195 protein-coding genes, 1 other RNA gene and 2 pseudogenes (1 of these 198 only partly in view) are annotated in these 224457 nt (G+C 66.5%); 99 read left to right on the forward strand and 99 right to left on the reverse strand.

Annotated elements, in window-relative coordinates:
- Positions 1 to 1149: 1149 nt before the first annotated feature.
- Entirely contained in the window at positions 1150 to 1707 is a 558-nt protein-coding gene (locus tag PSEK12I1_RS0100005) for a hypothetical protein (protein ID WP_027598208.1), read from the reverse strand.
- Between the two features lie 72 nt (positions 1708 to 1779).
- Here PSEK12I1_RS0100005 and PSEK12I1_RS0100010 point away from each other — a divergent pair, with 72 nt between their 5' ends.
- Together PSEK12I1_RS0100010 and PSEK12I1_RS0100015 are read left to right on the forward strand one after the other, a co-directional pair.
- Positions 1780 to 2247 (forward strand): tRNA (cytidine(34)-2'-O)-methyltransferase, encoded by a 468-nt coding sequence (locus tag PSEK12I1_RS0100010; protein WP_007161318.1) that lies wholly within the window; start codon positions 1780 to 1782, stop codon positions 2245 to 2247.
- Positions 2248 to 2323: 76 nt separating this feature from the next.
- Positions 2324 to 4672: an FdhF/YdeP family oxidoreductase gene (locus PSEK12I1_RS0100015; protein ID WP_222932059.1), complete on the forward strand. Its 2349-nt coding sequence runs from the start codon at positions 2324 to 2326 to the stop codon at positions 4670 to 4672.
- 264 nt (positions 4673 to 4936) lie between these two features.
- Here the strand turns inward: PSEK12I1_RS0100015 and putA are convergent, their stop codons facing one another.
- The gene (putA, locus tag PSEK12I1_RS0100020) at positions 4937 to 8905 is read right to left on the reverse strand and encodes a trifunctional transcriptional regulator/proline dehydrogenase/L-glutamate gamma-semialdehyde dehydrogenase (RefSeq protein WP_027600311.1); all 3969 of its coding nucleotides are present in this window, start codon (positions 8903 to 8905) and stop codon (positions 4937 to 4939) included.
- Positions 8906 to 9172: 267 nt separating this feature from the next.
- A complete protein-coding gene (locus PSEK12I1_RS0100025; RefSeq protein ID WP_027600312.1) occupies positions 9173 to 10165 on the reverse strand; it encodes an LLM class oxidoreductase in 993 nt (330 codons plus the stop codon).
- A 494-nt stretch (positions 10166 to 10659) separates the two neighbouring features.
- Between PSEK12I1_RS0100025 and PSEK12I1_RS25120 the strand changes: the two are divergent.
- A pseudogene (locus tag PSEK12I1_RS25120) lies at positions 10660 to 11664 on the forward strand (HAMP domain-containing protein); the annotation flags it as partial.
- A gap of 117 nt (positions 11665 to 11781) precedes the next feature.
- Positions 11782 to 12522 carry a methyl-accepting chemotaxis protein gene (locus PSEK12I1_RS25125; RefSeq protein WP_371099471.1) on the forward strand — a complete coding sequence of 247 codons (741 nt, stop codon included), beginning with the start codon at positions 11782 to 11784 and terminating at the stop codon, positions 12520 to 12522.
- 128 nt (positions 12523 to 12650) lie between these two features.
- On the opposite strand, the gene PSEK12I1_RS0100035 is transcribed toward PSEK12I1_RS25125, so the two are convergent.
- Positions 12651 to 13205: a nucleotidyltransferase family protein gene (locus tag PSEK12I1_RS0100035; protein ID WP_027600314.1), complete on the reverse strand. Its 555-nt coding sequence runs from the start codon at positions 13203 to 13205 to the stop codon at positions 12651 to 12653.
- A 259-nt stretch (positions 13206 to 13464) separates the two neighbouring features.
- Between PSEK12I1_RS0100035 and PSEK12I1_RS0100040 the strand changes: the two genes are divergently transcribed.
- The 3 genes from PSEK12I1_RS0100040 to PSEK12I1_RS0100050 are packed head-to-tail and all read left to right on the forward strand — an operon-like array spanning position 13465 to position 16673.
- The gene (locus PSEK12I1_RS0100040; RefSeq protein ID WP_027600315.1) at positions 13465 to 15087 is read left to right on the forward strand and encodes a methyl-accepting chemotaxis protein; all 1623 of its coding nucleotides are present in this window, start codon (positions 13465 to 13467) and stop codon (positions 15085 to 15087) included.
- 51 nt (positions 15088 to 15138) lie between these two features.
- Positions 15139 to 16260: a hypothetical protein gene (locus PSEK12I1_RS23400; RefSeq protein ID WP_051399180.1), complete on the forward strand. Its 1122-nt coding sequence runs from the start codon at positions 15139 to 15141 to the stop codon at positions 16258 to 16260.
- Positions 16261 to 16271: 11 nt separating this feature from the next.
- Positions 16272 to 16673, forward strand: a complete 402-nt coding sequence (locus PSEK12I1_RS0100050) for a hypothetical protein (RefSeq protein ID WP_027600316.1) — start codon at positions 16272 to 16274, stop codon at positions 16671 to 16673.
- A gap of 57 nt (positions 16674 to 16730) precedes the next feature.
- Here PSEK12I1_RS0100050 and PSEK12I1_RS0100055 read toward each other — a convergent pair whose 3' ends face one another.
- The 4 genes from PSEK12I1_RS0100055 to yrfG all read right to left on the reverse strand — a co-directional run bounded on the left by PSEK12I1_RS0100055 (position 16731) and on the right by yrfG (position 21612).
- Positions 16731 to 19055, reverse strand: coding sequence for an FdhF/YdeP family oxidoreductase (locus PSEK12I1_RS0100055; protein ID WP_037006527.1), 2325 nt, complete (start codon positions 19053 to 19055; stop codon positions 16731 to 16733).
- Positions 19056 to 19071: 16 nt separating this feature from the next.
- On the reverse strand, positions 19072 to 19887 hold the full coding sequence (fdhD, locus tag PSEK12I1_RS0100060; RefSeq protein ID WP_027600318.1) for a formate dehydrogenase accessory sulfurtransferase FdhD: 816 nt from the start codon (positions 19885 to 19887) through the stop codon (positions 19072 to 19074).
- 94 nt (positions 19888 to 19981) lie between these two features.
- Positions 19982 to 20875, reverse strand: a complete 894-nt coding sequence (locus tag PSEK12I1_RS0100065) for a LysR family transcriptional regulator (protein WP_007161326.1) — start codon at positions 20873 to 20875, stop codon at positions 19982 to 19984.
- 77 nt (positions 20876 to 20952) lie between these two features.
- Entirely contained in the window at positions 20953 to 21612 is a 660-nt protein-coding gene (gene yrfG, locus PSEK12I1_RS0100070; protein WP_027600319.1) for a GMP/IMP nucleotidase, read from the reverse strand.
- Between the two features lie 63 nt (positions 21613 to 21675).
- On the opposite strand from yrfG, the gene nudE reads away from it, so the two are divergent.
- Both nudE and cysQ read left to right on the forward strand, forming a co-directional pair.
- A complete protein-coding gene (gene nudE, locus PSEK12I1_RS0100075; RefSeq protein WP_027598200.1) occupies positions 21676 to 22242 on the forward strand; it encodes an ADP compounds hydrolase NudE in 567 nt (188 codons plus the stop codon).
- On the forward strand, positions 22239 to 23081 hold the full coding sequence (gene cysQ / locus PSEK12I1_RS0100080; RefSeq protein WP_037006529.1) for a 3'(2'),5'-bisphosphate nucleotidase CysQ: 843 nt from the start codon (positions 22239 to 22241) through the stop codon (positions 23079 to 23081). Before nudE ends, cysQ begins: the two co-directional genes overlap by 4 nt.
- Before the next feature lie 5 nt (positions 23082 to 23086).
- Here the strand turns inward: cysQ and PSEK12I1_RS0100085 are convergent, their stop codons facing one another.
- The 4 genes from PSEK12I1_RS0100085 to PSEK12I1_RS0100100 are packed head-to-tail and all read right to left on the reverse strand — an operon-like array spanning position 23087 to position 27414.
- Complete coding sequence (locus PSEK12I1_RS0100085; RefSeq protein WP_027600321.1) at positions 23087 to 24316, reverse strand: 2-octaprenyl-3-methyl-6-methoxy-1,4-benzoquinol hydroxylase; 1230 nt, start codon at positions 24314 to 24316, stop codon at positions 23087 to 23089.
- Positions 24317 to 24335: 19 nt separating this feature from the next.
- Positions 24336 to 25517, reverse strand: coding sequence for a 2-octaprenyl-6-methoxyphenyl hydroxylase (gene ubiH, locus PSEK12I1_RS0100090; protein WP_027600322.1), 1182 nt, complete (start codon positions 25515 to 25517; stop codon positions 24336 to 24338).
- Positions 25504 to 26853: a Xaa-Pro aminopeptidase gene (pepP, locus tag PSEK12I1_RS0100095; RefSeq protein ID WP_027600323.1), complete on the reverse strand. Its 1350-nt coding sequence runs from the start codon at positions 26851 to 26853 to the stop codon at positions 25504 to 25506. Before pepP ends, ubiH begins: the two co-directional genes overlap by 14 nt.
- Positions 26854 to 26859: 6 nt before the next feature.
- Positions 26860 to 27414, reverse strand: a complete 555-nt coding sequence (locus tag PSEK12I1_RS0100100; RefSeq protein WP_027598195.1) for a UPF0149 family protein — start codon at positions 27412 to 27414, stop codon at positions 26860 to 26862.
- A gap of 98 nt (positions 27415 to 27512) precedes the next feature.
- On the opposite strand from PSEK12I1_RS0100100, the gene PSEK12I1_RS0100105 reads away from it, so the two are divergent.
- The 4 genes from PSEK12I1_RS0100105 to PSEK12I1_RS0100115 all read left to right on the forward strand — a co-directional run bounded on the left by PSEK12I1_RS0100105 (position 27513) and on the right by PSEK12I1_RS0100115 (position 28929).
- The gene (locus PSEK12I1_RS0100105; RefSeq protein WP_007161334.1) at positions 27513 to 27743 is read left to right on the forward strand and encodes a TIGR02449 family protein; all 231 of its coding nucleotides are present in this window, start codon (positions 27513 to 27515) and stop codon (positions 27741 to 27743) included.
- Positions 27740 to 28048 carry a cell division protein ZapA gene (locus tag PSEK12I1_RS0100110; protein ID WP_007161335.1) on the forward strand — a complete coding sequence of 103 codons (309 nt, stop codon included), beginning with the start codon at positions 27740 to 27742 and terminating at the stop codon, positions 28046 to 28048. Before PSEK12I1_RS0100105 ends, PSEK12I1_RS0100110 begins: the two co-directional genes overlap by 4 nt.
- A 58-nt stretch (positions 28049 to 28106) precedes the next feature.
- Positions 28107 to 28284: non-coding RNA, 6S RNA (gene ssrS, locus PSEK12I1_RS24180), on the forward strand.
- A 9-nt stretch (positions 28285 to 28293) separates the two neighbouring features.
- Positions 28294 to 28929: a 5-formyltetrahydrofolate cyclo-ligase gene (locus PSEK12I1_RS0100115; protein ID WP_027598194.1), complete on the forward strand. Its 636-nt coding sequence runs from the start codon at positions 28294 to 28296 to the stop codon at positions 28927 to 28929.
- Here PSEK12I1_RS0100115 and PSEK12I1_RS24695 read toward each other — a convergent pair.
- The gene (locus PSEK12I1_RS24695) at positions 28896 to 29060 is read right to left on the reverse strand and encodes a hypothetical protein (RefSeq protein ID WP_169742417.1); all 165 of its coding nucleotides are present in this window, start codon (positions 29058 to 29060) and stop codon (positions 28896 to 28898) included. The genes PSEK12I1_RS0100115 and PSEK12I1_RS24695 overlap by 34 nt on opposite strands.
- A 182-nt stretch (positions 29061 to 29242) precedes the next feature.
- On the opposite strand from PSEK12I1_RS24695, the gene PSEK12I1_RS0100125 reads away from it, so the two are divergent.
- Positions 29243 to 29698 (forward strand): EVE domain-containing protein, encoded by a 456-nt coding sequence (locus tag PSEK12I1_RS0100125; RefSeq protein ID WP_027600324.1) that lies wholly within the window; start codon positions 29243 to 29245, stop codon positions 29696 to 29698.
- Positions 29699 to 29707: 9 nt separating this feature from the next.
- Here the strand turns inward: PSEK12I1_RS0100125 and PSEK12I1_RS0100130 are convergent, their stop codons facing one another.
- Both PSEK12I1_RS0100130 and PSEK12I1_RS0100135 read right to left on the reverse strand, forming a co-directional pair.
- Entirely contained in the window at positions 29708 to 30121 is a 414-nt protein-coding gene (locus PSEK12I1_RS0100130; protein WP_027600325.1) for a flagellar basal body-associated protein FliL, read from the reverse strand.
- Between the two features lie 44 nt (positions 30122 to 30165).
- A complete protein-coding gene (locus tag PSEK12I1_RS0100135; protein WP_027598191.1) occupies positions 30166 to 31191 on the reverse strand; it encodes a DUF5924 family protein in 1026 nt (341 codons plus the stop codon).
- Positions 31192 to 31381: 190 nt separating this feature from the next.
- On the opposite strand from PSEK12I1_RS0100135, the gene glpT reads away from it, so the two are divergent.
- Positions 31382 to 32722: a glycerol-3-phosphate transporter gene (glpT, locus tag PSEK12I1_RS0100140; RefSeq protein WP_027600326.1), complete on the forward strand. Its 1341-nt coding sequence runs from the start codon at positions 31382 to 31384 to the stop codon at positions 32720 to 32722.
- Between the two features lie 100 nt (positions 32723 to 32822).
- Here glpT and PSEK12I1_RS0100145 read toward each other — a convergent pair whose 3' ends face one another.
- The 5 genes from PSEK12I1_RS0100145 to PSEK12I1_RS0100165 form a co-directional block, all read right to left on the reverse strand.
- The gene (locus tag PSEK12I1_RS0100145) at positions 32823 to 33791 is read right to left on the reverse strand and encodes a CDP-6-deoxy-delta-3,4-glucoseen reductase (RefSeq protein ID WP_027600327.1); all 969 of its coding nucleotides are present in this window, start codon (positions 33789 to 33791) and stop codon (positions 32823 to 32825) included.
- Between the two features lie 11 nt (positions 33792 to 33802).
- Positions 33803 to 35269, reverse strand: coding sequence for a 4-hydroxy-3-polyprenylbenzoate decarboxylase (gene ubiD / locus PSEK12I1_RS0100150; protein ID WP_027600328.1), 1467 nt, complete (start codon positions 35267 to 35269; stop codon positions 33803 to 33805).
- A gap of 118 nt (positions 35270 to 35387) precedes the next feature.
- Entirely contained in the window at positions 35388 to 36650 is a 1263-nt protein-coding gene (gene rho / locus PSEK12I1_RS0100155) for a transcription termination factor Rho (protein ID WP_007161344.1), read from the reverse strand.
- Positions 36651 to 36877: 227 nt separating this feature from the next.
- A complete protein-coding gene (gene trxA, locus PSEK12I1_RS0100160; protein ID WP_017639417.1) occupies positions 36878 to 37204 on the reverse strand; it encodes a thioredoxin TrxA in 327 nt (108 codons plus the stop codon).
- A 107-nt stretch (positions 37205 to 37311) separates the two neighbouring features.
- On the reverse strand, positions 37312 to 38007 hold the full coding sequence (locus PSEK12I1_RS0100165; RefSeq protein WP_027600329.1) for a FadR/GntR family transcriptional regulator: 696 nt from the start codon (positions 38005 to 38007) through the stop codon (positions 37312 to 37314).
- A 267-nt stretch (positions 38008 to 38274) separates the two neighbouring features.
- On the opposite strand from PSEK12I1_RS0100165, the gene PSEK12I1_RS0100170 reads away from it, so the two are divergent.
- From PSEK12I1_RS0100170 to ppx, 5 genes are all read left to right on the forward strand, one after another.
- Complete coding sequence (locus PSEK12I1_RS0100170; RefSeq protein ID WP_027600330.1) at positions 38275 to 39057, forward strand: transporter substrate-binding domain-containing protein; 783 nt, start codon at positions 38275 to 38277, stop codon at positions 39055 to 39057.
- Between the two features lie 13 nt (positions 39058 to 39070).
- Positions 39071 to 39736, forward strand: coding sequence for an amino acid ABC transporter permease (locus PSEK12I1_RS0100175; protein ID WP_027598186.1), 666 nt, complete (start codon positions 39071 to 39073; stop codon positions 39734 to 39736).
- Entirely contained in the window at positions 39733 to 40383 is a 651-nt protein-coding gene (locus tag PSEK12I1_RS0100180) for an amino acid ABC transporter permease (protein ID WP_169854531.1), read from the forward strand. The genes PSEK12I1_RS0100175 and PSEK12I1_RS0100180 overlap by 4 nt, the downstream gene beginning before the upstream one ends.
- On the forward strand, positions 40370 to 41101 hold the full coding sequence (locus tag PSEK12I1_RS0100185) for an amino acid ABC transporter ATP-binding protein (protein WP_027598184.1): 732 nt from the start codon (positions 40370 to 40372) through the stop codon (positions 41099 to 41101). The genes PSEK12I1_RS0100180 and PSEK12I1_RS0100185 overlap by 14 nt, the downstream gene beginning before the upstream one ends.
- Positions 41102 to 41213: 112 nt before the next feature.
- A complete protein-coding gene (ppx, locus tag PSEK12I1_RS0100190) occupies positions 41214 to 42713 on the forward strand; it encodes an exopolyphosphatase (protein WP_027600331.1) in 1500 nt (499 codons plus the stop codon).
- A gap of 861 nt (positions 42714 to 43574) precedes the next feature.
- On the opposite strand, the gene ntrC is transcribed toward ppx, so the two are convergent.
- The 5 genes from ntrC to glnA form a co-directional block, all read right to left on the reverse strand.
- Complete coding sequence (gene ntrC / locus PSEK12I1_RS0100195; protein WP_007161316.1) at positions 43575 to 45005, reverse strand: nitrogen regulation protein NR(I); 1431 nt, start codon at positions 45003 to 45005, stop codon at positions 43575 to 43577.
- Between the two features lie 12 nt (positions 45006 to 45017).
- Complete coding sequence (gene glnL / locus PSEK12I1_RS0100200) at positions 45018 to 46082, reverse strand: nitrogen regulation protein NR(II) (protein WP_027600332.1); 1065 nt, start codon at positions 46080 to 46082, stop codon at positions 45018 to 45020.
- 171 nt (positions 46083 to 46253) lie between these two features.
- A complete protein-coding gene (locus PSEK12I1_RS0100205; RefSeq protein WP_027600333.1) occupies positions 46254 to 46892 on the reverse strand; it encodes a DUF4124 domain-containing protein in 639 nt (212 codons plus the stop codon).
- Positions 46892 to 47413, reverse strand: a complete 522-nt coding sequence (locus PSEK12I1_RS0100210; RefSeq protein WP_027600334.1) for a DUF4124 domain-containing protein — start codon at positions 47411 to 47413, stop codon at positions 46892 to 46894. The genes PSEK12I1_RS0100205 and PSEK12I1_RS0100210 overlap by 1 nt, the downstream gene beginning before the upstream one ends.
- Before the next feature lie 160 nt (positions 47414 to 47573).
- Positions 47574 to 48980 carry a glutamate--ammonia ligase gene (gene glnA, locus PSEK12I1_RS0100215; RefSeq protein WP_017639449.1) on the reverse strand — a complete coding sequence of 469 codons (1407 nt, stop codon included), beginning with the start codon at positions 48978 to 48980 and terminating at the stop codon, positions 47574 to 47576.
- 385 nt (positions 48981 to 49365) lie between these two features.
- On the opposite strand from glnA, the gene thiI reads away from it, so the two are divergent.
- The 3 genes from thiI (at position 49366) to PSEK12I1_RS0100230 (ending at position 53331) form a co-directional block, all read left to right on the forward strand.
- Positions 49366 to 50820: a tRNA uracil 4-sulfurtransferase ThiI gene (gene thiI / locus PSEK12I1_RS0100220; protein WP_027600335.1), complete on the forward strand. Its 1455-nt coding sequence runs from the start codon at positions 49366 to 49368 to the stop codon at positions 50818 to 50820.
- 157 nt (positions 50821 to 50977) lie between these two features.
- Entirely contained in the window at positions 50978 to 52795 is a 1818-nt protein-coding gene (typA, locus tag PSEK12I1_RS0100225) for a translational GTPase TypA (RefSeq protein WP_027598212.1), read from the forward strand.
- 146 nt (positions 52796 to 52941) lie between these two features.
- Positions 52942 to 53331 carry a lysozyme inhibitor LprI family protein gene (locus PSEK12I1_RS0100230; protein WP_027598213.1) on the forward strand — a complete coding sequence of 130 codons (390 nt, stop codon included), beginning with the start codon at positions 52942 to 52944 and terminating at the stop codon, positions 53329 to 53331.
- A 722-nt stretch (positions 53332 to 54053) separates the two neighbouring features.
- On the opposite strand, the gene ppk1 is transcribed toward PSEK12I1_RS0100230, so the two are convergent.
- Entirely contained in the window at positions 54054 to 56276 is a 2223-nt protein-coding gene (ppk1, locus tag PSEK12I1_RS0100235; RefSeq protein WP_027600336.1) for a polyphosphate kinase 1, read from the reverse strand.
- 9 nt (positions 56277 to 56285) lie between these two features.
- Entirely contained in the window at positions 56286 to 57308 is a 1023-nt protein-coding gene (gene hemB, locus PSEK12I1_RS0100240; RefSeq protein ID WP_007161353.1) for a porphobilinogen synthase, read from the reverse strand.
- Between the two features lie 263 nt (positions 57309 to 57571).
- Here hemB and PSEK12I1_RS0100245 point away from each other — a divergent pair, with 263 nt between their 5' ends.
- Together PSEK12I1_RS0100245 and PSEK12I1_RS0100250 are read left to right on the forward strand one after the other, a co-directional pair.
- On the forward strand, positions 57572 to 58126 hold the full coding sequence (locus PSEK12I1_RS0100245; protein ID WP_027598182.1) for a DedA family protein: 555 nt from the start codon (positions 57572 to 57574) through the stop codon (positions 58124 to 58126).
- A 118-nt stretch (positions 58127 to 58244) separates the two neighbouring features.
- Positions 58245 to 60365: a bifunctional diguanylate cyclase/phosphodiesterase gene (locus PSEK12I1_RS0100250; protein WP_081347913.1), complete on the forward strand. Its 2121-nt coding sequence runs from the start codon at positions 58245 to 58247 to the stop codon at positions 60363 to 60365.
- Between the two features lie 9 nt (positions 60366 to 60374).
- Here PSEK12I1_RS0100250 and PSEK12I1_RS0100255 read toward each other — a convergent pair whose 3' ends face one another.
- Positions 60375 to 60836 carry a YaiI/YqxD family protein gene (locus tag PSEK12I1_RS0100255; RefSeq protein WP_017639406.1) on the reverse strand — a complete coding sequence of 154 codons (462 nt, stop codon included), beginning with the start codon at positions 60834 to 60836 and terminating at the stop codon, positions 60375 to 60377.
- Positions 60837 to 60936: 100 nt separating this feature from the next.
- On the opposite strand from PSEK12I1_RS0100255, the gene PSEK12I1_RS0100260 reads away from it, so the two are divergent.
- Complete coding sequence (locus PSEK12I1_RS0100260) at positions 60937 to 61701, forward strand: SDR family NAD(P)-dependent oxidoreductase (protein ID WP_027600337.1); 765 nt, start codon at positions 60937 to 60939, stop codon at positions 61699 to 61701.
- Positions 61702 to 61710: 9 nt separating this feature from the next.
- Here the strand turns inward: PSEK12I1_RS0100260 and PSEK12I1_RS0100265 are convergent, their stop codons facing one another.
- From PSEK12I1_RS0100265 to PSEK12I1_RS0100275, 3 genes are read right to left on the reverse strand one after another with little or no spacing between them, the layout of a single operon-like run.
- Complete coding sequence (locus PSEK12I1_RS0100265) at positions 61711 to 62346, reverse strand: LysE family transporter (RefSeq protein ID WP_027600338.1); 636 nt, start codon at positions 62344 to 62346, stop codon at positions 61711 to 61713.
- A 4-nt stretch (positions 62347 to 62350) separates the two neighbouring features.
- A complete protein-coding gene (locus PSEK12I1_RS0100270; RefSeq protein WP_027598178.1) occupies positions 62351 to 62929 on the reverse strand; it encodes a mechanosensitive ion channel family protein in 579 nt (192 codons plus the stop codon).
- Complete coding sequence (locus PSEK12I1_RS0100275; RefSeq protein WP_027600339.1) at positions 62929 to 64842, reverse strand: ATP-binding cassette domain-containing protein; 1914 nt, start codon at positions 64840 to 64842, stop codon at positions 62929 to 62931. The genes PSEK12I1_RS0100270 and PSEK12I1_RS0100275 overlap by 1 nt, the downstream gene beginning before the upstream one ends.
- 47 nt (positions 64843 to 64889) lie before the next feature.
- On the opposite strand from PSEK12I1_RS0100275, the gene PSEK12I1_RS0100280 reads away from it, so the two are divergent.
- Entirely contained in the window at positions 64890 to 65354 is a 465-nt protein-coding gene (locus PSEK12I1_RS0100280; protein WP_027598176.1) for a TIGR02444 family protein, read from the forward strand.
- On the opposite strand, the gene PSEK12I1_RS0100285 is transcribed toward PSEK12I1_RS0100280, so the two are convergent.
- The 8 genes from PSEK12I1_RS0100285 to PSEK12I1_RS0100320 form a co-directional block, all read right to left on the reverse strand.
- Positions 65351 to 65827 (reverse strand): Rsd/AlgQ family anti-sigma factor, encoded by a 477-nt coding sequence (locus PSEK12I1_RS0100285; RefSeq protein WP_007161363.1) that lies wholly within the window; start codon positions 65825 to 65827, stop codon positions 65351 to 65353. The genes PSEK12I1_RS0100280 and PSEK12I1_RS0100285 overlap by 4 nt on opposite strands.
- Before the next feature lie 109 nt (positions 65828 to 65936).
- Positions 65937 to 66422: a disulfide bond formation protein B gene (locus PSEK12I1_RS0100290; protein ID WP_027598175.1), complete on the reverse strand. Its 486-nt coding sequence runs from the start codon at positions 66420 to 66422 to the stop codon at positions 65937 to 65939.
- Positions 66423 to 66510: 88 nt separating this feature from the next.
- Positions 66511 to 67719, reverse strand: coding sequence for a heme biosynthesis HemY N-terminal domain-containing protein (locus PSEK12I1_RS0100295; RefSeq protein WP_027600340.1), 1209 nt, complete (start codon positions 67717 to 67719; stop codon positions 66511 to 66513).
- The gene (locus tag PSEK12I1_RS0100300) at positions 67716 to 68882 is read right to left on the reverse strand and encodes a uroporphyrinogen-III C-methyltransferase (protein WP_042135286.1); all 1167 of its coding nucleotides are present in this window, start codon (positions 68880 to 68882) and stop codon (positions 67716 to 67718) included. Before PSEK12I1_RS0100300 ends, PSEK12I1_RS0100295 begins: the two co-directional genes overlap by 4 nt.
- A 17-nt stretch (positions 68883 to 68899) precedes the next feature.
- Positions 68900 to 69658: a uroporphyrinogen-III synthase gene (locus PSEK12I1_RS0100305; RefSeq protein WP_027600341.1), complete on the reverse strand. Its 759-nt coding sequence runs from the start codon at positions 69656 to 69658 to the stop codon at positions 68900 to 68902.
- Entirely contained in the window at positions 69655 to 70593 is a 939-nt protein-coding gene (gene hemC, locus PSEK12I1_RS0100310) for a hydroxymethylbilane synthase (protein ID WP_037006537.1), read from the reverse strand. Before hemC ends, PSEK12I1_RS0100305 begins: the two co-directional genes overlap by 4 nt.
- Positions 70594 to 70686: 93 nt before the next feature.
- Positions 70687 to 71433 (reverse strand): LytTR family DNA-binding domain-containing protein, encoded by a 747-nt coding sequence (locus tag PSEK12I1_RS0100315; protein WP_007161369.1) that lies wholly within the window; start codon positions 71431 to 71433, stop codon positions 70687 to 70689.
- A gap of 4 nt (positions 71434 to 71437) precedes the next feature.
- The gene (locus PSEK12I1_RS0100320; RefSeq protein ID WP_007161370.1) at positions 71438 to 72514 is read right to left on the reverse strand and encodes a sensor histidine kinase; all 1077 of its coding nucleotides are present in this window, start codon (positions 72512 to 72514) and stop codon (positions 71438 to 71440) included.
- A 128-nt stretch (positions 72515 to 72642) separates the two neighbouring features.
- On the opposite strand from PSEK12I1_RS0100320, the gene argH reads away from it, so the two are divergent.
- Both argH and PSEK12I1_RS0100330 read left to right on the forward strand, forming a co-directional pair.
- Positions 72643 to 74037, forward strand: a complete 1395-nt coding sequence (gene argH / locus PSEK12I1_RS0100325; protein ID WP_027598170.1) for an argininosuccinate lyase — start codon at positions 72643 to 72645, stop codon at positions 74035 to 74037.
- 330 nt (positions 74038 to 74367) lie between these two features.
- The gene (locus PSEK12I1_RS0100330; RefSeq protein ID WP_027598169.1) at positions 74368 to 75096 is read left to right on the forward strand and encodes an endo alpha-1,4 polygalactosaminidase; all 729 of its coding nucleotides are present in this window, start codon (positions 74368 to 74370) and stop codon (positions 75094 to 75096) included.
- 146 nt (positions 75097 to 75242) lie between these two features.
- On the opposite strand, the gene PSEK12I1_RS0100335 is transcribed toward PSEK12I1_RS0100330, so the two are convergent.
- Complete coding sequence (locus PSEK12I1_RS0100335; protein WP_027598168.1) at positions 75243 to 76118, reverse strand: NAD(P)-dependent oxidoreductase; 876 nt, start codon at positions 76116 to 76118, stop codon at positions 75243 to 75245.
- Positions 76119 to 76154: 36 nt separating this feature from the next.
- Positions 76155 to 77141 carry a magnesium transporter CorA family protein gene (locus PSEK12I1_RS0100340; RefSeq protein ID WP_007161374.1) on the reverse strand — a complete coding sequence of 329 codons (987 nt, stop codon included), beginning with the start codon at positions 77139 to 77141 and terminating at the stop codon, positions 76155 to 76157.
- A gap of 55 nt (positions 77142 to 77196) precedes the next feature.
- Between PSEK12I1_RS0100340 and PSEK12I1_RS0100345 the strand changes: the two genes are divergently transcribed.
- The gene (locus PSEK12I1_RS0100345; protein WP_027600343.1) at positions 77197 to 77475 is read left to right on the forward strand and encodes a hypothetical protein; all 279 of its coding nucleotides are present in this window, start codon (positions 77197 to 77199) and stop codon (positions 77473 to 77475) included.
- Here PSEK12I1_RS0100345 and rnk read toward each other — a convergent pair.
- Both rnk and cyaY read right to left on the reverse strand, forming a co-directional pair.
- The gene (gene rnk, locus PSEK12I1_RS0100350) at positions 77472 to 77855 is read right to left on the reverse strand and encodes a nucleoside diphosphate kinase regulator (protein ID WP_007161376.1); all 384 of its coding nucleotides are present in this window, start codon (positions 77853 to 77855) and stop codon (positions 77472 to 77474) included. The two genes, PSEK12I1_RS0100345 and rnk, sit on opposite strands and share 4 nt — an antisense overlap.
- A gap of 192 nt (positions 77856 to 78047) precedes the next feature.
- Positions 78048 to 78377 carry an iron donor protein CyaY gene (cyaY, locus tag PSEK12I1_RS0100355; RefSeq protein ID WP_027598165.1) on the reverse strand — a complete coding sequence of 110 codons (330 nt, stop codon included), beginning with the start codon at positions 78375 to 78377 and terminating at the stop codon, positions 78048 to 78050.
- Positions 78378 to 78546: 169 nt separating this feature from the next.
- Between cyaY and PSEK12I1_RS0100360 the strand changes: the two genes are divergently transcribed.
- From PSEK12I1_RS0100360 to PSEK12I1_RS0100440, 17 genes are all read left to right on the forward strand, one after another.
- Positions 78547 to 78672 carry a lipoprotein gene (locus tag PSEK12I1_RS0100360; RefSeq protein WP_007161378.1) on the forward strand — a complete coding sequence of 42 codons (126 nt, stop codon included), beginning with the start codon at positions 78547 to 78549 and terminating at the stop codon, positions 78670 to 78672.
- Positions 78673 to 78681: 9 nt separating this feature from the next.
- A complete protein-coding gene (lysA, locus tag PSEK12I1_RS0100365) occupies positions 78682 to 79929 on the forward strand; it encodes a diaminopimelate decarboxylase (protein WP_027600344.1) in 1248 nt (415 codons plus the stop codon).
- A gap of 10 nt (positions 79930 to 79939) precedes the next feature.
- Positions 79940 to 80770: a diaminopimelate epimerase gene (gene dapF, locus PSEK12I1_RS0100370; protein WP_027600345.1), complete on the forward strand. Its 831-nt coding sequence runs from the start codon at positions 79940 to 79942 to the stop codon at positions 80768 to 80770.
- A complete protein-coding gene (locus tag PSEK12I1_RS0100375) occupies positions 80767 to 81453 on the forward strand; it encodes a DUF484 family protein (RefSeq protein WP_007161381.1) in 687 nt (228 codons plus the stop codon). The genes dapF and PSEK12I1_RS0100375 overlap by 4 nt, the downstream gene beginning before the upstream one ends.
- 15 nt (positions 81454 to 81468) lie before the next feature.
- Positions 81469 to 82362, forward strand: coding sequence for a tyrosine recombinase XerC (gene xerC, locus PSEK12I1_RS0100380; protein ID WP_027600346.1), 894 nt, complete (start codon positions 81469 to 81471; stop codon positions 82360 to 82362).
- Positions 82359 to 83051, forward strand: coding sequence for an HAD family hydrolase (locus PSEK12I1_RS0100385; protein ID WP_007161383.1), 693 nt, complete (start codon positions 82359 to 82361; stop codon positions 83049 to 83051). The genes xerC and PSEK12I1_RS0100385 overlap by 4 nt, the downstream gene beginning before the upstream one ends.
- 989 nt (positions 83052 to 84040) lie before the next feature.
- A complete protein-coding gene (locus PSEK12I1_RS0100390; RefSeq protein ID WP_027598161.1) occupies positions 84041 to 85420 on the forward strand; it encodes a hypothetical protein in 1380 nt (459 codons plus the stop codon).
- Between the two features lie 44 nt (positions 85421 to 85464).
- The gene (locus PSEK12I1_RS0100395; protein ID WP_007161385.1) at positions 85465 to 86637 is read left to right on the forward strand and encodes a DegT/DnrJ/EryC1/StrS aminotransferase family protein; all 1173 of its coding nucleotides are present in this window, start codon (positions 85465 to 85467) and stop codon (positions 86635 to 86637) included.
- Positions 86638 to 86656: 19 nt separating this feature from the next.
- A complete protein-coding gene (locus PSEK12I1_RS0100400) occupies positions 86657 to 88192 on the forward strand; it encodes a lipopolysaccharide biosynthesis protein (protein ID WP_027600347.1) in 1536 nt (511 codons plus the stop codon).
- 1 nt (position 88193) lies between these two features.
- On the forward strand, positions 88194 to 89129 hold the full coding sequence (locus tag PSEK12I1_RS0100405; protein WP_007161387.1) for a glycosyltransferase: 936 nt from the start codon (positions 88194 to 88196) through the stop codon (positions 89127 to 89129).
- 57 nt (positions 89130 to 89186) lie between these two features.
- Positions 89187 to 91400 carry a polysaccharide biosynthesis tyrosine autokinase gene (locus PSEK12I1_RS0100410; RefSeq protein ID WP_027600348.1) on the forward strand — a complete coding sequence of 738 codons (2214 nt, stop codon included), beginning with the start codon at positions 89187 to 89189 and terminating at the stop codon, positions 91398 to 91400.
- Positions 91401 to 91447: 47 nt separating this feature from the next.
- Entirely contained in the window at positions 91448 to 91978 is a 531-nt protein-coding gene (gene rfaH, locus PSEK12I1_RS0100415) for a transcription/translation regulatory transformer protein RfaH (RefSeq protein ID WP_027600349.1), read from the forward strand.
- 33 nt (positions 91979 to 92011) lie between these two features.
- Positions 92012 to 93010, forward strand: a complete 999-nt coding sequence (locus PSEK12I1_RS0100420) for a glycosyltransferase (protein WP_027598158.1) — start codon at positions 92012 to 92014, stop codon at positions 93008 to 93010.
- On the forward strand, positions 93007 to 94254 hold the full coding sequence (locus tag PSEK12I1_RS0100425) for a glycosyltransferase family 4 protein (RefSeq protein WP_027600350.1): 1248 nt from the start codon (positions 93007 to 93009) through the stop codon (positions 94252 to 94254). The genes PSEK12I1_RS0100420 and PSEK12I1_RS0100425 overlap by 4 nt, the downstream gene beginning before the upstream one ends.
- A gap of 31 nt (positions 94255 to 94285) precedes the next feature.
- Complete coding sequence (locus tag PSEK12I1_RS0100430) at positions 94286 to 95374, forward strand: glycosyltransferase family 1 protein (protein WP_027598156.1); 1089 nt, start codon at positions 94286 to 94288, stop codon at positions 95372 to 95374.
- Between the two features lie 37 nt (positions 95375 to 95411).
- Positions 95412 to 95726 carry a hypothetical protein gene (locus tag PSEK12I1_RS0100435; protein ID WP_037006539.1) on the forward strand — a complete coding sequence of 105 codons (315 nt, stop codon included), beginning with the start codon at positions 95412 to 95414 and terminating at the stop codon, positions 95724 to 95726.
- A gap of 45 nt (positions 95727 to 95771) precedes the next feature.
- On the forward strand, positions 95772 to 96971 hold the full coding sequence (locus PSEK12I1_RS0100440; RefSeq protein ID WP_027598154.1) for a glycosyltransferase family 4 protein: 1200 nt from the start codon (positions 95772 to 95774) through the stop codon (positions 96969 to 96971).
- Between the two features lie 3 nt (positions 96972 to 96974).
- Here PSEK12I1_RS0100440 and PSEK12I1_RS0100445 read toward each other — a convergent pair whose 3' ends face one another.
- Positions 96975 to 97838: an oxaloacetate decarboxylase gene (locus PSEK12I1_RS0100445; RefSeq protein WP_027598153.1), complete on the reverse strand. Its 864-nt coding sequence runs from the start codon at positions 97836 to 97838 to the stop codon at positions 96975 to 96977.
- Positions 97839 to 98136: 298 nt separating this feature from the next.
- On the opposite strand from PSEK12I1_RS0100445, the gene PSEK12I1_RS0100450 reads away from it, so the two are divergent.
- The 20 genes from PSEK12I1_RS0100450 to PSEK12I1_RS0100545 all read left to right on the forward strand — a co-directional run bounded on the left by PSEK12I1_RS0100450 (position 98137) and on the right by PSEK12I1_RS0100545 (position 126114).
- A complete protein-coding gene (locus PSEK12I1_RS0100450) occupies positions 98137 to 99345 on the forward strand; it encodes a methyltransferase (RefSeq protein ID WP_037006541.1) in 1209 nt (402 codons plus the stop codon).
- Between the two features lie 138 nt (positions 99346 to 99483).
- A complete protein-coding gene (locus PSEK12I1_RS0100455) occupies positions 99484 to 99696 on the forward strand; it encodes a hypothetical protein (protein WP_027598151.1) in 213 nt (70 codons plus the stop codon).
- Positions 99697 to 100166: 470 nt separating this feature from the next.
- Positions 100167 to 101576 (forward strand): undecaprenyl-phosphate glucose phosphotransferase, encoded by a 1410-nt coding sequence (locus PSEK12I1_RS0100460; RefSeq protein WP_007161398.1) that lies wholly within the window; start codon positions 100167 to 100169, stop codon positions 101574 to 101576.
- A gap of 157 nt (positions 101577 to 101733) precedes the next feature.
- On the forward strand, positions 101734 to 102174 hold the full coding sequence (locus PSEK12I1_RS0100465; RefSeq protein WP_027598150.1) for a low molecular weight protein-tyrosine-phosphatase: 441 nt from the start codon (positions 101734 to 101736) through the stop codon (positions 102172 to 102174).
- Positions 102175 to 102189: 15 nt separating this feature from the next.
- Positions 102190 to 104406 carry a polysaccharide biosynthesis tyrosine autokinase gene (locus tag PSEK12I1_RS0100470; protein WP_027598149.1) on the forward strand — a complete coding sequence of 739 codons (2217 nt, stop codon included), beginning with the start codon at positions 102190 to 102192 and terminating at the stop codon, positions 104404 to 104406.
- Between the two features lie 201 nt (positions 104407 to 104607).
- On the forward strand, positions 104608 to 105483 hold the full coding sequence (locus PSEK12I1_RS0100475) for a glycosyltransferase family 2 protein (RefSeq protein WP_027598148.1): 876 nt from the start codon (positions 104608 to 104610) through the stop codon (positions 105481 to 105483).
- Positions 105476 to 106216: a WecB/TagA/CpsF family glycosyltransferase gene (locus tag PSEK12I1_RS0100480; RefSeq protein WP_027598147.1), complete on the forward strand. Its 741-nt coding sequence runs from the start codon at positions 105476 to 105478 to the stop codon at positions 106214 to 106216. The genes PSEK12I1_RS0100475 and PSEK12I1_RS0100480 overlap by 8 nt, the downstream gene beginning before the upstream one ends.
- A gap of 84 nt (positions 106217 to 106300) precedes the next feature.
- Positions 106301 to 107578, forward strand: a complete 1278-nt coding sequence (locus tag PSEK12I1_RS0100485) for a hypothetical protein (RefSeq protein ID WP_027598146.1) — start codon at positions 106301 to 106303, stop codon at positions 107576 to 107578.
- Between the two features lie 55 nt (positions 107579 to 107633).
- Positions 107634 to 108905: a flippase gene (locus tag PSEK12I1_RS23405; RefSeq protein ID WP_074583494.1), complete on the forward strand. Its 1272-nt coding sequence runs from the start codon at positions 107634 to 107636 to the stop codon at positions 108903 to 108905.
- Between the two features lie 57 nt (positions 108906 to 108962).
- Positions 108963 to 109997, forward strand: coding sequence for a glycoside hydrolase family 5 protein (locus PSEK12I1_RS0100495; RefSeq protein ID WP_027600354.1), 1035 nt, complete (start codon positions 108963 to 108965; stop codon positions 109995 to 109997).
- 283 nt (positions 109998 to 110280) lie between these two features.
- On the forward strand, positions 110281 to 111393 hold the full coding sequence (locus PSEK12I1_RS0100500; RefSeq protein ID WP_027598144.1) for a polysaccharide biosynthesis/export family protein: 1113 nt from the start codon (positions 110281 to 110283) through the stop codon (positions 111391 to 111393).
- 361 nt (positions 111394 to 111754) lie between these two features.
- The gene (locus PSEK12I1_RS0100505) at positions 111755 to 114478 is read left to right on the forward strand and encodes a bifunctional glycoside hydrolase 114/ polysaccharide deacetylase family protein (protein WP_187697312.1); all 2724 of its coding nucleotides are present in this window, start codon (positions 111755 to 111757) and stop codon (positions 114476 to 114478) included.
- Entirely contained in the window at positions 114459 to 118055 is a 3597-nt protein-coding gene (locus tag PSEK12I1_RS0100510) for a tetratricopeptide repeat protein (RefSeq protein WP_027600356.1), read from the forward strand. Before PSEK12I1_RS0100505 ends, PSEK12I1_RS0100510 begins: the two co-directional genes overlap by 20 nt.
- A 22-nt stretch (positions 118056 to 118077) precedes the next feature.
- A complete protein-coding gene (locus tag PSEK12I1_RS0100515) occupies positions 118078 to 118593 on the forward strand; it encodes a hypothetical protein (protein WP_017639355.1) in 516 nt (171 codons plus the stop codon).
- Entirely contained in the window at positions 118593 to 119966 is a 1374-nt protein-coding gene (locus PSEK12I1_RS0100520; RefSeq protein WP_037006547.1) for a PelD GGDEF domain-containing protein, read from the forward strand. The genes PSEK12I1_RS0100515 and PSEK12I1_RS0100520 overlap by 1 nt, the downstream gene beginning before the upstream one ends.
- Positions 119944 to 120933, forward strand: a complete 990-nt coding sequence (locus PSEK12I1_RS0100525; protein ID WP_027598139.1) for a hypothetical protein — start codon at positions 119944 to 119946, stop codon at positions 120931 to 120933. Before PSEK12I1_RS0100520 ends, PSEK12I1_RS0100525 begins: the two co-directional genes overlap by 23 nt.
- Positions 120930 to 122453: a GT4 family glycosyltransferase PelF gene (gene pelF, locus PSEK12I1_RS0100530; RefSeq protein ID WP_007161412.1), complete on the forward strand. Its 1524-nt coding sequence runs from the start codon at positions 120930 to 120932 to the stop codon at positions 122451 to 122453. The genes PSEK12I1_RS0100525 and pelF overlap by 4 nt, the downstream gene beginning before the upstream one ends.
- Before the next feature lies 1 nt (position 122454).
- The gene (pelG, locus tag PSEK12I1_RS0100535; protein ID WP_027598138.1) at positions 122455 to 123825 is read left to right on the forward strand and encodes an exopolysaccharide Pel transporter PelG; all 1371 of its coding nucleotides are present in this window, start codon (positions 122455 to 122457) and stop codon (positions 123823 to 123825) included.
- 80 nt (positions 123826 to 123905) lie between these two features.
- Positions 123906 to 124517, forward strand: coding sequence for a hypothetical protein (locus PSEK12I1_RS0100540; RefSeq protein ID WP_027600358.1), 612 nt, complete (start codon positions 123906 to 123908; stop codon positions 124515 to 124517).
- A gap of 103 nt (positions 124518 to 124620) precedes the next feature.
- Positions 124621 to 126114, forward strand: coding sequence for an aldehyde dehydrogenase (locus tag PSEK12I1_RS0100545; protein WP_027600359.1), 1494 nt, complete (start codon positions 124621 to 124623; stop codon positions 126112 to 126114).
- Between the two features lie 48 nt (positions 126115 to 126162).
- Here the strand turns inward: PSEK12I1_RS0100545 and PSEK12I1_RS23410 are convergent, their stop codons facing one another.
- From PSEK12I1_RS23410 to PSEK12I1_RS0100565, 4 genes are all read right to left on the reverse strand, one after another.
- On the reverse strand, positions 126163 to 126768 hold the full coding sequence (locus tag PSEK12I1_RS23410) for a hypothetical protein (RefSeq protein WP_042135254.1): 606 nt from the start codon (positions 126766 to 126768) through the stop codon (positions 126163 to 126165).
- A 12-nt stretch (positions 126769 to 126780) separates the two neighbouring features.
- Positions 126781 to 127275, reverse strand: a complete 495-nt coding sequence (locus PSEK12I1_RS0100555; protein WP_139346894.1) for a hypothetical protein — start codon at positions 127273 to 127275, stop codon at positions 126781 to 126783.
- Positions 127276 to 127864: 589 nt separating this feature from the next.
- Entirely contained in the window at positions 127865 to 128485 is a 621-nt protein-coding gene (gmk, locus tag PSEK12I1_RS0100560) for a guanylate kinase (RefSeq protein WP_007161416.1), read from the reverse strand.
- A gap of 10 nt (positions 128486 to 128495) precedes the next feature.
- Positions 128496 to 129356 carry a YicC/YloC family endoribonuclease gene (locus tag PSEK12I1_RS0100565; RefSeq protein WP_027600360.1) on the reverse strand — a complete coding sequence of 287 codons (861 nt, stop codon included), beginning with the start codon at positions 129354 to 129356 and terminating at the stop codon, positions 128496 to 128498.
- Between the two features lie 172 nt (positions 129357 to 129528).
- Here PSEK12I1_RS0100565 and rph point away from each other — a divergent pair, with 172 nt between their 5' ends.
- The 4 genes from rph to PSEK12I1_RS0100585 all read left to right on the forward strand — a co-directional run bounded on the left by rph (position 129529) and on the right by PSEK12I1_RS0100585 (position 134184).
- Entirely contained in the window at positions 129529 to 130251 is a 723-nt protein-coding gene (gene rph / locus PSEK12I1_RS0100570; RefSeq protein ID WP_017639344.1) for a ribonuclease PH, read from the forward strand.
- A gap of 12 nt (positions 130252 to 130263) precedes the next feature.
- The gene (locus tag PSEK12I1_RS0100575) at positions 130264 to 130626 is read left to right on the forward strand and encodes a DUF4870 domain-containing protein (protein WP_007161419.1); all 363 of its coding nucleotides are present in this window, start codon (positions 130264 to 130266) and stop codon (positions 130624 to 130626) included.
- 306 nt (positions 130627 to 130932) lie between these two features.
- Entirely contained in the window at positions 130933 to 132231 is a 1299-nt protein-coding gene (locus tag PSEK12I1_RS0100580; protein WP_042135246.1) for a membrane protein, read from the forward strand.
- A 48-nt stretch (positions 132232 to 132279) separates the two neighbouring features.
- Entirely contained in the window at positions 132280 to 134184 is a 1905-nt protein-coding gene (locus PSEK12I1_RS0100585) for an acyltransferase family protein (protein ID WP_027600361.1), read from the forward strand.
- Between the two features lie 84 nt (positions 134185 to 134268).
- On the opposite strand, the gene garD is transcribed toward PSEK12I1_RS0100585, so the two are convergent.
- From garD to PSEK12I1_RS0100635, 10 genes are all read right to left on the reverse strand, one after another.
- Positions 134269 to 135825, reverse strand: a complete 1557-nt coding sequence (garD, locus tag PSEK12I1_RS0100590) for a galactarate dehydratase (protein WP_027598130.1) — start codon at positions 135823 to 135825, stop codon at positions 134269 to 134271.
- A gap of 21 nt (positions 135826 to 135846) precedes the next feature.
- Complete coding sequence (locus tag PSEK12I1_RS0100595; RefSeq protein WP_027600362.1) at positions 135847 to 137205, reverse strand: MFS transporter; 1359 nt, start codon at positions 137203 to 137205, stop codon at positions 135847 to 135849.
- Between the two features lie 166 nt (positions 137206 to 137371).
- Complete coding sequence (locus tag PSEK12I1_RS0100600; RefSeq protein WP_027600363.1) at positions 137372 to 138409, reverse strand: LacI family DNA-binding transcriptional regulator; 1038 nt, start codon at positions 138407 to 138409, stop codon at positions 137372 to 137374.
- A 263-nt stretch (positions 138410 to 138672) separates the two neighbouring features.
- Positions 138673 to 139713 (reverse strand): low specificity L-threonine aldolase, encoded by a 1041-nt coding sequence (locus PSEK12I1_RS0100605; protein WP_007161425.1) that lies wholly within the window; start codon positions 139711 to 139713, stop codon positions 138673 to 138675.
- The gene (locus PSEK12I1_RS0100610; protein ID WP_027600364.1) at positions 139710 to 141521 is read right to left on the reverse strand and encodes an aminopeptidase P family protein; all 1812 of its coding nucleotides are present in this window, start codon (positions 141519 to 141521) and stop codon (positions 139710 to 139712) included. The genes PSEK12I1_RS0100605 and PSEK12I1_RS0100610 overlap by 4 nt, the downstream gene beginning before the upstream one ends.
- A 120-nt stretch (positions 141522 to 141641) precedes the next feature.
- Positions 141642 to 141812, reverse strand: coding sequence for a hypothetical protein (locus PSEK12I1_RS24700; RefSeq protein WP_007161427.1), 171 nt, complete (start codon positions 141810 to 141812; stop codon positions 141642 to 141644).
- A 118-nt stretch (positions 141813 to 141930) separates the two neighbouring features.
- Positions 141931 to 142872: a LysR family transcriptional regulator gene (locus PSEK12I1_RS0100620; protein WP_027598127.1), complete on the reverse strand. Its 942-nt coding sequence runs from the start codon at positions 142870 to 142872 to the stop codon at positions 141931 to 141933.
- A gap of 232 nt (positions 142873 to 143104) precedes the next feature.
- Positions 143105 to 146155: an efflux RND transporter permease subunit gene (locus tag PSEK12I1_RS0100625; RefSeq protein WP_027600365.1), complete on the reverse strand. Its 3051-nt coding sequence runs from the start codon at positions 146153 to 146155 to the stop codon at positions 143105 to 143107.
- Positions 146152 to 147222: an efflux RND transporter periplasmic adaptor subunit gene (locus tag PSEK12I1_RS0100630; protein ID WP_027600366.1), complete on the reverse strand. Its 1071-nt coding sequence runs from the start codon at positions 147220 to 147222 to the stop codon at positions 146152 to 146154. The genes PSEK12I1_RS0100625 and PSEK12I1_RS0100630 overlap by 4 nt, the downstream gene beginning before the upstream one ends.
- Positions 147219 to 148322 carry an efflux RND transporter periplasmic adaptor subunit gene (locus tag PSEK12I1_RS0100635; RefSeq protein WP_155951395.1) on the reverse strand — a complete coding sequence of 368 codons (1104 nt, stop codon included), beginning with the start codon at positions 148320 to 148322 and terminating at the stop codon, positions 147219 to 147221. Before PSEK12I1_RS0100635 ends, PSEK12I1_RS0100630 begins: the two co-directional genes overlap by 4 nt.
- 307 nt (positions 148323 to 148629) lie before the next feature.
- Here PSEK12I1_RS0100635 and PSEK12I1_RS0100640 point away from each other — a divergent pair, with 307 nt between their 5' ends.
- On the forward strand, positions 148630 to 148857 hold the full coding sequence (locus PSEK12I1_RS0100640; RefSeq protein WP_027598123.1) for a hypothetical protein: 228 nt from the start codon (positions 148630 to 148632) through the stop codon (positions 148855 to 148857).
- A 124-nt stretch (positions 148858 to 148981) separates the two neighbouring features.
- Here PSEK12I1_RS0100640 and PSEK12I1_RS0100645 read toward each other — a convergent pair whose 3' ends face one another.
- Positions 148982 to 149191, reverse strand: a complete 210-nt coding sequence (locus tag PSEK12I1_RS0100645; protein ID WP_007161433.1) for a DUF1127 domain-containing protein — start codon at positions 149189 to 149191, stop codon at positions 148982 to 148984.
- A gap of 354 nt (positions 149192 to 149545) precedes the next feature.
- Entirely contained in the window at positions 149546 to 150934 is a 1389-nt protein-coding gene (gabP, locus tag PSEK12I1_RS0100650) for a GABA permease (RefSeq protein ID WP_007161434.1), read from the reverse strand.
- A gap of 568 nt (positions 150935 to 151502) precedes the next feature.
- Between gabP and PSEK12I1_RS0100655 the strand changes: the two genes are divergently transcribed.
- From PSEK12I1_RS0100655 to gpmA, 5 genes are all read left to right on the forward strand, one after another.
- Positions 151503 to 152234 carry a gluconate 2-dehydrogenase subunit 3 family protein gene (locus PSEK12I1_RS0100655; protein WP_027600368.1) on the forward strand — a complete coding sequence of 244 codons (732 nt, stop codon included), beginning with the start codon at positions 151503 to 151505 and terminating at the stop codon, positions 152232 to 152234.
- Complete coding sequence (locus tag PSEK12I1_RS0100660) at positions 152234 to 154021, forward strand: GMC family oxidoreductase (RefSeq protein WP_027600369.1); 1788 nt, start codon at positions 152234 to 152236, stop codon at positions 154019 to 154021. Before PSEK12I1_RS0100655 ends, PSEK12I1_RS0100660 begins: the two co-directional genes overlap by 1 nt.
- Before the next feature lie 11 nt (positions 154022 to 154032).
- Complete coding sequence (locus PSEK12I1_RS23415; protein ID WP_028700298.1) at positions 154033 to 155397, forward strand: cytochrome c; 1365 nt, start codon at positions 154033 to 154035, stop codon at positions 155395 to 155397.
- 413 nt (positions 155398 to 155810) lie between these two features.
- Positions 155811 to 156038, forward strand: a complete 228-nt coding sequence (locus PSEK12I1_RS0100670; protein ID WP_027598119.1) for a hypothetical protein — start codon at positions 155811 to 155813, stop codon at positions 156036 to 156038.
- Between the two features lie 128 nt (positions 156039 to 156166).
- On the forward strand, positions 156167 to 156913 hold the full coding sequence (gpmA, locus tag PSEK12I1_RS0100675) for a 2,3-diphosphoglycerate-dependent phosphoglycerate mutase (RefSeq protein WP_027598118.1): 747 nt from the start codon (positions 156167 to 156169) through the stop codon (positions 156911 to 156913).
- Between the two features lie 212 nt (positions 156914 to 157125).
- Here gpmA and PSEK12I1_RS23420 read toward each other — a convergent pair whose 3' ends face one another.
- The 4 genes from PSEK12I1_RS23420 to PSEK12I1_RS0100695 all read right to left on the reverse strand — a co-directional run bounded on the left by PSEK12I1_RS23420 (position 157126) and on the right by PSEK12I1_RS0100695 (position 161208).
- Positions 157126 to 158106, reverse strand: a complete 981-nt coding sequence (locus tag PSEK12I1_RS23420) for a YihY/virulence factor BrkB family protein (protein WP_044341143.1) — start codon at positions 158104 to 158106, stop codon at positions 157126 to 157128.
- Between the two features lie 126 nt (positions 158107 to 158232).
- Complete coding sequence (locus PSEK12I1_RS0100685) at positions 158233 to 159075, reverse strand: glycosyltransferase family 2 protein (RefSeq protein ID WP_027600370.1); 843 nt, start codon at positions 159073 to 159075, stop codon at positions 158233 to 158235.
- A complete protein-coding gene (locus PSEK12I1_RS0100690) occupies positions 159072 to 160109 on the reverse strand; it encodes a hypothetical protein (RefSeq protein ID WP_037006639.1) in 1038 nt (345 codons plus the stop codon). Before PSEK12I1_RS0100690 ends, PSEK12I1_RS0100685 begins: the two co-directional genes overlap by 4 nt.
- Positions 160110 to 160131: 22 nt before the next feature.
- Entirely contained in the window at positions 160132 to 161208 is a 1077-nt protein-coding gene (locus tag PSEK12I1_RS0100695; protein WP_027600372.1) for a glycosyltransferase, read from the reverse strand.
- A 187-nt stretch (positions 161209 to 161395) separates the two neighbouring features.
- On the opposite strand from PSEK12I1_RS0100695, the gene PSEK12I1_RS0100700 reads away from it, so the two are divergent.
- Positions 161396 to 162127 (forward strand): glutathione S-transferase, encoded by a 732-nt coding sequence (locus tag PSEK12I1_RS0100700; RefSeq protein WP_027600373.1) that lies wholly within the window; start codon positions 161396 to 161398, stop codon positions 162125 to 162127.
- Positions 162128 to 162177: 50 nt separating this feature from the next.
- On the opposite strand, the gene PSEK12I1_RS0100705 is transcribed toward PSEK12I1_RS0100700, so the two are convergent.
- Positions 162178 to 162369: a CsbD family protein gene (locus PSEK12I1_RS0100705; RefSeq protein ID WP_027598113.1), complete on the reverse strand. Its 192-nt coding sequence runs from the start codon at positions 162367 to 162369 to the stop codon at positions 162178 to 162180.
- Between the two features lie 246 nt (positions 162370 to 162615).
- On the opposite strand from PSEK12I1_RS0100705, the gene gloA reads away from it, so the two are divergent.
- The 3 genes from gloA to PSEK12I1_RS24875 all read left to right on the forward strand — a co-directional run bounded on the left by gloA (position 162616) and on the right by PSEK12I1_RS24875 (position 165238).
- Complete coding sequence (gene gloA, locus PSEK12I1_RS0100710; protein WP_027598112.1) at positions 162616 to 163140, forward strand: lactoylglutathione lyase; 525 nt, start codon at positions 162616 to 162618, stop codon at positions 163138 to 163140.
- Positions 163141 to 163328: 188 nt separating this feature from the next.
- On the forward strand, positions 163329 to 164957 hold the full coding sequence (locus tag PSEK12I1_RS0100715; protein WP_027600374.1) for a methyl-accepting chemotaxis protein: 1629 nt from the start codon (positions 163329 to 163331) through the stop codon (positions 164955 to 164957).
- Positions 164958 to 165115: 158 nt separating this feature from the next.
- Positions 165116 to 165238, forward strand: coding sequence for a hypothetical protein (locus PSEK12I1_RS24875; protein WP_255211814.1), 123 nt, complete (start codon positions 165116 to 165118; stop codon positions 165236 to 165238).
- A 42-nt stretch (positions 165239 to 165280) separates the two neighbouring features.
- On the opposite strand, the gene PSEK12I1_RS25130 is transcribed toward PSEK12I1_RS24875, so the two are convergent.
- Entirely contained in the window at positions 165281 to 166153 is an 873-nt protein-coding gene (locus PSEK12I1_RS25130; protein WP_371099473.1) for a methyl-accepting chemotaxis protein, read from the reverse strand.
- Positions 166139 to 167035 (reverse strand): annotated as a pseudogene (locus PSEK12I1_RS25135) (MCP four helix bundle domain-containing protein); the annotation flags it as partial. The gene PSEK12I1_RS25130 and the pseudogene PSEK12I1_RS25135, both read right to left, overlap by 15 nt.
- Positions 167036 to 167566: 531 nt before the next feature.
- On the opposite strand from PSEK12I1_RS25135, the gene PSEK12I1_RS0100735 reads away from it, so the two are divergent.
- The 3 genes from PSEK12I1_RS0100735 (at position 167567) to PSEK12I1_RS0100745 (ending at position 170729) form a co-directional block, all read left to right on the forward strand.
- Positions 167567 to 168274, forward strand: coding sequence for a carbonic anhydrase (locus PSEK12I1_RS0100735; RefSeq protein ID WP_007161453.1), 708 nt, complete (start codon positions 167567 to 167569; stop codon positions 168272 to 168274).
- A 211-nt stretch (positions 168275 to 168485) separates the two neighbouring features.
- Positions 168486 to 170045, forward strand: coding sequence for a SulP family inorganic anion transporter (locus PSEK12I1_RS23425; protein ID WP_028700297.1), 1560 nt, complete (start codon positions 168486 to 168488; stop codon positions 170043 to 170045).
- Positions 170046 to 170453: 408 nt separating this feature from the next.
- The gene (locus PSEK12I1_RS0100745) at positions 170454 to 170729 is read left to right on the forward strand and encodes an HU family DNA-binding protein (protein WP_017639309.1); all 276 of its coding nucleotides are present in this window, start codon (positions 170454 to 170456) and stop codon (positions 170727 to 170729) included.
- 92 nt (positions 170730 to 170821) lie between these two features.
- Here PSEK12I1_RS0100745 and PSEK12I1_RS0100750 read toward each other — a convergent pair whose 3' ends face one another.
- On the reverse strand, positions 170822 to 170989 hold the full coding sequence (locus PSEK12I1_RS0100750; protein WP_007161456.1) for a rubredoxin: 168 nt from the start codon (positions 170987 to 170989) through the stop codon (positions 170822 to 170824).
- A gap of 175 nt (positions 170990 to 171164) precedes the next feature.
- Here PSEK12I1_RS0100750 and PSEK12I1_RS0100755 point away from each other — a divergent pair, with 175 nt between their 5' ends.
- From PSEK12I1_RS0100755 to PSEK12I1_RS0100765, 3 genes are all read left to right on the forward strand, one after another.
- Complete coding sequence (locus PSEK12I1_RS0100755; protein ID WP_027600377.1) at positions 171165 to 172310, forward strand: MFS transporter; 1146 nt, start codon at positions 171165 to 171167, stop codon at positions 172308 to 172310.
- Positions 172311 to 172409: 99 nt separating this feature from the next.
- Positions 172410 to 173735: a type II toxin-antitoxin system HipA family toxin gene (locus tag PSEK12I1_RS0100760; RefSeq protein WP_027600378.1), complete on the forward strand. Its 1326-nt coding sequence runs from the start codon at positions 172410 to 172412 to the stop codon at positions 173733 to 173735.
- The gene (locus PSEK12I1_RS0100765) at positions 173732 to 174007 is read left to right on the forward strand and encodes a helix-turn-helix domain-containing protein (protein ID WP_042135209.1); all 276 of its coding nucleotides are present in this window, start codon (positions 173732 to 173734) and stop codon (positions 174005 to 174007) included. The genes PSEK12I1_RS0100760 and PSEK12I1_RS0100765 overlap by 4 nt, the downstream gene beginning before the upstream one ends.
- Before the next feature lie 52 nt (positions 174008 to 174059).
- Here PSEK12I1_RS0100765 and PSEK12I1_RS0100770 read toward each other — a convergent pair whose 3' ends face one another.
- The 4 genes from PSEK12I1_RS0100770 to PSEK12I1_RS0100785 all read right to left on the reverse strand — a co-directional run bounded on the left by PSEK12I1_RS0100770 (position 174060) and on the right by PSEK12I1_RS0100785 (position 177410).
- Positions 174060 to 174836: a MetQ/NlpA family ABC transporter substrate-binding protein gene (locus PSEK12I1_RS0100770; protein ID WP_027598104.1), complete on the reverse strand. Its 777-nt coding sequence runs from the start codon at positions 174834 to 174836 to the stop codon at positions 174060 to 174062.
- Between the two features lie 68 nt (positions 174837 to 174904).
- The gene (locus PSEK12I1_RS0100775; protein ID WP_027598103.1) at positions 174905 to 175687 is read right to left on the reverse strand and encodes a MetQ/NlpA family ABC transporter substrate-binding protein; all 783 of its coding nucleotides are present in this window, start codon (positions 175685 to 175687) and stop codon (positions 174905 to 174907) included.
- A 50-nt stretch (positions 175688 to 175737) separates the two neighbouring features.
- The gene (locus PSEK12I1_RS0100780; RefSeq protein ID WP_007161460.1) at positions 175738 to 176403 is read right to left on the reverse strand and encodes a methionine ABC transporter permease; all 666 of its coding nucleotides are present in this window, start codon (positions 176401 to 176403) and stop codon (positions 175738 to 175740) included.
- Positions 176403 to 177410: a methionine ABC transporter ATP-binding protein gene (locus tag PSEK12I1_RS0100785; protein ID WP_027600379.1), complete on the reverse strand. Its 1008-nt coding sequence runs from the start codon at positions 177408 to 177410 to the stop codon at positions 176403 to 176405. The genes PSEK12I1_RS0100780 and PSEK12I1_RS0100785 overlap by 1 nt, the downstream gene beginning before the upstream one ends.
- Positions 177411 to 177696: 286 nt before the next feature.
- Between PSEK12I1_RS0100785 and katE the strand changes: the two genes are divergently transcribed.
- Positions 177697 to 179826 (forward strand): catalase HPII, encoded by a 2130-nt coding sequence (katE, locus tag PSEK12I1_RS0100790; protein WP_027600380.1) that lies wholly within the window; start codon positions 177697 to 177699, stop codon positions 179824 to 179826.
- A 130-nt stretch (positions 179827 to 179956) separates the two neighbouring features.
- Here the strand turns inward: katE and PSEK12I1_RS0100795 are convergent, their stop codons facing one another.
- From PSEK12I1_RS0100795 to glcD, 8 genes are all read right to left on the reverse strand, one after another.
- The gene (locus tag PSEK12I1_RS0100795) at positions 179957 to 180337 is read right to left on the reverse strand and encodes a RidA family protein (protein WP_027600381.1); all 381 of its coding nucleotides are present in this window, start codon (positions 180335 to 180337) and stop codon (positions 179957 to 179959) included.
- A gap of 59 nt (positions 180338 to 180396) precedes the next feature.
- Positions 180397 to 182556, reverse strand: coding sequence for a bifunctional GTP diphosphokinase/guanosine-3',5'-bis pyrophosphate 3'-pyrophosphohydrolase (gene spoT, locus PSEK12I1_RS0100800; RefSeq protein WP_007161464.1), 2160 nt, complete (start codon positions 182554 to 182556; stop codon positions 180397 to 180399).
- 3 nt (positions 182557 to 182559) lie between these two features.
- A complete protein-coding gene (gene rpoZ / locus PSEK12I1_RS0100805) occupies positions 182560 to 182832 on the reverse strand; it encodes a DNA-directed RNA polymerase subunit omega (RefSeq protein ID WP_007161465.1) in 273 nt (90 codons plus the stop codon).
- Positions 182833 to 182985: 153 nt separating this feature from the next.
- Positions 182986 to 185160 carry a malate synthase G gene (locus tag PSEK12I1_RS0100810; protein WP_027600383.1) on the reverse strand — a complete coding sequence of 725 codons (2175 nt, stop codon included), beginning with the start codon at positions 185158 to 185160 and terminating at the stop codon, positions 182986 to 182988.
- 30 nt (positions 185161 to 185190) lie between these two features.
- Positions 185191 to 185595 (reverse strand): heme-binding protein, encoded by a 405-nt coding sequence (locus PSEK12I1_RS0100815; RefSeq protein WP_027598097.1) that lies wholly within the window; start codon positions 185593 to 185595, stop codon positions 185191 to 185193.
- A gap of 14 nt (positions 185596 to 185609) precedes the next feature.
- Positions 185610 to 186842, reverse strand: a complete 1233-nt coding sequence (gene glcF / locus PSEK12I1_RS0100820; protein WP_027600384.1) for a glycolate oxidase subunit GlcF — start codon at positions 186840 to 186842, stop codon at positions 185610 to 185612.
- A 12-nt stretch (positions 186843 to 186854) separates the two neighbouring features.
- A complete protein-coding gene (glcE, locus tag PSEK12I1_RS0100825) occupies positions 186855 to 187901 on the reverse strand; it encodes a glycolate oxidase subunit GlcE (RefSeq protein WP_027600385.1) in 1047 nt (348 codons plus the stop codon).
- Positions 187901 to 189400, reverse strand: a complete 1500-nt coding sequence (glcD, locus tag PSEK12I1_RS0100830; protein ID WP_027600386.1) for a glycolate oxidase subunit GlcD — start codon at positions 189398 to 189400, stop codon at positions 187901 to 187903. The genes glcE and glcD overlap by 1 nt, the downstream gene beginning before the upstream one ends.
- 208 nt (positions 189401 to 189608) lie before the next feature.
- On the opposite strand from glcD, the gene glcC reads away from it, so the two are divergent.
- Complete coding sequence (gene glcC, locus PSEK12I1_RS0100835) at positions 189609 to 190376, forward strand: transcriptional regulator GlcC (protein WP_007161471.1); 768 nt, start codon at positions 189609 to 189611, stop codon at positions 190374 to 190376.
- 146 nt (positions 190377 to 190522) lie between these two features.
- Positions 190523 to 191887: a hemolysin family protein gene (locus PSEK12I1_RS23430; RefSeq protein WP_051399178.1), complete on the forward strand. Its 1365-nt coding sequence runs from the start codon at positions 190523 to 190525 to the stop codon at positions 191885 to 191887.
- Positions 191888 to 191899: 12 nt separating this feature from the next.
- Here the strand turns inward: PSEK12I1_RS23430 and PSEK12I1_RS0100845 are convergent, their stop codons facing one another.
- Both PSEK12I1_RS0100845 and PSEK12I1_RS0100850 read right to left on the reverse strand, forming a co-directional pair.
- Positions 191900 to 193801 carry a diguanylate cyclase gene (locus tag PSEK12I1_RS0100845; RefSeq protein WP_027600387.1) on the reverse strand — a complete coding sequence of 634 codons (1902 nt, stop codon included), beginning with the start codon at positions 193799 to 193801 and terminating at the stop codon, positions 191900 to 191902.
- A gap of 187 nt (positions 193802 to 193988) precedes the next feature.
- A complete protein-coding gene (locus PSEK12I1_RS0100850) occupies positions 193989 to 194876 on the reverse strand; it encodes a M23 family metallopeptidase (protein ID WP_037006555.1) in 888 nt (295 codons plus the stop codon).
- Between the two features lie 348 nt (positions 194877 to 195224).
- Here PSEK12I1_RS0100850 and PSEK12I1_RS0100855 point away from each other — a divergent pair, with 348 nt between their 5' ends.
- Positions 195225 to 196025, forward strand: a complete 801-nt coding sequence (locus tag PSEK12I1_RS0100855) for an AraC family transcriptional regulator (protein ID WP_027600389.1) — start codon at positions 195225 to 195227, stop codon at positions 196023 to 196025.
- A 10-nt stretch (positions 196026 to 196035) separates the two neighbouring features.
- Here the strand turns inward: PSEK12I1_RS0100855 and PSEK12I1_RS0100860 are convergent, their stop codons facing one another.
- From PSEK12I1_RS0100860 to PSEK12I1_RS0100890, 7 genes are all read right to left on the reverse strand, one after another.
- The gene (locus tag PSEK12I1_RS0100860) at positions 196036 to 196935 is read right to left on the reverse strand and encodes a M23 family metallopeptidase (protein WP_027598090.1); all 900 of its coding nucleotides are present in this window, start codon (positions 196933 to 196935) and stop codon (positions 196036 to 196038) included.
- A gap of 77 nt (positions 196936 to 197012) precedes the next feature.
- Positions 197013 to 197933, reverse strand: coding sequence for a response regulator (locus PSEK12I1_RS0100865; protein ID WP_007161477.1), 921 nt, complete (start codon positions 197931 to 197933; stop codon positions 197013 to 197015).
- A gap of 72 nt (positions 197934 to 198005) precedes the next feature.
- Positions 198006 to 198731 (reverse strand): phosphate signaling complex protein PhoU, encoded by a 726-nt coding sequence (gene phoU / locus PSEK12I1_RS0100870; protein WP_007161478.1) that lies wholly within the window; start codon positions 198729 to 198731, stop codon positions 198006 to 198008.
- Positions 198732 to 198789: 58 nt separating this feature from the next.
- The gene (gene pstB, locus PSEK12I1_RS0100875; RefSeq protein ID WP_027598089.1) at positions 198790 to 199617 is read right to left on the reverse strand and encodes a phosphate ABC transporter ATP-binding protein PstB; all 828 of its coding nucleotides are present in this window, start codon (positions 199615 to 199617) and stop codon (positions 198790 to 198792) included.
- 22 nt (positions 199618 to 199639) lie between these two features.
- On the reverse strand, positions 199640 to 201352 hold the full coding sequence (gene pstA, locus PSEK12I1_RS0100880) for a phosphate ABC transporter permease PstA (RefSeq protein ID WP_037006556.1): 1713 nt from the start codon (positions 201350 to 201352) through the stop codon (positions 199640 to 199642).
- Complete coding sequence (locus tag PSEK12I1_RS0100885; RefSeq protein ID WP_051399177.1) at positions 201339 to 203624, reverse strand: ABC transporter permease subunit; 2286 nt, start codon at positions 203622 to 203624, stop codon at positions 201339 to 201341. Before PSEK12I1_RS0100885 ends, pstA begins: the two co-directional genes overlap by 14 nt.
- A gap of 94 nt (positions 203625 to 203718) precedes the next feature.
- A complete protein-coding gene (locus PSEK12I1_RS0100890; protein ID WP_027598086.1) occupies positions 203719 to 204690 on the reverse strand; it encodes a PstS family phosphate ABC transporter substrate-binding protein in 972 nt (323 codons plus the stop codon).
- A gap of 425 nt (positions 204691 to 205115) precedes the next feature.
- On the opposite strand from PSEK12I1_RS0100890, the gene PSEK12I1_RS0100895 reads away from it, so the two are divergent.
- From PSEK12I1_RS0100895 to PSEK12I1_RS0100905, 3 genes are all read left to right on the forward strand, one after another.
- Positions 205116 to 206423: an MFS transporter gene (locus PSEK12I1_RS0100895; RefSeq protein ID WP_027600391.1), complete on the forward strand. Its 1308-nt coding sequence runs from the start codon at positions 205116 to 205118 to the stop codon at positions 206421 to 206423.
- An 11-nt stretch (positions 206424 to 206434) separates the two neighbouring features.
- A complete protein-coding gene (locus PSEK12I1_RS0100900; RefSeq protein WP_051399176.1) occupies positions 206435 to 207616 on the forward strand; it encodes a M20 aminoacylase family protein in 1182 nt (393 codons plus the stop codon).
- Positions 207617 to 207718: 102 nt separating this feature from the next.
- Positions 207719 to 208585: a hypothetical protein gene (locus PSEK12I1_RS0100905; protein WP_051399175.1), complete on the forward strand. Its 867-nt coding sequence runs from the start codon at positions 207719 to 207721 to the stop codon at positions 208583 to 208585.
- A gap of 21 nt (positions 208586 to 208606) precedes the next feature.
- Here the strand turns inward: PSEK12I1_RS0100905 and PSEK12I1_RS0100910 are convergent, their stop codons facing one another.
- From PSEK12I1_RS0100910 to arnB, 9 genes are read right to left on the reverse strand one after another with little or no spacing between them, the layout of a single operon-like run.
- Positions 208607 to 210289: a glycosyltransferase family 39 protein gene (locus PSEK12I1_RS0100910; protein WP_037006558.1), complete on the reverse strand. Its 1683-nt coding sequence runs from the start codon at positions 210287 to 210289 to the stop codon at positions 208607 to 208609.
- Positions 210289 to 211686 carry a UDP-glucose/GDP-mannose dehydrogenase family protein gene (locus tag PSEK12I1_RS0100915; protein WP_027598081.1) on the reverse strand — a complete coding sequence of 466 codons (1398 nt, stop codon included), beginning with the start codon at positions 211684 to 211686 and terminating at the stop codon, positions 210289 to 210291. The genes PSEK12I1_RS0100910 and PSEK12I1_RS0100915 overlap by 1 nt, the downstream gene beginning before the upstream one ends.
- Entirely contained in the window at positions 211683 to 212084 is a 402-nt protein-coding gene (locus tag PSEK12I1_RS0100920; RefSeq protein ID WP_027600395.1) for a hypothetical protein, read from the reverse strand. The genes PSEK12I1_RS0100915 and PSEK12I1_RS0100920 overlap by 4 nt, the downstream gene beginning before the upstream one ends.
- Complete coding sequence (locus PSEK12I1_RS0100925) at positions 212081 to 212422, reverse strand: EamA family transporter (protein WP_027600396.1); 342 nt, start codon at positions 212420 to 212422, stop codon at positions 212081 to 212083. Before PSEK12I1_RS0100925 ends, PSEK12I1_RS0100920 begins: the two co-directional genes overlap by 4 nt.
- Entirely contained in the window at positions 212419 to 214062 is a 1644-nt protein-coding gene (gene arnT, locus PSEK12I1_RS0100930) for a lipid IV(A) 4-amino-4-deoxy-L-arabinosyltransferase (protein ID WP_027600397.1), read from the reverse strand. The genes PSEK12I1_RS0100925 and arnT overlap by 4 nt, the downstream gene beginning before the upstream one ends.
- Positions 214059 to 214940 (reverse strand): 4-deoxy-4-formamido-L-arabinose-phosphoundecaprenol deformylase, encoded by an 882-nt coding sequence (gene arnD / locus PSEK12I1_RS0100935; protein WP_027600398.1) that lies wholly within the window; start codon positions 214938 to 214940, stop codon positions 214059 to 214061. Before arnD ends, arnT begins: the two co-directional genes overlap by 4 nt.
- An 11-nt stretch (positions 214941 to 214951) precedes the next feature.
- Positions 214952 to 216931, reverse strand: coding sequence for a bifunctional UDP-4-amino-4-deoxy-L-arabinose formyltransferase/UDP-glucuronic acid oxidase ArnA (gene arnA, locus PSEK12I1_RS0100940; RefSeq protein WP_027600399.1), 1980 nt, complete (start codon positions 216929 to 216931; stop codon positions 214952 to 214954).
- A gap of 14 nt (positions 216932 to 216945) precedes the next feature.
- Entirely contained in the window at positions 216946 to 217935 is a 990-nt protein-coding gene (gene arnC, locus PSEK12I1_RS0100945) for an undecaprenyl-phosphate 4-deoxy-4-formamido-L-arabinose transferase (protein WP_027600400.1), read from the reverse strand.
- Positions 217932 to 219080 (reverse strand): UDP-4-amino-4-deoxy-L-arabinose aminotransferase, encoded by a 1149-nt coding sequence (gene arnB, locus PSEK12I1_RS0100950; protein ID WP_027600401.1) that lies wholly within the window; start codon positions 219078 to 219080, stop codon positions 217932 to 217934. The genes arnC and arnB overlap by 4 nt, the downstream gene beginning before the upstream one ends.
- 300 nt (positions 219081 to 219380) lie before the next feature.
- Here arnB and PSEK12I1_RS0100955 point away from each other — a divergent pair, with 300 nt between their 5' ends.
- The 5 genes from PSEK12I1_RS0100955 (at position 219381) to PSEK12I1_RS0100975 (ending at position 223429) form a co-directional block, all read left to right on the forward strand.
- Positions 219381 to 219656: a hypothetical protein gene (locus PSEK12I1_RS0100955; RefSeq protein ID WP_007161495.1), complete on the forward strand. Its 276-nt coding sequence runs from the start codon at positions 219381 to 219383 to the stop codon at positions 219654 to 219656.
- Positions 219653 to 219943 (forward strand): cell division protein ZapA, encoded by a 291-nt coding sequence (gene zapA / locus PSEK12I1_RS0100960; RefSeq protein ID WP_027600402.1) that lies wholly within the window; start codon positions 219653 to 219655, stop codon positions 219941 to 219943. The genes PSEK12I1_RS0100955 and zapA overlap by 4 nt, the downstream gene beginning before the upstream one ends.
- Positions 219944 to 220747: 804 nt before the next feature.
- Positions 220748 to 221299 (forward strand): chorismate mutase, encoded by a 552-nt coding sequence (locus PSEK12I1_RS0100965; protein ID WP_027600403.1) that lies wholly within the window; start codon positions 220748 to 220750, stop codon positions 221297 to 221299.
- A 58-nt stretch (positions 221300 to 221357) separates the two neighbouring features.
- Complete coding sequence (locus tag PSEK12I1_RS0100970; RefSeq protein ID WP_007160283.1) at positions 221358 to 222035, forward strand: response regulator transcription factor; 678 nt, start codon at positions 221358 to 221360, stop codon at positions 222033 to 222035.
- A complete protein-coding gene (locus PSEK12I1_RS0100975) occupies positions 222032 to 223429 on the forward strand; it encodes a sensor histidine kinase (protein WP_027600404.1) in 1398 nt (465 codons plus the stop codon). Before PSEK12I1_RS0100970 ends, PSEK12I1_RS0100975 begins: the two co-directional genes overlap by 4 nt.
- A gap of 257 nt (positions 223430 to 223686) precedes the next feature.
- Here the strand turns inward: PSEK12I1_RS0100975 and PSEK12I1_RS0100980 are convergent, their stop codons facing one another.
- On the reverse strand, positions 223687 to 224457 hold the 3' portion of the coding sequence (locus PSEK12I1_RS0100980) for a thiolase family protein (RefSeq protein WP_027600405.1). Its footprint extends 462 nt past the window's final position; only the last 771 of its 1233 coding nucleotides appear in the window; the start codon falls outside the window, past its right edge; the stop codon is at positions 223687 to 223689.

Below are 224457 nucleotides of genomic sequence, written 5' to 3' on the forward strand. Positions count from 1 at the left end.
CGGGGCTTCAACTGTGCACGTTGTGCGTATGGGTGCCCTAGCTGATTATCGTGTTTTGCTGATGGCCCTTGTTTCGCCTGGCCGGCGACTCACTTTTCTTTGCTTGCGGATCGCCGCCCGGCGCAAAGAAAGTAAGCAAAAGAAAGCACACCCCACGTTTCGGCCCTCCGCTGCGCTCCGGGTGATTCGCTTCGCTCACCCTTCGGGCCAGCCTACGGCTGTTACTCCGCTTCGCTACGTTTCCCTCGCTCCGGCGCCGTGGCAGGGGCATGGCACGAAGGGGCTTCCTGCCCCTCGCGCCTTGCTCGGCGTCCTGCCTCGCAACCCCCGCCACGACACCGGAACGCGGCCTCACTGACGGGGACGGGGCGCTAGCCTGAGACTTCGGTGTTCATAGGATTTGTAGCGTGGAAAACCGCGCAGCGTTTTCCACTGGTGCGCGTTGCTAGCTTCGTGGACAAGGCTTCGCCGTTGTCCACGCTACGGGCTCTTCAACCAAAACTTTCAGGCTGGCGAATCGCCCCGTTCAGCAGGGCGAACGCCAGTGTCGTGGAGTGGGTCGAGCCGCATGGATGCGGCGAGAGGTCCAATGGGCCATCTGGACCGACCCCGGAACGGCGCTGGCGTGAGCGCACCCGCAGCGCAGCGGAAGGCCGGATGACCGGGGCAAGCGTTTTTGGTTACTTTTGTCCGGGGCGCGCAGCCGCGACTGGCAAAAGTGACTCGCCCGAGGGGGCGAAACAAGAAACATCAGCAGAATTCGATGAGCGACTATGGCACCAAGAAAGCCGAGCCTGCAGGACCGAAACGTTGGGCTTCGCTAGCGCTCAACCCAACCTACAAATCCCCCCAAATCACCCAACCCAAAAACTTGGCACACCTCCTGCAATATCCTAGGTAACTACCCTTTTGGGGACCTCGGTACAGGCAGGCTGGGGAATCCCCTCTTTTCTTCCCGAGGCCATCACCCAGTGTGATGGCCTCTTTTTTTCGTGTGCGAAAAGTGGAAAGCCGCAAGCTAGAGCGCTTTTCCTCCTCAGCAAGGACGCAGGGGTCGACAAAGGAGGACTAAGCTTCAAAACAATCCGGCTCCGCACCCCGTTCCGCTCTGGTGCAAAGCAGCGGCCTTTTGCCTGATAACGGGGCATTTCAGGGTGTCAGCGGGACCTCGACGTGGAGCACCCAATCCTCGCCGGCTTCGACGATGCGGTCGCTGGCCTGCAAGGCACCACCCACACCGACCAGCAGCACCTTCAGGTCCTGGCCATCCTGGCGCACGGTCCAGGAAAAGCTGCCGCCCGGCCGCGCCACCCGACCCTGGCGTTCGCCGCCGTCCCAGCGAGCGCGGGGCAGGCGCAGGCTGAGGGCGCCATCGGGGCGATAGCGTTCGTAGAACAGCGAGCGGTCGGCGGTGATCAGCAATTCGAAGCGCCCCGCCTCCTGATGAGCCTCCACCCCCAGGATGACCGGGCGGCGGGCCTCGGCCGACCAGGGATCGGGATGGGTGCGCTGGTACACCAGCTGGCCGAGGATCATGCCGAACAGCCCGGCGCCGAGGGCCGCCGAGGCCAGCCAGAGGATCAGGCGCTGGCGCTGGCCGCGCCATTCGGCCTTGAGCAGATCGGGATCTTCCACCCGCGCCAGTTCGTCCCGGCGGGCGCGCTGTTCGCGCAGCAGCCAGTCGACCAGCCGGCGCCAGAGGTTCATCGTCCTACCCCGCTCGCGACGGCGCGACGGCGGCGCAGTACCATAGGCGCTTTGCCAGGCGCCCTGCCCTTCATGTTCGACATCATCCTCTACCAACCGGAAATTCCGCCCAATACCGGCAACGTCATTCGCCTGTGCGCCATTACCGGCTGCCGCCTGCATCTGATCGAGCCGCTGGGCTTTGCGCTGGACGACAAGAAACTGCGTCGCGCCGGCTTGGACTACCACGAGTGGTCCAGCGTGCGGACCCATGCCAGCCTCGCGGCCTGTATAGCAGATTTGCAGCCGCCCCGACTGCTGGCCTTCACCACCAAGGCCAGCCATCCCTTCACCGAGATCGCCTATGCGCCGGGCGATGCCCTGCTGTTCGGTCCGGAAAGTCGCGGGCTGCCGGCCGAGGTGCTGGAGTCGCTGCCGCCCGAACAGCGGCTGCGCCTGCCGATGCTGCCCAATCGCCGCAGCCTCAATCTGTCCAATACCGTGGCCGTGGCGGTCTACGAAGGCTGGCGCCAACTGGGCTTCGCCGCACCGCCTGGCTGACCACCAGAACCTTCCCGCCAGACGCGTCGTCCCATGACCTACAGGCACATCGCCAGACAGTCACGTGAGGCGCACCATGAGCAAGATCGGCAAACCCAAGGTTGAACGCTATGACGCGCCCTCCGGTGGCTGGGGCTCGGCGCGCTCGGTGACCGAGATCGTCCTGCGTGAACGGGTGCCGCTCAAGTCCGGTGCGCTGCTGGCCCGGCAGAACAAGCACGGCGGCTTCGCCTGCGTGAGTTGTGCCTGGGCCAAGCCGGGCAAGCCCCATCCGCTGGAATTCTGCGAGAACGGCGCCAAGGCCACTGCCTGGGAGGTCACCAGCAAGAGATGCGGACCGGAATTCTTCGCCCAGCATTCGCTCAGCGAACTGCGTGGCTGGCGCGACTATGACCTGGAAGAGGTTGGCCGGCTGACCCATCCGCTGCGCTACGACGCCGCCACCGACCGCTATCGTCCGGTGAGCTGGGCCGAGGCCTTCGCCGACATCGGCGCCGAACTCAAGGCGCTGGCGCCGGACTCGGTAATCTTCTACGCCTCGGGTCGTGCGGCGCTGGAAACCTCCTACCTCTATCAGCTCTATGCCCGCCTGTACGGCACCAACAACCTGCCGGACAGTTCCAACATGTGCCACGAGAGCACCTCGGTCGCCCTGCCCAAGAGCATTGGCGTGACCGTGGGCACCGTGACCCTGAACGACTTCGATCAGGCCGACTGCCTGCTGTTCTTTGGCCAGAATCCGGGCAGCAACAGCCCACGGATGCTGCATGACCTGCAGGAGGCGCGCAAACGCGGCGCGCCCATCATCACCTTCAATCCCCTGCGCGAGCGCGGTCTGGAAACCTTCGTCAATCCGCAGTCGCCGGTGGAAATGCTGACCGACCAGCCCACCCAGATCAGCACCCAGTACCACCAGCTCAAGCCCGGTGGCGACACCGCGGCCCTCGCCGGCCTGTGCAAGGCCTTGCTGGCGGCCGATGATCTCGCGCGCGAACAGGGCCAACCGGCCGTGCTCGACCATGCCTTCATCGCCGAGCATTGCCACGGCTTCGCCGACTTCTGCGAGTGGTTGCAGCGCCAGGAATGGCCGCAGCTGGAGCGCCAGTCGGGGCTGACCCGCAGCGCTCTGGAAGCAGCCGCTGCCGTCTATGGTCGCTGTCAGAAGGTCATCGGCATCTATGGCATGGGGCTGACCCAGCATCGCCATGGCGTGGAAACCATCCAGATGCTGACCAACCTGCTGCTCATGCGCGGCAACATCGGCAAGCCCGGCGCCGGCATCTGCCCGGTGCGCGGGCATTCCAACGTCCAGGGCCAGCGCACCGTGGGCATCACCGAGAAGCCGGAGCTGGCGCCGCTCGAACAGCTGGGCGAGCGCTTCGGCTTCGCCCCGCCACAGGACAAGGGTCGCAATACCGTGGAAGCCTGCGAGGGCATCCTCGACGGCTCGGTGAAGGCCTTCATCAGCCTGGGCGGCAACTTCCTGCGCGCCATTCCCGAGACCAGCCTGATGGAGCCGGCCTGGCGCACCCTGCGCCTGTCGGTGCAGATCGCCACCAAGCTCAATCGCAATCATCTGGTGCCGGCGGACAAGACCTATCTGCTGCCCTGCCTGGGGCGTACCGAAATCGATCGCCAGAATGGGGTGGAACAGGCCCACAGCACCGAGGACAGTACCGGCTGCATCCACGGCTGGCGTGGCGTGGCCGAGCCGCCCGAAGGCGACCTGTTGTCCGAGCCGGCCATCGTCGCCGGCCTGGCCAAAGCCACCCTGCCCGACAACCCGCAAGTCACCTGGGACGCCTGGGTCGCCGACTATGCGCTGATCCGCGACGAGATCGCGCGCTCCTTCCCGGAGATCTTCCACGACTTCAATGCGCGGATGTGGGAGGTGGGCGGTTTCCATCGCCCGCTGCCGGCGGCCAAGCGTGAATGGAAGACCGACACCGGCAAGGCCAATCTCATCGTGCCGCGCAGCCTGGAAGAGGATCCGGACATGCCCGCCCGCGGGCGTGACGTCCTGACCCTGATGACGCTGCGCAGCAACGACCAGTTCAACACCACCATCTATGGCTATCACGATCGCTTTCGCGGCGTGAAAGGCACCCGTGCGGTGCTGCTGATGAATCGCAACGACATCGAACGCCTGGGCCTGGCCGAAGGCGACAAGGTGCAGGTGTCGACGGTGGCCGACGATGGCGTGCGCCGTGAGGTGGGTCCGCTGCGCGTCACGCCCTACAACATTCCGGAAGGGGCCTGTGGCGGCTACTACCCCGAATGCAACGCCCTGATCCCGCTCTGGCACCACGCCGAAGGCAGCAAGGTGCCAGCTGCCAAGGCCATCCCGGTACGCCTGAACAAACTGATCGCCGCCAACGATGGCAGCTTTCCGGTGGAACCGGAGGGGTATGGGGCGCTGTATTAGGTTCTGCTATCGGAGCCAGACAGCAAGTCTGCCTGCTGGGCTTCGCTGCGCTCAACCCAACCTACGGACGTGCATTCGTAGGTTGGGTCAAGACGGCTCCACCGTCGAAGCCCAACAGCCCTGGGCCTATCCCACGCACCTCGCCCTCACCCCAACCCTCTCCCGGAGGGAGAGGGGGAACCGCGACGCGCGTCCGTAGGTTGGGTTGAGACGGCTCCACCGTCGAAGCCCAACAGCCAATCAGCCAATCAGCCAATCAGCCAATCAGCCAATCGTCATCAGACTCGCATTACCACCCGCCGCTGCGGTATTCACGCTAAGGGCGCGCTCGATGAGCAGGCGCTCCAGCGGAATGGCGGTCTCGCCGCGGGCCAGGCCCTGGACGCCGACGATGGGACCATTGCGCTTGGCCACCTGCTGGCAGACCTGGCGCAGCTGATCGGAATCGCCGTGGTGCAGGACCGCCTCGAAGGCGACCTCGTCCTTGCGCCAGTCGGCCGCCACCTGAACCCGCGCGCGCACGGCTTGCGGCAGGCGCGTCAGCGTCGTCTTGTGGGCGTCCTCGATCAGGGCCGTGCTGCCCACCGCCATGACCGCCGCCAGTTGCAGCAGCAGATCGCTTTCGTCGGCCGCCAGGCACAGTACCCGGCTGCGCGGCAGCAGGCTGTAGCTGTTGCGCTCGCCGGTCGGACCCGGTAGCAGGCGGGTCAAGCCGCTCAGGGATTCCTCGGCGAATCTCAGGCAGGCCTGCTCCAGCTCGCCCAGGCCCTGTTGCTTGGCCCAGTCGTGCAGGGCGCCCAGCGGATTGCCGGCCTGCTGGCGCAGGGCATCGCGCACCTGCCATTCGGTCTCGCCGGTGCTGCCCTTGGCCAGGGCCACCGCGGGGTCGCCATCGGGACGGGTGCTGAGCAGGCGATATAGATACAGCGGGCCACCGGCCTTGGGGCCGGTGCCCGAGAGGCCTTCGCCGCCGAAGGGCTGCACCCCGACCACCGCGCCGACCATGTTGCGGTTGACGTAGAGGTTGCCGGCATGGGCGCGCTCCACCACCTTGGCGATGGTCTCGTCGATGCGGGTATGCACGCCGAAGGTCAGGCCGTAGCCGGTGGCGTTGATCTGGTCGATGACCTTGTCCAGGTCCTTGCGGCCATAGCGCACCACGTGCAGCACCGGACCGAAGACCTCGCGACCCAGTTCCGCCAGGCTCTCCAGCTCGATCAGGGTGGGCATGACGAAGGTCCCGCGGTGGATGGCATCGCCTTCCACGCGCCCGCCTTGGTGCACCCGGCGACCCTTACCGCGCAGGGTCTGGATGTGCTTGTCGATGGTGGCCTTGGCCTCGCCGTCGATCACCGGGCCGATGTCGATGGCCAGATTCTCCGGATTGCCCAGGCGGCATTCGGCCATGGCGCCCTTGAGCATTTCCAGCACGCGATCGGCCACGTCGTCCTGCACGCAGAGCACGCGCAGGGCCGAGCAGCGCTGACCGGCGCTGTCGAAGGCGGAGGCGACCACGTCGGCCACCACCTGCTCGGCCAGGGCCGAGGAGTCGACGATCATGGCGTTCTGGCCACCGGTCTCGGCGATCAGCGGGATCGGCCGGCCCTGGGCGTCCAGGCGTCCGGCGATGTTGCGCGCCAGGATCTGCGCCACCTCGGTGGAGCCGGTGAACATCACGCCCTTGACCCGCACATCGTTGACCAGGGCAGCGCCGATGGTGGAGCCCTCGCCCGGCAGCAGTTGCAGCACGCCTTCGGGGATGCCGGCTTCCAGCAGGATACGCACGGCCTGGGCGGCGATCAGCGGGGTCTGCTCGGCCGGCTTGGCCAGCACGGTGTTGCCGGCGGCCAGGGCCGCGGCGATCTGGCCGCTGAAGATGGCCAAGGGGAAGTTCCAGGGGCTGATGCAGACCACCGGGCCCAGCGGGCGGTGGCTGTCGTTGGCGAAGTCACGGCGCACCAGGGCGGCGTAGTAGCGCAGGAAGTCCACCGCCTCGCGCACCTCCGCGATGGCATTGGCGTAGGTCTTGCCGGCCTCGCGCACCAGCAGGCCCATCAGCGGCTGGATCTGCGCCTCCATCAATTCGGCGGCGCGATCCAGGGCGGCGGCGCGCTGCTCGGGCGGCGTGGATTGCCAGATGGGTGCGGCGGCCAGGGCTTCTTCCAGGGCGATGTCGACATCGGCGCGGGTGGCGTTGCTGACCTGACCGACGCGATCGCGGCGATCGGTCGGATTGAGCACCGGTTGCGCAATCGACGGCTCGCTGGCGCGACCCAGCAGCGGGCGGGCTTCCCAGGCGGTGTTGCCACTGGCCAGCAGGGCCGCGGACAACGAACCCAGACGGTGTTCGCTGGACAGGTCCAGACCGCTGGAATTGCAACGCTCGGCGCCGTACAGGGCGCTGGGATGGGGAATGCGCGGATGCGGCAGGCCGATGGCGCCTTCATTGGTGGACTGCTGCTCGATCTGCACCACCGGATCGGCCACCAGCTCGTCGAGGGAGATGGAATGGTCGGCGATGCGGTTGACGAAGGAGGTGTTGGCGCCGTTTTCCAGCAGGCGGCGGACCAGGTAGGCCAGCAGCGTCTCGTGGGTGCCCACCGGGGCATAGATGCGGCACGGCCGCGCCAGCTTGCCGTCTTTGACGCTGCCCACCACCTGCTCGTACAGCGGCTCGCCCATGCCGTGCAGGCACTGGAATTCGTACTGGCCGGGGTAGTAGTTCTGCCCGCCGAGCTGGTAGATGGCGGCCAGGGTGTGGGCGTTGTGGGTGGCGAATTGCGGGTAGATGGATTCCGGCGCCGCCAGGAGCTTGCGGGCGCAGGCCAGGTAGGCCACGTCGGTGTAGACCTTGCGGGTATAGACCGGATAGCCCTCCAGGCCTTCCACCTGGGCGCGCTTGATCTCGCTGTCCCAGTAGGCGCCCTTGACCAGGCGGATCATCAGACGCCGACGGCTGCGCCGAGCCAGGTCGATCAGGTAGTCGATCACCAGCGGGCAGCGCTTCTGGTAGGCCTGGATGACGAAGCCGATGCCGTTCCAGCCGGCCAGTTGCGGTTCGAAGGACAGGCGCTCCAGGAGATCCAGGGAGATCTCCAGGCGATCGGCTTCCTCGGCGTCGATGTTCAGGCCGATGTCGTAGCGCTTGGCCAGCAGGGTCAGTTCCAGCAGGCGCGGATAGAGCTCGCTCATCACCCGGTCGTACTGGGCGCGGCTGTAGCGCGGATGCAGTGCCGAGAGCTTGATGGAGATGCCCGGGCCCTCGTAGATGCCACGGCCATGGGAGGCCTTGCCGATGGAGTGGATGGCCTGCTCGTAGGAGGCAAGGTAGCGGCGGGCATCGGCCTCGGTCAGGGCGGCTTCGCCGAGCATGTCGTAGCTGTAGCGGAAGCCCTTCGCCTCGAACTTGCTGGCGTTGGCCAGGGCTTCGGCGATGGTCTCGCCGGTGACGAACTGCTCGCCCATCAGGCGCATGGCCATGTCCACGCCCTTGCGGATCACCGGCTCGCCGCTCTTGCCGATGAGGCGATTGAGCGAACTGGTGAGGCCGGCCTCGTTGTGGGTCGAGACCAGGCGGCCGGTCAGCAGCAGGCCCCAGGTGGCGGCGTTGACGAACAGCGAGGGGCTGTTGCCCAGGTGCGGCTGCCAGTTGCCGGTGCTGATCTTGTCGCGGATCAGCGCATCGCGGGTGCCCTTGTCGGGGATGCGCAGCAGGGCTTCGGCCAGGCACATCAGGGCAACGCCTTCCTGGGACGACAGCGAGAATTCACGGAGCAGACTCTGCACCATTCCGGAGCGCCCGGTTGCACCCTTGGCATTACGCAGCTTCTCGGCGATGCGGTGAGCCAGTTCATGGGTGGCCTTGGCCTGGGCCGCCGGCAGGCGCGCCTGCTCCAGCAATAGCGGCAGCAGCTCTTCTTCCGGCCGACGATACGCCGCGGTGATGGCCGAGCGCAGTACCGATTGCGGCAGGATGCTTTCGGCGAATTCCAGGAAGGGCTGGTAGACCGGATCGGCCAGCGCCTCGACGGCTTCGTTGTCGCCCTCGGCCAGACGCTGGGCGATGCCCTGCAGATCGGCCAGGGTCGCGCCGCTTTCCAGGGTTTCCAGATAGGTATAGATGGCCTGCTTGATCAGCCAGTGGGGCGTCCGATCGATACGGCGCGCCGCTTCCTTGAGGCGATCGCGGGTGGCTTCGTCGAGCTTTACGCCCAGGGTGGTGGTAGTGGCCATGCGCAGGTCCTCAAGCAAGAAGGCGTCGAAATTCGGCGCAGCTTAGCGCCGCTCGAAAGAAAAGTGCAACCAAGTGCAACCCGCAAGGTTCTACCGTCGATCCGGTTGCACCAAAAGCTAGGTAACAGAACGGAAGGTTATGCAGAGATCAGGCCAAGGGGTGCGACCCGGTTGAACCCCTACCACAGGGGAATCGCCTGCCCAGGTGACGACGGCCGGGAATCGTTAGCCAGACAAGTGTTACCTGGCGCCACACCGCGACGATCGCTACGGCTGCAGGGAAGGAAAGTGCGGGAGCACGAATTCGCCCAGTTCCTGGACCACTTCGCTGGCCGGACGCCGTGAGGGGCGCAGGTTGAGGGCCAGGTGATTGACGCCGGCTTCCTGCAATTGACCAAGGTAGTCCACCAACGCCCGCCGCCCGCAGGACAAGCCGGCATGGATGGGCCGAGGCGGCTGGGCCGGATCGCTGGCCAGCTCGAAGAACAGCCCCTGGGCGAAGGGCTTGAACAGCTCGCGCCCGCCGATCTCGTCCAGCGCCTCGCGCCAGACCCGCGTCAGCGCCGGAACATGTTCGGCCGGTACGAAGTAATAGAACCAGCCATCGGCCTTGGCGGCGATCCAGTCCACTGTTTGCCGACTGCGCCCGGTGACCAGCGCCGGAATGCGCCCATGCACGGGTTTGGGCACCAGATCGGCCAGCCCCTGCAGATCGCCGAAGCGGCGAAAGGCCCCCAGCGGGAAATTAGTCTCGCCGGCCAGGCGAAACATCTCGAAGGCATCGCGAAAGCGCTCGCCCCGCCGCTCGAATTCACTCTCCAGGCCAAAGGCCGGGTATTCCACCGGGCGATCGCCGGAGGCCACCCCCAGCACCAGCCGGCCATCGCTCAACTGGTCGACCGAAGCCGCCATCTTGGCCAGGTGCAGCGGATGGCGCAGGGTGATGACGGCGCTGCCAGTGGCCAGGGTCAGGTGCTGGGTGATGCCCGCCAGATAGCCGAGATAGGTGAAGGGCTCGAACACCTGGCCGGCATCGTTGAAGCCGGGATCGTAGAAGGGCACGTCGCGCGCCCAGAGCGCCGCGAAGCCCAGTTGGTCGGCCAGCCGCGCCAGGCGGGCGTGGTCGCGCAGGGTCGGCATGGGATCGTCGGGATAGCCCTCCAGTGGCAGCAGAAAGCCTAGGGTCAGGCGCCCGGGTGCGAACAGCCGCGAAAAGCCCGGATGCTGAAGAAAGGCGCGGCGACGCTCCGTGGTGGACATGGGGATTCCTTGCCGGAGAGGGAAAGCGAATGACCTTCTATGGAGTCTAGCGGCATTCCAGGGTTCGCCGGACAGTCGATGAGAGCGGCGAAGGTGTTCATCGCCGTCTGCGCGAGCGGGAGCCGCTGGCCGCCAGCGAAGAACCGTCCCGCCAAATCCCCTTCTCTCCGGATACAGGCCAGGGCCTCTGCTCCTGCCTTTTGGTCATATCTCTAAAGCCAGACTAATAAAAAGCAATCCCTCAACTAACACGGATTGTCCAAGGCCAAATTTCGACTAAAAATTCTATATATATCAATAGCGATAACAGCGAATGCCTGGAAACGAAATCACTCTTGATATTGATATATAAGAATTAGACTTACCATTATTTAAAGATTGTAAACACCTAACTTTTTCACATTACCCTCGGCTAGAATCCGACGCCCTCCGCCCCTCTCAAACTCCGGAACTTTCCGCCGAACATTGGAAATAGCCCCATGAAGATGAGCAACATGAGTGTTCGTACGAAGCTGTTTTCCGGCTTTACCATCCTGATCATTCTGTCCCTGGCTATCGCCTATGCCGGCTGGGACGGCATCCAGGCCCTGGGCCGACGCGGCAACCTGATCGAACAGTTCACCCAAATCGGTCTACTCGCCCGCGACATGCGCAATGCCCGCAAGGATTTCGCCCTCATGCCGGAAGCCGACCAGGCCGCTCGCTGGAAAGGCGGCATCGATGCCCTCGAACAGCAACTAGAGAATGTCCGTCCACTGTTCAAACGTCCGGAAAGCACAGCACTACTGGCCCGTACCGAACAGACCCTCAGGGAATACCGCGATATCTATCAGCAGGCGCTCAAGGTGACCCAGGATCGCACCACCGCGATCCAGGACATTCGCGATACGGGCGACATGATGGACCAGCGATTGCAGGAGGCATCCAGCGCCCTGGATCGTGAGCGCGATCAAGCCAGCGCCCAGCTGCCCTCCCTGCTGGCGGCGCTGCAGCAACTGCGGATCCACTTGCACCTCTATGTGCTCAAGTCCGCCGGGCCACAACAGGAAGCCTTGCTGGCGTCCCTGACCAAGACCGGTGACGTGCTCAAGACCTTGCCTCCGACCCCGGAACTGCAGCAGCTGCCAGGACTTCTCGACCAGTACCAGCGTCAGGTCCAGCAGCTGTTCAGCGTCCAGAAGGCGTACCAGGACGTCAATCAGGGGCTCTACCAGCATATCCAGATGTTGCTCAAGACCTCCGACGAGATGAAGCAGCTACAGAGCCAGTTCCGCCTCGACGATATCCGCGAAGCCAAGCTGATGCTCTTTGGCGGGCTGCTGCTGGCGGTACTGCTCAGCCTGGTCGCGGCCTGGGTCATCACCCGCTCCATCGTGACGCCGCTGCGCCAGACCCTGGTGACCGTGGAACAGCTCGCTGCGGGCGACCTGACCGTGCAGATCGAGGCAGCGCGCAAGGACGAGATCGGCCAGTTGCAGGCGGCCATGCAGCGCATGATCGTCAATCTGAGCGACCTGATCCGCGAGCAGAAGGACGGCGTCATCCAGGTCGCCAGTGCCGCCGAAGAACTCTCCGCCGTCACCGAGCAGACGCGCGCTGGCGCCTCGGCGCAGAAGATGGAGACCGAGCAGATCGCCACCGCCATGCAGCAGATGAGCGCCACCATCAACGAGGTGGCGCGCAATGCCGAACAGGCGTCGACCACCGCCCGCGAGGCCACGCTCAAGACCCGGGAGGGTGACGAGATGGTCAACCAGGTCGCCACTCAGATTCAGAGCCTGGCCCAGGAAGTGGACAGCACCCAGGCCACCATGGAGTTGCTCAGGCAGGATGCCGACCGCATCGGCGGCGTGCTGGACGTGATCAAGGCGGTCGCCGAGCAGACCAATCTGCTGGCGCTCAACGCCGCCATCGAGGCCGCTCGCGCCGGTGAAGCCGGACGTGGCTTCGCCGTGGTCGCCGACGAGGTGCGCGGCCTGGCGCAGCGTACGCGCACCTCCACCGACGAGATCGCCAGCCTCATCACCCGACTGCACGGCAGCACCGACAAGATGAGCGCCGCCCTCGACCGCAATATCGAACTGACCGGCGAAAGCGTCGACCTGACCCGCCAGGCAGGCGTGGTGCTGGGCAGCGTCAGCAGTGCGGTGAGCGAGATCGAGGCCATGAACGAGCAGATCGCCACCGCGGTCGAGCAACAGAGTGCGGCCAGTGAAAACATCAGCCGCAGCGTGGTCAAGGTCCACGAAGTGGCCGACCAGACCGCCGCCGCCACCGAGAAAACCGCCGGCTCCAGCACCGAACTGGCCAACCTGAGCCTGCAGCTGCAAGACCTGACGTCGCGCTTCAGGGTCTGAGACCCGGGCCAGGCGATGCTCGGGAATCGCCTGGCCGCACCCCGGCCGCAAGGCTTCGAACTCGATCGGGCCGCGTTGCCGGAAGGCCACGGGCGACGCGCCTGACCCATACCCGCGGGAGCCCCTCCTCAAGCGGTCTGAATACGCAACCGCGGCCAACGCTCCAGCCAGCCCTTGGTCGCGAGTCTCTGGCGAAAGGCTTCGGGTCGTGGACGCCAGGGATTGGGCGTGAGATGCAGGGCGAAGAGCCCTTCCTGGGCGAAGGGGCTGACCACTTCGAGCTCGCCCTCGGCGGTCAGGCGCGCGGCCAGGGCAGACTCGACCTCGACCCAAAAACGCATGGCGTCCAGGCTATCGCCATAACGCGCATCGTCATTGCGCAGGTGCATGGCGGCTTGATTGCGTACCGACCAAGGCCAACCCGGCGCCCGCGCCGCCAACAGCGCTTCGATTTCCCTGTCCCGCTCGGGCCGGCAGTCAGTCGCGTCGAAATAGATGACATCCAGATCCGCCAGCGGCGTCGACTCGGCGTGGCCATGCAGTCGATCCCACACCAGGTTGCGTACGAAGCCCGCGGCCAGCCAGGCGTCGGGCAGATGCAGGTCGGCGAGGACGCGCAGCAGGCGCAGACGCTCGGCGTCAGCCTTCAACCAGGACGCTATCTGGGAGAACTCTGGGGTCATGGCACGGCTACAGAGTCGGAAAATCCCGAAGATGACCGTCTACACCCGCTTTCGCAACGTCCATCGCCAATAATCGCAATAACCTTTGGCCCTCTTAAGTTTTACAAACAGATGTCGAAAATGTGACGGCTTCGCTTGATCACGTTTGCGAGGCCAACAGGACGTGGTGACCGGTCAGGACATGACCCCTGGCAGCCCTCGCTGAAAAGAGGGCGCCGCACCTCGCTGCTCGCTACTGCCCAAGCTTTCCGAGGTGTAGATGTTCCGTAACCTGTCGCTGACGCTCAAGCTGTCGCTGCTGCCCGCTGCCGCTCTGCTGGGCCTGCTGCTCTACGTGGCCTACACCTCGGCCCAGCTGGCTGGCAACGATCAACGCCTCGACCAGCTGGAAAATCACAGCTATCCGCTGCTGGAAAAGGCTGACGCCGTACTCTTTCAGTTTTCCCGTTTGCCCGGCCTGTTCAACAGCGCGGTGACCGCCAGTGAGCTGGAAACCCTGGGCGAGGCGCGCAAGGTGGTCGATGACATCGACCACCGCCTGCAGGAAATGGCCGACCTCACCCGTCAGACCTCGGCGCGCAACGACGAGATATCCGGCTGGCGCCAGGGCATCCATCGCTATGCGGACAATGCCCTGGGCGCCTCCGAGCAGCTGATCAAGGGCAGCGGCTCCTTCGACTCCCTGCGACCCAACCTGGACCGCATGGCCACGGATCTCGCCGCCGCCCAGCAGCTGGGCACCACCCTGCGCAGCCATGCCTATACCGACTTCCAGCAGACCCTGGCCCAGGCTCGCGACCAGAATGCCGACACCACTCGGGTCGGCATCTGGCTGAGTCTGCTGCTGGTGGTGATCCTGGCCGGCGCCGCCGTGCTGACCATCCGCAGCGTGCTCGGCAGCGTGCGCGAGGTGATCGCCTCGCTGCGCGCCATCGCCGAGGGCGACGGTGACCTCACCCGCCGCCTGCAGGTCGGTTCGCGGGACGAGATCGGCCAGATGACCGCGCTGTTCAACATCTTTCTCGATCAGTTGCAGGGCACCATCAAGGCCATCGTCGACGCCGCCCATCCGCTGGGGCAGGTGTCCGGCGAGCTCTATCGCCTCACCCAGACGGTGGAGAACAACGCCCGTTCCCAGCAGGGTCATACCGAGTCCATCGGTCGGGACATCCAGACCATGAACACCAACCTGCACGAGGTGGCCGACCGCTCGCGCGAGGCCGCCGACCAGGCCGCCGCCGCGGCCGAGCAGTCCGCCGCCGCCCGTACCAGCATCGGCCAGCTGTCGCGCAACATGGGTGAACTGGACGACAGCGTGCGCCAGTCGGCCGAGTCCATGCAGCAACTGGAACAGGAAACCCGCCAGGTCGGGCTGGTGCTGGACGTGATCAAGTCCATCGCCGAGCAGACCAATCTGCTGGCGCTCAACGCCGCCATCGAGGCCGCGCGCGCCGGTGAACAGGGCCGCGGCTTTGCCGTGGTGGCCGACGAGGTGCGCAATCTGGCGCAGAAGACCGCGCGCTCCACCGCCGAGATCCAGCAGATCATCGAACGCCTGCAGGGCAACGCCCAGCGCGTGCTGCAGGCCATGCAGGGCAGCCATACCCAGGCGCAGGTCAGCGCCAGCAGCTCCCAGGCCGCCACTGCCATGCTCGAAGGCATCGCCCAGGCCGTGGCGCGGATCAACGACTACAACGCTCAGATCGCCCTGCTCACCGGCGAGCAGCTGAGCCTTTCCGATTCGATCAGCAGCGACACCCGCCGCCTGCAGAGCGATACCCAGTCCAGCGCGGACAGCACCACCGCCACCGCCCGCATGGGCGAGCAGCTGGTGGTGGTCGACACCGATCTCCGGCAGGCGACCTCGCGCTTCCGCATCTAGCTATCCCTCTACCGCCTTTCCCTATACCGAGAAACCTCTAGGAGCACTTCCATGGCTTTTGCACGTCTGCTCGCCTTCGGCGCGGCCCTCACCTGCGCGGGATCCGCGCTCGCCCTCGATCAGGGTGACTATCGCTTCAACGGCTTCGGCACCGCCGGCATCACCCACCTGGGCGGTGAAGACGACGGCCGCAGCTTCGGCATCAATGGCCAGACCAACGACCACTGGCGCGGCGATCAGCTGAGCAAGCTGGGCGGCCAGTTCCAGTACGGCCTGACCGACAAGCTGGACGCCACCGTGCAGGTCACCGCCAAGGCCGAGCAGGACCAGTGGAAGGCCAACCTGGAATGGGCCTACCTGGCCTTCCACGCCACCGACAACCTGACCTTCCGCGCCGGCCGCCTGCGTACGCCGGTGTTCATGTATTCCGAGACCCTGGACGTGGGTATCACCTACCCCTGGCTGCGCCTGCCCGACGAGGTCTACAGCCAGGTGCAGGTCTCCAACTACGAAGGCGCCGATGCCCTCTGGAGTCTGCCGGTCGCCTTCGGCACCCTGAACCTCCAGGTGAGCGGGGGCCAGGCGGTCAATCGCAACTACTTCGTCAACGATGACCTCTACGACATCGACTACAAGCGCATCGCCGCCGCCAACGTCAGCCTGGCGACCAACGAGTACGGCACCGTGCGCCTGGCCTACACCGAGTCCAGCATCGACCTGCACTATCCGTTGCTGACCCTGGACGACCAGAAGGGCAAGTTCACCTCGCTCGGCTACCAGTACGACAACGGCACCTGGCTGACCAGCAACGAATGGACCCGCCGCGTCATCGAGGGTGACAACCAGGGCAGCAGCAACGCCTTCTACCTGATGGCCGGTCGCCGCTTCGGTGACTTCCTGGCCCATGTGACCTACGCCCAGCTGGACGAGGAACGCGCCGGTCGCCAGAGCTCCTGGACCTACGGCCTGAACTACAACATCACCCCCAGCCTGGTGCTCAAGAGCGAATACAAGCGCGTCGACACCACCGGCGGCTACAACGGCACCTTCGTCAAGACCGACAACGAGAGCATCGCCAATGCCGTCTACGACCGCAGTGGCGGCCGCTTCGGCGCGCCGGCCCGCAACTTCGACGGCGACATCATCAGCATCGGCCTCGACTTCATCTTCTAAGGAATCCGCCCATGAGTTCTCTCCGCCTGCTCACCGGCGCCGCCCTACTGTTCAGCGTCAGCCTGGTCCACGCCGAAGTCGCCGTGATCGTCAATCCGGCCGCTGCCAAGACACCCGGCCAGGATGAAGTGGCCAACATCTTCCTCGGCAAGGACAAGTCGCTGAAGGGCGTCGACCAGAAGGACTGGTCGGCCACCAAGGAAACCTTCTATGCCAAGGTCGCCAACAAGAACGAAGCCCAGCTGAAGTCCTACTGGTCGGGCCTGGTGTTCACCGGCAAGGGCCAACCGCTGCCCAGCGTGGCCGGCGACGCCGCTGTGGTCGCCCAGGTGGCCGGCGAGGCCGACGCCATCGGCTACGTGGACAAGGCCGCGGTCACCGACAAGGTAAAGGTCCTCTTCACCCTGCAGTGATGGCCGCACCATGAAAAAAGCCGTCTCTCGACGGCTTTTTTCATTTCTACACCGGCCTCAGGCCACCGAGGCGATGCGGTTGCCGGCGCTGGCCTTCTCGACCTTGATGGCGACGAACTTGGAGGTGGGCGTGAAGCTGCCCTCGCCGTAGCTTTCCAGGGGCACCAGCGGATTGGTCTCCGGGTAGTAGCCGGCTGCCTGGCCGACCGGGATGTCGAACGGCAGCGCAGTGAAGCCGCGGACCCGGCGTTCGAGGCCGTCGTCCCACAGGGCGACCAGATCCACCTTCTCGCCGGCGGCCACGCCCAGGCGATCCAGATCGGCCTGGTTGACGAAGACCACGTCGCGCTGGCCCTTCACGCCGCGATAGCGGTCGTCGAGGCTGTAGATGGTGGTGTTGTACTGGTCGTGGGATCTCATGGTCTGCAAGATCAGGTCGGGCTTGATGCCCTGGCGCCGGACCGCATCCGGCAAGAGGTCATGCAACAGCGCATTGGCCGCGAAGTTGGCCTTGCCGGTGGGGGTGTTCCACTCCCGGCGTCCGGCCTTGTTGCCCAGGTAGAAACCGCCGGGTGCGGCGAGACGCGCGTTGAAGTCCTGGAAGCCGGGAATGACGTCGGCGATCAGGTCGCGGATGCGGTCGTAATCCTCGATCAGCCAGTCCCAGTCCACCGGATGGTTGCCCAGGGTGGCCTTGGCCAGGCCGGCGACGATGGCCGGCTCGGACTTCATCTGCGTCGACAGCGGCCGCAGGATACCGGCCGAGGCGTGCACCATGCTGAAGCTGTCTTCCACGGTGATCGCCTGCTTGCCACCCCTCTGCACGTCCATCTCGGTGCGGCCCAGGCAGGGCAGGATCAGCGCCTGGCGACCGGTCACCAGGTGGCTGCGGTTGAGCTTGGTGGCGATATGCACGGTCAGGTCGCACTGGCGCAGCGCCCTGTGGGTGCGCGGGGTGTCCGGGGTCGCCTGGGCGAAGTTGCCGCCGAGGCCGATGAACACCTTGGCCTTGCCCTGCTCCATGGCGGCGATGGCTTCCACGGTGTTGTGACCACGATTGCGTGGCGGCTCGAAGGCGAAGCGCTTGGCCAGGGCGTCGCTGAGCCAGGCCGGGGCCTTCTCGTCGATGCCCATGGTGCGGTCGCCCTGGACGTTGCTGTGGCCGCGCACCGGGCAGAGGCCGGCGCCGGGCCGGCCGATGTGGCCGCAGAGCAGCTGCAGGTTGGCGATCTCCTGCACCGTGGCCACCGAATGGCGGTGCTGGGTGATGCCCATGGCCCAGCAGATGATGACCTTCTCGGCGCGGGCATACATGCGCGCGGCCTGTTCGATCTCGTGCAGCGACAAGCCCGACTGGCGCTCGATCAGCTCCCAGGAGGTGGCGTCGACCTGAGCCAGGTAGTCGTCCATGCCCAGGGTGTGGGCGGCGATGAAATCGTGGTCGAAGACGCGCTTGGCGCCCTTGGCAGCGGCTTCGCGCTCCCACTGCAGGAGGTACTTGGCGATGCCGCGCAGCGCCGCCATGTCACCGCCCAGGGCCGGACGGAAGTAGGCGGTGTTGGTCGGCCGCGAGTCGTTGGTCAGCATCTCCAGCGGACTTTGCGGGTGCTGGAAGCGCTCCAGGCCCCGCTCCTTGAGCGGGTTGAAGCAGACCACCTGGGCACCGCGCTTCACCGCGTTGCGCAGGGTCTCGATCATGCGCGGGTGGTTGGTGCCGGGGTTCTGGCCGATGACGAAGATGGCATCCGCCTCGTCCAGGTCGTGATAGGTCACGGTGCCCTTGCCGACGCCGATGCTGCGGCCCAGGCCGACGCCGCTGGCCTCGTGGCACATGTTCGAGCAGTCGGGGAAGTTGTTGGTGCCATAGGCGCGCACGAACAGCTGATAGAGGAAGGCCGCCTCGTTGCTGGCGCGCCCCGAGGTGTAGAACTCGGCTTCGTCGGGACTGGCCAGGGCCTTGAGCTCCTTGGCGATCAGCGCGAAGGCGGCGTCCCAGGCGATGGGCACATAGCGATCGGTGGCCGCGTCATAGCGCAGCGGCTCGGTCAGCCGGCCCTGGTATTCGAGCCAGTAGTCGCTCTGCTCCAGCAGCGAGGTCACGCTGTGGCGAGCGAAGAAGGCGGCATCGACGCGGCGCTTGGTGGCTTCCCAGTTGACCGCCTTGGCGCCGTTCTCGCAGAACTTCACCAGGCCGTTTTCCGGGGCCTCGCCCCAGGCGCAGCCGGGGCAATCGAAGCCATGGTCCTGGTTGGTCTTGAGCAGGGTCCGCAGATTCTTGAAGGCGTTGCCGCTGTCGAGCCAGAAGTGCACCACGCTCTTCAGGGCGCCCCAGCCGGCGGCGGGGCCTTGATAGGGTTTGAAGGACTGCTGAGGTTTGTTCATGGCGATTCCCGTGGGATCAAGGGGCCACCGGCGCCGGGGCATAGACCCGCGGCAGCGACCGGTGTGGCAGATGGATCAGATTGAGACGATGACGGCGCGCCCACTCCACGGCCAGCCCGGTAGGCGCCGACAGGGTGATGAGGGTGGCGAGTCCGGCCCGCACCGCCTTGTGGATGAGTTCGAGGCTGCAACGGCTGGTGACCACCACGCAGCCCTCGCGCACCGGCTGGCGCTGGCGCAACAGGGCGCCGATCAGCTTGTCCAGGGCGTTGTGGCGACCGATGTCCTCGCGGCACAGGGTCAGTTCGCCCTGGCCGTCGATGAACAGCGCGGCGTGCACCGCGCCGCTGCGCTGGCCCAGGTCCTGGGCGGCATCGATGCGCTGGCGTAGGTCGTGCAGGTGGGCGGCCGGTGGCAGCGGCACCTTGCGCAGGCGATCCAGCTGCGGCAGCGCCTGTTCCAGGGCCTCGACCCCGCACAGGCCGCAGCCACTGGTGCCGGCCAGCTGGCGGCGCTGCTGCTTGAGCGCCCAGAAGGTGCGGCTGCTGATCTCGACGTCGACATTGAGGGCTTCGCCGACGCGCCGCACCTGGATGCCATAGATGTCGTCGATGGCATCGACGATACCGGCGCTGAGACTGAAACCGACCACGTAGTCTTCGACGTCGGCCGGCGTCGCCATCATCACCGCATGGCTGATGCCGTTGTAGGCGATGGCCAGCGCCACCTCCTCGGCCAGCGGCTGTTCGCCGCGCACGGCAGGCTGCTCCAGCTCGGCGAAGGCATAGCCGGCGGGGGGCGCGGCAACGAGGTCTGGCGAATCCTGGGACATGGGCGAAAACGACCTGCGGCGGTTTGACACAGATCAAAGATTAACCAGCACATCCCGGGGCGTCTAATCGCTATGACCGATGCCTTGATAAACGCTATCTATCACTCTCGGCATAGAGCGCCTTGACTGCCTGGAAACAGGCATCGGCGACCGCCAGTCGGGGTTCGGTCCGACGAATGAGCAGCCCCAGGGGCGCCAGGGTACGGGCCGTGGCGATGGGGATCAGCCGCGCATGGGGGGTGAGCCGATCGAAACCGCCGGCCAGGGGCACCACGGCGCAGCAGAGACCGGCATTGACCGCCTGCAAGAGCAGATAGACGGCGTCGGTCTCCAGCACCGGCTGTGGCGTCAACCCCAGGCTGCGAAAGCCGTGGTCCACCGACTGGCGAAAATGCATGGCGCCGGTGAGCAGGCCGAGCGGCAAGCCGGCCACCGCCTGCCAGTCCAGCGCGGCCTGGTCGAAGCTGAAATGGCGCTCGTCATAGAGCAGGCCCATGCGCGTCTCGGTCAGGGTCAGGCTGTCGAAGCGCGCCGGATCGAGGTGTTCCAGGTAGGAGATGCCCAGCTCCAGGCGATTGCTGGCCACGGCTTCGAGGATGCGCTCGGTGCTGAGCACCTGCAGCTGGAAATGCAGCTTGGGGTGCAGCAGGCGCAGGTGCTGCAGCAGCGGCATGGGATCGAAGCTGGCCAGCGGCACCAGGCCGACCCTCAGGGTGCCCACCAGTTGCCCCTGGAAGGCCTGGGCCTCGGCATAGAGACCGTCATGGGCGGCCATCAGGGTGCGCGCCCAGGCGAGGATGCGCTGCCCCGCCTCGGTGAATCCCTCGAAGCGCTGCCCGCGACGCACCAGCTCCACCCCCAGCTCGTCTTCCAGGCCACGCAGGCGCATGGACAGGGTCGGCTGGGTGACGTGGCAGCGCGCCGCCGCCTGGCCGAAGTGACGCGTCTCGTCCAGGGCGATGAGAAAGCGGAGTTGCTTGATATCCACTTATTACCTCCGGGCGCTCTGCCCCCTCTCCCCCTGGGAGAGGGCCGGGGTGAGGGTCGCCAGGACTGCGGCAGTCCTCACTGCGGCAGCAGCTCGCGATAATCCCGCACCGCCTCGAACTCCTCGCTGTCCTTGGGACCGCGCCGGCTGTCCGGCTCGTGGATCGCCAGCAGGTGGGCGACGCCATAGTCGCGGGCGCTGCGCAGGATCGGCAGGTTGTCGTCGATGAACAGGGTACGCGCCGGATCGAAGGCGAAGTCGGCCTGCAGGGCGTGCCAGAACTGCTGTTCTTCCTTGGGGAAGCCGTAGTCGTGGGAGCTGATCAGCCGGTCGAAATAGGGCGCCAGCTCGATGCGCTCCAGCTTCAGCGACAGGGAATCGCGGTGGGCGTTGGTGATCAGCGCCACCCGCTTGCCGGCGCGTTGCAGGGCGGCGAGAAAGGTGTCGGCGTCCGGCCGCAGGGCGATCAGGTGGGCGATCTCCTCCTTGAGTTCGCGCATGGAAAAGCCCAGCTCGGCGCTCCAGAAGTCCAGGCAGTACCAGGTCAGCTTGCCCTGGTGGCTACGAAACAGCGGCTCCAGCTCGGCCTTGGCCAGCGCCAGGGACTGGCCGTGGCGCTCGGCATAGCGCTGCGGCAGGTACTCCAGCCAGAAATGGTTGTCGAAATGCAGATCGAGCAGGGTGCCGTCCATGTCCAGCAACACGGTATCGATACGGCTCCAGTCGAGAGGGGTCATGGTGACTCCGGATCATGTAACAGGCGGGTTATCATACCCGTCCGCCCAGCCCAGGAGCCGTCCATGCGCCAGAAACCCACTGTTCTCGCCCGACAGATCGTGGCCAAGAGCCGTCTGTTCACCGTCGAGGAGATGCAGTTGCGCTTCGCCAACGGCGAGGAACGCACCTATGAGCGCCTGGCCAACAAGGGCACCGGTCATGGCGCGGTGATGGTGGTGGCGCTGCAGGACGCCACCCACGCCCTGCTCATCGAGGAATACTGCGGCGGCGTGGAAGACTACGAACTGTCGCTGCCCAAGGGCCTGGTGGAGCCGGGCGAAGAGATCCTCGACGCCGCCAATCGCGAACTCAAGGAAGAAGCCGGCTTTGGCGCGCGCCAGCTGGAATACCTCACCGCCCTGTCGCTGAGCCCAGGCTACATGAGTCAGCGCATCCATGTGGTGCTGGCCCGCGACCTCTATCCCGAGCGCCTGCCGGGCGACGAACCCGAGCCCCTCGAAGTCAGCAGCGTCGACCTGCGCGAGCTGTCGCAGCTGGTGCAGAATCCGCGCTTTTCCGAAGGCCGCGCCCTGGCCGCCCTCTACCTGGTGCGCGACCTGCTCACCCAACGCGGAGAACTGCCGGCATGATGGCGCCCGTTTCCATTACCGCTCCGCTGGTGCTCAACGTCGTCGACCTGGTGCGCCAGGCCGGCGCGGCCATCCTGCCCCATTGGCGCCAGGGCGTGGCGGTGCGGCAGAAGAGCGACGACTCGCCGGTGACCGCCGCCGACCTCGCCGCCCACCGGGTGCTGGCCGAAGGCCTGGCGCGCCTGACCCCGGACGTGCCGGTGCTGTCGGAAGAAGCCTGTGACATCCCCTTCGCGGCGCGTAGCGCCTGGGACGTCTGGTGGGTGGTCGACCCCCTGGACGGCACCAAGGAATTCATCGATGGCAGCGAGGAATTCACCGTCAACGTGGCCCTGGTCGAACGCGGCCAGGTGATCTTCGGCGTGGTCGGCATCCCCACCCGGGACGTCTGCTTTAGCGGCGGCCGCGAACTGGGCGCCTTCCGTATCCAGGGCGAGGACGGCGTCGAGATCGGCGTGCGCACCCAACCGGAAGAAGCCTTCACCGTGGTCGCCAGCCGCCGCCACGGCAGTCCGGCGCAGCAGCGCCTGCTGGAAGAACTGGGCACCACCCTGGGCGAACCCAAGCTGGTCAGCGTCGGCAGCTCGCTCAAGTTCTGCCTCCTGGCCGAAGGCCTGGCCGACTTCTATCCCCGGCTCGCCCCCACCTCCCAGTGGGACACCGCCGCCGCCCAGGGCGTGCTGGAAGGCGCCGGCGGCGAGGTCCTGACCCTGGACGGCCAGCCCCTCACCTACGAGATGCGCGAGTCCTTTCTCAATCCGCACTTCCTCGCCCTGCCCCGCGAGGCCACCTGGCGGCAGCAGGTGCTGGAGCTGGCCGGAGCCCTGGGCGACGCCTGAGGCCGCTAGGCCACCACCTTGGCCAACTCCGGCACATCGCCGGACAGGCCCAGGGCGCGGCGCACGAACAGGGCCTTGGCTTCGAAATGGCGATCGACCTGCTTGAGCGCGGCGTTGCGCAGCCAGCGCAGCGGCAGGCGGTCGTCCTGGAACAGCCGCTGGAAGCCTTCCATCGCCGCCATCATCGCCAGGTTGTGCGGCATGCGGCGGCGCTCGTAGCGCTCCAGCACCCGCTGCTCGGCGATGGATTCGCCGCGGGCCTGGGCATGGCGCAGTTCCTCGGCCAGCACCGCGGCGTCGAGAAAGCCCAGGTTGACGCCCTGCCCGGCCAGCGGGTGGATGACGTGGGCGGCATCGCCGATCAGGGCCAGACCGGGTTCCACATAGCGCTTGGCATGGCGCTGGCGCAGCGGGATGCACAGCCGTGTGTCGCTACACTCCACCTTGCCCAGGCGCTGCTCGAAGGCTTCGCCCAGGGCCTGGCAGAAGGCCGCGTCGTCCAGGGCCATCAGCCGCTCGCCCTGCTTGGGCGTGCAGGACCAGACGATGGAGCACCAGCGGGTGTCGCCACCGCGGTCCAGCGGCAGGAAGGCCAGCGGGCCGTCGTCGGTAAATCTTTGCCAGGCGGTGCGCTGGTGCGATTCGGCGCAGCGCACGCTGGTGACGATGGCATGGTGCAGATAGTCCCACTCGCGGGTTTCCAGCCCGGCCAGACGGCGCACGGCGGAGGTGGCGCCATCGGCAGCCACCACCAGCGGCGCGCGGATCTGGCGGTCGCCGGCGAGTTGCACCAGCCACTGATCGCCGGAGCGACGCAGCAATTCCAGGCGCGCCTCGGGCAGGAGCAGGACGTTGGCCTCGGCCAGGCTTTCGAGCAGGGCATCCTGCACCACGCGGTTCTCGACGATGTGGCCGAGCACCTCGGCGTGCACGCTGGCGGCATCGAAATGCACGGCGCCGGTGCCGGAGCCGTCCCAGACGTGCATCGCCTGGTAGGGACTGACACGGCGCGCCAGGATGCCGTCCCAGGCGCCCAGGCGCTGCAGGATGCGCTGGCTGGCCAGCGACAGGGCGCTGACCCGGGGCTCGAAGGGCAGGTCGCTCTCGACCGCGCCGGGGGTGAGCGGGCCGCGGTCGAGCAGCACCACTGACAGGCCGCTGTCGGCCAGGGCCAGGGCCAGGGCGCTGCCGACCATGCCGGCACCGACGATCACCAGATCCGCATGGGTCAGCATGCTCGTTTCTCCTCGCAGGTCAGGGACGGGTACCCAGGCCCATGGCCTGGCGGGCGAAGGCACTCTTGGCCGGCGGGCACAGCTCCAGGCCGACCAGGCCCAGGTTGCGCCCGGCACTGAGCCAGGGCCGGCTGTTGGAAAACAGCCGGGTGATGCGATCGGAAAAGCCGATGGTCAGCTGCTGGTCCAAACGCTGGCGCTGCAGATAGTCCTGCAGGGTGGCGAAGTCGCCGGGCGCCGCGGCGCTCTCCAGCAGGCACTCGGCCAGACTGTCGACATCGCGCAGGGACAGGTTGAAGCCCTGGCCGGCGATGGGGTGCAGGCTGTGGGCGGCATTGCCCAGGACCACCAGGTGCGGGCGGACCTGTTCGTTGGCCTCCAGCAGGGTCAGCGGATAGGCATGGCGGGTGCCGACCTGGGTGAAGCTGCCGAGGCGATAGCCCACCGCCTGCTGCAATTCGGCGAGAAAGACGGCAGCGGGCGCCTGTTGCAGTCGCAGGGCCTCGCCGTCCGGCTGGGTCCAGACCAGGGCGCTGCGCTGGCCCGGCAGGGGCAGCAGCGCCAGGGGGCCGTGGGGCGTGAAGCGCTCGAAGGCGCGCCCGCCATGGCCGAGATTGGTCGAGACGTTGGCGATCAGCGCGGTCTGCTCATAGACCGTCCGCCGCACCTCGATGCCGAGGGACTCGCGCAGCGCCGAGCGGCCGCCGTCGGCCAGTACCGCCAGGCCGCATTCGAGGATGTCGCCATCCTCCAGCTCCAGGCGATAGCCGTCGGCAACGGCGGTGAGCGTGCGTACCTCGGCCGGGCAGCGCCATTCCACCACCTCGCGATCCAGCGCCTGCCAGAGCACCTGGCCGATCCAGGCGTTCTCCACCACATAGCCCAGCGCTGGCAGGTTCTCGTCGCGGGCGAGCAGCTGGGTCACGCCGAAGCGGCCCTGGTCGGAGACCTGGATCTCGCGGATCGCCTCGGCATGCTCGGCCAGGGCGTCCCAGACACCGAGGCGCTGGTAGATCAGCCGCGAGCCATAGGAGAGCGCCGAGGAGCGGGCATCGTAGCTGGGCTGATAGGTGTCGCCAGGGGCGAAGGGCTCCACCAGCAGGATGCGCCAGCCGCGCGCCTTGGCGCCGGCCTGCAGGGCCCGGGCCAGACTGGCGCCCACCAGGCCGCCACCGATGATGGCGATATCAGGACGTTGCATGAGCGTTCTCCCGGCGGTCGCGCGCGGCCGCCATCAAGCCTTCGATCTCCGCGGCCGCCTTGGGCAGGCCGGCGGTCAGCACCTCGCAACCACTGCGCGTCACCAGCACCTCGTCTTCGATGCGGATGCCCAGGCCGCGCCATTTGCGCGGCACCTCGGCCTCCACCGGGATGTAGAGTCCGGGCTCCACGGTCAGCACCATGCCCGGCTCCAGCATCCGCCACTGATCGCCGATGCGGTATTCGCCGACGTCGTGGACATCCAGCCCCAGCCAGTGACCGGCGCGGTGCATGTAGAACTGGCGACAGGCGCCGGCCTCGATCAGCGCATCCAGCTCGCCCTGCAGCAGCCCCAGGGCGAGCAGCCCCTCGGTGATCACCCTGACCGTGGCTTCGTGGGGTTCGTTCCAGTGCCGTCCGGGCGCGACGCAGGCGATGGCGGCCTGGTTGGCGGCCAGCACGATGTCGTACAGCTGCCGCTGCTCCGGCGAGAAGCGGCCATTCACCGGAAAGGTGCGGGTCACGTCGCTGGCATAGCACTCCAGCTCGCACCCGGCATCGATCAGCACCAGGTCGCCGTCGCGCAGAGGGGCATCGTTGGCCTGGTAGTGCATGACGCAGGCATTGGCCCCGGCGGCGACGATGGAGCCATAGGCCGCCAGCCGGGCACCGCCCTGGCGGAAGCAGTAGTCCAGCTCCGCCTCCAGGTGATACTCGCGCAGCCCCGGTCGGCAGGCCTGGATAGCGCGCAGGTGGGCGGCGCAGGTCAGCTCGGCGGCGGCCTTGAGCAGACGCACCTCGGCGGCCGACTTGTACAGCCGGCTGTCGTGCAACAGGGTATCCAGCGCCAGCAGCTCCCGCGGCGGCGAGGCGCCCTGGTCGGCCTTGGCGCGGATCAGTTCGATCCAGTTGAGCAGTTGCCGCTCGAATTCCGGATGGGCGCCCATGGCGTAGTAGACCCGCTCACGCCCCTCCAGCAGCCCAGGCAGGATGTCGTCCAGGTCGCCGATGGGAAAGGCATCGTCGGCGCCATAGTCGGCCAGTGCCCCTTCCTGACCGGCGCGCCGGCCCTCCCAGCGCTCCAGCTCCGCGTCCCGCTCGCGACAGAACAGCAGGTATTCACCGTGGGCCCGGCCGGGAATCAGCACGGCCAGGGCTTCGGGTTCGGGAAAGCCGGTGAGGTACTGGAAATCGCTGTCCTGGCGATAGGGTTGTTCGATGTCGCGATTGCGCAGGCACACCGGAGCGGCGGGCAGCAGGGCGATGCCGCCGTGGCCGATCTCGGCCATCAGGGCGCGGCGGCGACGGGCGAATTCGGCCTTGTGGATCCGCGGCATGGCCGCTCAGTGCACCACGGGCGCGGGTTCGGGAATGGGACCGCGGCCGTATTCGCCATAGAGCAGCAGCGGCGCGACGCGCAGGTATTCGGTGACTTCCATGAAGTCGTTCTCGCCCTCTTCGCCTTCCTCGGCCGGCTCCTGGATCTGGGCGATGGCCGCCAGGTCCTCGAGCACCTCGCGCGCCTCGCCGGAGACCTCGCCGGTGCGACCGGACAGGCCGAAGCCGGCGAGGAAGCCCTGACACCACTGACCCAGGGCCGCGGTGCGCTCGGCGAGCGGCACCTCGTCCGGCGGCAGCATCAGCACCAAGGCCACCTGCTGGCCGGCGAATTCCTGCTGCACCATGCCCAGCAGACCCGAGAGCGCCGCCTGCAGACGCTCGCCCGGCGCGCCACCGAGCAGCTCGCTGGCCGCGGCCAGCCAGTCGTTCTCGTCGAAGCCCGCGCCCCCGCAGACCCGCCCGAGCAGGTGACCGTGGAGTTCGGCGGGCGAGACCGGCAGAGCGGCCTCGGCGAGCAGGGTGGCGAAGGCGGCGTAGGCGGATGCTGAGCTGGACATGGCGTCGAGGTGAGGCGCTGGCTAGAATGAAGCCTTATCCTACGCGCTGACCCCGCCGGCGGCCAATCTCGTTGCACCCTTCTGGAGCTGTAGCCCTCATGCGCGAGTCTCGCGACACGCCCCTCGACGCCGATCTGGAAGCCCTCGGTGACCGTGTGGAGCGCCTGCTCCTGCGTCTCGAGGAATTGCAGCGGCAGAATCGACAACTGCGCCAGGGCGAGCGCAACTGGCGCCAGGAGCGTGCCGAGTTGATCGAGAAGAACGAATTGGCCAGATCGAAGGTCGAAGCGATGATTTTACGCCTGAAAGCCTTGGAGCAGGACTCATGAGCATCGAGACCGTGACCGTCCAGATACTGGAAAAGGAATATCGCATCAGCTGCCCGGCTGACGAGCGCGCCAACCTGGAGAGCACCGCTCGCTACCTGGACGGCAAGATGCGCGAGATCCGCGGCAGCGGCAAGGTCATCGGCGCCGACCGCGTGGCCGTGATGGCCGCCCTCAACATCACCCACGAACTGCTGCACCGCCAGGACGACGTCAGCCTGGAAGTCAGCAGCACCCGCGAGCGGGTTCGCGATCTGCTGGATCGCGTCGACCGGGCGCTGATCACCGAACACGACACCACCGCCTGATCGCCGACCGGGGACAGGTGGGGGTTTGCATCCCGGCTCAGGGGCGTATACTGGAGACCACTCTCTGGTGTGTGCGCCAGTCGGTCATGTCCCCGAGCCGATAAGCAACACCCCGGGGGTTGCTCGTCAGACTGGTGTGCATGTCCGCTACGGCGGAAAGCCTAAAGGTCTACGACTTCTCCCACCTTGAACCAAGGGTTCAAGGGCTACACCGGCAGCGGCATTCCGGAGAGCTCATTTCCTTCATGACCACCCCGCCTTCCTCCGATCTCAGCAGGCCCGCGCTGCGCAAGCTCCTTCGCCAGCGACGTCGCGCCCTCACCCCTGTTCAGCAACGCCAGGCCGCCCGCCAGCTCTATCGGCAGCTCGCGCAGCATCCGCTGTTTCGTCGTGCCCGGCATATCGCCTTCTACCTGCCCAGCGATGGCGAGATCGATCCGCGTCCGTTGCTCGAAGAAGCCCAGCGTCGCGGCAAGGCCACCTACCTACCGGTGCTTTCGCGCTGGCCGCGGACGGCGATGATCTTTCAGCGCGTGGGTCGTGGCGAATCCTGGGTGCGCAATAGATTCGGCATCGCAGAGCCGCGCCCGGATCGGCGCCTGGGGCGCCCGACCTGGGCGCTGGACCTGATTCTGATGCCACTGGTGGGTTTCGATCCCCAGGGCGGACGCCTGGGCATGGGCAAGGGCTTCTATGACCGCAACCTGGCCTATCTGGCACGCCGGCGGCAATGGCACAGCCCGCAGCTGATCGGCTGTGCCCATGAATGTCAGAAGGTGGAGCGGCTGGCACTGGCGGCCTGGGACGTGCCCATGGCGGCCGTGGTGAGCGATGACGGCTGGTACGCTCAGCGTACGGGCGAGACTTCCCGCGCCGGCTGAGTGTCGCTGGCATAGCGGGCGTATTGCTGGCTCTGGCGCTGCTCCCAGAAGCTCTGGGTGTACCCGGTGGTGACGACACCCAGGGTAAAGATCAGGACCAGCACCCACAACAGATCAGGTTTGCGTTTCATCGAGCTGGGCCACCCCCTTGCTGGCACCTTTGGGCAGGACAGGACGTCGCCCTGTTATGCTCAGCGCGTACGATCAGACTACATCCGGAATGCGCGGCATTCTGCGACAAGCGGTCGCCCCTTGCAATCGACCAGACCCTTTCCTGGAAGCTCCCGAGCCTCCATTCGTCAGGAGACGAACCGTGGCCTGCTGGCTGTTGAAATCCGAACCCGATGAATTCTCGCTGGCCGACCTGGAACGCCTGGGCCAGGCGCGCTGGGACGGGGTACGCAACTACCAGGCGCGCAACTTCCTGCGCGCCATGGCGCCCGACGAGCTGTTCTTCTTTCACCATTCGAGTTGCGCCGAACCCGGCATTGCCGGCATCGGCCGCATCGTCGGCGAAGCCTTCGCGGATCCCACCGCCCTGGATCCCGAAAGTCCCTATCATGCGCCCAAGGCCAGTGTCTCAGACAACCCCTGGACGGCGCGCCAGGTCGCCTTCGTCGAGGCCTTTCCGCGGGTGCTGACCCTGCCGCGCCTGCGCCAGTTGCCGGCACTCGCCGACTTCGCCCTGCTGCGCAAGGGCAACCGCCTCTCGGTGATGCCGGTCAGCGCGGCGGAATGGGCGGCGATCGTCGCCGCGACCCGCGGCTGAGCGCTGACCTCAGGGCTGGATGATCAGGTTGTTGAACAGCAGGTCTTCCACCAGGGGCTTGCCCTCCTCCTGGGTCAGGACGCTCTGCACCTGCTTGAGGGCCTCCTGGCGCAGCTTCTCGCGGGCTTCGACACCCGCCAGGGTCTCGTCGGTCTGCTGGGCGAAGAGCATCACCAGCTGATTGCGCAGCAGCGGCTCATGGAATTCGACCTTATCCTTGGCTTCCTTGCCGGTCATCATCAGGGCGATGTCGGCCTTGTAGTACTTGAGCTTGGGACCGCTGCCATAGTTGCCGACCAGCGCCGGGGTCAGGTTGTAGAACTCGGTCTTGGGCGCCTCGCCTTCCTTCCCTTCCTTCTTCTCTTCGCCCCAGACATTCATGGCCAGGCAGAAAGACAACATAATGGCAACGACAGCTTTCACGTTGGATCCTCGCGGGTGGATGGCTGCAGCATAGCCAGCACGACTCAAGGGGTCACCTCGAACCTGAGGGTTCCGATCACCTGGCCGACGTCCGTCACCACTTGCACCTGCCAACGGCCGGTCACGTCACCGGGGAAGTTCTGCTTGTGGGTCCAGGCGCGATAACCGGCCTCGCGACCGCCGCTGATATCCAGCGGAATCCGATCCACCTCCTGCCCGGCATGGCGCCAGACGTGGTAGATGCGCTCGTTCAGACCGCGCGGCGCATTGATGGCGGTGAAGGCATAGAGCCCCTGGGCGCGCAGTTGGGCGATGCTCAGGCTTTTCACCGCATCGCCGGGCTGGCGCTTGAGACTGTCGAAGTTGGTGCTCATGCCCATGTCGGTCAGCCACAGGGTGGCCGGCGGCACCCAGGCGCGCCCCAGCCAGCCGAAGGCGCCGATGGCCAGGCACAGCCCCAGCAGCCCCAGCCAGCGCCAGCCGAGGCGTACCCGGAAGGCCACCGCCAGACTGGGAAAGGACAGCAGCACGGCGACCCCCAGGGCCAGTTCGTAGCTCTGGGTGGTGGTCAGGTGCAGGATGATCGGCAGCGCCGTGAGCAGCACCGCGAACAGGGTCAGGGTGTGGTAGCTGAGGAAGACCCAGCGCCGCGGCGCCAGGGCCTTGTAGTAGAGCGGATCGATGATGGACACCAGGGCGGCCGCGCCGAGCAGCCCGGTGAACAGCGCCTGGCCGCTGTTCCAGGCCGTGGTGATGGCAAAGAACGGCAGGCAGAAGAACAGGCTTTCCTGGTGGATCAGCTGGGTGGCGTAGCGCAGCAGCGGCGGCGGCAATTCCCAGCCGAAACGGCGGCTGACCCAGCCCCGCAGCACGTTTTCCAACATCAGCCAGACCCAGCTCGCCAGCATGACCACGGCCATCACCGGGGCGAAGCCCTTCTGCCGGTCCACCAGCAGGAAGCTGCAGATCCCCGAGATGAAGCCGGCCAGGGCGATCAGCCGCGGATAGCGTTCGAACAGGGCGGTGGCCAGGTTCAGGGCGCGGGAGGAGAGGACTTTCCAGGCAGGCATGACGACTCGCGAAAACAACGGCAAAGACGCGCCACCCTAGGCGCGCAACCCCCGCAGATCAAGAGGGAATCCGGGCTGCCGCTGCCACAGGGCGGAAAAGCCTGGACCCGCTGTAATATCATTGTAATATTCGAAAACGAACCTGGAATGTTCGCTTTCGATTAATACCTATAACAATACCGAGGCTCCCATGCTTGGAATCTTCGCCCCCGCGGCCCACCGCGCGCCGCTGCCCGCCGATCGCATCGACCCCGTCTACCGCCGTCTCCGCTGGCAGATCTTTGCCGGGATCTTTATCGGCTATGCCGGCTACTACCTGCTCCGCAAGAACTTCTCGCTGGCCATGCCCTACCTGGTGGAGCAAGGCTACAGCCGGGGCGAACTGGGCGTAGCGCTGTCCGCGGTGGCCATCGCCTACGGCCTGTCCAAATTCCTCATGGGGCTGGTCTCGGACCGCTCCAATCCGCGCTACTTCCTGCCCTTCGGGCTGGTGATGTCGGCGCTGGTGATGCTGCTGTTCGGATTCGCGCCCTGGGCCACCTCCAGCGTCAGCATCATGTTCGTCCTGCTGTTCCTCAACGGCTGGTTCCAGGGCATGGGCTGGCCGCCCAGCGGTCGCACCATGGTGCACTGGTGGTCGCAGAAGGAGCGTGGCGGGGTGGTTTCGGTGTGGAACGTCGCCCACAACGTCGGCGGCGGCCTGATCGGTCCGCTGTTCCTGCTCGGCCTGGCCTGGTTCAACGACTGGCACGCCGCCTTCTATGTCCCGGCCGTGGTGGCCCTGGCGGTCGCGGCCTTCGCCTTCATCGCCATGAGAGACACCCCGCAATCCTGCGGCCTGCCGTCGGTGGAACACTGGAAACAGGACTTCCCCGAGGGCTACAGCGAAGGTCACGAACGTGAATTCTCCACCAAGGAGATCTTCGTCGAGTACGTGCTGAAGAACCGCCTGCTCTGGTACATCGCCTTTGCCAACGTCTTCGTCTATCTGCTGCGCTATGGCGTGCTGGACTGGGCACCCACCTACCTCAAGGAAGCCAAGCACTTCTCGGTGGACAAGACCTCCTGGGCCTACTTCTTCTACGAGTGGGCCGGCATCCCCGGCACCCTGCTCTGCGGCTGGCTCTCGGACAAGCTGTTTCGCGGCAACCGCGGCGCCACCGGCGTGGTGTTCATGCTTGGCGTGATGATCGCCACCCTGGTCTACTGGCTCAACCCGGAAGGCAATCCCGGCGTCGACCTGGCGGCCCTGGTCTGCATCGGTTTCCTGATCTACGGTCCGGTGATGCTGATCGGGCTGCAGGCGCTGGAACTGGTGCCCAAGAAGGCCGCCGGCACCGCTGCGGGCTTTACCGGACTGTTCGGCTACCTGGGTGGCTCGGTGGCGGCCAATGCCCTGGTCGGCTACACCGTGGACCACTTCGGCTGGGATGGCGGCTTCATGCTGCTGATCGGCTCCTGCGTCCTGGCCATCGTCTTCCTGGCACTGACTCTGAGACACACCGGCATGGTGGCCAAGTCGCAGCGGTAGCGCTGAACGCCACTGACAAATCGCGGCCATAGGCCGCTCCTACAGCTCACCTAGCTGTAGGAGCGGTCGCTACGGCGCACCGGCATGGCCGCGAGCCGCATCAACCCCGCGGCGCGTAGGCGAAGACGTCGGCGCGCATCTGGTGCGCGTCCATGCCGGCGTCCACCAGGGCGTCCAGGGTGGCATAGACCATGGCCGGTGAGCCGCTGGCATAGACGTGCAGGCCGCTCAGGTCGGCGAAATCCGCCCGCACCACCTCGTGCAGCAGACCACAGCGCCCTTCCCAGCCACAGGCATCGCTTACCACCCGGTTGAGGACGAGATTGGGCAGCTCCGCCCATTGCTCCCAGGCCTCGATGGCATAGAAGTCGTCCGGCGTGCGCACGCCCCAGTAGAGGTGCACCGGATGGGCGAAGCCGCGGGTGCGGGCGTCTTCGATCAGGCTGTGCATCTGCGCCATGCCGGTCCCGGCGGCGATCAGCACCAGGGGGCCATCGGGCAGCTCGGCCAGATGGGCATCCCCATAGGGCAGCTCGACCTGGGCCATGCCCTTGCCTTCCAGTTGCGCCAGCAGCGCCTGGCTGCTGGCCTCGCGCGCCAGCACGTGCAATTCCAGCTCACGCCCCTGGTGGGGCGCCGAGGCCAGGGAAAAGGCCGACTGCTTGCCGTCTTCACGGCCGATCAGCAGGTACTGGCCAGCGTGATAGCGTGGCGGTCGTCCAGCCGGCGCGCGCAGGCGCACCCGGCGGACATCGCCCCCCACGTCATCCAGCGCCACCACCTGGCAGGCCAGCGTGCGCACCGGCAATTCGCCGGGCGCCAGGACGCCGTCCCACTGCAGCAGACAATCGCTCAGGGGCACCGCCACGCAGACATAGACCTCGCCGTGATCGACCGTCTGGCCGTGCTGGCTGACCTGCCCTTCCACCAGCAGCGCGGCGCAGAGCTGGCAGTTGCCATTGCGGCAGCTGTGCGGTCCGCTGTAGCCGAGGCGCTGCGCGGCGGCCAGGATGGCTTCGCCGGGCTGGGTTTCCAGTACCGCACCCGAGGGCTGCAGGGTGACCTTCATCGTCGTCTCCGTTAATCGATCCCGAGACTGGACCACATCTCGTCCACCCGTTTGACCACCGCTTCGTCCTTGACGATCGCCCGCCCCCACTCGCGGGTGGTTTCGCCCGGCCACTTGTGGGTGGCATCCAGGCCCATCTTCGAGCCCAGGCCGGAGATCGGCGAGGCGAAGTCCAGGTAGTCGATGGGGGTGTTGTCGATCATCACGGTGTCGCGCTTGGGATCCATGCGCGTGGTGACTGCCCAGATGACGTCGTTCCAGTCGCGGGCATTGATGTCGTCGTCGGTGACGATCACGAACTTGGTGTACATGAACTGCCGCAGGAACGACCAGACGCCCAGCATCACCCGCTTGGCGTGGCCGGGGTACTGCTTCTTGATGGTCACCACCGCCATGCGGTACGAGCAGCCTTCCGGCGGCAGATAGAAGTCGACGATTTCCGGAAACTGCTTTTGCAGGATGGGCACGAAGACTTCGTTGAGCGCCACGCCCAGGATGGCCGGCTCGTCCGGCGGCCGCCCGGTGTAGGTGCTGTGATAGATGGGATCGCGACGCCGGGTGATGCGCTCCACGGTAAAGACCGGGAAGGTATCGACCTCGTTGTAGTAGCCGGTGTGATCGCCATAGGGCCCTTCCGGCGCGGTCTCGCCCGGATGGATGACGCCTTCCAGCACGATCTCGGCGCTGGCCGGCACCTGCAGGTCGTTGCCCACGCACTTGACCAGTTCGCTGCGACTGCCGCGCAAGAGGCCGGCGAAGGCGTATTCGGACAGGGTATCGGGCACCGGCGTGACCGCGCCGAGGATGGTGGCCGGATCGGCGCCCAGGGCCACGGCCACCGGATAGGGCTGGCCGGGATGCTTCTGGCACCACTCGCGGAAGTCCAGGGCGCCGCCCCGATGGCTCAGCCAGCGCATGATCAGCTTGTTGCGGCCGATGACCTGCTGGCGATAGATGCCGAGGTTCTGACGCTCCTTGTTGGGGCCGCGGGTGACCGTCAGGCCCCAGGTGATCAGCGGCGCCACGTCGCCCGGCCAGCAGTACTGGATCGGCAATTTGCCCAGATCGACCGCCTCGCCCTCCTCGATCACCTCCTGGCAGGGGGCGTCCTTGAGGACCTTGGGCGCCATGCTGATGACCTTCTTGTAGATCGGCAGCTTCGACCAGGCGTCCTTGAGGCCCTTGGGCGGCTCGGGCTCCTTGAGGAAGGCCAGCAGCTTGCCGATCTCGCGCAGGGCGCCGACGTCCTCGGCACCCATGCCCAAGGCTACGCGCTGGGGCGTGCCGAACAGGTTGCCCAGCACGGGCATGGAGAAGCCCACGGGATTCTCGAACAGCAGCGCCGGGCCCTGCTTGCGCAGGGTCCGGTCGCAGATTTCGGTCATCTCGAGGACCGGCGAGACCGGGGCGGTCACGCGCTTCAGTTCACCACGCTGCTCCAGGCTGCGGATGAAGTCACGCAGATCTCGGTATTGCATGCGGCCTCTTGGCGCTGGGGAAAGTCTGGCAGTCTACCGCCTGAGTCGCGCATCGAGAAAGCACTGGCCCAGAAACGCCAAAGGCCGGGATTTCCCGGCCTTTGTATGCGACTGCGCCTTACTTGCTGCGCTTCATCGAATCGAAGAACTCGTTGTTGGTCTTGGTCTGACGCAACTTGTCGAGGAGGAATTCGATGCCGGCGATCTCGTCCATCGGATGCAGGATCTTGCGCAGGATCCACATGCGGGACAGCTCTTCCTCGTCGGTGAGCAGTTCTTCGCGGCGGGTGCCGGACTTGTTGATGTTGATGGCCGGGAAGACGCGCTTCTCGGCGATGCGCCGCTCCAGGGGCAGCTCCATGTTGCCGGTGCCCTTGAATTCCTCGTAGATCACCTCGTCCATCTTCGAGCCGGTTTCCACCAGCGCGGTGGCGATGATGGTCAGGCTGCCGCCTTCCTCGATGTTACGGGCGGCACCGAAGAAGCGCTTGGGCTTCTCCAGGGCGTGGGCATCGACACCACCGGTGAGCACCTTGCCGGAACTGGGGATCACGGTGTTGTAGGCACGCGCCAGACGGGTGATGGAGTCCAGCAGGATGACGACGTCCTTCTTGTGCTCGACCAGGCGCTTGGCCTTCTCGATCACCATGTCGGCGACCTGCACGTGGCGGGTCGGCGGCTCGTCGAAGGTGGAGGCCACCACTTCGCCGCGCACGGTGCGCTGCATCTCGGTCACTTCCTCGGGACGCTCGTCGATGAGCAGCACGATGAGGTAGCACTCGGGATTGTTGCGGGTGATGTTGGCCGCGATGTTCTGCAGCATGATGGTCTTGCCGGCCTTGGGCGGCGCGACGATCAGACCGCGCTGACCCTTGCCGATGGGGGCGCAGAGGTCGATGACCCGACCGGTGAGGTCTTCGGTGGAGCCGTTGCCGGCTTCCATGGTCAGGCGCTTGTTGGGGAACAGGGGCGTGAGGTTCTCGAACAGCACCTTGTTCTTGGCGTTTTCCGGACGGTCGAAGTTGATGGTGTCGACCTTGAGCAGCGCGAAGTAGCGCTCGCCCTCTTTCGGCGGACGAATCTTGCCGATGATGGTGTCGCCGGTGCGCAGGTTGAAGCGGCGGATCTGGCTGGGAGAGACATAGATGTCGTCGGGACCGGCCAGGTAGGAGGAGTCGGCGCTACGCAGGAAGCCGAAGCCGTCCTGCAGGATCTCCAGCACGCCATCCCCGGAAATCTCGTCGCCACCCTTGGCGTGCTTCTTGAGCAGCGCAAAGATGATGTCCTGCTTGCGGGACCGGGCCATGTTTTCCAAGCCCGCGGCATCCGCCATTTCCAACAGTTCCGTGATGGGCTTTTGCTTGAGTTCGGTCAGATTCATAGACGTATGTTGACGTGAGAAGAGGCGAAGGAGGGATTCGAGCTGAGCGGCCGGATGCGAGATTAGCTTCGCGGGATGCGTTCTGAAGAGGAGAACTGACGGCTACAGCAGATGAGAAGACGGCCCGCTGATGGGGTCGTGGGCTGGAATCTAGCACCTGCACCTGTGCTCGTCCAGCCGTCCAGGCATAAAAAAGCCCCGCATGGCGGGGCTTTCGACTGGCTGACTCAGACGTTGGCGTCGAGGAAGGCGGCCAGTTGCGACTTGGACAGGGCGCCGACCTTGGTGGCCTCGACCGCGCCGTTCTTGAACAGCATCAGGGTCGGGATGCCACGCACGCCGTACTTCGGCGGGGTGTCCTGGTTTTCGTCGATGTTCAGTTTGCAGACCTTGAGCTTGCCTTGGTAGTCCTTGGCGATCTCGTCCAGAACCGGGGCAATCATCTTGCAGGGACCGCACCATTCGGCCCAGTAGTCGACCAGCACGGGGCTGTCGGACTTCAGCACGTCCTGCTCGAAGCTGGCGTCGCTGACGTTGGTGATGTATTCGCTCATTGACTCTCTCCGAATTCGGGTGCGACTTGAAGTACGCCCATGATAGCCCTGCTGCCGTCACTTCGAAAGCATTCGAACATTGATGGTGGCTATGACCGGCATTGATGTTAGACCGCAGGTACCGGGAAAGGGGTTCCACTGCGCAGCGCCGCATTGCGGATATGTTCGCGCATGGCCTTTTGCGCGGCCGCGGGCGAGCGGCGGCTCAGCGCCCTGAGGATCCGCCGGTGTTCCTGCCAGGTTTCCAGGGCCCGCTCGGGGCGCACGAAGGGCAGTTTCTGGCTTTCGTGGAAACGCTCGGGGCTGCTGGTGATCACCGCGAGCATGGCCGGATTGTCCGCGGCCAGCAGCAGTTGGCGATGGAAATCGAAATCCAGCACGGCGGCCTCTTCCAGCTCGTTGGCCCGCAGCGCCCGGTGCAGGGCGGCGAGATTGACCTCCAGGCGATCCAGGTCGGCGGCGCCCAGGGTGACGGCGGCGAGGCCGGCCGCGAAGCCCTCCAGGGCGAATCTCAGCTGGAAGACATGGGCGGCGGCGACCTCGCCGGCGAAGGGCCAGTGTCCGTCCGTCGCGCCCGTCGCTTCCTGCACATAGACCCCGCGCCCGGGCTGGACGCTGACCAGGCCCAGGGCACTGAGGGTGGACAGCGCCTCGCGCAGGGAAGCGCGACTCACCCCCAGCCGCTCGGCCAGCTCGCGCTGCGCGGGCAGCGCCGCGCCGGGGGCATAGCCTTCGGTCTCGATCAGCCGGCGAATGGCGTCGACGGCATATTGGGGTACGGCACGGGTGGCAGCGAGGGGCATGGCGTGGTCAGGCCAGTCAGTCCGGAAGCTTGCCTTTTATGCCCAATTTCCAGCGACTTCAAGTGCAGCCCCAAGGCAGAGCACGCTGCCATAGCCGCGCACCAAAGCGGCTCACGGCAAGCGGAAGTTCAGGGTGCTGAGCGGGACAACTGTTCAGACCAGTAAGACCAATCCTCAGGCCAGACGGCCCTTGCACCCGTCTGGCAGGGGACTGGCACATGAAATGCACTGGGCAGAGCCATCCCTTCCTGCTTTCGGAGTCTCGTCATGCTCAAGCGCTGGACCGCCCTCTCCCTGCTCGCCCTGGGCCTGACCGCCCTGCACACCTCCGCCCAAGCCGATCAGCTGGCCGACATCCAGCAGCGCGGCGTGCTCAAGGTCGCCGTGCCGCAGGACTTCCCGCCCTTCGGCTCGATCGGCCCGGATCTCAAGCCGCGCGGCCTGGACATCGACACCGCGCAACTGATGGCGGACAAGCTGAACGTGAAGCTGGAAGTCACCCCGGTCAACAGCACCAACCGCATTCCCTTCCTGACCACCGGCAAGGTCGACCTGGTCATCTCCAGCCTGGGCAAGAATCCCGACCGCGAAAAGGTCATCGACTTCAGCAAGCCCTATGCGCCCTTCTATCTCGGCGTCTTCGGTCCCAAGGATGCCGCCATCAGCACGCCCGAGCAGCTGGCCGGCAAGGTGATCTCGGTCACCCGCGGCTCCATCGAAGACCTGGCGCTCACCGACGTGGCGCCGAAGGACAGCGTGATCAAGCGCTTCGAAGACAACAACTCCACCATCGCCGCCTACCTGGCCGGGCAGTCCGAGCTGATCGCCAGCGGCAGCGTGGTGATGAAGGTGATAGGTGCGCGCAATCCGGCCAAGGAGCCAGTGCTCAAGGTCAAGCTCAAGGATTCGCCGGTGTACGTGGGCATCAACAAGAACGAGCCGGCGCTCAAGGCCAAGGTCGACGCCATTCTCGACGCGGCCCGCGCCGACGGCACCCTGAGCAAGAACTCCGAAAAATGGCTGGGCGATCCCCTGCCGGCCACTCTCTGAGGATCGACGCGCCATGGCGTATCAGTTCGACTTCCAGCCCGTGCTCGCGCAGAGCGACCTGCTGCTCAAGGGGGCGCTCTACACCCTTGAGCTGACGGTGATCGGTGGCTTCTTCGGCATCCTCATCGGCATCGTCGGCGCCACCTGCCGCGCCTGGCGCCTGAAACCCTTCGCCCAGGCCTTCGGGGTCTATGTCGAACTGATCCGCAACACGCCCTTCCTGATCCAGCTGTTCTTCATCTTCTTCGGCCTGCCCTCCATCGGGGTGCGGATCGAAGCCGGCCAGGCGGCGGTGCTGGCCATGGTCATCAACCTCGGCGCCTACTCCACCGAGATCATCCGCGCCGGCATCCAGGCGATCCCGCGCGGCCAGCTGGAAGCGGCGGCGGCCCTGGCCATGACCCGCTTCGAAACCCTGCGCTACGTGATCCTGCGCCCGGCGCTGGCCAAGGTCTGGCCGGCGCTGTCGAGCCAGGTGGTGATCGTGATGCTGGGCTCGGCGGTCTGCTCGCAGATCTCCACCGAAGAGCTGACCTTTGCCGCCAACTTCATCCAGTCGCGCAATTTCCGCGCCTTCGAAACCTATCTGCTGACCACCCTCATCTATCTGCTCATGGCCATCGGCGTGCGGCAGGCACTGCACTGGCTGGGCGTCTTTTTCATCGTCAGGAGGCGCTGATGGACTTCACTCTCGCCGACATCCTGCGCAGCCTGGCCAGCGGTCTCGGCCTGACGCTGCTGCTGTCGCTGGCGGCCTTCCTCTTCGGCGGCCTGGCCAGCGTGCTGGTGCTGCTGGCGCGCAACTCGACGCTCCGGCCGCTCCGCCTGCTGGCGCGCGGCTACATAGAGCTGTTCCAGGGCACCCCACTGCTGATGCAGCTGTTCCTGACCTTCTTCGGCCTGTCGCTGCTGGGCCTGGAAGTCCCCGCCTGGCTGGCCGCCGGCCTGGCCCTGACGCTGTTCACCAGCGCCTATCTCGCCGAGATCTGGCGGGGCTGCGTCGACGCCATTCCCCACGGCCAGTGGGAAGCCTCGGAAAGCCTGGCGCTGACCCGCTTCGAGCAGTTGCGCCACGTGATCCTGCCCCAGGCCCTGCGCATCGCCGTGGCGCCCACCGTGGGCTTCTCGGTGCAGGTGGTCAAGGGCACCGCAGTGACCTCCATCATCGGCTTCACCGAACTGACCAAGATCGGCGGCATGCTCGCCAACGCGACCTTCCAGCCCTTCACTGTCTACGGCCTCGCGGCCCTGGGCTATTTCATCCTCTGTTATCCGCTGTCGCTGGCCGCACGCTGGCTGGAAAGGAGACTGCATGCCGCTGCTTAGAGTGACCGCCCTGCACAAACACTATGGCAACCACCATGTGCTCAAGGGTATCGACCTGACCGTCGAGGAAGGCCAGGTGGTGGCCATCATCGGCAAGAGCGGCTCGGGCAAGAGCACCCTGCTGCGCACCCTGAATGGCCTGGAATCCATCAACGACGGCGTCATCGAGGTGGATGGCGAATACCTGGACGCCGCCCGGGTGAATCTCCGATCGCTGCGGCAGAAGGTCGGCATGGTCTTCCAGCAATTCAACCTCTTCCCGCACCTGACCGTGGGCGAGAACGTGATGCTGGCGCCCCAGGTGGTCAAGAAGACGAGCAAGGACGAAGCCCGCGCCCTGGCGCGGCAGATGCTCGAACGGGTCGGCCTGGCGGAGAAATTCGACAGCTATCCGGATCGCCTCTCCGGCGGCCAGCAGCAGCGGGTGGCGATCGCCCGCGCCCTGGCCATGTCGCCCAAGGTGCTGCTCTGCGACGAGATCACCTCGGCGCTGGACCCGGAACTGGTCAACGAGGTGCTGATGGTGGTCAAGCAACTGGCCCGCGAGGGCATGACGCTGATCATGGTCACCCACGAGATGAGATTCGCCCGCGAGGTCGGCGACAAGCTGGTGTTCATGCACCAGGGCAAGGTGCACGAAAGCGGTCATCCCCAGGAGCTGTTCGCCCATCCGCAGACGCCGGAACTGGCCCAGTTCATCGGCCAGGTGGCCTCCTGAGGCGGAAAAACCCTATTTTTCCTGCCACTTTGCGCAACCGTAACCGCTGTGCGCTTGAAGCCGCCACCGGCTAGCTGGCACGATGGCGCGGTTTATCGCCGAGAGCCTCCAGATGCAGCCTTCGCCAGCCGAACCCCACGAACTGATCGCCGCGATCGACCTGGGCTCGAACAGCTTTCACATCGTCCGGGCGCGCCACTCCCACGGGGAAATCCGCATCCTTGAGCGGTTGGGCGAAAAGATCCAGCTGGCCGCCGGTCTGGACGAGTCGCGCCTGCTCAGCGAAGAGGCCATCCAGCGGGGCCTGGACTGCCTGCGCCGCTTCGCCCAGCTGATCGCCGGCATGCCGCGCGGCGCCGTGCGGGTGGTGGGCACCAACGCCCTGCGCGAGGCGCGCAACCGCGCCGAATTCATCCAGCGCGCCGAGACCGTGCTCGGCCATGCGGTCGAGGTCATCTCCGGTCGCGAAGAGGCCCGTCTCATCTACCTGGGCGTGTCCCACTCCATGCCCGATGTGCCCGGACGCCGCCTGGTGACCGACATCGGCGGCGGCAGCACCGAATTCATCATCGGCCAGCGCTTCGAGACCCTGCAGCGCGAAAGCCTGCAGATGGGCTGTGTCAGCTTCACCAAGAGATTCTTCGCCGACGGCAAGATCACCGCCGCCCAGTACGCTCGCGCCTATACCGCCGCCCGCCTGGAACTGATGAACATCGACCAGGGCCTGCGCGAAATGGGCTGGCACCAGGCCCTCGGCGCCTCCGGCACCATCCGCGCGGTGGCCCTGGCGATCCAGGCCGCCGGCCGCGGCAATGGCGAGATCACCCCGGACGGCATCGAATGGCTCAAGCGCAAGCTGCTCAAGCAGGGTGACATCAACCTGCTCAACATCGACGGCGTGAAGCCGGATCGACGCGCCATCCTGCCAGGCGGCCTGGCCATCCTCGAAGCCCTGTTCAAGGCCCTGGAACTGCAGGAGATGCATCTCTCCGAAGGCGCCCTGCGCGAAGGGGTGCTCTACGACATGATCGGCCGGCACAGCCACGAAGACGTCCGCGAACGCACCCTCAACGCCCTGGCCGAGCGCTACCACGTCGATCAGCGCCATGCCGAGCGGGTGGAAAAGCGCGCCCTGAAGTCCCTGGCACAGGTCGCCGAGGCCTGGGCCCTGACCGACGAGAACCATGCCGAACTGCTGCGCTGGGCCGCGCGCCTGCACGGCGTCGGCCTGGACATCGCCCACTACCAGTACCACAAGCACGGTGCTTACCTGATCGAGCACTCGGACCTGCCCGGCTTCTCCCGCCGCGATCAGCAGGCCCTGGCACTATTGGTGCGTGGTCATCGCCGCAACATTCCGCTGGAGCGCCTGCAGGAGCTGGGCCCGGAAGGCGAGCCGCTGCTGCGCCTGACGCTGTTGCTGCGCTTCGCCATCCTCTTCCACCACATCCGCCACAAGAGCATTCCGGACGTGCAGCTCAGCGCTGGCGAGCGTAGCCTCGATGTGCAATTCCCCGATGGCTGGCTGGCGGAAAACCCCCTGACCCAGGCCGACTTCGAGCTGGAAGCCCAGTGGCTGGAGCGGGTGGGGTATCGGTTGAGCGTACGCTGAGGGGATTTTTCGTAGGTTGGGTTGAGCGGGAGCGAAGCCCAACGCCCTGGGTTTTAGCCTTTCACGGCACTAGCTGATTATCGTGCTCTGCTGATGGCTCTTGTTTCGCCCACCCGGGCGACTCACTTTTGCCAATCGCGGCTGCGCGCCTCGGACAAAAGTAAGCAAAAACGCTTGCCCCAGACATCCGGCCCTCCGCTGCGCTGCGGGTCTGCTCACGCCAGCGCCGTTCCGGGGTCGGCCTACACGGGCCGTCCATGGCCCGTTAGGCCTCTCGCCGCATCCATGCGGCTCGACCCACTCCACGACACCGGCGTTCGCCCTCCTGAACGAGGCGATTCGCCAGCCTGAAAATGTTAGTTGAATAACCCGTAGCGTGGACAACGGCGAAGCCTTGTCCACAGGGATCGGTGTTACGCGCCAGTGGAAAACGCTGCGCGGTTTTCCACGCTACAAACCTGTGAACCCCCAGGCATCAGGCTAGCGCCTGCCCCCATCGGTGAGGCCGAGTCCCGGTGTCGTGGCTGGGGTTGCGAGGCAGGACGCCGAGCAAGGCGCGAGGGGCAGGAAGCCCCTTCGTGCCGTGCCCCTGCCACGGCGCCGGAGCGAGGGAAACGTAGCGAAGCGGAGTAACAGCCGTAGGCTGGCCCGAAGGGTGAGCGAAGCGAATCACCCGGAGCGCAGCGGAGGGCCGAAACGTGGGGACAGCGTTTTTGGTTACTTTTTTCGCGTTTGAAAAAAGTGACTCGCCCGGGTGGGGGAAACAAAACCTATCAGCAAACCGCGATAATCAGCTTAGGCAGCTATAAGTCCAAACTCGAAACGTTGGGCTTCGCTATCGCTCAGCCCAACCTACAACGACTAGTCCTCCCCCTCTTCATCTGGCCCATCCACCTTCATGCCCAGCTCCTTGATCTTGCGGGTCAGGGTGTTGCGGCCCCAGCCCAGCAGCACGGCGGCGTCGCGGCGGCGGCCGGCGGTGTGCTTGAGGGCGGTCTCGATCATGATGCGTTCGAAGGCCGGTACGGCATTGTCCAGCAGGCTGGACTGGCCGCGGGTGAGGGCCTGGTCGGCCCACTGGCGCAGGGCCTGTTCCCAGTTGGCGGCGGGAGCGGCGTCCTGGGGCTGGTTGAGCAGCTCCGGCGGCAGGTCGTCGATCAGCACCTCGCGGCTGGAGGCCATCACCGTGATCCAGCGGCAGGTGTTCTCCAGCTGGCGCACGTTGCCCTGCCAGGGCAGGCCCTTCATGTATTCCTCGGTCTCGCCGCGCAGGGTCTTGGGCTCCACGGCCAGTTCCTGGGCAGCGCGCGCCAGGAAGTGGCGGGCGAGGGCGGGGATGTCCTCGCGGCGATCGGCCAGGCGCGGGATGTGGATGCGGATGACGTTGAGGCGATGGAAGAGGTCTTCGCGGAACTTGCCCTCGCGCACCAGGCCCTCCAGGTTCTGGTGGGTGGCGGCGATGATGCGCACGTCCACCTTGACCGGGGTGTGGCCGCCGACACGATAGAACTCGCCATCGGCCAGTACCCGCAGCAGGCGGGTCTGGGTATCGGCCGGCATGTCGCCGATCTCGTCGAGGAACAGGGTGCCACCGTCGGCCTGCTCGAAGCGGCCGCGGCGCTGGGCGGCGGCACCGGTGAAGGCGCCTTTCTCGTGGCCGAACAGCTCGGACTCCATCAGGTCCTTGGGGATGGCGGCCATGTTCAGGGCGATGAAGGGCGCCGCGGCGCGCGGACTGTGGCGGTGCAGGGCGTGGGCGACCAGTTCCTTGCCGGTACCGGATTCGCCGTTGATCAGCACGGTGATGTTGGAGTGCGAGAGGCGGCCGATGGCGCGGAACACCTCCTGCATCGCCGGCGCCTCGCCGATGATCTCGGGGGTGCGGGTCAGGTGCGCCGGTTCGGCGAAGCCCTGCTGCTCCTGGGCATGCTGCCCGGCGCGCTTGACCAGGGCCACGGCCTCGTCGACGTCGAACGGCTTGGGCAGGTATTCGAAGGCGCCGCCCTGGTAGGAGGCCACGGCGCTGTCCAGGTCGGAGTGGGCGGTCATGATGATGACCGGCAGGCGCGGGTGCATCTCGCGGATGCGTGACAGCAGGTCCAGGCCACTGGTCCCCGGCATGCGGATGTCCGAGATCACCACGTCCGGCTGCTGACGGCCGAGGCGGGTCATGACGCTGTCGGCGCTGTCGAAGGCGACGGTGGTCATGCCCTCCTGTTGCAGGGCTTTTTCCAGGACCCAGCGGATGGAACGGTCGTCGTCGACGATCCAGACGGTCTCCTGACGGCTCATGCGTACTCCTCGTTATTCCAGCGGCAGGAAGATGCTGAAGGCGGTGTGGCCAGGATGGCTTTCACACTCGATCAGCCCCTGGTGCTGGGTGATGATGTTCTGGGTGATGGCGAGCCCGAGGCCGGTGCCGTCGGGGCGACCGCTGACCATGGGATAGAAGATGGTTTCCTGCAGGTCCTGGGGGATGCCCGGACCGTTGTCGGTGATCTCCACCTTGCACACCAGGCGATGGCGGTGGTGGCCGATGGTGAACTGGCGCAGGGTGCGGGTTCTCAGGGTGACCCGGCCCAGGCGCAATTCGTTCTGCTGGGAGATGGCCTGCATGGCGTTGCGCACGATGTTGAGCACCGCCTGGATCATCTGCTCGCGGTCGATCATCAGGTCGGGAATGCTCGGGTCGTAGTCGCGCACCAGGTTGATCAGCCCCTGGCTTTCCGCTTCCACCAGGCTGCAGACGCGTTCGAGCACCTCGTGCACGTTGGTGATGGCCAGCTTAGGCAGCTTGTTGGAGCCGAGCATGCGATCGACCAGATTCCGCAGTCGGTCGGCTTCCTCGATGATGACGTTGGTGTAGTCCTTGAGCGCCTCTTCCGGCAGCTCGCGGGCCAGCAGCTGGGCCGCGCCACGGATGCCGCCGAGGGGATTCTTGATCTCGTGGGCCAGGCCGCGCACCAGCAGCTTGGTGGTTTCCTGCTTGGAGAGCTGGGCCTCTTCCTTGGTGATGCGCAGCAGCCGGTCACGGGGATGGACTTCCAGCAGCAGCAGGGTGTTGTGGCGATCCAGGATCGGGGTCACCGCATAGTCCACCGTGAGGCTGTTGCCCGAGGTGGAGATCAGCAGCGCCTCGCGCTTCGTGAAGGGGTGGGCATGGTCCACCGCCTGGCGCAGCGCCTGCAGGGCCTCGGGCGATTCGGTGAACAGCTCGCTGATGAACTGGCCATGGCTGCGCTGGCCGCTGATGGCCAGCAGCATCTCGGCCGCCGGATTCATGTACTCCAGACGCAACTCCGCATCCAGCAGGATGACTGCGGTGGTGAGGTTGTCGAGCAGGAGTGGGTGGATGACGTCGGTAGGCATGAGGGGCCACAGCGCTATAGGGACGATAGGAAAATGCAAGAAGCAAACCAAGACGCCCCGAGTTAGGGCAGATGGCTGAAACGTGCACTAACAGCCGCCGCACGCCGGACGGAGCTGCACAGGATTTGTATCAAGATGGTGCACAGTCAAAAAGCGCACCAAAAAGGTGCGCTATAGGAAGGGTAGCCAGGATTTCTTGGCTTCGGGCGGTTTCATGTCCAGCGGACATTCCGGCCGCTTGCCCCAGTCCTTGTCGCTGCAGGGATGGGCGCGGCGCTTCTGCTCCAGGGAGGGGCGCCGCAGATGGAAGGGCTGCGCCGGCGTCCGCTCCAGTACGTTGCCATCGGCGGCGAGGATCTCCGCCACCAGGCTGTGGGTGCCGCGGTCCAGGCCGCCCAGGGGAAACACCGGACTGCGTCCGGCGCCGGCTTCCCGGTCGTCCAGCAGCAGGCGGTAGCTGTGACCCGGCTGCAATTCCGGCTCGCTGACCAGGCTGACGATGAGTTGCCCTTCCTGATCGATCACCGTGGCATCGGGTTCGGGCACCAGAATGCGCAGCATCTGGTAGCGGAAGGGCGCCGCCTTGGGCGTCCTGGCCACCGGTGCGGCGGGGGTCGGACTCAGCTTGCGGGTCGGCTGGCCCTGCTGATTGAGGTTGTTGGGCACCGTGATCGGCACCTGGGTGGCCTTGACGCCCTTGGGCGGCTGGTCGGTGTAGACCCGATTGCCTTCCTTGTCGACATAGCTGTAGACCGCCGCCTGGGCGGGGAGCAGCAGGCAGAGCAGCAGCAGGGTCAGGAGCGCGCGCATCAACGGGCCGGGCTGTTGACGCTGATGCGCTGCACGGTCACGGTCTTCTCGGCGCTGGTCTGGACCACCTCGCCGTTGCCGGACAGCACCTGGGCCGCGAAACGGTGCTCGCCGCGATCCAGGTTGGCCACGCCGAAGCGGGTGCTCTGGCCGGGGCTGCCATAGGGGGCGCCGTCCACCAGCAATTGCAGCGACTGCCCCGCACCCAGGGCCGGTTCCAGGGATACGCCCACCGAGAAGGTACCGTTGTTGGCGCGGATGGCCTCATCGTCGGGCACATTGACCTCCAGGCGACTGAAGGCCGGGCCGGCGGGCGTCGCCGCCGCCGCAGGCGCACTGGGGATGGGCGGCGCCGGCCGTGGATTGTCCACGGTATTGGTGGGTGCCACCTGCACCGGCTTGGCATTGGCCGAGGGCTGGTCGCTGAACACCGTGTTGCCTTCGGCATCCACCGATTTGTAGATCGCGGCCTGGGCGGAGCAGGCGAGGCAGAGCAGACAGCAGGCAAGCAGGCGAGGCATGGCGGAATCTCGGCCGGGCAGTGGAGATCAAGGGTAGCAGGCGCGCCCGGTGCGCAGGTAGGCAACCTGGCCGCTATGCCCAGGCGTCGGTCGCGGCGGTTTTCCCAAGGCAAAAGAAAAGGCCTCCCGAAGGAGGCCTCTTTACCTTAATGCAGCGGGATCAGACGCTGTAGTACAGGTCGTATTCCAGCGGGTGCACGAAGGTACGCACCTTGATCTCTTCCTCGGACTTCAGCTCGATGTAGGCATCGATGAACTCGTCGGTGAAGACGCCGCCCTTGGTCAGGAACGCGCGACCGGCGTCCAGGGCTTCCAGGGCTTCCTTCAGGCTGCCGCAGACCTGCGGGATCTTCTTGCCTTCTTCCGGCGGCAGATCGTACAGGTTCTTGTCGGCGGCATCGCCGGGGTGGATCTTGTTCTGGATACCGTCCAGGCCGGCCATCAGCAGGGCGGCGAAGCACAGGTAGGGGTTGGCAGCCGGATCCGGGAAGCGGGCCTCGATGCGGCGGGCTTTCGGGCTCGACACATAGGGGATACGGATGGAGGCGGAGCGGTTACGGGCCGAGTAGGCCAGCATGACCGGGGCTTCGAAGCCGGGCACCAGACGCTTGTAGCTGTTGGTGGACGGGTTGGTGAAGCCGTTCAGCGCCTTGCCGTGCTTGATGATGCCGCCGATGAAGTACAGGGCGGTATCGGACAGACCGGCATAGCCTTCGCCAGCGAAGGTGTTCTTGCCATCCTTGGAGATGGACATGTGCACGTGCATGCCGGAGCCGTTGTCGCCGTACAGGGGCTTGGGCATGAAGGTGGCGGTCTTGCCGTAGGCATCGGCCACGTTGTGCACGACGTACTTCAGGGTCTGGGTCTCGTCGGCCTTCTTGACCAGGGTGTTGAACTGCACACCGATCTCGTTCTGGCCAGCGGTCGCCACTTCGTGGTGGTGGACTTCCACGACCAGGCCCATCTCTTCCAGGGCGTTGCACATGGCGGTACGGATTTCGTGGTCGTGATCGACCGGCGGTACCGGGAAGTAGCCGCCCTTGACGCCCGGACGGTGGCCCTTGTTGCCGGACTCGAAGTCGGCATCGGTGTTCCAGGAAGCCTGCTCGGAGAAGATCTTGAACATGGAGCCGGAGATGTCCGACTTGAACTTCACTTCGTCGAAGATGAAGAACTCGGGCTCCGGGCCGACGAACACGGTGTCGCCGATGCCGGTGGACTTCAGGTATTCCTCGGCAGCACGGGCGATACCGCGGGGGTCGCGCTCGTAGGGCTGCATGGTGGAGGGTTCGATGATGTCGCAGACCAGGATCAGGGTCGGCTCTTCGGTGAAGGGATCCAGAACGGCGGTGCTGTCGTCGGGCAGCAGGATCATGTCGGAGGCTTCGATGCCTTTCCAGCCGGCGATGGAGGAGCCGTCGAACATCTTGCCGTGGGCGAAGAAGTCTTCGTCCAGCGCGTCACGCGCCGGCATGGTGACGTGTTGCTGCTTGCCTTTGGTGTCGGTGAAGCGCAGGTCTACCCACTTCACGTCGTTTTCTTTGATCAGTTGAACAGCCTTCGACATGGTTTCCTCCAGAGGAATTTCGGCCGGGAGCGATTGGCGGTACTCCCGGTATCAGCTGTGCCCTTGAGGGGCGCTCCCGTACTGCCTGGTCAGCGACCGGCGTTCCACGAAAAGCGCCCTATGCTGGCCCAGGGGCGGCTGCCTCACAAGAGAGCAAGTTGTATGCCAGTGCCCCTAAATGGGCTGGAGGGCCGTCCTGGCGCCTGTCGTGCCGTTTTCAGGTCAATGGAGGCCGTATTCAGGCACCAATTTGGTGCGCTTAATTCGGCGGATGCACCTTAATGGCGCCTTGGGTGATTTTGTCGGGCGAATTCGAGTGCCGGGTGGTTTTCAGGTATCATATTCGCCCTTTTCTTTCGCGTTGCCCGCCCCCCGTTTCCCGCTCATGAAGCTCATCATCAAGGTCTTTCCGGAAATCACCATCAAGAGTCGCCCGGTGCGCAAGAATTTCATTCGCCAGCTGGTGAAGAACATTCGTGTCGTGCTGCGCGATCTGGATCCGGATGTCCGCGTGGAAGGGGTGTGGGACAACATCACCCTGGAGACCGCGCTCGACGAGCCGCGGCTGCTGGCGGAAATGAAGCAGCGCCTGGCCTGCACCCCGGGCATCGGCCAGTTCCTCGAGGTGCACGAGTATCCGCTGGGCGATTTCGATTCGATTCTCGAGTTGTGCGTACGCCACTTCGGCGAGCGCGTGCGCGGCAAGGTGTTCTCGGTGCGCTGCAAGCGCGCCGGCCGCCACGACTTCTCCTCGATGGACTTGGAGCGCCATGTCGGTGGTGGCCTGCGCGAACGCTGCGGCGGCGCCGGCATCGCCCTGAAGAATCCCGAGGTGAACGTTCGCCTGGAGATCCGCGACCAGCAGCTGTTCATCATCGACGAGCACCACGAAGGGCTGGGCGGCTATCCGCTCGGCGCGCTGGAGCAGGTGCTGGTGCTGATGTCCGGGGGATTCGACTCCACCGTGGCCGCCTACCAGATGATGAGACGCGGCATGGTCAGCCATTTCTGCTTCTTCAATCTCGGCGGGCGCGCCCACGAGCTGGGCGTGATGGAAGTGGCCCACTATCTCTGGGAGAAGTACGGGCGTTCCCAGCGCGTGCTGTTCATCAGCGTGCCCTTCGAGGAAGTGGTGGGGCAGATCCTCACCCAGTGCGACGACAGCCACATGGGCGTCATCCTCAAGCGCATGATGCTGCGCGCGGCCAGTCGCATCGCCGAACAGCTGCAGATCGAGGCGCTGGTGACCGGCGAAGCCGTCTCCCAGGTCTCCAGCCAGACCCTGACCAACCTGGCGGTGATCGACAAGGCCACCGATACCCTGGTGCTACGCCCGCTGCTGGCCAGCCACAAGCAGGACATCATCGATACCGCCCAGCGCATCGGCACCGCCGACTTCGCCAAGCACATGCCCGAATACTGCGGCATCATCTCGGTGAATCCCACCACCAAGGCCAAGGCCCTGCGGGTGGACCACGAGGAAGGCAAGTTCGACCTGGCGGTGCTCGACGCCGCCCTGGAACGTGCGCGCTTCATCACCGTCGACAAGGTGATCGAAGAGCTGGGCAAGGACGTGCAGGTCGAAGAGCTGGCACAGCCCTTGCCAGGTCAGATCGTGGTGGACATCCGCCATCCCGATGCCCAGGAAGACCAGCCGCTGGAGCTGCCCGGCATCGAGGTGCAGGCCATGCCGTTCTTCGCGCTGAACAGCCGTTTCAAGGAACTGGACGAGAATCGCCAGTACCTACTCTATTGCGACCGCGGGGTGATGAGCCGGCTGCACGCCCATCACCTGCTCACCGAAGGGCACGCCAATGTGCGCGTTTATCGTCCGGCCTAAGCAGCCGGGCCTGCTGGGTGGCAGTATCCGCCACCGCCCTCCCGACCTCTTCTAGCCCTCCGGCCACGTACCGGTCGGCCGCGTTTCGCGCCTTTGCAATCTCCGGCTGTCAGCCTGCTGGCTGAAGCTCCTTCATTTCTATACCGAGAACACCACTGTGATCGAGAATCTACGCAACATCGCCATCATCGCGCACGTCGACCATGGCAAGACCACCCTCGTCGACAAGCTGCTGCGCCTGTCCGGCACCCTGGACCGCAAAGAAGCGGAAAACGAGCGGGTGATGGACAGCAACGACCAGGAAAAGGAACGCGGCATCACCATCCTGGCCAAGAACACCGCGCTGAAGTGGAAGGACTACAACATCAACATCGTCGACACCCCCGGCCACGCCGACTTCGGTGGCGAGGTGGAGCGCGTGATGTCCATGGTCGACTCCGTGCTGCTGGTGGTCGACGCCCAGGACGGCCCCATGCCGCAGACCCGCTTCGTGACCCAGAAGGCCTTCAAGGCCGGCCTGCGTCCGATCGTGGTGGTCAACAAGATCGACCGTCCCGGCGCGCGTCCGGACTGGGTCATCGACCAGATCTTCGACCTGTTCGACAACCTTGGCGCCACCGATGAGCAGCTGGACTTCCCGATCGTCTACGCCAGCGCCCTGAACGGCATCGCCGGCCTGGACCACGAGAAGATGGACGACAACATGGATGCCCTGTTCCAGGCCATCGTCGACCATGTACCGGCTCCCCAGGTCGATCTGGACGGTCCCTTCCAGATGCAGATCTCCCAGCTGGACTACAACAGCTTCCTCGGCGTGATCGGCATCGGCCGTATCGCCCGTGGCCGCATCAAGGCCAACACCCCGGTCGTGGCCATCAGCGACGACGGCAGCAAGCGCAACGGTCGTATCCTCAAGATCATGGGCCACTCCGGCCTGCAGCGCGTGGAAGTGGCCGAAGCCGAAGCCGGCGACATCGTCTGCGTCTCGGGCATGGACGAGCTGTTCATCTCCGACACCCTGTGCGATCCGCAGAACGTCGAAGCCCGCCCGCCGCTGACCGTCGACCAGCCCACCGTGAGCATGACCTTCCAGGTCAACGACTCGCCGTTCGCCGGTCGTGAAGGCAAGTTCGTCACCAGCCGCAACATCAAGGACCGTCTGGACAAGGAACTGCTGCACAACGTGGCCCTGCGCGTCGAGCCGGGCGAGTCCGCCGAGAAGTTCAAGGTCTCCGGGCGTGGCGAGCTGCACCTGTCGGTACTGATCGAGAACATGCGCCGCGAAGGCTTCGAGATGGCCGTGGGCCGTCCGGAAGTGGTGATCATCGAGAAGGACGGCGAGAAGCAGGAGCCCTACGAGAACGTCACCATCGACATCGAAGAGCAGCACCAGGGCTCGGTGATGGAGCAGATGGGTCTGCGCAAGGGCGATCTGACCAACATGATCCCCGACGGCAAGGGCCGTATCCGCCTGGAATACACCATCCCGGCGCGTGGCCTGATCGGCTTCCGCAACAACTTCCTGACCCTGACCTCGGGCAGCGGCATCCTGACCTCGACCTTCAGCCACTACGGCCCGATCAAGGCCGGCGAAGTGAGCAACCGTCAGAACGGCGTGCTGGTGTCCATGGCCACCGGTACCGCCCTGACCTACTCGCTGGAAACCCTGCAGAGCCGCGGCAAGCTGTTCCTGGCTCCGGGCGACGAGATCTACGAAGGCCAGCTGTGCGGCATCAACAGCCGTGACAACGACCTGGTGCTCAACCCCACCAAGGGCAAGAAGCTGGACAACATGCGCGCCTCGGGCAAGGACGAAGTCATCGCCCTGGTGCCGCCGATCAAGTTCACCCTCGAACAGGCGCTGGAATTCATCGCCGACGACGAGCTGGTGGAAGTGACGCCCAAGTCCATCCGTCTGCGCAAGAAGTTCCTGAACGAAAACGACCGCAAGCGCTTCGAGCGTTCCAAGGTCTGATCCCGTCCGGGTGATGCAGGAAAGCGCCTTCGGGCGCTTTTTTGTTGCCGGTTTTTCAGAGCCTGCTACGCGCACGACTGGCGGCTCTGCTAGCGTTTATCCCACGGCCGCGCCATTCGGGACGGCCCCTTCTGCAGGATGCTGCCATGCTCAAGACTACCCTCGCCGCCGCCCTGACCCTGAGCGGTCTCAGCGTTTTCGCCACGGCCCAGGCCGCCGGTTGCGGCACGCCGCGCAATGCCTTCGATACCGTCTACTGCGCCAGCAACCTGTTCGCCCAGAGCGACAAGTCGCTGAACCAGACCTATGGCGAGTTGCGCAAGCAGCTGCCGGCCGATCAGCAGGCCGTGCTCAAACAGAGCCAGTTGGCCTGGATCAAGCAGCGCGACAGCCAGTGCGCCCGCGAGGAAGCCGATGGCTACTTCGTCAACCTGGATTGCGCCGTCAGCCTGACCGACAGCCGTCTGGAGGTGCTCAAGGAGCGCCTGCGCGAATGCGCCAGCACCGGTTGCGAGGCGGGCAAGCTGGGGCAGTGAGGTAGCTGGCGGGATAGGGGGCGCGCCGTTCCCTCACCCCAACCCTCTCCCGGGGGGAGAGGGGGCTATCCGGAACGGGCGCTTGGCGTCATCGCTCCGGAGAAAATCGTAGCCTGGAAAACGGCGCAGCCTTTTCCACTGGGCTCGCTGCCAGGGGGCCCTCACCCCAACCCTCTCCCCGGGGGAGAGGGGGCTATTCGAGCGGGCACTCGGCGTCATCGCTCCGGAGAAAATCGTAGCGCGGAAAACGGCGCAGCCTTTTCAACTGGGCTCGCTGCCAGGGGGCCCTCACCCCAACCCTCTCCCCGGGGAAGAGGGGGCTATCCGAGTGGGCGCTTGGCGTCATCGCGCCGGAGAAANTGCCCCTGCCACGGCGCCGGAGCGAGGGAAACGTAGCGAAGCGGAGTAACAGCCGTAGGCTGGCCCGAAGGGTGAGCGAAGCGAATCACCCGGAGCGCAGCGGAGGGCCGAAACGTGGGGTGTGCTTTCTTTTGCTTACTTTCTTTGCGCCGGGCGGCGATCCGCAAGCAAAGAAAAGTGAGTCGCCGGCCAGGCGAAACAAGGGCCATCAGCAAAACACGATAATCAGCTAGGGCACCCATACGCACAACGTGCACAGTTGAAGCCCCGCAACGTTGGGCTTCGCTGGCGCTCAACCCAACCTACGATCCTTCCCTACGGAGGCCAGACCTACGCCGCGAAAGGCGCAGGCCCGCCGCCCCTCAGCGCGTATTCACTACCGGACTGGCCAGCCGCTCCAGCAGCGTCGCCTGCACGCTGCGGGCATTCTGGTTGCCGGTGGGCGATTGGCGGATGTAGCTGCCGTCTTCCTGCAGCACCCAGGCCTGGGTGTTGTCGGTGAGGTAGCCTTCCAGCTCCTTCTTGACCCGGCTGATGAGCTTCTTGCCTTCCACCGGGAAGCAGGTCTCGACGCGCATGTCGAGGTTGCGCTCCATCCAGTCGGCGCTGGAGAGATAGAGTTTCTCGTCGCCACCGTTGAGGAAGTAGTAGATGCGGCTGTGCTCCAGGAAGCGGCCGATGATGGAGCGCACCTGGATATTGTGGGACACGCCCGGTACGCCTGGCCGCAGGCAGCACATGCCGCGCACCACCAGGTCGATCTTCACCCCGGCCTGGCTGGCCTTGTAGAGGGCGCGGATGACCTTGGGATCGGTGAGGCCGTTGACCTTGGCCATGATCTGCGCCGGCCGCCCTTCGCTGGCCGCCACCGCTTCGCGGTTGATCATCTCCAGCAGGTTCTTCTTCAGGGTGAAGGGCGCGTGCAGCAGCTTCTTCATGCGCAGGGTCTTGCCCATGCCGATCAGCTGGTTGAACAGCTTGTGCACGTCCTCGGTCAGGGCCACGTCGGCGGTCAGCAGGCTGTAGTCGGTGTACAGCTTGGCGTTGCCGGCGTGGTAGTTGCCGGTGCCCAGGTGGGCATAGCGGCGCAGCTCGCCATTCTCGCGGCGCAGGATCAGCATCATCTTGGCGTGGGTCTTGAAGCCCACCACGCCATAGATGACCACGGCGCCAGCCTGCTGCAGGCGGCTGGCCAGCTGCAGGTTGGATTCCTCGTCGAAGCGCGCGCGCAATTCGATGACCGCGGTCACCTCCTTGCCGCTGCGTGCCGCGTCCACCAGGGCGTCGACGATCTCGGAGTTGGCGCCGCTGCGGTAGAGCGTCTGCTTGATCGCCAGGACGTTGGGGTCCTTGGCGGCCTGGCGCATCAGGTCGATCACCGGGGTAAAGGACTCGAAGGGGTGCAGCAGCAGCACATCGAGCTTGCCCAGCACGTTGAAGAGGTTGTCCTTCTTCTGCAGGAGCTTGGGAATGGTCGGGGTGAAGGGGGCGTTCTGCAGCTCCGGGTGACTGTCCAGCCCGGTGATGGAGAACAGCCGGGTCAGGTTGACCGGACCATTGACCTTGTACAGCTCGCTGTCGCCCAGACCGAATTGTTTGAGCAGGTAGTCGGTGAGGTGTTTCGGGCAGATGTCCACCACCTCGAGCCGCACCGCATCGCCGTAGCGCCGCGAGAACAGCTCGCCGCGCAGGGCGCGGGCCAGGTCTTCGACGTCCTCGGTGTCCACCGAGAGATCGGCGTTACGGGTCAGGCGGAACTGGAAGCAGCCCTTGACCTTCATGCCGGGGAAGAGGTCATCGGCATGGGCGTGGATCATGGAGGACAGGAAGACGTAGTTGTCGCCGGGCCCGGCGACCTCCTCCGGCACCCGGATGATCCGCGGCAGCAGGCGCGGCGCCGGGATGATGGCCAGACCCGAGTCGCGGCCGAAGGCGTCCATGCCCTCCAGCTCGACGATGAAGTTGAGGCTCTTGTTCACCAGCAGCGGAAAGGGGTGGGTCGGATCCAGGCCGATGGGGGTGATGATGGGCGCGATCTCGTCGCGGAAGAACTTGCGCACCCAGGCCTTGATCTTGACGTCCCAGTAACGCCGGCGGATGAAGCGGATCTGCTGCTCGGCCAGGGCCGGCAGGAGCACGTCGTTGAGGATGGCGTACTGCCGCTCCACCTGGCCGTGGACGATGTCGCTGATGCGCGCCAGCGCCTGGTGCGGCAGCAGGCCGTCGGCGCCGGCCTGCTCGCGGGCGAAGGTGATCTGCTTCTTCAGACCCGCCACGCGGATCTCGAAGAATTCGTCCAGGTTGCTGGAAAAGATCAGCAGGTACTTGAGCCGCTCGAGCAGCGGATAGGATTCGTCGAGGGCCTGTTCCAGCACCCGGATGTTGAACTGCAGCTGCGACAGCTCGCGATGGATGTAGAGGCTGCTGTCATCCACATTGGCGGCAGGCACGCTGGGCGCGGCCGGCGCCTCGGCGGCAGGTGCCGGTCCTTCGGCGTCCAGCGCCAGCGTCTCTTCCGCGGTCTCCAGGGACTCGGCGCTGACGGGCTGTTGCAGATCGGTTTCGACGAAACCCTGGCTACTCATTGAAGCTCCTTAGGAACGCGAAGGCCCCTGGCGAAGTTGTTGGGCGGCGCGTTTGGCGAAATAGGTGAGGATGCCGTTGGCCCCGGCGCGCTTGAAGGCCAAGAGCGATTCGAGGATGACGGCGTCGGACAGCCAGCCGTTCTGGATCGCGGCCATGTGCATGGCGTACTCGCCACTCACCTGGTACACGAAGGTCGGCACGCGGAATTCCTCGCGGACCCGGCGGACGATGTCCAGGTAGGGCATGCCCGGCTTGACCATCACCGAGTCGGCGCCCTCGGCCAGGTCGCCGGCGATCTCGTGCAGCGCCTCGTCGCTGTTGCCCGGATCCATCTGGTAGGTGGCCTTGTTGCCCTTGCCCAGATTGGCGGCCGAGCCGACGGCGTCGCGGAACGGCCCATAGTAGGCGCTGGCGTACTTGGCCGAGTAGGCCATGATCTGCACGTTGTGATAACCGGCGTCTTCCAGGGCCGCGCGGATGGCGCCGATGCGACCGTCCATCATGTCCGAGGGGGCGATCACCTGGGCCCCGGCAGCGGCATGGGACAGCGCCTGCTTGACCAGCACCTCGACCGAGACGTCGTTGAGCACGTAGCCGCGCTCGTCGAGGATGCCGTCCTGGCCGTGGGTGGTGAAGGGATCCAGGGCCACGTCGGTGATCACCCCCAGCTCGGGGAAATGCTCGCGCAGGGCGCGGGTGGCGCGCTGGGCGATCCCGTCCGGGTTGTAGGCCTCGGCGCCGTCCAGCGACTTGCGCTCGGTGGGGGTGACCGGGAACAGGGCGACCGCGGGAATTCCCAGCGCCACCAGCTCGGCGGCCTCTTCCAGCAGCAGGTCGATGGACAGCCGCTCGACGCCGGGCATCGAGGGGATCGCCTCGCGGCGGCCTTCGCCATCGAGCACGAATACCGGCAGGATCAGGTCATCCACCGTCAGCACATGCTCGCGCATCAGGCGACGGGAAAACTCGTCGCGGCGCTGACGGCGCATGCGAGTGGCAGGGTAGCTACGGTTGATGGGTGTAAAACTCACGATCGACTCCCAGACCCGGATCACGGGTCAGTGTGATGGGTTATAGGCCACAATCATGACCGATTGGTAACAGCAGATGACAATATGGAGTGCCTATAGGTCCTATCCAAGGCAGACGCCGGCTGGACCCGGCGTGACACAGGGTCGCAGTGAAATCCCTGCCTGACCGTCTGGCGCCCGGCGGACGGAAGTCCGTCACACTTTCTTTCCAGACGCCAACCGGGGTAGGCTGCGCCATCTTTATTCATCTCGTGTAGCGCCGAATGCTCCAACAATTCCTCCATGATTTCGGCTATTTCGCCCTTTTTCTCGGCACCTTTTTCGAGGGCGAAACCATTCTGGTGTTGGCCGGCTTCCTGGCCTTCCGCGACTACATGAACATCCAGACCGTCATCCTGGTCGCCTTCTGCGGCAGCTACGCCGGCGATCAGCTCTGGTACTTCCTCGGCCGGCGCCACGGGCGCAAGCTGCTGGCGCGCAAACCCAAGTGGGAAGCCGCCGGCGAAAAGGCGCTGGCGCACATCCGACGCCATCCGGACCTCTGGGTGCTGAGCTTTCGCTTCGTCTACGGCCTGCGCACGGTGATGCCGGTGGCGATCGGCCTGTCGGGCTATCCGCCGGCGCGCTATCTGATCCTCAACGGCATCGGTGCCATCGTCTGGGCCACGGTGCTCGGTTACGCCGCCTATCATTTCGGCGCCGTCCTCGAAGGGGTGCTGGGCAATCTTAAGCGGTATGAATTGATGGTGCTGGGCGGCCTGGTGGTGATCGGTCTGCTGCTCTGGCTGTGGCGTCGCAGCCGGACGCCCAAGGCCTGATGGCCAGGCAGCCCCTCACCCGGTACGTCCATCGAACGGATTAAAGGCCCGGCTGCCGCTGCCGATGCCCTGAGCAGCAACCCCTCCCAAAACCTCGTGTGCACGCTGGCGATTGAGCATGCTGAACTTCTCCACCCTGCTGCCTCCCGGCCATCAGATCCTGGCTGCCAACGAGTACGAAAGCCTGCTCGTGGTGCTGGCGTACCTGATCGCCAGCGCCGCCGGCTACACCGCCCTGGCCATGGCCGACTGGGTGACCAACAGTCGCTCCCGCCGCGGCAGCGAGCTGGCCAAGCTGATCGGTGCCGTCGCCCTGGGCGGGGGCATCTGGTCGATGCACTTCCTCGCCATGCTGTCGTTCAAGATCGGCATCCATGTGCACTATGCGCCCCTGCAGACCCTGGCCTCGCTGCTGATCGCCATCGCCGTGTCCTATACGGTCATGCACCTGATCGGGCGCGAGTCCCTGACCGCACCGCAATACGGGCTCGCCGCCCTCGCCGCCGGCCTGGGCATCGCGACCATGCACTACACCGGCATGCTGGCCATGCAGTCGGTGGCCGTGCAGCTCTATGATCCCCTGCTGGTGGTGGTTTCGGTGGTGGTCGCCAGCCTCGCCTCCCTGGGCGCGCTGCTGCTGGCCTTCCGCCTGCGCGGCAGGACCGGCCTCAGGACCTTCTGGCTGCGCCTGCTGGGCAGTCTGGTCCTGGGTTTCGCCATCGTCTCCATGCACTTCACCGGCATGGCCGCCCTCACCCTCGCCGTGCCTATCGGTTTCGAACCCGGCGGCCTGGCGGAAGCCAATCAGCACCTGGAACTGGGCATGGGCATCGCCCTCGGCACCCTGTTCATCATCATGGTCGGCCTGCTCGCCGCCTGGGCCGGCGAACGCTTCAATGCCCAGCGCCTGCGGCTGGAGCGGGTCTCGACCACCCTCGACCAGATCACCCTGCACGATCCCCTCACCCACCTGCTCAATGGCGGCAGCTTCATCCAGACCGTCGATCGAGCCATCGGCCAGGCGCGCACCGGTGAGCAGTTCGCCCTGCTGATGCTGGACATCGATCACTTCAAGCGCATCAACGACAGCCTCGGCCATGCCCTTGGCGATGAACTGCTGATCCAGATGGCGCAGCGGATCCGCGCGGTGCTCGATGACGACCTGCCGCTGGCCCGCTATGCCGGCGACGAATTCAGCCTGCTGCTGCCGCTCGGCCAGCGCGGCGACAGCCAGCCCCTGGCCATGCGCCTGCTGGAGCAGTTGCGACCGCCCTTCGAGCTGGCCGGGCAGCGCATCGCCATGACCTTCAGCCTGGGCATCGCCCACTATCCCCAGGACGGCGCCAACGCCGGCCAGCTGCTGCGCAGCGCCGGCCTCGCGGTCGGCCATTGCAAGCGCAGCGGGCGCAATCGCAGCCAGAGATTCACCACCGAACTCCAGCGCGACGCCGACGACCTGCTGAGCCTGGAGATGGACCTGCGCCAGGCCCTGGCCCAGGGCGGCCTGCACGTGGCCTACCAACCCATCGTCGACCCCGCCGGTGCGCCGGTGGCCCTGGAAGCCCTGGTCCGCTGGCAGCATCCGGTCCTGGGTCCGCTGAGTCCCGAGCGCTTCGTCCGCGTCGCCGAGGAAACCGGGTTGATCGCCGACCTGGATGGCTGGGTCATGCGCCAGGCCTGCGCGGACCTCGCCCAGCTGCACCGCGAAGGTCACGCGGCTCTGCGCGTCTCGGTGAATTGCTCGGCGCTCAATCTGAGCGATCGCCTCCTGCCCCAGTCCATCGCCCGGGCGCTGCAGGCCGAAGATCTGCCGGCCTCGGCGCTGATTCTCGAGGTGACCGAGAATGCCCTGATGCACAGCCTCAACGTGGCGGTCGAGGTGCTCGGCGAGATCCGGACCCTGGGCGTGCGGGTATCCATCGACGATTTCGGCAGTGGCTACTCGTCGCTGGCCTACCTGAGTCGGCTGCCGGTGGATTCGCTCAAGGTCGATCGCGCCTTCGTCCGCACCATCCCCAAGCAGAGCAACGACATGGCCATCGCCGCGGCGATCATCGCCATGGCGCACAAACTGGGCCTCAATGTGGTCGCCGAGGGGGTGGAAACCAGCGAGCAACGCCAGTTCCTGCAGGCCAACGGCTGCAACTTCATGCAGGGCTATCTGTTCGGCCGGCCCATGCCGTTGCCGCAGCTGCGTACCTGGCTGCAGCAACCCGCCCTCGCCGCCGTGCCCGCCTAGCAGGCCGCCCTAGCCGGCGGCGCTGCGCTGGAGGCGGGTGATCAGCCGGTCCAGGGCGTTGGCGAAGGCCTGGCGATCACGCTCGCCGTAGCCGGCCTGGCCCCCGCCCATCTGTCCCTGGTCGCGCAGATCGGTCATCAGATTGCGCATGGCCAGCCGCTGCCCCATGTTGCGCTCGTCGAATTCCTGACCACGCGGATCCAGCGCGGCCACGCCCTTCTTCACCAGCCGATCGGCCAGGGGAATGTCGCTGCAGATCACCAGGTCACCCGGCTGAGCCTGCTCGACCAGGTGGTCGTCGGCGGCGTCGGGGCCACTGGGGACCACCACCAGGCGGACACAGGCGAAGGGCGGCTTGATCTGCGGCTGCCCCGCCACCAGTACCACCTCCAGCTTGCGCTTGAGAGCGAACTTGCAGACCAGCTCCTTGGCGGCGCGTGGACAGGCATCGGCATCGATCCACAGGATCACGGGAATTTCTCCGGCAAAAGCCCAGGATACCGCGCTACGCCGACGCACCCCAGCGCAGCGGCGCGGTCGGACAGGGATAGCGACCTGACTGGAGTCCCCCATGACTTTCTGGCAACGCCTGGCGCAGCCCGCCCAGGCCCTGGTGTATGGCGCCACCGGCGGCCTCGGCCTGGCCCTGTGCGAACAGCTGCTGGCGCGTGATGACGTCGCGCGGGTCTGGGCCTGCGCGCGCCACGCCGAGACGCATGACGGCCTGGCCGCGCTGGAGCGGCAGCATGGCCCGCGCCTGCGCCGCCTCGACATCGATCCGCTGACCACTGTCGATCTGGCAGCCCGGCTGGGGGACGAGACGCCCCGCCTGAATCTGCTGCTGTGCGCCTCGGGGCTGCTGCAGGGCGAACGGGCGCGCGCCGAGAAGAGTCTGGCGCAGGTGGATCAGGCCGGGCTGCTGGAAAGCTATCTGGCCAATGCTGTGCTGCCGCTGCTGCTGATCCGCCAGCTGACGCCGCTGCTCAAGGGCCAGCACCCCTGTCAGATCGCGGCGCTGTCAGCGCGGGTCGGCTCCATCGGCGACAACCAGTTGGGCGGCTGGTATGGCTATCGGATGGCCAAGGCGGCGCTGAATCAGGGGCTGCGCTGCGCCAGCATCGAGCTCACCCGGCTCAATCTCCAGAGCTGCGTGCTGGCCCTGCATCCCGGCACCACGGACACGGCGTTGTCCCGGCCTTTCCAGGCGCGGGTGCCGGCGGACAAGCTGTTCACGCCCGCCTATGCGGCAGAGCGCCTGCTGGCGGTGCTGGCCGCCCGTACGCCGGCCGAGACCGGCAGTTTCTGGGATTGGCAGGGGCAGCCGGTGATCTGGTAGCGCCCGGCTTCAGACCGCAGCGCGGCGCACCGTGGACAGCAACGCGGCCGCCGCGAGGAACAGGCTGGCGAATACCCGGTTGGTGATGCGCTGCTGGCGCGGGGTGCGCAGCAGGGTCAGCACCCGGGCAGCCAGCCCGGTGTAGCCCGCCATCACGATCAGGTCGACGCTGACCATCGTCGCCCCGATGATCAGATACTGCGCGGTCAGGGGCGCGTGGGGATCGACGAATTGCGGCAGCACCGCGAGCATGAAGATCAGCGCCTTGGGATTGCTGACATTGACCAGGAAACCGCGCATGACCAGGGCGCCGATCCGCGGTGGCAGACGCTCGCCGACCACCTGTTCACCCAGATCCATGGGCGCCGCGCGCCACTGGCGGAGCGCCAGGTAGGCGAGATAGGCCACACCGAACCACTTGATCAGGGTGAAGGCCAGCTGCGAGGTCGCCAGCAGGGCGCCGACGCCCACGGCAACGATGGCGATCTGCAGCGCCAGTCCCAGCTGCAGACCGATGGCCGTCCAGTAGCCACGGCGGAAGCCCAGGGTCACGCCGGCGCTCATGGAGGCGATCGCCCCGGCTCCGGGCGAGAGACTGATCATCCAGCAGGCAATGAAGAAACCGGTCCAGACCTGCAGACTCATGGGTTCACCTGTCGAGATGGAAATCGAAGGAGCCGTCGGCATCGCGCCAGCGACGGACCGACTTCTGGAAGAACTGGGTGTTGGGAATCTGCACCAGGGCGCCTTCCTGGTTGTCGTCCAGTTCCTGCAGGGTCACGAAGAGCATGTTGATCGCCACCACCCGGCCCTTGATGCCGGGTTTGTCCGAGGCGTCCAGCACCTCGATGCGATCGCCCAGGCGGAAGGGGCCGACGGTAAAGATCAGCACCGCGCAGAACAGGTTGGAGAGCACGCTCCAGATGGCGAAGAAGGCCACCGCGGCCACGGCGACGAAACCGGAAATGGCCGTCCAGAGCACCGCTGCGGACACCCCGAAGCGCTCCAAGGCCATGAGGATGGCACTGCCCATGATCAGCCAGCGCAGGGTGCCGCGCAGGCCGAGGACGATCTGCGGCGGCAGCGGATAGCGTTCACCCAGGCCGGTGACGGCGCGGGCCACGATGCGCTGCAGCACATAGCCGATCAGCAGTACCAGGGCGACCTGGCCGGCCACCAGCAGGTAGTCGCCCCACCCCGGCAGCCAGGTGTGCAGCCACTCGGTCATCAGGCCCCCTCGAGTTCGGCTTGCAGGCTTTCCAGCCGTTCCAGGGCCTCCAGCCACTGCTCTTCCAGCTCGGCTTCGCGGGTCTTGGCCGCGGCCTGGTCGGCCAGCGCCTGGCGCAGTTCTTCCTTGCGCGCGGCGTCATAGAGGCCGCTGTCACCCAGACGGGCTTCCAGGGCGGCGAGCCTTTCCTGCAGCTTGCCCAGCTCGGCTTCCAGCTTGTCGGCGGCCTTCTTCAGCGGTGCCAACTGCTGTCGCAGGGCGGCAGCGGCCTGGCGCTGGGCCTTGCGATCGGTCTTGTCGACCGCGGCGCCCTCGCCGGCGGCGAGGCCCGGCTCCTGGCGGGCGCGGAAGTCCACCAGCCAGCGGCTGTAGTCGTCCAGATCGCCGTCGAAGGCCTGCACCTTGCCATCGGCCACCAGCAGGAATTCGTCGGTGGTGCTCTTGAGCAGATGACGATCGTGGGAGACCACCAGCACCGCCCCGGCGAATTCCTGCAGGGCCAGGGTCAGGGCCAGGCGCATGTCCAGGTCCAGGTGGTTGGTGGGTTCGTCCAGCAGCAGCAGATTGGGCTTCTGCCAGGCGATCAGCGCCAGGGCCAGGCGCGCCTTTTCGCCACCGGAGAAATTCAGCACCGCCTCGTCGCAGCGCGGACCGCGGAAATCGAAGCCGCCGAGGAAGTCGCGCAGGCTCTGTTCGCGCTCGCCGGGGGCGATGCGTTGCAGGTGCAGCAGGGGACTGGCCTTGGCGTCCAGCGAATCGAGCTGGTGCTGGGCGAAGTAGCCAATGGCCAGGTTCTCGCCGCGCTGCAGCCGGCCGCCGAGGGGTTCGAGTTCGGCGGCCAGGGTCTTGATCAGGGTCGACTTGCCGGCGCCGTTGGGGCCGAGCAGGCCGATGCGGGCGCCTGGTGTCAGCTGCAGCTTGACCGGGTGCAGGATGGTGGTCTCGCCGTAGCCGAGTCGGCCTTCGGCCAGGTCGAGCAACGGACTGGACAGCTTGTCCGCCTCGCGGAAGACGAATTCGAAGGGCGAATCGACATGGGCCGGCGCCAGCTCTTCCAAGCGTTCCAGGGCCTTGATCCGGCTCTGTGCCTGACGGGCCTTGGTGGCCTGGGCCTTGAAGCGGGCGATGTACTTCTCCATGTGGGCGCGCTGGGCCTGCTGCTTGTCGTAGGCCTGCTGCTGCTGCGCCAGGCGCTCGGCGCGAGTACGCTCGAAGCTGGAGTAGCCGCCGCGATAGAGCACGAGTTTCTGCTGGTCCAGGTGCACCACATGATCGACCACGGCATCGAGGAAGTCGCGGTCGTGGGAGATCAGGATCAGGGTGCCGGGATAGCCCTTGAGCCAGTCTTCCAGCCAGAGAATGGCGTCCAGATCCAGGTGGTTGGTGGGTTCGTCGAGCAGCAGCAGGTCCGAGGGGCACATCAGCGCCTGGGCCAGGTTGAGGCGCATCCGCCAGCCACCGGAGAAGTCGCCGACCTGGCGCTCCATCTGCGCGGCGGTAAAGCCCAGACCGGCGAGCAGCTTGCGGGCCCGGGCATCGGCGGTATAGCCGTCGGCGGCCTCGAAGTCGGCATGCAGCCGGCCAAGGGCGTCGCCGTCCTGGGCCGCTTCGGCCGCCGCCAGTTCGCGCTGGATGCGGCGCAGGTCGATGTCGCCGTCCAGCACATAGTCCACCGCCAGCCGCTCCAGGGTATCCACCTCCTGACGCATGTGGGCGATGCGCCAGGCCGCCGGGATGTGGCAGTCGCCGGCATCGGCCCCGAGCTGCCCGCGCAGCAGGGCGAAGAGACTGGATTTACCGGCGCCATTGGCACCGATCAGACCGGCTTTCTGGCCGGGATGCAGGGTCAGTTCAGCGTTTTCGAGCAGACGCTGGGGACCACGCTGTAGAGTAAGGTTCTGTAGTCGGATCATGGCGGCGGAGTGTAGCAGCTCCACCACCCACGAACGGGGAGGCGGACATGCAAGAGGACCTGTGGGAATTCGCGTTGGCAGTATACGCCCGGCCCGGCGTGGAAGGCGCCTGTTTGCGTCTGCAAGAGGCCGGCGCCGACGTCTGTCTGGTGCTGACGGCGCTCTGGCTGGATCGCCGCAACTGCGCACTGGATGCCGAGGGCCTGGCCCGGCTGCAGCGCGCCTCGCAGCACTGGCAGGACACGGTGGTACGCCCCCTGCGCCAGTTGCGCCAGGCCTGGAAGGCCGCGTCCAGCGCGGACGAGAGCCTGGCGGCCCTGCGGGAGCAGCTCAAGGGACTGGAATTGGCCGCGGAACGTGAACAGCTCGCGCGTCTGGCACGACTCGCGGGCCATTGGCCGTGTCGCGGGGCACAGGGCCCGGGGGATTGGCTGCACGCGCTGGCACCGCGCGAGGCAGCCGCAGCGGACCTCGACCTGCTGGCCGAGGCCGCGCGGGGGAACCGGGGCTAGACCGACGCCAGCCGCGGTTGCTGGTGCGAGGTGTGCAGCACCTCGATCAGGCAGTCTTCGAGTTCGAAGCGCTCGCGCAGGGTTTCGCCCAGCAGCTTGAGTTCGATGGTCAGCAGACCCGGGTCCCGATAGGCCCCGCGCTCGAATCTGTCGTTGAAGTTCAGAGCGGCGTCGGTCAGGGCCTGCAGGCGCGGATAGACGCTGTCGGCGAACTCGATGGCGCGCTCGTCCTGGAATTCCCGGGCTTCGGCCACCAGTTGCTCGTAGATCTCGAAATGCGCGGTGGACATGTAGTCGACCAGCATGTCGCAGAGCCGCTCCAGTTCGCTGACCTCGCGCACCGGTCCCAGCAGGGGCTCCATGTCCAGGGTTTCGTAAGCGGTCACCAGCTCGCGGCGGGCAATCAGCCAGCGGTCGATCAGCTGGTGGACCCCACCCCAGCGTTCCTGGGCATTGCGGCAGGTTTCTAGCATGACGGCAGCTCTCTATACGGGCGAGACGGTCCGGGCGCAGGCGCCCGGCTGTTATCAGGAACTATACCGACATCGCCTCGCCAGGCGAGTGCCGTTGCTCGGAGAAAGCTCAGCGACGGCGGAAGATCTTGACCAGGCTCAGGGCCATGAGCAGCACGAAGGCCAGCAGGCTCCATTCCGGGATGCTCAGACCGAACAGCGTCCAGTTGACCTCGGCGCAGTCGGCGGTGCCGTGCAGGACCAGGCGGATGATTTCCTGGAAGGGCAGCGCCTGCATCATGTAGTCGAGGCTCGGCAGGCAGGCCGCCAGCTCTTCCGCCGGGACCGTCTGCAGATAGACCTGGCGGCCCGCGGTGGCGGCGCCGGCGGCGGCCAGCAGCAGCAGGACCACGCCATAGATGCGTCGTCCGCGCTTGCCCGGCGCCTGGATGCCGGCGATCAGCGCCACCACCCCGACCAGGATGAAGAAGATCCGTTGCATGACGCACAGCGGGCAGGGCTCGAGGCCGACCACGTGTTCGAGATAGAGACCGACGCCCATGAGCACCGCACAGGTGGCGGCCATGAACAGAAAGATGAAGCGGGGACTAGTCACGGACGCGCCGTCTCCAACAGGGAATTGGGACGTTACGGTAGAGAAAGCCCGGGCACCTTTCAAGGACCCGGGCAGACGAGCCGCGCCGTCAGACTCGCGGCGTCGGCAGCGAAGTGGTGTCGGACTCGCGCCACTGGCTCTGCAAGAGCTGCTGGCTGCGGTCTACATCGCCCAGCTGGATGGCCACCCGGGCCAGTTCGCCGGCGGTGACCGCGGACGGCCGCTGCGCCAGACTGCGCTCCAGATATTCGCGCGCCTTGCCCCACAGCTGGTTGTTCATGCACAACCGGCCCAGGGCCAGCAGCAGCACCGCATCCTGGGGGCGCTCCTTGAGCCAGCCTTCGGCGTGGTGCAGCGGACGACTGGCATCGCGCGGACGCAGCTGGCCATAGAGCTCGACCAGGCGCTCGTCCCACTGGCGATTCAGGGTGATGTGCAGCACCTCTTCGGCCAGGTCGTCGCGGCCGATGGCGCGCAGCTGACGGGCATAGGCCAGCACCACCGAGGCATCGCCCTTGAGCGCCGTGGGCACCTGCTGCCACTGGGCATCCACCGCCGATTCCGCGCCCTGGGCGGGCACCTCGTCGAGGGTCGCGATCCATACCTTGCGCTCCAGGTCGTCCTGCTCCTGAGGGCGCAGCACCTGCTGCTTGCGCAGTTGCGGCAGCAGGGCGATCAGTGCCGGCCAGTCGCGCAGGGTCACCTGCAGGCGCTGCAGTTGCAGCAGCACCTCGCCATTCTTCGGATACTTGGCCTGCAACGGCGCCAGGCTGTCACGGGCTTCCAGATACTGGCCGCGGTCGATCTGCAACCGGGCCTGCTGCAGACCGATGGCCAGGTCGGCCTGGGGCTCGCGCTCGCGGGCCTGGCGCAGCAGGCGGTCGCGTTCTTCGAGGTCGCCCAGTTCGTTGGCGGCGCGGGCGGCGCCCAGCAGGACGAACAGCGGCTGGTCGGCGTGCTCGGCGGCGCCTTTCAGGTGCTTGAGGGCACCGCTCCAGTTGCCTTCGGCCAGTTCCAGCTGACCCTTGTGGCGCGCCTGCTCCAGGCGGCGCTGGCGATTGTGCCGCGACCAGGGGTTGAGCACCTTGCCGGTCAGGCCCAGGGCGCCCAGCACCAGCTTGAGGATGTAGAGCGCCAGCCAGACCGCCACCAGCAGGGCCAGGAAGGCCCAGAGACTCGATTCGTAGCGGAAGTTGCTGTAGGACAGCAGCACGTAGCCCGGCTCCTTGGCCAGCACCACGGCAACGCCCAGGCCGACGAGCAGGGCGAACAGGAACAGCAGGTACAGGCGCTTCATGGGCGATTCTCCTGAGCCGCGCCGGCGGCGGCATTGTTCGGCTGGATTTGCTGACGCTGGGCGATGTAGGCCTGCAGCGCGGTCAGGGCAGGCGTCAGGTCAGGGGCCTCGAAGGTGACCGGCCGCTCGGCCAGCTCCTGCAGGCGCAGCTTGACCGCACGGCTGTCGGGATTCTGGTTGTTGAAGTGGGCGGCGAGGACGTCTTCGGCCTGCTCGATGGAGAGCCGGTAGACCTCCTGATTGCCATTGAGCACGGCCCACTGCGCCTGCTCCAGCGCCAGGCTCATGGCCAGGCGCACCTGGGCCAGGGATTCCTCGGCCAGCAGCGGACGAATCGGCTGGTCGGCGGAAAAGTCGATGCGGAAGTAGCTGGAGATGCGCTGGCGGAAATCCTGCCACCACTGCTGCAGGGCATTGCTCGGCGGTACCGCGGCCTTTTCGACGCCGGGCTGGTCGGCCACGGTGGTGGAAAAGCGTGGCGGCAGGGGTTCCAGGCTCTGCACCTGATTGCGCAGCGATGCCAGCTGGACGAATTGCCCGGTGCGATCCAGGTCGGGCAGCTGGCGCAGGGTCTGCTGGGCATTGGCCAGTTGCTGGCGGGCGGCGAAGGCGGCCGGATCGTTCTGGGCCTTGAGGATGTCATCGACACCCTGCAGCAGATTCTGGGCGCTGGGCACGTCCTGCAGCGCGGTCATGCGCAGGGTGGCCATGCGCAGCAGGTGCTCGGCCTCGGTCAGGCGCCAGGCCTGGCGACTCTGGCCGACCACCTCCTTGAACTGTTCGGCGAGGTGCTGCTGGTCGCCCTGCAGCTCACCGAGCTGACGGCGGCGCTCTTCCAGCTCGTTAGCCGAGGGCAGGCGGCCCAGATCGGCACTCAACGCCTGGTTGCGCATTTCCAGCTGGCGCAGCTGGCTGCGCAGATCCTCGGCCTGAGCGGCCTGGCTCTGCTCGGCCTGACGCACCTGCTGCAGTTGCCAGACGCTCCAGCCGCCGACACCCAGGCCACCGGCGGCCACCAGCAGGGCCAGCAGCGCCAGACCGGACGCCTTGCCCGAGCCCTTGCGGCGCACGCTTGCCGGTGGGGGGGCCGGCGGCGGCGAGGCGGGAGTCACGACAGGATCGGGAGAGACGTCGTCGGCGCGGGGGGCTTGAGTTTCGCTCACGGGAATTCCTTGTAGGGTCAATCCGGATGGTGATGGGCAAGCGCGGCGATCAGGGCGCCGGCGCTGGCGCCCTGGCACTCGATGATGAGCTCGCAGCCGCTGGCACGAGCCAGTTCGGCCACACGGGCGCTGGGTACCAGCAGGGGATAACGGCGCACCGCGGGCCAATCCGCACCCGCACAGGCCTGCAGATGCGCGAAACCCTGCCCACTGCTGACCATGATGGCATTCAGGCGTTCCGCTGCCAGGGTCTCTAGGACCTGCCCTGCGGGGTAGTCCGGGCACTGGCGGCGATAGAGTTCGAGCACCTCGACGCGGGCGCCGCGGGCGGTGAGGGTGTCGACCAGCAGGTCACGGCCGCCCTCTCCGCGCAGCAGCAACACCTCGGGCGCCGGGCGCTCTAGGGCTTCCTGCAAGGCCGGCAGGGCCAGCAGGCCTTCGCTGTCCTCACGCTGGGGATGGTGCACCTGCAGTCCATAGTCTTCGAGCACGGCGGCGGTGGCCGCGCCCACGGCGAACCAGGCCTGCAGCGGCGGTTGCGGCCAGTACTGGTCGAGGGCGGCGAGGCCCAGGCGGGCCGCCGGCTTGCTCACCACCAGCACGGCGGCATAGCGATCGAGATCGAGCCAGAGCGAGCGCTGTTCGGGGGTTTCCGCCAGGGGCTGCAATTCCAGCAGCGGCAGGCTGGCCGTGGCGATGCCCACCGTGTCCAGGGCGGCGGCCAGGGGTGGATTCTCTTCCGCCGGCCGGGTCAGCAGCAGTCGCCAGGCGCTCATGATGCGCCGGAGGCCCCATAGACGGCATCGAGAATGCCCTGGGCGCCCTGGGCCAGCAGGTCTTCGGCCACGGTCACGCCCAGTCCGGCCGGGTCGTTCAGCGGGCCGCGGGCCTCGGCACGCAGCAGCAGCCCGCCATCGGGCTGGCCAACCAGGCCGCGCAACCAGAGCAGTTCGCCTTCCTGCACCGCATAACAGGCGACGGGCACCTGGCAGCCGCCATTGAGACGGCGATTCAGAGCGCGCTCGGCGGCGACGCGGCGTTCGGTGTCGAAATGGTGCAGGGGTTCGAGCAGCGCATGGACCTCGGCATCGTCGGTCCGGCATTCGATGCCCACGGCGCCCTGGCCGCCTGCCGGCAGGCTGTCTTCGACGGTCAGGTATTCGCGGATGCGCTCGGCGAAGCCCAGGCGGATCAGCCCGGCCGCGGCCAGGATGATGGCGTCGTAGTCATCGGCATCGAGCTTGGCCAGGCGGGTATTGACGTTGCCGCGCAGAAAGCGGATCTCGAGATCCGGGCGCAGGGCCAGCAGCTGGGCCTGACGCCTCAGGCTGGAGGTGCCCACCACACTGCCCTGGGGCAATTCGGCAAGACCGGAATGGCGATTGGAGACGAAGGCATCGCGCGGGTCTTCCCGCTCGCAGATGGCATACAGCCCGAGACCTGCGGGGAATTCCATGGGCACGTCCTTCATGGAGTGCACGGCAATGTCGGCGCTGCCGTCGAGCAGGGCGTTTTCCAGTTCCTTGACGAACAGACCCTTGCCGCCGATCTTGGCCAGGGGTGCGTCGAGCAGCTTGTCGCCGCGACTGGTCATGGGCAGCAGACTCACCCGCAAGCCCGGGTGGGCCGCTTCGAGGCGGGCTTTCACATAGTCGGCTTGCCAGAGTGCCAGGGCACTCTGGCGCGTGGCGATACGGATTTCGCGGAGCATGGACATTACCGGCACGTCAGATTGCCGGCCATGATAGCAGGTCGACCGACGCCCCTCCCCCGCTGCGCGCCGGTCGCCAACCCGCGAGCGACGTCAGATGCTGTGCATCAGGCGGCGCACACCGGCCACATGACGGCGGCTGACGGTCAGGGCGTCGCCGTTCATGCCCTTGAGGAACAGCTGGAAGTGGCCCAGGGGCGTGCGCTGCAGGCGCTCGATGCGCTCGCGGGAGACCAGCGCATTGCGGTGTATGCGCACGAAGCGCTCACCGAATTCGTCTTCCAGCGCCTTGAGCGGTTCATCCAGCAGTACTTCGCCGCCAGAGTGTCTCAGGGTCACGTACTTGTGGTCGGCGATGAAATAGACCACGTCATCCAGGGGGATCAGCTCGATGCCCTTGCGGGTCCGGGCGCTGATATGGCTGCGCGGGCCAGGGCCACCGCTGGCCGGCGGCTTGGTCAGGGCGGCCAGCTGCATCCGGTTGGGTCGCTGGGCCTTGCTCAGGGCAGCGGCCAGGTCCTCCTGCCGCACCGGCTTGACCAGATAGCCCACGGCGCTGACCTGGAAGGCGTCGAGCGCGTATTCGTCGTGGGCGGTCACGAAGATCACCGCGGGCGGCGACTCGCGCTCGCAGAGACGCGCGGCCACCTGCAGACCGTCCAGACCCGGCATGCGGATGTCGAGCAGGACGATATCGGGCTTGAGGTTTTCAACCAAAGCGAGGGCTTCCTCACCGTTGGTGGCTGTTGGCTCCAGGGCGGTATAACCGTCCAGTTGCCCCACCAGACGGGCCAGACGCTCGCGCGCCAAGGGTTCGTCATCGACGATCAGGACATTCATAAGCTCAGGCTTCCCGCATGAGTCGCTCGCATGGATAGCGAAGAGACGTTGTATGCCGCTGGTCGCGGCGTTCGATTTTGAGACTCGCAGCTGGTCCGAAAAGTGCCGTCAATCGCGCCTCGATATTGCTTAAAGCTTGACGGGTGCCCTTGGGTGGGCGTGGCTGCTGCTCCACCTCGGGGTCATAGGGGTTGCTGATGACCAGCTCGAACACCCCCTCCCGGTAGGTGGCGAAGATGGTGACCAGGCCCCCTTCGATGCGCGGCGCCACACCATAGATCAGGGCGTTTTCCAGCAGCGGCTGCAGCGTCAGCTGGGGAATCGGCAGATCCGCCGGCACCCCGTCCACGTCCCACTGCAATTGCAGGCGATCGCCCAGGCGCAGGCGTTCGATCTCCAGATAGCGCCGCGAGAGCTCCAGCTCCTCGACCCAGCGCACCTTGGTGCCGGGCTGGGCCAGGCTGGCGCGAAACAGCGCCGACAGGTCCAGCACCGCGCGCTCGGCCTTGTCGGCGTCCAGGGCGACCAGGCTGGCGATGCTGTTCAGGCTGTTGAACAGGAAATGCGGGCGGATGCGCGCCTGCAGCGACTCGATGCGCGCCTGCAATTCGGCCTGCTGCTGGCGGCGCCACTGGCTCTGCAGCCAGAAGTAGCGCAGCAGCAGCATGGACATGATCAGGGCGATCAGCGCGTGCCTCATGTACAGCCGCACCTCGCCGACCCGCTGCAGCGGTCCGGCCAGCTGCAGCCAGTCGGCCACCAGGGTGCAGAGCAGGGTCAGGGCCACCACGATGGCGCAGCAGAAGCCACCCGCCACCACCGGTCTATGGCGTGCCAGCCAGGGCCGCAGGCGACAGAGCAGCGCCGCCGACAGCAGCACGATCCACTGCACGAACAGCGACACCAGCGCCAGGCGGATCCAGTTGAACTGCAGGGTGAAGGGTTCTGCCAGCACCAGGACCAGCACCAGCAGCTCGGCCAGCACCACCAGCACGAGCAGGGCCTCCGGTTCGCAGAGCGCCGGGACGAAGAAGTCGTCGACCTTGACCGGTCGGGGGGTTTTGCGGCGTTCGAGTATCATGGAGGCAGTGTGGGTCAGATACCACTCGTCGGCAAGTCGGCTCCGTTGAATCGGGCCGGCACCCGCTCAGGACTGCTATCATCGGCCCCCTCCTTTCCTTACCGACAAGCCCAGCAGCAGGCCGATCCATGAGCAGCGAAAAAACCAACCAGTCCTGGGGCGGACGCTTCAGCGAACCCGTCGACGCCTTCGTCGCCCGCTTCACCGCCTCGGTGGACTTCGACAAGCGTCTCTACCGCCACGACATCCTCGGCAGCCAGGCCCATGCCCGCATGCTGACCCAGGCCGGAGTGCTCAGCGAAGCCGAGCGCGATGCCATCGTCGCCGGACTGGACGAGATCCGCGGCGAGATTGAGGCCGGCACCTTCGAGTGGCGCGTCGACCTGGAAGACGTGCACATGAACATCGAGGCGCGCCTGACCGAGCGCCTGGGCGTGGTCGGCAAGAAGCTGCACACCGGTCGCAGCCGCAATGACCAGGTGGCCACCGACATCCGCCTCTGGCTGCGCGACGAGATCGACGCCATCCTCGCAGAGCTCGACCGCCTGCAGGCAGGCCTGCTGCAACTGGCCGAGACCGAAGCCGACACCATCATGCCCGGCTTCACCCACCTGCAGACCGCGCAACCCGTGACCTTCGGCCACCACCTGCTGGCCTGGTTCGAGATGCTCTCCCGCGACCACGAGCGCCTGGTGGACTGCCGCAAGCGCGTCAATCGCATGCCCCTGGGCAGCGCCGCGCTGGCCGGCACCACCTACCCCATCCAGCGCCAGGTCACCTGCGAGCTGCTGGGCTTCGAGGCCATCGGCGGCAACTCCCTGGACGGCGTCTCGGATCGCGACTTCGCCATCGAATTCTGCGCCGCGGCCTCCCTGGCGATGATGCACCTGTCGCGCTTCTCCGAAGAGCTGGTGCTCTGGACCAGCGCCCAGTTCCAGTTCATCGACCTGCCCGATCGCTTCTGCACCGGCTCCTCGATCATGCCGCAGAAGAAGAATCCCGACGTGCCCGAGCTGGTACGCGGCAAGACCGGCCGGGTGTTCGGCGCCCTCACCGGCCTGCTGACCCTGATGAAGGGCCAGCCGCTGGCCTACAACAAGGACAACCAGGAAGACAAGGAACCGCTGTTCGACGCCGCCGACACCCTGCGCGACTCCCTGCGCGCCTTCGCCGACATGGTCCCGGCCATCAAGCCCAAGCGCGAGATCATGCGCGAGGCGGCCCGCCGCGGCTTCTCCACCGCCACCGACCTCGCCGACTACCTGGTGCGCAAGGGCCTGCCCTTCCGCGACTGCCACGAGATCGTCGGCCATGCGGTCAAGTACGGCGTGGACAGCGGCAAGGACCTGGCCGAGATGAGCCTGGACGAACTGCGGCGCTTCAGCGATCAGATCGAGCAGGACGTCTTCGCCGTCCTGACCCTGGAAGGCTCGGTCAACGCCCGCGACCATATCGGCGGCACCGCCCCGGCCCAGGTCCGCGCCGCCGTGCAGCGCGGCCGCGCGCTGCTGGCCCAGCGCTAGCGCCCGCCGCTGCGCTTCTCGCCTACCCCTCCGCGGACGGGCGAGAACGCCGCCGGCCGAAGACCCCACCCCTGCCGCTCATCGGCCGCGCCAAAGGGCACAAGGGTTCCCTCCACCGCCCCGCAGGCGCCTGGTCCGACGGCAAGGGCTCTAGGCCAGGGGTCTCCGCGCAGGAGGCCTGAAAGCCGGTCGGACGAGCGCCGACCAGCCGTTGATAGGTACGACGACTGGTGCTCAGGAAGGGGACCCGGCAGCCGATACTGGAGGCTTGACCAGCCGTTCGAGTCAAGTCTCATGCGCCTTTCAGCCTGTTCCCTCCTGCTTTGCGGAATGTTCGCCGCGGCTTCCAGCCAGGCCGCCCTGCCGCCGCCGCTGCCACAGACGCTCACCTGGCATGTCCAGCTGAACGGCGTGCTGCAAAAGCCCAATCGCACCCTCTACGACATCGATCTCTATGACACCAGCAAGGCGGTGATCGCCAATCTGAAGGGCAATGGGAAGACGGTGATCTGCTATTTCAGCGCCGGCACCTGGGAAGACTGGCGGCCCGACGCCGCCCTCTATCCCAAGGCCGCCCTGGGCAAGGCGCTGGACGCCTGGCCGGGCGAGCGCTGGCTGGACATCCGTCGCGCCGACGTCCGCGTGCTGCTGGCCAAGCGGCTGGACCTGGCCGTGCAGAAGGGCTGCCAGGGAGTGGACCCGGACAACGTCGATGGCTTCAGCAACCCCAACGGCCTCAAGCTGACCCGGGCCCAGCAGCTGGATTTCCTCAACTGGCTGGCCGACGAGGCGCACAAGCGCAGTCTGCTGGTGGGCCTGAAGAACGCCGTGGACCTGGTGCCGAGCCTCTACACCAAGTTCGACTTCGCCCTCAACGAGAGCTGCTACGACTACGCCGAGTGCAACGCCTACAGCTACTTCCGCACCCAGAAGAAGCCGGTGATGATCATCGACTACGGCCTCTACAGCACCAAGCGCTGCAGCCAGGCCAAGACCTCGGGCTACAACCTGCAATTCTACCCGCTGTCGCTGGCGGCGCTGGGCACCGCCTGCAAGTAGCCGCGAGAGCCTATTCAAAGGCTCGCGAGCTAGAGCCAAACAAGGCGAAAAGGCCTGAGGAAGCGGAGTTTACGAGTGGTAAATGAGCATTCCGAAGGCCTTTTCAACGTAGTTTGGCCGACGCGCAGCAGACTTTGAGCGGGCTCTCAGTCGAGGCCGGCCTTCTTGTGCGACCGCTGCCCCAGCGCGATCCAGTCCAGATCGCCTTCGCCCTGGGCGACGGCCTCCAGCAGGTTGTCCCTCAGGACGCTGGCGAAGGGTAGCGGCACCGCCTTCTCCTGGCCGGCCGCCAGGGCCAGGCCGACGTCCTTGAGTCCCAGGCTGAGCTTGAAGGCCGCCGGCGAGAACTTTCGCTCGGTCAGCAGGCGCCCGTAATTCTGGTACACCGGCGCGGCGAACAGGGTGCTGGTGAGGATCTCCAAGAGTGCCGCGGGCTCCACGCCATAGCTGCGCGCCAGGGCGGTGCTCTCGCCCATGGTCTCGATGGCGCTGGCGATCATGAAGTTGCCGGCGATCTTGACCACATTGGCCTGCCGCGGCTCCGCGCCCACCGGCCAGGTCTTGCGCCCCAGCACATCGAGCAGTGGCTGGACCCGCGCGATCGCCTCAGGATCCCCTGCCACCACGATGTTGAGCTGGCCACTGGCGGCCACGTCGGTGCGCCCGAACACCGGCGCCGCCACGTAGCCCACGCCGGCCTCGGCATGGCGCGCGGCCAGTTCGTCGACCAGGGCCACCGACAGGGTGGCCATGCTGACGTGGACCAGCCCGGCCTGCGCCCGCTGCAGGGCGCCGCTGTCGAGGATCACTTCGCGGGTAGCGGCGTCATTGGCCAGGATGCTGAAGACCACCTCGGTCTCGAAGGCCTCCGCGGGCGACGCCGCCGCGCGGGCACCCTGGGCGACCAGGCCCTGCACCGGCTCCGGGGAGCGATTCCAGACCACCACCTCATGACCGGCCTTGAGCAGATTGGCGGCCATGCCCTGGCCCATGCCGCCCAGGCCGATGAATCCGATACGCATAGCTTTGCCTCCTCGAGGTGCGATGGATGCCGCCGGCTACAACCAGCGGCGAAATTTGAACCAGGCATAGGGAATCAGCGCCGAGACCACCATGGCGCCCAGCGCCAGCGGATAGCCGAAATGCCAGTCCAGCTCCGGCATGACCTTGAAGTTCATGCCGTAGATGGTGCCCACCAGGGTGGGCGGCAGGAACAGCACCGAGGCGATGGTGAACACCTTGACGATGTTGTTCTGCTCCACGCTGATCAGGCCCAGGGTGGCGTCGAGCAGGAAGCCGATCTCGCCGTTCATCTTGGCCTGGTAGTCGCTCAGCGAGCGGACGTCGCGTTCCAGCGTCTTGAACCAGGTCTTGGCCGTGCCGGAGATCCAGGTCGCCCCCGCCCGGCGCAGGTAGGAGACGATGCGATTGATGCCCAGCAGGCTCTCGCTGAGCTGCGCCAGCAGCTGGTTGCTGCGGCCCAGTTGCTTGACGATGGATTGCAGGTCGGTCTTGGGCTGCTGCTTTTCCTGTTGCGGATCCAGGGGTTCGCGAAACACCGCCTTGGCCAGGCGATTGAGGTGCGCCTGCACCGATTCGAGGATGTCGGCCACGCGGTCCACAAGGCTGTCCAGCAGCGAGGCGAAGATGACGTCGCTGCGACAGTGCTGCCGTGCCTGCTGCTGGGCCTTGCCGAGAAAGGCCTTGAAGGCGGCCAGCTCGGCGTAGCGCACCGTCACCAGCCAGTCGGGGGTCAGTACGAAATTGACCACCGAGGCCTGCGGCTGATGCTCACTGAAGCCGCTGACCACCGTGGTGGTCAGGTGCAGGGCCTGGTCGGTCTGATAGAGTCGCGAGGATTCCTCGATCTCGGCGATTTCTTCCCGGGTGGGGATGTCCATCGCCAGCGCCTGTTCGAGATAGCGTTCCTCTGCCTCGCTGGGGTCGAGCAGATCGACCCAGAGCAGATCCGCGGGCAGCGGGTCTCCCGGCGACAGGGGCTGGGCGACCAGCTCGTCGGCGGACAGGCGATAGCAGGTGATCATCGAGAAGACTCCAGGCCGGCATCAGGGGTCGCACTGTAACAAAAGGTATCCAGACATGATTGACCACGCCGATGACGAAGAATCCTTTGTCTCCTCGCATCTAATCGAAGCGGTGGAGAATCAGCTTGCCGCCGGCGAGCCGAGCTATGTGCAGGCGGTACTCAACAAGCTGACCCTGGTCGGCTATGACCGCGAGGAAGCGGTGCTGCTGATGGCCCAGGCGCTGTCCTGCGAGATCGCCGCCATGCTCGATGCCGACCGCCCCTTCGACGGCGCCCACTACGAGCGCCTGTTGCGAGCCCTGCCGGACCTGCCCGAGATCGCGGACGACTAGGCCTCGGCCGGCTCCAGCGCCAGCAGCTCCACCTGCTGCTCCTTGCCACCCGGCACCGGCCAGCTCAGGTGCTCGCCGGGCGTGGCTCCGAGCAGCGCGCTGCCGGCCGGCGCCAGCACCGAAACCCGTCCCTCGCCACCGGCGTCCTCCGGATAGACCAGCACCACCTGGTACTCCTTGCCGGTATCGGTCTCGCGGCAGCGTACGCGCGAATTCATGGTCACAACCGCGCCGATCTCCTCGGGCGCCACCACCCGGGCCTGGGCCAGTTCCTCGTCCAGGGCCTCGGCCACGGGGCCGAATTCGGGCAGGGCATCGAGCAGGCGTTCGAGACGGGGCAGGTCGACGGCGGAAACGGTAATGGGCGATGCGTGGCGCATGGCGGACTCCTGGAGGACGAGACGGTGCGATCCCCGCCGCGGGAGGCGGCCGGACCACCGGGGATGACGGGCGGCAGGCGCCCAGCGGGAAGCCGCCTGAGGCGGCAAAAGAAAACGGCGCTCGAAAGGCGCCGTCAGGTCACGCTAGCACAGGGGTCTCGGCAGCGGTCAAGCCGCACCGACCGCAGGTCGTTACAGCCCCGGCAGGGCCACGCTCTCGCCGGTCTGCTCCAGGGTCACCCGCACCAGCAGCGCGCCGAGGGTTTCGGACGAGGTGTCGCAGATCCAGTTCTGGCCATCCCAGTCGAAGTGATAGCCACCCGAGCGCGCCGCCACCCAGAGCTGCACCAGCGGGGGCTGGCGGCTCAGAATGACCTGGCTGCCGTTGTCGAACTTGATCGTCAGCACGCCACCGGCATTTTCCAGATCGAGGTCCAGACCGCTGTCGTCATAGGCGTCCTCGACCTGACGCTGGGTCTGGTCGACGAGGTGATGGAATTGCGCTTCGCTGAGCCGGCTCATGACGATCCTCGAAAGAAGGGAAAGAATCGCCGCACGGTAGCGGGCCGCCCAGATGACGTCCAGTCGCGACGGCGGCCGGCAGCTGCGCTTCAGCCATCCGGGCGTGTCAAAGAGTCGTTCAACCCCGTTATACTCCGGGCAATATTCGCCTGAATAAAGGTTTAGCGTCATGAAGCGCCTGTCTCTTCTCTTCATCGCCTGCGCCTGCCTGCTGGCCGGCTGCGGTCAGAAAGGCCCGCTGTACCTGCCCGACGACCAGAAAGCCGCCAAAGAACACCGCCACGACGTGTTCTAAGGAGCCACCATGGAAGTCTTCGCTGTCCGTGCAGGTGAACTGCATGCGGAAGGGGTAGCCCTGAGCGCCGTGGCGCAGGAATTCGGCACCCCCGCCTACGTCTACTCGCGAGCGCACATCGAGGGCCAGTACCGCGCCTATACCGATGCGCTGGCCGGTCTGCCGCACCTGGTCTGCTTTGCCGTCAAGGCCAACTCCAACCTCGGCGTGCTCAACGTCCTGGCCCGTCTCGGCGCCGGCTTCGACATCGTTTCCCGCGGTGAACTGGAGCGCGTCCTGGCCGCCGGTGGCGATCCGCACCGGGTGGTGTTCTCCGGGGTCGGCAAGACCCGTGACGACATGCGCCGCGCCCTGGAAGTGGGCGTGCACTGCTTCAACGTCGAATCCACCGACGAGCTGGAACGGCTGCAACAGGTGGCCGCGGAGCTGGGTGTGGTCGCGCCGATCTCGCTGCGGGTCAATCCCGACGTCGACGCCGGTACCCATCCCTACATCTCCACCGGCCTCAAGGAAAACAAGTTCGGCATCGACATCGCCGACGCCGAGGCGGTCTACGCCCGCGCCGCCGAACTGCCCAACCTGGACATCCTCGGGGTGGACTGCCACATCGGCTCCCAGCTCACCACCCTGCCGCCCTTCCTCGACGCCCTCGACCGCCTGCTGGCGCTGATCGACCGCCTCGCCGAGCGCGGTATCGTCCTGCGCCATCTGGACCTCGGTGGCGGCCTGGGCGTGCGCTATCGCGACGAGCAGCCGCCGCTGGCCGGCGACTACATCCAGGCCATCCGCGAGCGCATCGCCGGGCGCAACCTGACCCTGGTGTTCGAACCCGGCCGCTTCATCGTGGCCAACGCCGGTGTCCTGCTGACCCGCGTGGAATACCTCAAGCACACCGCCCACAAGGACTTCGCCATCGTCGATGCGGCGATGAACGACCTGATCCGTCCGGCGCTGTACCAGGCCTGGATGGCGGTGGAGCCGGTGACCGCGCGCCAGGGCGATGCCCGCCGCTACGACCTGGTCGGCCCCATCTGCGAGACCGGCGACTTCCTCGCCAAGGACCGCGAGTTGGTCCTGGCCGAAGGCGATCTGCTGGCCATCCGCTCCGCCGGGGCCTATGGCTTCACCATGAGTTCCAACTACAACACCCGTGGCCGTGCCGCCGAGGTGATGGTGGATGGCGACCAGGCGCACCTGGTCCGTCGGCGCGAGACGCTGGAAGAACTCTTCGCGGGCGAGAGCCGGCTGCCGGCCTGAGGGGAGTTCCATGCAACTGCGCTTCACCAAGATGCACGGTCTGGGCAACGACTTCATGGTCCTCGACCTGATCAGCCAGCACGCGCACATCCAGCCCAAGCACGTCCGTCTGTGGGGTGACCGCAAGACCGGCATCGGCTTCGATCAGCTGCTGATCGTCGAAACCCCCAGCACCCCGGACGTGGACTTTCGCTATCGCATCTTCAACGCCGATGGCTCCGAGGTCGAACAGTGTGGCAACGGTGCCCGCTGCTTCGCCCGCTTCGTCTTCGACAAGCGCCTGACGGTCAAGAAGCAGATCCGCGTCGAAACCAAGGGCGGCATCATCGAGCTGCTGCTCAAGGGCGACGGCCAGGTCCGCGTCGACATGGGCGCGCCGCGCCTGCAGGCGGCCGAGATCCCCTTCATCGCCGAGACGGAGACCCTGAGTCATGCCGTCCAGGTCGAGGGCGAGACGGTCGAGCTGGCGGTGGTCTCCATGGGCAATCCCCATGGCGTGCTGCGGGTCGCCGACGTCGACCAGGCGCCGGTACTGACCCTCGGGCCCAAGCTGGAATGCCATCCGCGCTTTCCGCAAAAGGCCAATATCGGCTTCCTGCAGGTCATCGACGCCCAGCGCGCCCGCCTGCGGGTCTGGGAACGCGGTGTCGGCGAAACCCGCGCCTGCGGCACCGGTGCCTGCGCCGCCGCGGTAGCCGGTATCCGCCAGGGCTGGCTGAAATCGCCGGTGAGCATCGAATTGCCGGGCGGCCTGCTCAACATCGAGTGGGATGGCGTCGGTCAATCGGTGCTCATGACCGGTCCGGCCATCCGTGTCTACGAAGGCCAGGTAAGAGTATGAGCGACACCCCCGAACTGACCGCGGACCAGGTCGCCGACTGGCTGCTGGACCATCCGCACTTCTTCGCCGATCGCGAAGAGCTGCTGGCGGAGATGCGCGTGCCCCATCAGCGGGGTACCGCCATCTCCCTGGTCGAGCGGCAACTCGGTCTCTTGCGCGATCGCAACGGCGAGATGCGCCATCGCCTGACCCACCTGATGGACGTGGCGCGGGACAACGACCGGCTGTTCGACAAGACCCGCCGGCTGATCATCGGCCTGCTCGACGCCAACAGCCTGGAAGAGGTGATAGGCACCGTCGAAGACAGCCTGCGTCATGAATTCAAGGTGCCCTACGTCGGCCTCATCCTGTTCCACGAGCATCCCCTGCCGGTCGGCCGCAGCGTCACCCCCGCCGAGGCGCAAAAGGTGATCGGTGGCCTGCTGGGCGGCGAGAAGACCACCAGCGGCGTCCTGCGCGCCCACGAACTGGCCTTCCTGTTCGGTGACTCGGCCAAGGAAGAGGTCGGCTCCGCCGCCGTCGCCGCCCTCTCCCACCAGGGCCTGCATGGCGTCCTGGCGATCGGCAGCCCCGATCCCCAGCACTATCGCAGCAGCCTGGGCACCCTGTTCCTCAGCCATGTGGCGGAAGTCCTGGCGCGGGTCCTGCCGCGCTTTCCCGTCCCCTTGCGTACGGTGCGCTGAGCCCGGGAGCGGAGCATGCAGGTCCAGCTCGATGCCTATCTCGATCATCTGCGCCTGGAACGCCAGGTTTCGCCCCACACCCTCGACGGCTACCGGCGCGACCTGCGCAAGCTGCTGAGCTTCGCCGAAGCCGAAGGCCTGGGCAACTGGGGCGGCCTGGACAGTCGGCGCCTGCGCGCCCTGATCGCCCAGCTGCACCGGGCCGGCGCCTCCAGTCGCAGCCTGGCGCGGCTGCTGTCGGCCTGCCGCGGCTTCTATCTCTATCTGATCCGCGAAGGCCACTGCAGCCAGGACCCGGCCCACGGCCTCTCGCCGCCCAAGGCGCAGAAGGCCCTGCCCAAGGTGCTCGATGTCGACCGCTCCATGCAGCTGCTCGACGGCGCCGTGGAGGACGACTTCCTCGCCCTGCGCGACCAGGCCCTGCTGGAGCTGTTCTACAGCTCCGGGCTGCGGCTGTCCGAGCTGGTGGGGCTGGACCTGGCGGATGTGGACCTGGCCCAGGGCCTGGTCCAGGTGCGCGGCAAGGGCAACAAGGAGCGGGTGCTGCCCATCGGCAGCAAGGCCCGCGACGCCCTGGAGACCTGGCTCAAGGTCCGGCTCCAGGCCGCACCGCGTGACGACGCCCTGTTCATCGGCCAGCGCGGTCTGCGCCTGACGCCCCGCGCGGTACAGCTGCGGGTGCGCGAGGCCGGCGTGCGCGAGCTGGGCCAGCACCTGCATCCGCACATGCTCAGGCACAGCTTCGCCAGCCACATGCTCAGTGCCTCCGGCGATCTGCGCGCGGTCCAGGAGCTGCTCGGCCACGCCGACATCGCCACCACCCAGATCTACACCCACCTGGACTTCGGCCAGCTCGCCGAGGTCTATGACAAGGCGCACCCCCGCGCCAAGCGCAAGGCCAGCCGATGACGATTCGCCTCGTGACCTTCGACCTCGACGACACCCTCTGGGAAATCGCCCCGGTCATCCACTCCGCCGAAGCCCTGCTGCGTGACTGGTTCGCCGCCTCCGCGCCGCGGCTGGGCAGCGTGCCGGTCGAGCACCTCTGGGCGATTCGCGATCGCCTGTTGCAAGAGGACGCCGGTCTCAGGCACCGGGTCAGCGAGCTGCGCCGCCGGGTCATCCATCAGGCGCTGCTCGATGCCGGCTATGGCGAACCCGAGGCGGCGCAGCTGGCCGAAGCCGGCTTCGCGGTCTATCTGGCCGCCCGCCAGCAGGTCACCCTGTTCGACGACGTCCATCCCACCCTGGAGCAGCTGGCCGATCGCTACACCCTGGGGGTGCTGACCAATGGCAATGCGGACGTCCAGACCATCGGCCTGGCCGACTATTTCCGCTTCGCCCTGAATGCCGAGCAGCTGGGCGTCGGCAAACCCGATCCCACGCCCTTTCGCGAAGCGCTGCGCCTCACCGGCATTCCCGCCGAAGCCACCGTGCACGTGGGCGATAACCCCGTGGATGACGTCCAGGGCGCCCAGCGCGCCGGCATTCGCGCCGTCTGGTTCAATCCCCTGCAGCATCCCTGGCAGGGGCCTGGCCAACCGGATGCGGAGGTCCGCAGCTTGAGCGAGCTTCCCGCCGTCCTGGCAGGCTGGTAAGCCGGTGGAAAACATTAGCAATACTAAATAGCGAAAAGCTGATTTATTTCCGCTCGCCAGCCGTCTACTAGACCCCTGGTTTCTGTTAACCAATCGCCAAAATATTCGTCACATTTATTGCCTTGCCTGGCAGAGGCTTTGCGACTCCCTTCACCAAAAGCTTCGGCCTCGGCCGTTTTTTTGCCAAGCACACCTCATTTGGCCGCCGATTCACCCGGATCAACGGCATTAATAGTCGTCTCGCTGGCCGGATTTGCCGTTCGGACCTCGCGTTGACAGTCCAAACCCTTTTGACAATCATTGCCCCAGGTTCGAAGTAGCGCTGGGATTGCGCGCTGAACCTGCTGCCGTACAGGTCAGGGAAGACAGCATTACCTCCCCTCCTCTGCGTCTCGCCGATGGCTTTTCAAGTTCCTGTTTTCTGCGTTGTCAGGTCTTGATATCGGTAAATAACCCTCTGTTCATCCCGTCCAGGTGCAAACCCGTGCGGTAGCCATGTCCCGACCGGACCGGTTACCACCCAAGACACGGCAAACCTGTGCGGTAGCCATGCCCAGGCACTGGACAGCAGGGGACGATCACCGTGCCAGCGAGCACCTGCAGGACTACATGGATGTCACCTGAACTGGACTTAACTCTTTTCGCTCATGCCACTTCAGTCTTGCCTGCAACAGGCGGGCGAGTGGCTGCCCAGCCAAACGAACTTCAGCACCCTTAAGGCGGCACGCAGTGTGGCCGGAATCAGCGGGTAAAGATCGAAAAGTCTTCGGCAGATGGCCGTGAGCAAGTTGCTGTACACCCGGCGCCGATACTTTCGAATTAATTACCGGCAATGGCTGGCACCGGTACTGACCGACGTTCATCAGACGGTCACTCAATCAATAAAGATTAAAACGATCTCTTGAATTTCTTGCTGACTGCCGGGCACTGCGAAAGCCAGTTTCTACCACGTTAATTGCGCCCTGATTGCGCACAGAGAGGATGCCCCGATGGCAAGGAATGATCTATCGGAATCGACATTAGGATGTCTAATTGGCGGCGCCGGTCCGGCGGGCCTGGGATTCCTGTTCAATGCCATCAAGCGTGGCGCCCTCGAGCAACTGGCCCAGGCCGGCACCATCATCGTCGATGCCGGGACCGAACTCGGCGCCGGCAAGCTGGGTGACTATCAGATCATCGCCAACTCGGTCAGCGACGTCTTTCTGGACTGCCTGCGCGATCCCCTGCTGGCGCCCATCCTGGCCCCGCTGCAGGCCTCGCCGACCTTTCGCCACCTCAAGCTGAATTCCCAGGAAGCGCCGGCGCTGCCCATCGTCGGCCAGCTCTTCCAGCAGGCCGCCGGCCTGGTCCTGCCCTGGCTCGAACGCCAGTACGGCATCCCCACCTGGCGCCAGACCCGCATCACCGAAGTCACCTGCGAAGGCTCGAGCTATGTCGTCTGGCTGGAACAGGCCGGTGCCATCCGCCGCGTGCGCACCTCCAGCCTAGTCCTCAACCTGGGTGGCCAGCAGACCCGCCACAGCTTCGAGGAAAGCATCCAGGCCATGGGCCTGCAGCTGCCCCAGAGCGCCTCGATCGACAGCTCCGACAATCTGCTGCGCCTGCAACCCGAGGCCCTGCGCCAGCGCTATCGGGCGCGCCTCAAGGATGGCGGCCCGATCTGCGTGGTCGGCGGCTCCCACAGTGCCTTTTCCGCCCTGGACAACCTGGCCAGCGCCCTGCACCACGATGGTCTGCGCGAGCTGACCCTGGTCCATCGCTCGCCGATCCGGCTGTTCTACGAGACCGCCGCCGAAGCCCTGGCCGCCGGCTACGACTTCGACCCGATCCAGGACATCTGCCCCATTTCCAAGCGGGTCAACCGTTCCGGCGGACTGCGCTACCGCGCCCACGAGATCGGTCGCCAGGTCCTTGCCGGTCAGGGCATCGGCGGCACCCCGGTCAAGGTCAGGACGCTGCAGCTGGATGGCAGCGCCGACCAGCTCGCCAGCGCCCAGACGCTGTTCGACAGCGCCGCCCTGCTGGTCCAGGGCATGGGTTACCAACCCATAGTGCCCGAGCTGCGCTGCCAGGACGGCCGGCCGCTGACCCTGCGCACCCTGCGCGGCGGCCTGGACTCCGACGCCGCCGGCAGTCCGCTGGACCAGCACGGCCAGCGCCTAAAGGGCCTGCACCTGTTCGGCCTGGGCTCGGGATTGGCGGTGGATCCCCGCCTGGGAAGCGAAGCGTCCTTTTCCGGACGCATCTACGGGGTCTGGCAGTTCCACAACGATGCCAGTCGCGAGGCCCTGGAGTCGGTTCTGGAGCGCCTGGACAAGCCCGGCGCCTCCTTCCGGCAACCGGCCAGCCCGGTCGCCGAGCACGCTTGACCGAACCGACACGTATCAAGGACTCGATAAGCAGGTACCGGATCATGATCAATGTGACCAAGCCCTACCTTGGCGATAAGGAACGCTTCAAGGCGTATATCGACAAGATCTACGCCAACAACTGGATCACCAACCAGGGCCCTTTGCACGCGCAACTCGAAGAGCGCCTGCGCGACTATCTGGGCGTCAGAAACATCATCCTGGTCAACAACGGTACCCTGGCCCTGCAGGTCGCCTATCGCGCCCTGGGCCTGACCGGCAGTGCCATCACCACGCCGTTCAGCTTTGTCGCCACCACCAGCACCCTGCACTGGGAAGGGATCCGGCCGGTGTTCGCCGACATCCACCCGGAAACCTGGAACCTGGATCCGGCCAACGTCGAGGCCGCCATCGAGCCTGATACCTCGGCCATCGTCGCCACCCACGTGTTCGGCAATCCCTGCGACGTCCGCGGCCTGCAGCAGGTCGCCCAGCGCCACGGCCTGAAGGTCGTCTACGACGGCGCCCATGCCTTCGGCACCCTGTTCGAAGGCCGCTCGGTACTGCAGTGGGGCGACATCACCACCGTCAGCTTCCACGCCACCAAGCTGTTCCACACCATCGAAGGCGGCGCGATCATCACCGAGGACGACGAACTCGCCGAGCGCGTTCGCCGCATGATCAACTTCGGCATCGTCGATGCCGAGCGCATCGAGGGCGTCGGCATCAACGCCAAGCTCAACGAGGTCTCCGCGGCCATGGGGCTGTGCATCCTCGACGAGCTGGAAGACATCCTGGCCCGCCGCGCCGTCATCGGTCAGCACTATGAAAGACGCCTGCAGGGCGCCTTCGACCTGCAGCGCCCCACCTACGGGACCCAGCTGAACTACAGCTACTTCCCGGTGGCTCTGCGCGACGAGCCGAGTCTGCTGGACACCAAGAAGGCGCTGAACGCCGTCGGCATCAATCCGCGCCGCTACTTCTATCCGTCGCTGGAAACCCTGGATTACCTGCAGCCCCAGGCGATCAAGCCGGTCTCGCGCAAGCTGAGTCACCGCATCCTCTGCGTGCCGCTCTATCCGGACCTGCCGCAGGCGACCCAGGACCTGCTGATCGACACCCTGCTCCTGGCGCAGCAGAAAAAGACCAGCATGGAATCCCTGCGGGCACTCATCACCCCGGCACAGCTGCTGCCGAGCTGGGATTTTCCCGGCGACTCCTCTCCTGTTCTAACCTGACCCTGGCCCGCTATCTCCCATGACCAGTCCCGCGAAAGTGTCGGTGTTGCGCAACACCCTGATCAACTATGCCGGCCAAGCCTATGCGCTGCTGATCGGCATCTTGATCCAGCCGATGTATCTCGGTCATCTGGGTGCCGAAACCTATGGTCTGATCGGCTTCTTCGCCGTGCTGCAGACCTGGCTGCAACTCCTCGACGTCGGCATTTCCGCCTCGCTGGTCCGCGACGTCGCCCACGGCCGCGGTCAGACCGGCGCGGGGCGTACCCGCGGCCAGCTGCTGCGCTCGCTGGAATTCATCTTCATCCCCCTGGCGACCCTGGCCTTCGTCGCCATCGAGCTGAATTCGGAGTGGATGGCGGGGCATTGGCTCAACGTCCAGGGCCTGCCCACCGAGACCGTGGCCCACTGCATCGGCCTGATGGGGCTGATGATCGCCTTCCGCCTGCTGTCGACGCTGTACAAGAGCGGCGTCCAGGGGGTCGAGCTGCACGGCTGGCTGAACATGGTCAACGTGCTGATCGCCACGGTGCGCTACTTCGGCGGCCTGGTCCTGGTGATGTGGATTTCCCAGGAGCCACTGGACTTCTTCGTGTTCCAGGCCTTCGTCGCCGTGTTCGAGATGCTGGTCTATGCGCTCAAGGCCTATCGCCTGCTGCCCAACCCCACCTGGTGGAGCGGCTTCGACTGGCAGCGGGTCAAGCCCATCGTGCCCTTCGCCCTGAGCATGTCCTTTACCTCGATCCTGTGGATCGCCCTGACCCAGCTCGACAAGCTGGTGCTGTCCAAGGCCCTGCCCCTGGCCGAGTACGGCTACTTCAGCCTGGTGGCGCTGATCTCCACCGGCATCGTGACCCTGACCAATCCGCTGGTGCAGGCGCTGTTGCCACGCATGACGGTGCTGGTGTCCCAGGACAAGCCGCTCGAACTGGAGCGGCTCTATCGCAACGCGGCACGCTTCGCCTTCGCCATCCTGCTGCCGCTGGCGGCCATGGTGGCCTTCCATGGCGAGGCGCTGGTCTTCGCCTGGACCGGCGACAAGGTCTCCGCCCACTGGAGCGAGCCGATCCTGTTCTGGTACGCCCTGGGCTCGGCGCTGCTCGCCCTCAGCCAGTTCCAGTTCTACCTGCAGTACGCCTACGGCAAGTTGCGCCTGCACGTCTGGTACAGCCTGGTATCGGCGGCCATCTCGGTGCCCATCGTGATCCTGGTAGTCCTGCACTACGGCGCCTATGGCGCGGCGCTGGCCTGGTTCTTCATGCGCCTGATCCCCTTCGTGATCTGGCCGATGATCGTCCACGGCCGCTTCGCGCCGAATCTGCAGCGCTACTGGAACCAGGATCTGCTGGTGGCCGTGGTGGTGACCGCCATCGGCGTGGGCCTGAGCAAGCTGCTGTACCAAGAGATTCAACCGCAGGAGCGGTTCTCCATCCTGGCCACCCTCGCCCTGGGCGGTGGCCTGACCCTGGTGCTGATGGCGCTGAGCTACGTGCTCTGTTCTCCGAAACAGACCCGCTCGCGCCTGTTTTCCCAACTCTACAAAGCAGGTATCTGACATGGACGCTCGGACCGAAGCAGAGATCATGAAGCACTGGCCGACGAATTGCAGTCGGCCGGTCGCCAGCATCGTCTGCCTGACCTTCAACCATCGTGACTACATCGGCCAGGCCATCGACGGCTTCCTGCGCCAGCAGACCGATTTCCCCTTCGAGATCATCGTCAACGACGACGCCTCGACCGATGGCACCCGGGAAATCCTCCAGGACTACGAGCGCCGCTACCCCCGGCTGATCCGCCTGATCCTGCAAAAGGAAAACCAGTACAGCCAGGGCAAGCCCTATGGCATGCCGGTGTTCCAGCACGCCCGCGGCGACTACATCGCCTATTGCGAAGGCGACGACTACTGGAACGATCCGCGCAAGCTGCAGCTGCAGGTGGACTTCCTGGAGAACAACCGGGACTACGCCCTGACCTTCCACGCCTCCTATGCCTTCAACAGCACGGGGATCGTCAATCCGCAGCGGTTCAATGGCCAGGATCACTACGATCGCAGCGAAACCGACCTGAAGAAGGCCCTGCCGCTGTCGACCCTGACCGCCTGCTTCCGCAACGTCCTGCGCGAACTGCCGCCGGAGCTGGAAACCGCCGCGCTCATGGACATCGTCTGGTGGTCGCTGCTGGGGGCCCACGGCAAGGGCAAGTTCATGGACGAGATCCGCCCCGCCGCCTACCGCGTGCACGAGGGCGGGATCTTTTCCATGCGCGCCAGCCAGAAGCGGCTGCAGATGGATCTCCACACCCAGTACTGCCTGGCCAACTACTACTACCGGCTGGGCGAACGCGACCTGCACGTGTTCTTCCTGCGCCAGGTCCTGAGTCTTTCGCTGTCCTCAATTCCGCCGACGCAGAAGGTCAAGGCGCTCCTGCGGGCGGTAAGCAACATCACCCTCAACATCGGCCGACGCTTCGCCCCCAAGCGCGTCACCTACTGAACTTACGCAGAGCAGTTTTCCGGCTGCGCTGTATCCAGCTAAAAGGAAGGGACCCCAATGACCGTCATGCAGCGCTCTTCGTTCGAACAACACGAAGAACAACATCTGGACCTCAAGACGATGGCCCTCACGCTTCTTGATCACAAGAAGCTGATCGCGGGCATCACCGCGGGTTTTCTGGCAGTGGGCATCACCTATGCCGTGCTGTCGACTCCGCAATACGTCGCCGGGGCGATGATCCAGATCGAACCCAAGAAGAATGCGCTCACGGCGGTCGCCGAGACCGTGGTGCGACCCAATTCCGCCTCGCCGGCGGTAGCCGAGATCGAGCTGCTGAAGTCGCGCGCGGTGCTGACCAAGACCGTGGAGAATCTGCGCCTGGACATCGAGGCCAAGCCGCGCTTCTTCCCGCTGATCGGCCACTACCTGTGGCGCCACTACGAAGCCGAAAAGCCGGGTCAGCTGGCGGACAGCTGGCCGCAACTGCGCGGCTTCGCCTGGGGCGGCGAACAGATCGACGTCTTCCAGTTCGACGTGCCGGACGACATGTATGGCGAAACCCTCACCGTGGTGGCCGGCAGCAACGGTCGCTACCGCCTGCTGGACAAGGACAAGCAGCCCCTGCTCGACGGCCAGGTCGGCCAGATGGCCAGCGGTAACGGCTACCGCATGCAGATCAAGACCCTGACCGCGCGTCCCGGTACCGAATTCAAGGTGACCCGCAACCGCGTCATCACCACCGCGCAGCTCTATCAGAACCGCATCAAGACCAGCGAAGCGGGCAAGGAATCGGGGATCATCTACCTGTCCCTGGCCGACGAGAATCCTGACCTGGCCAAGAGCGTCCTGTCCGAGATCAGCCGCCTGTACGTGCTGCAGAACGTCGAGCGCAGCTCGGCCGAAGCCGCCCAGCGCCTGGACTTCCTCCGTGGCCAGCTGCCGGCGGTGCGCAAGGACCTGGAAAGCGCCGAAGCGGCCCTGAACAACTACCAGACCAACAGCCGCTCCGTGGACATCAGCCTGGAAACCAAGGCGGTCCTGGACAAGATCGTCACCCTCGACACCTCCATCTCCCAGCTCAAACTCAAGCAGGCCGAATACGATCGCCTCTATACCCGCGATCACCCCAGCTACAAGACCCTGCTGAACCAGCTCGCCCAGCTGGAAGTGGAAAAACGCAGCCTGCAGCGCAAGGTGGAGGCCCTGCCGAGCACCCAGCAGGAGCTGCTGCGCCTGAACCGCGACATGAAGGTCACCAACCAGACCTATCAGCTGCTGCTCAACCAGGCCCAGGAACAGGACATCATCCGTGCCGGCACCATCGGCAACGTGCGCCTGGTCGACAACGCCGACGTCAACCTCGACGAGCCGGCCACCAACCGCAAGATCGCGCTGATCCTGTCGCTGCTGCTGGGTCTGGTGACCTCGGTGGTGGTGGTCTTCGTCCGCCAGGCCTTCCAGAAGGGCATCGAGAATCCGGACACCGTCGAGCAGATCGGCCTGCCGGTCTATTCCACCCTGCCCTTCACCAAGGACCAGGAGCGCCTGAACCGTCGCCTGAAGAAGAAGACCCGTACCGGCGAACCCAATCTGCTGAGCGTGGTGCAGCCGGCCAACCTGGCGGTGGAATCCCTGCGCAGCCTGAGATCCAGCCTGCACTTCGCCATGCTGGAAGCCAAGAACCGGGTGATCATGATTTCCAGCCCGACCCCGGGCGTCGGCAAATCCTTCGTCTCCAGCAACCTCGCCGCGGTGGTCGCCCAGTCGGGTCAGCGCGTGCTGCTGATCGACGCCGACATGCGCAAGGGCTATCTGCACCGCGTGTTCGGCCTGCAGCCGCAAGCCGGCCTGTCCGAGCTGCTGACCGGTCGCAGCAAGCTGCGTGAAGCCATCGTGCCGAGCGGTATCGCCCAGCTGGACATCATCAGCTGTGGTCAGGCCGCGCCGAATCCCTCGGAGCTGCTGATGCACGCCAACTTCTCCCGTCTGCTGGACGAAGTGGGCGGCCTCTACGACCTGGTGATCATCGATACCCCGCCGATCCTGGCGGTGACCGATGCCGCCCTGGTGGGTCGCCTCGCCGGCACCACCCTGCTGGTCACTCGTTTCGGCCAGAGCACCCTCAAGGCGGTGGAGAACTCCCGTCGTCGCTTCGCCCAGAACGGCATCACCATCAAGGGCGCCATCCTCAACGGCGTGCAGCGCAAGGCCTCGACGTCCATGGAAGACGATGGCGTCTACGGCTACTACGAATACGGCCCCCGTACCTGATACGCCGCTCCGTCGCGACCGATAGCCCCAAGAGAAGGAACTCGCCCATGACGCTCGCCCATCCCGCCGGTCACTGGTACCTGGTGCAGACCAAGCCCAATCAGGAGGCCCGCGCCGAAGAAAACCTGAGCAGACAGGGCTATGTCTGCTTCCGGCCCCAGCGCGAGCGCAAGGCGTCCGGCAGAAGTCGCGCGGCCGGCAGCGAATCGCTGTTCCCGGGGTACCTGTTCATCCAGCTCAATGACGTGAACGACAACTGGTACCCCATCCGCTCGACGCGCGGCGTCAATCGCATCGTCAGCTTCGGCACCCAGCCGACGGCGGTGAGCGAAGCCATCATCGACGATATCCGCCAGCGGCTCGCCGCCCTGACGGAGCCTGCACCCGCCCACCAGCCCGGCGCGGCCGTGCGGATGCAATACAGCCAGGAGCTGGAAATGGACGCCGTGTTCCTGAGTGCCGATGGCAACGAGCGAGCCATCATCCTGCTGCGCATCCTGCAGCGCGAACAGCGGGTCAGCGTCGCTCTCGATCAATTGTCGGCAGCGGCCCCCGTCAGCCAACGGCTGCGCGCCTGACCCAGTACCCAAGGCCCTTTGGAGAGTCTCTTCATGCAATGCAAAACCACGGTCGTTACCGTCACCTACGGCAATCGCCTCTGCTACCTGGAGCAGCTCGTCACCCGCGCCCTGGCCGAGCGCACCATTCACCAGGTCATCGTGGTGAGCAATGCGGCGACGGTGTCGCTGGATAGCCTCGAAGCCCGCTGGCCCGGTCAGGTCAAGGTGATCGCCCTGAGCGAGAACACCGGTTCCGCCAACGGTTACGCCGTGGCCCTGGAAGCGGCCCTGGCCACCGACACCACCCATATCTGGATGATGGACGACGACAACGCCCCCCTGGGCGATGCCCTCGACGTCCTGCACCGGCGCCTCGGCGAACTCGGCGCCGCCCATGGCCACGACAAGGTCGCCGTGCTCGGCTACCGGCCGACCCAGCAGGCCGACATCGCCCAGTGCATCCCGACCAAGATGATCACCCAGCCACGTTCGAGCTACTTCGGCTTCCACGTGGCCCGCATCCCCTACAAGATCTGGCGCCGCCTGCCCTGGGGCCGTCCGCGCGGTGGCCAGCCGGAAGCCCTGGTCGAGCTGCCCTTCGCCCCCTATGGCGGCATGCTCGCCCACCGCAGCCTCTATGAGCGCATCGGCCTGCCCCTGCGCGAGCTGGTGCTCTATTCCGACGACACCGAGTACACCTACCGCATCACCCAGGCCGGCGGAAAGCTGTTCATGGTCACCGAGGCGGAACTCGAAGAACTGGAGCATTCCTGGAACATCAAGGAAGGCACCAGCAACGTCTACCAGAACTATCTGCAGGCCGGCTCGGACTTCCGCGCCTACTACGCGGCGCGCAACCAGGCCTGGTTCGACAAGAACGTCTGGGCCAGCTCCCGGCCGATGTACAGCCTCAACCGCTATGTCTTCCACACCCTGCTCAAGCTGTTCGCCCGTGACGACAAGAGCCGTCAGCGCCTGGCGCTGATCCGGCAGGCGGTCCAGGACGGCGAAACCGGCGCGCTGGGGATAAACCGCAGCTATCCGCTATGAAACTGCTCTTTCTCAACAGCTTCTATCCGCCCCATGTGGGCGGTGGTGCGGAGCTCATCCTGCAACGCAGCGTGGAAGGCTTCCAGCAGCGCGGTCACGACGTGGCCGTGCTGGTGACCGGTCCCGAGCAGGGGGTGCGGCAGGAGACGGTGAACGACGTTCGCGTCTATCGCGCCGGGCTGAAGAATTTCTACTGGCCCCTGACCCAGCAGCGCCCCGGTCCGCTGGCGCGCTTCGGCTGGCACTTTCGCGACCAGTACAACAGCGCGATGCGGGCGCCCCTGCGCCAGGTGCTGCAACAGGAAAAGCCGGACCTGGTGGTATGCCACAACCTGTCCGGCTGGTCGGTCGCGGCCTGGGACGAGATCCGCGCAAGCGGCGTGCCCATCGTGCAGGTGCTGCACGACATGTACCTGCTGTGCCCGAAGAACACCCTGTTCAAGAAGGGCCAGAGCTGCCAGAAACTCTGTGGCAGCTGCGCGGCCCTGCGCCGGCCCCACGCCGAGCAGTCCGCCAAGGTGGATGCCGTCGTCGGCGTCAGCCGGTACCTGCTGGATACCATCGTGAACAAGGGCTACTTCGGCGGCGTTCCGCGTCAGGTCATCCACAACGCCAGCCTGATCGCCGGCAGCAATGCCGAGACCGCGACCCCCAGTCCGGACGGCGTCGTCCGCTTCGGCTACATGGGCACCCTGTCGGAAAACAAGGGTGTGGGCTGGCTGATCGAGCAATTCCAGCGGCTGTCGCTCAACGCGACCCTGACCATCGCCGGCAAGGGTCAGCTGGACTACGAAGCCCAGCTCAAGGCCATGGCCGATCCGCAAAAGGTCAGCTTCGTCGGTTATCAGAAGCCCGAAGCCTTCTACCGAAACATCGACGTCTTCGTCGCGCCGTCGCTGTGGGCCGAGCCCTTCGGCATGGTCGCCGTCGAGGCCTGTGCCTTCCAGAAGCCGGTCATCGCCGCCCGCATGGGCGGTCTGCCGGAGATCGTCCGCGACGGCGTCAACGGGCTGCTCTGCAACCCCGACGACCGCGATTCCCTGGGCCGCGCCCTGCAGTGCCTGCATGACGATACCGAGCTGCGCCAGCGCCTGAGTCTGCTGAGCCGCACCGCGGTGGCCGATCTGCTGAGCATGGACACCATGCTCGACCAGTACCAGGCGCTCTTCGAGGACGTCCTGGGCAAGGCGCAACACGGCTCCACCAAGCCGCTTCTCGTACCTCACACACAGCTTTCCAACTGATCCACCCCAGGTCACGGCAACGGGCAGAATCATGATCATCGTCAATTCCCGCTTCATCACCCAGGATCTTCGCGGCGTTCAGCGCTTCGCGGAATGCATCTCGCTGGAGCTGGCGAAGCTGAGATCCGACCTGCGCTTCGTCGCACCGCCCGGCGCCGTCAGGCCCGAGGTGGCCAAACGGCTGGGCATCGAAGTCATCGGCACCCGCCAGGGGCAGCGCTGGGAGCAATGGGATCTGCCGAACTGGCTGAAGAGCCAGGGCAGTCCCCTGCTGCTGTCGCTGTGCAGCACGGCGCCACTGCTCTACACCAACCAGATCGCCACCCATCACGACATCAACTACGTGCGCTTTCCCGAGAGCTATTCGTGGAAATTCCGCACCTCGTACCGCTGCCTGATCCCCATGCTGCTCAAGCGCTCGAACGCCCTGATCACCGTGAGTGAATTCTCCCGGGACGAAATCTCGCGCTTCTATCGCTATCCGAGCGACTCGATCACGGTGGTGCCCAACGCCGTCGCCGATGCCTTCACCCTGGAGCCGCGGATCGATCGCGCCGAGACCCCCTATCTGCTGGCAGTGTCCTCGCCCAGCTACCACAAGAATTTCTCGCGGATGCTGGAGGCCTTCGCCGCCCTGCCGCGGGATCTGAAGGTCGAGTTGCGCATCGTCGGCGACAGCCACGCCGTGTTCGGTCAGAACGACCTGGCGACCCTGGCCGCCCGGGATTCGCGGGTCAAGCTGCTCGGCCGCATCGACGATGCCGAACTGGCACGCCAGTATCGCCAGGCCACCGCCTTCGTCTTTCCGTCGCTCTACGAGGGGTTCGGCATCCCGCCCCTCGAAGCCCAGGCCTGCGGCTGCCCGGTGATCTCGGCCAACACCGCCTCCATGCCGGAAGTGCTGCAGGACAGCGTCCTCTACTTCGATCCCTACGAGACGGCCAGCATCACCCAGGCGATGCGCACCATTCTCCAGGACGCACCGCTCAGGGAGGCGCTTCGCGCCAAGGGCCTGGCCAACATCCAGCGCTTCAACTGGCAGACCTCGGCGAGAAAGGTCTCCGACCTGCTGGACAGCGCCCTGGCGACAACCACGAAGGCCACGGCCAGAGCCGCCTGAAACGACCCCACAACAACAATTCAGCGATCAAGAACTCATGGAAGAGACAAGCAACGCCATGGCAGGCCAGAGCCGTTCCTCTGTACCCCTGACGCTCGACGACTCGAGTGTGTCCGGGCGCGTCCTTCAGGTCGCTGATTGCCACCGGCTGCACAGCAGCTCGGACGCCACCGCGGCAGAGACCGTGGAGCGCCCGGAAAACGCCGAATGTTTCGAAACGCCTGCAACAGACGCCGTCTTTGCACCAAGCCCAACCATCAAGTTGCATGAACTCGACAGCGCTTCGGACGAGATCGAGATTACCCGGCTGCCCTGGGGATATGCAGTGACCAGAAAGACCCGCACTCCATGATTCAGCACCAGCACTTGATTTCATTTCACGCTTAAGGAAGACGACATGAAAATCGCCATCGTTCACGATTGGTTGGTAACCTTTGCTGGCGCCGAACGCGTGCTCGCCGAACTGCTCGACATCTGGCCGGAGGCCGACCTGTTCAGCGTGATCGACTTCCTCTCGGACGAGGATCGGGCGCAACTGCAAGGCAAGCAGGCGACCACCACCTTCATCCAGCGCCTGCCCCAGGCCAAGAAGCGCTATCAGACCTATCTGCCGCTGATGCCGCACGCCATCGAGCAACTCGACCTGTCCGGCTACGATCTGATCATCTCCAGCAGCCATGCGGTGGCCAAGGGCGTCCTGACCGGTCCGGACCAGCTGCACATCAGCTATGTCCACTCGCCCATCCGCTACGCCTGGGACCTGCAGCACCAGTACCTCAAGGAAGCCGGTCTCGACCGCGGCCTCAAGGGCAAGCTGGCGCGCGTCATCCTGCACTACGTGCGCATCTGGGATCAGCGCACCGCCGCCGGCGTGGACGCCTTCGTCGCCAACTCCCACTTCATCGCCCGGCGCATCAGCAAGGCCTATCGCCGCGAAGCCAAGGTCATCTATCCGCCGGTCGACATCAGTCGCTTCACCCCCAGCGGCGGCAAGGAGGACTTCTATCTCACGGCGTCGCGCATGGTGCCCTACAAGCGCATGCCCATGATCGTCGAGGCCTTCAGCTCGATGCCCGACAAGAAGCTGGTGGTGATCGGCGCCGGCCCCGAATTCGAGAAGGCCAAGGAAGTCGCCGGCCCCAACGTCACCCTGCTCGGTTACCAGGACTTCGACTGCCTGCTCGACCACATGCGCAGAGCGCGGGCCTTCGTCTTTGCCGCCGAGGAAGATTTCGGCATCACCCCCATCGAAGCCCAGGCCTGCGGTACCCCCGTCATCGCCTATGGCCGGGGTGGCGTCCTGGAAACCGTGCGCGGCCTCGATGCGCAACACCCCACCGGCGTCTTCTATCCGGAGCAGACCGCTGCCTCGCTATGCGCCGCCGTGCGCCAGTTCGAGGCCCTGGAAACGCCGATCAGCCAGCAGGCGTGCCGGCAGAATGCCGAGCGCTTCGCCACCAAGCGCTTCCGTCAGGAAATGCGCGCCTTTGTCGAGGCCCGGGTCGCTGCGCTGCATCTGCCCGCCGATCTGGATCTGGAGATCGTGACACCCTTTCCCAGCAAGGCTCTGCAACCGAGTTCGCTGAGCACCGCCTGATGGTTACTCCTTCACGTCCATGAATTCCCGCGCCCAGACTCGATACTCCTGCAGGGTCGAGTACTTGGTGGAGAGTTCGGACGCGGACAGGTCGGACGCGGTGATGTCGCGCTGCTCTCTGAGGCAGTCGTAGGTCGCCTTGATCGCTGCGAAGTAGGCCGCATGCCCGTTCACCACCACCCGGACCCCGGCCTTGGCCAGGCGGGCGTTGTCGCGCAACTGGGGATTGCCGTAGGTCACCAGCATTACCGGCACGCTCAGGTGCTGGGTGATCTCTTCCAGATGAGCGAAATCGCGAATGCCGACCATGCAGATACCGTCCGCACCCGCGGCCTCGTAGGCCTTGGTGCGGGAGATGACTTCCTCGGTGCTCAATTCGGTGGCGTTGGTGCGGGCGAAGATGCTCAGGGCCTCGTCGATACGGGCTTCCAGCGCACCCTTGATCTTGCCGATGCCTTCTTCGACGCTCACCAGATCCGTGGACTTGCGACCATAGCCGGCCGGCAGCACGGTGTCCTCGATGGTCAGGGCAGCCACCCCGGCGCGTTCGAGTTCGGTGATGGTGCGCATCACGTTCAGCGCATTGCCGTAGCCGTGATCGGCGTCGGCGATGATGGGCAGCCGGGCGACCCGCCCGATGCGCGTGGCCTGCTCGACGAACTCGCTGAGGGTGATCAGGGCGAAGTCCGGCGCGGCCAACACCTGCAGGGAAGCCACCGACCCGCCGAGGATGCCCATTTCGAAACCCAGGTCGTTGGCGATGCGCGCCGACATGGGATCGAAGACGGACGCCGTGTGATAGCAGCTGTCCGATTTGAGCAGGGCTCTGAACGCTAGACGCAGCTTGTGCGGGGAGGTTGGCTTCATAGGATTTTCCTTCTGGGAGATACCGAACAGACAATGTTAGCGCGACAAGTACTGGTCACACGACCGGATGTCCGGCTTTGAGATAAATCGATTCATCCAACTGACCCACGGTCGTCGCCTGGCCTCGCTCTTCGAGAGCCGCAGGCCCCGCGTCGAACGTCAAATGAATGCGGATCGGCAGCGCAGCCAGCCACCTGGCCAGGCGCGGGAAATTTCGATACCCAAGCATGCCCGGGCAAAGTGACAATAGTGGCCAGGCCTTGCCTTCCTGCCAATCCCGTCACTGCATAATGCCATCATGCTCGCCGCTGCTTTCCTCGAACGCTTCACCGCCCTGGATCTCTTTCTAACCCGCCATCAGCACCTGTGGCGACCCAGACCCTTCGTCGAACGGGAGCTGGCCTGGGAATCGAGCCATGCGGAGCTGGCCCGCTGGCTGCGGGCCCGCAGTCTGGAGGAAGCCGAGGCCGCCCATAATACCCCTCAGCTGCTGGCTGCACCTGAGCCCTTCCGCTCCCTGGCAGAGACCTCGCTGGCGCTCAGCCAGGTCCACGCCTACCCAGACGCTCCTGGCCGCACCTTGTCCGGCAGGCAAGACGTCGACGTGCCGGGGCGCAAGTGGCTGCAGATCGAAGCCTTCAGTCGCAAACTGGACTTCCGGCAACCGGTGCAGCGCTGGGTCGACTGGTGCGCGGGCAAGGGCCACCTGGCCAGGCACCTGACCCATCAGGGTGCGCCAGCCGTCTGCCTGGAGTTCGACGCGGCCCTGGTCGAGGAGGGCGAAAGGCTCAGCCACCGGGGCCGGGCCCCGGTGCACCATTATCAGGCCGATGTGCTCCAACCGCTGGCAGGCGACCAGCTCGGCAGTCGCGACACGCCCGTCGCCCTGCACGCCTGCGGCGACCTGCACACCCGGCTGATCAAGGTGACGGCAGCGCGCGGCTGTCAGCAACTGGCCCTGGCGCCCTGCTGCTATGACCGCATCTCTGCCGAGGTGTATGACCCGTTGTCCACTGCGGCGCAGGCCTCGGCGCTACGCCTGGACCGCGAAGCCCTGCGCCTGGCGCTCTGCGAAACCGTCACCGGCGGGCAGCGGGTGCGGCGGGACAGGGACCTGTCCATGGCGCGACGCCTGGGATTCGATCTCCTGCAACGCGAACTCAGTAGGCGCGACGTCTATCTCAATACGCCGCCGCTACCCAGCCACTGGCTGCGCCAGCCCTTCTCGGCGTTCGGTGCGGAGCTGGCGCGGCGCAAGGCGCTAAAGCTTCCCGCGACGATCGACTGGCCGCTGTGGGAACGTCGGGGCTTCCAGCGGCTGGCAGAAGTTCGTAATCTCGAACTGCTGCGCGGCCTGTTCCGCCGTCCGCTAGAACTCTGGCTGGTGCTGGACCAGGCGCTGTTCCTACAGGAACAAGGTTACAGTGTGACGTTGGGGACCTTCTGTCCGGCCAGCCTGACACCCCGGAATCTGCTGCTGAGCGCGGAAAAACCCTGCCCGGCATAGGCCTACAGCCGCTCTATCCTGCACGTTTGTCGGAATCTGAGCTGAGGAGTGTAAAAAATACCTTTTGGTGATGGACTTCTCACAAAGTCTGCACAATAGTTAGGTTGCAATCTCGCAAAAAAAGCAGGAATAACAAAAATGCGCTACTACCTGCCCGTTTGGACCGGCGTTGCCGGTTGCCTCGTCTTCGCCCAAGCCCAGCTGCCCTGGCTTGCGGTGGCCTCGCTCCTCGTCAGCTGGTCGTTCCTGTTGTTCTCCCACGACAACTCGAGAAATTCAGCCTGGCACTCCAAGATTTCCAACCTTCCCGTCAATTCCCCCCTGAGTTTTCAGTCCCATCATCGCCATTGAGGCGTGTTTCAGGCCAGGGACTGGCCTACACCCGACCTGACCGGTCTGGCTGTCTCATTGTTTGGTGAAGCAGCTCACAATTCCCACATCCCGCGTTAAAGTCCGACGGAACGTTTTCCTCCCTTCCGCTGCCCGGGCAAGCCACTCATCGCACCCTGATGCGAGAGAAGTGTGCCAGCCGTCCGCCCGCGCTGTGACGCACTCCCCCCTTCTTCACTTCCCCTCCTCCGCCGCAGTCCGACTGGCGTGCTATTTGCCCTGATCTGGGCCAACTCGACAGCGCCTTCCCGCCTTTTTACCGTGTGAACCTCTTTATCAGTGCCGAGTCCTAACGTCGCTACAGCCATCATGGCATTTAGCGATCGGTGGTCAGTCATCGGTCCTAGAGCGCCATAGTGAACATTTCATACGCTGGTAGCTGCCTCGCCCAGTTGAAAGTTCGTGCACGGTATACGCACAAGGATGGAACCATGAATTTGAAAGAACGCGGCATTTTGCATACGAATTCCTCGGCAATCTCGCTCGCACACCGCCTGCTCGACCTCGCCGTGATCACGCTGAGCGCCTATGTGGCAGGCACCTGGGCGTCGGAAACCGGCATGCGTCCCGAGCATTGGGTCGTCATCTTCCTGTCCTTGCTGATCTTCCATTTCCTCACCGAGCTGAACCACGTCTATGGTTCCTGGCGGGGTGAGCGCATCACCGACGAACTGCTCAAGATCGCCACCTACTGGGTGCTGACCTTCGCGACCGTGTTCATGGTCGACTACTTCTTCTTCGATCAGTCCTATCTCTCGCCTGGCGTGATGCAGGGCTGGCTGGGTCTGACGCTGGGCACGCTGTGCGGCTATCGCGTGCTGCTGCGCTCGATCATGCATTCCCTGCGCAAGGCCGGCATCAACACCCGCAATGTCGCCATCGCCGGCAACGGCATGGTCGCCCAGCGCCTGGCGCACACCATCAGCACCGCCCCCTGGATGGGCCTGCGCATCGCCGGTTTCTACAGCGACAACCAGGACACCGGTGAAGAAGGCGTGCCCAGCCCGGCGCTGAATGGCGGTCTGGATCGCCTCATGCAGGACGTTCGCTCCGGCCAGGTCGACAAGGTATACATCACCCTGGGCATGGCCGATCAGAGCAAGATCAACTGGCTGGTCCAGGAGCTGAGCGATACCACCGCGTCGGTCTACATCATCCCGGACATCTTCATGTTCCACCTGCTGCATGCCCGTAGCGAGAGCCTGGACGGCCTGCCCAGCATCAGCATCTTCGATACCCCGATGGATGGCGCCAGCCATATCGTCAAGCGTATCGAGGACATCGTGCTGTCTTCGATCATCCTGGCCATGATCTCCCTGCCCATGCTGGCCATCGCCATCGGCATCAAGATCACCTCGCCCGGTCCGATCTTCTTCAAGCAGAAGCGCTACGGCATGGACGGCAAGCCGATCGAAGTGTGGAAATTCCGCAGCATGAAGGTCATGGAAAATGGCGCCAAGGTCACCCAGGCGACCAAGAATGACTCCCGCATCACCCCGTTTGGTGCATTTTTACGACGTACGTCTCTCGATGAATTGCCTCAATTCATTAATGTACTCCGCGGCGAAATGTCCATCGTGGGTCCCCGTCCCCATGCCGTCGCTCACAACGAGCAATACCGCAAGCTGGTGCAGGGCTACATGCTCCGCCACAAGATGAAGCCCGGCATTACCGGTTGGGCTCAGGTCAATGGCTGGCGCGGCGAGACCGACACCCTGGACAAGATGCAGAAGCGCGTCGAGTTCGATCTGGACTATATCCACCACTGGTCCTTCTGGTGGGACGTCAAGATCATCTTCCTCACGCTGTTCAAAGGCTTCATCAATAAGAACGCATACTGAGTCTGGCCGGGGCCGTTGGCCCCACTACTCAGCACGACGATCTGGAGCCTGGACTCCCGACTCTAATTACATCGGCAGCGAGCAACTCCTGTACGGGCTTTGCTGGGCTATCTGCCGTCGATACCTGTTGTCCGGACAACAGGAAGGTTTTTGAAGAATGATCAAGTCGATATTGGTTGTATGCGAAGGGAACATCTGTCGCAGCCCGGTCGCAGAAGCACTACTGGCCAAGGCGCTGGAAGGCCGTGACGTCCAGGTCGGTTCGGCCGGCATCAGGGCGCTGGTGGGCCACGGCATGGAAAAGACCGCTCAGGAGGTATTGCTACGGGAGAACGGCATCGATTTCACCACCCACAAAGCTCGCCAGGCGGATGCAGAGATGCTGCGCAAGGCGGATTTGATTTTGACCATGGAAGAGTTCCACTCACGCTCCGTCGAAAGTATTGCTCCTGAAGTCAGGGGTAAGGTTTTTCTGATCGGGAAATGGTTGAGCAATCAAGAAGTACCAGACCCTTATCGCCTTTCTAAAGAGATGTTTCAAAATGTCCAAATACTTTTGACGCGCTGTGTAGACAGTTGGCTTCCATACATCAAATAGGGAAGAAGGAATTTCATGACCACGATGCCTCGCTTTACTCCCGAAGTTAAAAATGAGTCGGATATCAACTTCTCCGCACTCTTCGGAATGTTGATCGATTACAAATGGCAACTGCTGTCGGTAATCGGCATTTTCGCTGCGCTCGGTATTGGCTACGCCATCCTGGCCACGCCGATGTATTCGTCCAACGCCATGATCCAGATCGAAATGGAGAAGAAGGGCGTTACCCGACTGACCGACCAGACCAGCGGCATGCCGCCGCCCATGCCCGAGGCGGTGACCGAGATCGAGCTGCTCAAGTCGCGCTCGGTGATCGGCAAGGCGATCGAGAACCTCAAGCTGGATATCGAGGTCAAGCCGCGCTATTTCCCGCTGATCGGCAACTTCGTCGCGCGCCGTTTCGAGCCGCAGAATGAAACCGACGTCGCCTCTCCCCTGCTCGGCCTGAACAGCTTCGCCTGGGGCGGCGAGAAACTGGTCATCGACCAGCTGGAAGTGCCGGACAGCAACCTCGACAAGCCGATGAAGCTGAAGGTCGAGGACAACCAGAACTTCACCGTCTTCAACGCCGACGACGAAGTGGTACTGCACGGTGGCCTCGGCCAGCCGGTGAGCAATGCCGGTTACCAGATCAAGGTGACTACGCTGCAGGCTCGCCCCGGCACCGAATTCACCATCATGAAGAAGCGTTTCTCCAAGACCATCCAGGAATACCAGGGTCGCATCGTCGCCGGTGAGCGCGGCAAGATGTCGGGCATCATCGGTGTCGGTCTGCAAGACGCGGATCCGCTGAAGGCCCAGGCCATCGTCCAGGAAGTCGCGGACATCTATGTGCAGCAGAACATCGATCGCAACGCCGCCGAGTCCACCCAGAGCCTGGAATTCCTGCGCGCCCAGATCCCGGTCGTGAAATCCGATTTGGAAAAGGCCCAGTCCGCGCTGAACTACTACCAGACCAACAAGAAGTCGGTCGACATCGACAGCGAGACCAAGGGTGTCCTGGAACAGACCGTTGCCCTGGATAATCAGATCTCCGAGCTGAACCTCAAGCGCACCGAGATGGACCGCAAGTTCACTAGACAGCACCCGGCCTACCAGGCGCTGATGAGCCAGCTGGGCCAACTCCAGGCCGAGCGCGCCAAGCTGCAGAAGCGCGTCGAAGTGCTGCCGGAAACCCAGCAGGAACTGCTGCGCCTGAACCGCGACATCGAAGTGACCGGCCAGACCTATGCGCTGATGCTGAACAAGGCCCAGGAGCTGGAAGTCATTCGCGCCGGTACCGTGGGTAGCGTCCGCATCATCGACAACGCCAACGCCAACGTCGACGATCCGTCCGCCCCCAACAAGCCGCTGATCATCGCCGTCGCCATCATCCTGGGCGGCATCGTCGGCCTGGCCATCGTCTACACCCGTCACACCCTGCGTCGCGGTGTCGAGACCCCGGAAGCCATCGAGCAGATCGGCCTGCCGGTCTACGCCTCGATCCCCTACAGCAAGAACCAGGCGGACACCACCAAGGTACTGGGCACCAAGCAGCCAGGCGAGTCCTCGCTGACCGCCCTCACCCATCCGACCGATCTGAGCACCGAGGCGCTGCGCAGCCTGCGTACCAGCCTGCACTTCGCCATGATCGAGGCCAAGAACAACATCCTGATGATCTCCGGTCCCAGCCCGGGCGTCGGCAAGTCCTTCGTGTCCTCGAACCTGGCCGCGGTGATCGCCGAGTCCGGTCAACGCGTCCTGCTGATCGATGGCGACATGCGCAAGGGCTATCTGCACAAGCTGATGAACACCAAGCAGCAGGACGGCCTGTCCGATCTGCTGAGTGGCCGCATCGCCCTGAACGACGCCATCAAGAAGACCGAAGTCGGCAGCCTGGATTTCGTCTCCTGCGGCCAGTTCCCGCCGAATCCGTCGGAACTGCTGATGAGCCTGAGATTCACCACCGTGCTGAAGAAATTCAGCGAGCTGTACGACATCGTGATCATCGACACCCCGCCGATCCTGGCGGTGACCGAGGCCGGCATCATCGGCAGCCACGCCGGTACCAGCCTGATCGTCGCACGTTTCGGCGTGAACAGTGTCAAGGAGCTTGAGGCGACCAAGCGCCGCTTCGACCTCAACGGCATTCCGCTCAAGGGCGTGATCTTCAACGCCGTGGAGCGCAAGGCCAGTAACTACGGCTCCTACGGCAACTATCACTACTCTTACGAGCAGAACGCCAAGAGCTGATGCACGACCCCGGCTGGACGGTCCGAGCGCCGTCCAGCCAATCCCTTCAGGGATCGCGGCAGTATTCGTACAGGCGCATCGAACAAGAAACTACCTCACACAGCGATTTCGAAGGGTTCGCTCCTGAACCCGGCCACGCTTGGCAGCCTTGGATCTCGACGCTGTACCGGATTGATGATTCTGAAGAATAGGAACACGCCAATGAACGTAGTCATGGTGCTCAACTACAAGGCCCCCAACGAAACCATCAGTTGTGTGGAGAGCATCCTCAAGCACTGCCCGTCCATCGATCACGCGGTGGTGGTGGACAATGATTCCCAGGACGGCTCCATCGACGTCCTGCAACGCTGGCAGGCCGACAACGGCCTGAGCCAGGTCACCGTGCTCGCCAGTCCACGCAACGACGGCTACGCCGGTGGCAACAACTACGGCATGCGCTGGGCGCTGGACAACCTGGCGGTCAAGCATTTCTGGGTCGTCAACAACGACGCCTACGTCAAGGACGATGCCTTCGCCCCGTTGCTGGCCGAGCTGCAGCGCGCGCCCAAGACCATCGTCGGCTCGGTGATCCTGAGCTCCCAGACCGGTCGCCTGGAATGCTATGGCGGCGGCATCCTCTACCCGCTGCTGGGCAAGTCCAAGCTGCTGGGCAAGGACATCGCGGTCAGCGACATCGCCAAGCTCGATCGTGAACCCGACTACATCATGGGTTGCAGCATGGCCTTCTGCGCCAGCCTGCTGACCGAGATCGGGTTCATGGACGAAGCCTACTTCATGTACTCCGAAGAGGTGGACTGGCAGTACCAGGCCAAGCGCAAGGGCGTCGCCCTCAAGGTGCTGCGGGAGAGCCAGCTCTATCATTACGGCTCGATGAGCTCGGGCGGACGCAGTGCCTTCTATCACTACTTCCGCAATCGCGCCGCGACCCGCTTCAATCGCAAATTCCATGGCACGCCCTACGCACTGGTCTCCGCCGTGCTGCTGTCCGGCATCACCGTGCTCAAGGAATTCAAGAATCCGAAACTGGCCTGGTCGGGCGTGAAGGGCGCCTTCAAGGGAGCGACGATGCATGTCTAACCTACGCACCCAAGCCTTTGGTATCGACTTCTTCACCGGTACCAAGGACGAGCTGATGAGCTCGATCAGCCAGGACATCCACCGGCCCTACAGCTACATCGTCACGCCAAACATCGACCATGTCGTGCAGCTGCAGAGCAACCCCGACATGCGCGAGTCCTACCAGCGCGCCGGCAAGCGCATCTGCGACAGCCGGATCCTGATGCCCATCCTCAAGTCGCTGGGGGTGGCCGTACCCGAGGTCATCACCGGCAGCGATCTGACGCTGAGCATCCTGCGCAAGGCCAACGACGAACGCCTGTCGGTGGTGTTGATTGGTTCGAGCGAGAATGACGTGGGCAAGCTGCGGCGGATGTATCCGCACATGCAGCTGGCGCACTACAACCCGCCGATGGGCTTCATCAACGATCCGCTGGAAACGCAGAAATGCGTCGACTTCGTGATGCAGAATCCGTCGGAGTTCATCCTCTATGCCGTCGGGGCGCCGCGTCAGGAAAAGCTCGCGCGGCAGATCGACAGCAGCAAGCGCACCGGCGTCGGCCTGTGCATCGGCGCGTCCATCCTGTTTGCCGTCGGCACCGTCAAGCGGGCGCCGCGCTGGATGCAGAAGGCCAAGCTGGAGTGGCTGCACCGGATGTGTTCGGAGCCCAAGCGGCTGGCCAAGCGTTACGTGCACGATGCGGTGAGCATCCTGCCCATCTATCTCAAGGAACGCAGCAGTCGACGCACCTGAGGGGCTGCCCCGCAGCGTTCTCAGCCGCAAGGAAGATGACCACCGGACAAGCAGTCCGGTGGTCCCGTCTGGATGGGTAGGTCTATGAGCATTCTCCGTAAAAGTACCGTTTCCTTCGTTCTCCTGGTTCCGTTGCTGATCCTGCACCTGGACGTGTTCGGCGAAAGCCCGCACAACCCGGTCGGCATCCTCTATCTGAACGAGTTGTACCTGGCCATCTGCATGGCCTTCACCTTCTTCTACCTGCTGACCAGCATTGGTACCCAGCAGCGCGAATTCAAGATCCTGATGACCTACGCCGTCTATTCGTCGGTGGTCTTCATCGGTCTGCCAGCGATCTTTTCCTTCCTGTTCTACGGCCAGCCGCTGGTCTATGGCCTGATCGAGGAGCGGCGGATCCTGTTCAGCTTCGGCTTCGCCACCCTGATGTTCCTGGGGCGCAACATGAGCGCCTCGCAATTCGAGAAGGCCCTGCTGATCACCGCTCTGCTGGCCGCCGTCATGGCCTGGATGTTCAAGTTCGGCGTGCTGCCGGACCTGCGGGACAAGCAGTCCTCCTTCGACCGCCCGGACCGTTCCTCCATCGGTGCGCCGGCGCTGTGCCTGGCCTACTTCTACTGCATCCAGACCTGGAACAAGGGCATCTCGCCGATCGATGGCTCGGCGCGCAGCAAGACCGTGCACATCGTGCTGGCCATGGTGTTCCTGCTGACCCTGGTGTTCGGCACCCAGACCCGGCAGCTGATCGTGCTGGCGCTGGTGTTCACCGTGTTCTGCCTGAAGAGCAAGTCGATCGTCTGGATCTGCGTCTCCGCGCTGCTGCTATCGCCCTTCTTCATCTTCCCGGACCTGATGAAGGTGCTGGGGTTGAACCTGGACTTCTATGCCCAGTCGGTGCAGGACGGCCCCACCGACGGGGTGCGCGAGCAGACCATCGGCTACATCTTCTCCCACCTCAGTCAGAACCACTGGTTGCCGAGCGGCTCGCTGTCGCTGATGTGGAACAACGGCTTCATCCCCTACTTCGGTGAGTACTTCTTCCTTTCCGACGTCGGCGTGTTCGGCACCCTGTTCCGCTTCGGCTTCCTGGCCTTCATCATCATCCCGGTGTCGCTGTTCCTCTACTATCGCTGGGCGAAGATGCTGCACCCCGATACCGGTTTCGTGGTGACCGCCACCCTGGCGCAGCTGGTGATCTGGCCGCTGGCCGGTTTCTTCGAGTACCTCCAGGCCACCATCTGCTACCTGCTGGTGATCCAGGCGCTGCGTGCGCTGCACCATTACAGCTCCGCATCCGTCCAGGAGACCTACGTCAGCAGTCCCTACCCGCGTCCGAGCAGCCAGCTGGCTCGCCCGGTCTGATCCCGCGTGCCGCCCGACGTCGGTCGGGCGGCCTCAAGGAGTTTTCACCCCCACGATGTCGATGATCAAAAACAGCACCTGGAACATCCTGGGTGTCGTCATTCCCAGTGCCATCGCGCTGCCCACCATGGGCGTGCTGTCGCGCCTGCTCGGGGTCGAGCAGTTCGGCCTGTTCACCCTGGCCTTCGCCATCGTTGGCTATGCCACCCTGTTCGATGCCGGCCTGTCGCGGGCGGTCATCCGCGCCGTGGCCATGCACCATGGCGACAAGGGACTCAACCGGCTGGTCATGGGCACGGCCACCGGCGCCGTCATCGGCCTGAGCCTGCTGGCGACGCTGCTGCTGTGGTTCGGCGCGGGCAAGGTGGTGAGTCTGCTGCACGTCTCGCCCGAACATTTCGACAATGCCGTGGCCGGCTTTCGCTGGCTGAGCCTGTGCGTGCCGCCCTTCCTGCTGGCGACGGTCTGGTTCGCCTACCTGGAAGGCAACGAGCGCTTCGGTGAATTCAACATCCTGCGGACCTTCTCCAACAGCCTGCTGGCGATCGCGCCGCTGATCGCGGTGCTGATCGAACCGAGCTTTTCCGCCACGGTGATCGGTCTGGTGCTGGCGCGGGTGGTGTCCATGGCGCTGGCCTACTGGCCGCTGCACAAGGACTTCCCGGAAGGCATCCGCACCTTCAAGGTCGAGGTGTTCAAGGAACTGCTGAAATTCGGCAGCTGGATGACGGTGAGCAACATCATCAGTCCGCTGATGGTCTACTTCGACCGCTTCGTGCTGTCGCACATGGTCGGCGCCAGCCGCGTGTCCTTCTATACCGCTCCGGCCGAAGCGGTCTCGCGGATGCTGATCATCCCCAATGCCGTGGCCCGGGTGGTGTTCCCGCTGCTGAGCAAGAGCGGCGACGACGCCGCGCGCCAAGCCAACAAGGCCTTCTGGGGCCTGCTGCTGATCAGCCTGGCGATGGTGCTGCCGATCCTCGTCCTGGCGCCCTGGATCATGACCGTGTGGATGGGTCCGGAGTACGGCGGCGATGCCGCGCAGATCCTGCGCATCCTGGCGGTGGGTTTCATCTTCAACGCCCTGGCGCAGATTCCCTTCGCCAAGATCCAGGCCCGCGGCCATTCGCGGACCACGGCGATGATCCATCTCGCCGAGCTGCTGCCCTACCTGGGTCTGCTGGTGGTGTGCATCCAACACTTCTCCATCATGGGCGCCGCCATCGCCTGGACCATCCGGGTGACAGTGGACTACCTGGCGCTGGAATACTTCGCCCGGCGCACGCCGCCGCTGCAACCCACGCCGGTCTACCAGCAGAGCTCCTGAGGGAGCCCTGTCCAGACGAACTTACGCAACACACGAGAGGTGCTGTCCGTGTCACGAGTGAAACGTCGTATCGGTGGTGGCCTGCTGGCCACCGTATTACTGTCCGCGGCGCTTTATAGCCAGGCTCAGCCACAGCCGGCGACAGCCAAGGTGGATCTCATCGGCATCAACCTGTCGGCCGCCGGCTTCGCCGGCCAGGTGCTGCCCGGCGTGGAAGGCACCAACTACTTCTATCCCACCGAGGATTACTTCCGCCGCTACGCGGCCAAGGGCATCCGCTTCATCCGCTTCCCCTTCCTCTGGGAGCGGGTGCAGCCCCAGCTGGGCGGTGAACTGGATCAGGCCCAGGTCGCCCTGCTGCAGCGCACCCTGGACTTCGCCGACAAGTACGGCATCCGGGTGATCCTCGACCTGCACAACTACGCGCGCTATCGCGGCCAGCTGATCGGCTCGCCCCAGGTGTCCTATGCCAGCTACGCCGATGTCTGGAAGCGCCTGGCGCTGACCTTCCAGAAGCATCCGGCGCTGTACGGCTACGATGTCATGAACGAACCCCATGACACCCAGGGCCTCTGGCCGCGGGCGGCGCAGACGGCCGTGGACAGCATCCGCACGGTGGACATGAAGACGCCGATCTTCATCGCCGGCGACAGCTGGTCCAGTGCCCAGCGCTGGCCGCAGGTGAATGGCGATCTGCTGATCAAGGATCCGGCGGACAACCTGATCTACGAGGCGCACATCTACTTCGACGAAGACTCCAGTGGCAACTACGCCTCGGGCATGAAGGGCGTCCATCCCATGATCGGCGTGGAAAGAACCCGCCCCTTCATCGAGTGGCTGAAAAAGCACAATTTGCGCGGCTTCATTGGCGAATATGGGATACCTGCACACCCGCAATGGCTGGAAGCCATGGACAATCTGCTCAGCTATCTGGGCGAGCAGTGCGTACCCAGCGCCTATTGGGCGGCGGGTCCGGGCTGGGGCGACTATCCTCTGGCCATCGAACCAAAGAATGGCGCGGAGAAGCCGCAGACGGCCCTGCTGGAAAAACACCTGAACAAACATGACTGCGAAGTCATAGGACCTCGTTAGCGGAGATATGACAGATTTCGAACGGCGTCACCTTTTTCCGCTCCGGTGGCGCTGAACTCGATGGCCAAGGGCCAGTCCTAGACCAGCAGACTCAGGTGCTCGTACAACTAAAAGCTGAGACCCGAGTTCTCTCGCCGCTGGATAGGCTGGCCGCATGGAATCCAGTCCCCTGTCGAGGACCGTTATGTCTCGCGAAGGAACACCATGAATAACCGGCTCGTTGCTTCTACCTTCCGATTTATTCCTCTTGCTCACACTCAATCAGCAATCAAGGACGAATGACATGAAAACCAAATTTACCGCTCTGGCCTTGCTGTCTGGCATCGTCCTGCAGGGTTGTGCCTACTCCCCGGGTCAGTACCTGGATCAGGACGACCTGAAAAGCGATCCGAGCATCCAGGGCACCAAGGTCCAGCTGATCCCGATCACCAGCTCGCTGCTGATGAGTCAGGATTCCGCGGCCCTGTCCAAGGCTCCCGACCTCAAGCCCCTGCTGGACTACAAGCCGCAGGCTTACCGCGTCGGTGCGAGCGACCTGCTCTACATCACCGTCTGGGATCACCCCGAACTGACCGCTCCGTCCGGCGCCCAGCAGCAGCTGGAAGCCAACGGTCGCCTGGTGCGTCCGGATGGCACTCTGTTCTACCCCTACGTCGGCACCGTGCGCGCCGCCGGCAAGACCCTGGAAGAGATCCGTACCGATATCTCCCGTCGTCTGGCCACCTTCATCGACAATCCCCAGGTCGACGTCAGCGTGCTGAAGTTCGGTAGCCAGAAGGTCACCATCTCCGGCGCCGTGAACAAGGGCGATGCCATTCCCCTGACCACCAAGCCCATCACCCTGGTGGAAGCCCTGGGTCAGGCCGGCGTGGCCAACAGCGGTGGCGCCGATCTGACCGGCGTGACCCTGGTGCGTGACGGCAAGGAATACCGCCTGGACACCGACAGCCTGAACCGCAAGGATTCCAAGCTGTACGGCATCTACCTGAAGGACGGCGACAGCCTCCACCTGCCCTACAACGATGCCCGCAAGGTCTATGTGGTCGGTGAAGTCCGCGCTCCGGCAGCGGTCAGCTACAAGATCACCAACCTGAACCTGATGGAAGCCCTGAGCCAGGCCGGCGGCATCCAGCAGGAAACCGCCAACGCCGATGCCGTCTACGTCATCCGTGGCCCGGAAGACCTGAAGGCCCCGGGTGCCACCGCCCAGGTCTTCCACCTGGCGGCCAAGAATCCCACCGCCTATGTGCTGGCGCAGAACTTCCATCTGCAGCCGCAGGACGTGGTCTTCGTCGGCCCGGCCGGTATCACCCGCTGGAACCGCTTCGTCAGCCAGCTGCTGGGCTCGACCAACATCCTCTCCACCAGCGCCAACCTGAACAGCAGCTTCAAGTAACAGCGCTCGCTTGCCGTCATGCCGGTTACCGCCGCGCATGACGGCAATTCCCCTGATGTTCCGCGACCCCCCTCCTGCCTTCCCGCGCTACACCTCCTCGCCCACACGTCTGAAACCCGCTGCCTAGACAGGCTTTCCAGCAGACGATTAATTATTTCGATACCTATTAACCCGGTAATTGCTGCCGCTCGGCTTGGCGCTGGCAGTTTTTCGTCACGCTTTTGCGTAATGTAGCTAACCTGATACCGAAGTTGGGCACGTTTAAGGACTGGGTGTGGCGTCAGGCAAGGCAATTAGAGCAGGGTCCCGCTTGGGTTGGTGGAGCAGGCTGACGGTATGGCTGTTGGGCTCCCTGTCCCTCATGGGGACGGCCCTGGCCGCGCCCGCCAGCGTGGCCTTCTGGTATGCGGAAAAGCCGCCGGTGGCCGAACTCGCCCAGTTCGACTGGGTGGTGCTCGAACCCGGCCATGCCAGTGCTGCCGATGTCCGCGCGCTGCACGACGGCGGTGCCCAGCCCTTCGCCTACCTGTCCATCGGCGAATTCGCCGGCGATGCGGCGGCGCTGGAGAAGGCCGGTCTCAGCGCGGGTGCCAGCCCGGTGGCCAACAAGGCCTGGGGCAGCCAGGTGATGAACCTGGCAGCGCCGGTATGGCGAACCCACCTGCTCGAACGCGCCGCCCAGCTGGCCAAAGCCGGTTACACGGGGCTGTTCCTCGACACCCTCGACAGTTTCCAGCTGGTGGCCGAAGACCAGCGGGAAACCCAGCGCCTGGCGCTGAAGAGCCTGCTGGCCGAGCTGCACCGCCGCCAGCCAGCGCTCAAGCTGTTCTTCAACCGTGGCTTCGAGGTGCAACCGGAATTGCCCGGGGTGGCTGCCGCCATGGCGGTGGAATCCCTCTACGCCGGCTGGGATGCCGGCAAGAAGACCTATCGTCCCGTCAGCGAGCAAGACCGCGAGTGGCTGAAGCCGCGGATCGAGGCGGCGCGCAGTGCCGGTATCCCGGTCATCGCCATCGAGTACCTGCCGCCGGAGCAGCGTGAGGAAGCCCGGCGCCTGGCCAAGCGGCTGCGCGACGAAGGCTATGTGCCCTATATCACCACGCCCGATCTCAATACCCTGGGCATCAGCTCGGTGGCCCTGCAGCCACGGCGGCTGGCGCTGCTCTACGACGGCCGCGAAGGCGCCCTGCGCCAGTCGGCGGTGCACCGTTTCCTGGGCAGTGCCCTGGAGTATCAGGGCTATCGCCTGGACTATTTCGATGCCTCCAAGCCGCTGCCCGCGGCCTGGCCCAGTGCTCTCTACGCCGGGGTGGTGGTGTGGATGACCAGCGGTCCGCCCCCTCATTCCCGGGAATTCAGCGACTGGATCGGCCTGCGCCTGGACGAAAAGACCCCCCTGCTGATTCTCGGCGGCCTGCCGCTGGACAACGAGGCCCTGCTCAAGCGCCTGGGTCTGGGCGTCAGTCGCAAGCCGCTGCCCGACGGCCTGACCCTCAAGGTGCTGGACCCTGCCCTGGCCGGCAACTTCGAAGCACCGGTCAAGTTGCGCACGCGTGACCTGCCCGCCGTGCAGACGCTGCCCGGTGGGCCGACCCCGGTGGTCAGCCTGAGCGGTCCGGGCGGTACCTTCGTGCCCATGGGCGTGGCCTCCTGGGGCGGCTTCGCCTTCGGCCCCTATGTCATGGAAGACGGTCCCGAAGCCAGTCGCTGGATCATCGATCCCTTCGCCTTCACCGCGAAGACCCTGCAACTGCCACCCCTGCCGGTACCCGATCCGACCACGGAGAACGGTCGACGCATCGCTACCGTGCACATCGACGGCGACGCCTTCGCGTCCAAGGCGGAGATTCCGGGGGCGCCCTTTTCCGGCCAGGTGGTGCTGGAGCAGTTCATCCAGCCGCATCCCTTTCTGACCTCGGCGTCGATCATCGAAGGCGAGGTCGGCCCCAAGGGCCGCTATCCGGAGCTGACCGCGCAGCTGGAGCCCATCGCCCGTCGCCTGTTCGCCGATCCCAAGGTGGAGGTGGCCACCCACACCTTCAGCCATCCGTTCTTCTGGCAACCGGCGGTGGCCGAGCAGAGCGAGAACTTCGAAGCCCAGTACGGTTACATGATGCAGATTCCCGGCTACGACAAGGTGGATTTCACCCGGGAGATCGTGGGTTCGACCCGCTATATCAACGAGCGCCTGACCACCCCGCAAAAGCCGGTGAAGATGGTGTTCTGGTCCGGGGACGCCCAGCCGGATGCCGCCACCCTCAAGCTCGCCTACGACAATGGCCTGCTCAACGTGAACGGCGGTAACTCGCACATCACCCGGTCGCAGCCTTCGGTGAGCGGACTCTATCCCTTCATCCGCCCCACCCCGGGCGGCCTGCAGTTCTATGCGCCCATCATCAACGAGAACGTCTACACCAATCTCTGGCGCGGTCCCTACTACGGCTTTCGCGATCTGCTCTATACCTTCGAGCGGACCGAGCACCCCCGGCGTCTGCGCGGCCTGCATCTCTATTACCACTTCTACTCGGGCACCAAGCAGGCGTCACTCAAGGTCATGGAAGAGATCTACCAGGGCATGGCCGCCGAACATCCCATTTCGCTGTGGATGAGCGACTACCTGAGTCGCCTGCGCGGCTTCTATACCGCCAGTCTCGCCCGGGAAGACGACGGCAGCTGGTCGATCAAGGCCCTCGACGGTCTGCGTACCCTGCGCCTGGATCCGCGCCTGGGTTGGCCGGATCTGCAGCGCTCCAGGGGCATCGCCGGGGTCCGCGATCTGCCGCAGGGGCGTTATGTCCACCTGGCCGGCGCTCAGGCGCGGCTGGTCCTGCGCGACAGCCGCGACCCCACCCCCGCCCTCGAAGAGGCCAATATTCCGCTGCAGCAGTGGGACTACCTGTCGCCGACGCGCATCCGCTTCGCCTTCGCCGGGCAATTTCCGCTGGAGCTGACCCTGCGCGCATCCTCGGCCTGCGAGGTGCGGGTCGGCCGCGAGCGCTACAAGAGCCAGCCGGCTGCGGCCGGACTCCAGACGTTCAAACTTCCGCTAACACGAGTGAGTGACGGTGAGATCGTCTGCGGCTAAGAAAACCCGGCTCCTGAGTGGTTGGACGCTGCTGGGGGTCGCGCTCCTCACCGCACTGGTGCTGGTGCTGACCTTTCATGGCAAGCAGGTCTTCCTGCCCGGCGAGGAGCCGGCCGATCAGGTATCCATCAGCTACGCCCAGGTGCTGCTCAAGGCGACCCCGGACGACACCGGGCTGCGCATGAAGCTGATCGACCAGCTGATCGCCCTCGGGCGCATCGACGAGGCGCGGCGGCAATTGCAGCTGCTGCCGAAACCGCTGGCGTCGACGCCCTTCTATGCCCTGGAGCTGGACATCCTGCAGGCGGAAGCCCAGCCGCAAGGCCTGGCCGATGCCGATCGCGAGCGCCTGGCCCAACAGCTGAGCGCCCTGGACGTGGCGACCCTGAGCACGCCCCAGCTGCAACGGGTGGCCGAGCGCGCCCTGCAACTGGGCGATCCGGCCACGGCGGCACAGCGTTATGTCGAACTGGCCCGCCGCGATCCGCCCCGGCGCCAGCAATGGCTGGAGCAGGCGGCGCGCTGGAGCCTGGCCGGCGGTCGTCAGCAGGAGGCCGCGCGCCTCTATCTGCGCCTGGCCGATCTCGCCGATTCGGCCGAGCAACGCCAGGGCTACCGGCACCAGGCCTTCGATGCCTGGCTTGCCGCCGGCCAGGGCGCCGAGGCCGCCGCCCTGCTGGAGCAGGAACTGCCGCGGCTGCAGGCCGATGCCAGCGGTCTGGCCTGGCTGCAGGCCGGGGTGGCCGCCGCCCAGGGCAGCGGGCGCCTGGACCTGGCCCAGCGCCTGATCGATCGCTGGCGCGAGTGGCAGCCGGACGACCCGGCCGCCCTGGAGGCCGCGTACCGGCTGGCCCTGGGCCGAGGCGACACCGAACGTGCCTGGGAAGAGGGTCATCAGCTGCTGGCGCTACGTCCGGACGATGAAAAACTGCTCGCGGAACTGGCCCAGCTGGGCGAGTGGACCGGGCATATGGACGAAGCCCTCGACCTCTGGTTGCGCCTGCTGGCGCGCCAGGACGATCCGGAACGGCGCGATCATGCCTGGAAGCTGGCCGCCCGGGCGTTTCGCTTCGATGCCGTGGTCGAGTTGCTGGCCGAGGCTTCGCGGCAACGGCAACTGGACAAGACCGAACTGGATGCGCTGATCTTCGCCTACGAATCCCTGGGCGATCCCGCCGCCGAGGAGCGCTGGCTGCGGGACTACCTCCGGCGTCAGCCGAAGCAGCGCCTGGCCTGGGAGCGGCTGCAGCAGCTGCTGGCCCGTACCGAGCAGGGCGACGCCGAAGCCGCAGGCTGGGCCGCGTTCGGCAAGAGATTCCCGCTGACCAACGCGGAGTATCTGACTTGGGCCGGCACCCTGTGGGAGCTGTTCAAGCCCGAAGAAGCCTGGAAGGTGCTCGAGGGCATGCCGGCCAAGCAGCGGCAGGGCGTCGACTACTGGCGGCTGCGGGCGGAGCTGGCCTGGGAGCTGGAGCGCGACGGCGAGGCTCAGCTGGCCTTCGAACGCCTGGCCACGATCGACAAGGGCCTGACCGCCAACGACGAGGATCGACTGCTGGCGATCTATCTGCGCACGGCGCCGCGCAAGGCCCTGGCCTTGCTGGAAAAGAGCTGGGAAAAGAGCAAGAACCAGAAGCGCCTGACCGACGCCCTGCAATGGGCCGAGCAACTCAAGGACACCGCGGCGCTGGAGCGGCTGCTGGCCAGTGCCGCGCGCGAGCCGGCTTCGGCCGACAATCCCGCGGTCTGGCTGGCGCGCTCGGGGCTGGACTTCCAGCGCGGGCGCATCGCCCAGGCCGAAGAGGGCTATCGCCAGGCCTTGCAGCGCTTTCCGGATGACGACCGCTTCCGCGAGCGGCTGCTGTGGCTGCTCATCGACCAGAATCGCCAGACCGAACTGGCCACCCTGCTGCGCGACTGGAAGGGTCGGGCCCGAGACAGCGACGTGCTCTGGTTGCCCTTCGGCAGCGGTCTGGTGCTGCTGGGCCAGGCGGAAGAGGCGCTCGGCTGGTATCGCCGCTACCTGGACGCCCATCCCCAGGACTGGCTGGTGCAGGCCGCCTACGCCGACGCCCTGGACGCCGCCGGTCACCAGGACGCGGCGCTGCGGCTGCGCAAGGTCGTCACGCCGCACCTGGCCAACGACGAGGTGCCGGCCACCCCCGAGCGCTATGCCACCTACCTGCGTCTGCTCTCCAGCCTGCGCGGCCCCCAGGCGGCGCTGGCCCAGGCGCGTGCCTGGCAGGATGGCTCGCCGAGCATGCTGCAACTCTGGTTCGATCAGTGGCTCGACGCCCTCAGCCAGAACAACGACGACGGCCTCAAGGGCGAATGGCTGGCCTGGGCCAAGAGCCGTGGTCTGAAGGTGCGCCAGTACGAGCAGTTGCAGGAAGTCCTGCGCCGGCAGAATCGCGGCGAGCTGGAAAAGCTGCTGGCGGCCGGCGATCTGGATCCGGCGCAGCGTGTCGAGGTGCTGCAGCGCCTCGGCCATGCCGGCGACGCCCAGGCCGCGGCCCTGACCGCCGCCGGTGACGAGCCGCCGGAGGTCATCCAGCGGCAGCTGCTGCGCCAGGCCACCGAGCAGGCCGAGCGCACCCCCAACGGCGTCCAGGCCGGCTGGGAACGCCGCGACTATGGCGGTCTGATCGAACAGGGCACCGAGGTGCGCGCCGCCCGGCGACTCAGCGATGACATCTATGCCGATGTCCAGCTCAAGCAGAATCGCGTGGAGAGCAGTGGCCTCAAGTCCGATGCCCTGGGCAACGAACACCAGATGCTGCTCAAGGTGCTGAAGAACCTGGCCGATGGCGGTCTGGAAACCACCGTCGACGCCAGCCAGCGTTCGGACAGCAATCGCCTGGGCCTGGGCGTCGCCCGCACCTGGCGTATCGATGGCAACACCGAGATCGAAGCGGCCCTGGACTGGCACCGGCAACCCGACGAGAGCGGCTATCTGCGCGCCCTCGGCCGGCGGGATAGCGTCAGTCTGGCCGGTCGTCACAACCTCACGCCACGCGACCAGCTGAGCTGGCGGGCGGCGCACAATCGCTATTCCAGTCGGGACGGCGATGCCCTGGGCAGCGGCTTCGCCTTCAACCTGGAGCTGAGCCACATGATCTTCTTCGAAGGTCCCACCTGGCAGGTGCGCAGTGGCATCACCTATCAGCAGAACAGTGCGCGCAGCACCCTGCCCGCCAGCGTCACCCGCTACCTGCAACCGCTGGCCGGCAGTGGCGAGAACGGCGAGGTCACCGTGGCCGACCTGGAAGCCCTGGGCGGCACCCAGCTGTTGCAGGATCGCTATGGCCAGCTCTATGTCGGCAGCAGCTGGCGACGCGGCATTCCCGGTTCGCTCAACCGCACCCATCCCCAGTACAGCTGGCTGGTGGACACCCTGGTCGGCTGGCAGTGGACCGAGCGCGAATTCAACTACGGTTTGAATGTCGGCCTGGGCATGGTAGTGCTCGGCGACGACGAACTGGCGTTCACCGCCGGCTACCAGTCCGCGCCCCAGGGCAGCGGCGGTCAGGCCGGCAGCACCCTGGGCATTCAATACAGCAATCGAATCGGTCGCTAGGCCGCTTCAAGGGAGAGACCTCATGAACATCACGCGTCTGCTCGTCGCCAGTGTCGCCACCGTGCTCCTGGCCGGCTGCTCGAGCTTTACCCGACCCAGTGGCGAAGCCCTGCCCAAGGATGCCCGCTGGGGCCTGGTGCCCCTGGCCAACTATGCCCAGGCGCCCATGGCCGGCGATCGCGCGGCGCAGATCCTGGTCAGCGTGCTCGGCGAGCGCGGCATCCGTCCGCAGGTCTATGACGACAGCCAGGGCGGCAATCCCACCGACGACGAGAAGGCCCGCCAGCGCGCGGCCCTGGACTGGGCGCGGCAACAGAATCTGCAATACGTGCTCACCGGCAGCGTCGACGAGTGGCAATACAAGAACGGCTTGGACGGCGAACCGGCGGTGGGCGTGACCCTGCAGGTGGTCGAGCCGGCCAGCGGCCGGGTGGTCTGGAGCAACAGCGGCGCCCGCTCCGGCTGGTCGCGCGAGAGCCTGGCCGCCACCGCGCAAAAGGTCCTGCGCGGCACCGCGCAAGAGCTGCAGCTGCGCTGATGGCCCTGCAATCCGTCCACAAGGACTACACCCTGGCGCCCCGCGCCAGTGGCCGCCTGTCCTGGCTGGAAACCCTGCTGGTCACGGCGGCCGCCCTGGGGCTGGGCTTCTGGCTGGTGCCGGACGATCCCCTGATGGTCGGCCTGGCCTTTCCCTGGGTGGTGTTCGCGCCCATCCTCATGGGCGTGCGCTATGGCTTCATGCGCGGCCTGGTGAGTGCCAGCCTCTTGGTTGTGGCCCTGCTCTACCTGCACCGCCAGGGCTATCCGGCCTACGAGGAGATCCCGCCGTCCTTTATCGTCGGCGTGTTGCTCTGCGCCATGCTGGTGGGCGAATTCCGCGACCTCTGGGATCGGCGCCTGGAACGGCTGGACCTGGCCAACGACTATCGCCAGCTACGGCTGGATGAATTCACCCGCGCCCACCACCTGCTGCGCATCTCCCACGATCGCCTGGAGCAGCGCGTCGCCGGCAACGATCTCAGCCTGCGCAGCTCCCTGCTGGACCTGCGTCGCCAGCTGCGCGAGGTGCCGCGCGAGCAGGATGCCCTGCAGGCCCTGGCCGAACCCATCGTCGGCCTGCTGACCCAGTACGGTTCGCTGCGGGTAGCGGGGCTGTACCGGGTCGACGGCAACGGCCGGGTGGATCGTCGCGCCCTCGCCAGCCAGGGCGAGATGCCCGGCATCGATCCCGACGACCTGCTGGTGCGCCTGACCCTGGAGCGCGGCGAGACCCTGAGCATCCGCCAGGCGCTGCTGGAACGCGGCGAGACCCAGCATTCGGCGCTACAGGCCTGCGTGCCGCTGCTGGACACCGAGGAGCGGCTGCTGGCGGTACTGGCCATCGAGCAGATGCCGTTCTTTTCCTTCAACGAACGCACCCTCAACCTGCTGACCATCCTCGCCGGCCACATCGCCGACCTGCTGGGCAGCGATCCCCAGGCGCTGGCCCTGGCCGACGATGACGCCCAGCAATTCTCCCAGCACCTCAAGCGCTCGCTGCGCGACGCCCAGCAGCACGCCCTGCCCGCCTGCCTGTTCTGCTTCGAGATGACCGAGGCCGACGGTGGCGAACGCGCCCTGGCGCTGCTGGAAGGCAGTCGCCGCGGCCTTGACCTGCAACTGCGCCTGACCAATCAGGCTGGTCACCCCTGCCTGCTGGTCCTGCTGCCGCTGACCTCCTCCGACGGCCTGGAAGGCTATCGCCGCCGGCTGCGCCAGCTGCTGGCCGAGCGCCATGGCCAGGACAGCACCCTGGAAAGCCTGGGCGTGCGCAGCCATGAGCACGAGCTGCTGCCCAAGACCCGCGCCCAGGAGCTGCGCGTCTTCCTGTTCAACGAGTGTGGCCTGCATGAACAGCAAGTGGCTGTTTAGCGGCGCCTTCGCCTTCGAGGCCAGCAGCTGGGCGCTGCTGTTCGCCAACCTGCCGGTGGCGGCGGCGGCCCTGGCCTTCGCCGCCGCCCATGCCGCCGGCAGCGCCCTGCTGGCAGGGGGCGCCTGGCTGCTGCTGCCCCGGCGCTACCAGCGCCCGCTGCCCTGGAGTCCGCTGTTTCTCTTCGCCCTGGCCTTCTTCATTCCGCTGCTGGGCGCAGCCGGGGTGATCGCCGCGGTGTTTCCGGCGCTCTATCTACCGCGCAAACACCGCGAGATCGCCTGGGAGGCGCGCAGCGTGCCCAACCTGCCGTTCCGCCCGTTGGAACGGCGCGAGGAGATGCTGTTCAGCGACGGCGGCCTGCAGGACGTCCTGCGCCACGCGCCCAGCACCGACAAGCGCCTGACCGCACTCTTCGCCACCCGCCGCATGCCGGGGCGCGACGCCATCCCCATCCTCAAGCTGGCCCTGCGCGATCCGGCCGACGATGTGCGGCTGCTCGCCTATTCGATGCTCGACCAGCAGGAAAGCCAGATCAACCAGCGCATCGAGACCCAACTCGGCGAACTGGCCAGCACCCCCGCCGAGCGCCAGCCGGCGCTGCACGGCACCCTGGCCCGCGGCTACTGGGAACTGGCCTATCTGGGTCTGGCCCAGGGCAGCGTCCTGCGCCACGTGCTCGGCCAGGCCCGCGAACACATCGAACTGGCCCTGGCCGGGGAAGAAAACGAAGAATTGCGCATCCTCGCCGGGCGTATCGCCCTGGAGCAGGGCGAGCCCGAGCGCGCCCTGGAATTCTTTCAGGCCGCGGAAGCGGCGGGCGTACCCCTGGCGCAACTGGCGCCCTTTCGCGCCGAAATCGCCTTTCTGCGCCGCGATTACGCGGTCATCCCGGCGCTGCTCGACAGCCTGCCGGCGGATCTGAAGAAGCGGCCGCCGTTCGCCGCCCTGGTGAAGTACTGGTTATGAAAGACGCCCCCGCCGCGACCGTCACCCCCGATGTCTGCCTGCTCTTGGAAGGCACCTGGCCCTATGTGCGCGGCGGGGTGTCGAGCTGGGTCAACCAGTTGATCCTCGGCCTGCCGGAGCTGACCTTCTCGGTGTTCTTCATCGGCGGCCAGCGCGAGAACTACGAGAAGCGCCACTACGCCATCCCGCCCAACGTGGTGCACATCGAGGAACACTTTCTCGCCGGGTCCTGGGTGCCCAAGGCGGCGCCCATCAGTCCAAGACGCCAGGCGCCGGTGCAGCTGCTGCGCGACCTGCACGCCTTCCTGCACCACCCCGACGAACCCAGCGCCGCCCAGGGCGATGCCCTGGTGGACGCCTTCGCCCAGGGCAGCGTGACCCTGGACGACTTCATGTACAGCCGCGCCAGCTGGGAGGCCATCACCGAGGGCTACGAGCGCTATTGCACCGATCCCTCCTTCGTCGACTACCTCTGGACCCTGCGCGCCATGCAGGCGCCCTTGCTGATGCTGGCCGAGGCCGCGCGCCGCCTGCCGCGTCCGCGGATGATCCACTCCATCTCCACCGGTTACGCCGGCATGCTCGGCGCTATCCTGCAGCGGCGCTGGGGCTGCAACTTCCTGCTCAGCGAGCACGGCATCTACACCAAGGAACGCAAGATCGACCTGGCCCAGGCCAAGTGGATCGCCGAAGGGCCCGATGAAGCCCTGCGTACTGGCCTGGACGTGGACGTCAGCTACATCCGCCGGCTGTGGATCCGCTTCTTCGAGCGTATCGGCCTGCTCACCTACAAGGCCGCCGATCCGATCATCTCGCTCTATGACGGCAACCGCCGCCGGCAGATCCAGGACGGCGCCGATCCCGCGCGCTGCCGGGTGATCCCCAACGGCATCAGCCTCACCCAGTGGCAGGACGCCCTGGAGCGCCGCCCGGAAGGGGTGCCGCCGGTGGTCGGGCTGCTCGGCCGGGTGGTGCCGATCAAGGACGTCAAGACCTTCATCCGCGCCATGCGCGGGGTGATCAGCGCCATGCCCGAGGCCGAGGCCTGGGTGGTCGGCCCGGAAGACGAAGACGAGGAATACGCCGCCGAATGCCACAGCCTGGTCACCAGCCTGGGCCTGGAGGGCAAGGTGAAATTCCTCGGCTTCCAGAAGATCGGCGACATCCTGCCCAAGCTCGGCCTCATGGTGCTGACCTCCATCAGCGAGGCCCAACCGCTGGTGATCCTCGAAGGCTGGGCCGCCGGGGTGCCGGTGGTGAGCAGCGACGTGGGCTCCTGCCGCGAGCTGATCGAGGGTTCCATCCCCGAGGACCGCGCCCTGGGCACCGGCGGCAGCGTGGTCGCCATCGCCGATCCCCAGGCCACCGCCCGCGCCATCCTCGCCCTGCTGCGCAATCCCGGCCGCTGGCAGGCCGCGCAGCGCACCGGCCTCGCCCGGGTCAATCGCTACTACACCGAGCCGCTGATGCTGGAACGCTATCGCGAGCTCTACCAGGACGCCATCGGGAGGGTCGTCTGACATGGCCGGCATCGGCTTCGAACTGCGCAAGATCCTCGCGCGCGACTCCTACACCGCCACCCTGCGCGCCTATGTCTATGCCGGCCTGATCAGCTCGGGGCCCTGGGTGCTGTCGATCATCAGCGTCATGCTGATCGGCGTGCTGGCCACCGGCATCGTCACCCCCAGCGTGCTGATCCGCCAGTTCCTGGTCACGGTGACCTACCTCATGGCCAGCTCGCTGATCCTCACCGGCGGCCTGCAGCTGTATTTCACCCGCTTCGTCTCGGACCGGCTGTTCGAGGAGAAACAGACCAGCATCCTGCCCAATCTGGTGGGCATCCTGCTCCTGGTCACGCTGGTCGCCGGCGGCCTGGGTTTCCTGCTGCTGGCCACCCTGTTCGACCAGCCCTTCGCCTACCGGCTGCTGGTGCTGGCCAACTTCGTCACCCTCTGCGATCTCTGGCTGGTGATCATCTTCCTGTCGGGGATGAAGGCCTACAACCGCATCCTGGTGGTGATGACACTGGGCTACGCCATCATGATCGCCGCCGCCTTCGTGCTGCGCTTCCTTGGCATGGACGGCCTGCTGATGGCGCTGCTGCTGGGCCACGCCGCCCTGCTGTTCATGTTTCTCTACGACATCATCCGCGAATACCCGGCCGACCGCCTGGTGGCCTTCGACTTCCTCGACCGCAAGCAGATCTTCATCAGCCTGCTGGTCACCGGGCTGTTCTACAACCTGGGCATCTGGGTCGACAAATTCGTCTTCTGGTTCAATCCGCTGACCTCCGATGCCGTCATCGGTCCGCTGCGCGCCTCCATCCTCTACGACCTGCCGATCTTTCTCGCCTACCTGGCCATCATCCCCGGCATGGCGGTGTTCCTGGTGCGCATCGAGACCGACTTCGCCGAGTGGTACGAGCGGGTGTTCAACGCCGTGCGCGGCGGCGAGACTCTGCAGCACATCAGCCAGCTCAAGGAGCAGATGATCCTGGCCATCCGCCAGGGGCTGCTGGAGATCTGCAAGGTCCAGGGCCTGACCCTGGTGCTGGTGTTCCTGCTGGCGCCCCAGCTGCTGGCCTGGCTCGGCATGTCGCACTACTACCTGCCGCTGTTCTACATCGACGTGGTGGGGGTGAGCATCCAGGTGGTGTTCATGGCGCTGCTCAACGTCTTCTTCTACCTGGACCGGCGCGACACCGTGCTGATGCTCTGCACCCTGTTTCTCGGCCTCAACCTGGCGCTGACCCTGCTGAGCATCGAGCTGGGTCCGAGCTTCTTCGGCTACGGCTTCACCGTCTCCCTGGCCTGTTGCGTGCTGCTGGGTCTGCACCGCCTGGACCGGGTGCTGGACGACCTGGAATACGACACCTTCATGCTCCGGCACTGAAGGCCGCCGGCACCGGACGAACGGTGTGACCCGCTCCCTCTGGAGGCGTCCAACACAGCTCATCCCTGCAGGACCCTGCCATGAATACCGCCGCCTTGCGCCTCGTGATCCAGACCACCCAAGGGCGCGCTCGGGACAGTGGCGAGGCCAGCCGCACCTTTGCCGACCAGGCGGCGCGTACTGCCAGCGCCGACGCCACCCGCGGCCCGGCCCTGGAGCGCTTCGCCAGCGCCTATGTCGACAAGGTGCCCGATGCCCTCGAAGCCCTGCTGCTGCAGGCGCGAGCGGTGGCCTTCGAGGCGCCCCTGACCGGGGTGCTGGAACGCGCCCTGGCCGGCTTCGCCCCGGCGGCGCTGGCCCAGGCACCCTCGGCCAGCCTGGCCCTGCTGGCCGCGGCCTATCGCCTCCATCGCCTGCTTGAAGGCCTGCAGGAGCGCCTGGCCGCCTGGTGGGGCGCCACCCGCGCGCCGGCGGCGCCCAGCCTGGGCAATCTCATCGCCCACCAGGTACTGGGCCAGCTCACCGTCGCCGCCCTGGAAGACGCCGTGGAGGGCTGGCTGGATGACCTGGACGCCAGCGTCGAGGCGCCGCTCACCCAGCAGTGCTTCAAGCCGCGGCAACGGCGTGGCGCCCTGACCACGGCCCGCCCGGCCCTGACCCTGAGTCGTCAACGCCAGCGCAGCGTTCGATAAAACGCACGTTTCGGCGCCTTTGGCGGCCGAGTGTCAAATATATTGATAACCCTTCCGGGCCGGTTTAGGGTGGCTGCTCACCGCCATTAGCGAGGAGTCACCCATGAGCTTGCCCAGCCGCGCCGAGTGGGAGCAGCGCTTCCAAGGTCTCACCCTGGAAGGTCGCGCCTTCATCGACGGCGCCTATGTCGACGCCACCGCCGGCGCCACCTTCGACTGCCTGAGTCCGGTGGACGGACGTTTCCTCGCCAAGGTCGCCAGCTGTGACGCCGCCGATGCCGACCTGGCCGTGGCCGCCGCCCGCGCCGCCTTCCAGAAGGGTACCTGGGCGCACCTGGCGCCGGCCCAGCGCAAGCGCGTGCTGATCCGCTTCGCCGACCTGCTGCTGGCCAACGCCGAAGAGCTGGCGCTGCTGGAAACCCTGGACATGGGCAAGCCCATCGCCGACTCCCTCACCATCGACGTGCCGGCCTCGGCCAACGCCATCCGCTGGAGCGCCGAGGCCATCGACAAGCTCTACGACGAGGTCGCGCCCACGCCCCATGACCAGCTCGGCCTGGTCACCCGCGAGCCGGTCGGCGTGGTCGCCGCCGTGGTGCCCTGGAATTTCCCGTTGATGATGGCCTGCTGGAAACTCGGCCCGGCGCTCGCCACCGGCAACTCGGTGGTGCTCAAGCCCTCGGAGAAGTCGCCGCTGACCGCCATCCGCGTCGCCCAGCTGGCCCAGCAGGCGGGCATCCCGGCCGGGGTGTTCAACGTGTTGCCGGGTTACGGCCATACCGTCGGCAAGGCTCTTGGTCTGCACCCGGACGTCGACACCATCGTCTTCACAGGTTCTACCCGGGTCGCCAAGCAGCTGCTGGCCTATTCCGGCGAATCCAACATGAAGCGCGTCTGGCTGGAAGCCGGCGGCAAGAGTCCCAACATCGTCTTCGCCGATGCCCCCGACCTCAAGGACGCCGCCGCGGCCGCCGCCAGCGGTATCGCCTTCAACCAGGGCGAGGTCTGCACCGCCGGTTCGCGCCTGCTGGTGGAGCGCTCCATCAAGGAAGAATTCCTGCCGCTGGTGGTCGAGGCCCTCAAGGGCTGGAAGCCCGGCCATGCGCTGGACCCCGAGACCAACGTCGGCGCCTTGGTGGACACCACCCAGCTGGACACCGTGCTGCGCTACATCGAAGCCGGCCATGCCGAAGGCGCCACCCTGGTGGCCGGTGGCAAGCGCACCCTGGAAGAGACCGGCGGCGTCTATGTCGAGCCGACCATCTTCGACGGCGTGAGCAACGCCATGAAGATCGCCCGCGAAGAGATCTTTGGCCCGGTGCTCTCGGTGATCACCTTCGACACCGCCGAAGAAGCCGTGCAGATCGCCAACGACACCCAATACGGCCTGGCCGCCGCGGTCTGGACCCGCGACATCTCCAAGGCCCACAAGACCGCCCGCGCCCTGCGCGCCGGCAGCGTCTGGGTCAACCAGTACGACGGCGGCGACATGACCGCGCCCTTCGGCGGCTTCAAGCAGTCCGGCAACGGTCGCGACAAGTCCCTGCACGCCTTCGACAAGTACACCGAGCTCAAGGCGACCTGGATCAAGCTCTGATCCCTGACCAGCCGGGTCATGGCGACCCGGCTGGTCGCGGGCGCAGGCCTAGCGATAGACGTGGTAGGTGGCGTATCTGCTCACCTCCACGCTGCCGCTCCAGCTGCTGATCACCCGCTTGGAATCCCAGTCGTACCAGTGCATCCCGGGTGGGTTGCCGATGCCGCGCGAACAACTGCCGGTGCGGACCCAGGCGCCGCGGAACTTGCCGCTTTTCCAGCGTCGCTCCACCACCTGAATGGGTTGCGCCTTGTAGCCCGGCTCTATCCTCACGCCCCAGGTGAAGGCGGTACTCATCGTGCGATCCTGCTTGTAGCTGCCATCGACGCCGAGGATGCTCAGGTATTTGCCGATGAAGGGCAGCTTCTCCGGATTGATCTTGACCCCTACCGACCAGCCGTAGCTGGAGGTCTTGGTCTCGCCCCAGGTGTAGGTGCAGTCGATGGTTCCTCTGGTCGAGCAGCGGAAGATCGGCCCGCGCCAGATCCAGTCCTCCCAGGTCTTGCCTGCCTGCTGGGTGGCGAAGGCCCGGGAACCGTCACCCAGGATGGCGGGCTCGGTGTGGTCGGTGAAGCACTCGCCGGCCTGCACCAGACCGGTCGACAGCAGGAAGCCGAGCGCGCCAACCAGGGTGGATTTCGCAAAGGTATTCATAACTTTGGTCCCTCAAAGTCCGAAGACGTTTTCGATGGTGTTGCTCGCCTGATCCTGCTTGTTGCTCTGGGCCTTGCTCGCGGACAGGGCATCGGCGCGCGTGGGCCGATCGACGGGGGTTATCAGCAGGCCAGTGTCCTTCTCCGGCTTCTTCACCATCAGGGCATCCGCCTCGACAGTCATGCCCAGCGCCAGGGCCGCGTTCTCACTGGCGAGGTGCTGACCGGGTTGATTGTCGAAGATCACGCGTTTGCCTTGATCAAGGGCGTCGTTGATCTCCTTCTTGACGTTGCCGTCGACCTGCACATTGGGCCCGACCACCAGATAGTCGTATTCACCACCCGTGACGATCTTGGTGTCTTCCGCCTTCAATCTATTGAGGACGAATCCGGTATTGCCCAGCACCTTGAGCCGCAAGTAAGGACCCGTACTCAAAGACTCTGCTGCCTGGGCGGTAGTACCCAACAGCGTTGCCAACATCAGCGTGGCCACAGGTTTTAATTTCATATCGAACGCTCCTGTTACGACAGTCATGTCAAAAATGAAAGTCCCACTGAAATACCGAAAGCTCCCGCGAAATGCTCAACTACGCGGCTCTTGCAGTTCTAGCGGACAATAGGAAACCCTTTACCGAAGTCAGCTCCGATAATTGTTTCCCTGACAGTGCTCAGGTAATCAGACAACCGCTAACAGCAACGACCTTGATAGCTAAATGCCCGCCTTTAGCGCACGGGCAACTTCGCTAGTCGTCCGGAAAAAGCCTAGCCAAAGTTTCTTTAAACAAATAGTAACGAATGGCGACCAGGCGAAAGCCGGTAGAAATTCGCTGTTTTAATGCTTTTAAATAAGCATATAAAAAGCGGCTTTAAATTAGAGCAGAGCCAATAACCGTCAGCCGATGATCAATATTTTTTGTGTAAAACCAGATAAATAGCGCGACTGCCAAAACATCGACAGGCGCCAGCCGCCCAAGCCAAGACCCAGAAAAAATGTAACGAGATATTTCATGGCTTTGGAAGGGCGCCGGACGTCCTGCCGGCGGCCACGCGGGGAGCGGACAGCCCGCGCGCTGAAGGCGCGGGCCGCGAGGCAGGTATCAGCCCAGCAGATCCACCAGCAGATCGTCGTGGCGGCGCTGCTGACGATCCAGGCGCAGCTGGCGGGTGCGGAAGATCGACTTGAGGTCTTCCAGGGCGCTGGCGAAGTCGTCGTTGATGATCAGGTAGTCGTACTCGACATAGTGACTCATCTCGCTGACCGCCTCGCGCATGCGGCGCTCGATGATCTCGGCGCTGTCCTGGCCGCGGTTGTCCAGGCGCTGGCGCAGGGCGGCCTGGCTCGGCGGCAGGATGAAGATCGACTGGGCGTGGGGCAGCTTGCGACGGACCTGCTGGGCGCCCTGCCAGTCGATTTCCAGGATCAGGTCGTGGCCTTCGGCGAGGGTGCGCTCCAGGGCGGCCTGGGAGGTGCCATAGTAGTTGCCGAACACCTCGGCGTGCTCGAGGAAGTCGCCGTGTTCGAGCAGGTTGGTAAAGGTCGCGCAATCGACGAAGTGGTAGTTCACCCCGTCGGCTTCACCCGGGCGCATGGCGCGGGTGGTGTGGGAGACCGACACGCGGATGTCGGGCAGGGCATCCAGCAGGGCCTTGACCAGGCTGGTCTTGCCGGCGCCGGAAGGCGCGGAAACGATGTAGAGGGTGCCGGGAAGGGCTGTCATGAAGGTCCGCCTATTCGATGTTCTGCACTTGCTCACGCATCTGTTCGATGAGCACCTTGAGATTGATGGCCGCCTGGGAGGCCCGGGCGTCGATGGCCTTGGAACCCAGGGTATTGGCCTCGCGATTGAGTTCCTGCATGAGGAAATCCAGCCGCCGGCCGGCCGCCCCGCTGCCCGCCAGGACCCGCCGCACCTCGGCCACATGGGTCTCCAGACGATCCAGTTCCTCGGCCACGTCGCTCTTCTGCGCCATCAGCACCAGTTCCTGCTCCAGCCGCGCCGGTTCGAACTCGACCCCCGCCTCGGCGCAGCGCTCGAGGATACGGCGCCGTTGCAGGGCCAGCAGCTCGGGCAGCAGCGCGCGCAGGGTCGCCACCTCCGCCAGCACCTGGTCCAGGCGTTCCTTGATCAGGCGCGCCAGTTCGCGGCCCTCGCGCTGCCGGCCGTCGAGCAATTCATCCAGCGCCGCCTCGAACAGCGCCAGGGTCTGGGCCTTGAGTTCGGCGCCATCCACCTCGGCGCCCGCCAGCACCCCGGGCCAGGCCAGCACGGCCAGGGGATCGAGCTTGGCCGGGCGCGCGATCAGCGCGGCGACGTCTTCGGCGGCGGCCACCAGCTGCGCGGCGCGGCGGGCATCGACGCGCAGGGCCACGCTCTCGTCACGCTCTTCGCGCAGCACGCACTCCAGCTTGCCCCGCGACAGGCGCCGGCGCAGCGCCTCGCGCACGCCGGACTCCAGATCGCGAAAGGTCTCCGGCAGCCGCAGGTGGGGCTCCAGATAGCGGTGATTGACCGAGCGCAACTCCCAGCTCAGGGTGCCCTGGGGCCCCGGCCGCTCGACCCGGGCGAACGCCGTCATGCTGTGCACCATGGCAGGATCCTCGTCTGACGATGCGTGGATCTGGGGCGATCCCGAGCGACCACGCATGTAAAACGCACGATTCTAGCGCACCTGATCGGAGCGACCCAATGCATCCGTGTCGCATGAGCCGGACGCTCTCTATACTATGGACCTGATATCTACGCCTTACAGGAAGCCCGCAATGAAGCGTCCCAGTGGCCGCGCCGCCGATCAGCTGCGCCCCATCCGCATCACCCGTCAGTACACCAAGCACGCCGAGGGTTCGGTCCTGGTGGAATTCGGCGATACCAAGGTGATCTGCACCGCCAGCGTCGAGGCCGGGGTGCCGCGCTTTCTCAAGGGCAAGGGCCAGGGCTGGCTCACCGCCGAGTACGGCATGCTGCCGCGCGCGACCGGCGAGCGGAACCAGCGGGAAGCCGCCAAGGGCAAGCAGGGCGGTCGGACCCTGGAGATTCAGCGGCTGATCGGTCGTTCGCTGCGCGCCGCCGTCGACCTGTCCAAGCTGGGCGAGAACACCATCTATATCGACTGCGACGTGATCCAGGCCGACGGCGGTACCCGCACCGCCTCGGTGACCGGTGCCTGCGTGGCCCTGGTCGATGCCCTGGGCGCGCTCAAGCGCCGCGGCAACCTCAAGGGCAATCCGCTCAAGCAGATGGTGGCCGCCATCTCCGTGGGCATCTACCAGGGCACCCCGGTGCTCGACCTGGATTACCTGGAAGACTCCGCCGCCGAGACCGATCTCAACGTGATCATGACCGACGCCGGTGGCTTCATCGAGGTGCAGGGCACCGCCGAAGGCGCGCCCTTCCAGCCGGCCGAACTCAACGCCATGCTCGAACTGGCCCAGGGTGGCCTGCGCGACCTGTTCGAGCTCCAGCAAGCCGCCCTGCGCGGCGAGTAAGGAAGCCCGCTCATGCACGATCTCGTCCCCGCCCCCAGCGCCGAAGCCCGGCGCTGGGCCATGCTCTGCCACTACGCCGCCTTCCTGGGCTTCGTGGTGCCCTTCATCGGTAACGTCATAGGTCCGCTGGTGGTCTGGCAGTTCAAGCGCGAGGACGACCCCTTCATCGACCGCCAGGGCAAGGAGGCGCTGAACTTCCAGCTCACCGTCACCCTGCTGCACATGATCTGCTGGCTGCTGGTGTGGGTGCTGATCGGCTTTCCGCTGATGCTGCTGGTGGCCTGCGTGGCCTTCGTGCTGACGGTGATCGCCGGCATCAAGGCCAACCAGGGCCGCGATTACCGCTATCCCCTGACCTGGCGGATGGTGAAGTAGCGGGCTTTTTGTGGCCTGCTTCTGATATCCGCGTTGAGGATTTCCGGTCGGCCCGGCGCCGTTTGACAGGCGCCGGAAGCCCTCCGCTATCATCCCCGCGTCGTACCTTTTTCCACCTGTCGCCCGTGGCCGTTCCTGACCGCCATGGGCGGTAGCGTGCCTGCCTTTCGCTTGCAGACCTCATCCAGCCCAGGGACAACGCCAAGGTGGCGAGCCCTCGCGCTGGTTATCGCTTTCGCGCCTTTCACGTCAGCGCAGCGGCCGCCCACGGCCCGCTGCCTCGGCATCAACCCAGGGATGATGATCATGTCGGCCGTAGTCGCCCCCCCGCAATCGGCGTTCCAGCAGGCTTTGTCCTGGCGCTATTCGACCCTCGCGGTCTGGACCGCCATCTCGCTGCTGTTCGTCGAGACCTTTTCCGGCGCCCTGCGCTACTACCTCGACATGGCCGGTGCCTCGGCGTTGATCTACCTGCCCAAGATCGCCTGCCTGGCGCTCTTCGCCCTGCAACTGGCCACCGCCAAGCTACCGCGCATCCTCTGGGTGGCCCTGCTCAGCATCCCGGCCTATGCGGCCCTGGCGTTGCTGCATGGCGCCAGCATCAACAACGTCTTCTTCTCGCTGTTCGTCTACAGCCCACTGCTGTTCGGCCTGCTCTGCGGCCGCGAGCTGCTGGAGCAGCGACGCCTGCTCGGCCGGGTGGTGCTGGGTCTGCTGATCGCCTCGCTCATCGGCATCCTGCTGGACAAGTACACCTCCGTCCCCTGGAAGGGCTACAGCTACACCCTGGGTGGCAACGACATCGCCGGCAACACCAACTGGATGGCCGGCGAGGCCGACCGCATCGCCGGTTTCGCCCGCGTGTCCAACGTCCTGGCCGCCCTGATCGCCGTCTACTGCCTCTATCTCTCCTATTTCGCGCGCTCCTACACGCTCTGGCTGCTGATGGCCCTGACCGGCCTGTTCGGCATCCTGCTGACCACCAGCAAGGCCCCGGCTGCGGCCTTCGCCTTCACCCTGATGCTGATGCTGGGTCGGCGCTTCCCGTGGTCCACCTACCTGCTGTTGCTGCTCGGCGTGGTGGGCGGCCTGCTGCTGCCGATCCTGAGCCTGATCCGCGACTTCGATCCCCATGTGGTCACCAGCGACAGCGGCCTGGCCTCCTTCTACGACCGCCTGGTCAACACCTGGCCCAACGTGGTCGAGGTCATGAGCGAACCCGGCTGGACCCTGACCGGCGCCGGCTTCGGCATGTTCGGCAGCACCATGGCCGCCTTCCCGGTGCCGGGCCTGGACCTGATGGTCAACTGCGACAGCAGCGTGGTCTATCTGTGGTGCGTGTTCGGCGTGGTCGGCATCGCTCTATACTGCCTGCAGCTGCCGCTGTTCATCCGTCTGTACCTCAATCGCGACCGTGAAAGCCACACTCTGCTGGCCATCGCCTTCTGTCTCTGCCTGATCGGCTGGACCACCGACCTCTTCGAGATCGGCGTGGCCAACCTGTTCATCGGCATCACCCTGGGCTATCTGCTGCTCAAGCCCAAGACCGACCCCGGCCTGCACCTGGTCCGCCCGGCACCGGAAACCCTGGCCCCCCACGCCTAGCCCGACGCCTCCTTCTCTCGCCTTCCCCTTGCTGCCCGGATGCCGCTCATGGACTTCAGGAAAGATATCAATGGGCTGCGCGCGATCGCCGTGATCGCCGTCGTCCTCTTCCACTTCAATGCCGACTGGCTACCGGGCGGTTTCGCCGGGGTCGACGTCTTCTTCGTCATCTCCGGCTTCCTGATCACCGGGATCATCTTTCGCGCCCTCGAACAGCAGCGCTTCCGCCTGTCCGCCTTCTACCTATCCCGCGTCCGCCGCATCGTGCCGGCGCTGGCGGTACTCTGCGCCGTGCTGTTGATCGCCGGCTGGTTCTTCCTGCTGCCCAACGCCTATGGCGAACTGGGCAAGCACGTGGCGAGCAGCCTGGGTTTCGTTTCCAACCTGGTCTACTGGAAGGAAGCCGGCTACTTCACCGCCGCGGCCCATGAGAAATGGCTGCTGCACACCTGGTCGCTGTCGGTGGAATGGCAGTTCTACCTGGTCTATCCGCTGATCCTGGTGCTGCTGTCCAAGCTGGTGTCGCTCAAGACCCTGCGGGTGCTGATCCTGCTCGCCACCGCGGCCGGCTTCGCCTTCGCCGTCACCGCCTCCCTGCTCTGGCCGGAAGCGGCCTTCTATCTGCTGCCGACCCGTGCCTGGGAGCTGATGGTGGGCGGCGTCGCCTATCTCTTCCCGCTGCAACTCGCCGCCCGCTCGCGCCGGCTGCTGGAAGGCGCCGGGCTGATCACCTTGGCAGTGGGTTTCCTGACGCTCGCCGAAGGCGATGTCTGGCCGGGCTATCTGGCGCTGATCCCTGTGCTTGGCACTGCCGCCATCATCCTGGCCGCCCGCCAGGATTCGCTGGTCACCGGCAACGGTTTCTCCCAGTGGACCGGTACCCTCTCCTACTCGCTCTACCTCTGGCACTGGCCGGTGGTGGTGTTCATGAGCTATGCCGGCCTGCTCGACAAGACGCCGCACCTGCTGCTGGGCATCGCCGCCTCTTTCGCCCTGGGTTGGGCTTCCTACACCCTGGTGGAGACCCGTGCCTCGCGCCGCAAGGGCCAGAGCGGTGCAGCGCTGGCCACCGGCACCGGCCTGCTCGCCACCCTGTTCCTCAGTGCGGGCGCGGTGAACGCCACCGACGGTGCCATCACGCCGCTGCGCAGCATCAGCCAGTCGGACCGCGCGCAATTCGTGCAGGAATACCTGGATCGCCAGAAGAATCTCCACGACCTCTACTGGCTCAAGTGCGACGCCTATTCGGCCTTTACCCAACGCCACCAGGACGCCATCGACCCCAGCTGCACCCACGGCCAGGGCAAGGGTGGTCTCTTCGTCTGGGGCGATTCCCATGCCCAGGCCCTGTCCTTCGGCTTGCGCAGCCTGCTGCCGGCCGGCCTGCCCTACTACCAGGTGGCCTCGGCGAGCTGCAAGCCGCGCCTCACCGACGACATGGGTCGGCAAACCGAGACGCGAGTGACCTGCAACTACTCCAATCGCACCGCCCTGGAAGCCATTCAGCGCCTGCGTCCGGAGGTGGTGGTCATGGCGCAGAAGGCCGACCACGAAAAGACCGACTGGAACGCCATCACCGAGCGTCTGCACAGCTATGGCGTCAAGCGCATCGTGCTGCTCGGCCCCGTTCCCCAGTGGAGTCCGTCGCTGCCCAGCGTCATCGCCATCCGCCACTGGGGCAGCACCGATGACCACATCGCCGACTCCGCCCTGGATCGCCACGTCCTCGCCACCGACCAGGCCATGCGCCAGGCCAGGCTCCCGGCAGGACTGGAGTACATCTCCCTGGTGCAACGACTCTGCGTCGAGGATGCCTGCCGGGTACGGGCTGCGGATGGCCGGACCCTGCTGCAGATCGACGATGGTCACCTGAGCGACAAGGGCTCGCTGTTCATCGTCGGCCATTACCTGCTGCCCAGTCTGCAACTGACGGCGGCCACTGCCCAGCGCTAGGGCGCCGACCGCACGCCAGCTTCCTGGCTCCATGAAAAAAGGCCGACCCCATCGGGGCCGGCCTTTTTTATTGCCGTGGCAGGATCAGGTCACCGGCGCCGGATTGAACAGCGCCAGGTCGTTGTGCAGGCGATGGCGCTCGGCCCAGGTCTGGCGGCGGCCGCTGGCCACGTCCAGGTAGCACTGGAAGATCTCCCAGCCCATCTCCTCCAGCGACAGCCGCCCGCTCACCACCCGACCGGCATCGATGTCGATCAGGTCCGGCCAGCGCTCGGCCAGCTGGGTGCGGGTCGAGACCTTGATCACCGGCACCATGGACAGTCCGTAGGGGGTGCCGCGACCGGTGGTGAAGATATGCAGGTTCATGCCCGCGGCCAGTTGCAGGGTGCCGCAGATGAAGTCGCTGGCCGGGGTGGCAGCGAAGTACAGGCCCTTGCCACGGATCTTCTCGCCGGGCGCGATGACCCCGGCGATGGGGCTGGTACCCGACTTGGCGATCGACCCCATGGCCTTTTCGACGATGTTGTTCAGCCCGCCCTTCTTGTTGCCAGGGGTGGTATTAGCGCTGCGATCGGCCATGCCCCGCTCCAGGTAGCGGTCGTACCAGTCCATCTCGCGGATCAGGGCGTCGGCCACCTCCGGGGTGGCGGCGCGCGGGGTCAGCAGGTGGATGCCGTCGCGCACCTCGGTGTTCTCGGAAAACATCACGGTGGCGCCGGCCCGCACCAGCAGGTCGGCGGCCACGCCCAGGGCCGGATTGGCAGTGATGCCGGAGAAGGCGTCGCTGCCGCCGCACTGCATGCCCACCACCAGTTCGGACGCTGGTACCGTTTCACGGCGGCGCTGATCGAGCACCTCCAGACGCGCTTCGATCAGCCCCATGATCTGCTCGACCATGCCGGCGAAGCCGTTGGCCGAGTCCTGCAGGCGGAACAGCCAGTCTTCTTCGTTCTGCCCGGCGGTGAGGTCATCGCCCGGCATCAGCTGGCTGGCCTGCAGCTTCTCGCAACCCAGGCCGATGACCAGCGCCTGGCCGCCGAAGTTGGGGTTGCGGCTGATGTTGTGCAAGGTACGGATGGGGATCACCGCATCCGGGGCGTTAATGGCCACCCCGCAGCCGTAGCTGTGGGACAGCGGCACCACGTCGTCGACATTGGGGTAGCGCGGCAGGATCTCCTTGCGTACCCGCTCCACGCAATGGTCCAGCACCCCCACCACGCACTGCACGGTGGTGGTCACCGCCAGGATGTTGCGGGTGCCGACGCTGCCGTCCGGATTGCGAAAGCCCTCGAAGGTGTAGCCTTCCAGAGGTTCGCCGACCTGACCGGGCGCGGTGGCCTTGGGCAGGTTGTCCAGCGCCGGCGGCTCCGGCATGCGCAGCAGGGCTTCGGTGATCCAGCTGCCGGCGGGAACGTCCTGCAGGGCGTAGCCGATGACCTCGCCATAGCGCACCACCGCGGCGCCCGCCGCGAGAGCCACCAGGGAGACCTTGTGGCTCTGGGGAATGGCCTCGACCGTGGTCAGGCCATCGGCGAAGGCGGTGCCGGCGGCCACGCCGGGTTCGTTGACCACCACCCCGACGTTGTCCTGGGGGTGGAGCTTGATGTAGCGCGGCGAATCACGGTGATCGATCAGGTTCATGTTCTTATCCTCTGCCGGGGCTCAGGCCCGGGCCGGGTCAGGCTGGGTCGCGCCCAGGATCTCGCCATCGGCGGTACGCAGCTCGACGCGCTGGATGCGACCGACGATGAACAGGTAGCTGAACACCGCCACCAGGGCATTGGCGCCGACATAGACCAGCGCCCACTTGAAGGAGCCGGTGGCGGCGATGAGATAGCCGATGACGATGGGGGTGGTGATGGAGGCCAGGTTGCCGAAGGTGTTGAACAGGCCGCCGGAGAGCCCGGCGATCTGCTTGGGCGAGGTGTCCGCCACCACCGCCCAGCCGAGGGCGCCGATGCCCTTGCCAAAGAAGGCCAGGGTCATGAAGCCCACCACCATCCAGTCGGCGTCGACGTAATTGCAGAAGATCATGCTGGTGGAGAGCAGCAGGCCGCAGACGATGGGCAGCTTGCGGGCGAAGGTCAGGGAATGGCCGCGCCGCAGCAGGTAGTCGGAGATCACCCCGCCGAGCACCCCGCCGATGAAGCCGCAGATGGCCGGCAGCGAGGCGATGAAACCGGCCTTGAGAATGGTCATGCCGCGCTCCTGCACCAGGTACACCGGGAACCAGGTCAGGAAGAAATAGGTGATGGCGTTGATGCAGTACTGGCCGAGGTAGACACCGAGCATCATGCGATTGGTCAGCAGCTGGGTGATGTAGTGCCACTTGGGACCGCCACCCTGCTGGCGGGTGCCGTTGTCCATGTCCACCAGCCCGCCGTTGTCACGGATGTGCGCCAGCTCCGCGGCGTCGATGCGCGGATGCTCCTTGGGGTTGTGGATGTACTTCAGCCAGACCCCGGAGAAGAGGATACCCAGGGCGCCCATGATGACGAAGACGTGCTCCCAGCCGAAGTGGAAGACGATGCCGCCCATGATCGGCGCGAACAGCGCGGTGGCGAAATACTGCGCCGAGTTGAAGATGGCCGAGGCGGTACCGCGTTCGGCGGTGGGAAACCAGGCGGCGACGATGCGCGCATTGCCCGGGAAGGACGGCGCCTCGGCCAGGCCGACCAGGAATCTCAGCATGAACAGGGTGGTCACCGCCCAGGCCACCGGCAGGCCGCCGACCAGCCCCTGCAGCAGGGTGAACAGCGACCAGAAGAAGATGCTGCCGGCATAGACCTTCTTCGAACCGAAGCGATCCAGCAGCCAGCCGCCGGGAATCTGCCCGGCCACATAGGCCCAACCGAAGGCGGAGAAGATATAGCCGAGGGTGACGGCGCTGATGCCGAGGTCCTTCTGCAGGCTGGAGCCGGCGATGGCGATGGTGGCGCGGTCGGCGTAGTTGATGGTGGTCACCACGAACAGCATCAACAGGATCAGGTAGCGCACCCGGGTGGGTCTTGTGGCATCCATGGGGATCCCTCTTGCGTGATTGTTTTTATTGAAGGTGCGAGTCACCGGATGATTGCGCAATCATATCCTGATGCGACAACCTGACTCAGCCCTGGCGTTTGCCAAAGACTAAGGCATGATTGCGCAACCATACAAGTATGACGTCTAACAACTTGAGCGCCGATGGTCAGGTCGTGGCGCGGTCGATGATATGGAAACCGGTGTCGATGCGCACCGCCTCCCGGGCACCATCGCCCAAGTCGAACCGCCGTAGCAACGCCTCTGCCGCCAGGGTGCCCATGCGATCGCCCTCGACACTGACCGAGGACAGCGCCGGGTGCATCTGGGCGGCACTGGAAAGATTGCCGAAGCCCAGTACCGCCAGGTCCTCGGGTAGGCGCAGTCCACGACTGGCGGCTTCCGCCATGACGCCCTGGGCGACGGTGTCCGAGCTGCACACCACCACGTCGAAGGCCTCGTCACGGGCTAGCAGCTGGCGCAGGCCCGCCCGTCCGGACTCCACCAGCGCCGGCGCCGGCAGGATCTCCAGCGGTGGTTCCGCCACGCCCAGCTCGGCCAGCCGCGCGACCAGGCTGCGACAGCGCCGCAGGGCGCGGGGGTCGTCCACCGAGACCACGGCGAAGCGCCGATAGCCACGGGCGTGCAGATGCTCGGCCTGGGCGCGCCCCACGGCTTCGTGGGAAAAGCCCACCTGCATGTCCAGGGGGTCTTCACCGAGGTCCCAGGACTCCACCACCGGGATGCCGGCCTGGGCCAGGCGCTGCCGACTGGCGGCGGTGTGCAGGGTACCGGTCAGCACGATGCCATCGGGCTTGCGCCCCAGCACCGCGGCCAGCAGCTGCTCCTCCTGTTCGGCGCTGTAGCCGGTCAGGCCCAGCAGGGTCTGGTAGCCGGCCTGGGACAGGCGCGCCATCAATGCCTGGACGGTCTCGGCGAAGATGGAGTGAACGATCGTCGGCACGAACAGCGCCACCAGGCGACTGCGATTGGAGGCCAGGCCGCCGGCCAGCAGATTGGGCACGTAGCCGGTGGCCTGCACCGCCGCCAGCACCTTCTCCCGCGCCGCCTCGCTGACGATCTCCGGTCGATTCAGCGCCCGCGAGACGGTGATCGGCGACACCCCGGCGACCCGGGCCACGTCGATGAGCGTGGGGGCAGCGGAATTGACCGCGGTAGAGAGGGCTTTGCTGGACTTCTTGGCCATGAATCGCTGGAGACGAGGAAGAGATCGGCCATGGTAACGGTTGGTGCGGGCGGCGTCCCCGGAGAACACCGGAGCGTGGAAAACCGCGCAGCGTTTTCCACCTGGGAATGGGCAGCGATGGATGAGAGAGCACCGAATCCCGTAGGAGCGGCCCATGGCCGCGATAAAGCCAGCGCCAGGTCTGATCGCGGCCATGGCGGTCCGCCGATGCGGCCGCTCCTACAGTTTAAGCAGCCATCGCACCGCCACGGCCGCGCTGCGCCCTACCCGCCCATCGCCGTCCGAATGTCCGCCGCCAGCTCCAGTACCCGCGCCTCTTCGGTATCCCAGGAGCACATGAAACGCGCCCCGCCGCTGCCGATGAAGGTGTAGAAGCGCCAGCCGCGGGCGCGCAGGAATTCCAGCGCCGGTTCGGAGAGCTGCAGGAACACCGAGTTGGCTTCCACCGGGAACATGAAGTCCACACCGGGCACCCCGCGCACCCGCTCGGCGAGCAGCTGGGCCATGGCGTTGGCGTGGCGAGCGTGGCGCAGCCAGGTGTCGTTTTCCAGCACGCCAAGCCAGGGCGCGGAGAGGAATCTCATCTTGGACGCCAGCTGGCCGGCCTGCTTGCAGCGGTATTCGAAGTCCTCGGCCAGCTCGCGGTTGAAGAAGAGGATCGCCTCCCCCACCGCCATGCCGCTCTTGGTGCCACCAAAGCAGAGCACGTCGACGCCGGCCTTCCAGGTCACCTCGGCCGGGGTGCAGCCCAGGCCGGCCACGGCATTGGAAAAGCGCGAGCCGTCCATGTGTAGGTGCAGGCCGAGGTCGCGGCAGGTGGCGCTGATGGCCTGCAATTCGTTGAGGCCATAGAGGGTACCCACCTCGGTGGCCTGGGTGACGGTCACTGCCCGCGGCTTGGGAAAGTGGATGTCGGCGCGCTTGGTGGCGATCTGCTGGATGGCGCCCGGGGTCAGCTTGCCCTGGTGCGCCGGTGCCAGCAGCAGCTTGGAGCCGTTGGAAAAGAATTCCGGCGCGCCGCATTCGTCGGTCTCGACGTGGGCGGTGTCGGAGCAGATCACGCTGTGGTAGCTCTGGCACAGCGCCGCCAGGGCCAGGGAGTTGGCCGCGGTGCCGTTGAAGGCGAAGAACACCTCGCAGTCGGTCTCGAACAGCTGGCGAAAGCGATCGGCGGCGCGCGCCGTCCAGGTGTCGTTGCCATAGGCGGTCTCGTGGCCGACGTTGGCCGCGGCCATGGCGGCCCAGGCTTCCGGGCAGATGCCGGAATAGTTGTCACTGGCGAATTGCTGGGCGTTGCTGCTCATCGGGCAGTCCTCGCGACGGGTTCGGTGCGGGCCAGCAGCCAGTCGCGCGCGGCGCCCTCGACCAGCGGCAGCACGCGGCGGCGGACCTCGGCGTGATAGCCATCCAGCCAGTCCAGCTCGTCGCTGCGCAGCAGCGCCAGATCCAGGCAGCGGGTGTCCAGCGGACAGAGGGTCAGGGTCTCGAAGGCCAGGAAATCGCCGAATTCGGTGGTTTCCGCGCGGGTGCACAGGAGCAGGTTCTCCAGCCGCACGCCCCACTGGCCGGGGCGATAGATACCAGGTTCGTTGGAGGTGATCATGCCCTCGCGCAGGACATGGTGCGGGGTGACCGTGGCATAGAAGGAAATCGACTGCGGCCCCTCGTGCACATTGAGGAAGTAGCCCACGCCATGGCCGGTGCCGTGGCCGTAGTCGATGCCGGCGGCCCAGATCGGCTCGCGCGCCAGGGCGTCGAGCATGGGCGCGGCGACTCCGGCCGGAAAGCGTGCCCGCGACAGCGCCAGCATGCCCTTGAGCACCAGGGTGAAATCGCGCTTCTGGGCGGCGCTGGGGGTGCCGATGGGCACCACCCGGGTGATGTCGGTGGTGCCGCCCAGGTACTGGCCGCCACTGTCGATCAGCAGCAGGCCGTCGCCCTGGAGTTCGGCATGGGCCTCTTCGGTCGCCCGGTAGTGCGGCAGGGCGCCACCGGCGTTGAAGCCGGCGATGGTGGCGAAGCTCAGAGAGACGAAGTTGGGGCGCGCCGCGCGGGCCTCGCTCAGCCAGTCGTCCACGGTCAGCTCGGTGAGGCGCTCGCCACGGGCCAGGGCCGCCTCGAAACGGGCGAAGAAGACGCACAGCGCGGCGCCGTCCTCTTCCATGGCCATGCGCACCTGGGCCACCTCCTCGGCGGTCTTGCAGGCCTTGAGCAGGGTCGAGGGATTGATCTGCTCGTGCCGCTCGACCCCCTGGGGCGCGGCCTCGGCCAGCCCGAGGGTGACCCGCGCCGGGTCCACCAGCAGGCGACTGCCGACCGGCAGCCGGGCCAGCTCGGCGGCCGCCTGGTGGTAGTCGGCCAGGGTCACGCCGTCCGCCACCAGGGCCGTGCGGATCTCGGCCGGCACCTTGGCCGGGTCGATGAACAGCTGGCAGCTGTCGCTACCCAGCAGCACATGGGCGAGGAACACCGGGTTGTAGGGCACGTCGGCGCCGCGCAGGTTGAGCAGCCAGGCGATGTCGTCCAGCGAGGAGATGAAATGCCAGTCGGCCTTGGCGTCCTTCAGCTTCTCGCGCACCTGGGCGAGCTTGGCGCTGCGCGGCTGGGGGGCCTGGGGGGCGGCATGGGCATAGACCGGCGCCGCCGGCAGCGCGGGGCGCTCGCGCCAGATCGCCGCCAGCGGGTCGAGATCGGTCCGCAGCCGGATACCCTTGGGCTCCAGCGCGCGGCGCAGGGCCGCCGCTGCGCCGAGCGACAGCACCTGGCCGTCCACCAGTACCGTGCCGCCCGCGGGCACCTGGTCGGCCAGCCACTGCAGGTGGGCCTGGGGCTGGCTGGCGACCTGCTTCATCAGGTCGATGCCGCTGCCCGCCAGCTCCTGGGTGGCCTGCTCCCAGTAGCGGCTGTCGGTCCAGACGCCGGCGGCCTCGCGGGTCACCAGCAGCAACCCGGCGGAGCCGGTGAAACCGGACAGCCAGGCACGGCCCTGCCAGTGTTCCGGCAGGTATTCGGACAGATGGGGATCGGCGCTGGGGATCAGGCAGGCATCGGCGCCCTGCTCGGCCAGGAAGGCGCGCAGGTCAGCAAGTCGTTGAGCGGAAGTGGCGGTCATGAGCACCTCGACAAGGTCAGGGGCTCAGTGTGCCGCAGATATAAAAAAGCCGCACCCAAAGGGTGCGGCGGAGAAAGACCAAAGGAGCAAGGAGGGGTGGTCTTTCGAAAGCGGAGCGGCTCAGCGACGCGCGTCGGCGGCGGGAGCGGCCTGATCGCCGTAGTGCTGCATGGCGGCATGATTCTGATCGACCAGCTTGTATCTCAGGCTGGGATTGTCGTCGGCAGCGGCGAACTGGGTGGCGGTCAGGGCGGCAAGGGTCAGCAACAGGGCGGACAGAGAACGTTTCATGGCGAACTCCTCAAAGGTCGTGTTCATCGGGGTACAGGACCATTCTAGGGAAAGAACGCCGCCTAATAAATAGCTTGCTAATTAAATGACTGTTGCAAGGATTGCAACAAGCCCTGGCCTAGTCCTTGGCCCAGTAGCGCTGGTCCTCAAGCACCCGATTCTCCAGCTGCAGCCGTTCGGGCAATTCTTCCTTGAGGAAGTCGATCCAGGTCTTGATCTTGGCGTCGAGAAAGCGCCGCGAGGGATAGAGCGCATGGATGTTGCGTTCGCGCAGGCGGAAGTTGGGCAGCAGGCGCACCAGGCTGCCATCGCGCAGGTAGTTGACCGCGATGTAGCTGGGCAGCAGGCAGATGCCCATGCCCTGGCGGGCCACGCTGGCCAGGGCCTCGGCGACATTGACCTGGAAGACGTAGCGCGGCGCCACCTGCTGCTCGCCGTCTTCACCGGCGAAGACCCAGCGTTCGGAGAAATTCGGATCCAGCAGGCGCAGGCAGTCGTGCGCGGCGAGATCGGCCGGCACCTTGGGCGCCGGGCGCTGCGCCAGATAGCTGGGCGCCGCGCAGACCACGCTGTAGACGCCACCGAGACGCTGGGCGACGAAATCCGAGTCGGCCAGTTCGGTGTCCAGGGTGATGGCGATGTCGTGCCCATCCTCCAGCAGCGCCGGGTGGTTCTGCGAGAGATTCATGACGATCTCGACATGGGGATAGCGCGCGCAGAAGCGCGACACCAGCGGCGCCAGCAACTGGGTGCCCAGACCGGTCATGGAATGCAGGCGCAGATGGCCATGGGGCTTGAGATGGGCGCCGCTGGCCTCGGCTTCGGCCTCGCCAACGTCCTGCAGGATGCGCCGGCAGCGTTCGAGATAGCGCTCGCCCGCCTCGGTCAGCGCCAGCCGCCGGGTGGTGCGGTGCAGCAGGCGGGTCTGCAGATGGCTTTCCAGTTCCGCCAGCAGGCGCGACACCTGGGCGGTGGACAGGTCGAGGGTGTGGGCAGCAGCCGTGAGACTGCCCAGATCCACCACCCGGACGAAGATGCGCATGCCTTGGAAAATATCCATTATTGCCTTTTTCGCAATGGAGTTTCGTCAAGTCGTCACTTTATTGAAAAAGTCGGACGCCCGATAGTGGTGCAGTGAGCTGCTGTGGATTCGACTTGCTGACCGCGCGAATCCTTCCCTCCGGCAGTGGCTCCTTGGATAGCTCCTTGCGGCCTTCCGGCAGACGTCTCCCCTGGAGACCTCAGCCGGAGGGCCGTTTTTTTTGCCTGGCGTTCCGACCAGGCCCCGGCCATCAGTCCCGCCGCTCCGGCTCGCGAATGCGATAGCTGGCGATGTACAGCGCCGGCAGGAACAGCAGCGTCAGCAGCGTCGCGGCGACGATGCCGCCGATCATGGCGTAGGCCATGGGGCCCCAGAACACCTCGCGGGCGATGGGAATCATGCCCAGGCTGGCCGCGGCGGCGGTCAGCAGGATCGGCCGGCGGCGGTGTTGGGTGGCTTCCACCACGGCGTCCCAGGGCGAGCGACCGGCCTGCTCGAAGGCATCGATCTGGGTCACCAGGATCACCGAGTTGCGGATAATGATGCCGATCAGCGCCAGCACCCCGAGGATGGCGACGAAGCCCAGCGGCTGGCCGAAGGGGATCAGCCCCAGCACCACCCCGATCAGGCCCAGGGGCGCCACGCTCGCCACCAGGAACAGCTTGCGGATGCTGTGCAGCTGGATCATCAGGAAGGTGGCCATGAGAAACAGCATCAGCGGCACCACCTCGGCGATCGGGCCCTGGGCCTTGCTGCTCTCCTCCACCGTGCCGCCCACCGCCACCTGGTAGCGCGGCGGCAGCTTGGCGATGAAGGCATCCACGTCCGGCTGCAGCTGCTTGACCAGATCCGGCGCCTGGATCTCGCTGAGGATCGAGGCCTTGAGGGTGATGGTGGGCAGCCGATCGCGGCGCCACACCAGCGGCTGCTCCAGGGCGTAGTCGATACGGGCGAAGGCCTTGAGCGGCACCGCGACGCCCTGGGGCGTCATGATCTGCAGATTCTCCAGGGTCTCCACCGAGCGCCGCTCGGCCTCGCTGGCGCGGGCCACCACGTTGACCAGGTAGATGTCGTCGCGCACCTGGGTCACCGGGGTACCGGTCACCACGCCATTGAGGATCTGCGCCACGTCCTGGGACGAGAAGCCCAGCTGCCGCGCCTTGTCCTGGTTGACCTCGACCTTGAGCATCCGCGCCGGCTCGTTCCAGTCGTAGAGGAAGTCACCCAGTTGCGGACTCTTGCCCAGCACGCTGGCCAGCGCCAGCGCCTGGCGGCGTACCTCGGCGACGTCCGGACCGCTGATGCGGTACTGGATCGGCCGGCCCACCGGCGGCCCCATCTCGAGCGGCTGGACGTAGCCGGACAGCCCGACGAAGTCCTGGCGCAGCCGCTGCTTGAGCTTGGGCAGGAGGCGATTGCGCGCCTCCAGGTCCTTGGCCACCAGGATTACCTGGCCATAGAAGGGATTCTCCAGCTGCTGGTCCAGCGGCAGGTAGAAGCGCACCGCGCCCTGGCCGACATAGGAACTCCAGTGGGCCACGTCAGGATCGTCGGCCAGGGTCTTCTCGAATCTGTCCATCTGCGCCCGGGTGGCGTCGAGGGAGGCGTTCTGCGGCAGGTTGAAGTCGATCAGCAGTTCGGGTCGATCCGAGGACGGGAAGAACTGGTTCTGCACGAACTTCATCGAGAACAGCGCCGCGGCGAACAGCAGCACCGTGAGGAGGATGGTCAGCCAGCGGTGGCGCATGGCGCCCAGCAGGAGGCCGTCGGACCAGCGCGCCAGGCGGCCGGGCTGGTCATGATCCTTGGGCTTCACCTTCTTCGGCAGGATGTGCACGCCGATCACCGGCGAAAAGAACACCGCGACGATCCAGGACAGCAGCAGGGCCACGGCGATCACCGCGAACAGGGTGAAGGTGTACTGGCCGGCGCTGCTGGAGTTGAGGCCGATGGGCACGAAGCCGGCCACCGTCACCAGGGTGCCGGTGAGCATGGGAAAGGCGGTCGACTCGTAGGCATAGGTCGCCGAGCGGTGCAGCGACTCGCCCTCCTCGCGCTTGGTCACCATCATCTCCACGGTGATCATGGCGTCGTCCACCAGCAGGCCGAGGGCGATGATCAGGGCGCCCAGGGAGATCCGCTGCATGGTGATGCCGCTGTATTCCATGAAGACGAACACCAGCGCCAGGGTCAGGGGAATCGACAGCGCCACCACCAGGCCGGCGCGCACGCCGAGGCTGATGAAGCTCACCACCAGCACGATGATGACCGCCTCGAACAGCGCCCGGGTAAAGCCGCCGACGGCCTTTTCCACCACCTGGGCCTGGTTGGAAACCACGTGCACGCCGATGCCCACCGGCAGGGCGCCGGTCAGCTCCTGCATCTTCTCGGTGAGGGCCGCGCCAAAGGTCTGGATGTTGCCGCCGCTGCTCATGGCGATGGCCAGGCCGATCGCCGGCTGGCCGTTGTAGCGGAACAGCGAACTGGGCGGATCGGCGTAGCCGCTGCGGATGTCGGCCAGGTCGGTGAGGCGGTAGAAGCGATCGTCGATGCGCAGATTGACCGCGGCCAGATCGGCGGTGGAGCGGAATTCGCCACTGGTGCGCACGCTGATGCGCTCGGCGCCGGATTCGATGGTGCCCGAGGGGGTCACCGCATTCTGCTGTTGCAGACTCTGCATCACCTGGCGCTGGTCCAGCCCCAGAGCGGCCAGCTTGCGGGTAGAAAAGTCCAGGTAGATGACCTCGTTCTCCGCGCCGATCAGCTGCACCTTGCCGATGCCCGGCACGCTGCGGATCTCGCGGCGCACCTGCTCCACCTGGTCGCGCAGCTGGCGCATGCTGAAGCCGTCGCCGGTGAAGGCATAGATGCTGCCGAAGACGTCGCCGAATTCGTCGTTGAAGGCCGGGCCCTGGATGCCCTGGGGGAATTCACCCTGGATGTCCGAGACCTTCTTGCGCACCTGGTACCAGATGTCGGGAATCGCCTTGGCCGGCGTGGTGTCGCGCAGGTAGACGAACACCGTGGACTGCCCCGGCCGGGTAAAACTCTTGGTGTAGTCGAGGGAATCCAGCTCTTCGAGCTTCTTTTCCACCCGCTCGGTGACCTGGCGCAGGGTCTCCTCGGTGGTCGCCCCCGGCCAGCGGGTCTGGATGACCATGGTCTTGATGGCAAAGGACGGATCTTCCTCGCGTCCCAGCTTCATATAGGAGAAGACGCCCATCAGCAGGGCGACGAACATCAGGTACCAGACGAAGGATTGGTGGCGCAGCGCCCAGTCCGACAGGTTGAAGCCTTTCATGGCCGAGCGCCCTCCTGATCCTTCACCCGCTGTCCCTCCTCGAGACTGTTGACCCCGGCTATCACCACCCGCTCACCCGCCTTCAGGCCGTTGCCGACCCACGCCAGGCCCTCGGCCTCGCGCAGCACCTCGACTGGCCGCTGGCGCACCTGCGCCTGCTCGCCCTGGCCTTCCACCACCCAGACCGAGGTCCGGCCGTCCTGACGCCGCAGCGCCTGGGTCGGCAGCGGCAGGCCCTCCGCCGGTGGCGACTCCAGCTCGCCCTGCACCAGGCTGCCGATGCGCAGCGCGGCCGGTGGCTCGTCCAGGGTCAGGCGCACCCGCCGGGTGCGCGTGGTGGCATCGGCCTGGGGCTCGATCTCGCGCACCCGACCGGCGACCGCCACCTCGGGATCCAGGGCCATGCGCACGGTCAGGACGCGTCCCGGGGTCAGCTGGCCGATGGCCTGGGCCGGCAGGTCCAGCACCGCCTCGCGGACGTCCGGACGGGCGACCCGCACCACCGGCTGACCGGCGGACACCACCTGGCCGACCTCGGCCTGCCAGGCGGTGATCACCCCGTCGAAATCGCTGTAGAGCTCGGCATAGTCGCGCTGATCGCGGGCCTGGCGCTCGGCGCTCTGGGCCTGTTCGCGGGCGGCTTCCAGGGTGTGCAGGCGGGTCAGCGCCTGATCCAGCTGGGAGCGCGAGCCAACGCCCTGATCGAACAGCTGCTGCTGGCGCCGGGCATCGTTGCGCGCATCGCGCCACTGGGCTTCGGCATCGGCGGTCTGGCCCTGCCGACTGCGCAGGGCATTGTCCTGATCGGTGGGATCCAGCGCCGCCAGCAACTGGCCACGGCGTACCGGCTGACCCACGTCCAGCAGCCGCCGGGTCATGCGACCGCCGACGCGAAAGCCCAACACGCTCTCGTAGCGCGCCTGGATACTGCCGGCAAAGACTTCGCGCCCGGGCGGCGGGGCACTCAAGGTCAGGGTCGCCACCGGCCGGATCGGCGGTGGCGGGGCCTCATCATCCGAGCAGCCCGCCAGGATCAGCAGCAGACACAGCGGCAGCAGCGGCTTCATGGGCGCACCTCGTTGAAGGCCGAGCGCTCGGCGACTTCGACCCGCTGGCCTGGACTCAGCGCCTGGCCGCCGGCGACCACGATGCGGTCGCCGGCCTTGAGGCCCTCGTTGACGATGATGCTGTCGCGGGTGAACCGCTCGATGCGCAGCGGCTGCAGGCTGACCCGCCCGTCTTCGCCGAGGCGCCAGGCGGCGGGCTGCTCGGTGGTGCCGTTCAGCGCCGTCCAGGGCAAGGCGAAGCCCTGCTCCGTCGCGCCCTCGAGCTGGGCATTGACCACCGCCCCCAGGGTCATGGCCGCCGGGGGTCTATCGAGTTGTACCTTGACGCGCACCGTGCCACTGCTCGCCACGGTCGGGGCGATCTCGCGCAGGGTACCCCGGGTCGTGACGGCCGGTTGCGCCTGCAGGGCGACGGGCAGGGTCTGGCCGACCTTGAGTTCGCGGGCCAGGGATTCATAGAGATCGAAGACGGCGTCGAGGTCGCCGCTCACCGCCAGGTCGAAGATCGCCGTGCCGGCCTGCACCACCTGCCCGGCTTCGGCGTGGCGGGCGGTCAGCACCCCGGCGGCGCTGGCGCGCAATTCGGTATAGCCCAGTTGCTTGCGCGCATCGTCGCGCTGGGCGACGGCGGTCTGCAGGGCGCTGCGGGCACCGTCCAGGGTGGCCTGGGCCTGGTCGTACTGGCTGCGACTGGTATAGCCCTTGGGCAACAGGGCGGCCTGGCGCTCGAAATCGACCCGCGCCAGCCGGGTGCGGGCTTCCTGGGCTTCCACCTGGGCCTGGGCCGCCGCCAGGTTATTGCGCAGATCCTGGGGATCCAGCCGGGCCAGGACCTGACCCTCGCGCACGCGATCGCCGACATCCGCCAGCCGTTCGCTGATCTTGCCACTCACGCGGAAACCGAGCGGCGCCTGCACCCGCGCCTGGATATCCCCGGTAAAGGGGATGCGCTGACTGTCCTTTATCGGACTCAGCTGCACCACCACCACCCGCGCCAGTTCCTCGGTGGGCGGTTGCTCCTGGGAGCAGCCCGGTAACAGTGTTACCAGGGTCAGAGCAGCCGTTACCTGGCAGAGGCGAGCAAGGCGGAGAGCCCTCATGATTGTCCTTATCGGTGGAAGAGGCGCGATCTGCGAACTGACCACAGGCGGCGCAGGGGGTTCGTCTGACGAATTGTCAGGCGCCTGGCGATGCTTGGGAAGCGCTACGACGAGGGCGCTGGGCAAATGCCCGGCAGCGGAGCGGCCATTCGCCCACAAATGTTCACAAATGCCCTGGAACCCGGCATTCCAGGCCGCAGTCAACTGAGACGTGCGCTGTGGACCTGCCCGTCCGCAGCTGATGCCCGCCACCGTTCCGGCGCGGGCCCCATCAGATTCACAGGTTTATTTCGACGAGGCCGAACTCATGAAAAAGCTGCTGATCACCTCTACCGCTGCTGTGATGCTGTCGATGGCCACGGGTGTCTTCGCGGCCGAAACCTCCAAGAGCGCCACGGCCGTCAATGGATCCGCCACCACCGAGGTGCCGGGCAAGACTACCGTGAAGGGCGGTGCCGATGGCGCTGCCGAAGTGCCCTTCAAGAGCGACAAGCCCAACAAGGTCGACGCTCGCAACCAGAACAACATGCAGTAATCACCGTCCCTGGCGGTAACAGAAAGCCCCGGCATGCCGGGGCTTTTTGCTGTCTGCCGTTCAGCCTGCAGACAAAACAAACCCCGCCGAAGCGGGGTCTGTGGAAGCTGTGCAGCAGCCGGGCTTAGCGCCAGAACGGCTTGTGCATTTCCTGGTAGCGCTGGGCCTCGGTGATACCGGCGTCGGCCAGCATACGGGCGTCCAGACGGGCCAGTTCGTTGCGGCTGGCGATGCGACGCTGCCAGGTGGACAGGGTGGAGATAACGCGCAGGGCAGCGGGCACACGGTTGCTGGGCTTGGCGTTGTACAGCGAGGAACTGAAGGTGCGTTCCATGGTGGCTTTCCTTCCCGCTTGTGACGGGTACTGGTCATCGAATGGCACCATTGTCTCGCCAGGCGAGTGCTACCACCAGTAACAGTCCAGGGAAAGGTTCGCGGATCACTCGGCACACAATTGCAACTGTACTGCTGCAATTTGGGTCATTCTGTAACGCATTGCACCATTGCAGTGCAAAATTTGGTTACCAGAGGGAACATCGCGAGAATTTGAGCTGTACAGTTGGCCGGAAGGCCAGGAAACAGGAGTGCTGTTCTACCTGTTACCGCGGCCGCTGTCCAGCCTGGAAGGAACTCCGTGCTCCAGAAAGGAGCGCTTCCGACGCCCGGTGGCGCCGGAAGCCTCTGGTCATCAGCGCGCGGCAGCGGCCAGGCTCGGGGTGGCGGGCTGACGCCGGCCTACCCAGGTGCCGATGGCCACGACCAGCAGCGCCAGCAGACCGGTCGCCAGGATCTCGAAGCGATGGGCTTCGCTGAACAGCATCACGGTCAGGGCGCCGACGATGAAGACGATCACCGCCCAGGTCAGCCAGGGGAACAGCCACATGCGGAACTCCAGGGTTTCGCCGCGGGCGATCAGCTTGCGTCTCAGGCGCAGCTGGGTCACGGCGATCACCAGATAGACCAGCAGGGCCACGGCGCCGGAGGTGGACAGCAGGAAGCTGAACACCGCCTCGGGCATGGTGTAGTTGGCGATGGTGGTGAGGAAGCCCACGGCGGTACTGGCCAGCACGGCCGCGCGCGGCACGCCGCTGCTGGAGGCACGCCCCATCTTGGCCGGGGCATCGCCACGGCGGGCCAGCGAATAGAGCATGCGCGAAGCGGTGTAGAGCGCCGAGTTCAGGCAACTGGCCACGGCGACCAGCACCACGCAGTCGACGATCAGCTTGGCATTGGGGATCGACAGCACCTCGAGGGCGCGCTGGTAGGAACCCACGATCGGCAGCTGGGCATCGTTCCAGGGCACCATGGACACCACCAGGAAGATGGAGACCAGGTAGAACAGCGCGATCCGCCAGATCACCGAATTGGTGGCCTTGCTGATCTGCCGCGACGGGTCCTTGGACTCGGCGGCGGCGATGGTGACGATCTCGGTCCCCATGAAGCTGAACATAGTGGTCAGCAGGGCGCCGAGCACCGCGCCGAAGCCATTGGGCATGAAGCCGCCGGTATGGGCCATCAGATTGCTCAGGCCGCTGACCTCGCGACCCGGCAGGGCGCCGACCAGGGCGGCCGCGCCCAGGGCGATGAAGGCGACGATGGCGATGACCTTGAGCAGGGCGAACCAGAATTCGAACTCGCCGTATTTGGCGACGCTAAACAGGTTGGTCACGGTCAGGATGCCGGTAATGATCAGGGCGAATTGCCAGGTGGCGATCGCCGGGAACCAGGCGTTAAGGATGGCGGCGGCGGCCACGGCCTCCAGCGGGATCACCAGCACCCAGAACCACCAGTACAGCCAGCCAATGGTGAAGCCGGCCCAGCGGCCGATGCCCTGCTGGGCATAGGACGAGAAGGAACCGGTATCGGGCGAGGCGACGGCCATTTCACCCAGCATGCGCATGACCAGCACCACCAGGGTACCGGCCAGGGCGTAGGCCAGCAGCACGGCCGGGCCGGCCGCGGCGATGGCATGACCGGAGCCGACGAACAGACCGGCACCGATCACCCCGGCGATGGACAACATGGTCACATGGCGCGGTTTGAGCGCCGGAGAGAGGTTGCATTCTACGTTGGACATAAGGTGTTACCTGACAACGGAAAGCCTCCCAAGTGCAACTTGCGCGCCACCCGGGCTGAAATCGGCACAAAATGAACGCAAAGGGTGCAACGCCTCGCGGAAAGCGGCGAAAAAGCGGCGTTCCGTCGAGCTATCGCGCTAACCATCTGATGTGAAAAGCGATTTCTTTCAGGTATGCGCGCCCCATCGGCTTGCTTCGTTAGGTATCACCTTGTGCAACTTGCACTCTTATGGTGCTTGTACAGGTGGAACCTTAGGTAACCCTGGGCCTGGAGCTGGCCGCCACGCCCTTCGCTACCTGACCGCAGAACCAGGACACGACGGAAGAGACCGCCTTGCCTGGCATCCGCTGTTGGCTCGCCCGAGTAGCAGGTACCGCTCAGGGCCGTGGCTTGGGCGCTTTTCCATGCCAATGCAGCAGCAGTGGGAACTTGCCGAGCCGCCAGGGCTCTGCACACCTGCGACAAAATGTAACCGCGACCGGCAGATGTTGGTAATATTCCAACATATTAGCTAGCTAACCATAAGCCCTGCGGTTCCACGTCGGGCACCTGATGAGACCCTGACCATGTCCGCAGACGATTCCGTCCCGGCCCGCCGCGACTTCCTGCGCAAGTCCCTGAGCCTGATTCCCGTGGTCGCCCTGGCGAGCGGTGCCCCCTCGGGCCTGGCCCTCGCCGCGCCCACCCCGGAAAGCAAGCCGGGCAGCAGTCCGCGCGCCGACCACTATCAACCGGTGTTCTTTACCGCCGAGGAATGGGCCTTCGTGCAGGCCGCGGTGGCCCGGCTGATTCCGGAGGACGACCTGGGCCCGGGCGCGCTGGAAGCCGGTGCGCCGGAATTCATCGACCGGCAGATGCAGACCCCCTACGCCCGTGGCGGCCTCTGGTACATGCAGGGCCCCTTCGCCGCCGATGCCGCGCCGGAGATGGGCTACCAGAGTCGCCTGGTACCCCAGGACCTCTATCGCCTGGGCATCGCCGCGGTGGATCGCTGGACCCGCGAGCAGCACGGCAAGGTCTTCGCCGAGCTGGCACCCGCCGCGCAGGACGCGGCCCTCAAGGCGCTGGAAAGCGGTGACGCCAGCCTGGACGGCGTACCGGCCAAGCTGTTCTTCGCCCAGCTGCTGCAAAACACCCGGGAAGGCTTCTATTGCGACCCGCTGCATGGCGGCAACAAGAAACTGGTCGGCTGGAAGCTGGTGAATTTTCCCGGTGCCCGCGCCGACTTCATGGACTGGGTGGAGCGCGACGAGCGCTATCCGCTGCCCCCGGTCTCCATTCGCGGGGAGCGCGGTTGATGGCCAAGGTATTGCCCAGCAAGCAGGTAGTGATCGTCGGCTTCGGCTGGACGGGGGCCATCATGGCCAAGGAACTGACCGAGGCCGGCCTGGACGTGGTGGCCCTGGAACGTGGCAGCTACCGCGACACCTATCCCGATGGCTCCTACCCGCAGGTGATCGACGAACTTACCTACAGCATCCGCAAGAAGCTGTTCGTCGATGTCTCCAAGGAAACCGTCACCATCCGCCACAGCGTCAACGACGTCGCCCTGCCCAACCGCCAGCTCGGTGTCTTCCTGCCTGGCGATGGCGTGGGCGGCGCCGGCCTGCACTGGTCGGGGGTGCATTTCCGCGTCGACCCGGTGGAGTTGCGCCTGCGCAGTCATTATGAAGAGCGCTACGGCAAGAAATTCATCCCCGACGGCATGACCATCCAGGATTTCGGCGTCAGCTACGCCGAGCTGGAGCCCTACTTCGATTTCGCGGAAAAGGTCTTTGGCACCTCGGGCACGGCCTGGAGCATCAAGGGCCAGGTGGTGGGCGACGGCAAGGGTGGCAATCCCTATGCGCCGGATCGCTCCAGCGATTTCCCGCTGCCGGCGCAAAAGAACACCGTCTCGGCGCAGCTGTTCGAGAAGGCCGCGCGGGAGGTGGGCTATCACCCCTACAACCTGCCCTCGGCCAACACCTCGGGGCCCTACACCAACCCCTACGGTTGCCAGATGGGCCCCTGCAACTTCTGCGGCTACTGCAGCGGCTACGTCTGCTACATGTATTCCAAGGCCTCGCCGAATCTCAACATCCTGCCGGCGCTCAAGCAGGAGCCGCGCTTCGAGTTGCGCAGCCAGGCCCATGTGCTCAGGGTCAATCTCGACAGCACCGGCAAGAAGGCCACCGGGGTGACCTATCTGGACGCCCAGGGCCAGGAGCTGGAGCAGCCGGCCGACATCGTCATCCTCGCCGCCTTCCAGTTCAACAACGTGCGCCTCATGCTGCTGTCGGGCATCGGCCAGCCCTATGATCCCAGGACCGGCGAAGGCGTGGTCGGACGCAACTTCGCCTACCAGAACATGGCCACCATCAAGGCCTTTTTTCGCCAGGACCAGCACCACACCAACCCCTTCATCGGCGCCGGTGGCAATGGCGTGGCGGTGGACGACTTCAACGCCGACAACTTCGACCACGGCCCCCACGGCTTCGTCGGCGGCTCGCCCATGTGGGTCAACCAGGCCGGCACCCGGCCCATCGCCGGCGCGGCCAATCCGCCCGGCACGCCCCAGTGGGGCAGTGCCTGGAAAAAGGCCCAGGCCGGCTACTACAACCACCAGCTGTCGATGGACGCCCACGGGGCGCACCAGTCCTATCGCGACAACTACCTGGACCTGGACCCCACCTACCGCGACGCCTATGGGCAGCCGCTGCTGCGCATGACCTTCGACTGGAAGGACAACGACATCCGCATGACGCGCTTCATGGCCGCCAAGATGAAGAAGATCGCCGAGGCCATGAATCCCGAGCACATCAGCGTGTCGGTCAAGGATTTCGGCGGTCACTTCAACACCGCCAGCTACCAGACCACCCACCTGAACGGTGGCGCCATCATGGGCACCGACCCCAAGACCAGCGCGGTCAATCGCTACCTGCAGAGCTGGGACGTGCACAACGTCTTCGTACCGGGCGCCTCGGCCTTTCCCCAGGGCCTGGGCTACAACCCCACCGGCCTGGTGGCGGCCCTGACCTACTGGTCGGCGCGGGCCATCCGCGAGCAGTACCTGAAAAATCCCGGCCCGCTGGTGCAGGCATGAGAGGCGCGCCCATGATCCTTCGTACCCTCGCGACCCTGCTCCTGGGCAGCGGCCTGGCGCTGGCGGCCCAGGCCGCCGAAGACACTGACCCGGCGCTGGTCAAGCAAGGCGAATACCTGGCCCGCGCCGGCGACTGCGTGGCCTGCCACACGGCGCCGGGTGGCCAGCCCTTCGCCGGCGGCCTGCCCATGCAGACGCCCATCGGCACCCTCTATTCCACCAACATCACCCCGGATCGGCAGACCGGCATCGGCGACTACAGCTATGCCGACTTCGACGCTGCCATCCGCCAGGGTATCGCCAAGGAGGGCCATACCCTCTATCCGGCCATGCCCTACCCCTCCTATGCCCGAGTCAGCGAGGGCGACATGCGCGCCCTCTATGCCTACTTCATGCATGGCGTGACGCCGGTCGAGCAGGTCAATCGCGACAGCGACATCCCCTGGCCGCTGTCCATGCGCTGGCCGCTGGCGATCTGGCGCCAGCTGTTCGCGCCCGAGGTGGTGCAATTCCAGCCGGCGCCGGACCAGGATCCGGTGGTGGCCCGCGGCGCCTATCTGGTCGAAGGCCTCGGCCACTGCGGCGCCTGCCACACCCCGCGTGCCTTCACCATGCAGGAGAAGGCGCTCTCCCCCGCCGACGGCAAGGACTTCCTGGCCGGCAGCGCGCCCCTGGAAGGCTGGATCGCCAAGAATCTGCGCGGTGATCACCGCGACGGCCTGGGCAGCTGGAGCGAAGCGCAGCTGGTGCAATTCCTCAAGACCGGGCGCTCCGCCGACAGCGCGGTGTTCGGCGGCATGACCGAGGTGGTGCAGCACAGCCTGCAGTACCTGAGCGACGCCGATTTGCAGTCCATCGCCCGCTACCTCAAGACCCTGCCGGCCAAGGATCCGCACGACGCGCCCTTCCAGGCAGACGGACGGGCCGCCGCGGCGCTCTGGCGCGGCGACGACAGCGCCCGTGGCGCCCAGGTCTATGTGGACAACTGCGCCGCCTGTCACCGCACCGACGGCCAGGGCTACGACCGGGTGTTCCCGGCGCTGGCCGGCAATCCGGTGCTGCGCACCGCCGACGCCAGTTCGCTGATCAACATCGTGCTCAAGGGCGGCACCCTGCCCGGCCTGCACACGGCGCCCTCGATGATCGTCATGCCGCCCTTCGGCTGGCGGCTGAACGATGCCCAGGTGGCCGACGTGGTCAGCTTCATCCGCGCCAGCTGGGGCAACGCCGCCGCCCCGGTCAGCGCCGCCGACGTCGCCAAATGGCGCACCGATGACAACCGCACCACATCCGGTGATGACCTGGGGCAGGCGTTCGGTCACCAGCAACCTGCTCCGTCGCCCGCTGGCGGCGACACCCCGGCAGGGGCGCACTGAGTCCCTGCCAGACTGACGCTCGGTCAGTCTGGCAGCAGCTCGTCGAGTGCCAACGACCATCAAGCCCATCGCCGACCGACGGGCTTGCGCGGTTGGCATCGATCCTGCTAGCTTGATCGGGTTAGTACCAAGCTGACCCCAATCGCTGGACGCCTTTCCGCTCGTTGTAGCAGCGCGAAATCAGCGTCATCCGGATCGACTGATCCCTCGATTGCTCAGGATCTGCCGCCGCGGCCTCTGAATCTCGTGCCCGGCCGGTTGCCTGCCTTCCCAAGTACTTACCTGCATGCCTGGGCGTTTCGCCCACACGCTGCCTTCCTCCAGCCAGAGATTCAGCCGTCGGCCGTCATGGGTACGAGGTTGCTGGAGTTATTTCACCGCGCCGACTGAGCGTGGATCCCAAGGATAGTCATATGAACATTCAAAACCAGGCCATCGCGGCCATGCAACATCTCCAGGCGGCCTTTGCGCCGTTCCACTGCATCACCACCCCGGCTTCGCGCAAGGGCGGCTTCAGCTTCACCGTGGTCGACGAGCGCGGCGTGGCCTGTCGCAGCGAGCGTCTCTACCCCGAGCAGTACAGCGCTGCCGACGGACTGGAGCGCGTCATCGCCCGTACCCGCCGCGCCCTGGCCGCCTGAGACGCGCTACGAGTGCCGGACGCATCACGGATTCCGTGATGCCCATGCCGGCCGCCTCCATCTGCGGTATGTTTGGCACAGCTTCGCGTAGGCGTGAGCCAAACAATGAATCCCAAGATGGAGGTCGCATGTCGCAAGTCGTATTCATCCGCCATGGCCAGTCGGCGTGGAACCTGGAAAACCGCTTCAGTGGCTGGGCGGATGTGGATCTGACCGAACAGGGGATCCGCGAGGCCCACGAGGGCGGTCAGGCACTCAAGGACGCCGGCTTCCTCTTCGACGTGGCCCACGTCTCGGTGCTCAAGCGCGCCGTGCGCACCCTATGGCACGTGCAGGAAGGCATGGACCAGATGTGGTTGCCAGTGGTGAGCGACTGGCGCCTCAACGAGCGTCACTATGGCGGCCTGACCGGACTGAACAAATCCGAGACCGCCGCCAAGTACGGCGAGGAACAGGTGCTGGTCTGGCGCCGCAGTTACGACGTGCCGCCGCCCGAGCAGAGCGTCGAGGAGCAGCAGGCGCTGGCCGCCGATCCGCGCTATGCCGGTCTGTCGCTGGATCAGGTACCGCGCACCGAATGTCTCAAGGATTGCGTCGAACGCGTCCTGCCCTACTGGAACGAAGTCCTGGCGCCGGCCATTCGCAGCGGCCAGCGCGTGCTGGTGGTCGCCCATGGCAACTCCATGCGCGCCCTGATCAAGTACCTGGACAACATCTCCGACAGCGACATCGTCAGCCTCAACATCCCCAACGGCGTGCCGCTGGTATACGAGTTCGACGAAGACCTGAAGCCTACCAAGCACTACTACCTGGCCGACCCGGACGAGGTCGCCGCCAAGATGGCCGCGGTGGCCAATCAGGGCAAGGCGAAGTAAGGCGTTTCATCGCGGCCATGGCGGTCCGCCGATGCGGCCGCTCCTACGGTTACCTAGGAGTCTGTAGGAGCGGCCCATGGCCGCGATTTTCTTAGCGAGAAAACCGGATCGTTTTCAAGACGAGACCTGTAGCGTGGAAAACCGCTTAGCGTTTTCCACAACCAAGGTCGTGGGTGAACGGTGGATAAGGCTGCGCCGTTATCCACCCTACCTCACGCCTGGCCGTTCGGGCGCCCTACAACGCGCGCCTCGCCCAGCACGCCCTCTTCTTCCGCCTGGGCCGCCTGGATTTCCTCGTCACCTTCCACCCCGCCATCGCCCGGGGTCTTCTCGCCCTTTTCCTTGCCGTCGTCGCTGTGGTGCTCGATCACCGCATTGATCTCCGCGCCGAACAGCAGCACCGCGGACGACAGATAGAAGTACAGCAACAGCACGATGATGGCGCCGATGCTGCCGTAGGTGGCGTTGTAGTTGGCGAAGTTCTGCACGTAGTAGCCAAAGCCCAGGGACGCCAGGATCCAGACCACCACCGCCAGTACCGAGCCGGGGGTGATGAAGCGGAAGTCCTGCTTCACGTCCGGGGTGACGTAGTAGAGCGCCGCCACGGCGATCATCAGCAGGGCCACCGCCAGCGGCCAGCGGATCAGTGCCCAGAGGGTCACCATGTAGTCTTCCAGCCCCACGTAGGCAGCCAGCCAGTTCATCACCTGGGGCCCCAGCACCATGAGCGCGGCGGCGCTGAGCAGGATTCCGGCGAGGCCGATGGTATGCAGCACCGACAGCGGAATGCGCTTCCAGGCCGGACGGCTTTCCACCACGTCATAGGCGCTGTTCATGGCGGTCATCAGCGAGCGGAAGCCACCGGAGGCGGACCAGAGCGCGACGATGATACTGAAGGACAGCAGCCCGCCCTTCTGTGTCTGCAACTGGTCGATGATGGGATTGACGGTGTCCAGCGCCGTGACCGGCAGCAGATAGGCGGCCTGTTCGCGGAGGAAGGTAAAGAAGTCCGGCAGATGCAGGAAGCCGATCAGGGCGATCAGGAACAGCAGGAAGGGAAACAGCGAGAACAGCATCTGGTAGGCCAGCGCTGCGGCATAGGTGGGCATGTCGTCGGCCACGAATTCCTGGACGGCACGCTTGATGAGGGTGAACGGCGAAACGCCGCGCAGGCTGAAGGCAAACAAGGACATAACGGCTCCTGACGAACGTTCCTCACGAAGGATTCCTGGGGCCGGCCTGCACGGCCTGCGCCCGGCGGCTTTGCAGGTCCGCCCTACCTTCAGAGTGGCAGCGGCCGGGTTGGTTGCGCCCTGACGTCAGAAGCCGGACCCCGAGGCATCCCGGCAGGCAGCGACTTCGGCGGCGGTAGGCGTGCGGATTTCCTCTATCCCGCGGCTTTCGTCGAAATCGATGTAGCCGGCGGCGGCGAATTCGCGCAGCCAGCCATCCATGGGCCAGAGTCCCCAGCGCGCCTGGAAGCGCCGGGCGTTCTCCAGGATGCTGGCGAAATGGTTGAGCGGTGGGTGATAGGTCGGATGGTACTGGTGGAAGGCCCGCGCCTCGGCCTGGTAGACCGGCACCCCCGCCGCGCGGGCGCGAAAGGCGAAGTCGGTGTCCTCGCCGCCATAGCCGCGATAACCCTCATCGAAGCCGCCGATGCGGCCGAAGGTGGCGCGGGTACAGGCGAAGTTGAGCGACCAGAACAGCGGGTGGGGAATCGCCTCGCCAGGCGGACGATCCCGGTGCAGGGGATGGACGACGCCGCTGGCGCGCAGCTCTTCCGGCGTCCAGTCACCTTCCGCGACGCCCGCCGGCAGGTAGTGGACGAAGCCCTGGTGCAGGGCTTCGGGGTGGGCCATTAGCGCCTCCTGGTAGGCGTCGAGCAATTCCGGCGCAGGAATGCAGTCCACGTCGAGAAACACCAGCTCCTCGCCTGGCGCGGCGACTACGGCAGCATTGCGCGCAGCGGCCAGGGGCAAGATGCCGTCGCCCTCGACTCCGTGCACCTGGATCGGAAAGCGTGGGCTGTGCCAGGCGCGCGGTGCCTCGTTCATCTGCACCACCACCAGGGCCGCAGGCGGGGTCGGCGCCCGCTCCAGGCCGCGGATGAGATTGGCCAGTTGCCGCTCGCGGCCATGGACCAGGGTCAGGACGATCATGCCAGCACCTCGTGGGCGACCTGTCGAATACAGGCAGCGGCGCGCCGGGCGCCCTCGCCATCGCTTACCGCCGCCCAGCGCTCGGGATCGAGTTCGCGCGCCCTGGCCAGCAGCCCCGGCCAGTCCTCGTCGACGGGCCAGCTTTCACAGGTGATCGCCAGGTCCTGGGCGGCCAGCAGGCGCCCGGTGGACAGTTGCTCGTCGAAGGGCCGGGCATCCGGCAGGCAGAGGAAGCGGCAGCGCAGGTCGGCCAGTTCCGCCACCAGGCTGTCACCCGCCGAGCCGACCACCAGCTCGGCGCGGGTCAGCCAGGGTGCGGGATCGGCCACGCTGCCCAGAAAAGTCAGATTGGCCGGTGCCTCGGTGGCGTCGTCCAGCACCGGACCCAGCACCGTCCAGTGCCAGGCGGGACAGGCGCGGGCTGCCGCCACCAGGCGCGCGCGGCTGAAGGCGGTGCCGCCATGGCCGGCGATGACGGTGACCGTGTCGGGCTCGCGCCCCCAATCGGGGTCTTGCCCGGCATAGCGCGACAGGCTGCCGGCATAGCAGGTCTTGGCCCGCCAGGCGGCCGGGGTATCAGGCTCTTCCAGGCAGTCCGGATAGGGTGCCAGCAGGCGAGTGGCACTGGCGTAGGCCAGTTCGTGGGCGGCATCGAAGCGACTGCCGCGCTGGCGCAGATAGATCGTCGGCACGCCGCACAACCGGGCCAGTAGCGCCACCTCCACCGAGACGTCGACCACCAGCAGGCAGGGCCAGGCGCGGCGAAACCAGTCCACCAGCAGACCCATGCGCTCGCGCAGCCCTGCCACCCCCAGCGGCGCATAGTGCAGGCAGGCGAAGGCTTCGCCTTCGACGCCCGCGGCCACGTCGGGCGGCAGCGGGCAGAGCTGGACGTTGGGCAGCGCCACCCGTTCGGGCAGGCGACTGCCGAACAGGGTCAGGGGACCGTCGAAGGCCGCGGCGATGGCCAGGGCGCGGGTCACGTGGCCGGCGCCGTGATGGTGGGCGTAGTAGCCGACGTTCAGCTCAGTCACGGGCGGTCTAGCCACGGGCAGTCTAGCCACGGGCGACTCGGCCAGCAGCGACATCGGCGAGCAGGCGCTCGTAGCGGTCGATCATCAGCTGGTGGCTCCACTGAGCCTCGGCCCGCGCCCGGCAGGCCTCGCGGGACAGCGACAGGGCTTCGCGCAGGGCCGCCGCCAGCGCCGGCACGTCGCCTGGCGGGGCCAGGGCGCCGGTCTCGGCGGTGAGCAGTTCCGGCAGGGCGCCGCGAGCAAAGGCGGCGACCGGTGTGCCACAGGCCAGGGCCTCGGCGACGATCAGGCCGAAGGGTTCGTCCCAGCAGGGCGTGACCAGACAGGCACGGGCCTGGGCGACCTCGGCCGCCAGGGCGGTACGGTCCAGGTGACCGAGGTAGACGGCTCCGTCCCCCAGGCGGGGTTCGATCTCCTGGCGGAAATAGCGCTCGTCGGTGGCCTGGCCGGCTAGGCGCAGGGCCACACCGGCCTCGCGTGCGGCATCCAGCGCCAGGTGCGGCCCCTTGTCCGGCACCAGGCGGCCGAACCAGAGGGCATGGTCGCCGATCGGCGTCTCGCGCGGGCGCCAGGCGTCGAGGTCGATGCCGTTGGGGATCACGTGGCAGGCCGGCGCGAGGTGCGCCCAGTTGTCGGCATTGGCCTGGGACACCGTGCAGTAGTGGCCGCCGCCGCGCTTGTGCAATTCGCCGAGGGCGTTGATCAATTCGAAGAATGGCGGGGTGTGCAACACCGTGAGCATGGGGGTGCGGATCAGCCCGGACATGGTCACCGGCACATAGTGCAGGGCGTTGTTGAAGATGACGTCGAAGCCGTAGCCATCGATGCGCTGCATGCAGTCCAGATAGCCGTGGTGCTCGTCGAGGTATTCGGAGCTGAGCACGTTGCGCTTGCGCCGGCAGCCGTCCGCGCCGTAGTTGCCGTCGTCGAGGATGGGCACCACCTCCAGCTCCGGCGCCGAGGCCGAACTGGCGAACAGCGTCACCGCATGGCCACGCTCGCGCAGCTGCAGGGTGATGTCGTAGGTGAAGGCTTCGAGACCGCCGGCGAACGGCTGGCGTACCGGGTGTTTCACGTGGGTAAGAATGCCTATGCGCATGGAACCGTCCGCCTGCTGTTGCCTGTCATCCCACCGTCCTTATCGCGAGCCGCTGGTTGATAGGAGTCTCAGCGACGGGAATTGGTTGTGCGCTTCGTCGTGAAAGCCGCACGGCGGGCAAACCGCGGAACCCTGCCGGGGGTCAGCCTTCCTGGACCCGTATTCCCAGCAGACGACGGAGGTTTCCATGCGTTATGAACTGCACTACTGGCCCAGCATCCAGGGCCGCGGCGAATTCGTCCGCCTGGCGCTCGAAGAAGCCGGCGCACCCTATCTCGATGTCGGCAACGCCCCGGAAGGCGAAGGCCTGGGCGTACCCGCTCTGGAAGACTATCTGCAAGGCAGGAAGACCCGCCGCCCGCCCTTCGCCCCGCCCTTTCTCAAGGCCGGCGACGAGGTCGTCTCCCATGTCGCCAACATCCTCCAGTTCCTCGGGCCGCGCCTGGACCTGGTACCGGCCGACGAGGAAGCCCGCTTCTGGGTGCACGGTCTGCAGCTGACCATCACCGACCTCACCGCCGAGGCCCATGACGTCCATCATCCGGTGGCCATCTCCCTGACCTACGAAGAGCAGCAGGATGAAGCCCGGCGCCGCGCCAAGGCCTTTGCCGGCGAACGGATCCGTACCTACCTGAGCTATTTCGAGCGGGTGCTGGGCTACAACCCGGCGGGTGACCATTGGCTGGTGGGCGACCAGCGCTCCTATGTCGACCTGTCGCTGTTCCAGGTGGTGGCCGGCCTGACCTATGCCTTCCCCAACGCCATGCGCCGCCTGGCACCGGAGATCCCGCGGGTGCTGGCCCTGGCCGAGCGAGTGGCCGCGCGACCCAACATCGCCGCCTACCTGGCCTCGCCCCGCCGTCTGCCGTTCAGCGAGAACGGCATCTTCCGTCACTATCCGGAGCTGGATCCGGCCTGACGGGCAAAAGAAAAGGCCGCCCGGGGGCGGCCTTTTCGTCACGACTGGACTCAGGCGCGGTCGATGGTGTTCTTGACCGCTTCCTTGCCCTTGCCGACGTTCTTCTGCAGCTTGCCTTCGGCTTCCTGGGCACGACCCTCGCCTTTCATGCGCGAGTTGTCGGTGGCTTCGCCGATACCTTGCTTGACCTTGCCGGCCACTTCTTTGGCGGTACCCTTGATCTTGTCGCTGGTGCTGCTCATATCAGTCTCCTTGGGATCGCACAGGCAGTGCGCTTGTAAAATCCGACTGCGGCTCTAGCCGGGTGGTTTCGACCATTCGTCGCACAGCGCAGCGGCAAGCCGCGCCAGGAAGCTTTGGGCAGCGGCGCTGGAAGCCTTTAGACTTCCCGCCCTTTTTCGTGAGCGACCGCCCAGGCGCCACCCCTCGCGGGAACGTTGCGCAGGGGCCGTCTCTCCAATTGCCACACCCTACACAGGAGAATCCTGATGTCGCTGAGCCAATTCGACAACCTGCCGGGCGTGACCGCCCAGCCCGACGCCGCCACCCGCGAGTTCGTCTTCAACCACACCATGCTGCGGGTCAAGAACCTCGAGACCTCGCTGGACTTCTATACCCGCGTGCTGGGTTTCACCGTCGTCGATCACAAGGACTTCCCGGACGCCAAGTTCAGCCTGACCTTTCTCGCCCTGGTCGATCGCAACCAGGTACCGGAAGAGCCGGAGGCCCGCCAGCGCTGGCGCAAGTCGACCCCGGGCATCCTCGAGCTGACCCATAACCACGGTACCGAGAACGACGCCGAATTCAGCTACCACAACGGCAACAGCGATCCGCGCGGCTTCGGCCACACCTGCGTGGCGGTCCCGGACATCCGCGCCGCCTGCGAGCGGTTCGAGCAACTGGGCGTCGCCTTCCAGAAGCGCCTGACCGATGGCAGCATGAAGGAAATCGCCTTCATCAAGGATCCCGACGGCTACTGGGTCGAAGTCATCCAGTTCACCCCCCTGTCCTGATCCCCGCGGGCCCGGCGTCCGCCGGGCCCCGTCCTGCTGAAGACATCCGACGACTTTTCAGCGCTTAACTGATACCGACCGGCTCCAGGCCATCGACGCCTGCCCGGGCCTTTGGCGTACTGCTGGCGAAAAGCCTTACCAAAGTCGTATTGCGCACCCCAGCCAGCGACGTCGCCAGAGAGCCCACCATGAAAAAAACAACAAGAATCCGTACCGGGATGTACAGCGTCCTCAGCCTGTTCGTCGCCTGCCTGCTGCTCGCCTGCCTGTACGGCTGGATCAGCGCCCGGACCAGTGCCCAACAGATCCGCGACCTGGATAGCCTGACGATGGAGCAGCTGGACCGGGTCAACAACGCCGCCACCTGGATCAGTCGCGCCAGCGCCAACTCCCATACCGCCATGCTCGACCGCGTCAACGGCGATGCGGCCAAGGCCGAGAAAGGCGTGAAGCTGGCCCTGGAGCGGCTGGACATCGCCCGCAAGCTGATCACCGACATGCAGGCCAACGTCAGCGATCCCAAGTTGAGCGGCCAGATCGAAGCCATGCTCAAGGCCTTCGACGCCTACAAGGCCATCGTCGAAGGGCAGATCGCCGCCTGCCGCGCCGGCGACCTGCCTGGCTACATCCGGATCAGCGACGGTGCCAAAGGGGCCAGTACGGCCTTCGCCGACACCCGCCAGGCCTTTACCGACGAGATCACCAGCCGTATCGACGCCACGCTGGCCGCCTCCGACAGCCGCGTGTCCCAGGCCCAGGTCGGCAGCCTGCTGCTGGTCGGCCTGACCCTGCTGCTCGCGGTGCTCTCCGGCTGGTTCATCGCCCGCCGCGTGCTGGCCCCGCTCAACGAAGCCGGCGAGCACTTCGCCGCCATGAGCGAAGGCGATCTGACCCGCCGCATCGAGGTGCGCAGCCATGACGAGATCGGCCAGCTGTTCGCCGGTCTCGCCACCCTGCAGAGTCGCCAGCGCGACACCCTGGCCCAGCTCAATCGCACCGCCGAACGACTTGACGGCGCCGCCCAGGAACTGGGTCAGGTCACCGCCCAGAGCAATCGCACCCTCAATCAGCAGCAACAGGAACTGGAACAGGCCGTGACCGCGGTGACCGAGATGACCGCCGCCGTGGAAGAGGTGGCGCGCAATGCCGCGTCCACCTCGGATACCGCTCGCGAATCCGATCGCCTGGCCGCCGGCAGTCGCGGCCAGGTGGCCCAGGTGCTCAGCGAATTGCAGAGCATGCAGACCACGGTCAAGGAAAGCGAAACCGTCATCGCCAGCCTGGCGCAGCAGGCCAACCAGATCGGCAAGGTGCTGGACGTGATCCGCGCCGTCTCCGAGCAGACCAACCTGCTGGCGCTCAACGCGGCCATCGAAGCCGCCCGCGCCGGCGATGCCGGTCGTGGCTTCGCCGTGGTGGCCGACGAGGTGCGCAGCCTGGCGCAGCGTACCCGCCAGTCGACCCTGGAGATCGAGCAGATGATCGGCAACATCCAGACCGGCACCGGTCAGGCGGTGACCGCCATCCAGCGCAGCAATACCCTGGCCGGTACCACCCTGGAAACCACCGAGCGCACCGGCCAGAGCCTGGAGCACATCTTTGTCGCCATCGGCGACATCAACGAGCGCAACCTGGTCATCGCCAGCGCCGCTGAGGAACAGGCCCAGGTGGCGCGCGAGGTGGATCGCAACCTGATCAACATCCGCGAGCTGGCGGGCGTGTCCAAGCGCGGCGCCGACCAGATCGAGACCTCCAGTCGCCAACTCGCCGCGCTGACCCACGAGATCCACGGCCTGGCCGCACGCTTCCGCGTCTGACCCGGCACGCCCCTCCCCCGGATACAGGCGCCCCGGGGGGAGGGGCGGCTTTACCCATCTTTACGTTTTCTTGGCATGACGTTGCTGCCGGGACAGGCGAAAATTGGCTCCGGGCGCCAGGCGTGGCGCCGGTTTTCGCTACGGAGCTGCCTGACGTCATGACGACCTGCCCTACCCCGCGCGGCCCGCGCCTGCGCTGCCTGCTGCTGTCCTTTCTCGCCTCGCCCCTGGGCCTGCTGGTGCTGCTGACCGGCGTGCTGCAACTGCTCGGCCCCGGCTAGGGCCGCAGCGTCCGCTCACCGAAGCGAACGGACGCCACGGGATCACAGGCGGAAGCGCGCTACCAGGCCATTGAGGTCCACGGCCAGGCGCGACAGCTCGGCGCTGGCGGCGCTGGACTGCTCGGCGCCCGCGGCGGTCTGGACCGACAACTCGCGGATGTTGACCAGGTTGCGATCCACTTCGCGAGCCACCTGGGCCTGCTCTTCCGCCGCGCTGGCGATGACCAGATTGCGTTCGTTGATGCCGCCGATGGCGCCATGGATGCGCTCCAGGGCATGGCCGGCGCCGCGGGCCACTTCCAGGGTGGACTGGGCACGCTCGGTGCTGCTGCGCATGGCCGCCACCGCCTGATCGGTGCCCTGCTGGATGGTGCCGATGGAGGTCTCGATCTCGCGGGTCGACTCCTGGGTGCGATGGGCCAGGGCGCGCACCTCGTCGGCCACCACGGCGAAGCCGCGACCGGCCTCACCGGCGCGCGCCGCCTCGATGGCGGCATTGAGCGCCAGCAGATTGGTCTGCTCGGCCACGCTGCGGATCACGTCCAGCACCTTGCCGATGTCGTTGACCTGGACCGCCAGATCGCCCACCAGGGTGGCACCGTGCTGGACGTCTTCGCTCATGGTGGCGATGGCACCCACGGTTTCCTGCACCAGATCGCGGCCATCACGGGCCACGCCGGCGGATTCCTGGGACGCCTGGGAGGTGTTGACGGCGTTGCGCGCCACCTCGTCCACGGCCGACGACATCTGGTTCACCGCGGTGGCGGCCTGTTCGATCTCGGCGTTCTGGCGTTGCAGGCCGCGACTGGATTCATCGGTCACGGCATTGAGTTCTTCCGCCGCCGAGGCGAGCTGGGTGGCCGAACCCAGGATGCCCTGCAGGGTATGGCGCAGCTGGCCCTGCATGGTCTTCATGGCCTGCAGCAGGCGCGCGGCTTCGTCGCGGCCTTCGCTGTGGATTTCCTGACTGAGGTCACCGGTGGCGATCACCTCGGCGGCCTGCACGGCGCGGGCGATGGGCTGGGTGATGCTGCGGATCAGCAGCCAGGCGAAGACCACGGTCAGCAGCGCGGTGGCCGCCAGCAGCAGCACCAGCCACTGGATGGCGTGGCTGTAGTCGGCAGCGGACTGCTCGTTGGCCGCAGCGGTCTGCTGGTCGACCAGGTCGGTGAGTTGCTTGAGCACGCCGTTGACCGCATCGGAGTTGGCCAGCAGGTCTTCGTTGAGCAGGCGGCGCAGGGGCTCCAGCTGATCGGCGGCGGAAAACGCCAGCATGCGCTGCTGCAGACCGTCGTACTGGGTGATCAGCTGGCCGTAGCGGCTGTAGGCGGTGCGTTCTTCATCGGACTGGATCAGCGCCTCGTAGCGCTGCTGGGCGGCGCGCATCTGGCCGTTGCGCTGCTGGAACAGCGCCTGGGTCTTGGCGTTGATCTCCGGCTCGCGATTGAGCAGCAGCCGATAGGAGAGCACCCGCAGGCGCAGGGTCAGGGCGGTCAGCTCGTCGAGCGCGGCCACCCGCGGCATGGCACGGTCTTCGATGGCCAGGCCCGAGGCGCGGATGTCGTTCATCTTGACCAGGGCGGTGCCGCCGAGCAGCAGCAGGAGCAGACCGATAAAGGCGAAGCCGAGCGTGGCACGCCGCGCGATGGAGAGATTGCGAAAGGACATGGGGAGTTTCCGTTGAGCCTGGAAAGCCCCCGCTATCGACCGCAGGTTGCAAATCCTGAGGTCCGTTGTCGGACCGGATTTTTGGGCGACTATCGAGCAAAGCCAGCAAACCCTTGTCCTATAGGGCATTGGACCTATTGAAAGCCTGGCGAAAGCTCTAGGCTGCGGCACTGTGCCGCAGATCACAGGCCGGACGCAAAGTGGGCGAAAGACGCTCGATGTCTGCCAGCGGCATTGCGTTCACATTTTTGCACATCTCTCGCAAGCCACTGATCGCCAAGGAAAACTCTTCGGCTATCGCGATTCACGTTTTCTTCACGGGGAAAAGCGCGATTCGGCGCCTATATTCCGGCTTCGTGCCGATAAAAGGGCTAAAAGCACTGATCGTGCAGCGATAATGGCGGGATGATCTCAGTATAAGTTTGAAATATCTTCTGCGTTGTCTGTCACGAGCTATTGTTTCAGCGTGGATTAAGGTTGTGGTCACCAGACTGAGTGACCGGGTGCCAGGACGCTGCCCGACGACGCGATGGACCGCCAGACAATGAAGCCACCGGAGCTCGAGAGAGTCGGGGCGTATCGAGGCGATGCCAGGGGGCGTCTAGCCACTAACCAGCGCTTGCCGCTGCCATTGCGTACTTGAGAAGAGGTCAGAAACAGATGAGCGACAATACGGATACCTTCGGCGCACCCGACGAGGCCCTCCTGCAACTGGTCGATGGTTTCAAGCGTTTCCGCCAGGATGTCTTTCCCGAACAGGAAGCGCTGTTCAAGAAGCTCGCCAGTGCGCAGTCGCCCAAGGCCATGTTCATCACCTGCGCCGACTCGCGCATCGTCCCGGAACTCATCACCCAGAGTTCGCCGGGCGATCTGTTCGTGACCCGTAACGTCGGCAACGTGGTGCCCCCCTACGGCCAGATGAACGGTGGCGTCTCCACCGCCATCGAATACGCGGTCGTGGCCCTCGGCGTGAAGCACATCATCATCTGCGGCCACTCCGACTGCGGCGCCATGAAGGCGGTGCTCAATCCCGATCCGCTGGAAAAGATGCCGACGGTAAAGGTCTGGCTGCGCCACGCCGAGGTCGCCCGTACCGTGGTCGAGGACCATGGCCATTGCGACTGCGGCCACGGCGGCACCCTGGGCTTTTTGACCGAGGAAAACGTGGTGGCCCAGCTGGTCCACCTGCGCACCCACCCCTCGGTGGCCTCGCGCCTGGCCAGCGGTCAGCTGCAGATCCATGGCTGGGTCTATTCCATCGAGACCAGCGAGATCAAGGCGTACGACGCCCAGCAGGAGCGCTTCCTGCCGCTGGATGGCGAGAACATGCCGGTCGCCACCCCGCGTCCGCGCCTGCAGCAGGCCTGATCCACGGTGGCCATCCGGTTCGCCGGATGGCCATTGCAAGACGGGTCAGCCGATCCGTCGCCATAACAGCGCACCGCGCCGGGCGATCCCCATTTGGGGCTCCATCGGGACCGTCCACCCTTTCCGCTAGCCGCCTGAATCCCGAACCGTGTCATACGACGTGATATGACGCGCGGGCACCCCTTTACCTAGTCGCTGGAGGACCAGGACCATGCTTGGCAATCAACAGACCCCGGGGCGCAGCCTGTCGCGCGATGCCCTGGCCTCACTCGTGGTGTTTCTGGTCGCCCTGCCGCTGTGCATGGGGATCGCCATCGCCTCCGGCATGCCGCCGGCCAAGGGCATCATCACCGGCATCATCGGTGGCCTGGTGGTCGGCTTTCTCGCCGGCTCGCCGCTGCAGGTCAGCGGTCCGGCCGCCGGCCTGGTGGTGCTGGTGTTCGACCTGATCAACCGCCACGGCATCGAGGCGCTGGGCCCGGTGCTGCTGCTGGCCGGCCTGCTGCAGCTCATCGCCGGCTTCACCCGCCTGGGCGCCTGGTTCCGCGTCACCTCGCCCGCCGTCGTCTACGGCATGCTCGCCGGCATCGGCATCCTCATCGTGCTCTCGCAGCTGCACGTGATGCTGGATGCCAAGCCGGCGGCCTCGGGCCTGTCCAACCTGCTGGCCTTCCCCGGCGCCGCCCTCACCGCGGCAAGCCAGTGGAACGGCAGTGGCAGCGGCGCCCAGGCGGCGCTGATCGGTCTGCTGACCATCGCCAGCATGTGGCTGTGGGAGAAATTCCGCCCGCAGACCCTGCGCTTCCTGCCCGGCGCCCTGATCGGCGTGACCCTGGCGACCCTGGCCAGTCTCTGGCTGGCGCTGGACATCCGCCGCGTGGAAGTGCCCAACAACCTGGCCGACGCCATCGACTGGGTGACCTTTGCCGACCTGGGCATGCTGGCCAACACCGAACTGGTGGTGGCCGCCCTCGCCCTGGCCTTCATCGCCAGCGCCGAGACCCTGCTCTCGGCCGCCGCGGTGGACCGCATGCACACCGGACCGCGCTCGCACTTCGACCGCGAGCTGGGCGCCCAGGGTGTCGGCAACCTGCTCTGCGGTGCCGTTGGCGCCCTGCCCATGACCGGGGTCATCGTGCGCAGCTCGGCCAATGTCCAGGCCGGCGCCACCAGTCGCGCCTCCACCATCTTCCACGGCCTCTGGCTGCTGGCTTTCGTCGCCGCCCTGCCCTTCGTGCTCAAGCTGGTGCCGGTGGCGAGCCTGGCCGGCGTGCTGGTGTTCACCGGCGTCAAGCTGGCCGATCCCAAGTCGCTGACCGGGCTCAAGCGCTATGGCCGGACACCCATGATCATCTATGCCCTGACCGCCCTGATGATCGTCGCCACCGATCTGCTGACCGGGGTGCTGGTGGGCTTCGGCCTGTCCATCGCCTTCCTGGCGGTCAAGGCGGCGCAACTCAAGGTCAGCCTGACCTATCGCGAAGACCAGCCGGACCAGGCCGACCTGCGCCTGGTGGGCGCCGCGACCTTCCTGCGCGTGCCCCAGCTGACCAAGGTGCTGGAACAGGTCAAGCCCGGCACCACCCTGCACGTGCCCCTGGAGCGCGTCTCCTATATCGATCACGCCTGCATGGAGCTGCTCGAGGACTGGGGGCGCACCCAGGCCAGCAATGGCATGCGCCTGGTGATCGAGCCCAAGGCCCTGGAGCGCCGCCTGGAAGGCCAGGCGCCGGCGGGTCAACCGGTCATGCCGGCCCAGGCACCGGCCTGATCCGGAGGGTGGAGCGGCCAGCGGCCGCTTCACCCCCTTCCCTCACCTCAGCGGCGCTGCCGGATCAGAAGTCCGCAGCGCCGTCGCTGATCGCGATACCGGCTTGCCAGAGCCCCTCATCGTCGCTCCGCCCCCTTTCTCCCCGGCCATAAAGTGGACAGAATGTCCACATAGATGGCCAAAATTGGTCGATAAATGTCCAAGTCGGCATCAGTCATCCTACCAACGGCTAATAGTCTGCTAATTAACTTTCGCTCTTCTCGGCTTTGCCTTATAACGCTATCTGGTTCGACTTTTGTCGCACCAACGATCTTTGTGTCGGGCCACCCTCTATCTCGGGGGTAATCGCTTTGCCAGGAAAGCCATGCGACGCCCACACGGCTAAAAATGACTCCAAGAGAGGTAGGTATGCGCAAGCCTGAATTGGCGACTGTGATCGCTGAAAAAGTCGGACTTCCAAAGGAACAAGCCAACGTCGTGCTCAACACGCTGCTGGACGAGATCGCGAATGCGCTGCACCGCAAGGACAGCGTTACCCTGGTCGGCTTCGGTACCTTCCTGCCGCGTCACCGCGGTGCCCGCATGGGGAAGAATCCCCAGACCGGCGAGCCGGTCAAGATTCGTGCGAGCAACACGGTGGCGTTCAAGCCGGGCAAGGCGCTGAAGGACAGCATCGAAGGCTGAGCATGAAGCGGCACGGATCGCCGCTGCAGCCAAAAGGCATCGCCCGTGCGATGCCTTTTTTGTGTCCGCGCAGAAGACGCGGAGCGGGGTGATCAGCCGATGGCGATCATCTCGAAGTCGCCCTTGCCCACGCCGCAGTCCGGGCACAGCCAATCCTCGGGCACATCCTCCCAGCGCGTTCCCGGCGCGATGCCGTCGTCCGGCCAGCCCAGGGCTTCGTCATAGATATAGCCGCACACGATGCATTGCCATTTCCGCATGTTCTGTTATCTCCCAACCGGCTTCAGGTAGCGCGCACGCTACGCGAAAGCCCGGCAAAGGCCAACCGTGCCGGAACCCCGGCGGACGCCCAGGGCTCCATAGGCTGCGCGTGGCAGCTACCCGTCTTCCACCCCGATCAGCTAGGCTGAGTCCATGAATTCCTCGCCATCGCCCATGCCCTGGGCCATCTATTTCGCCGTGCTGGGCAGTGTCATCAGCGTGGGCCTGGCCAGCGGCCTGTCGATGCCGCTGGTCTCGCTGCGTCTGGAAGGCTGGGGCTATGGCAGCTTCGCCATCGGCGTCATGGCCGCCTCGCCAGCCCTCGGCATCCTCACCGGCGCCAGTCTGGCCGGACGCCTGGCCGCGCGCATCGGCACGCCGCGGCTGATGCGACTGTGCCTGATCAGTGGCGCCGCCTCTCTCATCGTTCTCTCGCTGCTGCCCAGCTACCCCTTGTGGCTGCTCCTGCGCCTGGCCCTGGGCGCCATCCTCACCCTGGTCTTCGTGCTTGGCGAAAGCTGGATGAACCAGGTCATCACCAATCGTTGGCGCGGCCGCCTGGTGGCCCTCTATGGCAGCAGCTACGCCTTGAGCCAGCTGGCCGGTCCGCTGCTGCTGGGGGTGCTGGGCACCGAGGGCGACCAGGGCTTCTGGCTCGGCGCCCTGCTCATGCTCGGCGGCGCTGCCCTGCTGCTCGGCCGCCAGGGCGCGCCGGCCGCCGGCGGCCACACTGCGGCCTGGCGAGCGCTGCTGGACTTCTGCCGCGGTGCTCCAGCCATCGCCTGGGCGGTGGCGCTGTTCGCCTGCTTCGAGGCGATGATCCTCACCCTGCTGCCGGTCTATGCGCTCAACCAGGGCTTCGGCCAGCAACTGGCGCTGTACATGGTCAGCGCCGTGGTGGTGGGCGATGCCCTGCTGCAACTGCCCCTGGGCCTGCTCGCCGATCGCCTCTCGCGCCAGGGCCTGTTCCTTGGCTGCGCCCTGGGACTGCTGGCGGTCAGTCTGGCCCTGCCGCTGCTGCTGCACACTGCAGGCGTCTGGCCGCTGCTGGTGCTGTTCGGCGCCACCGCCGGCGGTCTCTTTACCCTGGCCCTGATCCTGGTAGGCGAGCGCTATCGCGACGCCGAACTGGTCAGCGCCAACGCCTGCATCGCCCAGCTCTGGGGCGTCGGCTGCCTGGTCGGCCCGCTGGTCACCGGCGCTGCCAGCCAGTGGCTCACCGGCCACGCCCTGCCGCTGCTGATGGCGGCCGGTGCTGCGGTATTGCTGGTGATCGTCGGCCGCAGGGGCAGCGCGCCGACCATGCAAACGGCAATTTAATACCCAATATCGCGCTATATAAGCTTGTTTCAGGCACTATATTGCCGATAATACGTATAGCACCCATAATTATCGGCAGTATATTGCCGGAGGTCTGCCGTGAGTACGCTCGTGGTTCAAGCCTATCTGAGCGGGCATTGGCACGATGCCCTGCGCCTGGTTTTCGATGACCCTGGGCAAGGCCCCCAACAAGGCGCCTGCACCCTCAGCTATCTGGCCGCCTACCTGAGCGATCATCTCGACGATTTCGGCAAGCCGACGGCTGCAGCCGTGAGCGCCAACCTGCCTTTGAGTTGGGAGGTCGAGCGCCTGCCCCATTGGCCAGCGTTTCTCCAGGACATTCTCCCGGCTGGCGCCGCTCGCCGCTTTCTGCTGCCTCGCCTCGGGCTGACCGCAGCGGAAGCTGCGCAGACCGACTTTCAATTGTTATCGCGCTGCACGCCAGCGCCCATCGGCCATCTGCGAATTCGTGAGTCGCTGGACGGGCTGGCGCAGACACCCTCCGTGGGCTTTACCCGTGAACAGGTCATCGCTCGCGATCAGGACTTTTTGGAGTATGCCTATGAGCAAGGTGCCGCCATCGGCGGTGCAACCGGGGCAGGTGGCGATGCACCCAAGCTACTGCTGGCCGAAGATGCTCAGGGCTTGCTCCATCCAGATGCCACCCTAACCGATGACTTGGCCTGTCGACACTGGCTGGTGAAGTTTCCGCGCAACAAAGGCAACGCCACGGACCAGGACATCCTGCGTAGCGAGCACGGCTACTATCGGGCCTTGAATACCCTTGGGCTGGAGACCGTCGCTGAAAACGGACTCGCCCTGGAAGAGGGTCGCCGACCCAGTCTCTGGCTGCCACGCTTCGACCGCTGCACCGGCCCGCAACACGTAGAGCGTCTGGCCGTTGAATCCCTCTATTCGCTGACTCACACCCTGGTGCCCGGCAGCTATCTGAATCATCTCGACGCCATCGGCGCCCTGATCAGGGTTTGGCGCGCAGCGGGTCAGGAACGCGAAATTCCGGCGCTGCTGGACGACTACCTGCGCCGTGATCTGCTCAATCAGCTGCTGGGCAACAGTGACAACCACGGCCGCAATACCGCCATTCTGCGGAATGAGCATCGCGTGCGCCTGGCGCCTCTCTACGACCTTGCCCCCATGGTCATGGATGAGCAGGGCATTACCCGAACCAGCAAATGGCCAGCGCCCGTCGAGCAGGCGGGCGCTGTCGATTGGTACGCGACCTGTCTGCTGCTGGCCGAGTGGGACGATCCCGAACGGCTGTGGGAAGCACTCAAGCAGAACGCCGAGCAGCTCCGCGCCCTGCCGGACCTGTTGCAGCCGATGCTGCCCCGGGCCACCTGGGAACATCCGCGGATTCCGTTACGGCGTCTGGATAGCTATTTGCGCGAGGCAGGGCTGCTATGAACCTCGATGATCCGGAACTGCGGCAACACAAGCTGGATGATATCCGTGAAGGATTACAGACTGGGCGCCTGAGTCTGGGCACCGGTGTCCGGCGTCTGCGTCGCGACATAACCGGCCTGACCCAGGCTGACTTCGCACGCATGGCCCGTATCTCGCTGCGTACCTTGCGACAATTGGAGCAGGATGAAGGCAATCCCACCCTGGCGACGCTGCAAGCGGTCTTTCGACCCTTCGGCCTGGGAATGGGCGTCGTCCCCCTGAAACGCCATTGAGCCCTACGAAAAACGCCGGCACGGGGCCGGCGTCTCTTGTCTCGGGCAGCGCTTAGAACGCCGGCACCACGGCGCCCTTGTACTTCTCTTCGATGAATTGCTTCACCGCCGGGGTGTTCAGCGCCTTGGCCAGCTTCTGCACGGCATCGCTGTCCTTGTTGTCCGGACGGGCGACCAGGATGTTGGCGTAGGGCGATTCCTTGCCTTCCAGCAGCAGGGCGTCCTGGGTCGGGTTGAGCTTGGCTTCCAGGGCGTAGTTGGTGTTGATCAGCGCCAGGTCGACCTGATTCAGCACGCGTGGCAGGGTCGCGGCTTCCAGCTCCTTGAACTTGAGCTTCTTAGGATTCTCGGCGATGTCCTTGGGCGTGGCGAGGATGTTGGCGCTGTCCTTGAGCTTGATCAGCCCGGCCTTTTCCAGCAGCAGCAGGGCACGGCCGCCATTGGTGGCGTCGCTGGGGATGGCCACGACGGCGCCTTCGCGGACTTCGTCGAGCTTCTTGATCTTTTGCGAGTAGATGCCGAAGGGCTCGACATGCACCTGGGCGACGGTCACCAGGTCGGTACCGCGGCTCTTGTTGAATTCATCCAGGTAGGGCTGGTGCTGGAAGAAATTGGCGTCCAGACGCTTCTGGGCCACCTGCAGGTTGGGCTGCACGTAGTCGGTGAAGACCTTGATCTGCAGGTCCACCCCTTCCTTGGCCAGCTGGGGTTTGACGAATTCGAGGATCTCGGCGTGGGGCACCGGGGTGGCGGCGACGCTGAGGGTCTCGGCGGCGTGGGCGGCCAGGCTGGCGGCCAGCAGGGCGGCGGTGGCGAGCAATTTCTTCATGGCAGTTTCCTAGAACGGGGTGGAACCGTCGACGCCTCTGCGAGCGTCGACGGCGATGGAGCCGAGGCTCAGAACGCGGGAACGACGGCGCCCTGGTACTTCTTCTCGATGAATTGCTTCACCTCGGGGGTGGTCAGGGCCTTGGCCAGCTTCTGGATGGCCGGGTCGTTGGCCTTGTCGGCACGGGTGTAGAGCAGGTTGGCGTAGGGCGACTCGCCGCTCTCGATGAAGATGGCGTCCTTGGTCGGCACCAGCTTGGCTTCCAGGGCGTAGTTGGCGTTGATCAGCGCCAGGTCGACCTGGTTCAGCACGCGCGGCAGGGTCGCGGCTTCCAGCTCCTTGAACTTCAGGTGCTTGGGATTCTCGACGATGTCACGCGGGGTGGCGGTGACGTTGCTCGGATCCTTGAGGGTGATCAGGCCCTGCTTGGCGATCAGCAGCAGCGCGCGACCGGAGTTGCTCGGGTCGTTGGGGATGGCCACGGTGGCGCCGTCCTTGAGCTCCTTGATGTCCTTGATCTTCTGCGAATAGGCACCGAAGGGCTCGACGTGCACCGCCACCACCGGCACCTGGTCGCTGCTCGGGTTGCTCTTCTTGTAGCTGGCGTAATAGGGCTTGGTCTGGAAGTAGTTGGCATCCACCTGCTTCTGATCGGTCTGGCGATCGGGCTGGATGTAGTCGGTGAAGACCTTGATCTTGAGGTCCACACCTTCCTTGGCCAGCTGCGGCTTGATGAATTCCAGAATCTCCGCATGGGGAACCGGATTGACCGCGACGGTCAGGGTCTCGGCGGCCTGGGCGGCGGTGGCGACACCCAGGCCGAAGGCCAGGGACAGCAGGGTACGTTTCAGCGACATCTGGATTTTCCTTGTGCAAAACCTTCGAGTGGATGAAGCCTGGATCAACGACGACTGAAATGGGCGACGAGGCGATCGCCGACCATCTGCAGTACCTGGACCAGCACCAGCAGCAAGAGCACCGTGACCACCATGACGTCGGTCTGGAAGCGCTGGTAGCCGAAACGGATGGCCAGATCGCCCAGGCCGCCGCCGCCGATCACCCCGGCCATGGCGGTGTAGGACACCAGGGCGATAGCGGTGACGGTGGTGGCCGCGATCAGCCCGGGCAGGGCCTCGGGCAACAGGGTGCGGGTGACGATCTGCCAGAGGCTGGCGCCCATGGCCTGGGTCGCCTCGATGATGCCGCGGTCGACCTCGCGCAGGGCGGTCTCCACCAGCCGGGCGAAGAAGGGCGCGGCGCCCACCACCAGCGGCGGAATGGCGCCCTCGACGCCCAGGGAGGTGCCGATCAGCCAGACCGTGATGGGGATCATCAGGATCAGCAGGATGATGAAGGGCACCGAGCGCAGCACGTTGACCACGAAGGAGAGGATGCCGTAGACCAGCGGCTGCTCCAGCAGCTGACGGCGGCTGGTGAGAAACAGCAGCACGCCCAGCGGCAGCCCGAGGATCAGGGTAAAGAGCATGGACCAGCCAAGCATGGCCAGAGTGTCCTGGGTCGCCTGCCAGATCTCGGCCCAGTCGATGTTGGTGAAGAGTTCGTCCATCAGCGCAGGACCTCCACGGTGACGTCGGCGGCCTGGAAGCGAGCCAGGGCGGCGTCCAGGTCACCGCCCACCAGGGCGATGGTGAGCTGGCCATAGGGCTCGTCCCGGATGCGGTCGATGCGACCGCCGAGAATGCTGTAGTCGACACCGGTCTCCCGGGCGACGTGGCCCAGCAGCGGTGCATAGGTGGCTTCGCCACGGAAGGTCAGACGCAGGATGCGGCCTTCGACATGGGCATAGGCGTCGGCCAGGTCGGCCTCGTCCTGGTGCTCGGCCTCGAACACGAAGCGGCGGGTGGTGGGGTGCTGCGGGTGCAGGAAGACATCGGCGACGGTGCCCTGCTCCACCACGGCGCCGCCATCGAGCACGGCGACGCGATCACAGACGCGGCGGATCACGTCCATCTCGTGGGTGATCAGCACGATGGTCAGGCCCAGCTCGCGATTGAGTTCGGCGAGCAGTTGCAGCACCTGGGCGGTGGTCTGGGGATCGAGGGCGCTGGTGGCCTCGTCGCAGAGCAGAATTTTCGGCTCGGTGGCCAGGGCGCGGGCGATGCCGACGCGCTGCTTCTGGCCGCCGGAGAGCTGCGCCGGGTACTTGCGCGCCTGGTCGGACAGGCCGACCCGCGCCAGCAGTTCCTCGACGCGCTGGGCGATCTGCGCCCGCGAACGGCCGCCGGCCAGTTCCAGCGGCAGGGCCACGTTGGCCGCCACGGTCTTCGAGGAGAGCAGATTGAAGTGCTGGAAGATCATGCCGATGCGGCGGCGGAAATCGCGCAGCTCGCTGGAGCCCAGGGTGGTGACCTCGGCGCCGTCGACCAGCAGGCGACCGCCGCTGGGGGCTTCGAGGCGGTTGATCAGGCGCAGCAGGGTGCTCTTGCCGGCACCGGAATGGCCGATCAGGCCGAAGATCTCGCCGGCTTCGATCCTCAGGTCGACCGGCTGGAGCGCCGCGACCTCGCGACCGCGCGTGCGGTACGTCTTGTGGACAGCGTGGAATTCGATCAATGGAAAAACCTTGTGGGTATCGTCAGACAACAGGATGGTGATCCAGCCGCGCAGTTTAACGCGCGCGCTTATATCTGCTTAGCACTTGTTGTCGGGTATTAAGCCAATAAAGGCATATGGCCAGTTCGTGCGCCGGGACTTCACCCGCGGGAACAGCCCGTCGCTTCGCATCAGCCAAGCGGAACACCAGCTCCAGCCCATGAGTCACTACAGGACTGCCTGAATTCGCCCCACATTCCGTAGGGGACGCAAAGAGCGCCTGACAGGCGCCTGATGAGGACTTTCCATGGCTACGCCCCCCAAGAGTGAACTCGCCGGTACCGACACCCTGGATCGCCAGAACACCTCGAAGAAAATCGAGCAACTGGAGCAATTCCGCTCCGATGCCACCGGCCAGGCACTGCGCACCAACCATGGCGTGAAGATCGCCGACAACCAGAATTCGCTGCGCGCCGGCACCCGCGGTCCTTCCCTGCTCGAAGACTTCATCATGCGGGAGAAGATCACCCACTTCGACCACGAGCGCATCCCGGAGCGCATCGTCCATGCCCGCGGCACCGGTGCCTATGGCTATTTCCAGCCCTACCAGGACTGGTCGGACCTGACCAAGGCCGCGCTCTTCCGCGACCCCAACCACCAGACCCCGGTGTTCGTGCGCTTCTCCACCGTGCAGGGCCCGCGCGGCTCCGGCGACAGCGTGCGCGACGTGCGCGGCTTCGCCATCAAGTTCTACACCGAGGAAGGCAACTGGGACATGGTCGGCAACAACATGCCGGTCTTCTTCATCCAGGACGCCATCAAGTTCCCGGACTTCGTCCATGCGGTGAAGCCCGAGCCGCACAACGAGATCCCCACCGGCGGCAGCGCCCACGACACCTTCTGGGACTTCGTCTCCCTAGTGCCCGAGTCGGCGCACATGGTGCTCTGGACCATGACCGACCGCGCCATTCCGGTGAACCTGCGCAGCATGCAGGGCTTCGGCATCCACACCTTCCGCATGATCAACACCGCCGGCAAGGGCGTCTTCGTCAAGATCCACCTGAAGCCCGCCGGCGGCGTGCGCTCCCTGGTGTGGGACGAAGCCCAGAAGCTGGCCGGCAAGGACACCGACGCCCACCGTCGCGACCTCTGGGAAGCCATCGAGGCCGGTGACTACCCCGAGTGGGAATTCGGCGTGCAGATCATTCCCGAGGAAGACGAGCACAAGTTCGACTGGGACATCCTCGACGCCACCAAGATCATCCCCGAGGAGCTGGTGCCCATCACCCCGCTGGGCAAGCTGGTGCTCAACCGCAACCCGGACAACTACTTCGCCGAGACCGAGCAGGTGGCCTTCTGCCCCGGCCATGTCGTGCCCGGTATCGACTTCAGCAACGATCCCCTGCTGCAGGGTCGGCTGTTCTCCTACACCGACACCCAGATCAGCCGTCTCGGTGGGCCGAACTTCCACGAGCTGCCGGTCAACCGCCCAGTGGTGCCGAACCACAACGGCCAGCGTGACGCCAAGTACCGCATGACCATCGACAAGGGCCGGGCCTCCTACGAGCCCAACTCCATCGACGGCGGCTGGCCCAAGGAAACCCCGCCGGCACCCCAGGACGGCGGCTTCGAGAGCTACTACGAGCGCATCGACGGCCACAAGGTGCGTGAGCGCAGCGAGACCTTCGGCGACCACTTCTCCCAGGCCACGCTGTTCTACAATAGCCTGTCGGAAGCCGAGCAGGCGCACGTCGCCGATGCCTACAGCTTCGAGCTGGGCAAGGTCGAGCGCATGTGGATTCGCGAGCGCCAGGTCAACGAGATCCTCGCCAACATCGATCTAGAGCTGGCGCAGAAGGTGGCCAAGAAGGTCGGCGTGACCCCGCCCACCGCCCCCACCGTGCAGCCGCGCAAGGTCTCCATCGACAAGTCGCCGGCGCTGAGCCAGCTCAATCTGCTGTCCGGCAACATCAAGGGCTTCAAGGTGGCGGTGCTGGTAGGTGACGGCGTCATCGCCAGCGAGGTGGACGCCATCAAGCAGGCGCTCAAGGCCGAAGGTGCTCATGTGAAGGTGCTCGGCCCCACCGCCGGCCCGGTCAAGGCCGCCGACGGCAGCGAAGTGGCCGTGGACGGTTCGGCCGAAGGCATGCCTTCGGTGGCGCTGGACGCGGTCTATGTGCCCGGCGGCGCCGAGAGCGTCAAGGCCATGCTCGACGACGGCGTGATCAAGCACTACCTGCTGGAAGCCTACAAGCACCTCAAGGCCATCGCCCTCACCGGCGAAGCCGAGCAGTTGCTCAAGGCGGTCTACCTGGACACCGACGAGGCGCTGCTCACCGGCAGTGACTTCAAGGCGGTCCAGCAGGACTTCTTCGCTGCCATCGCCAAGCACCGTTGCTGGGCGCGGATGCCGAAGATCAAGTCCATCCCGGCCTAAAGCCGCGGGCATGAAAAAAGCCGACCGTCGCGAGACGGTCGGCTTTTTTTGGGGGGTCATCGCGGCCATGGGCCACTCCTACAGGTGCATCAACTACTGTAGGAGCGGCCCATGGCCGCGATCAAAGGCTTTAACTCAGTACCAAGACCCCATCCATTTCCACCTGGGAGCCCTTCGGCAGCGCGGCCACGCCGATGGCGGCGCGTGCGGGATAGGGCTGCTGGAAATAGCGACCCATGATCTCGTTGACGGTGGCGAAGTGGGCGAGGTCGATCAGGAAGATGTTCAGCTTGACGATGTCGGCCAGCGAACCACCGGCGGCTTCGGCGACGGACTTGAGGTTCTCGAAGACCTGGACCACCTGGGCCTCGAAGCCGTCCACCAGCTCCATGCTGGTCGGGTTGAGCGGGATCTGCCCGGAGAGATAGACGGTGTCACCGACCTTGATCGCCTGGGAATAGGTACCAATGGCGGCGGGCGCCTTGTCGGTGTGGATCACTTGCTTGCTCATGGGTCGCTCCTGTGCGGGAAAGGCCCGATTCTGCAAGCCGGTGGTGACACCCTGCAACCTCAGCTGCGAACCCGAGTGATACCGGCCACGCCCTTGAGCGTCCGCAGCTTCTTGATCACGCGCGCCAGGTGCACGCGATCACGTACGCTGACCACCAGCTGGACCACGCTGACCCGGCCGTCGCGCTCGTTCATGCCGATCTTCTCGACGTTGGCGTCCGCGGCGGTGACGTTGTTGGCCAGCATGGCGATCAGGCCGCGCTGGTGTTCCAGCTGGACGCGCAACTCGACGCTGAATTCGCCGGTGACGTCCTTGGCCCAGTTGAGCACGATGCACTTTTCGCTGTTATGCCGGAATTCAGCGATGTTCCGGCAATTTTCCAGGTGGATCACCATGCCCTTGCCGGCCGACAGGTGACCGACGATGGGATCGCCCGGAATCGGCGTGCAGCACTTGGCGTAGCTGATCACCAGGCCTTCGGTACCGCGGATCGCCAGCGGCCCCTGGGGCGCGGTGCTGGCCTGGGGTTCCAGCGGCTCTTCCTGCTCGCTGCCGGACACCAGGCGGCGCGCCACCACATAGGCCATGCGGTTGCCCAGGCCGATCTCTTCGAGCAGGTCTTCCAGCACCACGCCCTTGTATTCGCCGAGCACCGAGAGGATGCGCATCGGCGAGATCTTCGACAGCTGGGTGCCGAAGCCGGACAGCGCCTTGTTCAGCAGCCGCTCGCCGAGGCTGATGGACTCGGAGCGACGCTGCTGCTTGAGCGCATGGCGGATGTTGGTGCGCGCCTTGCCGGTGACCACGAAGTTGAGCCAGGCCGGATTGGGCCGGGCGCCGGGAGCGGTGACGATCTCCACCGTCTCGCCGCTGCCCAGCGGCTGCGACAGCGGCGCCAGGCGGCGGTTGATGCGGCAGGCGATGCAGCTGTTGCCGACGTCGGTGTGCACCGCGTAGGCGAAGTCCACGGCCGTGGAGCCCTTGGGCAGCTCCATGATGCGGCCCTTGGGGGTGAAGACGTAGACCTCGTCGGGAAAGAGGTCGATCTTCACGTTCTCGATGAATTCCAGGGAGTTGCCCGCGCGCTGCTGCAACTCGAGGATGCCCTTCACCCACTGGCGCGCGCGCAGGTGACTGGCGCGCGGTTCGTCGCCGCCGGCCTTGTACAGGCCATGGGCGGCGATGCCGTTGTTGGCCATCTCTTCCATCTCGCGGGTGCGGATCTGGATCTCGATGGGCACGCCGTGCATGCCGAACAGGGTGGTGTGCAGGGACTGGTAGCCGTTGGCCTTGGGGATGGCGATGTAGTCCTTGAAGCGCCCCGGGAACGGCTTGTAGAGATTGTGCACCGCGCCGAGCACGCGGTAGCAGGTGTCGACCTTGTCGACGATGATGCGGAAGCCGTAGACGTCCATGATCTCGTTGAACGACTTACGCTTGCCGCGCATCTTCTGGTAGATGCTGTGCAGGTGCTTTTCGCGGCCGACCACCTCGCCGTCGAGGCCGTCCCGGGCCAGGCAGTTGGCCAGGGATTCCTGGATCTTGCCGAGGATCTCGCGGCGATTGCCCCGCGCGGTCTTGACCGCCCGCTGGATGCGTTCGGCACGCATCGGGTGCATGGCGCGGAAGCCCAGGTCCTCGAATTCCACGTAGAAATCGTGCATGCCCAGCCGGTTGGCGATGGGCGCGTAGATTTCCAGGGTTTCCTTGGCGATACGCCGGCTCTTGTCCGGCGGCATGGCGTCCAGGGTGCGCATGTTGTGCAGCCGGTCGGCCAGCTTGACCAGGATGACGCGGATGTCCTTGGACATCGCCATGGTCATCTTCTGGAAGTTCTCCGCCTGGGCCTCGGCCTTGGTCTCGAACTTCATCTGGGTCAGCTTGCTGACCCCGTCCACCAGCTCCGCCACCGTCTCGCCGAACTGGCCGGCCAGGGCTTCCTTGGCGATGCCGGTGTCCTCGATCACGTCGTGCAGCATGGCGGCCATCAGGCTCTGATGGTCCATGTGCATGTCGGCGAGGATGTTGGCGACGGCCAGCGGATGGGTGACATAGGGCTCGCCGCTGCGGCGGCGCTGCCCGTCGTGAGCCTGCTCGGCGTAGTAGTAGGCCCGCCGTACCAGATTGACCTGGTCGGGGGTCAGGTAGTCCGCCAGACGCTCGGCCAGCAGGTCGATGCCGGTCGGGTGGACGTCACCATACGCAGGCTCGGCGGCCATGGCTTAGAGGGCCTCGCCGTCCGCTTCTTCGTTGACTTCGAAGGCGGCGAACAGCGGCTCTTCTTCGACGATGTCGTCCAGACGGATGACTTCTTCGTCGACCAGGCCTTCGGCGATCTCGCGCAGGGCGACAACGGTGGGCTTGTCGTTGTCCCACGGTACCTTGGGCTCCTTGCCGCCGGTGGCCAGCTGGCGCGAGCGCTTGGTGGCGAGCATGACCAGCTCGAATCGGTTGTCTACGTTGTCCAGGCAGTCTTCGACAGTAACGCGGGCCATGGTCTTCCTCGTGGCGATGATGATCCCGGGAACGGGGGACCCGATAGTATAAAAATTCGCCAGTGGCAAGGGAAGGGGCGGTGGTCGGAGGACCACCGGCACCGCACCTGGGTAAGTGGCTCCCGCCCGCGCCGGACGGGAGCCCTGGCCGGATCAGGCGCCGGCTTTCTTCTTCAGGCGCCAGGCGTGCAGCAGCGGCTCGGTGTAGCCGCTGGGCTGCTCGCGGCCCTTGAAGATGAGGTCGCGGGCGGCGCGATAGGCGTAGGACGTGTCGAAGTGACCGGCCATGGGCTCGTAGAGGGCATCGCCGGCGTTCTGGCCGTCGACCACCTTGGCCATGCGCTGCAGCGTCTCGTCCACCTGTTCGGCGCTGACCACGCCGTGGTGCAGCCAGTTGGCGATGTGCTGGCTGGAGATGCGCAGGGTGGCGCGGTCTTCCATCAGGCCGACGTCATGGATGTCGGGCACCTTGGAGCAGCCGACGCCCTGGTCGACCCAGCGCACCACGTAGCCGAGGATGCCCTGGCAGTTGTTGTCCAGCTCCTGCTGGATGGCCTCGGCGGACCAGTCCGGCGACTCGGCCACCGGCACGCTGAGCAGCCCGGCGAGCAATTCGCCGCGGGCGGCGTCGACGTCGCTGCGCTCCAGCTCCTGCTGCACCTGCTGGACGTTGACCTGGTGGTAATGCAGGGCGTGCAGCACGGCGGCGGTGGGCGACGGTACCCAGGCGGTGTTGGCGCCGGCCTTGGGATGGCCGATCTTCTGCTCCAGCATGGCGGCCATCAGATCGGGCATGGCCCACATGCCCTTGCCGATCTGCGCCTTGCCGCGCAGGCCGCAGGCCAGGCCGACCAGCACGTTGTTGCGCTCGTAGGCGGTGATCCACTTGGAGGTCTTCATGTCGCCCTTGCGCAGCATGGGGCCGGCCAGCATGGCGGTGTGCATCTCGTCGCCGGTGCGGTCGAGGAAGCCGGTATTGATGAAGGCCACCCGCGCCGCGGCGGCATGGATGCAGGCCTTGAGGTTGACGCTGGTGCGCCGCTCCTCGTCCATGATGCCCAGCTTGACGGTGTTGGCCGGCAGCCCCAGCAGGGCCTCGACACGGTCGAACAGCTGGACGGCGAAGGCCACCTCGGCCGGGCCGTGCATCTTGGGTTTGACGATGTACACCGAGCCGCTGCGGGAATTGCCCTGGCGCTTGAGGTCGTGCAGGGCGATGGTCACGGTGACCACGGCGTCGAGGATGCCCTCGGGGATCTCGCGGCCGTCTTCCAGCAGCACCGCCGGATTGGTCATCAGGTGACCAACGTTGCGGATGAACAGTAGCGAGCGCCCGTGCAGGCTCAGCGGCTGGCCGTCGGCGCCCTGGTACTCGCGATCGGGGTTGAGGCGGCGGGTGAAGGTCTCGCCGCCCTTGCTGACCTCTTCGGCCAGGTCGCCCTTCATCAGGCCCAGCCAGTTGCGATAGGCCAGCACCTTGTCGGCGGCGTCCACCGCGGCGATGGAGTCTTCCAGGTCCATGATGGTGCTGACCGCGGCCTCCATCAGCAGGTCCTTGACCCCAGCGGCGTCGGTCTTGCCGATGGCGCTGTCGCGGTCGATCTGGATTTCCAGGTGCAGGCCGTTATGGCGCAGCAGGACCGCGGACGGTGCCGCGGCATCGCCTTGGTAACCGACGAAGGCGGTCGGATCGGCCAGTTCGCTGGTACCGCTCCTGAGGTCCACCACCAGGCGGCCGTCCTGGATGCGGTAGGCGGTGGCGTCCCGGTGCGAGCCGCTGGCGAGGGGCGCCACGCCGTCCAGCACCTGGCGGGCGAAGGCCACCACCTTGGCGCCACGGGCGGGGTTGTAGCCCTTGCCGCGCTCGGCGCCATCGGTTTCGGGCAGGGCGTCGGTGCCATAGAGGGCATCGTACAGCGACCCCCAGCGGGCGTTGGCGGCGTTCAGGGCGTAGCGGGCGTTGAGCACCGGCACCACCAGCTGCGGACCGGCCTGTTCGGCGATCTCGCGGTCGACCCCGGACGTCGAGGCCTGCACCTGGCCGGGGACCGGTTGCAGATAGCCGATGCCTTCCAGAAAGCGCTGGTAGGCGGGCAGATCGGTGACCGGACCGGGATGGGCGCTGTGCCAGTTGTCCAGCTCCACCTGCAGGCGATCCCGCTCGGCCAGCAGTTCGCGATTGCGCGGCGCCAGCTCGTGCACCAGCTGGTCCACGCCCGACCAGAAGGCGGCGGTGTCGAGCCCGGTGCCGGGCAGCACTTCCTCGTCGATGAAGCGCTGCAGCTCGGTGGCCACCTGCAGGCGGCCCAGGGTAGTACGGTCGGTCATGATGGCTTTCCTTGATATGAAGCTGTGAATTCAGTTGAGCGCCGCGATGGCGGCTTTCGCGACCTGCGCATCTTCCGGCGCCTTGACACCCGAGACGCCGACGGCGCCCACCACCTGGCCGTCCACCAGGATGGGTACCCCGCCTTCGAGCATGCCCTGCATCAGCGGGGCGCTGAGAAAGGCGGTGCGGCCGTTGTTGATCATCTCTTCCAGCACCTTGGACTCCTTGCGCGCCAGGGCGGCGCTGCGCGCCTTTTCCGGGGCGATGTAGGCGCTGTTGGGCGCGGCGCCATCGAGGCGCAGCAGGGCCAGCGGGTGGCCGCCGTCATCGGCCACGGCGATGCACACGGCCCAGCCCTGGCGCTCGGCTTCGGCGCGACCGGCGGCCAGCAGGGTGTCGATCTCGGCAAGGGTGAGCACGGCTTTGGTCTTCATGGGGCCTCCAGGGTTCAGGGTTGGGTCTGAGCGGCCAGGGCCGCGTCGAGGATTTCGATCCAGTGGCGCACGGGAGTCCGCCCGGCGCCGTCGAGATGGCTCTGGCAGCCGATGTTGGCGGTGGCGATCACCTCGGGGTGACCGCTCTCCAGGGCATCGAGCTTGGCGTCGCGCAACCGCCGCGACAAGTCCGGCTGGGTCAGCGAATAGGTGCCGGCCGAGCCACAGCAGAGGTGGCCGTCGGGCACCGGCGCCAGCGGGAAGCCGAGGCGCTGCAGGACGCCCTCCACGGCGCCGCCCAGGCGCTGGGCGTGCTGCAGGGTGCAAGGGCAATGGAAGGCCAGCCGCGGGGTGTTGGCCAAGCGCAGCTCTTCCAGCGGCAGCTCGCGCAGCACCTCCACCAGGTCGCGGGTGCGCGCCGAGACTTCCCGCGCCTTGGCCGCATAGGCCGGATCGTCCTTGAGCAGGCTGGCGTATTCCTTGACGAAGGCGCCGCAGCCGCTGGCGGTCTGGATGATGGCTTCGGCGCCGCCCTGCAGCGCCGGCCACCAGGCGTCGATGTTGCGCCGGGCGCGATCGAGTCCGGCCTCCTGGGCATTGAGGTGGTAGTCCACCGCGCCGCAGCAACCGGCGCGGGGCGCGGCCTCCAGGCTGATGCCGAGGCGATCCAGCACCCGCGCGGTGGCGGCATTGGTGTTGGGCGAAAGCCCAGGCTGCACGCAGCCTTCGAGGATCAGCATGCGCCGGGCATGGCGTGGCGCGGGTCGCACGCCCGGAGCGGCAATGCGCGCCGGCAGCTTGGCCTGGACGCCTGCCGGCAGCAGCGGCTTCAGCGCCTGGCCGCTTTTCAGCAGCGCGCCGAACAGGCGTGGCTGCGGCAGCACCTGGCGCAGCCCGGCGCGCAGCAGGCGCTGGCCCAGCGGGCGCGGTACCCGGCGTTCCACCTCGGCGCGGCCGATGTCGAGCAATTCGTGATAGGAGACGCCCGAGGGACAGGTGGTCTCGCAATTGCGGCAGGTCAGGCAGCGGTCGAGGTGCTCGCGGGTCTTCTCGCTGACCTCGCCGCCTTCGAGCATGCCCTTGATCAGGTAAATGCGCCCGCGTGGACCGTCCAGCTCGTCGCCGAGCAGCTGGTAGGTCGGGCAGGTGGCATTGCAGAAGCCGCAGTGCACGCAGCTGCGCAGCACCCGCTCGGCATCGGCGGCGCGGGGCAGTTCGCGGGCGGCGGGACTCAGATTGGTTTGCATGACGTCTTTCCCCTACAGCCCGGCGTACAGCCGACCCGGATTGAAGATCCCCTGGGGGTCCAGGCGCGCCTTGAGGCGGCGGTGATAGTCCAGCAGCGCGGCGGGCAGCGGATGCTGGGCCTCGCGCTCGGCGTCCGGCGTGTAGCAGAGCGCATGGCCGCCGGCGCGCGCGGCGATCTCGCGCAGCACGGTGGCCGGGGCATCGCTCTTGAGCCAGTACTGGGCACCGCCCCAATCCAATAAGCGGCTGCCGGGCAGGTCCAGCAGCGGGGTGTTGACCGGCACCGACAGCCGCCACAGGGGCGCGGGCCCTTCGAAGAAGGCCAGCCGCTGTTCGTTGAGCTCGTCCCAGAAGCCTTCGCCCAGGGCTTCACCGCCCAGGCGATCGGCCGCCGAGCGCACCGAACCCTCGCCGCCTTCCAGGCGCAGGTGCAGCCGCTGGCCGTCATGGCAGGCCGCCGAGATCGGCAGCGCCTCGCGACCCCAGACGGCCAGCCGTTGCAGGGCGCGTTCGGCGTCCAGCTCCAGACTCAGACTCTGGGTGCAGCGCGGCCTGGGCAGCACCTTGAAGGACACCTCGGTGATCACCCCCAGGCAACCCTGGCTGCCGGCCAGCAGGCGGGAGACGTCATAGCCGGCGACATTCTTCATCACCTCGCCGCCGAATCTCAGGTGTTCGCCGGTGCCGGTGATCAGGCGCGTGCCCAGGACGAAGTCCCTCAAGCTGCCGGCCCAGGGGCGGCGCGGACCGGAAAGACCGCAGGCCAGGGTGCCGCCGACGGTAGCGCCCTCCCCCAGCCGCGGTGGTTCGCAGGGCAGCATCTGCCCCTGTTCGGCCAGGGCGGCATTGAGTTCGGCCAGCGGCGTACCGGTGCGCACCGTGGCCACCAGTTCGGTGGGATCGTAGTGCACCAGACCGCGATGGCCGCTGACGTCCAGCGGCTCGCCCTCCACCGCACGGCCCAGCCGGGCCTTGGTGTCGCCGCCATGGATGCGCAGCGGCTGGCGACGGGCCAGGGCCTCGCGGACCTGGTCGAGGAGCAGGTTCAGACTGTCCATCAGAAACGCTCCAGTTCGGGGTGGGGCAACTGGCCGCGATGCACGTGCAGGCCGCCGAATTCGGCGCAGCGGTGCAGGGTCGGCACGTTCTTGCCGGGATTGAGCAGCCCGGGGGCGTCGAAGGCGGCCTTTACCGCATGGAAGAAGGTCAGCTCGCCCGACTGGAACTGGGTGCACATGGCGTTGATCTTTTCGCGACCGACGCCGTGCTCGCCGGTGATGGTGCCGCCCACCGCCACGCAGAGATCGAGGATGCGGCCGCCCAGGGCCTCGGCCTGTTCCAGCTCGCCGGGCCGATTGGCATCGAAGAGGATCAGCGGGTGCAGGTTGCCGTCGCCGGCATGGAAGACATTGCCCACCGCCAGTCCGTATTCCGCCGACAAGGCCTCGATCCCGCGCAGCACCTCGGGCAGGGCGCGGCGCGGGATGGTGCCGTCCATGCAGTAGTAGTCGGGCGACAGCCGCCCCACGGCGGGAAAGGCGTTCTTGCGTCCGGCCCAGAATTTCTGCCGCTCGGCCTCGTCGCGGGCCAGGCGGATCTCGGTGGCGCCGGCGGTGGCCAGCAGGGCGCTGACCCGCTCGATGTCGGCGGCCACGTCGGCTTCCACCCCGTCCAGCTCGCAGAGCAGGATGGCGGCGGCGTCCACCGGGTAGCCGGCGTGGATGAAGTCCTCGGCGGCTCTCAGGGTCAGGTTGTCCATCATCTCCAGGCCGCCGGGGATGATGCCGGCGGCGATGATGTCGGCCACCGCCGCCCCGGCGCGCTCGATGTCGGCGAAGCTGGCCATGACCACCCGGGCGCAGGGCGGTTTGGGCAGCAGCTTGACGGTCACTTCCACCACCACCCCGAGCAACCCTTCGGAGCCGGTGAACAGCGCCAGCAGGTCGAAGCCGGGGCTGTCCAGGGCGGCGCCGCCCAGGGTCAGGCGCTCGCCTTCCAGGGTGACGATCTCCACCGCCAGCACGTTGTGCACGGTCAGACCGTATTTCAGGCAGTGCACGCCGCCGGCGTTCTCGGCCACGTTGCCGCCGATGGAGCAGGCGATCTGCGAGGAGGGATCGGGCGCGTAGTAGAGGTCATGGGGCGCCGCGGCCTGGGAGATGGCCAGGTTGCGCACCCCGGGCTGGACCCGCGCCCGGCGACCGTCGGGGTCCACCTCGAGGATGCGATTGAAGCGCGCCATCACCAGCAGCACGCCCTGCTCCAGCGGCAGCGCGCCGCCGGACAGGCCGGTGCCGGCGCCGCGGGCCACCAGGGGTACCTGCAGCTCATGGCAGAGGCGCAGGGTCGCCTGCACCTGCTCCACGGTTTCTGGCAGCACCACCAGCAGCGGCGTGGTGCGATAGGCCGCGAGACCATCGCACTCGTAGGGTTTGAGGTCTTCCCTGTCGTGCAGCAGGCAGTGCTCGGGCAGTTCGGCACGCAACCGCTGCAGCAGTTGCGCCTTGTCCGGGCGGGGCAAGGCGCCGTCGAGACGTTCGTCGTAGACCAGGCTCATCGGGTAACCGCCATTGTTGTTGTTCTGGCTGGAAAGGCTTCGTTGTACCCCGACTGCAAGCGGGGCGTCCATGGTCCAGCGCACTGGTCATACCAGTTTTTGTGCCCTCTTTGACCAAAGGATGAGCCGCTTTCAGCCCGCTTGACGGCAGATTCCGCCAGTGGCTCACTAGCGCCAAACCTCGTGGTCATACCAGCAGGAACTCGCCATGTCCGCGCCCGTCGCCCGTCTTCCCGTCGCCGAGAACGTCAGTCAGCAGATCGAACGCCTGGTGGTGGACGGGGTGCTCAAGGTCGGTCAGCCGCTGCCGTCCGAGCGGCGCCTGTGCGACAAGCTCGGTGTCTCGCGTACCGCCTTGCGCGAGGGCCTGGGCCTGCTGCGCGCCCGCGGCATCATCGAGACCCGCCACGGCCAGGGCAGCTTCGTCGCCCGCCTGGCGGCCCCGGCAGCGGAGAATCCGCTGCTGCACCTGTTCAGCAGCCAGCCGCGCACCCTCTACGACCTGCTGGAGGTCCGCGCCCTGCTGGAAGGCGAAGCCGCGCGCCTGGCGGCGCTGCGCGCCACCACCGCCGACCTGGTGCTGATCGGTCGCCGCTACGACGAACTCTGCGCCGCCTGCCAGGACCCGGCCACCCTGCCGGCGGAAACCCACGCGCGCCTCGATCATGCCTTCCACCTGGCAATCAGCGAGGCCTCGCACAACCCGGTGCTGGTGCACACCCTGCAATCGCTCAACGAGCTCTTGCTGGGCTCGGTGTTCGCCTGCATCGCCAATCTCTACCATCGTCCACCGCAGCGCCGCGAGATCGACGCCCAGCATGCCCGCCTCTATGCCGCCGTGAGCCAGCGCCTGCCCGACGAGGCCCACGCCGCCGCCCGCGAGCACATCCACAGCGTCAGGGACAGCCTGCGCGAGATCGAGCAGGAAGAGCAGCGCCTGGTGCGGGCCACCATGCGTCTGGAAGGCTGGACCTAGCGAAAAAGGCCCGCCGGCAAAGGGGGATGCCAGAGCGGCTGTCCGTCAGCCCGGGGTGCGCCCCGTCCCTCCGGCAGGCGCAACATCTTGCAACTGCCCTGCCCCGCCCCCATGCTTAGCCGACCTTTTTCCAGCTCTCGGCCCTAATGGACCCTTCCACCAGTCTCGCCTCGACGTTGTTCGCCGATCTCGGCCTCGTGTTCTTCGCCTTCTTCCTCGTGCTGCTCAACGGCTTCTTCGTCGCCGCCGAGTTCGCCATGGTCAAGCTGCGCGCCACCCGCGTGGAGGCCATCGCCAAGAAGCACGGCTGGCGCGGGCGCATCCTCAAGAAGGTGCACAACCAGCTCGACGCCTACCTCTCCGCCTGCCAGCTCGGCATCACCCTGGCCTCCCTGGGTCTGGGCTGGGTCGGCGAGCCGGCCTTCGCCGAATTGCTCGAACCCCTGCTCGGCGCCGTCGGCGTCAGCAGCCCCGAGGTGATCCACGGCATCGCCTTCTTCTCGGCCTTCTTCATCATCTCCTACCTGCACATCGTGGTCGGCGAGCTGGCGCCCAAGTCCTGGGCGATCCGCAAGCCCGACCTGCTGTCGCTGTGGACGGCAGTGCCGCTGTACCTCTTCTACTGGCTGATGTACCCGGCCATCTGGCTGCTCAACGCCAGCGCCAACGGCATCCTGCGCATCGCCGGCCAGGGCGAACCTGGCGCGCACCATGAGCACCACTACAGTCGCGACGAACTCAAGCTGATCCTGCACTCCAACCGCGCCACCGACCCGGACAGCCGGGTGCTGGCCTCGGCCGTGGAGCTGGGCGAGCTGGAGGTGGTGGACTGGGCCAATTCCCGCGAAGACCTCATCTACCTGGACAGCAAGGCCAGCCTGGACGAGATCCTCACCCAGATCCGCCGCTCCAAGTACAGCCGCTATCCGGTCTACGACGAAGACAGCCAGACCTTTATCGGGGTCCTGCACATCAAGGACCTGCTGCTGGCCATCGCCGGCCTGGACAGCGAAGCGGCTTCGTTCGACCTCGACGATCTGGTGCATCCGCTGGAGCGGGTGACCAAGCACATGCCGCTGTCCGACCTGCTGGAGCAATTCCGTCGCGGCGGCGCGCACTTCGTGCTGGTGGAGGAAGCCGACCACAAGGTCATCGGCTTCCTGACCATGGAAGACGTGCTCGAGGTGCTGGTGGGCGACATCCAGGACGAACACCGCAAGACCGAGCGCGGCGTGGTCGCCTACCAGCCGGGCAAGCTGCTGGTGCGGGGCGACACCCCGCTGTTCAAGGTCGAGCGACTGCTGGGCATCGATCTGGATCACGTCGAGGCCGAGACCCTGGCCGGCCTGATCTACGACAGCCTGAAGCGCGTCCCCGAAGAGGAGACGGTGCTGGAAGCCGAGGGCCTGCGCATCATCGTCAAGAAGATGAAGGGCCCCAAGATCGTCCTGGCCAAGGTCATCAAGCTGGATCCCAAGGACGTCCGCCGGCGCCAGCCGGAGGAACGCTGAGTCGACGCGGCCTCAGCCGCGTCCGCTGCCCAGTTCCGGCAGGCCATCGCTCAGGCAGACGCGATTGCGCCCGCCGCGCTTGGCCGCATAGAGCGCCCGATCGGCGTCTTCCAGAAGCCCCAGGCCGTGTTCGAGATTGCTCGGCACGGTCACCGCGACCCCGACGCTGATCGACGGCCGCAGGCACCCCTGCTCGGTCTGCAATTCCAGCCCTGCCACCTCCTGGCGGATGCGCTCCGCCAGCGTCCGGGCCGCCTGCTGGTCGCTCCCGGGCAGGGCGATGACGAATTCCTCGCCGCCATAGCGCGCCGCCACCTCCCCCGCCCGCTGGACGTGCCTGCGCAGCACCTCGGCCACGCACCTCAGGCATTCGTCGCCCAGGGTGTGGCCGTGGGTGTCGTTGACCGCCTTGAAATGATCGATGTCCACCAAGAGCACCGCCAGCGGCCGTTCGGCGCGGATGGCGCGGCGGATCTCCTGCTGGAAGACCCGTTCGAAATGCCGGCGATTGCCGAGCCCGGTCAGGGAGTCGGTCTGGCTCTGGTGCAGCAGTTCGCGATTGAGCCGCTCGAGACTGGCCTTGGCCTGCTGCAACTCCACGGTGCGCAGCGCCACCCGCAATTCCAGTTCGACAAAGGAGGCTTCGCGCTCCCGGGCCAGGGCGCTGGAGGCTTCCAGCGCCTGCCGCTGCGCCTCGATCCGCGCCCGGCGCTGCAGACTCAGGCCTTCGGTGAGCCCCAGCGACAGCATCACGAAGCCCAGGGCGAAGCCGGCCATCTGCCCGTGGAAGGCCGGACTGTCGGCGGGCAGCCAGCCGGCGATCGCCAGCAGCTGGATCGAGCTGCCCAGCAGCAGCAGGGCCCAGGCGGCGCTGAACCACAGCGCCATGCGGCTGCCGCGCAGCGCCAGATAGGTGGTGGTGCCCAGCAGCCCCAGGCAACTCAGCGCCATCATGCCGAGCATTTCCTGGAAGCTCAGCAGATGCGGCCAGATCAGCGTGATGACCAGCGCCACGTTCCAGTAGCCGATCAGCAGGCGATTGCCGAAGTCGATCCAGCGGCCGCCGTGATAGAGGCTGAGCAGATAGCGCACGAACAACCCGCCACTCAGAAAGCACAGGGCGGTAAAGACCAGGTGGGCACGCAGGGCGAAGGCCGGACTCTCCGGCCAGAGTTGCCAGGCGCCGTAGCCGGTGGTGACCGCCTGATAGCCGATGACGCTGAGCAGATAGAGGGCGTACCAGCCAAAGCCCGAGCGGCGGCCAAAGCCCCACAGGGTGAGGGTCAGCAAGAGGATGGTGACCAGGCAACCGAAGAAGCCGCCGATCAGCCAGGCATCCTGCTGCGCCTCGCGCAGATAGGCGGCCGGGGTCACCAGCCGCAGCGGCAGGACAAAGGTCTCTCGCGAATCCAGCCGCAGGTAGACCTCCTCCACCGCACCGGCGGTCGGCGCCAGGGCGAACATCAGCTGACGACCGGGCAGTGTCCGTTGCGAGGCCGGCAGGGCCAGGCCGCTCTGCTGCAGCGGACTCCAGTGGCCATCGGCAGCGCGGGTGCGCAGGTCCAGGCGATCCAGCACCGGCCAGCTCGGAATCAGCCACCAGGCCTGGTCGTCGCGGCCCTGGATGGCAAAGCGCAGCCAGAGGCCCTGGCGACCGTCGTGGAGCAGCATTTCCAGTTCATCGGGTGCATGCCAGCCGTCCTCGCCCCCGCGTGGGCGGGCGGCGGCCTCGGCAAAGGTCAGACTGGCTGGCGCCTTGAGGATCTCCAGCGCCGGTCGCGGATCGTAGCTGCGCCCCGGATCATCTAGTCGCAGCACCTGCGCCTGGCCGTCGAGGGCAATCAACAGCAATGCCAGCAGGTACAGAGCATGCTTGCGCCCACCGGCGCACAGGGTGGCCAGGAATCCTTTCATGGAGCGGCATCCATAGCCTGAAGGAAGGGAAGGCCGCGGTGGAACCCGCGCCTTGGAGGAATAGCGTGGTGATAGCATAACGCCACCAACCCGGTTCCTGCCAAGGGATTTCTGCGGGCGGCCGGGCGCCTGGTCGCCTTATGGACCCCGTGGCGTCAGCCTGTCTGGAACGCCCTTGCGCAGGGCCTCAGCGGTCGCCCAGCGCCATGTTGGGCAGGGCTGCCAGCGGCCGCACGAAGCGGAAGGGAATGGAGACCATTTCACCACCTTCGTGGGCCTGGACCACGAAGTGCAGGTGGGGGCCGGTGCTGCGCCCGGTATTGCCCGACTCCGCGAGGGGCGTGCCGACCTCCACCCGCTCGCCAGGTCGCACCTTGACCGACCCGCGGCGCAGGTGCAGATAGGCGCTCTGGCTGCCGTCCTCGTGGGCGATGCGCACGAAGTTGCCGGAGGGATTGGGACCATGGCCGAACTGGCCGTTTTCCACGTCGATCACCGTGCCGGCACGGGCGGCGCTGATCGGGGTGCCCTCGGGCATGGCGATGTCCACCGCATAGCGCCCCTTGGGCGTGTTGTGGCTGAAATCGCCGCCCGCACCCTGGGTCACGTAGTAGACGCCCTGGCGCCAGGGCCAGGCGTAGCCATAGCCGATGCCGCTATCAACCCCGCCCGGCGCACCGGTCGCCAGCGCCGGCAGGGAGCCGACCGGCAGCTGCGGACTGTAGCTGAAGGCCTGGTCGAAGTGCATGGGAAAGCCCTGCTGCCGCTTGCGGATCACCGCCAGCTGCACCGTGGAGCGCGGCTCGATGACCTGGCGGATGGGGCGCTCGGCACCGGCCACGTTGACGGTGCGCTGCAGGCGCAGTTCGACCCGCACGGGCACGTCGAAATCGTTGCGGACCTCGAAGATGCGGCCTTCACTGGCATTGCGCACCTTGAGCTTGACCTGCCCCTTGCGGGCCGGACTCTTGGCGGAGGTCTTGGTGAGGGTCGCCTTTTCGGCGGCCGGCGCGAGGGCGGGCACGGCCAGGGCGAGGCTCAGGCAGGTGATCAGGGCGGTCAGGCGTCGGTCCATGGCATAGGGCCACCATGATGGGCAAGGACAGAACCTAACAAAGCCGTGCAGACTGGGCGATGGCCAAACCACGGCTTTGTGAAGCCGCTGGCAAAGCATCGTCGCGAATAAAAAAGCGTGGCACTCAGATCCCTGTGCCACGCTGCCACCGATCGGACGGTAGTTCAAATACAGGCCTGATGGTTCAGGCAGGTAAGCCAAGCGGCGGGTGTTCTGTGCGACACTCCCGCAAGAGGCAGGTTTTCGGCGTGCAGAGGGATCACCCCGGGCGCGCCCGATGCTCCGGCCATAGTGCTGCAGGTTAGGCCCTGGCACCCGGAGCCGGCCCAACCGAAACGGACAGCTGTTATGCAGGAACAGACAATCGACCCGACGCGGAGCGTGGTGGCGGATGCCCCTGTCCCGCCCGCCGGGCCGCTGGTATCCCAGCTCGGCACCTTCGCCCATGGCCAGGTGTGGCCGCCGCATGTGCACGATCAGGCGCACCTGATGTACACGGTCAACGGCGTGCTGGAGGTCACCACCCACGAAGGGGTCTGGTACGTGCCGCCCAAGCAGGCGATCTGGATCCCGCCGCGCATCGAGCACCAGGCGCGGGCCAATGGCGAGGCCACCCTGCAGGTGGTGATCATCGCCCTGCCGAGCGGCCTGCCCTGCCCCCAGGCGGCCACCCGCATGGTGCTCATCTCGCCGCTGCTGCGCGAATTGCTGCGCTGCCTGAGACGTGGCGGCGCCGCCTATGGTGAAGCCGAGCTGGGCAGTCACGTACGGGCGCTGATGCTGGCGGAACTGGTGTTTCTCGAAGAGACCGCGCTGCACCTGCCGGCGCTGGCCGACCGGCGGCTGCGTGCCATCCAGACCAGCCTGCACGCGGATCCCGCCGACGACACGGCGCTGGCGACCTGGGCGCAGCAGCTGCACCTCTGCTCGCGCAGCCTGGCCCGACTGTTTCTCAAGGAGACCGGCACCAGCTTTTCCACCTGGCGCCAGCACACCCGGCTGATGCTGGCCCTGCCGCGGCTGGCCGCCGGCGAACCGGTGACCCGGGTGGCCCTGGATCTGGGCTACGCCTCGCCGTCGGCCTTTACCCGGATGTTTCGCCGGGTGCTGGGGGTCTCGCCGAGCGAGTACCTCGACGCCCAGGGCTGACGTCAGCCGCTCAGGGCCCGCCGACGGCGAAGTTGGGCAGGCTGTCCACCGCCTGGGCGAAGCGGAAGGGAATGGATTCGACCGCCTCGCCGGTGTTGCGCTGGACCACGAAGTGCAGGTGGGGCCCGGTGCTGCGCCCGGTGTTGCCCGAAGACGCCAGCGGCTGGCCAGGGCGCACCCACTGGCCTTCGGCGACCTTGATCGAACCGCGCTGCAGGTGCAGGTAGACACTCATGGTGCCGTCGTCGTGGAGGATGCGCACGAAGTTGCCGGAGGGGTGGTTGCCGCGCCCGTCCTGGTCGTTCTCCACCTCCACCACCTGGCCGGCGCGCGAGACCACGATGGGCGTGCCCTCGGGCATGGCGATGTCCACCGCATAGCGACTCTTGGGCGTGTTGTGGCTGAAGCCGCCACCGGCGCCCTGGCTGACGTTGAAGGGACCGCCCAGCCAGGGCAGCGGATAGGCGAAACCGGAGGCGAAGACCGGGGTGGCGCTGCCCATCAGGGTGGTGAGCTGCGGGGTATAGCGCTGCGGACGGCCCGGATCGGGCGCGATCAGGGTCGCCAGGCGGGTCAGGCTGCGCGCCGGCAGCACCTTGCGAATGGGCGCCTCGCCCACCCCGCTGACGTTCTGCAGCGCCGAGAGGCGCAGGGTGACGGTCACCGGCAAAAAGCTGTCGTTGCGCACCTCCAGCACCGTGCCGCCGGCATAGTGCCGCGGCTGCAGCTTGACCCGCTGATCGAGCCGCTCGATGGGATCGTCGCTGAAGGTCATCACCTTGGCGCCCTTCTGCGCCTTGTCGGTGTAGGTGACCACGCCGTTGGCATCGACGTACTTGTAGATGGGCGCCGCCAGGGCGGGACCCGAGAGGGCGAGCGACAGCAGCAGCAGGCGACAGGCGAGGGGCATGGGCAGGGCGTCAGAAATCCGCGGTGTCTCAGCGCGAAGCAGTCTCCGTGCCAGGCCCTTCATCGCGCCGCCCCGCCCTAGGCGCCCGGCACGTAGTGCCGCTGGGCGGTGCCCTTGGCGATCAGTCGCGACAGGTAGTCGAGCTTGGCCGGGTCCCGGTCGATGAAGCGGAAGTTGACCTGCACCCACTCGCTGGCCGGCGTCGCTTCCACCGCGCTGAGGGAATGCAGATAGCCATTGAGGCGCGCCACGTCATTGCCGTCTTCGCCCTGCTCCAGGTCGAGCACGGCGGTTTCCAGGATCTGCGGCAGCGGATCGCCACGGCGCACCACCAGCAGGGCTTCCTTGATGCTGATGGCCTTGATCAGACAGGCCATGCTGGCGTTGGGCAGGCGCAGCTGGCCCTGACCGAAGTTGGCGGCGGGCTTGCCACGGGCGGGTGGCGGCGGCGCGCTGCCGGTGAGCAGGGCGGCACTGGAGGCGGCGGCCGGCGCCGCGACCGGTGCGGCGGTGGGCTGGACCACGTCGCTGCGGCCGGCGGTCAGGGCACCGAGGGAATCATTGGCGAAGCCGGTGGCCGGGCGCGGCTGGGCGCCGGCCTGCAACTCGGCGAGCTTGCCGGTGCGTTGCAGGGCCTTCTTGACCTTGGCCGCCAGCTGTTCGTTGGAGAACGGCTTGCCCATGTAGTCGGACACGCCGGCCTGGATGGCCTGGACGACGTTTTCCTTGTCGCCGCGGCTGGTGACCATGATGAAGGGCACGCCCTTGTGGTCCGGCTGGGCGCGAAACCAGCTCAGCAGTTCCAGACCGGTCATGCCGGGCATTTCCCAGTCGCAGAGGATGAGGTCGAAGCGCTGCTTGCCGAGCATCGTCTGGGCGCGGCGACCATCGGCCGCCTCGTCCACCGTCAGCCCGGGAAACAGGTTGCGCAGGCCCTTCTTGATCAGATCGCGAATGAAGGGCGCGTCATCCACCACCAGTACGTTCAACTTGCTCATCGGTCACTCCATGCCAAGTCTTCCAGCATAGCAGGCGGGTTCGGCACGCCACCCGGGGAGTGACCGGGCGGATCATTCGCGCGACCGATTGACCTCTTCGGCCATGCGCTTGAGGCCCATGTGCCGTACGTCGGTACCCTGCACCAGGTAGATCACCAGTTCGGCGATGTTGCGCGCATGGTCGCCGACCCGCTCCAGGGAGCGCAGCACCCAGATGATGCTCAGCACCCGCGAGATGGAGCGCGGGTCTTCCATCATGTAGGTGGCCAGTTCGCGCAGGGCGGACTTGTATTCGCGGTCGATCAGCTTGTCGTACTGGGCCACCGAGAGGGCCAGTTCGGCGTCGAAACGGGCGAAGGCGTCCAGCGCCTGGTGGACCATCTTGCGCACCTGCTCGCCGATGTGGCGGACCTCGACGTAGCCGCGCGGGGCCTCGCCGTCCTCGGTCAGCTCGATGGCGCGACGGGCGATCTTGGAGGCCTCGTCGCCGATGCGCTCCAGGTCGATCACCGACTTGGAGATGCTGATGATCAGGCGCAGGTCGGAGGCCGCGGGCTGACGGCGAGCGAGGATGCGCAGGCATTCCTCGTCGATGCCGCGCTCCATGATGTCGATCTGGTCGTCGATGGTGCGCACCTGGCGCGCCAGCCCGGCATCGGCATCGATCACCGCGCGCACGGCGTCGCTGACCTGCTTTTCCACCAGACCGCCCATGGCCAGTAGGTGGCTGCGGACCTCTTCCAGTTCGACGTTGTATTGCTGGGAGATGTGCTGCGTGTGGCCTTCTTTGTTGATCATGCTGTCAGTCCTGCCTGAGAGGAGCGAGTCGCCGGGTGGGGCACCGGCCTGCCTGGAACTAGCCGTAGCGGCCGGTGATGTAGTCTTCGGTCTGCCGCTTCGCCGGGTTGGTGAAGAGGGTGTCGGTGTCGCCGTGTTCGACCAGCTGGCCCATGTACATGAAGGCGGTGTAGTCGGAGACCCGCGCCGCCTGCTGCATGTTGTGGGTGACGATGACGATGGTGTAGCGCTGTTTCAGTTCGTGGATCAGCTCCTCCACCTTGAGGGTGGAAATGGGGTCCAGCGCCGAACAGGGTTCGTCGAGCAGGAGCACATCGGGCTGCACGGCGATGGTGCGGGCGATCACCAGACGCTGCTGCTGGCCGCCGGAGAGACCCAGGGCCGACTCGTGCAGGCGATCCTTGACCTCGTCCCACAGCGCCGCGCCGTGCAGCGCCCATTCCACCGCCTCGTCGAGCACCCGCTTCTGCTTGATGCCCTGGATGCGCAGGCCGTAGACCACGTTCTCGTAGATGCTCTTGGGAAAGGGATTGGGCTTCTGGAACACCATGCCCACGCGCCGCCGCAACTCGGCGATCTCGGTGCCGCGGGCATAGATGTTCTGGCCGTCGAGTAGGATCTCGCCGTCGATGCGGCAATCTTCCACCAGGTCGTTCATGCGATTGAAGCAGCGCAGCAGGGTGGACTTGCCACAGCCGCTGGGGCCGATGAAGGCAGTGACCCGCTGCCGCGGGATCTCCAGGGCGATGTCGTGCAGGGCCTGCTTCTTGCCGTAGAACAGATTGAGCCGCGGCACCGACAGGGCCACGCCACCTTCGTTCGCCGCAGGCTGGGCGCTGGCCGCGTAGGCGGCGGCGGTTCTGAAGATGGAGGAATCGGAAGGCATGGGGTCTCCTCGGCCGCGGGCGCTAGTCTTCCAGCAGCCGGTACTTTTCGCGCAGCCGGTTGCGCAGGAACACGGCGGACAGGTTCAGCCCGGCGATCACCAGCACCAGCAGCAGCGCGGTGGCATAGACCAGCGGGCGGGCGGCTTCCACGTTGGGGCTCTGGAAGCCGACGTCATAGATGTGGAAGCCCAGGTGCATGATCTTCTGATCCAGGTGCAGATAGGGGTAGTTGCCGTCCAGCGGCAGCGAGGGCGCCAGCTTGACCACCCCCACCAGCATCAGCGGCGCCACCTCGCCGGCGGCGCGGGCCACGGCCAGGATCAGCCCGGTCATCATCGCCGGACTGGCCAGCGGCAGCACCACCTTCCACAGCGTCTCGGCCTGGGTCGCGCCCAGCGCCAGGGAGCCCTCGCGGATGCTGCGGGGAATGCGCGCCAGGCCTTCTTCGGTGGCGACGATCACCACCGGCATGGCGAGGATCGCCAGGGTCAGCGAAGCCCACAGCAGCCCCGGGGTGCCAAAGGTCGGCGTGGGCAGGCTGGCCTGGAAGAACAGCTGATCCAGGGAGCCCCCCAGCACATAGACGAAGAAGCCCAGGCCAAAGACGCCATAGACGATGGCCGGCACCCCGGCGAGGTTATTGACCGCGATGCGGATGGTGCGGGTCAGCGGCCCCTGGCGGGCGTATTCGCGCAGGTAGATGGCGGCGATGACGCCGAAGGGGGTGACGATCACCGCCATCAGCAGGGTCATCATCACGGTGCCGAAGATGGCCGGGAAGACGCCGCCCTCGGTGTTCGCCTCGCGCGGATCGGCGCTGAGGAACTCCCACAGCTTGCTGCCATAGAAGCCGAGCTTGGCGCCCAGGCCCATGGCGTTGGGCTGGTAGGCGCGCACGATGCGCGACAGATTGAGTTCCAGGGTGCGGCCCTCGACGTCGCGCAGCACCACGCTGTCGCGGCGGCGCTCCTGGCGCAGGCTGGCCAGTTGGTCTTCCAGGTCGCCGTAACGGGCTTCGAGCTCGGCGCGGCGGGCGGCGAGATCGGCCTGGGCGGTGGCGTCGAGACGACCGTCCAGTTCCAGACCGCGGCCCTCCAGGCGCAGGCGCTCCAGGGCATGGTTGACGCTGCCGATGTCCTGCTTTTCCAGGCGCTCCAGCTGGTCGCTCAGGTCGCGGGTGCGCAGCAGGCGGCGCTGCAGCTCGGGCACGGCCGCGGCGCCCTTGGCCACCTGGCGTCCCGCTTCGCGCACCTCCAGCGCATAGCCATAGAAGTTGCCCCATTCGCGGCGCTCCAGCACCAGGGCATCGGCCGGGGTCTGGCGATCTTTTAGCCAGTCGCCGACCAGCCAGACGAAGTCGCTGCCATAGAGGTCGCGATTGCCCAGCTTGAAGAGTTCGCGGGTCAGGGTTTCGCCGCTGTCCGCCGGCAGGGTCACTCCGGCGCTGCGCAGCCGCTCGGCCGGTATCGTCTCCTGGTCCACCACCTGGCCGAGCACCAGGCGCGCTTCCAGGCCCGGCGGCGTGTAGCGCGCCTGCACCACCTCGGCCGGCCAGAAGTGCGCCAGGCCGCGCACGGCGAGGATGCCGATCAACCCCAGGGTCATGAGCACGGCGATGGCCACGGCGCCGGCGCTGAGCCAGACCCCGGGCGCGCCGCCGCGCAGCCAGACGCCCAGGGAGCGCCGCGGCCGGGCGCCCTGCCCCGGCGGCGCGCCAGCGCTAGAGGGCCGCATATTTTTTCCTCAGCCGCTGGCGGATCAGTTCGGCCAGGGTGTTCATCAGGAAGGTGAAGCTGAGCAGCACCAGCGCGGCCAGGAACAGCAGGCGGTAATGGGTGCCGCCCACCTCGGATTCGGGCATCTCCACGGCGATGTTGGCCGCCAGGGTGCGCATGCCCTCGAACAGGTTGGCATCCATGATCGGGGTGTTGCCGGTGGCCATGAGCACGATCATGGTCTCGCCGACGGCGCGGCCCAGGCCGATCATCAGCGCCGAGAAGATGCCCGGGCTGGCGGTGAGCAGCACCACCCGCACCAGGGTCTGCCAGGGGGTGGCGCCCAGCGCCAGGGAGCCCAGGGTCAGGCTGCGCGGCACGCTGTAGATGGCGTCTTCGGCGATGGAGAAGATGTTGGGGATGACCGCGAAGCCCATGGCCAGGCCGATGATCAGGGCGTTGCGCTGGTCGTAGGCGATGCCCAGGGTCTGGCTCAGCCAGAGGCGCAGGTCGCCGGCGAACAGCAGCCCCTCCAGCCAGGGACTGAGCCACAGCGCCAGGGCGGTGGTCAGCAGCACCACCGGCAACAGCAGCAGGCTTTCCCAGCCTTCCGGGATGCGCTCGCGCAGCGTCAGCGGCAGGCGCGACCAGCCAAAGCCCGCGGCGAGGATGGCCAGCGGCAGGAGCAGCAGCAGGCTGAACAGCCCCGGCAGGTGATTTTCCACGAAGGGCGCGAGGAACAGCCCGGCGAAGAAGCCGAGGATCACCGTGGGCAGGGCCTCCATCAGCTCGATGACCGGCTTGACCGTGCGCCTCATGCGCGGCGCCATGAAGTAGGCGGTATAGACCGCCGCGGCGATGGCCAGGGGCGCGGCGAACAGCATGGCGTAGAAGGCCGCCTTGAGGGTGCCGAAGGTCAGCGGCGCCAGGCTCAGCTTGGGTTCGAAGTCCGCGGTGGCGGCGCTGGACTGCCAGACCCGCGCCGGCGCCTCGTAATTCTCGTACCAGACCTTGCCCCAGAGCGCCGACCAGGAGACTTCCGGGTGCGGATTGTCCAGGCGGAAGCCGAGCAGCCGGCCGTTTTCCTCCAGCAATAGCTGGTCGGCGCGCGGCGACAGCGCCAGCACCCCGGCGGAGGGGGCGATCCGCTCGCGCAACAGGGTACGCCCGGCGGTGCTGTGGAAGACCCCCAGTTCGCCCGTGGCATCCAGCGCCACGAAGCCCTTGCGGCGCTGCTCCGGCACCAGCTGGACGATGGGCGCGGTGCCCAGCTGGAAGCTGCGGATATGTCTTAGCACCGGCTCGCCGTCCTGGCCGCGGACCATGAACCACTGGCCGATGCCGCCCTTGGCGGTACCCACCAGCAGGGACACGCCGCCCAGCAGCTGGGCGCTGGCGGTGACCTCGTCGTCGGCCGCGTCGAGCAGCTTGTAGTGGCCGTTGAGACTGCCATCGCGGAGATCGAAGACATCCGCCTGGGCGCGGCCGTTGAGGGCATAGAGCCAGTGCCCGCGAGGGTCGAGGTAGAGCGCCTTGGCCGCGGTGTTGAGCGGTCCGAGGGAGAGCGAGGTACGCATGGGAGCGGCCGCGCCACCGGTCACCGGCGCCGCCAGCCCGGTCAGGCGCAGGGCGGTCACGCGGTTGCCCTGGGCACCGGCCAGCACCAGCAGGTCCTCGTCACCGGCGATGGCGACCCGTTCCAGGGCGCTACGGGAGGCGCCCAGGTCCAGTGGCTCGCGCCCGTAGGGAAAGTCCAGTTCCGGGGTGATGACCCGGTTGCCCTGGGGATAGCGCGAGACATAGCGCTTGTGTGCCACCAGCACGCGACCATCGGACAGGCCCAGGGCGATCAGCCCGCGCGGGGCGTCCTGGGCCTGGCTGCTGATGGTGACGCCGGGCGGCAGCGGCAGGCGCTCGCGCATGACCGGCTGGCCGTCGGCCAGGGTGAAGAAAGTGGCCTCGCCAGCCCGGGACAGATGCAGGCCGAGGCGATCCTGCTCGTCGATGCCCAGCAGCAACGGTGCCCCGGCGGCCGCCAGCCAGTCGGGCTGGGGCAGCGGCTGGGCCTCGAGGCTGGCGCCGCGCAGCAGCGGCAGCACCACATAGGCCAGATAGAAGAAGATCAGGGTGATGGTGGCCAGCACGGCCAGGCCACCGGCCAGTACCGCACCCCGTATCAGGCGATCCTGCAGGGCCCGCCAGCGCCGCCGCCGGCGCAGTGCAGGCGTGTTGAAGTCCAGCCGAGCGGGGCCGCGAGGATCGGGCGGGGACGGGGGTACCGGGGATATCATGGCGCAGAGCCTAATCACGTCGTGTGACAGAAAGGTTACAGCGAATGGACGGCCAGAGGCGCTACGCCCGGGACGGGCGCAGAGCGCCAGGCGCTCAGTAGCCCAGGGTCTTCAGGGCCTGCTGCACCACCGCCGCAGGCAGGGGAATGTAGCCGTCCTTGACCACGGCTTCCTGGCCGCTGCGCGAGAGGATCAGGCGCAGGAATTCCCCCTCCAGGGGGTTGAGCGGACGATTGGGCGCCTTGTTCACATAGACGTAGAGATAGCGCGCCAGGGGATAGCGCCCGGACAGGGTGTTCGCCTGGTTGTCCTCGACGAAATCGGTGGTGCCCTGGCGTGCCAGCGCCAGGGTGTGGACGCTGGCGGTCTGGTAGCCGATGCCCGAGTAGCCGATGCCCCCCAGGGACTGACTGATGGCCTGGACCACCGAGGCCGAGCCCGGCTGTTCGTTGACGTTGGCGCGGAAGTCGCCGCGGCACAGCGCCGCTTCCTTGAAGTAGCCGTAGGTGCCCGACACCGAATTGCGGCCGAATCTCTGGATCGGCCGCCTGGCCCAGTCGCCGGTCAGGCCCAGGTCGCCCCAGGTCTTGAGTTCGTGCGGACCGCCACAGAGCCGGGTGCTGGAAAAGATCGCATCGACCTGCTCCAGGGTCAGCTGGCGCAGCGGATTGTCCTTGTTGACGAAGATCGCCAGGGCATCGATGGCCACCGGCACCGCGGTGGGCGGGTAGCCGAAGCGCTGCTCGAAGGCCTGCAGCTCGGCGTCCTTCATCTTGCGACTCATGGGGCCGATGCCGGCGGTGCCTTCGGTGAGCGCCGGCGGCGCCGTGGACGAGCCGGCCGCCTGGATCTGGATATTGAGGTTGGGATACTCGCGCTTGTAGCTCTCGGCCCAGAGGGTCATCAGGTTGGCCAGGGTGTCGGAGCCCACGCTCGACAGATTGCCGGAGATCCCGCTCACCTTCTGGTAGGCAGGGATGGCCGGGTCGACGCCCTCGGCTCGAGCGGTCGTGCCACCGAGCGCCAGGGCGAGCGCCACAGCGGTCAGCGGACCTTTGATGTCCATGCCGGATTCCTCGCGGGGATGGGAGACGGGCCTGGGCCGGCGACGCTCAGGCGCAAGCCGGCACTCGAGGCTCTGTACGAAAGATCGCCGAGCGAAGGTCAGGCAAGGCGAAAATCAGTGAGGAAGCGGACCGGGCTCGCGAACGAGTTTACGAGGGGTAAATGAGCATTCCGAGCTGATTTTCAACGCAGCATCACCGAGCGCAGGCATTTTTCGTACAGAGCCTAGGCGCGCATTGTGACGGATTTATGAGCGAGCGCCAGCCGAGGCGGCAGGTTCGACTAGGCTGCAAGAGGGCCTGCGCTGCACCACCCTGGCGCACGCCCGGTCTCCCACCCCGCCACGACCGCCCAGGCACGCGGCCCGCGCGGACCGGACCGTCATTTGCATAGCTAAGCATTCATCTCAGTGCAGAGGAACGCACCATGGCCCAGGCTCTTCCGACGTCCTCCTCCCGCGCCGACGCGGCCCCCGCCAGCACGGTCGCCACGCCCTCGCGGGCCAAGCTGATCGCCGCGGCCAGTCTCGGCAACGGCCTGGAGATGTTCGACTTCACCGTCTTCAGCTTTTTCGCCGCCATCATCGGCCAGCTGTATTTCCCTTCGGATACGCCCTACGGCTCCCTGCTGATGGCGGTTGGCGTCTTTGGCGTCGGCTTCGTCATGCGCCCCCTGGGCAGCATGGTGCTGGGTGCCTATGCCGACCGCCACGGGCGCAAGCAGGCCATGCTGCTGACCATTTCGCTGATGGGCCTGGGCAGCGCCCTGATCGCCTTCACCCCGACCCACGCCCAGATCGGCATCGCCGCGCCGCTGATCCTGCTGCTGGGGCGCCTGCTGCAGGGCTTTTCCGCTGGCGGCGAGATCGGCGCCGCCACCACCCTGCTGCTGGAATCGGCCAGCCCCGGCCGGCGCGGCTTCCATGTCAGCTGGCAGGTGATCAGCCAGGGCGGCAGCGCCCTGCTCGGCGCCGGTCTGGGCGCCCTGCTCACCCGCAGCCTGTCCGAGGCCGAGCTGCATGCCTGGGGCTGGCGCATCCCCTTCCTGGTCGGCTTGCTCATCATCCCGGTCGGCCTCTATATCCGCCGCCAGGTGGACGAGACCTGGAGCGGCGCCGGCTCGGTCGAGGGCGGCCCGGTGCGCGCCTTTCTGCGCGAGCATCCGCGGCGCTTCGGCCTGGGCCTGCTGATCGTGATGTCGGCGACCCTGCTGACCTACCTGATGCAGTTCTACATGCCCACCTACATGACCCGCATCGTCGGCCTGCCGGCCACCAGCGCCTACCTGGCCGGGGTGGCCTCCAGCGCCGTGCAGATGGCCGCCGCCCTGGCCGCCGGGCTGCTGCTGGATCGCTTCGGTCGCTACAAGCCGGTGGCCCTGGTCAGCCTGGCGGTGGCCCTGCTGGGCATCTACCCGGCCTTCGTCTGGCTGAACGACCCCACCACCCAGGGCCTGGCCTTTGCCGCCCGCTTCGTGGTGATCACCGCCATGAGCGTCAACATGACCGCCGGACTGCTGCTGATCCTCGCCGGCCTGCCGCGGCCGGTGCGCGCCACCGGCCTCGCCATGACCTACGCCCTGGCGGTGACCCTGTTCGGCGGCACCGCCCAGTTCATCGCCACCTGGCTGATCGGCGCCACCGGCAGCCCGCTCGCCCCGGCCTGGTACCTGATCGGCATGCTGCTGATAGGATGGCTGGCACTGCTGAGCTATCCCGAACGCCACCTGGATTGAGAGAGATCGCCATGAGCCTTGCCACCGCTGCGGATCAAGACGCCACCGCCCGTCATATCGCCGGCTACCTGCCGGACATGGTCGCCCTGCGCCGCGACATCCACCGCCATCCCGAACTGGGTTACCAGGAACAGCGCACCAGCGACCTGGTGGCCGCCGCCCTCGCCGGCTGGGGCTACGAGGTCCATCGCGGCCTGGGCGGCACCGGGGTGGTCGGCACCCTGCGCGCCGGCAGCGGCAGCAAGGTGCTGGGCATCCGCGCCGACATGGACGCCCTGCCGATCCTGGAGAGCACCGGCCTCGACTACGCCAGCCAGCACCCGGGACGCATGCACGCCTGCGGTCACGACGGCCACACCACCACCCTGCTCACCGCCGCCCGCTGCCTGGCCGAGACCCGCGCCTTCGACGGCACCCTGCACCTGATCTTCCAGCCGGCCGAGGAAGGCCTGGGCGGCGCCCTGAAGATGATGCAGGACGGCCTCTTCGAGCTGTTTCCCTGCGACCAGGTGTTCGGCCTGCACAACATGCCCGGCGTGCCCACCGGCAAGTTCTGCTTCGTCGACGGCGCCGCCATGGCCTCGTCCGACACCGCCCTCCTGCGCATCCGCGGCCAGGGCGGCCACGGCGCGGTACCGGACAAGGCGGTCGATCCCATCGTCGCCAGCGCGGCCACGGTGATGGCGCTGCAGACCGTGGTCTCGCGCAACGTGGCGCCGCTGGACACCGCGGTGATCACCGTGGGCAGCATCCACGGCGGCGAGGCCTCCAACGTCATTCCCGATGCGGTGGAGATGAAGCTCACCATCCGCGCCTTCCAGGACAGCACCCGCGACCTGCTGGAGCAGCGCATCGGCGCCCTGGTGCGCGCCCAGGCGGAAAGCTTCGGCGCCACCGCCGAGCTGGACTATCAGCGGGGTTATCCGGTGCTGGTCAACCACGACGGCCCTACCGCCTTCGCCCGCCAGGTGGCGATCGAGCACTTTGGCGCCGAGGCCCTGCACCCCTTCGCGCCCATCCCGGCCAGCGAGGACTTCGCCTACATGCTGCAGCAGGTGCCCGGTTGCTACCTGTTCGTCGGCAACGGGCCCAGCGCCAACCTGCACAACCCGGCCTACGACTTCAACGACGCCCTGCTGCCGGTGGGCGCGCGCTACTGGGTCAAGCTGACCGAGGCCTTCCTCACCGCCTGAGGCCCCGCCCCGCCGGCCCCCTCACCTGGGGTGCCGGCGACGGATTCTTCACGCGCGGGCCGCTAGACTGCCCGGTCATCGTTCTGCCACAGAGAGATCGCCATGCGTCGTGTTCCGCGCCTGGGCTGGCGCCAGGGTCTGGCGCTGGGCGTCGCCGTGCTGGCCGCCGGCTTCGCCTATCCGGCCTGGCGGCATTTCCATCCGGTCAGTGCGGCCGAGGGCTGGCGCTACCGGGAAGTCGCCGCCGACATCCCCATGGTCAGCGCCCTGGCCCTGGACGCCGATGGCAGCCTGTTCGTGACCCAGGAATTTTCCAGTCGCCGCGGCAGCCTGCTGCGGCTGCTGCCCGATGGCGAGCGCCAGCCGGTATTGGGCGAGCTGTCCAAGCCGGATGGCCTGGTGATGTTCCAGGGCGGCCTGGTGGTCAGCCAGGAAGGCGGACCGCTGCCGGTGTTTCTCCTGCGCGACGGCCAGCGCCAGGCCCTGTTCGACGGCAACGACGTCGAGGGCGTCGCCACCGATGGCCAGACCCTCTATGCCATCGAGGACCTGCCGCGCGGTCGCCTGCTCAGCTACGACCCGCTGCAGCGTCGCCTGGCGGTGCTGCGCGACGGCCTGGAAGAAGGCGAAGGGGTGGCCCGCTGCCCGGATGGCCGGCTGTTCTATACCGAAAAGGCCAAGGGCTGGGTCAAGCAGTGGCAGCCGGGAGGGACCGATACCCTGGTCGCCGCGGGTCTCGACGCGCCGGGCTTCGTGCAGTGTTCGGCCGACGGTCTGTGGATCACCGAAGACGCCACCCACGGCGCCCGGGTGCTGCTGGTGCAGCCCGATGGCCGTCTGGTCACGGTGCTCTCGCACCTGCGCTCGGCGCAGACCCTGATCCCGCGCGGCGACGGTCATTACCTGGTCGCCGAGCAGGGGCGCAACCGCATCCTGGAATTCTCGCGAGACGCCGGAGCCGCTCGCTAGGGCGAGCGGCTCCGGGAGACTTCAGGGCAGGCGATACACCAGGCAGGGATTGCCGTTGAGGCGGCGTCCCAGCACCGGGGTGAGGTCGGCCAGCGGGGTGCCCGCCAGCAATTCGCGGTCGTCGCGGGCGAGGATGATCCAGGCGCCGGACGGCAGGTGCGCCAGGTCCGCGACCTGCGGCCGGGCGATGAAGATCGGCTGTTCGTCGTGGTCCAGGTTCATCATGTAGCGGATCGCCCAGCTGTCCTGGCCGAGGCCGAAGAACACCAGGGGACCCGGCTGCTGCTGGCGCAGACCTTCCACCTGCTGGACGAAGCCGCGGGTGTCGTACTGCAGGTCCTGGGCCGGCTCCACCACCGTGACCAGCATCAGCCACTGGGCGGCCAGCGCCAGGGCGCTCAGCGTCAGCAGGCGGCGACTGCCGTCCAGCCGGCGCCAGCTGACCAGGGCGGCGATCTGCAGCAGGACGAAGGCCGGCACCAGCAGCGCCAGGGAGACATCCGGCCAGTAGCCGTGGCGCTGCCAGAGGTGACGACAGACCAGCATGGCCACCAGCGCCAGCCCGGGCAGCGCCAGCACCAGCGCGGTGTAGACCGGCGCGATGCGGCGGAACCAGCCCTCGGCGCGCAGGAGGCCATGGGCGGCGATGGCGGCCAGGAAGGGCACCATGGGCACCACATAGTAGGCGCGCTTGAAGTGCGGGATGGACAACCCGACCAGGATCAGCAGACCGCTGCCGGCGAGGCCCAGCAGCAGCCGGCGCTGGGCGGTGTGCGGCCAGGCCAGCAGGCGGCGGCGCTCGGCCACCAGCACCAGCAGCGCCAGCGGCAGCACCGGCAGATAGCGATAGAGCCCCAGCTGCAGATAGAACCAGAACGGCTTGCCGCTCTCGTCCAGCCGGCCGGTGACCTGCATGTGCCAGACCTCGGCGGCGAAATCCGCCCCACCCTCGTGGTGGGCGAGCTGGATCAGCGTCCACCAGCCGAGGGCGAGCAGCGCCAGACCGGCCAGACCGTAGCCGAACAGCCGTTGCAGGGCGAGGGTGCGCCGGGCCGGTTCGCCCCAGGCCACCACCAGCCAGTAGAGGCAGACCACGCCGCAGGGCTCGATGAGGCCCAGCGGACCACGGATAGCGAAGCCCAGGGCGAACAGCGGCAGCACCAGCAGGCGGCGCAGCGGGCGACCGTCACGGTCGGCGCTGTAGAGCAGGTAGAAGCAGAGCAGCACCACCAGGGCGACCAGCTGATCCAGGCAGACCGCGCGGGCCTTTTCCAGCCACTGCGGGGTCAGGGCCACCAGCAGCACCGTGAGCAGCGCCCAGGCGCGGCGGGTATCGGCCAGCAGGCGATAGGTCAGCGCCAGCACCGCGGCCGAGGCCAGGGCGGTGGGCAGCACGTTGGCCAGGTGATTGGGCGCGCCGATCACCCGCGCGGCCAGCCAGCTCAGCCAGGTGGCGGTGCCGGGATAGTCCGGATAGGGCTGGCCGTAGGTGGTGGCGAAAAAGGACGGGCCATGGCGAAACATCTCGCCGAGAAAGACCGCCCAGCGACCGTCGAAGCCCTGGGGCGCCTGGTTCCAGATGCCGAGGGTGAACATCAGGGTGGCGATTACCCCGAGCAGCAGGCTTTCGCGGCGCAGGCGACTGGCCGCCGGCAGCGCGGCCAGGGGCGCGCTGCGTGGGGTCAGGGGCATGGGCGAGACCATCAGGCGGCGTCCACACGGCGGGTGACCTGGGGACCGCCCAGGGCGGCGCCACGGCCGATGGCGAAGTACTCGATACCGCGACGCTCCATGCGCTCGGGATCGAACAGGTTGCGCCCGTCGAAGATCAGCGGCTGATTGAGCTGGCGGGCGATCAGATCGAAGTCCGGCGCCTTGAACTGCTGCCACTCGGTGCAGATGACCAGGGCATCGGCGCCGGCCAGGGCGGCCTCGGGGGTGCCCATCAGCGCCAGACGCTCGTCGTGGCCATAGAGGCGCTGGGCCTCGGCCATGGCCACCGGGTCGAAGGCGCGCACCTTGGCGCCGGCCGCCCAGAGGGCTTCCATCAGCACTCGGCTGGGCGCATCGCGCATGTCGTCGGTGTTGGGTTTGAAGGCCAGTCCCCAGAGGGCGAAGGTACGGCCGCGCAGGTCACCGTCGAAGTAGGTGTTGATGCGCTCGAACAGCTTGGTCTTCTGGCGCACGTTGATGGCTTCCACGGCGCGCAGCAGGTCCAGCTCCACGGCGTTTTCCTCGCCGGTGCGGATCAGCGCCTGCAGGTCCTTGGGGAAGCAGGAGCCGCCGTAGCCGCAGCCCGGGTAGATGAAGTGGTGACCGATGCGTGGATCGGCGCCGATGGCCTGGCGCACCGCCTCGATGTCGGCGCCGACGTGCTCGGCCAGTTCGGCGATCTGGTTGATGAAGCTGATCTTGACCGCCAGCAGGCTGTTGGCGGCGTACTTGGCCAGCTCGGCGCTGCGCAGGTCCATGCACTGGATGCGGTCATGGTTGCGGTTGAAGGGTGCATAGAGTTCGCGCATCACGTCGCGGGCCACCGGCGAGTCGGTGCCCACCACGATGCGATCGGGCTTCTTGCAGTCGGCGATGGCGGCGCCTTCCTTGAGGAATTCCGGGTTGGAGACCACCTCCACGTGCAGGGTGCGGCCCTCTTCGGCGAGCACCTCGTGGATCAGCGCGCGGACGCGGTCGCCGGTGCCCACCGGCACGGTGGACTTGTTCACCACCAGCAGCGGATCGCGGGAGACCGGCTGGCCGATCAGCGGCTCGCGGCGCAGGCGGGCGATGGTCTCGGCCACGGCGAAGACGGCGGACAGATCGGCCGAGCCATCGGCGGCCGGCGGGGTGCCGACGGCGATGAACTGCACGGCGCCATGGGCCACGGCTTCGGCGGCCTCATGGGTGAACACCAGGCGGCCGGCGGCCAGGTTGCTGCGCACCAGCTCTTCCAGACCCGGTTCATAGAGGGTCACCTCGCCGCGCTTGAGCTTGTCGATCTTGGCGCGGTCGATGTCCATGCACACCACCTGGTGGCCGACTTCCGCCAGCACGGCGGCCTGCACCAGACCCACGTAGCCGATGCCGAAAACGCTGATGTTCATAGGGTATTCCTCAGGGTGGGAGCGGCGCTGGCGCGGGGCCCGCCGACGAGGGCGACGCCGGCCACGACCAGCGCGACGCCCAGGGTTTTCCAGGGGGTGAAGGATTCGGCGGCGCCTGGCAGCCAGGCCGCGCCGAGGTGGACGAAGACGTAGGTGAGGCCGAGCGCCGCATAGGCGCGACCCAGCGGCAGGCACGCCAGGGCGGCCAGCCAGGCCAGCAGCGACAGGCCGTAGCAGAGGATGCCCAGGGCCAGCAGCAGCCCGGCCGCACTCAGCAGCGACTCGGGCGCGCCGACCCAGCTGGCCATGGCCGGCAGCCGCACCAGGGCCGCGCGCAGGGCGAGTTGCGCCAGGGTGGTGAGCAGGATGCTCACGCCGAGGGGCAACAGGCCGTTCATAGCTGGCCACCCAGCAATGCGGCGCCGGCGACGATGCACAGGCAGCCACACCAGGCGCGGGCGTCCACCACCTCGCCGAACACCAGGCGCGCCAGCAGGGTCACCGCCAGGGTGTTGAGCGACAGCAGGGGATAGGCGACGCCCACCGGCACCCGCTGCAGCACCGCGCACCAGACCAGCAGGGCCAGGCCCAGGCAGACCAGGGCGCCCCACAGCCAGGGCGACCGCAGGCGTGCGGCCAGGGCATTACCGGCGGCTACCGCGCGCTTCTGGCCCAGTTGGCCGGCGCTGGTGAGGCCGATCACCACGGCGATCAACAGGCCGTCTACGGTGGTCATGGCGTCGGCCTCGGATAGACCAGCAGCACCAGGCGCTCGCTGGCGATGCTCTCGCCGGGCTCGGGCAGGCTGTCGAGCAGCTGGCGATCACTGGGGCCGCCGACCCGCAGGAGGATGGCCACCGGGCCCTGGTCGCGATGGGCGGCGAGCCAGGCGGCCAGGTCGCGCTCTTCGATCAGCCGGCCGCTGGCCGGCTCACGGGCGAAGCCGTACTTGAGTTCGCCCGGACCGCCCACCAGCACCACGTCATCGCGGTGGGTGGCCCAGGCCAGGCTGGCGGCCACGCCGAGGTCGTTGCTGACCAGCAGGCCGGCATTCTTGAAGTGGCCGAGCTGGGCCTGGATGAAGGTGCTCGGCAGCTTGTTGTCGACCAGGCCGTTGGGCAGGGCGATGGACAGCAGCGGCAGCAGCACCCAGAGCGCCAGGGCCGGCGCCAGCAGGGTGCGCCGCGGCCAGACCAGCGCGGCCAGGCCGGCCAGCAGCAGCGCCAGGGGCGCCAGCAGGGCCAGGGCGCGGGTCAGGCCTTCGCCGCTTTCATAGAGGCGACCGCCATAGATCAGCAGGGCGGCAAGGCCGGCCAGGCCCAGCAGCAGATTGCACAGGCCGTTCAGCCGCAGGGCACCGGTGGCGCCGCGCCGGCCCGCCTCCTGCAGGGTGCGCGCCAGCAGCGGCACCAGGGCGGCCAGGGTCGGCAGCAGGTAGGTCGGCAGCTTGCCGCGGCTGAGGCTGAAGAACAGCAGCTGGCCGACCACGGCGATGCCGAGGAAGGCGGTGCCGCGGTGACGCCGGTCCTGCCAGAGCTGGCCCAGGGTACGCGGCAGGAGGCCGGCCCAGGGCAGGATGGCCAGCAGCAGCACCGGGCCATAGAACCAGAACGGCCGCTCGTGCTGGGCATCCTGGCCGGCGAAACGCTGGATGTGCTCGTGCCAGAAGAAGAAATTCCAGAAGTCCGCATCGCGCCGGGCCACCAGCAGCGCCCAGGGGGCCACCACCAGGATCGCCACCAGCACCGCCAGGGGACCGCGGCAGAGCAACTCGCCCAGCCGCCGCTGCAGGAGGAAGAAGGGCACGGCCACCAGCACCGGCAGCACCAGGGCGAGAAAGCCCTTGGTCAGCAGGCCGCAGCCACAGGCCAGCCCCAGCAGCGCCCATTGCACCAGGGCCGCGCCGCGGGTCTCGGCGGCCTGGGCCTGCCAGAGGGCGAGCAGCGCCAGGGCCATCCAGAAGGCGAACTGGGCGTCGAGGGTCACGTAGGTGGCCAGCCCCGCCACGGCCACGCAGGAGAGATAGACCACCCCGGCGAGCAGCGCCAGCGGGCGGTCCTGCCAGATCAGCCGGGTCAGGCGCGCCACCAGGGCGGCGGTGGCCAGGCTGGCCAGCAGTGGCACCAGGCGTACGCTGAACAGCGAGTCACCGAGCCAGGCCTGGGCGATGGCCTGGGTCCAGTAGCCGCCGATGGGTTTCTCGAAATAGGGCAAGCCGAGGAAGTGCGGCACCACCCAGTCGCCACGCCGCCAGAGTTCCTGGGCGATCTGCGCATAGCGCGACTCGTCCGGAATCCACAGGCCGCGCCAGGCCAGCGGCAGGGCATAGGCCAGCAGCGCCAGCGGCAGCAGCATCCACAGGCGACGCCGACTCATGCCTGCACGCCCAGCCAGCCCTGGCGGCCAGCCAGGCTGCCACGCACCAGATTGCCCGCGGGCAACTGGCGCGGATCGGCCGGCAGGCGATCGCCCAGGGTCAGGAACAGGATGCCCTGCTCCCGCGCGGCCTTGAGCAGGGCGCGGAAGTCGTCGGCGAAGGCGATGCCTTCCACCTCGGCGTGCAGGGTGTAGACGTTGAGCGCCCCCGGACGGAAGCGCTTGAGCAGATAGCTGTTCCAGTCACCGGCGGCCAGCTCCGGGCCGACCACCTCGTCGAAGGTCGGCATGTCCACCGGCACCTGGGGGGTGCCGTGGCTGCCGTTGCCCAGCCGCGGGCGAAACAGCGCACTGCCGCGGCAATCGCTGTTGTAGCGGAGGCCGAAGGCCTCCTTGGCCAGCACCACGCGCGGATCGGCGCGCCAGCCGGCGGCGGCGGAGCAGTCGACCCTGGCGCCGAGGATGTCTTCCAGGGCCTGCAGGCCACGGCCGAATTCCTGACCTAGACGCTCCAGGCTCCAGCTGCCGGTATGGGCCTGCCAGGCGTGGTGATCCCAGGCGTGCAAGCCGACCTCGTGGCCGCGGGCGCGGGTCTCGCGCATCAGGTGACCGAGGTCGCGACCGATGGGCCGACCCGGCCAGGCGGTGCCGGCCAGGAGGATGTCCCAGCCATAGAGGCTGGCGGCCTTGGACCTCAGCATCTTCCACAGGAAGGTGGGCTTCACCAGGCGCCAGAGGTGGCGCCCCATGTTGTCCGGCCCGACGCTGAAGAAGAAGGTGGCCTTGACCCCGGCCTCGTCCAGCAGGTCGAGCAGCCGCGGTACCCCTTCGCGGGTGCCGCGATAGGTGTCCACGTCGATGCGCAGGCTGGCCGGGATCAGGGTGTTCATCAGGCCTCCCGCTGCGCCAGGGCTTCGCGCAGGAAGAAGTCCAGCGTCTTGCCGACGGTGGCGGCCATGGCGGTGGTCGGCTGCCAGTCGATCAGGCGACGGGCGTTTTCCACGCTGGGCTTGCGGTGGGCCACGTCCTGGTAGCCGTCGCCGTAGAAGCTCTTGCTCTCCACCTCGCGGAAGCCGGCGAAGGGCGGGAATTCGTGGCGCAGCGGATGGGCCTCGAACTGCGCCAGCAGCTCTTCGGCCAGTTCGCGGATGCTCGCTTCGTTGTCCGGGTTGCCGATGTTGACGATCTGGCCGTCGCAGCGACCGCCCCTGTTCTCGATGATGCGGAACAGCGCCTCGATGCCGTCGTCGACGTCGGTGAAGCAGCGCTTCTGGGCGCCCCCGTCGACCAGCTTGATCGGGGTGCCTTCCACCAGGTTGAGGATCAGCTGGGTGATGGCGCGGGAGCTGCCGATGCGCGCCGAGTCCAGACGATCCAGGCGCGGGCCCATCCAGTTGAACGGACGGAACAGGGTGAATTTCAGGCCCTTGGCGCCATAGGCCCAGATGACCCGGTCGAGCAGCTGCTTGGAGACCGAGTAGATCCAGCGCTGCTTGTTGATCGGGCCGACCACCAGGTTGGAGCGGTCTTCGTCGAAGCGCTCGTCCTGGCACATGCCGTACACCTCGGAGGTGGACGGGAAGATCACGCGCTTGCCGTATTTCACGCAGTGGCGAACGATCTTGAGGTTTTCCTCGAAGTCCAGTTCGAACACGCGCAGCGGATTGCGGGTGTATTCGATGGGCGTGGCGATGGCCACCAGCGGCAGCACCACGTCGCACTTCTTGATGTGGTATTCCAGCCACTCGGTGTGGATGGAGATGTCGCCTTCCACATAGTGGAAATTCGGATTGGCCTTGAGCCGCTCGATGGCATCGGAGCCGATGTCCAGGCCATAGACCTCGTACTCGCCGTCGGCCAGCAGGCGCTCGGAGAGGTGGTTGCCGATGAAGCCGTTGACGCCCAGGATCAGCACCCGGGTGCGGCGCTTGGCACGGCGATCCTGGCGATGCAGGCGGGCACCGGCCACCAGGCCGGCTTCGCGGGCCAGTTGCGGACCGGACAGATAGAGGCCGTTGTCGCCCAGCTGGCCGGCCTGGATTTCCAGGACGCCCTCGCCACAGGCGATGCGCAGGGGCTCCAGGCTCAGCACGCTGCCGGGGGTCTGGCCATGGCTTTCCTGGCGGGCCTGGGCGCTCCAGACGATCAGCTTGCGGTCACCGATCCAGCCGAAGGCGCCCGGATAGGGTTGCGTCACGGCGCGCACCAGGTTGCCCAGTTCCACGGCCGGACGGCTCCACTCCAGCTCGCCATCGGCGGCGCTGCGGCGGCCGAAGGTGGTGGCCTGGCTCTCGTCCTGCTCGCGCTCGGTCAGCCGGCCTTCGGCCAGGGCCGGCAGGCTGTCGCGCAAGAGCGTCTGGCTGGCTTCGCGCAGCTTGGCGTGCAGGGTCAGGGCGGTGTCGTCGGCGGCGATGGCGACGCGCTGCTGGGCGACGATGGCGCCGGCATCGGCGCGCTGGACCATGCGGTGCAGGGTCACGCCGGTCTCGGTCTCGCCATTGACCAGCACCCAGTTGGCCGGGGCGCGACCGCGATAACGCGGCAGCAGCGAACCGTGGAGGTTGTAGGCGCCGCGCTTGGCGCAGGCCAGGACGTCGCCCGACAGCAGGTTGCGATAGTAGAAGGAGAAGATGAAATCCGGTTCCAGGGCGCGGATGCGCTCGACCCAGATCGGGTGGTTGACGTCTTCCGGCGCGTGCACCGGGATGCCGTGGCGGGCGCAGAGCTGGGCCACCGAACCGAAGAAGCGGTTTTCGCTCGGGTCATCCGGGTGGGTGAAGACGGCGGCGATGGGATAGCCGGCCTGGATCAGCGCGGCGAGGCCGGCGCAGCCGATGTCGTGGTAGGCGAAGACGATGGCGGTTTTCATCAGGGGCTTTCCTGTTACTGGACCTGGCGCAGCGGCGCCGGCGAAGGAGAAAGGGTGGCGGCGCGGATCACTTGTTCCACGTGGAACCGGGGCCGGGCACGGACGTCGTGGTACACCCGGCCGAGGTACTCGCCGAGCAGACCGAGGCCGACGAACTGGGCGCCGGTAAAGATGAACAGCACGGCGAACAGCGAGAACACGCCATCGGCCGCCCACTCGGCGCCGTGGGTGACGCGCAGCACCAGCAGCAGCGCGGCGAAGAGGAAGCCGAAGACCGCCAGGCCGCCGCCGAACAGGCTGAGCATGCGCAGCGGGGTGGTGGTCATGCAGGTCAGCAGGTCGAACATCAGGTTGATCAGCTTGAGGAAGCCGTACTTGGAATCCCCGTGTTCGCGCTCGGCGTGGGCCACCTCGATCTCGGTGGTGTGGCGGGCGAAGCTGTTGGCCAGGATCGGGATGAAGGTGCTGCGCTCGTGGCAGGCCAGCATCGACTGCACCACCTGGCAGCGATAGGCGCGCAGCATGCAGCCGTAGTCGCGCATGGCGACGCCGGTGGAGCGCTGCACGGCGCGGTTGATCAGCCGCGACGGCAGGGTGCGCAGGTAGGAATCCTGGCGCTGCTGGCGCACGGTGCCGACCACGTCGTAGCCCTGGGCGGCGGTGTGCACCAGGCGCGGGATCTCTTCCGGCGGATTCTGCAGGTCGGCGTCCAGGGTGATGATCAGATCGCCCCGCGCCTGCTCGAAGCCGGCGAGGATCGCCGAGTGCTGGCCGTAGTTGCGATTGAGCAGCACCGCCACGACTGGGCTGTCCGGCTCGCTGGCAACCCGCTGCAGGATCTCGGCGCTGCGGTCGCGACTGCCGTCGTCGACCAGGATGATCTCCACCTGGCAATCCAGCAGGCGGCAGGCGGCGCGGGTGCGGCGCAAGAGTTCCGGCAGGCTGGCTTCTTCGTTGTAGACGGGGATCACCACGGATACCCGGTCGATGGCATAGGGCTTCATGCGCCTTTCTCCAGCAGGTCTTCGATGGCGCCGACCACGCGGTCGACGTCGGCGAGGGTCATGTCGGGAAAAAGCGGGATGGAGCACAGCCGTGCCGAATTCCATTCGCTGTTGGGCAGCGCCAGCTCGGGCCAGCGCTCGCGGTACCAGGGATGCAGGTGGGTGGCGGTGAAATGGATGCCGGTGCCGATGCCGCGCGCCTTGAGGCCGGCCATGAAGGCTTCGCGCTCCATCCCGCACCGCTCGGGGCAGATGCGCAGGATGTAGAGGTGCCAGGCGTGGGTCTGGGCGTAGTCGGGCAGCGCCAGGGGCGCGACCGGCAGCTGGGCCAGGCGCTGGGTGTAGGCCTGGGCCAGCAGGCGGCGGCGGCTGTTGATGTCGCCCAGGCGATCCAGCTGCACCAGCGCCAGGGCCGCGTGGATGTCCGAGAGGTTGTACTTGAAGCCGGGCTCCTGCACCTGGGCCTGGGGCTTGCGGCCCAGGGTGTGACGGTCGAAGGCATCCACCGCCAGGCCGTGGAATTTCAGTCGGCGTACCCGCTCGGCCAGGGTGGCGTCGTCGGTCACCAGCATGCCGCCTTCGGCGCAGGTCAGGTTCTTGATGGCGTGAAAGCTGAAGATGGCGGTGCCGCGCTGGCCGATGGGCTCGCCCTGGTAGCGGGTGCCGGCGGCGTGGGCGGCGTCTTCGATCAGCGCCACGCCATGCTCGCGGGCCAGGGCGCGCAGCGGGGCCAGGTCGCAGCTGGCGCCGGCGTAGTGCACCGGCACGATGGCCTTGGTGCGCGGGGTGATGGCGGCGGCCACCTGCTCGGCGGAGACCATCAGGGTGTCGCGGTCGACGTCGACGAACACCGGGGTGGCGCCGATCAGGGTGATCATGTTGGCGGTGGAGACCCAGGTCAGCGAGGGGGTGATCACCTCGTCACCGGGGCCGATGTCCAGTGCCAGCAGGGTCACGTGCATGGCGGCGGTGGCCGAGCACAGGGCCACCGCATGGGCGGCGCCCACCGAATCGGCGAAGCGCTCTTCCAGCAGGTTGGCCTGGGGCCCGGTGGTGATCCAGCCCGAGGTCAGCACCTGGCTCACCGCGGCCACTTCCTCGGCGCCGATGCTGGGCCGGGAGAACGGCAGGAAGGGCTCGTCCAGCTGGCGCGGGGCGGTGCTCTGGGACAGATCGGTCATGGCGGCTCATCCGAAGCGAGGGGCGCCGGAACAGGACAGCCGACGCGATGAGCCCAGGCTAAGGCGTCTTGCCTTACGGCCCCCTTAGCGCAACCTGACAACTGCCTGACAGCCGGTCAGCTCGCCGGTCACCCCCGTGAACCTCTTGGCAAAACAAGGGCTTAGCCCGCGACGAATGGGGTGCCGGTGATCGGTGAGAGGCCTAGAATGCTGACCCCTGCCGCCTTGGCAGTCCCGAACCTGACAAGAGAGACGACCGCGCCCATGCTGGACAACACCCTGAGCGAACTGGAAACCGCCATCCGCGACCTGCTGCAGCGCAACCAGCGCCTGACCGCCCGCACCCAGGAACTGGAGCAGGCGCTGCTGGCCGCGCGCGAGGAAAACGACACCCTGCAACTGAGTCTGCTGGAGCAGGAAGAACACGGCGCCAGCACCCGCCAGCGCGTGGAAGGCCTGCTGGCCCTGCTCTCCGCGCAGTCCGTCGAGCAGGCCGTGGCCGCCGACGCCGAGCAGCGCCACGCGGCCAGCGTCGAGTGAAGACCGCCAAGACGGGCGCCGACGACGAGGTGGAGGTGCTCGGTCGCCGCTACCGCTTCAAGGTGGCCGAAGGCGACCGCGCCGCCCTGCAACAGGCCGCCGCCCGCCTGCGCGACGAACTGATCGCCATCCAGGGCGACCGCCGCCGCGGTGACGCCACCGAGCTGCTGGTGCTGGCCGCCCTGCGCCTGAGCCTGGACACCGCCGCCGACGCCAGCGCCCTCAATGCCCTCGACGCCCGCCTCCAGGCCCTGACCGCCGAGGTCCGGGCGGCGCAGGAGGCGTAGCAAGCGGGTTGGAATAAGGGAGCCGCGCCGCGCGAAGCTACCGGCATGCGGAGTCACGATACCCGCGTGGAAAACGCTTTGCGGTTTTCCACCCTACGCCAGCCGAACCCCCCGCGCCGCTCCGCCCCCTCTCCCTTCGGGAGAGGGCTGGGGTAAGGCTTCGGCTCCGCACGGAGCTACCGACCTGCGCAGGACTCCGTAGGGTGGATGACGGCGCAGCCTCATCCACGATGGCACGGCACGCGTATGGAAAACGTTCCGCGGTTTTCCACCCTACGCCAACCGAACCCCCGCGCCGCTCCGCCCCCTCTCCCTTCGGGAGAGGGCTGGGGTAAGGCTTCGGCTCCGCACGGAGCTACCGACCTGCGCTGGACTCCGTAGGGTGAATGACGGCGCAGCCTCATCCACGACGGCACGGTACCCGCGTGGCAAACGCTTTGCGGTTTTCCACCCTACGCCAGCCCAACCCCCGCGACGCTCCGCCCCCTCTCCCTCCGGGAGAGGGCTGGGGTGAGGGTGCGGCTCCGCACGGAGCTACCGACCTGCGCTGGCCTCCGTAGGGTGAATGACGGCGCAGCCTCATCCACGACGGCACGGCACCCGCGTGGAAAACGCATTGCGGTTTTCCACCCTACGCCAGCCCAAGCCCCACGCCGCTCCGCCCCCTCTCCCTCCGGGAGAGGGCTGGGGTGAGGGCCACCCCAACCACCTCACCCCCGCACAACCGCCCTGCCCCGGCCATCTTGACCGCCCCGCGGCCCCGTGCGAGCTTCGGTGCCCCTTCCCCTGCCCCGGAGGTCCCTCATGTCGGGTATTCGCTGGCTCGCCCTTCCGCTCTTGAGCATCGCCCTCGGCGCCCAGGCCGCGCCGGCGCCGCTGCCGGCCCTGTTGGATGCCATGGCCCAGCGCCTAACGCTGGCCGATGGGGTCGCCCGCAGCAAGCACGACAGCGGCAAGCCGGTACTGGACGAAGCCCGCGAGCGCCAGGTGCTGCAGGAGGTCGCCCAGGCCGCGCCCGCAGCCGCCGTCTCCCCGGCCACCGCCCAGACCTTTTTTGCCGCCCAGATGGAAGCCAACAAGCTGGTGCAATACGGCCTGCTGCAGGCCTGGCGGCGCCACGAACGGCCGCTGCCCGCCAAGACGACGGACCTGACAGCGCTCAGGACCCAGCTGAACGAACTCCAGGCCAGGCTGCTCGGCGGTCTCGCCGCCACCGGCGAACTGCGCGCCGCCGCGGACTGCCCGGCACAACTGGACCGCGCCCTCGCCGCCCACCTCGCCGCCGCGCGCCCCGATGATCTCCACCGCCTGGCCCTGGTGCGGGCGCTGGGCGATTTCTGCGCCCTGCCCCGCTGAGCGCCTGTGCATAATCGGCGCTACGGCGACCGAATCGCGTTGAATCCGAGGATCACCCATGCACATCCTGCTGGTCGAAGATGACGCCACCCTGGCCGACGGCATCCGCCGCGTCCTGGAAGGCCATGGCATGCAGGTCGACCTCCTGCGCAACGGCGCCGAGGCCGATGCCTGGTTGCGCACCACTCGCTTCGCCGTGGTGGTGCTGGACATCGGCCTGCCCGGTGGCCTGGACGGCTTCGAGGTGGTCCGCCGCCTGCGCCAGCGTGGCAGCGACCAGCCGGTGCTGCTGCTCACCGCCCGCGACGCCATCGACGACCGGGTGCACGGCTTCGAGGTGGGCGCCGACGACTACCTGGTCAAGCCCTTCGCCGTGCCCGAGCTGGTGGCGCGGATCAAGGCGCTGGTGCGTCGCGCCGGTGGCCAGAACAGCGCCGACCTGACTCTCGGCGCCCTGCGCCTGGACACCGCCGCCCACCAGGCGCGCCTCGGCGACACCGCGCTGGATCTCTCGGCGCGCGAGTGGGCGGTGCTCGAACACCTCTTGCGCCAGGCCGGCAAGGTGGTCTCCAAGCAGCAGATCATCGACGCCCTGGCGCCCTGGGGCAGCGAAGACCTGACCCACAACGCCGTGGAGGTCTATGTCTCGCGGCTACGGCTGAAACTGGCCGACTCCGGGGTCGGTATCCGCACCGTGCGCGGCTTCGGCTATCGCCTGGAAGAAGCCGCGCCATGACCGCCACCGCGCCCAGCCTGCGCCGGCGGCTGCTGAAATGGCTGGTGCTGCCGGTGCTGCTGGTCAACCTCGGCGGCGCCGTGGTCAGCTACCAGTTCGCCCGCAAACCGGCCTTCAGCGCCCTGGACGGCGACCTCACCGACGCGGCGATCCTGCTGCTCGAACAGCTGGAGGTGGACGGCAACGGCCGCCTGTGGCTGCCGACGGAAGCCGACTACCTGCTGCGCCACAACAGCCACGACCACGTCTGGCTGGCGGTGCGCGCCCTCGACGGCCAGCTGCTGTTCGGCGATGCCGCCATGCCGGTCCAGGAGATCACCGACGAGATGCGCGACGGCCATACCACCGCGCTGCGCACCCGTATCAACGACCGCTCGGTGTTCATGGTCGGCCGCCTCGGCGAGGTGGCCGGGCAACCGGTGGTGGCCAGCGTGGCCCAGACCCTGAGTCGCCACACCGCCGCCCTGCAGCGCATGGTGCTGACCCTGGTGGCGGTGCAGATCCTGGTCGCCCTACTGATCGCCGCCCAGCTGCTCTGGGCGGTGCGCCGCGGCCTCAAGCCCCTGGAACGGCTGGAGCGTCAGCTCGACAGTCGCCACTACGATGACCTGGCGCCGCTGCGCGAAGAGGGTGCGCCCCGCGAACTGGGCACCTTTGTCACCGCCCTCAACGGCCTGCTGCTGCGCATCCGCGAGGGCGCGCGCAACCAGCGCGCCTTTCTTGACGACATGGCCCACCAGCTGCGCACCCCGCTGGCCGGCATCAGCACCCTGACCCAGTGGCTGCGCCAGCGCCATGCCGGCGATGCCGAAAGCGCCGCGGCCCTGGCGCAACTCCAGGCCGCCACCGAGCGCATGACCCGCCAGACCAACCAGTTGCTGACCCTGGCCCGCGCCGCCACCGCGCGGCTGGAAAGTCCGCCGCGCGAGCCGCTGCGGCTGGACGAACTGATCGGCGAAGCCATGCCCAGCCAGCTGGCCCAGGCCGATGGCCACGGCATCGACCTGGGCTACGAACTGGAGCCGCAGACCGTGCAGGGCAACGCCTTCCAGCTGCGCGACCTGCTCGACAACCTGGTCGACAATGCCCTGAGATACACCCCGCGCGGCGGTCAGGTCACGGTCCGCCTGCGCGGCCAGGCCGGGGCCACGGTGCTGGAGGTGGAAGACGACGGCCCGGGCATTCCCGAGGCGGAGCGCGAACGCATCTTCGAGCGCTTCTATCGCCTCGACCGCGGCATCCACGGTACCGGCCTGGGCCTGGCCATCGTCCGCGACATCGCCACCGCCCACGACGCCGGCATCGAACTGGCCACCGCCACCGGCGGTCAGGGCCTGCGCGTGGCCATCCACTTCCCGCCCCTAGTCGTGCCTGCCGCGGAGGTCCCCGCGTAGGTTGAGCGCGCAGCCCAACAACGTGTCGCCCTCCTGCCGCCTAAAAAATCATCGCGGCCATGGGCCGCTCCTACAGGCACGGACGCCACTGTAGGAGCGGTAGCTACGGCGCACCGCCATGGCCGCGATACGCGATCAAGACAGTTGCTCCTACAGGCTGTGGGACAACCGTAGGAGCGGCCGCATCGGCGGACCGCCATGGCTGCGATCAGGTTGAGCTGGGCCCCGCGAAGCCCGATACACCCCGGCCCAACCCCTTACCGCCCCCGCCACCCCGGATTCTCCAGCAGCACCGCCATCCCCTGCCCACCACCGATGCACACCGCCGCCACCCCGTACCTGAGCCCCTCGGCGCGCAGCTGGCGGGCCAGGGTGATGGCCAGGCGCAGGCCGGTCGCAGCCAGCGGATGCCCCAGGGCGATGGCGCCGCCATGCACATTGAGTCGCGCCGGATCCAGTTCCAGGGCCTGCTGCACCGCCAGCAGCTGGGCGCCCTGGGCTTCGTTGATCTCCAGGCGGTCGATGGCCTCCAGCCTGAGGCCGGCGCGGTCGAGCAGGCCCTGGATGGCCGGCACCGGGCCGCTGCCCATGACGTCCGGCGATACCCCCACCACACAACTGCCGCGCACCCAGGCTAGCGCCCGCTCCGGCGCGGCATCCGCGCCCCGTGCCAGCAGCACGGCGGAGGCGCCGTCGGCCACCGCGCAGCTGTTGCCGGCGGTCTGGACGCCGCCCGGATGCACCGGCGTCAGCCGTGCCAGGGCCTCCCGCGAGGTCTCCCGCGGATGGCTGTCATGCTCGACCACCGCGCAGCCGCGCGGCAGACGCAACTCCCGCGGCGCCAGGCCTTCAGCCGCGAAACGCGCCGCCGTCACCGGCACGACCTCCTCGCGAAACCAGCCCTGGCGCTGGGCTGCCAGGGCGCGCTCGAAACTCCGCAGCGCCCAGGCATCCACCGCCTCGCGGGCGATGCCATGGCGCTGGGCCAGGCGCTCGGCGGTGGCGATCATGTCCAGTCCGGCCGCCGG

It is taken from the genome of Pseudomonas sp. MOIL14HWK12:I1 (assembly GCF_000510705.1).
Taxonomy (GTDB): Bacteria; Pseudomonadota; Gammaproteobacteria; order Pseudomonadales; family Pseudomonadaceae; genus Chryseomonas; species Chryseomonas oryzihabitans.

What these genes read in the sequence shown, in the direction of transcription:
- PSEK12I1_RS0100005 (WP_027598208.1), bottom strand. Translation starts at nt 1,707, where the DNA reads ATGAACCTCTGGCGCCGGCTGGTCGACTGGCTGCTGCGCGAACAGCGC.
- PSEK12I1_RS0100010 (WP_007161318.1), top strand. Translation starts at nt 1,780, where the DNA reads ATGTTCGACATCATCCTCTACCAACCGGAAATTCCGCCCAATACCGGC.
- PSEK12I1_RS0100015 (WP_222932059.1), top strand. Translation starts at nt 2,324, where the DNA reads ATGAGCAAGATCGGCAAACCCAAGGTTGAACGCTATGACGCGCCCTCC.
- putA (WP_027600311.1), bottom strand. Translation starts at nt 8,905, where the DNA reads ATGGCCACTACCACCACCCTGGGCGTAAAGCTCGACGAAGCCACCCGC.
- PSEK12I1_RS0100025 (WP_027600312.1), bottom strand. Translation starts at nt 10,165, where the DNA reads ATGTCCACCACGGAGCGTCGCCGCGCCTTTCTTCAGCATCCGGGCTTT.
- PSEK12I1_RS25125 (WP_371099471.1), top strand. Translation starts at nt 11,782, where the DNA reads ATGGAGACCGAGCAGATCGCCACCGCCATGCAGCAGATGAGCGCCACC.
- PSEK12I1_RS0100035 (WP_027600314.1), bottom strand. Translation starts at nt 13,205, where the DNA reads ATGACCCCAGAGTTCTCCCAGATAGCGTCCTGGTTGAAGGCTGACGCC.
- PSEK12I1_RS0100040 (WP_027600315.1), top strand. Translation starts at nt 13,465, where the DNA reads ATGTTCCGTAACCTGTCGCTGACGCTCAAGCTGTCGCTGCTGCCCGCT.
- PSEK12I1_RS23400 (WP_051399180.1), top strand. Translation starts at nt 15,139, where the DNA reads ATGGCTTTTGCACGTCTGCTCGCCTTCGGCGCGGCCCTCACCTGCGCG.
- PSEK12I1_RS0100050 (WP_027600316.1), top strand. Translation starts at nt 16,272, where the DNA reads ATGAGTTCTCTCCGCCTGCTCACCGGCGCCGCCCTACTGTTCAGCGTC.
- PSEK12I1_RS0100055 (WP_037006527.1), bottom strand. Translation starts at nt 19,055, where the DNA reads ATGAACAAACCTCAGCAGTCCTTCAAACCCTATCAAGGCCCCGCCGCC.
- fdhD (WP_027600318.1), bottom strand. Translation starts at nt 19,887, where the DNA reads ATGTCCCAGGATTCGCCAGACCTCGTTGCCGCGCCCCCCGCCGGCTAT.
- yrfG (WP_027600319.1), bottom strand. Translation starts at nt 21,612, where the DNA reads ATGACCCCTCTCGACTGGAGCCGTATCGATACCGTGTTGCTGGACATG.
- nudE (WP_027598200.1), top strand. Translation starts at nt 21,676, where the DNA reads ATGCGCCAGAAACCCACTGTTCTCGCCCGACAGATCGTGGCCAAGAGC.
- cysQ (WP_037006529.1), top strand. Translation starts at nt 22,239, where the DNA reads ATGATGGCGCCCGTTTCCATTACCGCTCCGCTGGTGCTCAACGTCGTC.
- PSEK12I1_RS0100085 (WP_027600321.1), bottom strand. Translation starts at nt 24,316, where the DNA reads ATGCTGACCCATGCGGATCTGGTGATCGTCGGTGCCGGCATGGTCGGC.
- ubiH (WP_027600322.1), bottom strand. Translation starts at nt 25,517, where the DNA reads ATGCAACGTCCTGATATCGCCATCATCGGTGGCGGCCTGGTGGGCGCC.
- pepP (WP_027600323.1), bottom strand. Translation starts at nt 26,853, where the DNA reads ATGCCGCGGATCCACAAGGCCGAATTCGCCCGTCGCCGCCGCGCCCTG.
- PSEK12I1_RS0100100 (WP_027598195.1), bottom strand. Translation starts at nt 27,414, where the DNA reads ATGTCCAGCTCAGCATCCGCCTACGCCGCCTTCGCCACCCTGCTCGCC.
- PSEK12I1_RS0100105 (WP_007161334.1), top strand. Translation starts at nt 27,513, where the DNA reads ATGCGCGAGTCTCGCGACACGCCCCTCGACGCCGATCTGGAAGCCCTC.
- PSEK12I1_RS0100110 (WP_007161335.1), top strand. Translation starts at nt 27,740, where the DNA reads ATGAGCATCGAGACCGTGACCGTCCAGATACTGGAAAAGGAATATCGC.
- PSEK12I1_RS0100115 (WP_027598194.1), top strand. Translation starts at nt 28,294, where the DNA reads ATGACCACCCCGCCTTCCTCCGATCTCAGCAGGCCCGCGCTGCGCAAG.
- PSEK12I1_RS24695 (WP_169742417.1), bottom strand. Translation starts at nt 29,060, where the DNA reads ATGAAACGCAAACCTGATCTGTTGTGGGTGCTGGTCCTGATCTTTACC.
- PSEK12I1_RS0100135 (WP_027598191.1), bottom strand. Translation starts at nt 31,191, where the DNA reads ATGCCTGCCTGGAAAGTCCTCTCCTCCCGCGCCCTGAACCTGGCCACC.
- glpT (WP_027600326.1), top strand. Translation starts at nt 31,382, where the DNA reads ATGCTTGGAATCTTCGCCCCCGCGGCCCACCGCGCGCCGCTGCCCGCC.
- PSEK12I1_RS0100145 (WP_027600327.1), bottom strand. Translation starts at nt 33,791, where the DNA reads ATGAAGGTCACCCTGCAGCCCTCGGGTGCGGTACTGGAAACCCAGCCC.
- ubiD (WP_027600328.1), bottom strand. Translation starts at nt 35,269, where the DNA reads ATGCAATACCGAGATCTGCGTGACTTCATCCGCAGCCTGGAGCAGCGT.
- rho (WP_007161344.1), bottom strand. Translation starts at nt 36,650, where the DNA reads ATGAATCTGACCGAACTCAAGCAAAAGCCCATCACGGAACTGTTGGAA.
- trxA (WP_017639417.1), bottom strand. Translation starts at nt 37,204, where the DNA reads ATGAGCGAATACATCACCAACGTCAGCGACGCCAGCTTCGAGCAGGAC.
- PSEK12I1_RS0100165 (WP_027600329.1), bottom strand. Translation starts at nt 38,007, where the DNA reads ATGCCCCTCGCTGCCACCCGTGCCGTACCCCAATATGCCGTCGACGCC.
- PSEK12I1_RS0100170 (WP_027600330.1), top strand. Translation starts at nt 38,275, where the DNA reads ATGCTCAAGCGCTGGACCGCCCTCTCCCTGCTCGCCCTGGGCCTGACC.
- PSEK12I1_RS0100175 (WP_027598186.1), top strand. Translation starts at nt 39,071, where the DNA reads ATGGCGTATCAGTTCGACTTCCAGCCCGTGCTCGCGCAGAGCGACCTG.
- PSEK12I1_RS0100185 (WP_027598184.1), top strand. Translation starts at nt 40,370, where the DNA reads ATGCCGCTGCTTAGAGTGACCGCCCTGCACAAACACTATGGCAACCAC.
- ppx (WP_027600331.1), top strand. Translation starts at nt 41,214, where the DNA reads ATGCAGCCTTCGCCAGCCGAACCCCACGAACTGATCGCCGCGATCGAC.
- ntrC (WP_007161316.1), bottom strand. Translation starts at nt 45,005, where the DNA reads ATGAGCCGTCAGGAGACCGTCTGGATCGTCGACGACGACCGTTCCATC.
- glnL (WP_027600332.1), bottom strand. Translation starts at nt 46,082, where the DNA reads ATGCCTACCGACGTCATCCACCCACTCCTGCTCGACAACCTCACCACC.
- PSEK12I1_RS0100205 (WP_027600333.1), bottom strand. Translation starts at nt 46,892, where the DNA reads ATGCGCGCGCTCCTGACCCTGCTGCTGCTCTGCCTGCTGCTCCCCGCC.
- PSEK12I1_RS0100210 (WP_027600334.1), bottom strand. Translation starts at nt 47,413, where the DNA reads ATGCCTCGCCTGCTTGCCTGCTGTCTGCTCTGCCTCGCCTGCTCCGCC.
- glnA (WP_017639449.1), bottom strand. Translation starts at nt 48,980, where the DNA reads ATGTCGAAGGCTGTTCAACTGATCAAAGAAAACGACGTGAAGTGGGTA.
- thiI (WP_027600335.1), top strand. Translation starts at nt 49,366, where the DNA reads ATGAAGCTCATCATCAAGGTCTTTCCGGAAATCACCATCAAGAGTCGC.
- PSEK12I1_RS0100230 (WP_027598213.1), top strand. Translation starts at nt 52,942, where the DNA reads ATGCTCAAGACTACCCTCGCCGCCGCCCTGACCCTGAGCGGTCTCAGC.
- ppk1 (WP_027600336.1), bottom strand. Translation starts at nt 56,276, where the DNA reads ATGAGTAGCCAGGGTTTCGTCGAAACCGATCTGCAACAGCCCGTCAGC.
- PSEK12I1_RS0100245 (WP_027598182.1), top strand. Translation starts at nt 57,572, where the DNA reads ATGCTCCAACAATTCCTCCATGATTTCGGCTATTTCGCCCTTTTTCTC.
- PSEK12I1_RS0100250 (WP_081347913.1), top strand. Translation starts at nt 58,245, where the DNA reads ATGCTGAACTTCTCCACCCTGCTGCCTCCCGGCCATCAGATCCTGGCT.
- PSEK12I1_RS0100260 (WP_027600337.1), top strand. Translation starts at nt 60,937, where the DNA reads ATGACTTTCTGGCAACGCCTGGCGCAGCCCGCCCAGGCCCTGGTGTAT.
- PSEK12I1_RS0100265 (WP_027600338.1), bottom strand. Translation starts at nt 62,346, where the DNA reads ATGAGTCTGCAGGTCTGGACCGGTTTCTTCATTGCCTGCTGGATGATC.
- PSEK12I1_RS0100270 (WP_027598178.1), bottom strand. Translation starts at nt 62,929, where the DNA reads ATGACCGAGTGGCTGCACACCTGGCTGCCGGGGTGGGGCGACTACCTG.
- PSEK12I1_RS0100275 (WP_027600339.1), bottom strand. Translation starts at nt 64,842, where the DNA reads ATGATCCGACTACAGAACCTTACTCTACAGCGTGGTCCCCAGCGTCTG.
- PSEK12I1_RS0100280 (WP_027598176.1), top strand. Translation starts at nt 64,890, where the DNA reads ATGCAAGAGGACCTGTGGGAATTCGCGTTGGCAGTATACGCCCGGCCC.
- PSEK12I1_RS0100285 (WP_007161363.1), bottom strand. Translation starts at nt 65,827, where the DNA reads ATGCTAGAAACCTGCCGCAATGCCCAGGAACGCTGGGGTGGGGTCCAC.
- PSEK12I1_RS0100295 (WP_027600340.1), bottom strand. Translation starts at nt 67,719, where the DNA reads ATGAAGCGCCTGTACCTGCTGTTCCTGTTCGCCCTGCTCGTCGGCCTG.
- PSEK12I1_RS0100305 (WP_027600341.1), bottom strand. Translation starts at nt 69,658, where the DNA reads ATGAGCGCCTGGCGACTGCTGCTGACCCGGCCGGCGGAAGAGAATCCA.
- hemC (WP_037006537.1), bottom strand. Translation starts at nt 70,593, where the DNA reads ATGCTCCGCGAAATCCGTATCGCCACGCGCCAGAGTGCCCTGGCACTC.
- PSEK12I1_RS0100315 (WP_007161369.1), bottom strand. Translation starts at nt 71,433, where the DNA reads ATGAATGTCCTGATCGTCGATGACGAACCCTTGGCGCGCGAGCGTCTG.
- PSEK12I1_RS0100320 (WP_007161370.1), bottom strand. Translation starts at nt 72,514, where the DNA reads ATGATACTCGAACGCCGCAAAACCCCCCGACCGGTCAAGGTCGACGAC.
- argH (WP_027598170.1), top strand. Translation starts at nt 72,643, where the DNA reads ATGAGCAGCGAAAAAACCAACCAGTCCTGGGGCGGACGCTTCAGCGAA.
- PSEK12I1_RS0100330 (WP_027598169.1), top strand. Translation starts at nt 74,368, where the DNA reads ATGTTCGCCGCGGCTTCCAGCCAGGCCGCCCTGCCGCCGCCGCTGCCA.
- PSEK12I1_RS0100335 (WP_027598168.1), bottom strand. Translation starts at nt 76,118, where the DNA reads ATGCGTATCGGATTCATCGGCCTGGGCGGCATGGGCCAGGGCATGGCC.
- PSEK12I1_RS0100340 (WP_007161374.1), bottom strand. Translation starts at nt 77,141, where the DNA reads ATGATCACCTGCTATCGCCTGTCCGCCGACGAGCTGGTCGCCCAGCCC.
- PSEK12I1_RS0100345 (WP_027600343.1), top strand. Translation starts at nt 77,197, where the DNA reads ATGATTGACCACGCCGATGACGAAGAATCCTTTGTCTCCTCGCATCTA.
- rnk (WP_007161376.1), bottom strand. Translation starts at nt 77,855, where the DNA reads ATGCGCCACGCATCGCCCATTACCGTTTCCGCCGTCGACCTGCCCCGT.
- cyaY (WP_027598165.1), bottom strand. Translation starts at nt 78,377, where the DNA reads ATGAGCCGGCTCAGCGAAGCGCAATTCCATCACCTCGTCGACCAGACC.
- PSEK12I1_RS0100360 (WP_007161378.1), top strand. Translation starts at nt 78,547, where the DNA reads ATGAAGCGCCTGTCTCTTCTCTTCATCGCCTGCGCCTGCCTGCTGGCC.
- lysA (WP_027600344.1), top strand. Translation starts at nt 78,682, where the DNA reads ATGGAAGTCTTCGCTGTCCGTGCAGGTGAACTGCATGCGGAAGGGGTA.
- dapF (WP_027600345.1), top strand. Translation starts at nt 79,940, where the DNA reads ATGCAACTGCGCTTCACCAAGATGCACGGTCTGGGCAACGACTTCATG.
- PSEK12I1_RS0100375 (WP_007161381.1), top strand. Translation starts at nt 80,767, where the DNA reads ATGAGCGACACCCCCGAACTGACCGCGGACCAGGTCGCCGACTGGCTG.
- xerC (WP_027600346.1), top strand. Translation starts at nt 81,469, where the DNA reads ATGCAGGTCCAGCTCGATGCCTATCTCGATCATCTGCGCCTGGAACGC.
- PSEK12I1_RS0100385 (WP_007161383.1), top strand. Translation starts at nt 82,359, where the DNA reads ATGACGATTCGCCTCGTGACCTTCGACCTCGACGACACCCTCTGGGAA.
- PSEK12I1_RS0100390 (WP_027598161.1), top strand. Translation starts at nt 84,041, where the DNA reads ATGGCAAGGAATGATCTATCGGAATCGACATTAGGATGTCTAATTGGC.
- PSEK12I1_RS0100395 (WP_007161385.1), top strand. Translation starts at nt 85,465, where the DNA reads ATGATCAATGTGACCAAGCCCTACCTTGGCGATAAGGAACGCTTCAAG.
- PSEK12I1_RS0100400 (WP_027600347.1), top strand. Translation starts at nt 86,657, where the DNA reads ATGACCAGTCCCGCGAAAGTGTCGGTGTTGCGCAACACCCTGATCAAC.
- PSEK12I1_RS0100405 (WP_007161387.1), top strand. Translation starts at nt 88,194, where the DNA reads ATGGACGCTCGGACCGAAGCAGAGATCATGAAGCACTGGCCGACGAAT.
- PSEK12I1_RS0100410 (WP_027600348.1), top strand. Translation starts at nt 89,187, where the DNA reads ATGACCGTCATGCAGCGCTCTTCGTTCGAACAACACGAAGAACAACAT.
- rfaH (WP_027600349.1), top strand. Translation starts at nt 91,448, where the DNA reads ATGACGCTCGCCCATCCCGCCGGTCACTGGTACCTGGTGCAGACCAAG.
- PSEK12I1_RS0100420 (WP_027598158.1), top strand. Translation starts at nt 92,012, where the DNA reads ATGCAATGCAAAACCACGGTCGTTACCGTCACCTACGGCAATCGCCTC.
- PSEK12I1_RS0100425 (WP_027600350.1), top strand. Translation starts at nt 93,007, where the DNA reads ATGAAACTGCTCTTTCTCAACAGCTTCTATCCGCCCCATGTGGGCGGT.
- PSEK12I1_RS0100430 (WP_027598156.1), top strand. Translation starts at nt 94,286, where the DNA reads ATGATCATCGTCAATTCCCGCTTCATCACCCAGGATCTTCGCGGCGTT.
- PSEK12I1_RS0100435 (WP_037006539.1), top strand. Translation starts at nt 95,412, where the DNA reads ATGGAAGAGACAAGCAACGCCATGGCAGGCCAGAGCCGTTCCTCTGTA.
- PSEK12I1_RS0100440 (WP_027598154.1), top strand. Translation starts at nt 95,772, where the DNA reads ATGAAAATCGCCATCGTTCACGATTGGTTGGTAACCTTTGCTGGCGCC.
- PSEK12I1_RS0100445 (WP_027598153.1), bottom strand. Translation starts at nt 97,838, where the DNA reads ATGAAGCCAACCTCCCCGCACAAGCTGCGTCTAGCGTTCAGAGCCCTG.
- PSEK12I1_RS0100450 (WP_037006541.1), top strand. Translation starts at nt 98,137, where the DNA reads ATGCTCGCCGCTGCTTTCCTCGAACGCTTCACCGCCCTGGATCTCTTT.
- PSEK12I1_RS0100455 (WP_027598151.1), top strand. Translation starts at nt 99,484, where the DNA reads ATGCGCTACTACCTGCCCGTTTGGACCGGCGTTGCCGGTTGCCTCGTC.
- PSEK12I1_RS0100460 (WP_007161398.1), top strand. Translation starts at nt 100,167, where the DNA reads ATGAATTTGAAAGAACGCGGCATTTTGCATACGAATTCCTCGGCAATC.
- PSEK12I1_RS0100465 (WP_027598150.1), top strand. Translation starts at nt 101,734, where the DNA reads ATGATCAAGTCGATATTGGTTGTATGCGAAGGGAACATCTGTCGCAGC.
- PSEK12I1_RS0100470 (WP_027598149.1), top strand. Translation starts at nt 102,190, where the DNA reads ATGACCACGATGCCTCGCTTTACTCCCGAAGTTAAAAATGAGTCGGAT.
- PSEK12I1_RS0100475 (WP_027598148.1), top strand. Translation starts at nt 104,608, where the DNA reads ATGAACGTAGTCATGGTGCTCAACTACAAGGCCCCCAACGAAACCATC.
- PSEK12I1_RS0100480 (WP_027598147.1), top strand. Translation starts at nt 105,476, where the DNA reads ATGTCTAACCTACGCACCCAAGCCTTTGGTATCGACTTCTTCACCGGT.
- PSEK12I1_RS0100485 (WP_027598146.1), top strand. Translation starts at nt 106,301, where the DNA reads ATGAGCATTCTCCGTAAAAGTACCGTTTCCTTCGTTCTCCTGGTTCCG.
- PSEK12I1_RS23405 (WP_074583494.1), top strand. Translation starts at nt 107,634, where the DNA reads ATGTCGATGATCAAAAACAGCACCTGGAACATCCTGGGTGTCGTCATT.
- PSEK12I1_RS0100500 (WP_027598144.1), top strand. Translation starts at nt 110,281, where the DNA reads ATGAAAACCAAATTTACCGCTCTGGCCTTGCTGTCTGGCATCGTCCTG.
- PSEK12I1_RS0100505 (WP_187697312.1), top strand. Translation starts at nt 111,755, where the DNA reads ATGGGGACGGCCCTGGCCGCGCCCGCCAGCGTGGCCTTCTGGTATGCG.
- PSEK12I1_RS0100515 (WP_017639355.1), top strand. Translation starts at nt 118,078, where the DNA reads ATGAACATCACGCGTCTGCTCGTCGCCAGTGTCGCCACCGTGCTCCTG.
- PSEK12I1_RS0100520 (WP_037006547.1), top strand. Translation starts at nt 118,593, where the DNA reads ATGGCCCTGCAATCCGTCCACAAGGACTACACCCTGGCGCCCCGCGCC.
- PSEK12I1_RS0100525 (WP_027598139.1), top strand. Translation starts at nt 119,944, where the DNA reads ATGAACAGCAAGTGGCTGTTTAGCGGCGCCTTCGCCTTCGAGGCCAGC.
- pelF (WP_007161412.1), top strand. Translation starts at nt 120,930, where the DNA reads ATGAAAGACGCCCCCGCCGCGACCGTCACCCCCGATGTCTGCCTGCTC.
- pelG (WP_027598138.1), top strand. Translation starts at nt 122,455, where the DNA reads ATGGCCGGCATCGGCTTCGAACTGCGCAAGATCCTCGCGCGCGACTCC.
- PSEK12I1_RS0100540 (WP_027600358.1), top strand. Translation starts at nt 123,906, where the DNA reads ATGAATACCGCCGCCTTGCGCCTCGTGATCCAGACCACCCAAGGGCGC.
- PSEK12I1_RS0100545 (WP_027600359.1), top strand. Translation starts at nt 124,621, where the DNA reads ATGAGCTTGCCCAGCCGCGCCGAGTGGGAGCAGCGCTTCCAAGGTCTC.
- PSEK12I1_RS23410 (WP_042135254.1), bottom strand. Translation starts at nt 126,768, where the DNA reads ATGAATACCTTTGCGAAATCCACCCTGGTTGGCGCGCTCGGCTTCCTG.
- PSEK12I1_RS0100555 (WP_139346894.1), bottom strand. Translation starts at nt 127,275, where the DNA reads ATGAAATTAAAACCTGTGGCCACGCTGATGTTGGCAACGCTGTTGGGT.
- gmk (WP_007161416.1), bottom strand. Translation starts at nt 128,485, where the DNA reads ATGACAGCCCTTCCCGGCACCCTCTACATCGTTTCCGCGCCTTCCGGC.
- PSEK12I1_RS0100565 (WP_027600360.1), bottom strand. Translation starts at nt 129,356, where the DNA reads ATGGTGCACAGCATGACGGCGTTCGCCCGGGTCGAGCGGCCGGGGCCC.
- rph (WP_017639344.1), top strand. Translation starts at nt 129,529, where the DNA reads ATGAAGCGTCCCAGTGGCCGCGCCGCCGATCAGCTGCGCCCCATCCGC.
- PSEK12I1_RS0100575 (WP_007161419.1), top strand. Translation starts at nt 130,264, where the DNA reads ATGCACGATCTCGTCCCCGCCCCCAGCGCCGAAGCCCGGCGCTGGGCC.
- PSEK12I1_RS0100580 (WP_042135246.1), top strand. Translation starts at nt 130,933, where the DNA reads ATGTCGGCCGTAGTCGCCCCCCCGCAATCGGCGTTCCAGCAGGCTTTG.
- PSEK12I1_RS0100585 (WP_027600361.1), top strand. Translation starts at nt 132,280, where the DNA reads ATGGACTTCAGGAAAGATATCAATGGGCTGCGCGCGATCGCCGTGATC.
- garD (WP_027598130.1), bottom strand. Translation starts at nt 135,825, where the DNA reads ATGAACCTGATCGATCACCGTGATTCGCCGCGCTACATCAAGCTCCAC.
- PSEK12I1_RS0100595 (WP_027600362.1), bottom strand. Translation starts at nt 137,205, where the DNA reads ATGGATGCCACAAGACCCACCCGGGTGCGCTACCTGATCCTGTTGATG.
- PSEK12I1_RS0100600 (WP_027600363.1), bottom strand. Translation starts at nt 138,409, where the DNA reads ATGGCCAAGAAGTCCAGCAAAGCCCTCTCTACCGCGGTCAATTCCGCT.
- PSEK12I1_RS0100605 (WP_007161425.1), bottom strand. Translation starts at nt 139,713, where the DNA reads ATGAGCAGCAACGCCCAGCAATTCGCCAGTGACAACTATTCCGGCATC.
- PSEK12I1_RS0100610 (WP_027600364.1), bottom strand. Translation starts at nt 141,521, where the DNA reads ATGACCGCCACTTCCGCTCAACGACTTGCTGACCTGCGCGCCTTCCTG.
- PSEK12I1_RS24700 (WP_007161427.1), bottom strand. Translation starts at nt 141,812, where the DNA reads ATGAAACGTTCTCTGTCCGCCCTGTTGCTGACCCTTGCCGCCCTGACC.
- PSEK12I1_RS0100620 (WP_027598127.1), bottom strand. Translation starts at nt 142,872, where the DNA reads ATGGATATTTTCCAAGGCATGCGCATCTTCGTCCGGGTGGTGGATCTG.
- PSEK12I1_RS0100625 (WP_027600365.1), bottom strand. Translation starts at nt 146,155, where the DNA reads ATGAAAGGCTTCAACCTGTCGGACTGGGCGCTGCGCCACCAATCCTTC.
- PSEK12I1_RS0100630 (WP_027600366.1), bottom strand. Translation starts at nt 147,222, where the DNA reads ATGAAGCCGCTGCTGCCGCTGTGTCTGCTGCTGATCCTGGCGGGCTGC.
- PSEK12I1_RS0100635 (WP_155951395.1), bottom strand. Translation starts at nt 148,322, where the DNA reads ATGAGGGCTCTCCGCCTTGCTCGCCTCTGCCAGGTAACGGCTGCTCTG.
- PSEK12I1_RS0100640 (WP_027598123.1), top strand. Translation starts at nt 148,630, where the DNA reads ATGAAAAAGCTGCTGATCACCTCTACCGCTGCTGTGATGCTGTCGATG.
- PSEK12I1_RS0100645 (WP_007161433.1), bottom strand. Translation starts at nt 149,191, where the DNA reads ATGGAACGCACCTTCAGTTCCTCGCTGTACAACGCCAAGCCCAGCAAC.
- gabP (WP_007161434.1), bottom strand. Translation starts at nt 150,934, where the DNA reads ATGTCCAACGTAGAATGCAACCTCTCTCCGGCGCTCAAACCGCGCCAT.
- PSEK12I1_RS0100655 (WP_027600368.1), top strand. Translation starts at nt 151,503, where the DNA reads ATGTCCGCAGACGATTCCGTCCCGGCCCGCCGCGACTTCCTGCGCAAG.
- PSEK12I1_RS0100660 (WP_027600369.1), top strand. Translation starts at nt 152,234, where the DNA reads ATGGCCAAGGTATTGCCCAGCAAGCAGGTAGTGATCGTCGGCTTCGGC.
- PSEK12I1_RS23415 (WP_028700298.1), top strand. Translation starts at nt 154,033, where the DNA reads ATGATCCTTCGTACCCTCGCGACCCTGCTCCTGGGCAGCGGCCTGGCG.
- PSEK12I1_RS0100670 (WP_027598119.1), top strand. Translation starts at nt 155,811, where the DNA reads ATGAACATTCAAAACCAGGCCATCGCGGCCATGCAACATCTCCAGGCG.
- gpmA (WP_027598118.1), top strand. Translation starts at nt 156,167, where the DNA reads ATGTCGCAAGTCGTATTCATCCGCCATGGCCAGTCGGCGTGGAACCTG.
- PSEK12I1_RS23420 (WP_044341143.1), bottom strand. Translation starts at nt 158,106, where the DNA reads ATGTCCTTGTTTGCCTTCAGCCTGCGCGGCGTTTCGCCGTTCACCCTC.
- PSEK12I1_RS0100685 (WP_027600370.1), bottom strand. Translation starts at nt 159,075, where the DNA reads ATGATCGTCCTGACCCTGGTCCATGGCCGCGAGCGGCAACTGGCCAAT.
- PSEK12I1_RS0100695 (WP_027600372.1), bottom strand. Translation starts at nt 161,208, where the DNA reads ATGCGCATAGGCATTCTTACCCACGTGAAACACCCGGTACGCCAGCCG.
- PSEK12I1_RS0100700 (WP_027600373.1), top strand. Translation starts at nt 161,396, where the DNA reads ATGCGTTATGAACTGCACTACTGGCCCAGCATCCAGGGCCGCGGCGAA.
- PSEK12I1_RS0100705 (WP_027598113.1), bottom strand. Translation starts at nt 162,369, where the DNA reads ATGAGCAGCACCAGCGACAAGATCAAGGGTACCGCCAAAGAAGTGGCC.
- gloA (WP_027598112.1), top strand. Translation starts at nt 162,616, where the DNA reads ATGTCGCTGAGCCAATTCGACAACCTGCCGGGCGTGACCGCCCAGCCC.
- PSEK12I1_RS0100715 (WP_027600374.1), top strand. Translation starts at nt 163,329, where the DNA reads ATGAAAAAAACAACAAGAATCCGTACCGGGATGTACAGCGTCCTCAGC.
- PSEK12I1_RS24875 (WP_255211814.1), top strand. Translation starts at nt 165,116, where the DNA reads ATGACGACCTGCCCTACCCCGCGCGGCCCGCGCCTGCGCTGCCTGCTG.
- PSEK12I1_RS25130 (WP_371099473.1), bottom strand. Translation starts at nt 166,153, where the DNA reads ATGAAGACCATGCAGGGCCAGCTGCGCCATACCCTGCAGGGCATCCTG.
- PSEK12I1_RS0100735 (WP_007161453.1), top strand. Translation starts at nt 167,567, where the DNA reads ATGAGCGACAATACGGATACCTTCGGCGCACCCGACGAGGCCCTCCTG.
- PSEK12I1_RS23425 (WP_028700297.1), top strand. Translation starts at nt 168,486, where the DNA reads ATGCTTGGCAATCAACAGACCCCGGGGCGCAGCCTGTCGCGCGATGCC.
- PSEK12I1_RS0100745 (WP_017639309.1), top strand. Translation starts at nt 170,454, where the DNA reads ATGCGCAAGCCTGAATTGGCGACTGTGATCGCTGAAAAAGTCGGACTT.
- PSEK12I1_RS0100750 (WP_007161456.1), bottom strand. Translation starts at nt 170,989, where the DNA reads ATGCGGAAATGGCAATGCATCGTGTGCGGCTATATCTATGACGAAGCC.
- PSEK12I1_RS0100755 (WP_027600377.1), top strand. Translation starts at nt 171,165, where the DNA reads ATGCCCTGGGCCATCTATTTCGCCGTGCTGGGCAGTGTCATCAGCGTG.
- PSEK12I1_RS0100765 (WP_042135209.1), top strand. Translation starts at nt 173,732, where the DNA reads ATGAACCTCGATGATCCGGAACTGCGGCAACACAAGCTGGATGATATC.
- PSEK12I1_RS0100770 (WP_027598104.1), bottom strand. Translation starts at nt 174,836, where the DNA reads ATGAAGAAATTGCTCGCCACCGCCGCCCTGCTGGCCGCCAGCCTGGCC.
- PSEK12I1_RS0100780 (WP_007161460.1), bottom strand. Translation starts at nt 176,403, where the DNA reads ATGGACGAACTCTTCACCAACATCGACTGGGCCGAGATCTGGCAGGCG.
- katE (WP_027600380.1), top strand. Translation starts at nt 177,697, where the DNA reads ATGGCTACGCCCCCCAAGAGTGAACTCGCCGGTACCGACACCCTGGAT.
- PSEK12I1_RS0100795 (WP_027600381.1), bottom strand. Translation starts at nt 180,337, where the DNA reads ATGAGCAAGCAAGTGATCCACACCGACAAGGCGCCCGCCGCCATTGGT.
- spoT (WP_007161464.1), bottom strand. Translation starts at nt 182,556, where the DNA reads ATGGCCGCCGAGCCTGCGTATGGTGACGTCCACCCGACCGGCATCGAC.
- rpoZ (WP_007161465.1), bottom strand. Translation starts at nt 182,832, where the DNA reads ATGGCCCGCGTTACTGTCGAAGACTGCCTGGACAACGTAGACAACCGA.
- PSEK12I1_RS0100810 (WP_027600383.1), bottom strand. Translation starts at nt 185,160, where the DNA reads ATGACCGACCGTACTACCCTGGGCCGCCTGCAGGTGGCCACCGAGCTG.
- PSEK12I1_RS0100815 (WP_027598097.1), bottom strand. Translation starts at nt 185,595, where the DNA reads ATGAAGACCAAAGCCGTGCTCACCCTTGCCGAGATCGACACCCTGCTG.
- glcF (WP_027600384.1), bottom strand. Translation starts at nt 186,842, where the DNA reads ATGCAAACCAATCTGAGTCCCGCCGCCCGCGAACTGCCCCGCGCCGCC.
- glcE (WP_027600385.1), bottom strand. Translation starts at nt 187,901, where the DNA reads ATGGACAGTCTGAACCTGCTCCTCGACCAGGTCCGCGAGGCCCTGGCC.
- glcD (WP_027600386.1), bottom strand. Translation starts at nt 189,400, where the DNA reads ATGAGCCTGGTCTACGACGAACGTCTCGACGGCGCCTTGCCCCGCCCG.
- glcC (WP_007161471.1), top strand. Translation starts at nt 189,609, where the DNA reads ATGTCCGCGCCCGTCGCCCGTCTTCCCGTCGCCGAGAACGTCAGTCAG.
- PSEK12I1_RS23430 (WP_051399178.1), top strand. Translation starts at nt 190,523, where the DNA reads ATGGACCCTTCCACCAGTCTCGCCTCGACGTTGTTCGCCGATCTCGGC.
- PSEK12I1_RS0100845 (WP_027600387.1), bottom strand. Translation starts at nt 193,801, where the DNA reads ATGAAAGGATTCCTGGCCACCCTGTGCGCCGGTGGGCGCAAGCATGCT.
- PSEK12I1_RS0100850 (WP_037006555.1), bottom strand. Translation starts at nt 194,876, where the DNA reads ATGGACCGACGCCTGACCGCCCTGATCACCTGCCTGAGCCTCGCCCTG.
- PSEK12I1_RS0100855 (WP_027600389.1), top strand. Translation starts at nt 195,225, where the DNA reads ATGCAGGAACAGACAATCGACCCGACGCGGAGCGTGGTGGCGGATGCC.
- PSEK12I1_RS0100860 (WP_027598090.1), bottom strand. Translation starts at nt 196,935, where the DNA reads ATGCCCCTCGCCTGTCGCCTGCTGCTGCTGTCGCTCGCCCTCTCGGGT.
- PSEK12I1_RS0100865 (WP_007161477.1), bottom strand. Translation starts at nt 197,933, where the DNA reads ATGAGCAAGTTGAACGTACTGGTGGTGGATGACGCGCCCTTCATTCGC.
- phoU (WP_007161478.1), bottom strand. Translation starts at nt 198,731, where the DNA reads ATGATCAACAAAGAAGGCCACACGCAGCACATCTCCCAGCAATACAAC.
- pstB (WP_027598089.1), bottom strand. Translation starts at nt 199,617, where the DNA reads ATGCCTTCCGATTCCTCCATCTTCAGAACCGCCGCCGCCTACGCGGCC.
- pstA (WP_037006556.1), bottom strand. Translation starts at nt 201,352, where the DNA reads ATGCGGCCCTCTAGCGCTGGCGCGCCGCCGGGGCAGGGCGCCCGGCCG.
- PSEK12I1_RS0100885 (WP_051399177.1), bottom strand. Translation starts at nt 203,624, where the DNA reads ATGATATCCCCGGTACCCCCGTCCCCGCCCGATCCTCGCGGCCCCGCT.
- PSEK12I1_RS0100890 (WP_027598086.1), bottom strand. Translation starts at nt 204,690, where the DNA reads ATGGACATCAAAGGTCCGCTGACCGCTGTGGCGCTCGCCCTGGCGCTC.
- PSEK12I1_RS0100895 (WP_027600391.1), top strand. Translation starts at nt 205,116, where the DNA reads ATGGCCCAGGCTCTTCCGACGTCCTCCTCCCGCGCCGACGCGGCCCCC.
- PSEK12I1_RS0100900 (WP_051399176.1), top strand. Translation starts at nt 206,435, where the DNA reads ATGAGCCTTGCCACCGCTGCGGATCAAGACGCCACCGCCCGTCATATC.
- PSEK12I1_RS0100905 (WP_051399175.1), top strand. Translation starts at nt 207,719, where the DNA reads ATGCGTCGTGTTCCGCGCCTGGGCTGGCGCCAGGGTCTGGCGCTGGGC.
- PSEK12I1_RS0100910 (WP_037006558.1), bottom strand. Translation starts at nt 210,289, where the DNA reads ATGGTCTCGCCCATGCCCCTGACCCCACGCAGCGCGCCCCTGGCCGCG.
- PSEK12I1_RS0100915 (WP_027598081.1), bottom strand. Translation starts at nt 211,686, where the DNA reads ATGAACATCAGCGTTTTCGGCATCGGCTACGTGGGTCTGGTGCAGGCC.
- PSEK12I1_RS0100920 (WP_027600395.1), bottom strand. Translation starts at nt 212,084, where the DNA reads ATGAACGGCCTGTTGCCCCTCGGCGTGAGCATCCTGCTCACCACCCTG.
- PSEK12I1_RS0100925 (WP_027600396.1), bottom strand. Translation starts at nt 212,422, where the DNA reads ATGACCACCGTAGACGGCCTGTTGATCGCCGTGGTGATCGGCCTCACC.
- arnT (WP_027600397.1), bottom strand. Translation starts at nt 214,062, where the DNA reads ATGAGTCGGCGTCGCCTGTGGATGCTGCTGCCGCTGGCGCTGCTGGCC.
- arnA (WP_027600399.1), bottom strand. Translation starts at nt 216,931, where the DNA reads ATGAAAACCGCCATCGTCTTCGCCTACCACGACATCGGCTGCGCCGGC.
- arnC (WP_027600400.1), bottom strand. Translation starts at nt 217,935, where the DNA reads ATGAAGCCCTATGCCATCGACCGGGTATCCGTGGTGATCCCCGTCTAC.
- PSEK12I1_RS0100955 (WP_007161495.1), top strand. Translation starts at nt 219,381, where the DNA reads ATGCTGGACAACACCCTGAGCGAACTGGAAACCGCCATCCGCGACCTG.
- PSEK12I1_RS0100965 (WP_027600403.1), top strand. Translation starts at nt 220,748, where the DNA reads ATGTCGGGTATTCGCTGGCTCGCCCTTCCGCTCTTGAGCATCGCCCTC.
- PSEK12I1_RS0100970 (WP_007160283.1), top strand. Translation starts at nt 221,358, where the DNA reads ATGCACATCCTGCTGGTCGAAGATGACGCCACCCTGGCCGACGGCATC.
- PSEK12I1_RS0100975 (WP_027600404.1), top strand. Translation starts at nt 222,032, where the DNA reads ATGACCGCCACCGCGCCCAGCCTGCGCCGGCGGCTGCTGAAATGGCTG.